At 62.7% G+C, this 230,686-nt stretch carries 212 protein-coding genes, 6 tRNA genes, 1 other RNA gene and 1 riboswitch (2 of these 220 cut by a window edge); of the genes, 137 read left to right on the top strand and 82 right to left on the bottom strand.

Features of this window, described 5'->3' with window-relative positions; translation table 11 throughout:
* Window positions 1-62 (bottom strand) — tRNA-Arg (locus G9U53_RS15430) (it extends 14 nt beyond the left edge of the window).
* Between the two features lie 97 nt (window positions 63-159).
* Between G9U53_RS15430 and G9U53_RS15425 the strand changes: the two genes are divergently transcribed.
* Together G9U53_RS15425 and ssb are read left to right on the top strand one after the other, a co-directional pair.
* Window positions 160-2,295, top strand: coding sequence for a cytochrome c oxidase assembly protein (locus G9U53_RS15425; protein ID WP_075833679.1), 2,136 nt, complete (start codon window positions 160-162; stop codon window positions 2,293-2,295).
* A 182-nt stretch (window positions 2,296-2,477) separates the two neighbouring features.
* On the top strand, window positions 2,478-2,891 hold the full coding sequence (ssb, locus tag G9U53_RS15420; protein WP_007733347.1) for a single-stranded DNA-binding protein: 414 nt from the start codon (window positions 2,478-2,480) through the stop codon (window positions 2,889-2,891).
* A 4-nt stretch (window positions 2,892-2,895) separates the two neighbouring features.
* Here the strand turns inward: ssb and G9U53_RS15415 are convergent, their stop codons facing one another.
* Window positions 2,896-3,354, bottom strand: a complete 459-nt coding sequence (locus G9U53_RS15415) for a MarR family transcriptional regulator (RefSeq protein WP_003945320.1) — start codon at window positions 3,352-3,354, stop codon at window positions 2,896-2,898.
* 106 nt (window positions 3,355-3,460) lie between these two features.
* Between G9U53_RS15415 and G9U53_RS15410 the strand changes: the two genes are divergently transcribed.
* The 7 genes from G9U53_RS15410 (at window position 3,461) to G9U53_RS15380 (ending at window position 14,863) form a co-directional block, all read left to right on the top strand.
* Entirely contained in the window at window positions 3,461-5,278 is a 1,818-nt protein-coding gene (locus G9U53_RS15410) for an ABC transporter ATP-binding protein (RefSeq protein WP_054801009.1), read from the top strand.
* Between the two features lie 94 nt (window positions 5,279-5,372).
* On the top strand, window positions 5,373-6,551 hold the full coding sequence (locus G9U53_RS15405; protein ID WP_064074815.1) for an acyl-CoA dehydrogenase family protein: 1,179 nt from the start codon (window positions 5,373-5,375) through the stop codon (window positions 6,549-6,551).
* Window positions 6,552-6,717: 166 nt separating this feature from the next.
* Window positions 6,718-8,397 carry an energy-dependent translational throttle protein EttA gene (ettA, locus tag G9U53_RS15400; RefSeq protein WP_007730925.1) on the top strand — a complete coding sequence of 560 codons (1,680 nt, stop codon included), beginning with the start codon at window positions 6,718-6,720 and terminating at the stop codon, window positions 8,395-8,397.
* A 4-nt stretch (window positions 8,398-8,401) separates the two neighbouring features.
* Window positions 8,402-8,821 carry an acyl-CoA thioesterase gene (locus tag G9U53_RS15395; protein WP_003944475.1) on the top strand — a complete coding sequence of 140 codons (420 nt, stop codon included), beginning with the start codon at window positions 8,402-8,404 and terminating at the stop codon, window positions 8,819-8,821.
* A 99-nt stretch (window positions 8,822-8,920) separates the two neighbouring features.
* Window positions 8,921-13,768, top strand: coding sequence for an NAD-glutamate dehydrogenase (locus G9U53_RS15390; protein WP_165638868.1), 4,848 nt, complete (start codon window positions 8,921-8,923; stop codon window positions 13,766-13,768).
* Window positions 13,765-14,184 (top strand): thioesterase family protein, encoded by a 420-nt coding sequence (locus tag G9U53_RS15385; RefSeq protein WP_003944573.1) that lies wholly within the window; start codon window positions 13,765-13,767, stop codon window positions 14,182-14,184. Before G9U53_RS15390 ends, G9U53_RS15385 begins: the two co-directional genes overlap by 4 nt.
* Complete coding sequence (locus G9U53_RS15380; protein WP_030536651.1) at window positions 14,177-14,863, top strand: hypothetical protein; 687 nt, start codon at window positions 14,177-14,179, stop codon at window positions 14,861-14,863. Before G9U53_RS15385 ends, G9U53_RS15380 begins: the two co-directional genes overlap by 8 nt.
* 28 nt (window positions 14,864-14,891) lie before the next feature.
* Here G9U53_RS15380 and G9U53_RS15375 read toward each other — a convergent pair whose 3' ends face one another.
* Entirely contained in the window at window positions 14,892-16,490 is a 1,599-nt protein-coding gene (locus G9U53_RS15375) for a glycoside hydrolase family 13 protein (RefSeq protein WP_063316242.1), read from the bottom strand.
* Window positions 16,491-16,654: 164 nt separating this feature from the next.
* Between G9U53_RS15375 and G9U53_RS15370 the strand changes: the two genes are divergently transcribed.
* Complete coding sequence (locus tag G9U53_RS15370) at window positions 16,655-17,089, top strand: cupin domain-containing protein (protein ID WP_037126505.1); 435 nt, start codon at window positions 16,655-16,657, stop codon at window positions 17,087-17,089.
* 4 nt (window positions 17,090-17,093) lie between these two features.
* On the opposite strand, the gene G9U53_RS15365 is transcribed toward G9U53_RS15370, so the two are convergent.
* Entirely contained in the window at window positions 17,094-17,501 is a 408-nt protein-coding gene (locus G9U53_RS15365) for a globin (protein WP_003944464.1), read from the bottom strand.
* Between the two features lie 182 nt (window positions 17,502-17,683).
* On the opposite strand from G9U53_RS15365, the gene G9U53_RS15360 reads away from it, so the two are divergent.
* The 3 genes from G9U53_RS15360 (at window position 17,684) to G9U53_RS15350 (ending at window position 19,230) form a co-directional block, all read left to right on the top strand.
* On the top strand, window positions 17,684-18,382 hold the full coding sequence (locus G9U53_RS15360; protein WP_172403517.1) for an HNH endonuclease: 699 nt from the start codon (window positions 17,684-17,686) through the stop codon (window positions 18,380-18,382).
* 118 nt (window positions 18,383-18,500) lie between these two features.
* Window positions 18,501-18,764 (top strand): hypothetical protein, encoded by a 264-nt coding sequence (locus tag G9U53_RS15355; protein WP_007730943.1) that lies wholly within the window; start codon window positions 18,501-18,503, stop codon window positions 18,762-18,764.
* Complete coding sequence (locus G9U53_RS15350; RefSeq protein WP_165638867.1) at window positions 18,751-19,230, top strand: DUF5130 domain-containing protein; 480 nt, start codon at window positions 18,751-18,753, stop codon at window positions 19,228-19,230. Before G9U53_RS15355 ends, G9U53_RS15350 begins: the two co-directional genes overlap by 14 nt.
* 71 nt (window positions 19,231-19,301) lie before the next feature.
* Here G9U53_RS15350 and pepN read toward each other — a convergent pair whose 3' ends face one another.
* Both pepN and G9U53_RS15340 read right to left on the bottom strand, forming a co-directional pair.
* Window positions 19,302-21,881: an aminopeptidase N gene (gene pepN / locus G9U53_RS15345; protein ID WP_165638866.1), complete on the bottom strand. Its 2,580-nt coding sequence runs from the start codon at window positions 21,879-21,881 to the stop codon at window positions 19,302-19,304.
* Between the two features lie 65 nt (window positions 21,882-21,946).
* Window positions 21,947-23,182 carry an FAD-dependent oxidoreductase gene (locus G9U53_RS15340; protein ID WP_136471175.1) on the bottom strand — a complete coding sequence of 412 codons (1,236 nt, stop codon included), beginning with the start codon at window positions 23,180-23,182 and terminating at the stop codon, window positions 21,947-21,949.
* Window positions 23,183-23,348: 166 nt separating this feature from the next.
* Between G9U53_RS15340 and G9U53_RS15335 the strand changes: the two genes are divergently transcribed.
* Window positions 23,349-23,972 carry a DsbA family protein gene (locus G9U53_RS15335; protein ID WP_042923843.1) on the top strand — a complete coding sequence of 208 codons (624 nt, stop codon included), beginning with the start codon at window positions 23,349-23,351 and terminating at the stop codon, window positions 23,970-23,972.
* On the opposite strand, the gene G9U53_RS15330 is transcribed toward G9U53_RS15335, so the two are convergent.
* Window positions 23,960-24,838, bottom strand: coding sequence for a M48 family metallopeptidase (locus G9U53_RS15330; protein WP_042923839.1), 879 nt, complete (start codon window positions 24,836-24,838; stop codon window positions 23,960-23,962). The genes G9U53_RS15335 and G9U53_RS15330 overlap by 13 nt on opposite strands.
* Before the next feature lie 100 nt (window positions 24,839-24,938).
* Between G9U53_RS15330 and G9U53_RS15325 the strand changes: the two genes are divergently transcribed.
* A complete protein-coding gene (locus G9U53_RS15325) occupies window positions 24,939-25,412 on the top strand; it encodes a ribose-5-phosphate isomerase (protein ID WP_003944571.1) in 474 nt (157 codons plus the stop codon).
* A gap of 15 nt (window positions 25,413-25,427) precedes the next feature.
* Window positions 25,428-26,225 (top strand): DNA-formamidopyrimidine glycosylase family protein, encoded by a 798-nt coding sequence (locus tag G9U53_RS15320; protein WP_050654623.1) that lies wholly within the window; start codon window positions 25,428-25,430, stop codon window positions 26,223-26,225.
* On the opposite strand, the gene G9U53_RS15315 is transcribed toward G9U53_RS15320, so the two are convergent.
* Both G9U53_RS15315 and G9U53_RS15310 read right to left on the bottom strand, forming a co-directional pair.
* On the bottom strand, window positions 26,222-26,998 hold the full coding sequence (locus G9U53_RS15315) for a DUF1542 domain-containing protein (protein WP_165638889.1): 777 nt from the start codon (window positions 26,996-26,998) through the stop codon (window positions 26,222-26,224). The genes G9U53_RS15320 and G9U53_RS15315 overlap by 4 nt on opposite strands.
* 192 nt (window positions 26,999-27,190) lie before the next feature.
* Window positions 27,191-27,264 (bottom strand) — tRNA-Gly (locus G9U53_RS15310).
* A 395-nt stretch (window positions 27,265-27,659) separates the two neighbouring features.
* On the opposite strand from G9U53_RS15310, the gene G9U53_RS15305 reads away from it, so the two are divergent.
* The 5 genes from G9U53_RS15305 (at window position 27,660) to clpX (ending at window position 32,367) form a co-directional block, all read left to right on the top strand.
* Window positions 27,660-27,733: transfer RNA gene (locus G9U53_RS15305), tRNA-Pro, on the top strand.
* A gap of 132 nt (window positions 27,734-27,865) precedes the next feature.
* On the top strand, window positions 27,866-29,239 hold the full coding sequence (tig, locus tag G9U53_RS15300) for a trigger factor (protein ID WP_007730958.1): 1,374 nt from the start codon (window positions 27,866-27,868) through the stop codon (window positions 29,237-29,239).
* A gap of 216 nt (window positions 29,240-29,455) precedes the next feature.
* Window positions 29,456-30,043 (top strand): ATP-dependent Clp protease proteolytic subunit, encoded by a 588-nt coding sequence (locus G9U53_RS15295; protein ID WP_007730960.1) that lies wholly within the window; start codon window positions 29,456-29,458, stop codon window positions 30,041-30,043.
* Window positions 30,044-30,091: 48 nt separating this feature from the next.
* Window positions 30,092-30,754: an ATP-dependent Clp protease proteolytic subunit gene (locus G9U53_RS15290; protein ID WP_003944539.1), complete on the top strand. Its 663-nt coding sequence runs from the start codon at window positions 30,092-30,094 to the stop codon at window positions 30,752-30,754.
* 332 nt (window positions 30,755-31,086) lie between these two features.
* Entirely contained in the window at window positions 31,087-32,367 is a 1,281-nt protein-coding gene (clpX, locus tag G9U53_RS15285; protein ID WP_003944582.1) for an ATP-dependent Clp protease ATP-binding subunit ClpX, read from the top strand.
* 117 nt (window positions 32,368-32,484) lie between these two features.
* Here the strand turns inward: clpX and G9U53_RS15280 are convergent, their stop codons facing one another.
* The 3 genes from G9U53_RS15280 to G9U53_RS15270 form a co-directional block, all read right to left on the bottom strand.
* Window positions 32,485-33,822 (bottom strand): MFS transporter, encoded by a 1,338-nt coding sequence (locus tag G9U53_RS15280; protein ID WP_042450291.1) that lies wholly within the window; start codon window positions 33,820-33,822, stop codon window positions 32,485-32,487.
* Window positions 33,823-34,012: 190 nt separating this feature from the next.
* Window positions 34,013-36,235 (bottom strand): glycoside hydrolase family 3 C-terminal domain-containing protein, encoded by a 2,223-nt coding sequence (locus tag G9U53_RS15275; protein ID WP_165638865.1) that lies wholly within the window; start codon window positions 36,233-36,235, stop codon window positions 34,013-34,015.
* Window positions 36,236-36,306: 71 nt separating this feature from the next.
* Complete coding sequence (locus G9U53_RS15270) at window positions 36,307-36,981, bottom strand: TetR family transcriptional regulator (protein WP_019749082.1); 675 nt, start codon at window positions 36,979-36,981, stop codon at window positions 36,307-36,309.
* A 127-nt stretch (window positions 36,982-37,108) separates the two neighbouring features.
* On the opposite strand from G9U53_RS15270, the gene aroQ reads away from it, so the two are divergent.
* From aroQ to G9U53_RS15255, 3 genes are read left to right on the top strand one after another with little or no spacing between them, the layout of a single operon-like run.
* A complete protein-coding gene (gene aroQ / locus G9U53_RS15265) occupies window positions 37,109-37,558 on the top strand; it encodes a type II 3-dehydroquinate dehydratase (protein ID WP_165638864.1) in 450 nt (149 codons plus the stop codon).
* Window positions 37,558-38,436 (top strand): shikimate dehydrogenase, encoded by an 879-nt coding sequence (locus tag G9U53_RS15260; RefSeq protein WP_165638863.1) that lies wholly within the window; start codon window positions 37,558-37,560, stop codon window positions 38,434-38,436. The genes aroQ and G9U53_RS15260 overlap by 1 nt, the downstream gene beginning before the upstream one ends.
* Window positions 38,433-40,346 carry a sugar phosphate isomerase/epimerase and 4-hydroxyphenylpyruvate domain-containing protein gene (locus G9U53_RS15255; RefSeq protein WP_030536642.1) on the top strand — a complete coding sequence of 638 codons (1,914 nt, stop codon included), beginning with the start codon at window positions 38,433-38,435 and terminating at the stop codon, window positions 40,344-40,346. Before G9U53_RS15260 ends, G9U53_RS15255 begins: the two co-directional genes overlap by 4 nt.
* Here the strand turns inward: G9U53_RS15255 and fdhD are convergent.
* Complete coding sequence (fdhD, locus tag G9U53_RS15250) at window positions 40,297-41,166, bottom strand: formate dehydrogenase accessory sulfurtransferase FdhD (protein ID WP_165638862.1); 870 nt, start codon at window positions 41,164-41,166, stop codon at window positions 40,297-40,299. The genes G9U53_RS15255 and fdhD overlap by 50 nt on opposite strands.
* Before the next feature lies 1 nt (window position 41,167).
* Complete coding sequence (locus tag G9U53_RS15245; protein ID WP_030536640.1) at window positions 41,168-43,477, bottom strand: FdhF/YdeP family oxidoreductase; 2,310 nt, start codon at window positions 43,475-43,477, stop codon at window positions 41,168-41,170.
* A gap of 121 nt (window positions 43,478-43,598) precedes the next feature.
* Here G9U53_RS15245 and G9U53_RS15240 point away from each other — a divergent pair, with 121 nt between their 5' ends.
* From G9U53_RS15240 to G9U53_RS15230, 3 genes are all read left to right on the top strand, one after another.
* Complete coding sequence (locus G9U53_RS15240) at window positions 43,599-44,606, top strand: iron-siderophore ABC transporter substrate-binding protein (RefSeq protein ID WP_030536639.1); 1,008 nt, start codon at window positions 43,599-43,601, stop codon at window positions 44,604-44,606.
* Between the two features lie 63 nt (window positions 44,607-44,669).
* Complete coding sequence (locus tag G9U53_RS15235; protein WP_165638861.1) at window positions 44,670-45,284, top strand: GNAT family N-acetyltransferase; 615 nt, start codon at window positions 44,670-44,672, stop codon at window positions 45,282-45,284.
* A gap of 12 nt (window positions 45,285-45,296) precedes the next feature.
* Window positions 45,297-47,330: a S9 family peptidase gene (locus G9U53_RS15230; protein WP_030536637.1), complete on the top strand. Its 2,034-nt coding sequence runs from the start codon at window positions 45,297-45,299 to the stop codon at window positions 47,328-47,330.
* Between the two features lie 71 nt (window positions 47,331-47,401).
* On the opposite strand, the gene G9U53_RS15225 is transcribed toward G9U53_RS15230, so the two are convergent.
* On the bottom strand, window positions 47,402-48,103 hold the full coding sequence (locus G9U53_RS15225) for a hypothetical protein (RefSeq protein WP_007730988.1): 702 nt from the start codon (window positions 48,101-48,103) through the stop codon (window positions 47,402-47,404).
* 172 nt (window positions 48,104-48,275) lie between these two features.
* Here G9U53_RS15225 and G9U53_RS15220 point away from each other — a divergent pair, with 172 nt between their 5' ends.
* From G9U53_RS15220 to proB, 9 genes are all read left to right on the top strand, one after another.
* Window positions 48,276-50,957, top strand: coding sequence for a valine--tRNA ligase (locus tag G9U53_RS15220; protein WP_039973213.1), 2,682 nt, complete (start codon window positions 48,276-48,278; stop codon window positions 50,955-50,957).
* Window positions 50,954-52,393 carry a folylpolyglutamate synthase/dihydrofolate synthase family protein gene (locus G9U53_RS15215; RefSeq protein WP_030536635.1) on the top strand — a complete coding sequence of 480 codons (1,440 nt, stop codon included), beginning with the start codon at window positions 50,954-50,956 and terminating at the stop codon, window positions 52,391-52,393. Before G9U53_RS15220 ends, G9U53_RS15215 begins: the two co-directional genes overlap by 4 nt.
* A complete protein-coding gene (locus G9U53_RS15210) occupies window positions 52,390-52,830 on the top strand; it encodes a DUF4233 domain-containing protein (RefSeq protein ID WP_003944448.1) in 441 nt (146 codons plus the stop codon). The genes G9U53_RS15215 and G9U53_RS15210 overlap by 4 nt, the downstream gene beginning before the upstream one ends.
* 18 nt (window positions 52,831-52,848) lie before the next feature.
* Entirely contained in the window at window positions 52,849-53,268 is a 420-nt protein-coding gene (gene ndk, locus G9U53_RS15205; RefSeq protein ID WP_003944527.1) for a nucleoside-diphosphate kinase, read from the top strand.
* A gap of 448 nt (window positions 53,269-53,716) precedes the next feature.
* Window positions 53,717-56,965, top strand: coding sequence for a translation initiation factor IF-2 N-terminal domain-containing protein (locus G9U53_RS15200; protein WP_165638860.1), 3,249 nt, complete (start codon window positions 53,717-53,719; stop codon window positions 56,963-56,965).
* Between the two features lie 319 nt (window positions 56,966-57,284).
* Window positions 57,285-57,596, top strand: a complete 312-nt coding sequence (gene rplU, locus G9U53_RS15195) for a 50S ribosomal protein L21 (RefSeq protein WP_003944533.1) — start codon at window positions 57,285-57,287, stop codon at window positions 57,594-57,596.
* A gap of 42 nt (window positions 57,597-57,638) precedes the next feature.
* Window positions 57,639-57,908, top strand: coding sequence for a 50S ribosomal protein L27 (gene rpmA, locus G9U53_RS15190; protein WP_003944532.1), 270 nt, complete (start codon window positions 57,639-57,641; stop codon window positions 57,906-57,908).
* A 231-nt stretch (window positions 57,909-58,139) separates the two neighbouring features.
* On the top strand, window positions 58,140-59,591 hold the full coding sequence (gene obgE, locus G9U53_RS15185) for a GTPase ObgE (protein WP_003944579.1): 1,452 nt from the start codon (window positions 58,140-58,142) through the stop codon (window positions 59,589-59,591).
* 44 nt (window positions 59,592-59,635) lie between these two features.
* The gene (gene proB, locus G9U53_RS15180; protein WP_003944552.1) at window positions 59,636-60,739 is read left to right on the top strand and encodes a glutamate 5-kinase; all 1,104 of its coding nucleotides are present in this window, start codon (window positions 59,636-59,638) and stop codon (window positions 60,737-60,739) included.
* Here the strand turns inward: proB and G9U53_RS15175 are convergent.
* Window positions 60,712-61,569 carry an NAD-dependent protein deacetylase gene (locus G9U53_RS15175; protein ID WP_042450219.1) on the bottom strand — a complete coding sequence of 286 codons (858 nt, stop codon included), beginning with the start codon at window positions 61,567-61,569 and terminating at the stop codon, window positions 60,712-60,714. The genes proB and G9U53_RS15175 overlap by 28 nt on opposite strands.
* Window positions 61,570-61,619: 50 nt before the next feature.
* Between G9U53_RS15175 and G9U53_RS15170 the strand changes: the two genes are divergently transcribed.
* The gene (locus G9U53_RS15170) at window positions 61,620-62,141 is read left to right on the top strand and encodes a VOC family protein (RefSeq protein WP_081305478.1); all 522 of its coding nucleotides are present in this window, start codon (window positions 61,620-61,622) and stop codon (window positions 62,139-62,141) included.
* A 44-nt stretch (window positions 62,142-62,185) separates the two neighbouring features.
* Here the strand turns inward: G9U53_RS15170 and G9U53_RS15165 are convergent, their stop codons facing one another.
* The 9 genes from G9U53_RS15165 to G9U53_RS15125 form a co-directional block, all read right to left on the bottom strand.
* On the bottom strand, window positions 62,186-63,118 hold the full coding sequence (locus G9U53_RS15165; protein ID WP_050654639.1) for a D-isomer specific 2-hydroxyacid dehydrogenase family protein: 933 nt from the start codon (window positions 63,116-63,118) through the stop codon (window positions 62,186-62,188).
* A gap of 9 nt (window positions 63,119-63,127) precedes the next feature.
* The gene (locus G9U53_RS15160; protein WP_003944463.1) at window positions 63,128-63,526 is read right to left on the bottom strand and encodes an ectoine synthase; all 399 of its coding nucleotides are present in this window, start codon (window positions 63,524-63,526) and stop codon (window positions 63,128-63,130) included.
* Window positions 63,527-63,541: 15 nt separating this feature from the next.
* Complete coding sequence (ectB, locus tag G9U53_RS15155; protein WP_003944528.1) at window positions 63,542-64,804, bottom strand: diaminobutyrate--2-oxoglutarate transaminase; 1,263 nt, start codon at window positions 64,802-64,804, stop codon at window positions 63,542-63,544.
* A gap of 48 nt (window positions 64,805-64,852) precedes the next feature.
* On the bottom strand, window positions 64,853-65,368 hold the full coding sequence (ectA, locus tag G9U53_RS15150) for a diaminobutyrate acetyltransferase (RefSeq protein WP_003944572.1): 516 nt from the start codon (window positions 65,366-65,368) through the stop codon (window positions 64,853-64,855).
* A 160-nt stretch (window positions 65,369-65,528) separates the two neighbouring features.
* Window positions 65,529-67,628 (bottom strand): DEAD/DEAH box helicase, encoded by a 2,100-nt coding sequence (locus G9U53_RS15145; RefSeq protein WP_030536630.1) that lies wholly within the window; start codon window positions 67,626-67,628, stop codon window positions 65,529-65,531.
* 39 nt (window positions 67,629-67,667) lie between these two features.
* Complete coding sequence (locus G9U53_RS15140) at window positions 67,668-68,489, bottom strand: MerR family transcriptional regulator (RefSeq protein ID WP_165638859.1); 822 nt, start codon at window positions 68,487-68,489, stop codon at window positions 67,668-67,670.
* 53 nt (window positions 68,490-68,542) lie between these two features.
* Window positions 68,543-69,424 (bottom strand): ribokinase, encoded by an 882-nt coding sequence (locus G9U53_RS15135; RefSeq protein WP_165638858.1) that lies wholly within the window; start codon window positions 69,422-69,424, stop codon window positions 68,543-68,545.
* Window positions 69,421-70,863 carry an MFS transporter gene (locus G9U53_RS15130; RefSeq protein WP_003944479.1) on the bottom strand — a complete coding sequence of 481 codons (1,443 nt, stop codon included), beginning with the start codon at window positions 70,861-70,863 and terminating at the stop codon, window positions 69,421-69,423. Before G9U53_RS15130 ends, G9U53_RS15135 begins: the two co-directional genes overlap by 4 nt.
* A 243-nt stretch (window positions 70,864-71,106) precedes the next feature.
* The gene (locus G9U53_RS15125; RefSeq protein WP_042924054.1) at window positions 71,107-72,210 is read right to left on the bottom strand and encodes an NADH:flavin oxidoreductase/NADH oxidase; all 1,104 of its coding nucleotides are present in this window, start codon (window positions 72,208-72,210) and stop codon (window positions 71,107-71,109) included.
* Between the two features lie 195 nt (window positions 72,211-72,405).
* On the opposite strand from G9U53_RS15125, the gene G9U53_RS15120 reads away from it, so the two are divergent.
* From G9U53_RS15120 to holA, 11 genes are all read left to right on the top strand, one after another.
* Window positions 72,406-73,692 (top strand): glutamate-5-semialdehyde dehydrogenase, encoded by a 1,287-nt coding sequence (locus G9U53_RS15120; RefSeq protein ID WP_058039397.1) that lies wholly within the window; start codon window positions 72,406-72,408, stop codon window positions 73,690-73,692.
* 40 nt (window positions 73,693-73,732) lie between these two features.
* Window positions 73,733-74,644: a MoxR family ATPase gene (locus G9U53_RS15115; protein ID WP_003944506.1), complete on the top strand. Its 912-nt coding sequence runs from the start codon at window positions 73,733-73,735 to the stop codon at window positions 74,642-74,644.
* An 8-nt stretch (window positions 74,645-74,652) separates the two neighbouring features.
* Entirely contained in the window at window positions 74,653-76,116 is a 1,464-nt protein-coding gene (locus tag G9U53_RS15110; protein WP_007731020.1) for a VWA domain-containing protein, read from the top strand.
* An 18-nt stretch (window positions 76,117-76,134) separates the two neighbouring features.
* Window positions 76,135-76,851, top strand: coding sequence for a nicotinate-nucleotide adenylyltransferase (nadD, locus tag G9U53_RS15105; RefSeq protein ID WP_003944462.1), 717 nt, complete (start codon window positions 76,135-76,137; stop codon window positions 76,849-76,851).
* 46 nt (window positions 76,852-76,897) lie between these two features.
* Window positions 76,898-77,344 carry a ribosome silencing factor gene (gene rsfS, locus G9U53_RS15100; protein WP_003944502.1) on the top strand — a complete coding sequence of 149 codons (447 nt, stop codon included), beginning with the start codon at window positions 76,898-76,900 and terminating at the stop codon, window positions 77,342-77,344.
* A complete protein-coding gene (locus tag G9U53_RS15095; protein WP_019749053.1) occupies window positions 77,341-78,015 on the top strand; it encodes a histidine phosphatase family protein in 675 nt (224 codons plus the stop codon). Before rsfS ends, G9U53_RS15095 begins: the two co-directional genes overlap by 4 nt.
* Window positions 78,002-78,784, top strand: coding sequence for a diglucosylglycerate octanoyltransferase (octT, locus tag G9U53_RS15090; RefSeq protein WP_165638857.1), 783 nt, complete (start codon window positions 78,002-78,004; stop codon window positions 78,782-78,784). Before G9U53_RS15095 ends, octT begins: the two co-directional genes overlap by 14 nt.
* Window positions 78,785-78,788: 4 nt before the next feature.
* Complete coding sequence (locus G9U53_RS15085) at window positions 78,789-79,631, top strand: DegV family protein (protein ID WP_003944515.1); 843 nt, start codon at window positions 78,789-78,791, stop codon at window positions 79,629-79,631.
* Between the two features lie 81 nt (window positions 79,632-79,712).
* Complete coding sequence (locus tag G9U53_RS15080) at window positions 79,713-80,594, top strand: ComEA family DNA-binding protein (protein WP_007731028.1); 882 nt, start codon at window positions 79,713-79,715, stop codon at window positions 80,592-80,594.
* Complete coding sequence (locus G9U53_RS15075; RefSeq protein ID WP_165638856.1) at window positions 80,591-82,951, top strand: ComEC/Rec2 family competence protein; 2,361 nt, start codon at window positions 80,591-80,593, stop codon at window positions 82,949-82,951. The genes G9U53_RS15080 and G9U53_RS15075 overlap by 4 nt, the downstream gene beginning before the upstream one ends.
* Window positions 82,948-83,925: a DNA polymerase III subunit delta gene (gene holA / locus G9U53_RS15070; protein WP_003944476.1), complete on the top strand. Its 978-nt coding sequence runs from the start codon at window positions 82,948-82,950 to the stop codon at window positions 83,923-83,925. The genes G9U53_RS15075 and holA overlap by 4 nt, the downstream gene beginning before the upstream one ends.
* A gap of 672 nt (window positions 83,926-84,597) precedes the next feature.
* On the opposite strand, the gene rpsT is transcribed toward holA, so the two are convergent.
* Window positions 84,598-84,858, bottom strand: a complete 261-nt coding sequence (gene rpsT / locus G9U53_RS15065; RefSeq protein ID WP_003944567.1) for a 30S ribosomal protein S20 — start codon at window positions 84,856-84,858, stop codon at window positions 84,598-84,600.
* Window positions 84,859-85,055: 197 nt separating this feature from the next.
* Between rpsT and G9U53_RS15060 the strand changes: the two genes are divergently transcribed.
* The 4 genes from G9U53_RS15060 to G9U53_RS15045 are packed head-to-tail and all read left to right on the top strand — an operon-like array spanning window position 85,056 to window position 89,381.
* Entirely contained in the window at window positions 85,056-86,681 is a 1,626-nt protein-coding gene (locus tag G9U53_RS15060; protein WP_003944471.1) for a circularly permuted type 2 ATP-grasp protein, read from the top strand.
* Window positions 86,682-86,737: 56 nt separating this feature from the next.
* The gene (locus tag G9U53_RS15055; protein WP_003944483.1) at window positions 86,738-87,709 is read left to right on the top strand and encodes an alpha-E domain-containing protein; all 972 of its coding nucleotides are present in this window, start codon (window positions 86,738-86,740) and stop codon (window positions 87,707-87,709) included.
* A gap of 8 nt (window positions 87,710-87,717) precedes the next feature.
* Entirely contained in the window at window positions 87,718-88,548 is an 831-nt protein-coding gene (locus G9U53_RS15050; RefSeq protein WP_007731033.1) for a transglutaminase family protein, read from the top strand.
* A gap of 59 nt (window positions 88,549-88,607) precedes the next feature.
* On the top strand, window positions 88,608-89,381 hold the full coding sequence (locus G9U53_RS15045) for an aquaporin (protein ID WP_019749045.1): 774 nt from the start codon (window positions 88,608-88,610) through the stop codon (window positions 89,379-89,381).
* Between the two features lie 30 nt (window positions 89,382-89,411).
* On the opposite strand, the gene G9U53_RS15040 is transcribed toward G9U53_RS15045, so the two are convergent.
* Entirely contained in the window at window positions 89,412-89,945 is a 534-nt protein-coding gene (locus G9U53_RS15040; protein WP_064689233.1) for a type II toxin-antitoxin system PemK/MazF family toxin, read from the bottom strand.
* A 72-nt stretch (window positions 89,946-90,017) separates the two neighbouring features.
* Here G9U53_RS15040 and lepA point away from each other — a divergent pair, with 72 nt between their 5' ends.
* The 3 genes from lepA to G9U53_RS15025 all read left to right on the top strand — a co-directional run bounded on the left by lepA (window position 90,018) and on the right by G9U53_RS15025 (window position 93,907).
* Window positions 90,018-91,910, top strand: a complete 1,893-nt coding sequence (gene lepA, locus G9U53_RS15035; protein WP_003944564.1) for a translation elongation factor 4 — start codon at window positions 90,018-90,020, stop codon at window positions 91,908-91,910.
* A gap of 6 nt (window positions 91,911-91,916) precedes the next feature.
* On the top strand, window positions 91,917-92,846 hold the full coding sequence (locus G9U53_RS15030) for a nitronate monooxygenase (RefSeq protein WP_030536619.1): 930 nt from the start codon (window positions 91,917-91,919) through the stop codon (window positions 92,844-92,846).
* 80 nt (window positions 92,847-92,926) lie between these two features.
* On the top strand, window positions 92,927-93,907 hold the full coding sequence (locus G9U53_RS15025; protein ID WP_207624322.1) for an ABC transporter substrate-binding protein: 981 nt from the start codon (window positions 92,927-92,929) through the stop codon (window positions 93,905-93,907).
* Window positions 93,908-93,964: 57 nt separating this feature from the next.
* Here the strand turns inward: G9U53_RS15025 and G9U53_RS15020 are convergent, their stop codons facing one another.
* Window positions 93,965-95,923, bottom strand: a complete 1,959-nt coding sequence (locus tag G9U53_RS15020; RefSeq protein WP_003944557.1) for a glycoside hydrolase family 15 protein — start codon at window positions 95,921-95,923, stop codon at window positions 93,965-93,967.
* Window positions 95,924-96,005: 82 nt separating this feature from the next.
* On the opposite strand from G9U53_RS15020, the gene G9U53_RS15015 reads away from it, so the two are divergent.
* From G9U53_RS15015 to G9U53_RS14995, 6 genes are all read left to right on the top strand, one after another.
* Window positions 96,006-96,212: a hypothetical protein gene (locus G9U53_RS15015; protein WP_003944489.1), complete on the top strand. Its 207-nt coding sequence runs from the start codon at window positions 96,006-96,008 to the stop codon at window positions 96,210-96,212.
* Window positions 96,213-96,335: 123 nt separating this feature from the next.
* Window positions 96,336-96,425, top strand: a complete 90-nt coding sequence (locus tag G9U53_RS34185; protein ID WP_309599318.1) for an Ms4533A family Cys-rich leader peptide — start codon at window positions 96,336-96,338, stop codon at window positions 96,423-96,425.
* A gap of 196 nt (window positions 96,426-96,621) precedes the next feature.
* Window positions 96,622-97,653 carry a sulfate ABC transporter substrate-binding protein gene (locus tag G9U53_RS15010; protein ID WP_003944569.1) on the top strand — a complete coding sequence of 344 codons (1,032 nt, stop codon included), beginning with the start codon at window positions 96,622-96,624 and terminating at the stop codon, window positions 97,651-97,653.
* Between the two features lie 7 nt (window positions 97,654-97,660).
* Window positions 97,661-98,509 carry a sulfate ABC transporter permease subunit CysT gene (gene cysT, locus G9U53_RS15005; protein ID WP_003944556.1) on the top strand — a complete coding sequence of 283 codons (849 nt, stop codon included), beginning with the start codon at window positions 97,661-97,663 and terminating at the stop codon, window positions 98,507-98,509.
* On the top strand, window positions 98,506-99,312 hold the full coding sequence (cysW, locus tag G9U53_RS15000; RefSeq protein ID WP_003944503.1) for a sulfate ABC transporter permease subunit CysW: 807 nt from the start codon (window positions 98,506-98,508) through the stop codon (window positions 99,310-99,312). The genes cysT and cysW overlap by 4 nt, the downstream gene beginning before the upstream one ends.
* On the top strand, window positions 99,309-100,358 hold the full coding sequence (locus tag G9U53_RS14995; RefSeq protein WP_165638855.1) for a sulfate ABC transporter ATP-binding protein: 1,050 nt from the start codon (window positions 99,309-99,311) through the stop codon (window positions 100,356-100,358). Before cysW ends, G9U53_RS14995 begins: the two co-directional genes overlap by 4 nt.
* A 125-nt stretch (window positions 100,359-100,483) precedes the next feature.
* On the opposite strand, the gene G9U53_RS14990 is transcribed toward G9U53_RS14995, so the two are convergent.
* The 7 genes from G9U53_RS14990 to G9U53_RS14960 form a co-directional block, all read right to left on the bottom strand.
* Window positions 100,484-101,380, bottom strand: coding sequence for a universal stress protein (locus G9U53_RS14990; protein WP_064689230.1), 897 nt, complete (start codon window positions 101,378-101,380; stop codon window positions 100,484-100,486).
* 55 nt (window positions 101,381-101,435) lie between these two features.
* The gene (locus G9U53_RS14985; RefSeq protein ID WP_030536614.1) at window positions 101,436-102,212 is read right to left on the bottom strand and encodes a DUF998 domain-containing protein; all 777 of its coding nucleotides are present in this window, start codon (window positions 102,210-102,212) and stop codon (window positions 101,436-101,438) included.
* Between the two features lie 94 nt (window positions 102,213-102,306).
* Entirely contained in the window at window positions 102,307-103,062 is a 756-nt protein-coding gene (locus G9U53_RS14980) for a sirohydrochlorin chelatase (RefSeq protein ID WP_081558035.1), read from the bottom strand.
* 4 nt (window positions 103,063-103,066) lie between these two features.
* Entirely contained in the window at window positions 103,067-104,353 is a 1,287-nt protein-coding gene (locus G9U53_RS14975; protein WP_020969973.1) for a GTP-binding protein, read from the bottom strand.
* Window positions 104,353-105,288, bottom strand: coding sequence for a sulfate adenylyltransferase subunit CysD (gene cysD / locus G9U53_RS14970; protein ID WP_007731054.1), 936 nt, complete (start codon window positions 105,286-105,288; stop codon window positions 104,353-104,355). The genes G9U53_RS14975 and cysD overlap by 1 nt, the downstream gene beginning before the upstream one ends.
* Window positions 105,285-105,998 (bottom strand): phosphoadenylyl-sulfate reductase, encoded by a 714-nt coding sequence (locus G9U53_RS14965; protein ID WP_047270796.1) that lies wholly within the window; start codon window positions 105,996-105,998, stop codon window positions 105,285-105,287. Before G9U53_RS14965 ends, cysD begins: the two co-directional genes overlap by 4 nt.
* Entirely contained in the window at window positions 105,995-107,722 is a 1,728-nt protein-coding gene (locus G9U53_RS14960) for a nitrite/sulfite reductase (RefSeq protein ID WP_063316224.1), read from the bottom strand. Before G9U53_RS14960 ends, G9U53_RS14965 begins: the two co-directional genes overlap by 4 nt.
* A gap of 502 nt (window positions 107,723-108,224) precedes the next feature.
* Between G9U53_RS14960 and hemW the strand changes: the two genes are divergently transcribed.
* Together hemW and G9U53_RS14945 are read left to right on the top strand one after the other, a co-directional pair.
* Window positions 108,225-109,451, top strand: coding sequence for a radical SAM family heme chaperone HemW (gene hemW / locus G9U53_RS14950; protein ID WP_042450186.1), 1,227 nt, complete (start codon window positions 108,225-108,227; stop codon window positions 109,449-109,451).
* Between the two features lie 35 nt (window positions 109,452-109,486).
* Complete coding sequence (locus G9U53_RS14945) at window positions 109,487-110,107, top strand: hypothetical protein (protein WP_054782177.1); 621 nt, start codon at window positions 109,487-109,489, stop codon at window positions 110,105-110,107.
* A gap of 3 nt (window positions 110,108-110,110) precedes the next feature.
* On the opposite strand, the gene G9U53_RS14940 is transcribed toward G9U53_RS14945, so the two are convergent.
* Window positions 110,111-110,434: a type II toxin-antitoxin system VapB family antitoxin gene (locus G9U53_RS14940; RefSeq protein ID WP_003944521.1), complete on the bottom strand. Its 324-nt coding sequence runs from the start codon at window positions 110,432-110,434 to the stop codon at window positions 110,111-110,113.
* Between the two features lie 157 nt (window positions 110,435-110,591).
* Here G9U53_RS14940 and hrcA point away from each other — a divergent pair, with 157 nt between their 5' ends.
* The 5 genes from hrcA (at window position 110,592) to G9U53_RS14915 (ending at window position 115,784) form a co-directional block, all read left to right on the top strand.
* Window positions 110,592-111,635: a heat-inducible transcriptional repressor HrcA gene (gene hrcA / locus G9U53_RS14935; protein WP_003944583.1), complete on the top strand. Its 1,044-nt coding sequence runs from the start codon at window positions 110,592-110,594 to the stop codon at window positions 111,633-111,635.
* Window positions 111,636-111,715: 80 nt separating this feature from the next.
* The gene (gene dnaJ / locus G9U53_RS14930; RefSeq protein ID WP_165638854.1) at window positions 111,716-112,867 is read left to right on the top strand and encodes a molecular chaperone DnaJ; all 1,152 of its coding nucleotides are present in this window, start codon (window positions 111,716-111,718) and stop codon (window positions 112,865-112,867) included.
* Between the two features lie 2 nt (window positions 112,868-112,869).
* Complete coding sequence (locus G9U53_RS14925; RefSeq protein ID WP_003944495.1) at window positions 112,870-113,631, top strand: 16S rRNA (uracil(1498)-N(3))-methyltransferase; 762 nt, start codon at window positions 112,870-112,872, stop codon at window positions 113,629-113,631.
* A gap of 123 nt (window positions 113,632-113,754) precedes the next feature.
* Window positions 113,755-114,993 carry an Ig-like domain-containing protein gene (locus G9U53_RS14920; protein ID WP_003944568.1) on the top strand — a complete coding sequence of 413 codons (1,239 nt, stop codon included), beginning with the start codon at window positions 113,755-113,757 and terminating at the stop codon, window positions 114,991-114,993.
* 14 nt (window positions 114,994-115,007) lie between these two features.
* A complete protein-coding gene (locus tag G9U53_RS14915) occupies window positions 115,008-115,784 on the top strand; it encodes an alpha/beta hydrolase (RefSeq protein ID WP_165638853.1) in 777 nt (258 codons plus the stop codon).
* Here G9U53_RS14915 and G9U53_RS14910 read toward each other — a convergent pair.
* Complete coding sequence (locus tag G9U53_RS14910; RefSeq protein WP_054827645.1) at window positions 115,776-117,380, bottom strand: MFS transporter; 1,605 nt, start codon at window positions 117,378-117,380, stop codon at window positions 115,776-115,778. The two genes, G9U53_RS14915 and G9U53_RS14910, sit on opposite strands and share 9 nt — an antisense overlap.
* Window positions 117,381-117,508: 128 nt before the next feature.
* Between G9U53_RS14910 and G9U53_RS14905 the strand changes: the two genes are divergently transcribed.
* The 6 genes from G9U53_RS14905 (at window position 117,509) to era (ending at window position 125,095) form a co-directional block, all read left to right on the top strand.
* Window positions 117,509-118,186 carry a TetR/AcrR family transcriptional regulator gene (locus G9U53_RS14905; protein ID WP_165638852.1) on the top strand — a complete coding sequence of 226 codons (678 nt, stop codon included), beginning with the start codon at window positions 117,509-117,511 and terminating at the stop codon, window positions 118,184-118,186.
* Between the two features lie 345 nt (window positions 118,187-118,531).
* A complete protein-coding gene (locus G9U53_RS14900) occupies window positions 118,532-120,721 on the top strand; it encodes an RNA-binding domain-containing protein (protein WP_165638851.1) in 2,190 nt (729 codons plus the stop codon).
* Between the two features lie 513 nt (window positions 120,722-121,234).
* Entirely contained in the window at window positions 121,235-122,236 is a 1,002-nt protein-coding gene (locus tag G9U53_RS14895) for a PhoH family protein (RefSeq protein WP_223304543.1), read from the top strand.
* Window positions 122,237-122,284: 48 nt separating this feature from the next.
* A complete protein-coding gene (gene ybeY, locus G9U53_RS14890; RefSeq protein WP_165638850.1) occupies window positions 122,285-122,827 on the top strand; it encodes an rRNA maturation RNase YbeY in 543 nt (180 codons plus the stop codon).
* A gap of 21 nt (window positions 122,828-122,848) precedes the next feature.
* On the top strand, window positions 122,849-124,153 hold the full coding sequence (locus G9U53_RS14885) for a hemolysin family protein (protein ID WP_003944509.1): 1,305 nt from the start codon (window positions 122,849-122,851) through the stop codon (window positions 124,151-124,153).
* Window positions 124,154-124,177: 24 nt separating this feature from the next.
* Entirely contained in the window at window positions 124,178-125,095 is a 918-nt protein-coding gene (gene era, locus G9U53_RS14880) for a GTPase Era (RefSeq protein WP_003944451.1), read from the top strand.
* On the opposite strand, the gene G9U53_RS14875 is transcribed toward era, so the two are convergent.
* Window positions 125,092-125,643, bottom strand: coding sequence for a TetR/AcrR family transcriptional regulator (locus tag G9U53_RS14875; protein WP_030536607.1), 552 nt, complete (start codon window positions 125,641-125,643; stop codon window positions 125,092-125,094). The genes era and G9U53_RS14875 overlap by 4 nt on opposite strands.
* Window positions 125,644-125,647: 4 nt before the next feature.
* The gene (locus tag G9U53_RS14870) at window positions 125,648-127,066 is read right to left on the bottom strand and encodes an amidase (RefSeq protein WP_042450174.1); all 1,419 of its coding nucleotides are present in this window, start codon (window positions 127,064-127,066) and stop codon (window positions 125,648-125,650) included.
* 329 nt (window positions 127,067-127,395) lie between these two features.
* Here G9U53_RS14870 and kdpF point away from each other — a divergent pair, with 329 nt between their 5' ends.
* Genes kdpF through G9U53_RS14840 form a run of 6 tightly spaced genes read left to right on the top strand, consistent with a single transcriptional unit; the run spans window position 127,396 to window position 135,163 of the window.
* Entirely contained in the window at window positions 127,396-127,494 is a 99-nt protein-coding gene (kdpF, locus tag G9U53_RS14865; protein ID WP_007731078.1) for a K(+)-transporting ATPase subunit F, read from the top strand.
* Complete coding sequence (kdpA, locus tag G9U53_RS14860) at window positions 127,494-129,179, top strand: potassium-transporting ATPase subunit KdpA (RefSeq protein ID WP_165638849.1); 1,686 nt, start codon at window positions 127,494-127,496, stop codon at window positions 129,177-129,179. Before kdpF ends, kdpA begins: the two co-directional genes overlap by 1 nt.
* Window positions 129,176-131,281, top strand: a complete 2,106-nt coding sequence (gene kdpB / locus G9U53_RS14855; RefSeq protein WP_050654652.1) for a potassium-transporting ATPase subunit KdpB — start codon at window positions 129,176-129,178, stop codon at window positions 131,279-131,281. The genes kdpA and kdpB overlap by 4 nt, the downstream gene beginning before the upstream one ends.
* Window positions 131,282-131,287: 6 nt before the next feature.
* The gene (locus G9U53_RS14850; protein ID WP_064113198.1) at window positions 131,288-131,938 is read left to right on the top strand and encodes a potassium-transporting ATPase subunit C; all 651 of its coding nucleotides are present in this window, start codon (window positions 131,288-131,290) and stop codon (window positions 131,936-131,938) included.
* Between the two features lie 7 nt (window positions 131,939-131,945).
* Entirely contained in the window at window positions 131,946-134,486 is a 2,541-nt protein-coding gene (locus G9U53_RS14845; RefSeq protein ID WP_003944466.1) for a sensor histidine kinase KdpD, read from the top strand.
* Window positions 134,483-135,163: a response regulator gene (locus tag G9U53_RS14840; protein WP_081558028.1), complete on the top strand. Its 681-nt coding sequence runs from the start codon at window positions 134,483-134,485 to the stop codon at window positions 135,161-135,163. Before G9U53_RS14845 ends, G9U53_RS14840 begins: the two co-directional genes overlap by 4 nt.
* A gap of 9 nt (window positions 135,164-135,172) precedes the next feature.
* On the opposite strand, the gene G9U53_RS14835 is transcribed toward G9U53_RS14840, so the two are convergent.
* The gene (locus tag G9U53_RS14835) at window positions 135,173-136,153 is read right to left on the bottom strand and encodes a zinc-binding alcohol dehydrogenase family protein (RefSeq protein WP_165638848.1); all 981 of its coding nucleotides are present in this window, start codon (window positions 136,151-136,153) and stop codon (window positions 135,173-135,175) included.
* Window positions 136,150-136,611, bottom strand: coding sequence for a MarR family transcriptional regulator (locus tag G9U53_RS14830; protein ID WP_081558026.1), 462 nt, complete (start codon window positions 136,609-136,611; stop codon window positions 136,150-136,152). The genes G9U53_RS14835 and G9U53_RS14830 overlap by 4 nt, the downstream gene beginning before the upstream one ends.
* Before the next feature lie 122 nt (window positions 136,612-136,733).
* On the opposite strand from G9U53_RS14830, the gene dinB reads away from it, so the two are divergent.
* Window positions 136,734-138,032, top strand: coding sequence for a DNA polymerase IV (gene dinB / locus G9U53_RS14825; protein WP_081558025.1), 1,299 nt, complete (start codon window positions 136,734-136,736; stop codon window positions 138,030-138,032).
* Here dinB and G9U53_RS14820 read toward each other — a convergent pair.
* Entirely contained in the window at window positions 138,029-139,309 is a 1,281-nt protein-coding gene (locus G9U53_RS14820; RefSeq protein WP_007731085.1) for an LLM class flavin-dependent oxidoreductase, read from the bottom strand. The two genes, dinB and G9U53_RS14820, sit on opposite strands and share 4 nt — an antisense overlap.
* A complete protein-coding gene (locus G9U53_RS14815; protein ID WP_165638847.1) occupies window positions 139,309-140,100 on the bottom strand; it encodes a 3-oxoacyl-ACP reductase in 792 nt (263 codons plus the stop codon). The genes G9U53_RS14820 and G9U53_RS14815 overlap by 1 nt, the downstream gene beginning before the upstream one ends.
* Window positions 140,091-140,184: riboswitch (TPP riboswitch) on the bottom strand. Its footprint overlaps the gene before it by 10 nt.
* A 138-nt stretch (window positions 140,185-140,322) precedes the next feature.
* Here G9U53_RS14815 and G9U53_RS14810 point away from each other — a divergent pair.
* Window positions 140,323-140,763 carry a DoxX family protein gene (locus tag G9U53_RS14810; RefSeq protein WP_165638846.1) on the top strand — a complete coding sequence of 147 codons (441 nt, stop codon included), beginning with the start codon at window positions 140,323-140,325 and terminating at the stop codon, window positions 140,761-140,763.
* Window positions 140,764-140,866: 103 nt separating this feature from the next.
* On the top strand, window positions 140,867-141,856 hold the full coding sequence (locus G9U53_RS14805) for a diiron oxygenase (protein WP_003944493.1): 990 nt from the start codon (window positions 140,867-140,869) through the stop codon (window positions 141,854-141,856).
* On the opposite strand, the gene G9U53_RS14800 is transcribed toward G9U53_RS14805, so the two are convergent.
* Window positions 141,853-142,602: a TetR/AcrR family transcriptional regulator gene (locus tag G9U53_RS14800; RefSeq protein WP_007731095.1), complete on the bottom strand. Its 750-nt coding sequence runs from the start codon at window positions 142,600-142,602 to the stop codon at window positions 141,853-141,855. The two genes, G9U53_RS14805 and G9U53_RS14800, sit on opposite strands and share 4 nt — an antisense overlap.
* A 96-nt stretch (window positions 142,603-142,698) precedes the next feature.
* On the opposite strand from G9U53_RS14800, the gene recO reads away from it, so the two are divergent.
* The 3 genes from recO to G9U53_RS14785 are packed head-to-tail and all read left to right on the top strand — an operon-like array spanning window position 142,699 to window position 144,708.
* On the top strand, window positions 142,699-143,514 hold the full coding sequence (gene recO / locus G9U53_RS14795) for a DNA repair protein RecO (protein ID WP_029255636.1): 816 nt from the start codon (window positions 142,699-142,701) through the stop codon (window positions 143,512-143,514).
* The gene (locus tag G9U53_RS14790) at window positions 143,471-144,289 is read left to right on the top strand and encodes an isoprenyl transferase (protein ID WP_003944543.1); all 819 of its coding nucleotides are present in this window, start codon (window positions 143,471-143,473) and stop codon (window positions 144,287-144,289) included. The genes recO and G9U53_RS14790 overlap by 44 nt, the downstream gene beginning before the upstream one ends.
* The gene (locus tag G9U53_RS14785; protein ID WP_019749000.1) at window positions 144,286-144,708 is read left to right on the top strand and encodes a YbjN domain-containing protein; all 423 of its coding nucleotides are present in this window, start codon (window positions 144,286-144,288) and stop codon (window positions 144,706-144,708) included. The genes G9U53_RS14790 and G9U53_RS14785 overlap by 4 nt, the downstream gene beginning before the upstream one ends.
* Window positions 144,709-144,713: 5 nt before the next feature.
* Here the strand turns inward: G9U53_RS14785 and G9U53_RS14780 are convergent, their stop codons facing one another.
* Window positions 144,714-145,145: a Fur family transcriptional regulator gene (locus tag G9U53_RS14780; protein ID WP_003944514.1), complete on the bottom strand. Its 432-nt coding sequence runs from the start codon at window positions 145,143-145,145 to the stop codon at window positions 144,714-144,716.
* Between the two features lie 11 nt (window positions 145,146-145,156).
* A complete protein-coding gene (locus G9U53_RS14775; protein ID WP_165638887.1) occupies window positions 145,157-145,510 on the bottom strand; it encodes a metalloregulator ArsR/SmtB family transcription factor in 354 nt (117 codons plus the stop codon).
* Between the two features lie 228 nt (window positions 145,511-145,738).
* Between G9U53_RS14775 and G9U53_RS14770 the strand changes: the two genes are divergently transcribed.
* Both G9U53_RS14770 and G9U53_RS14765 read left to right on the top strand, forming a co-directional pair.
* Window positions 145,739-147,130, top strand: coding sequence for a glycine--tRNA ligase (locus tag G9U53_RS14770; RefSeq protein ID WP_165638845.1), 1,392 nt, complete (start codon window positions 145,739-145,741; stop codon window positions 147,128-147,130).
* A 94-nt stretch (window positions 147,131-147,224) separates the two neighbouring features.
* Window positions 147,225-147,806: a dihydrofolate reductase family protein gene (locus G9U53_RS14765; RefSeq protein ID WP_165638844.1), complete on the top strand. Its 582-nt coding sequence runs from the start codon at window positions 147,225-147,227 to the stop codon at window positions 147,804-147,806.
* Here the strand turns inward: G9U53_RS14765 and G9U53_RS14760 are convergent.
* Entirely contained in the window at window positions 147,781-148,287 is a 507-nt protein-coding gene (locus tag G9U53_RS14760; RefSeq protein WP_165638843.1) for a MepB family protein, read from the bottom strand. The two genes, G9U53_RS14765 and G9U53_RS14760, sit on opposite strands and share 26 nt — an antisense overlap.
* A gap of 48 nt (window positions 148,288-148,335) precedes the next feature.
* The gene (locus tag G9U53_RS14755) at window positions 148,336-148,701 is read right to left on the bottom strand and encodes a nuclear transport factor 2 family protein (protein WP_165638842.1); all 366 of its coding nucleotides are present in this window, start codon (window positions 148,699-148,701) and stop codon (window positions 148,336-148,338) included.
* Window positions 148,702-148,839: 138 nt separating this feature from the next.
* Here G9U53_RS14755 and G9U53_RS14750 point away from each other — a divergent pair, with 138 nt between their 5' ends.
* The gene (locus G9U53_RS14750) at window positions 148,840-149,646 is read left to right on the top strand and encodes a helix-turn-helix transcriptional regulator (protein WP_054827649.1); all 807 of its coding nucleotides are present in this window, start codon (window positions 148,840-148,842) and stop codon (window positions 149,644-149,646) included.
* Here G9U53_RS14750 and G9U53_RS14745 read toward each other — a convergent pair.
* Window positions 149,621-150,358, bottom strand: coding sequence for a polyprenol monophosphomannose synthase (locus tag G9U53_RS14745; protein WP_003944487.1), 738 nt, complete (start codon window positions 150,356-150,358; stop codon window positions 149,621-149,623). The two genes, G9U53_RS14750 and G9U53_RS14745, sit on opposite strands and share 26 nt — an antisense overlap.
* 99 nt (window positions 150,359-150,457) lie before the next feature.
* A complete protein-coding gene (locus tag G9U53_RS14740; protein ID WP_165638841.1) occupies window positions 150,458-152,524 on the bottom strand; it encodes a TPM domain-containing protein in 2,067 nt (688 codons plus the stop codon).
* Between the two features lie 180 nt (window positions 152,525-152,704).
* On the opposite strand from G9U53_RS14740, the gene G9U53_RS14735 reads away from it, so the two are divergent.
* Together G9U53_RS14735 and G9U53_RS14730 are read left to right on the top strand one after the other, a co-directional pair.
* Window positions 152,705-153,283 carry a YdcF family protein gene (locus tag G9U53_RS14735; protein WP_128638009.1) on the top strand — a complete coding sequence of 193 codons (579 nt, stop codon included), beginning with the start codon at window positions 152,705-152,707 and terminating at the stop codon, window positions 153,281-153,283.
* A gap of 5 nt (window positions 153,284-153,288) precedes the next feature.
* Entirely contained in the window at window positions 153,289-154,587 is a 1,299-nt protein-coding gene (locus G9U53_RS14730; RefSeq protein WP_003941643.1) for a deoxyguanosinetriphosphate triphosphohydrolase, read from the top strand.
* A 13-nt stretch (window positions 154,588-154,600) separates the two neighbouring features.
* Here G9U53_RS14730 and G9U53_RS14725 read toward each other — a convergent pair whose 3' ends face one another.
* Window positions 154,601-156,151, bottom strand: coding sequence for a serine/threonine-protein kinase (locus G9U53_RS14725; RefSeq protein ID WP_064113213.1), 1,551 nt, complete (start codon window positions 156,149-156,151; stop codon window positions 154,601-154,603).
* A 72-nt stretch (window positions 156,152-156,223) separates the two neighbouring features.
* Between G9U53_RS14725 and dnaG the strand changes: the two genes are divergently transcribed.
* Window positions 156,224-158,143: a DNA primase gene (dnaG, locus tag G9U53_RS14720; protein WP_030536590.1), complete on the top strand. Its 1,920-nt coding sequence runs from the start codon at window positions 156,224-156,226 to the stop codon at window positions 158,141-158,143.
* Between the two features lies 1 nt (window position 158,144).
* Here the strand turns inward: dnaG and G9U53_RS14715 are convergent, their stop codons facing one another.
* On the bottom strand, window positions 158,145-158,396 hold the full coding sequence (locus tag G9U53_RS14715) for a hypothetical protein (protein ID WP_003941570.1): 252 nt from the start codon (window positions 158,394-158,396) through the stop codon (window positions 158,145-158,147).
* A 136-nt stretch (window positions 158,397-158,532) separates the two neighbouring features.
* On the opposite strand from G9U53_RS14715, the gene G9U53_RS14710 reads away from it, so the two are divergent.
* Window positions 158,533-158,605: transfer RNA gene (locus G9U53_RS14710), tRNA-Asn, on the top strand.
* Window positions 158,606-158,677: 72 nt separating this feature from the next.
* On the opposite strand, the gene G9U53_RS14705 is transcribed toward G9U53_RS14710, so the two are convergent.
* Complete coding sequence (locus tag G9U53_RS14705) at window positions 158,678-159,301, bottom strand: HAD-IA family hydrolase (RefSeq protein WP_223304513.1); 624 nt, start codon at window positions 159,299-159,301, stop codon at window positions 158,678-158,680.
* A gap of 132 nt (window positions 159,302-159,433) precedes the next feature.
* A complete protein-coding gene (locus G9U53_RS33540) occupies window positions 159,434-159,631 on the bottom strand; it encodes a hypothetical protein (RefSeq protein ID WP_223304512.1) in 198 nt (65 codons plus the stop codon).
* 177 nt (window positions 159,632-159,808) lie between these two features.
* Here G9U53_RS33540 and G9U53_RS14695 point away from each other — a divergent pair.
* Both G9U53_RS14695 and G9U53_RS14690 read left to right on the top strand, forming a co-directional pair.
* A tRNA-Ile gene (locus G9U53_RS14695) sits at window positions 159,809-159,882 on the top strand.
* Window positions 159,883-160,814: 932 nt separating this feature from the next.
* Window positions 160,815-161,219 carry a hypothetical protein gene (locus G9U53_RS14690; RefSeq protein WP_242692560.1) on the top strand — a complete coding sequence of 135 codons (405 nt, stop codon included), beginning with the start codon at window positions 160,815-160,817 and terminating at the stop codon, window positions 161,217-161,219.
* Window positions 161,220-161,589: 370 nt separating this feature from the next.
* Here G9U53_RS14690 and G9U53_RS14680 read toward each other — a convergent pair whose 3' ends face one another.
* A complete protein-coding gene (locus G9U53_RS14680) occupies window positions 161,590-161,880 on the bottom strand; it encodes a hypothetical protein (protein WP_165638839.1) in 291 nt (96 codons plus the stop codon).
* A gap of 49 nt (window positions 161,881-161,929) precedes the next feature.
* Between G9U53_RS14680 and G9U53_RS14675 the strand changes: the two genes are divergently transcribed.
* On the top strand, window positions 161,930-162,448 hold the full coding sequence (locus G9U53_RS14675; protein ID WP_165638838.1) for a DinB family protein: 519 nt from the start codon (window positions 161,930-161,932) through the stop codon (window positions 162,446-162,448).
* Here G9U53_RS14675 and G9U53_RS14670 read toward each other — a convergent pair whose 3' ends face one another.
* Both G9U53_RS14670 and G9U53_RS14665 read right to left on the bottom strand, forming a co-directional pair.
* A complete protein-coding gene (locus G9U53_RS14670) occupies window positions 162,449-163,921 on the bottom strand; it encodes a mannitol dehydrogenase family protein (protein WP_165638837.1) in 1,473 nt (490 codons plus the stop codon).
* Between the two features lie 7 nt (window positions 163,922-163,928).
* Window positions 163,929-164,939 (bottom strand): NAD(P)-dependent alcohol dehydrogenase, encoded by a 1,011-nt coding sequence (locus tag G9U53_RS14665; protein ID WP_039973217.1) that lies wholly within the window; start codon window positions 164,937-164,939, stop codon window positions 163,929-163,931.
* Between the two features lie 139 nt (window positions 164,940-165,078).
* Between G9U53_RS14665 and G9U53_RS14660 the strand changes: the two genes are divergently transcribed.
* The 13 genes from G9U53_RS14660 to G9U53_RS14600 all read left to right on the top strand — a co-directional run bounded on the left by G9U53_RS14660 (window position 165,079) and on the right by G9U53_RS14600 (window position 179,966).
* On the top strand, window positions 165,079-166,077 hold the full coding sequence (locus G9U53_RS14660) for a sugar-binding transcriptional regulator (RefSeq protein ID WP_165638836.1): 999 nt from the start codon (window positions 165,079-165,081) through the stop codon (window positions 166,075-166,077).
* Between the two features lie 63 nt (window positions 166,078-166,140).
* A complete protein-coding gene (locus G9U53_RS14655; RefSeq protein ID WP_003941577.1) occupies window positions 166,141-167,493 on the top strand; it encodes a sugar ABC transporter substrate-binding protein in 1,353 nt (450 codons plus the stop codon).
* Window positions 167,490-168,440, top strand: coding sequence for a sugar ABC transporter permease (locus G9U53_RS14650; RefSeq protein ID WP_165638835.1), 951 nt, complete (start codon window positions 167,490-167,492; stop codon window positions 168,438-168,440). The genes G9U53_RS14655 and G9U53_RS14650 overlap by 4 nt, the downstream gene beginning before the upstream one ends.
* Window positions 168,440-169,306, top strand: coding sequence for a carbohydrate ABC transporter permease (locus G9U53_RS14645; RefSeq protein ID WP_165638834.1), 867 nt, complete (start codon window positions 168,440-168,442; stop codon window positions 169,304-169,306). Before G9U53_RS14650 ends, G9U53_RS14645 begins: the two co-directional genes overlap by 1 nt.
* Before the next feature lie 27 nt (window positions 169,307-169,333).
* Window positions 169,334-170,428, top strand: coding sequence for a sn-glycerol-3-phosphate ABC transporter ATP-binding protein UgpC (ugpC, locus tag G9U53_RS14640; RefSeq protein ID WP_125051414.1), 1,095 nt, complete (start codon window positions 169,334-169,336; stop codon window positions 170,426-170,428).
* 95 nt (window positions 170,429-170,523) lie between these two features.
* The gene (locus G9U53_RS14635; RefSeq protein ID WP_042921922.1) at window positions 170,524-171,441 is read left to right on the top strand and encodes a carbohydrate kinase; all 918 of its coding nucleotides are present in this window, start codon (window positions 170,524-170,526) and stop codon (window positions 171,439-171,441) included.
* A 95-nt stretch (window positions 171,442-171,536) separates the two neighbouring features.
* Window positions 171,537-173,753: an MMPL family transporter gene (locus G9U53_RS14630; protein ID WP_165638833.1), complete on the top strand. Its 2,217-nt coding sequence runs from the start codon at window positions 171,537-171,539 to the stop codon at window positions 173,751-173,753.
* 18 nt (window positions 173,754-173,771) lie between these two features.
* Window positions 173,772-174,974, top strand: coding sequence for a sensor histidine kinase (locus tag G9U53_RS14625; protein WP_030536577.1), 1,203 nt, complete (start codon window positions 173,772-173,774; stop codon window positions 174,972-174,974).
* Window positions 174,971-175,645, top strand: a complete 675-nt coding sequence (locus G9U53_RS14620; RefSeq protein WP_042921920.1) for a response regulator transcription factor — start codon at window positions 174,971-174,973, stop codon at window positions 175,643-175,645. The genes G9U53_RS14625 and G9U53_RS14620 overlap by 4 nt, the downstream gene beginning before the upstream one ends.
* A gap of 64 nt (window positions 175,646-175,709) precedes the next feature.
* On the top strand, window positions 175,710-177,014 hold the full coding sequence (locus G9U53_RS14615; RefSeq protein ID WP_165638832.1) for an HNH endonuclease signature motif containing protein: 1,305 nt from the start codon (window positions 175,710-175,712) through the stop codon (window positions 177,012-177,014).
* Between the two features lie 310 nt (window positions 177,015-177,324).
* On the top strand, window positions 177,325-178,452 hold the full coding sequence (locus G9U53_RS14610) for an NDMA-dependent alcohol dehydrogenase (RefSeq protein WP_165638831.1): 1,128 nt from the start codon (window positions 177,325-177,327) through the stop codon (window positions 178,450-178,452).
* 36 nt (window positions 178,453-178,488) lie between these two features.
* Window positions 178,489-179,328: a serine hydrolase domain-containing protein gene (locus G9U53_RS14605; RefSeq protein ID WP_007735479.1), complete on the top strand. Its 840-nt coding sequence runs from the start codon at window positions 178,489-178,491 to the stop codon at window positions 179,326-179,328.
* A gap of 128 nt (window positions 179,329-179,456) precedes the next feature.
* Window positions 179,457-179,966, top strand: coding sequence for a DUF3145 domain-containing protein (locus G9U53_RS14600; RefSeq protein ID WP_042445731.1), 510 nt, complete (start codon window positions 179,457-179,459; stop codon window positions 179,964-179,966).
* Between the two features lie 110 nt (window positions 179,967-180,076).
* Here G9U53_RS14600 and G9U53_RS14595 read toward each other — a convergent pair whose 3' ends face one another.
* The 6 genes from G9U53_RS14595 to aceE form a co-directional block, all read right to left on the bottom strand.
* Window positions 180,077-181,510 (bottom strand): carboxyl transferase domain-containing protein, encoded by a 1,434-nt coding sequence (locus G9U53_RS14595; protein ID WP_165638830.1) that lies wholly within the window; start codon window positions 181,508-181,510, stop codon window positions 180,077-180,079.
* 108 nt (window positions 181,511-181,618) lie between these two features.
* Window positions 181,619-182,869: a KasA/KasB family beta-ketoacyl-ACP synthase gene (locus G9U53_RS14590; protein ID WP_003941591.1), complete on the bottom strand. Its 1,251-nt coding sequence runs from the start codon at window positions 182,867-182,869 to the stop codon at window positions 181,619-181,621.
* Window positions 182,870-182,876: 7 nt separating this feature from the next.
* On the bottom strand, window positions 182,877-183,152 hold the full coding sequence (gene acpM, locus G9U53_RS14585) for a meromycolate extension acyl carrier protein AcpM (protein WP_003941649.1): 276 nt from the start codon (window positions 183,150-183,152) through the stop codon (window positions 182,877-182,879).
* Between the two features lie 84 nt (window positions 183,153-183,236).
* Window positions 183,237-184,145 (bottom strand): ACP S-malonyltransferase, encoded by a 909-nt coding sequence (locus G9U53_RS14580; protein ID WP_064689135.1) that lies wholly within the window; start codon window positions 184,143-184,145, stop codon window positions 183,237-183,239.
* A gap of 127 nt (window positions 184,146-184,272) precedes the next feature.
* Window positions 184,273-185,601, bottom strand: coding sequence for a helix-turn-helix domain-containing protein (locus G9U53_RS14575; RefSeq protein ID WP_003941635.1), 1,329 nt, complete (start codon window positions 185,599-185,601; stop codon window positions 184,273-184,275).
* 99 nt (window positions 185,602-185,700) lie between these two features.
* Window positions 185,701-188,556, bottom strand: a complete 2,856-nt coding sequence (gene aceE / locus G9U53_RS14570; RefSeq protein WP_165638829.1) for a pyruvate dehydrogenase (acetyl-transferring), homodimeric type — start codon at window positions 188,554-188,556, stop codon at window positions 185,701-185,703.
* Window positions 188,557-188,789: 233 nt separating this feature from the next.
* Here aceE and G9U53_RS33535 point away from each other — a divergent pair, with 233 nt between their 5' ends.
* The 6 genes from G9U53_RS33535 (at window position 188,790) to G9U53_RS14535 (ending at window position 191,958) form a co-directional block, all read left to right on the top strand.
* Entirely contained in the window at window positions 188,790-189,350 is a 561-nt protein-coding gene (locus tag G9U53_RS33535; protein ID WP_231915136.1) for a hypothetical protein, read from the top strand.
* 177 nt (window positions 189,351-189,527) lie between these two features.
* Window positions 189,528-189,953: a DUF3052 domain-containing protein gene (locus G9U53_RS14555; protein WP_003941575.1), complete on the top strand. Its 426-nt coding sequence runs from the start codon at window positions 189,528-189,530 to the stop codon at window positions 189,951-189,953.
* Between the two features lie 35 nt (window positions 189,954-189,988).
* Window positions 189,989-190,453 carry a peroxiredoxin gene (locus G9U53_RS14550; protein WP_003941619.1) on the top strand — a complete coding sequence of 155 codons (465 nt, stop codon included), beginning with the start codon at window positions 189,989-189,991 and terminating at the stop codon, window positions 190,451-190,453.
* Between the two features lie 32 nt (window positions 190,454-190,485).
* Window positions 190,486-190,557: transfer RNA gene (locus G9U53_RS14545), tRNA-Val, on the top strand.
* 91 nt (window positions 190,558-190,648) lie between these two features.
* Window positions 190,649-190,873 carry a hypothetical protein gene (locus tag G9U53_RS14540; RefSeq protein WP_081558012.1) on the top strand — a complete coding sequence of 75 codons (225 nt, stop codon included), beginning with the start codon at window positions 190,649-190,651 and terminating at the stop codon, window positions 190,871-190,873.
* 65 nt (window positions 190,874-190,938) lie between these two features.
* On the top strand, window positions 190,939-191,958 hold the full coding sequence (locus G9U53_RS14535; protein WP_347570815.1) for a cobalamin biosynthesis protein: 1,020 nt from the start codon (window positions 190,939-190,941) through the stop codon (window positions 191,956-191,958).
* Here the strand turns inward: G9U53_RS14535 and G9U53_RS14530 are convergent.
* From G9U53_RS14530 to G9U53_RS14520, 3 genes are read right to left on the bottom strand one after another with little or no spacing between them, the layout of a single operon-like run.
* Window positions 191,899-192,837 carry an SURF1 family protein gene (locus tag G9U53_RS14530; protein WP_050656438.1) on the bottom strand — a complete coding sequence of 313 codons (939 nt, stop codon included), beginning with the start codon at window positions 192,835-192,837 and terminating at the stop codon, window positions 191,899-191,901. The two genes, G9U53_RS14535 and G9U53_RS14530, sit on opposite strands and share 60 nt — an antisense overlap.
* Window positions 192,838-192,885: 48 nt before the next feature.
* Window positions 192,886-193,377 carry a low molecular weight protein-tyrosine-phosphatase gene (locus tag G9U53_RS14525; RefSeq protein WP_007735468.1) on the bottom strand — a complete coding sequence of 164 codons (492 nt, stop codon included), beginning with the start codon at window positions 193,375-193,377 and terminating at the stop codon, window positions 192,886-192,888.
* A complete protein-coding gene (locus tag G9U53_RS14520; protein ID WP_042445748.1) occupies window positions 193,364-194,059 on the bottom strand; it encodes an HAD hydrolase-like protein in 696 nt (231 codons plus the stop codon). The genes G9U53_RS14525 and G9U53_RS14520 overlap by 14 nt, the downstream gene beginning before the upstream one ends.
* Before the next feature lie 56 nt (window positions 194,060-194,115).
* On the opposite strand from G9U53_RS14520, the gene cobC reads away from it, so the two are divergent.
* The 4 genes from cobC to G9U53_RS14500 all read left to right on the top strand — a co-directional run bounded on the left by cobC (window position 194,116) and on the right by G9U53_RS14500 (window position 198,262).
* A complete protein-coding gene (gene cobC, locus G9U53_RS14515; protein ID WP_165638828.1) occupies window positions 194,116-195,150 on the top strand; it encodes an Rv2231c family pyridoxal phosphate-dependent protein CobC in 1,035 nt (344 codons plus the stop codon).
* On the top strand, window positions 195,147-196,280 hold the full coding sequence (locus tag G9U53_RS14510) for a Nif3-like dinuclear metal center hexameric protein (protein ID WP_030537562.1): 1,134 nt from the start codon (window positions 195,147-195,149) through the stop codon (window positions 196,278-196,280). The genes cobC and G9U53_RS14510 overlap by 4 nt, the downstream gene beginning before the upstream one ends.
* 108 nt (window positions 196,281-196,388) lie before the next feature.
* Entirely contained in the window at window positions 196,389-197,126 is a 738-nt protein-coding gene (locus tag G9U53_RS14505) for a C4-type zinc ribbon domain-containing protein (RefSeq protein WP_165638827.1), read from the top strand.
* Entirely contained in the window at window positions 197,123-198,262 is a 1,140-nt protein-coding gene (locus G9U53_RS14500; protein WP_030537561.1) for a bifunctional RNase H/acid phosphatase, read from the top strand. Before G9U53_RS14505 ends, G9U53_RS14500 begins: the two co-directional genes overlap by 4 nt.
* Window positions 198,263-198,291: 29 nt before the next feature.
* Here the strand turns inward: G9U53_RS14500 and G9U53_RS14495 are convergent, their stop codons facing one another.
* Window positions 198,292-199,527: an SLC13 family permease gene (locus G9U53_RS14495; RefSeq protein ID WP_165638826.1), complete on the bottom strand. Its 1,236-nt coding sequence runs from the start codon at window positions 199,525-199,527 to the stop codon at window positions 198,292-198,294.
* A gap of 28 nt (window positions 199,528-199,555) precedes the next feature.
* Window positions 199,556-200,083 carry a DUF1697 domain-containing protein gene (locus G9U53_RS14490; protein ID WP_007735458.1) on the bottom strand — a complete coding sequence of 176 codons (528 nt, stop codon included), beginning with the start codon at window positions 200,081-200,083 and terminating at the stop codon, window positions 199,556-199,558.
* Window positions 200,084-200,137: 54 nt separating this feature from the next.
* Between G9U53_RS14490 and rnpB the strand changes: the two genes are divergently transcribed.
* The 3 genes from rnpB to G9U53_RS14475 all read left to right on the top strand — a co-directional run bounded on the left by rnpB (window position 200,138) and on the right by G9U53_RS14475 (window position 202,575).
* An RNA gene (gene rnpB / locus G9U53_RS14485) (RNase P RNA component class A) lies at window positions 200,138-200,552 on the top strand.
* 319 nt (window positions 200,553-200,871) lie between these two features.
* Window positions 200,872-201,057 carry a hypothetical protein gene (locus tag G9U53_RS14480; RefSeq protein WP_007735457.1) on the top strand — a complete coding sequence of 62 codons (186 nt, stop codon included), beginning with the start codon at window positions 200,872-200,874 and terminating at the stop codon, window positions 201,055-201,057.
* Between the two features lie 108 nt (window positions 201,058-201,165).
* Window positions 201,166-202,575 carry an RNB domain-containing ribonuclease gene (locus G9U53_RS14475; RefSeq protein ID WP_165638884.1) on the top strand — a complete coding sequence of 470 codons (1,410 nt, stop codon included), beginning with the start codon at window positions 201,166-201,168 and terminating at the stop codon, window positions 202,573-202,575.
* Window positions 202,576-202,579: 4 nt separating this feature from the next.
* On the opposite strand, the gene pip is transcribed toward G9U53_RS14475, so the two are convergent.
* Genes pip through panB form a run of 3 tightly spaced genes read right to left on the bottom strand, consistent with a single transcriptional unit; the run spans window position 202,580 to window position 204,921 of the window.
* Window positions 202,580-203,563, bottom strand: a complete 984-nt coding sequence (pip, locus tag G9U53_RS14470) for a prolyl aminopeptidase (protein WP_064113244.1) — start codon at window positions 203,561-203,563, stop codon at window positions 202,580-202,582.
* The gene (locus G9U53_RS14465; protein ID WP_207624276.1) at window positions 203,563-204,000 is read right to left on the bottom strand and encodes a hypothetical protein; all 438 of its coding nucleotides are present in this window, start codon (window positions 203,998-204,000) and stop codon (window positions 203,563-203,565) included. The genes pip and G9U53_RS14465 overlap by 1 nt, the downstream gene beginning before the upstream one ends.
* 51 nt (window positions 204,001-204,051) lie before the next feature.
* Entirely contained in the window at window positions 204,052-204,921 is an 870-nt protein-coding gene (panB, locus tag G9U53_RS14460) for a 3-methyl-2-oxobutanoate hydroxymethyltransferase (protein WP_007735454.1), read from the bottom strand.
* 207 nt (window positions 204,922-205,128) lie between these two features.
* On the opposite strand from panB, the gene G9U53_RS14455 reads away from it, so the two are divergent.
* The 3 genes from G9U53_RS14455 to G9U53_RS14445 all read left to right on the top strand — a co-directional run bounded on the left by G9U53_RS14455 (window position 205,129) and on the right by G9U53_RS14445 (window position 211,159).
* Window positions 205,129-206,700 carry an alpha/beta hydrolase gene (locus tag G9U53_RS14455; protein ID WP_165638824.1) on the top strand — a complete coding sequence of 524 codons (1,572 nt, stop codon included), beginning with the start codon at window positions 205,129-205,131 and terminating at the stop codon, window positions 206,698-206,700.
* A 107-nt stretch (window positions 206,701-206,807) separates the two neighbouring features.
* Window positions 206,808-208,148: a glutamine synthetase family protein gene (locus G9U53_RS14450; RefSeq protein ID WP_003941637.1), complete on the top strand. Its 1,341-nt coding sequence runs from the start codon at window positions 206,808-206,810 to the stop codon at window positions 208,146-208,148.
* Window positions 208,145-211,159, top strand: a complete 3,015-nt coding sequence (locus tag G9U53_RS14445; RefSeq protein ID WP_165638823.1) for a bifunctional [glutamine synthetase] adenylyltransferase/[glutamine synthetase]-adenylyl-L-tyrosine phosphorylase — start codon at window positions 208,145-208,147, stop codon at window positions 211,157-211,159. The genes G9U53_RS14450 and G9U53_RS14445 overlap by 4 nt, the downstream gene beginning before the upstream one ends.
* Window positions 211,160-211,168: 9 nt before the next feature.
* Here the strand turns inward: G9U53_RS14445 and G9U53_RS14440 are convergent, their stop codons facing one another.
* On the bottom strand, window positions 211,169-212,029 hold the full coding sequence (locus tag G9U53_RS14440; protein WP_083059123.1) for a fused MFS/spermidine synthase: 861 nt from the start codon (window positions 212,027-212,029) through the stop codon (window positions 211,169-211,171).
* Between the two features lie 166 nt (window positions 212,030-212,195).
* Between G9U53_RS14440 and G9U53_RS14435 the strand changes: the two genes are divergently transcribed.
* The 4 genes from G9U53_RS14435 to G9U53_RS14420 all read left to right on the top strand — a co-directional run bounded on the left by G9U53_RS14435 (window position 212,196) and on the right by G9U53_RS14420 (window position 215,965).
* Window positions 212,196-213,323, top strand: coding sequence for an NDMA-dependent alcohol dehydrogenase (locus G9U53_RS14435; RefSeq protein ID WP_003941634.1), 1,128 nt, complete (start codon window positions 212,196-212,198; stop codon window positions 213,321-213,323).
* 188 nt (window positions 213,324-213,511) lie between these two features.
* Window positions 213,512-214,333: an alpha/beta hydrolase gene (locus tag G9U53_RS14430; protein ID WP_003941629.1), complete on the top strand. Its 822-nt coding sequence runs from the start codon at window positions 213,512-213,514 to the stop codon at window positions 214,331-214,333.
* A gap of 60 nt (window positions 214,334-214,393) precedes the next feature.
* Window positions 214,394-215,425: a cupin domain-containing protein gene (locus G9U53_RS14425; protein WP_075833459.1), complete on the top strand. Its 1,032-nt coding sequence runs from the start codon at window positions 214,394-214,396 to the stop codon at window positions 215,423-215,425.
* A gap of 18 nt (window positions 215,426-215,443) precedes the next feature.
* The gene (locus tag G9U53_RS14420; protein ID WP_165638822.1) at window positions 215,444-215,965 is read left to right on the top strand and encodes a hypothetical protein; all 522 of its coding nucleotides are present in this window, start codon (window positions 215,444-215,446) and stop codon (window positions 215,963-215,965) included.
* 48 nt (window positions 215,966-216,013) lie between these two features.
* Here the strand turns inward: G9U53_RS14420 and G9U53_RS14415 are convergent, their stop codons facing one another.
* Window positions 216,014-216,700: a GntR family transcriptional regulator gene (locus tag G9U53_RS14415; protein WP_058039441.1), complete on the bottom strand. Its 687-nt coding sequence runs from the start codon at window positions 216,698-216,700 to the stop codon at window positions 216,014-216,016.
* A gap of 128 nt (window positions 216,701-216,828) precedes the next feature.
* Between G9U53_RS14415 and G9U53_RS14410 the strand changes: the two genes are divergently transcribed.
* From G9U53_RS14410 to G9U53_RS14400, 3 genes are read left to right on the top strand one after another with little or no spacing between them, the layout of a single operon-like run.
* Window positions 216,829-217,749, top strand: coding sequence for a rhodanese-like domain-containing protein (locus tag G9U53_RS14410; RefSeq protein ID WP_082661509.1), 921 nt, complete (start codon window positions 216,829-216,831; stop codon window positions 217,747-217,749).
* Between the two features lie 43 nt (window positions 217,750-217,792).
* Complete coding sequence (gene thiM / locus G9U53_RS14405; RefSeq protein WP_165638821.1) at window positions 217,793-218,638, top strand: hydroxyethylthiazole kinase; 846 nt, start codon at window positions 217,793-217,795, stop codon at window positions 218,636-218,638.
* On the top strand, window positions 218,638-219,747 hold the full coding sequence (locus G9U53_RS14400) for an LLM class flavin-dependent oxidoreductase (RefSeq protein ID WP_007735443.1): 1,110 nt from the start codon (window positions 218,638-218,640) through the stop codon (window positions 219,745-219,747). The genes thiM and G9U53_RS14400 overlap by 1 nt, the downstream gene beginning before the upstream one ends.
* Here the strand turns inward: G9U53_RS14400 and G9U53_RS14395 are convergent.
* Entirely contained in the window at window positions 219,740-220,090 is a 351-nt protein-coding gene (locus G9U53_RS14395; RefSeq protein WP_064689149.1) for a hypothetical protein, read from the bottom strand. The two genes, G9U53_RS14400 and G9U53_RS14395, sit on opposite strands and share 8 nt — an antisense overlap.
* 2 nt (window positions 220,091-220,092) lie before the next feature.
* The gene (locus G9U53_RS14390) at window positions 220,093-220,872 is read right to left on the bottom strand and encodes an AraC family transcriptional regulator (RefSeq protein WP_207624275.1); all 780 of its coding nucleotides are present in this window, start codon (window positions 220,870-220,872) and stop codon (window positions 220,093-220,095) included.
* 56 nt (window positions 220,873-220,928) lie between these two features.
* Between G9U53_RS14390 and G9U53_RS14385 the strand changes: the two genes are divergently transcribed.
* The gene (locus G9U53_RS14385) at window positions 220,929-221,321 is read left to right on the top strand and encodes a VOC family protein (protein WP_003941628.1); all 393 of its coding nucleotides are present in this window, start codon (window positions 220,929-220,931) and stop codon (window positions 221,319-221,321) included.
* A gap of 72 nt (window positions 221,322-221,393) precedes the next feature.
* On the opposite strand, the gene G9U53_RS14380 is transcribed toward G9U53_RS14385, so the two are convergent.
* The 5 genes from G9U53_RS14380 to G9U53_RS14360 form a co-directional block, all read right to left on the bottom strand.
* Window positions 221,394-222,437, bottom strand: a complete 1,044-nt coding sequence (locus G9U53_RS14380; protein WP_172827113.1) for an alpha/beta hydrolase family protein — start codon at window positions 222,435-222,437, stop codon at window positions 221,394-221,396.
* A gap of 151 nt (window positions 222,438-222,588) precedes the next feature.
* Window positions 222,589-222,927, bottom strand: coding sequence for a DUF3349 domain-containing protein (locus G9U53_RS14375; RefSeq protein ID WP_165638820.1), 339 nt, complete (start codon window positions 222,925-222,927; stop codon window positions 222,589-222,591).
* A gap of 11 nt (window positions 222,928-222,938) precedes the next feature.
* Window positions 222,939-223,271 carry a DUF3349 domain-containing protein gene (locus tag G9U53_RS14370; protein WP_037129727.1) on the bottom strand — a complete coding sequence of 111 codons (333 nt, stop codon included), beginning with the start codon at window positions 223,269-223,271 and terminating at the stop codon, window positions 222,939-222,941.
* Window positions 223,272-223,299: 28 nt separating this feature from the next.
* Window positions 223,300-223,581 (bottom strand): hypothetical protein, encoded by a 282-nt coding sequence (locus tag G9U53_RS14365; protein ID WP_003941641.1) that lies wholly within the window; start codon window positions 223,579-223,581, stop codon window positions 223,300-223,302.
* Window positions 223,582-223,595: 14 nt separating this feature from the next.
* Window positions 223,596-224,783, bottom strand: coding sequence for an inorganic phosphate transporter (locus G9U53_RS14360; protein ID WP_003941590.1), 1,188 nt, complete (start codon window positions 224,781-224,783; stop codon window positions 223,596-223,598).
* A gap of 187 nt (window positions 224,784-224,970) precedes the next feature.
* Here G9U53_RS14360 and G9U53_RS14355 point away from each other — a divergent pair, with 187 nt between their 5' ends.
* A complete protein-coding gene (locus G9U53_RS14355) occupies window positions 224,971-225,366 on the top strand; it encodes a PPOX class F420-dependent oxidoreductase (protein WP_165638819.1) in 396 nt (131 codons plus the stop codon).
* A 96-nt stretch (window positions 225,367-225,462) separates the two neighbouring features.
* Window positions 225,463-225,921: a DUF5994 family protein gene (locus tag G9U53_RS14350; RefSeq protein WP_054832002.1), complete on the top strand. Its 459-nt coding sequence runs from the start codon at window positions 225,463-225,465 to the stop codon at window positions 225,919-225,921.
* Window positions 225,922-226,601: 680 nt separating this feature from the next.
* On the opposite strand, the gene G9U53_RS14340 is transcribed toward G9U53_RS14350, so the two are convergent.
* Window positions 226,602-227,543 (bottom strand): alpha/beta hydrolase, encoded by a 942-nt coding sequence (locus G9U53_RS14340; RefSeq protein ID WP_165638818.1) that lies wholly within the window; start codon window positions 227,541-227,543, stop codon window positions 226,602-226,604.
* Window positions 227,544-227,653: 110 nt separating this feature from the next.
* Here G9U53_RS14340 and G9U53_RS14335 point away from each other — a divergent pair, with 110 nt between their 5' ends.
* Both G9U53_RS14335 and G9U53_RS34180 read left to right on the top strand, forming a co-directional pair.
* A complete protein-coding gene (locus G9U53_RS14335; RefSeq protein ID WP_042921865.1) occupies window positions 227,654-228,619 on the top strand; it encodes a YafY family protein in 966 nt (321 codons plus the stop codon).
* Window positions 228,620-228,741: 122 nt separating this feature from the next.
* On the top strand, window positions 228,742-229,362 hold the full coding sequence (locus G9U53_RS34180; RefSeq protein ID WP_165638817.1) for a YdeI/OmpD-associated family protein: 621 nt from the start codon (window positions 228,742-228,744) through the stop codon (window positions 229,360-229,362).
* 144 nt (window positions 229,363-229,506) lie between these two features.
* On the opposite strand, the gene glnA is transcribed toward G9U53_RS34180, so the two are convergent.
* A protein-coding gene (gene glnA, locus G9U53_RS14325; RefSeq protein ID WP_003941609.1) for a type I glutamate--ammonia ligase crosses the window boundary here: on the bottom strand, window positions 229,507-230,686 show its 3' portion. The gene runs 257 nt beyond the window's last position; the window shows 1,180 of its 1,437 coding nt (coding positions 258-1,437); its start codon lies off the right edge, out of view; its stop codon occupies window positions 229,507-229,509.

Genomic DNA, 230,686 nt, shown 5'->3' with positions numbered 1-230,686 from the left:
GGATTCGAACCTGCGACCAAGAGATTAGAAGGCTCTTGCTCTATCCCCTGAGCTACGGAGGCGCGTGGAACATCATACTCGAGGGTTCGGGATGTGACGCGCGCCGCCCAACTCCGACGCGTTGTCGTAGTCGGTTCGCGAAGGTCCTACCCTTGAGGTATGGCTACACCCGACCTCGCGCCGACAGATTCCCCACCGGAGTCCACACAGCACAGCGGTGCACCCGCTTCTTCGACCGCGATATTCGTGGTCAGCGGACTCATCGCAGGGCTCACTGCAGCCATCGTGGTGGGATTCTCCGCGTCGCAGGCACTGACTCTTCTGGGTATTCCGGATCCAGGCCCGATCACCACGTACGGCCTGCCCGCGATGCGGGCACTGGGGGAGATCGGCGCGGTCATCGCGATCGGGTCACTGCTGCTGGCCGCGTTCTTCGTGCCGCCGCAGAAGTCGGGCGTCCTCGACGTCGACGGCTATCGGGCAGTCCGAACTGCATCGCACGCCGCGATCGTGTGGGCGATCTGTTCGTTCATGATGGTGCCTCTGACGCTCTCTGACACGTCGGGTCAGCCGTTTGCCGAAGCGATCAAACCGGCGAACCTGTGGTCGGGACTCGATCAGGTCGAGATCGCCGGCGCTTGGCGTTGGACTGCGATCATCGCGGTTGTTCTGGCGATCTTGGCCCGACTGACACTGCGCTGGTGGTGGACCCCGCTACTGCTGCTGGTCGGTCTTCTCGGACTGATGCCGCTCGCTCTCACCGGTCACTCGTCTTCGGGCGGGTCGCATGACATCGCCACCAACAGCCTGATCCTGCACCTCGTGGCGGCTTCGCTCTGGGCCGGCGGCTTGTTCGCGCTACTGGCACACGCGCGGCGCGGCGGCGATTACACCGACGTAGCAGCCCGACGCTTTTCGACGGTCGCATCCATCTGCTTCGTCGTCATGGGATTCAGCGGCGTCATCAACGCGATTGTCCGTCTGCCTCTCGACGACGTATTCACCACGACGTATGGACGATTGATCGTCGCGAAAACAGTTGCACTGATCATCCTCGGGTTCTTCGGTTGGGCTCAGCGGAGTCGGGCGCTACCGGCGCTGGCGGAGAATCCGAAGAGTCGCTCTGCCCTGATTCGATTTGCCGGCGCTGAAGGCATCGTGATGGCGGCAACCATCGGCCTCGCGATCGGCCTCGGTCGTACCCCGCCGCCCCCGCCGCTGTCGATTCCCTCGATCCCCGAGGTCGAACTCGGTTACAACCTTCCGGACCCGCCGTCGTTCATGGCCTTCGTGACGGACTGGCGATTCGACCTCATGTTCGGCACCGCCGCGATCGCCGCGGCGATTCTGTACGGAATCGGTCTGCGCAAGCTGGCCAAGCGTGGGGATTCCTGGCCTGTCGGCCGAACCATCGCCTGGATGAGCGGTTGTGCGGTGCTCCTGATCGCCACGTCTTCGGGCGTCGGCAAGTACGCGCCGGCAGTATTCAGCGTTCACATGGGTGCGCACATGGCGCTGTCGATGTTGGGCCCAGTCCTGCTGGTTCTGGGTGCGCCGATCACTTTGGCTCTGCGGGCCCTGGATCCGGCAGGCAAGGACGGCGTGCCCGGCATTCGCGAGTGGATTCTGACCGCTCTGCACAGCCCGTTCTCGCGATTCATCACCCACCCGATCGTGGCGGCAGTTCTCTTTGTCGGCGGTTTCTACGCGCTGTATCTCGGCGGAATCTACGGTGCGACGGTCGACTCGCACAGCGCTCACCTGCTGATGAACCTGCACTTCATCCTCAGCGGCTATCTCTTCTATTGGGTGGCGATCGGAATCGACCCGTCACCACGTCAATTGCAGCCAGTGACCAAGCTGGCAATGGTCTTCGGCTCACTTCCGTTCCACGCCTTCTTCGGCGTGGCATTGATGAGCACCACCGCCGTCATGGGCGGCGCGTACTTCCGTTCGCTCGGCCTCGGCTGGAACAACGACCTGATCGGCGATCAGCAGCTGGGCGGCAGCATCGCGTGGGCGACCGGCGAGATCCCGCTCATGGTGGTCATGCTCGCGCTACTGGTTCAGTGGTCGCGCAGCGATGGCAGGACAGCGCGCCGAACCGACCGTGCGGCCGAGCGCGACCACGACGCCGACCTCGCCGCGCACAACGCGATGTTCGCCGAATTGGCCAGGCGAGACCGCGAAGGGTGGAAACCCCGTGAGGCTGCTGACGCGGAGACTGCAAGCGAGGACTCTGCGGACGAGACACCCAGCGAGAAGAAATCCGACGAATCCTCCACTAGCACTTAGCTCCGACACTGCCCGGGCCGTTTGGCTCGGGCAGTGCTGTTTCTCCACAGCTGTTCCACCGATGCACAGGTGGAAATCGAAGATCCCGAGCCACGCGTTTGTCGTTCCACAATCGAAACTGCCGACGCAGTGATCGGCCCCGCGGCAGTTGGCGGGTTCTGGAGTTCGAAGGGGGATCGGACATGTACGAAACGCATGCAACGGTTGTCGGAACCGTCATCACCAATCCGGTGAAGCGGCAGACCACCAATGGCGAAGAGGTGCTGAGCTTTCGGATGGCGAGCAACACGCGTCGCAAAGACGCGGTGACCGGAGAGTGGACGGACGGAGCGACCCTCTATCTCACGGTCAGCTGCTGGCGGCGGTTGGTCACCGGCGTCGGCGCATCCATCATGAAGGGTGATCCGGTCATGGTGGCGGGGGAGTTGCGCACCAACGAGTACACGACCAAAGAGGGTGTGCCTCGTTCCGATCTCGAGCTACGGGCGACTGCGGTAGGCGCGGACCTTGCTCGTTGCATCTCGAAGATCGAGCGTCAGAGCAAGCCGACGTCGGCGGAGAATGTCGAGGACGCAGTCGACACCGTCGCTGCGTGAGGACTCAGACCGAAGGTTTCGGGCAGTCGCGGGGCCGCGAGTCGTGCCCCGCGTCCACTCGCTCGAGAAGTTCGGTGAGAGTTGCTCGCTCCGATTCGTCGAGGTCGTCGAACACATCCGAAGATTCGCGTCGTTGAGCTTTTGCGACGTCGGCAGCGAGGGTAGCGCCGGCGTCGGTGAGCTCGAGTAACACGGCTCGCCGATCGTTCGGATCGGGAGTGCGGCGCACCCATCCGGCCTCTTCGAGGGAATCCACGACGTCGGTCGCCGACCGCGGAACGATGCGCAATCGCTCGGCAAGAAACCCGAGTCGAACCGGCTCGCCCACTCGGGTCAGTACTCGCAGCGCTCGGCTTTGCGACGGCGAGAGACCGAATGGTTCCAGCGCTGCCACCTGACGTCGGCGGATGAGCCGTGCCACGGACATCACGACGTCGGTGAGTTCGCGCTCTCGGGAATGCATAGCGTCAGTCTAGCGTTGTTGGTGTCAGCCTCATAGTGAGGTAACCTCATCAATATGAAACTAGGGTGAGAAAGCCTCCAGGAGGTAGAACGTGAAACCAGATCACATGCGAAACATCGAACGATCCGCTGTCGAGATCACTCCGGCGGAATCCGTACCGGCAAAACGCGTACTCGGACTGTTCGCGCCGTATCGAACTCAGATCGCCATCGTCACCGCGGTCATCACACTCAGTGCGATCGTGGCGCTGGGCAGCCCGCTGCTCCTACGCGAAATGCTCGACAAGGCGATCCCGGACAAGAACCTCGGACTCGTGAGCGTTCTGGCCATCGGCATGATCGCCATTGCCGTGATCACGAGCTGTCTCGGCGTGGCACAGACCTGGATGTCCAACAGCATCGGCCAGAAACTGATGCACCAACTGCGCGTGCGGGTCTACTCGCATCTGCAGAATCAGTCGCTCGGATTCTTCGCTCGAACCCGAACCGGAGAAGTTCAGTCGCGTATTGCCAACGACATCGGCGGTATGCAGTCGGTGGTCACCAACACGGCAACGTCCATCGCGCAGAATGCAACGACCGTGGCAGCCACCATTGTTGCTCTGTTCCTTCTGGATTGGCGGCTTGCCATCTTCTCGCTGGCGATCTTGCCGGTGTTCATCCGTATCGCACGCAAGATCGGTGACGAGCGCCGCAAGATCTCGGGTAAGCGGCAGAAGCTACTCAGTGATCTGTCGGTCCAGGTGGAGGAATCTCTCTCCGTCAGTGGCATTCTCCTCGGCAAGACGACCGGCGCGAAGTCGGCTCTGACGGATCGATTCACCGAGCGTTCAGCGGAAGTCGCAGACGTCGAACTCCGGGCCATGATGGCCGGCAAGTGGCGCATGGCGACCATGTCGATCACCTTCGCAGCCATGCCTGCACTGGTCTACTGGTTTGCCGGTTTCACTCTCGATCACGGCAACACCATCACCGTCGGCACCCTCGTCGCATTCACCACGCTGCAAACACAATTGTTCCGCCCCACCATGATGCTGCTCAACACGGGCGTCGAGGTGCAGAGCTCGATGGCACTGTTCAGTCGCGTGTTCGAGTACCTGGATCTGCCGATCGACATCGCGGATCCGGAAGAGTCGAAGAGCTTCGACCGCACCAAGATGTCCGGCGAACTTCGGTTCGACCACGTCGACTTCTCGTATCCAGGAACCGACAGCAAGACCCTCGACAACATCGACCTCACGGTCCCGGCCGGCGGAACCTTGGCGCTTGTCGGCTCCACGGGTTCGGGCAAGACCACTCTCGGATACTTGGCCGCACGTCTGTACGACCCGACTGCGGGATCGGTGAGAATCGACGACGTCGATCTGCGGGACCTCGATCTGGCGACGGTCTCCGACCTGGTAGGTGTGGTGTCGCAGGAGACGTATCTCTTCCACACGACGATTCGTGAGAACCTTCGGTTCGCGAAACCCGACGCCACGGACGCCGAGATCGAGCAGGCAGCGCGCATCGCGCAGATCCACGAGTTCATTTCCGGTCTCGACGACGGGTACGACACCATGGTCGGCGAGCGCGGCTACCGATTCTCCGGCGGTGAGAAACAGCGCATAGCGATCGCGCGCACAGTCCTGCGGAATCCGCCGATCCTTGTCCTCGACGAGGCGACGAGCGCCTTGGACAATCGCACTGAACGTGCGTTGCAGGACGCGCTCGACGAGCTGATGGTCGGACGCACCACTCTTGTTGTGGCGCACAGGCTTTCCACGGTTCGAGATGCGGATCTCATTGCGGTCCTCGACCAGGGCGTGGTTGTGGAAAAGGGCACCCACGACGAACTTGTGCAACAAGGTGGGCGATACGCACAGTTGCTTGCGGCCTCGGGTAGCGACGCCGTCGAACTCCCGTCGGAACTGCAGACCGTGTGAGTGTAAGAAATGTCGGCCATTTCACTTCCGCAAGTTTCTAGAACGTGTTCTACTTTAATGGTCGTTGGTCGACTATCAATGGAGGCGGAAGATCATGGGTCAGGTTCTGGACAACATCTCACAGTTCGCCGACGAGATCCGCGCCGACGGGGTCGAGGGCGACAAGCTGATGCGCTTGACGGACGGCAGCGCGAAGCGTTTGCGCGACGCCGGCGTCATCCGGATGTTGCAGCCGAAGGAGTTCGGAGGCCTCGAGGCGCATCCGCGTGAATTCGCCGAGACGGCAATGGCTATCGGTGCGATGGATGGTGCCACGGGCTGGGTCAGCGGCATCGTCGGTGTGCATCCGTGGGAGCTTGCGTTCTTCGACCGCAAGGCTCAGGAAGAGGTGTGGGGAACCGATCCTGATACGTGGATGGCGTCGCCGTATGCGCCGATGGGTGTGGCGAGGCCGGTCGAGGGTGGGTACATCCTCAACGGTCGTTGGTCGTTCTCCTCGGGTACCGATCATTGTGACTGGATCATGATCGGTGCGATGGTCGGTGACGAGTCCGGTAAGCCGTTGATGCCGCCGAAGATTCTGCACGTGTTGTTGCCGCGTTCGGATTACGACATCGACCAGGACAGCTGGAATGTCGTGGGTCTGCGCGGTACGGGGTCGAAGGATCTGATCGTCAAGGATGCGTTCTTGCCGACGTATCGGACTCTTGATGCGGGAAAGGTTTTCGACGGGACGGCGTGGAAGGAAGCGGGCCGTACGGAGACGTTGTACAAGTTCCCGTTCTCGTGCATTTTCCCGTTGGGGATCACTTCGTCGTTGATCGGTATCGCCGAAGGTGCGTTGGCGTGCAACATGGCGGCGCAGCGTGAGCGTGTGACGGTCAGTGGTGTTCCGATCAAGGAAGATCCGTACGTGCTGTTCGCGATCGGTGAGGCGGCGGCCGAGATCGCTGCTTCTCGGGCTGCGATCTTGGAGACGGTGGATCGTTTCTGGGACATGACGGAGAAGGGGCAGGAAGTTTCGTTCGAGCTTCGTGCGATCGGTCGCCGTACGCAGACTGCTGCGGCGTGGCGTGCGGTGCGTGCGGTGGACGAGATCTTTGCTCGTTCCGGTGGTGGGGCTTTGCAGTTGAACACGCCGATGCAGCGGTTCTGGCGTGACGCTCATGCCGGTCTCGCGCACGCGATCCACGTACCCGGTTCCATTTTCCATGCGTCGACGCTCTCGCAGCTCGGTGGCGAGCCGAAGGGCATCCACAGGGCAATGATCTGAGCCGTCCTGGGGACACCCGGAGGTGTCCCCATCGCGGTTTTCGTGGGGGTCGATGAGCATGTCGACGAATCTGGTCGATGACCTCGGACTGTCCGCAGAACCCGCATCGGTGTGAGCGCCAACGCGCAATGTGGGTTATAGGACAAACACCGATAGGCTGGCGGTCATGGCTGAGTTCATTTACACGATGAAGAAGGTGCGCAAGGCGCACGGTGACAAGGTCATCCTCGATGACGTCACGATGAGCTTTTACCCCGGCGCGAAGATCGGTGTCGTCGGACCGAACGGCGCTGGTAAATCCAGCATCCTCAAGATCATGGCCGGACTGGACCAGCCGGGCAACGGCGAGGCATTCCTGGCCCCGGGCGCGACCGTCGGCATCCTCATGCAGGAGCCGGAGCTCGACGAGACCAAGACCGTTCGCGAGAACGTCGAGGACGGTCTCGGAGAGACGATGGTCCAGCTCAAGCGGTACAACGAGATCGCCGAGCTGATGGCTACGGATTACTCCGACGAGCTCATGGAAGAGATGGGCGAGCTGCAGGAGAAGCTCGATCACGCAGATGCGTGGGAGATCGACTCGCAGCTCGAGCAGGCTATGGACGCCCTGCGCTGCCCCCCGCCGGAAGAGATGGTCACCCACCTCTCCGGTGGTGAGAAGCGACGCGTTGCGCTCTGCAAGCTGCTGCTGAGCAAGCCCGACCTCCTGCTCCTCGATGAGCCCACCAACCACCTCGACGCCGAATCTGTCCTGTGGCTCGAGCAGCATCTCGCTGCTTACCCCGGCGCAATCCTCGCCGTGACTCACGATCGCTACTTCCTCGATCACGTCGCGCAGTGGATCTGTGAAGTCGACCGCGGACGCCTGTACCCGTACGAGGGCAACTACTCCACCTACCTGGAGCAGAAGGCTGCACGCCTCGAAGTTGCCGGCAAGAAGGATCAGAAGCTGCAGAAGCGCCTCAAGGACGAGCTCGCATGGGTTCGTTCCGGCGCCAAGGCCCGCCAGGCCAAGAACAAGGCTCGTCTCGATCGCTACGAGGAAATGGCGAACGAAGCAGAGAAGACGCGCAAGCTCGACTTCGACGAGATCCAGATCCCGGCACCGCCGCGCCTGGGTGACGTGGTCGTGGAGGTCTCGAACCTCGACAAGGGCTTCGACGGTCGCGTGCTGATCAAGGATCTCTCGTTCACGTTGCCGCGCAACGGAATTGTCGGCGTCATCGGCCCCAACGGCGTCGGTAAGACGACGCTGTTCAAGACCATCGTCGGTCTCGAGGAGCCTGACGCCGGTGAGGTCAAGATCGGTCAGACGGTCAAGCTGAGCTACGTCGACCAGAACCGTTCCGGAATCGACCCCAAGAAGACGGTCTGGGAGACCGTGTCCGACGGGCTCGATTTCATCGTCGTCGGCCAGACCGAGTTCCCCTCGCGCGCGTACATCAGCTCGTTCGGTTTCAAGGGCCACGATCAGCAGAAGCCGGCCGGCGTCCTCTCCGGTGGTGAGCGCAACCGCCTGAACCTGGCGATGACGCTCAAGCAGGGCGGCAACCTGATCCTGCTCGATGAGCCCACCAACGACCTCGACGTCGAAACCCTCGGCTCGCTGGAGAACGCTCTCGAAGAGTTCCCCGGCTGCGCCGTCGTGATCTCGCACGATCGCTGGTTCCTGGACCGGACCTGTACCCACATCCTCGCGTGGGAAGGTGGCTTCGGCGACAACGAGGCAGCTTGGTACTGGTACGAGGGCAACTTCGAGGGCTACGAGGCGAACAAGGTCGAGCGACTCGGCCCCGACGCCGCACGCCCGCACCGCGTGACTCACCGCAAGCTCACCAGGGACTGATCCGGTGTCCGACGTATACACGGCGCAAATCCAGGTCCGGTGGGGCGATTCCGACCGGTTGGGTCACGTCAACAACACGCGTTACGTCGAGTACATGCAGGAAGCGCGCATCCAGTTCCTGGAAGCGAAACTGGCGCCGCTCGGCGGCCGGCCGGGATACCTCGTGGTTCGAAAGATGACCGTCGAGTTCCTCAAGCCGGTCACCGATCGGTCCGGTCCCTTGAATGTGGAGATCTTCACGACTCACGTCGGGACTTCCTCGTTCACGGTTCGGCACGTCATCCGTGACAACGCGGGTGTCGAATGCGCTTTCGGCGACGCGTTGATGGTCGGATTCGACACGGTGTCCGAAAAGTCCAGACCGCTGGCGGACAGCGAACGCGCGGTGCTCGAAGCATCGCTTGTTCAGATGACGACATCGTAGATTTCGTTTCTCAGTTCACCCTAGGTACTGGTTGCCGCGGCTAGTCTCGAGTCAGAGATTGGTCGCGGCGATCAGAACCCACAAGGATGTGAGCCAGCAATGACAGACCGTGTACGGCAGCAGGGCACAGGCCTCGACGAAGCGACGTTGTTGACGCGTCTTCGCGAGGCCTTTTTCACGCATATCGACGAGGGTGACAGCGACGACGTCATCAACGGTCGATCGGATCGAGTCCTGCTCGCGCATCTTGCGCTCGGGAGGCAGCGGACCCCGGGCACGGCCGTATGGCGTGTGTACCGCCCGTCAGGATCCGAGGGTCTCGGCGCTGCCGTCCAGATCGTCACCGACGACATGTCGTTGCTCGTCGAGTCCGTTACCGCGATGCTCAACCGACAAGGTGTGGGAATCAGTCAATTCGCCCATCCGATCCTGACGGTTGAACGCGATGACTCGGGCAATCTGATGTCCTTGGGCGACAGCGGTATCCAAGAATCCTGGATGCACGTCCAGTTGGACTCCGAAGTCGAGGATTCCGCTCTCGACGCGATCGAAGCACACCTCGGCAAGGTGCTCGCAGACGTCCGCCAGGTGGTTGGTGACACCCCGGACATGAAGGCATTGCAACTGCGCGTTGCCGACGAGTTGGAGAGTGCCGCAGAAACTGCCTCCGGGAGGATCACCCCCGAAGAATTCTCCGACACCGCCCGGCTGCTGCGGTGGATGGCGGACGGAAACTATGCCGTGCTCGGATACCGGCGATTCGAGGGTACGAAGGACGGTTCACGCACGGTCGCCGGCAGTGGACTCGGCGTGCTGCGCTCCGACGCGGTCACCGAAGGCCCGATGAGTTTGCCTCCCGTCGCAGATCTCCCGGATCGACCGCTTCTGGTCCTGACGCAGGGATCGTTCCCCGCCACGGTGCACCGCGCCGTCTACCCGTACTTCGTGGGTGTCTCGATCCTCGACGACGAGGGAAACATCGTGGGGGAGCACAGATTCCTGGGTGTGTTCACCGTGGTCGCACTCCACGAGAACGTCCTCGCGATTCCTCTGATCGAGCGCCGCGTCCGCGAAGTCATCGCGCGTGCCGGTGTCGACCTGCATTCGTACTCCGGACAGGCGATGCTCGAGGTCATCCAGTCGTTCCCACGCACCGAGTTGTTCTCGAGCGACGCCGAGACCTTGTTCGAGACCGTCCACGCCGTGCACAGCATCGGGCTGCGTCGACAGGTGCGACTCTTTGTCCGCGAGGACACGTTCGGACGGTTCGTATCCTGCTTGGTGTACCTACCCCGCGACCGGTACACGACGCGGGTGCGACTGGCGATGCAAAACCTGCTGTGGCGCGAATTCGGACCAGGCACAGTCGATTACACCGCCCGGGTTACCGAGAACGATCTTGCGCTGTTGCACGTGACGATCCGGCGCGATCCGGACAGTGAGCCGGTTCATCTGGATGTCTCCGAGGCCAACCGCGAGCGAGTTCAGGCTCTGTTGACCGAAGTCAGTCGTAGCTGGGACGACCGCATCAACGACCTTGTTCGTGAAAGTCCAGGTGTGGATCCGGAACTGGTGCAGCGGTATTCGCGGGTGCTTCCCGATGGATACAAGGAGGACTTCGAACCGTCACGCGCGTTGGCCGACATCGCCAGACTCGAGGCGTTGGCGCCAGGCGCGATCGACGTACTGCTCTATCGTGCTGTGGACTCCGCGCCCGGTGCCTGGCGCTTCACGCTCTTCGTCGGCGGCGACGGTATCTCGTTGAGCCAGGTGCTACCGGTGCTGCAGTCACTCGGCGTCGAAGTTCTCGACGAGCGGCCGCACGTCGTGCAGCGACTCGACGGCGTTCAGTGCTGGATCTACGATTTCGGATTGTCGGTACCGGCGGATCTTCGGGCGTCGGTCGAGATCGACCTCGATGCGCAGGTGCCGCTCGAGACCAGTACCGCCCCGCTGACCGAGGTCCAGAAGCGATTCACGGCTGCATTCGGTGCAGTCTGGTTCGGCCGGGCAGAAGCTGACCGATTCAACGAGTTGGTGCTGCGGGCCGGAATGTCCTGGCGGCAAGCCGTGGTGCTGCGTGCTTACGCAAAGTATCTGCGCCAGGCCACATTTCCGTACAGTCAGTTCCACATCGAAGGAATCGCGCTTACACACCCGCAGACCGCGTTTGCATTGGTGCAGTTGTTCGAGGCGATGTTCGACCCCGAGAAGCAGGACGACATTCGCGTCGCCGAATTGGACGAGCAGTTGCGTGCGTCCATCGACGAGGTACTCAGCTTGGATGCCGATCGCATTCTGCGTGGAATGTTCTCCTTGGTGAAGGCGACCTTGCGTACCAATTTCTACGTCGTCGACGCCGATGGCCGCTCTCGCGACTACCTGTCGGTCAAGCTCGATCCCTCACGGATCAGCGAGTTGCCCAAGCCGCGGCCGGCTTTCGAGATCTACGTGTACTCACCCGAGGTCGAAGGCGTCCACCTGCGATTCGGCGCAGTCGCGCGCGGCGGGCTCCGCTGGTCCGACCGGCGCGAGGATTTCCGCACCGAGGTGCTCGGCTTGGTGAAGGCTCAGGCCGTCAAGAACGCGGTGATCGTGCCGGTCGGCGCCAAGGGCGGCTTCGTCGTGAAGAATCCGCCTCTGCCGACGGGTGATCCGGCCGTTGATCGAATGGCGACGCTGGAAACCGGCAAGGCCTGCTACACCACGTTCATCTCCGGATTGCTCGACATCACCGACAACGTGCACGCGGCTACCGGCGAAGTTGTGACGCCGGATCGAGTGGTGCGCAAGGACGATCAGGATCGCTACCTGGTGGTCGCCGCGGACAAGGGCACGGCGACGTTCTCGGATCTCGCCAATTCGGTTGCCGCCAAGTACGACTTCTGGCTCGGCGACGCGTTTGCCTCCGGTGGCTCCGTGGGATACGACCACAAGGGCATGGGTATCACCGCTCGCGGCGCCTGGGAAAGCGTCAAGCGGCACTTCCGCGAACTCGGGGTCGACACGCAGACGCAGGATTTCACGACGGTAGGCGTCGGCGACATGAGCGGAGACGTGTTCGGCAACGGAATGCTCCTCAGTCGGCACATCCGTCTGGTGGGCGCGTTCGACCATCGACACATCTTCCTCGATCCGAACCCGGATGCAGCGAGCTCGTTCGTCGAACGTCAACGACTTTTCGAGTTGCCACGGTCGTCATGGGCCGACTACGACAAGAGCCTGATCAGTGAAGGTGGCGGCGTCTGGGACCGCACGGTCAAGTCGGTTCCGATCGCCGAAAGCGTCCGGATCGCACTGGGTCTGGCCGAGGGGGTCACGAAGCTCTCGCCGCCGGAATTGATGCAGGCGATTCTGTCGGCACCGGTGGATCTACTCTGGAACGGCGGAATCGGTACATACGTCAAAGCGTCGACCGAGACCAATGCGCAGGTTGGCGACAAGAGTAACGACGCCGTGCGTGTCGACGGTCAAGACCTGCGGGTCAAGGTGATCGGGGAGGGCGGCAACCTCGGCGTGACAGCTCTGGGACGAATCGAGTTCAGCGCCAACGGCGGTCACATCAACACCGACGCCATCGACAACTCGGCCGGCGTCGACTGCTCCGATCACGAAGTGAACATCAAGATTCTTCTCGATTCGCTCGTGCGTTCGCAGTTACTGCCCACGCAGGAACGGAATCCGTTGCTGGCGTCGATGACCGACGACGTGGCGGCGCTGGTGTTGGCGGACAACATCGCCCAGAATGCGCTGCTCGGAATCTCCCGCGTGACCGCTTCTCAGATGCTCGGTGTTCACCGCCGTCAGTTGACGGATCTGACCAAAGCACGTGGCCTTGACCGCAAGCTCGAGGCGTTGCCGACCGACAAGGAGATCGAGCGTCGACTCGAGGCCGGTGTGGGTCTGACGTCGCCGGAACTGGCGACGCTGACGGCGCACGTCAAGCTTTCACTCAAGGACGATTTACTTGCAACCGAGTTGCCGGACAACGATTTCTTCGCCCAGCAGATCCCGCAGTACTTCCCGACCGCTGTTCGCGATCGGTTCGAAACGGAGATCAAGGCACACCCGTTGCGGCGGCAGATCGTCGCGACGATGCTCGTCAACGAAGTGATCGACAACGGCGGAATCACCTACGCCTACCGCTTGGCCGAGGAGACCGGAGCGAGCAGTACCGACTCGATCCGTGCCTACGCCGCTGTGCGAGAGGTCTTTGCGCTCGACGAGGTGTGGTCGCGAATCCGCTCGGCGGGCGTCAGTGCAGAGATCGAAAACGAGCTGATCGTGGAGTCGTGCCGCTTGCTCGACCGCGCGTCGCGGTGGTTCCTGGCCAATCGGCCCCAGCCGATCGCCGTCGGCGCCGAGGTAGCGCGTTACTCGGCGGCGTATCGGGCGACGGCACCTCTGGTTCCGGGGATGCTTGCGGGCCATCAACTCGACGATCTGCTGGTGCGCGCTCAATCGGTGATCGATCGCGGGGCTCCGGAAGCGTTGGCGCTGGACGTGTTCCGACTGCTCGACGTCTACTGCCTGCTCGACATCGCGGATATCGCCGACATCGCAGATCACGACATCGCCGAAGTTGCGGAGCTGTACTACGCCTTGGACGCGCATCTGGGAATCGACTGGTTGCTGAGCGCGGTCTCGGGACTCGAGCGCGGCGATCGCTGGCACTCGCTCGCGAGGCTCGCGTTGCGAGACGACCTTTACAGTTCGCTTCGGCAGCTGACGATGGAGGTTCTGGCCGGCGGCGAGCCGGGGGAGTCGCCGCAGGAAAAGATCGACGAATGGGAATCGACCAACGCCTCTCGCCTGAGCCGGGCGAGGGCAGCTCTCGTCGAGATCTTCGAGTCTGGGACGCTTGACCTCGCGACGCTCTCGGTGGCGGCGCGTCAGGTTCGTAGCATGGTGCGCAGCATGGGCACCCGATCGGAGGTAGGACGTTGAGCGAAGGATTCCACGCCGAAGTTGTGGTTCGGTGGTCCGACATGGATGCCTTCCAGCACATCAACCACGCACGGATGGTGACGTTGCTCGAAGAGGCGCGGATTCCTTGGTTGTTCGAAGACTCGCGCCCGACGGTCACCCTGCGTGACGGGGCCGTGATTGCCGATCTCCACGTGCGGTATCGCGGCCAACTGCGGCACGACGATTCACCGCTCGACGTCTTCATGTGGGTGGAAAAGGTGCGCGCGGTGGACTTCACCATCGCGTACGAAGTTCGCCCGCGCGGCGCCGATCTCAGCGTTCCGCCGTCCATCGTGGCGTCGACTCAGATCGCGGCCTTCGATATCGACACTCAACGTTTGCGTCGCCTCAGCGGGCCCGAGCGCGAGTACCTGGAGAGCTGGCAACGTGCATGAACGTGTACTGACCGTGCCCGAGGAGGCCGAGCGAAAGAACTTGGCCGGCTTCATCGGTCATGCACTGCGCTTGGACGAGTCCACGGTCATCCGAATGCGTCGACGCGGAGATGCTCACCTGAGCGTCTGGGCGTCAACGGGTTTCGACGCTCTCGCTACACGAACCGTGGCGGGCACCATCAACCCTGACGACACCTCGGCTGCCGGCGATCAGTTGCTCTCGGCGGTGGAGCAGGCGACAAGTGAGCTGATCGATCCGGGGTTCGCCATGGATTCGGCGTGGCGTGGGGCGTTGCCGCCGATGGACGGCTTCGAGCACCTGGACGACGTACCCGCCCGGGTGCTGATCGAACTGGCGCAGCGGGGCAACGCCTTGGCACTGGAGCATGGAAGTAGTCACGGTCCGCCGGCGTCGTTGCTCGATCAGGACGTGCTCGAGGTCAGTGGTCCGTCCGGCACGGTCGGGATCTCGATGCGGGTTGTTTTTGCCTTGACCGCAATGGGATTCGTTCCGCACGCCGGGTCCGAGGCGATGACCGCCGACATCGACCTCGAGCAGATCGACGCCTCGGAACTGGTTCGGGTGCGGGCGAGCAAATCCTGGGTGCGGCTCGATGCACGGTTCGGTTCGATCTACCGTCACCGCGGTGGTTCGATACCGCTGATGGTCGCACGATAGGAGTTCAGGTGGCGGGTGCGGTGTTCTCTCAGATCAGCCACGCCGCAGCGTTGACGGGTAGTTGACCGTCGAGGAGTGGTGCGCTGCTCAACAGTAGCTGCCCGCTCGGCAGTGCGATCGGCACCTCCGTGGTGTTGAGAGCACAGATCAGACCACCGCGTCGACGGAAAGCGAGGCAGCCGGGGGGACTGCCGTACCAATCGATGTCGGCGCCGGAGAACTCCGGCCTGGCGCTACGAAGTTCGAGGGCGGCGCGATAAAGCGAGAGCATCGAGTCGACGTCCTCGATCTGCGCCTCCACCGTGAGCGTCGACCACTCGCGTGGCATCGGCAACCAGGTGCTCGCGCCGGTGGTGAATCCGAACGGGGGTTCGCTTCCTTCCCACGGAAGGGGCACTCGGCAGCCGTCGCGTCCTCGCTCGGCATGTCCGGATCGTTCCCAGACCGGGTCCTGTAGTGCCTCGTCGGGCAGGTCGACGTTCGGCAGGCCGAGTTCGGCTCCGTTGTAGATGAAGCTCGCGCCCGGAAGCGCCAGTTCGACGAGGATCATCGCCCGTGCGCGTTGGGTTCCGATCTCACCCCCGCCGTAGCGCGTGACTTCACGTTCGACGTCGTGATTCGACAGCGTCCACGTGGGCACACCCCCGACCTCGGCGACGGCCGCAAGAGAGTTCTCCACGGCCTCCCGGACGGACTCGGCGGAGAATTCGGTTTCTGCAAGTCGGAAGTTGAATCCGAGATGCAGTTCGTCTGGCCGGATGTATTCGCCGAACTTCTGGTTGTCCTTCACCCAGATCTCGCCGACGGTCATCGCCTCCGGGAACTCGTCCATGACCTTGCGGATGCCGCGGTGGATTTCGTGAACTGCCGGGTTGTTGAACCGCGGGTCGTCGTCGGAATTGCGCATGAGCTCGTTGAGCTCCCAGTCGTGGTCCGGCAAACCGTCGGGCTTAGCCATTCCGTGGGCCACGTCGATGCGGAATCCGTCGATTCCGCGCTCGAGCCAGAAGCGCAGAGTCTTGGCGAGGTCGTCGAAGACCTCGGGGTTGTCCCAGTTCAGGTCGGGCTGTTCCTTGGCGAAGATGTGCAGGTACCACTGGCCGGGTGTTCCGTCGGCTTCGCTGACGCGGGTCCATGCCGGGCCGCCGAAGATGCTCGGCCAGTTGTTCGGCGGTTCGTTGCCGTTTTCACCTTTGCCGTCTCGGAAGATGTAGCGGGATCGCTCCGCAGAACCTGGCGCCGACGCCAGGGCTGCCTTGAACCACTCGTGCTGATCACTCGTGTGGTTCGGGACCAGGTCCATCGTGACCTTGATTCCGCGTTCGTGGGCTGACGTGATCAGTGAATCCATCGTCGCCAGATCGCCGAAGAGGGGATCGATGTCGCGAGGATCCGAGACGTCGTAGCCGTGGTCTGCCATCGGTGACTTCATCACCGGGCTCAACCAGATTGCATCGATGCCGAGCAGTTCGAGGTAGCCGAGTTTCTCCTCGACTCCGCCGAGGTCGCCGATACCGTCGCTGCCCGAATCGGCAAAAGAACGCGGATAGATCTGATAGAAGACCGCCTCGTTCCACCACGGGGCTTCGGGCCGGCTTACAGAGGACGAATCCGCGGGGGTGCTCACAGCAGTTCATAGTGCCAAACGTCTGGCACTCTCACGACTTGGACACGGCAAAAGCGTGACTCTTTACCTAGCCTTGGTGTACTTTGCATTCACGCGGTGACACCATGTGGCAACTTTGGTGTTACTGCCGGGGGAGAAGTATTCGGGAATTCAACCAAGGGGGCTTGGCCTTGACTTTGTCGGCAATCGAAGCGGTCAGTTTGGATCATGTACTGCTCGAAGATGATCCGATCAACCGCGACTGGATAATCTTCGGCACACCGGTTGCACGGTCGGCGCAATGGTCGGCGAGTAAAGACGGGACCACGACTACACACGTCTGGGATTGCACGAAGGGGCGCTTCCGCTGGTACTTCCACGCGGACGAAATCGTGCACATCATCGAAGGGTCGGTCACCGTTCAGGCCGACGGAATCGCCGAGCGAACCCTGAGTGTCGGCGATGCCGCACTCTTCCGTGCGGGCAGTTGGTCGGAGTGGGAGGTCGAAGAGTACGTGCGCAAGCATGCAATCTTGAGTTCGCCCCTGCATCCCACGGTGTCGTTCGGGGTACGAGCAGTCCGCCGGGTCGCGCGCGTGTTCAGGCCGAAGGCTAAGTAGACGGTCAGATAGCGGAGTTCACCATGGACGCGGCAGCCATCTCCATGTAGTCGATCAACTGCTTGCGGTGCACCGGGCTCAGAGTCTTCTCGTCGATGGACGCGATGGCGACGTGCATGCACCGCAGCCACGCATCACGCTCGATCGGGCCGATCACGAATGGATTGTGGCGCATCCGCAGACGCGGGTGTCCACGCTCCTCCGAGTACGTGTGCGGTCCGCCCCAGTACTGCTCGAGGAACATCCGCATCCGCCGCTCGGCCGGGCCGAGATCGGCCTCGGGGTAGAGCGGGCGCACAACCTCGTCCTTCGCGACTTCTTCGTAAAATCGCGCGGTGAGCTTGTGAAACGTCTCGGCTCCGCCGACGGCGTCGTAGAAGGTCTGCTGCACGTCGTGCTGTACGTCATTCATGGCAAGTTCCATTGTGCCTGACGGCCGTAGTGGTCGGTTTCCGGGTCGACGACGGTTGTATCGAGTCGGAGTGCGTACCCATTCACCGGAAATTCACCGGCCGTCCTGGCAATTTTGTTCGAAATGAGAGTGCGTAACGCGATCATCCGTGGTCAACTTGGGGGCAGTCTCCCGGAGGTCGTATGAAGAACCGACATGCTGCACGCAATCACCGACAACTCCAGCCCACTAGCGCGCGGAACGACCACGCGTTAGGGGCTGTTCTGGAAGTTGTTCCTGACGGGTTCGCGCACACTACCGACCCACTCTTTTCCGACGAGCATTCTCACCTCGAGATGTTCCCTCCCGATCGCGTCGTCCCCGAGTGGGTGAAACGTCGGGTGCTACTGCTCAACGTCACGTACGAACCGCTGACCGCCCTTCCTGCCAGGCGCGCGGTCGTACTGATGGCCTGCGGCAAGGCCGATACCGTCCACGAGGACGAACAGGGCCCGGTAGTCCATTCCGCGGACTGGTCGGTGCAGGTTCCCTCGGTCATTCGATTGCGCACCTACGTGCGCGTTCCATATCGCGCCCGCATCCCCATGACTCGTGCCGCGCTGATGCATCGTGACCACTTCCGATGTGCGTACTGCGGAGCCAAAGCCGAAACCATCGACCACGTCGTTCCTCGCAGCAGAGGTGGCGGGCATTCGTGGGAGAACTGCGTCGCGTGCTGTGCCCCCTGCAATCACCGCAAGGCAGACAAGATGCTCAGCGAACTCGGATGGACCCTCCGTGCGGAATTGGTCCCGCCGTCCGGACCTCACTGGCGTCTGCTCGCGGCGACCAAGGAATTGCATCCGGCGTGGATGCCTTATCTCGGCGTGGGCGCAGCCTGAGCTATGTGTCGGCGTGGGCGCAGCCTGAATTGAGTTCTAGCGTCACCGAAACGAAATTGCCCGAGAATTTGTGGCCCTGACGCTTTCCTTCCTGGCGTTCTGGGCTACGTTATCTGGTGTGAGCATTCTCGAGGTAGTACTGATATACGTTGGGATTCCGGCCTTGATCACCGCGTTCTTCGCGGCTGCGTCCTTCCTCGGGAAGAAGACGCCGGGACCGGTTCCGCCGGCGTTCCATCTCGGTGAGTCGTGGGATCACGCTCCCGTGCTGTGGAGTGCTGTCGACGAGGTCACCGTTCGCGGTGGCCATCACGGCAGTGCACACGCAATCGAAGCCGGTTCGGCTGATCTGATCGGAGGGTCCGCAAGTGGCAAGTGGTGATCATTCGACCGCGCTCGCAGTAGCGCCCGAGGACCTGCCCGTCGGCAGCGTCGTCACGTCCAGTGGACGCGTATCCGGTGTGCATCGCATCGGCGAGCCGTTCACCGACGATCTTCCGTTCGAGACCATGGATCTGGTCGCGCTCGACGTCGCGATGACCGAAGCGACGCGGGCCACCAAGGTGCGGTTCAACGCGTACGTCGGTGATCTCGGTTCTGATCCGGCAGCGGGTGCCGACGCATTGTTCCCGACCACGCCCGAAGCCGAGCGTTCCGTCCTGATCGCCGTTTCGCCCAACCAGCGCACCGTCGAGGTTCGCAGCGGTCGGGTAATCGCCGATCGGGTCACCGATCGTGTTACCCAGCTCGGAGCAACGGCAGCTGTTGCATCCTTCAGTGAAGGCAACCTGATCGACGGACTGATCAGTGCCATCCGCGTTATGGCAGCCGCAATTTCAGCGCCGTAACTGTTTGTCAGACACAGGCCGGTGCCCGCGTCGATTCGTGAGAATCGACGCGGGCACCGGCCTTTCGCATGTCAGCTCGCGTCGAACTTTCGTGCTGCGAGTGAACGAACCACGCCGGCCTGGCCTTCGACGACCAGGCGACGCAACGCGGGAGGGATGTCGCCTTCGAGGAACCGGTCTGCTGCCGCTACGGATTCGTCCGAGATCGACCACGACGGGTACAGCCCGATGACGACCGTCTGTGCCACTTCGCTCGAGCGTCGTTCCCACACCGCCGCGATATCGGCGAAGTAGCGGGAGACGAAGGGCTCGAGCAATTCGTCCTGGCCTTCGCGAGCGAACCCGCCGATGATCGATCGCGCGGTGATGTTGGGCACGGAGTCGTCGCCGACGACCTTTGCCCAGACCTCTTCCTTGACAGCGACCTGCGGACGTCCGGCCGCGGCCGCCGCGGCTTGACGAGCGCCCGCAGCGGTCGGGTCACGCTGAGCTTCGGCGTCGATGAATGGAGTTGCGGTTGCTTCGGCGTCGATCTCACCGGCGGCTGCGAGTGCCCCGACGATGCGCCAGCGCAGGTCCGTGTCGACGATCAGGCCGTCGAGCCCAACGGTGGAGGGATCGGCGTCGAGCAATTCGCGCAGTACCTCGGTGTGCCACGGGGAGAGTGCTGCGCCGGTAAGTGCGTTGACGAATGCCAGCTGGTGGTCGGACCCGGCCTCTGCCTCACGTGCGAGCTCGAGCAACCGATTGGCGAAGCTCGCCGCGCCTTCGGCCTCGGCCCAGGCCGGATCTGCGTAGGAGCCGATGGCGGTTTGGGCTTGGAGCAAGAGACGTTGCACCACACCGACTTCGGTCTCCGAACTGATGCCGCGCTCGACCAGCGCGACGAAGTCGCGTGCCTTCAGTTCGGCTTGACGGGTCATTTCCCACGCCGCCGACCAGACCAGGGTGCGGGGGAGTGAGTCGGTGATGTCGCCGACCCGCTCGATCGCCGTCGCCAACGATTCGGGATCGAGTCGCACGGAGCCGTAGGTGAGATCGTCGTCGTTGACCAACACGAGTGCACCGCGGGCGACGCCGACAAGTTCGGGGACATCCGTGCTTTCCACGGCATCGAGGTCGAGTTCGACGCGATGGCTTCGCACCAACTTGCCGTCGACGTCGTCGTAGATTCCGATGGCGATCCGGTGGATTCGCCGCTCGCCGGCGCCTGGTGCAGCACCGTCCTGCAGGACGGCGAAGCGGGTGAACTTTCCGTCTGCGTCGACATCGAAGTCGGGGCGCAGGATGTTCAAACCGGTGGTCTTGAGCCACTGCCGACCCCAGTCGGAAAGGTCACGGCCCGAGGACTTTTCGAGTGAGCCCAGCAGATCGTCGAAGGTTGCGTTTCCGAATGCGTGCTCACGGAAGTACTCACGCAGTCCGGCGAGGAACGGCTCGAGTCCGACGTATGCCACCAACTGCTTGAGGACGCTGGCGCCCTTCGCGTACGTGATGCCGTCGAAGTTCACCTCGACGGCGGCCAGGTCCGGAATGTCCGCGGCAATCGGGTGCGTCGACGGCAACTGGTCCTGGCGGTACGCCCACGACTTCTCGACGTTGGCGAACGTCGTCCAGGCGTTCGTGTACTCCGTGGCCTCGGTCTGGCACAGGACCGAAGCGAAGGTCGCGAACGACTCGTTGAGCCACAGGTCGTCCCACCACGCCATCGTGACGAGGTCGCCGAACCACATGTGCGCCATTTCGTGCAGGACCGTTTCGGCACGACGTTCGTACGAGTAGCGGGTCACCTTGGAACGGAAGACGTAGTCCTCGAGGAATGTCACGGCGCCGGCATTCTCCATCGCGCCCGCATTGAATTCGGGGACGAAGAGCTGGTCGTACTTGCCGAAAGCATAGGGAACACCGAAGTTGCGGTGGTAGAAGTCGAATCCCTGCTTGGTCTCGGTGAACAGTCGCTCCTCGTCCATGAACTCGGCCAGCGAAGCGCGGCAGAAGATTCCGAGCGGGATGTCGCCGTGCTCGTCGGAGTAGTTGTCGGTCCACTGCGCGTAGGGACCGGCGATGAGCGCCACCAGGTACGTGCTCATCTTCGGGGTGGTCCTGAAGACGTGCTTGCCGGGATCGGCGGCAAGGGTCTCGACGACCGCGGAGTTGGAGATGACCTTCCACGACGTGGGAGCGGTGACGCGGACGTCGAACGTGGCCTTGAGATCAGGCTGATCGAAGCACGCGAACATGCGCTTGGCGTCAGCCGTCTCGAACTGTGAGTAAAGGTAGACGGCGTCATCGGTCGGGTCGACGAATCGGTGCAGCCCCTCGCCGGTGTGGGAGTAGATGCAATCGGCCTCGATGACCAACTCGTTGTCGGCAGCGAGGTCAGGCAGGCTGATGCCAGTCGACTCGTCGTAGCCGGAGACGTCGAGCGCGGTGCCGTTCAGGACCGCGGAATGGACTCTGGCCGCGACGATGTCGATGAAGCTGCTTGCTCCGGCCGTGGCGGTGAACGTGACGGTGGTCTTCGAGGAGAACGTCTCCTCGCCGGGTGCGTCTTTGCCGTCGGTGAGATCGAGTTCGATCAGGTAGTTCTCGACGGTCAGGATTGCTGACCGTTGCGCTGCGGTTTCGCGTGTCAGGTTCGGTGCGACCACAAAGATCTCCTCGTAGATGGTGCGGATCTATTACGTCCATCCCATCACGAAGAGAACGACTTCACTCAAGCGGACACTTCTGCCAGCGGAATCTCCGGATCGGCCAACCGCTCCGGATCGACGGGACGCGAAGACGCGACCAATTCCTTGATGGCGTCACCGGCATCCCAGATGTTCACGTTCATGCCGGCGAGCACCTTGTTCGCGGAATCGAGCCAGAATGCCAGGAACTCGCGCTTGTCGACGTCGCCGCGAGTGACGACACTCGAGTAGCCGCCGTGCGGTGCGTGACCTACGTATTCCATTCCGAGGTCGTACTGATCGGTGAAGAAATACGGCATGCGGACGTACTCGGCGGGCCGTCCCAACATGGTCTCTGCGGCCGTCTCGGGTTGGTTGAGTGCGTTTGCCCAGTGCTCCACCCGAATTCGTGCATTCAGAATCGGATGCTGTGCGGCCGCGATGTCACCCACTGCGACCACGTCGGGGTCGCTGCTCTGCAGACCGGCGTCGACGAGAACCCCGTTCTCGACGTCGATACCCGCCTCCGATGCCAACTCGGTGTTCGGCAATGCGCCGACAGCGATCAACACGGCGTCGGCCGGAATCACGGTTCCATCGCTCAAAGTGACGCCCGAGGCGTGACCGCCGTCGACAGAGATTGCGGTGACGTCCGTGCCGGTGCGTAAGTCCACCCCGTTCTGGCGGTGCAGTGCGGCGAAGACCTCACCCATTTCCGGGCCGAGGGTCGATTCGAGCGGAAGTCCGGCATGCTCGAGCACGGTGACGTCGACGTCGAAACCGCGAGCCGACGCGGCAATTTCGAGGCCGATCCAGCCGGCACCGATCACGACGAGCTTCTTGTCGGCGGCCAGGGTGCGCAGCAGCGCGGCGGCCTGATCGACTGTTCGCACGTAGTGAACGCCCTCGGCGTCGGATCCCGGGATGTCGAGGCGCCGCGACCGCGAACCGGTGGCCAAGGCGAGCTTGTCGTAGCTGATCGTGGAACCGTCCGGAAGTGACACGGTGTGCGCAGCGGGGTCGATGGCCGTTGCCGTCGTTCCCGGGCGAAGATCGACGCGATGGTCCCGAAACCACTCGCCGTCGTGGACGGTGAATTCGGGGAGTGTCTTCTTGCCTGCGAAGAACTCTTTCGACAGCGGCGGACGCTCGTACGGGAGGTGGTCTTCTTCACTCAATACGGTGATCTCACCGTCGAAATCTCTGTCACGCAGGGCTTCTGCGATCTTTGCGCCCGCGAGCCCGCCGCCGACGATCACGAATCTCCGGTTGGTGCTCATTACTGAACCACTCCTTCGTACTCGTTTCTTTTCGACACTACTGCGATCGGGAGGTGGTTCGGGGGAAAGCGCGGGAAGGATTGCGGGTTCATGATTGTTGCCAGAACGGGAGTATGTCCCCGAACTGATATGACCTGACCGACATGAACTGATAGGGAGTTTCTTCGTGAGCGCAACCTCGAGCAAGACCACGGACACTGCTGACTTCTGGTTCGATCCGCTCTGCCCGTGGTGCTGGATCACCTCACGCTGGATTCTCGAGGCCCAGCAGGTACGCGACATCGAGGCCAAGTTCCACGTGATGAGCCTTGCGGTTCTCAACGAGGGCCGTGACCTTCCCGACGAGTACCGGGAGATGATGGCCAAGGCCTGGGGCCCGGTCCGTGTCGCTATCGCTGCAGCGCAGCTGAAGGGCGACGATATCCTCTTGCCGCTGTACACGGCGATGGGGACGAAGATTCACAACGAGGGAAACAAGGACTTCGCCGACGTCATCAAGTCGTCCCTTGCCGAGGTCGGCCTGCCACCTGAACTGGCCGAGGCCGCCGACACCGACAAGTACGACGAGGCTCTGCGCGAGAGCCACCACAAGGGCATGGACGCCGTCGGACCCGACGTCGGAACCCCGACGATCCATGTCAACGGTGTGGCGTTCTTCGGCCCCGTGCTCTCACGCATCCCGCGCGGCGAGGACGCAGGCAAGGTGTGGGACGGCGCAGTCGCGCTGGCCGGCTACCCCCATTTCTTCGAGCTCAAGCGGACCCGCAACGAGGATCCTCAGTTCGACTGAGCGGCAGTGAGCGCCGGATTTCGGTAGAGCTGACCCGGCCGGAAGAACAGATGCCCTGAGTGCGTGCGGTTGCGAAGCGCAGCCGCACGCCAGGTCAGCACCGGATGCGACGACAAGATGTTGACGAACCACGGGAAGAACCCGGATTCGAGTGTCGCCCGATCGGCCAGTTCGTCGAACCCGACCAGACCCACCAGATACTTTCCCGCGCCGAGGACGCCCATCGCGCCCGGTGCGCCCTGAGGGCGCATGTGAAAGCCGAAGTTGTCCGCCGTGTACTCCATGGAACGCGACAGCGAAGATCCGATCACCGGAATGTAGTTCGACGCGAACTGTCCCCACTGGCGCCAGTACGACGCATGCCCGGCAGCGATGTGGCCGACCTCGTGGCCGATGATGAATGCGAGCGCATCGGGCTCGCGTGCCTGCCCACCGACTTCGAACAGGTCGCTGTAGACGACGACGAAACGGCGAAATCCGTGCCCCGACGCAAACGCGTTGATCCGTCCGTTCCCCAGCACGACGTAGGCATCCGGCGGAGTTTTCATGCCGAACCGTGCCGCAGCCTCGGCAACCAGCTGATACCCCTCCGGAAACTGTGAAGGCGTCATCTTGATTCCGTTGACCTGTTGCGATCCGTACAGCTGACCTCGCGCGAGGAACAGCAGGATCGGAGCCGCGAGCACCACGAGGATCCACGTCGACAGATCACCCGCAGCGATCAGAACGATCGCCACCACATAAGTGACGACCGTCGTCAGCACCGCGAGCACGAGTAGCGGGATTTCCCACGGGTGGCGAACGGCGTCACTGCCCGGTGACACACGAACGGCGGGTGCAGCGGCCTGGCCGTTGACGGGGTACATGGGCACCACGATAGGTGTGCTCGCGCGGCGATGCGTGTTCCTGAAAGTGTGACGTCGACCCGGGTGCGCCCGGCTGGTCGGGCCTGAGAGAATTGTCGCCATGCGCGTATACCTGGGTGCCGACCATGCCGGATTCGAACGTAAGAACGAGATCATCGAACACCTGAAAGCGAACGGCCACGAGGCCATCGACTGTGGTGCTCACGAGTACGACGCCGTGGACGACTACCCGGCTTTCTGCATCGAAGCCGCAAAGCGCGTCGTCGCCGACGAAGGCAGCCTGGGAATCGTCCTGGGTGGCAGTGGCAACGGCGAGCAGATCGCAGCGAACAAGGTTCCCGGCGCACGGTGCGCCCTCGCTTGGAGCGTCGAAACGGCGAAGCTGGCACGTGAGCACAACAACGCTCAGCTGATCGGCATCGGCGGGCGTATGCATTCCCTCGAGGAATCGCTTGCCATCGTCGACGCTTTCCTCGCCACCGCATGGTCGGGTGAAGAGCGCCACCAGCGTCGTATCGACATCCTGTCCGAGTACGAGAAGACCGGCGTCGCACCGGCTCTGCCGCAAGCCTGATCCGAAAGTTGTTCCGTGCCTGAAGGTCATACCCTGCACCGGCTGGCACGGTTGCATGCCCGCAAGTTCGTCGGTTCACCGGTCCGCGTCCTCAGTCCGCAAGGCAGATTCGCCGAGGACGCGCGCCTGGTGGACGGACACGTACTCACGTCCTCGGATGCCTGGGGAAAGCACCTCTGGCACACGTACGACAACGGTCTGACAGTTCACGTACACCTCGGGTTGTACGGAAAGTTCACCGACGCCACCCTGCCGATGGAAGAACCGGTAGGCCAGGTCCGGATGCGAATGGTCGGTGCCGACTTCGGCACCGACCTTCGTGGTCCCACCGCCTGCGAAGTCCTGCTACCTCCTCAGGTCGCCGCGATCGAGGCCAGACTCGGGCCGGACCCACTGCGCCGCGACGCGGATCCAGAGAAGGCCTGGTTGCGAATCTCCAAGTCCAAGACGGCAATCGGCGCCCTGCTGATGGACCAGGCGGTCCTGGCGGGTGTCGGCAACGTCTATCGCGCCGAACTTCTCTTTCGTCACGGAATCAACCCTGAACGACCGGGGAATCTCGTCTCTCACGGCGAGTGGACCGCCATGTGGGCAGACCTAGTCGAATTGATGAAAGTCGGCGTCAGACGGGGGAAGATGCACGTCGTTCGCGCCGAGCACGACAACGGAGATCCGGCGTACGCGAAGGATCGTCCGCGTACCTATGTCTACAGAAGAGCAGGATCGCCGTGCCGCGTGTGCGGCACACCGATCCTGCATTCCGTCATGAAGGCACGAAACCTGTTCTGGTGCCCGGTGTGTCAGTCGGCTTAGAAGTCGAAGCCGCCGAAGTCCCCGCCGCCCCCGAAATCCATTCCGCCTCCGTCGCCACCAGACCAGTCGCTTCCGCCGTCAGCGGTGTAGTCCGTGTTGTCGATACTTCCTTGGTCGGCGCCGGGATCACCGGCGTCCATACCCTGATCTCCCGAGTCACCAGAGCCTGTGTCGGCGCCGGGATCGCCACCCTCGGCGAAAGCCTCTGCGCCGTAAGGAACCCCGGCCATGCCGGAGAACATGGTCGAGAACAGCATCATCGAACCCAGACCCCAGGCGCCGGCGACGAGTGCAGGCTTCCACCAGGGTTCGGAGTACCAGCCGGCCGGGACCGGGCGTCCGGCGACTCGGCCACCGGGGTAGTAGTTGGGTGTGTGCGACGACGGATTGGGTGATGCGGCGACCTTGCGGCCCTCGAATTCGACCTCACGGTCTTCGGTGACCGAACCGGCAGCCTTCTGTCCGTCGATGGAAGGAACTTCCGGTCCCGGATCCATGCCCATCGCCACCCGTGCCGCGCGGATGTAGTAAAGCCCTTCCAGTGCAGTCTGTTTCGCGAGACGTGCTTGGACCGGCGTTGCGGCCTGATCGATCTGCGAGCCTGCGGCGTTGTACCGTTCGGCCGCGTCGGCGAGGGCTTGGCGCGACGCGTCGTCACTGCCGGTCAGGTTGTAGACCTGACCGCCGAGGCGTTCGATCGACTGCCGGGCATCGGCTTTCGCATCGTCGAGTTGTGTTGCGCTGTGGCCGGAACCGCGTTGCTGGCTTTTCATGACCAGAAATACGACTACGGCCAGAACGACGAGTATGAGAAGAATCGTGGTCACGTGGCCTCCCGAGCAGAATCGATCCGGACAACTCCAGGATACGGACCGCAGGGGAGTGGTCTGAGTGGACAAAGTCGGAATACAAAAAATCCGCACCGGCTGGGCCGATGCGGATCTTTTGTGGAGTTTCCCTCCTGATGGAGGGGATGACGGGAATCGAACCCGCGTGATCAGTTTGGAAGACTGAGGCTCTACCATTGAGCTACATCCCCGTGCATACGACAACTCGGGATCGCCGTGTTCGTCGTCTGCGATACGAAACTGTACCCAATGCCCCACCGGATTTCATAATCGGGGGGTCGGAGAAGTTCGAGACCGTCGTTCACCTGGGGAATTGGCGAATTGCTCGGCGAGTTGGGGTGTCTCGGCCGCAGGCGCGACTTCTGATTCCGGCTCTGAATGGCAGTTGAGGCAAGGCTGTATGTGGCTGCCGTCGGATGACATACTGACGGGGTCGACAGCCGGGCCGTGTACAAATGGCGGTCGGGTTCGTGAGAGAGTAGTGAGCGCGATAGGGTTGTGCGCGGTCACCGATGGTGGCTGCCTTTGTGGCCCGCTGTCTTTGTGGCCTCGGATGGCCGTATCGTGTGTTTCATGTGATCGGAAACGGGATGTAGCGCAGCTTGGTAGCGCATCCGCTTTGGGAGCGGAGGGTCGCAGGTTCAAATCCTGTCATCCCGACAAGTACGTACATGGCACTTCACCTCCAGTAAGTCCGGGAGTGAAGTGCCGCGCCAGACAGCAGTACCGAACACACAGCAGTACCGATTCAACACAAGTTGTGAGCAAGACCAGACGAAGGAGCGAAGTTTCGTGAAGAGCACCGTCGAGCAGCTCAGCCCGACGCGAGTCCGTATCAACGTTGAGGTGCCCTTCGCGGAACTCAAGTCTGATTTCGACAAGGCCTACAAGGCCCTCGCGCAGCAGATTCGTCTCCCCGGCTTCCGTCCCGGCAAGGCTCCGGCCCGCCTCCTCGAAGCGCGTGTCGGTCGCGGCGCTGTGCTCGAGCAGGTCGTCAACGACGCTCTGCCGTCGCGTTACTCCGAGGCTGTCACCAGCGCCGGCGTGAAGGCCATCGGCCAGCCCGAGATCGAGGTCACCAAGATCGAAGACGGCGAGCTCCTCGAGTTCACCGCCGAGGTCGACGTGCGCCCCGAGATCGAGCTCCCTGACTTCAGCTCCATCAACGTCGAGGTCGATCCGATCGAGATCACCGACGAAGCCATCGAAGAGCAGCTGCTTTCGCTGCGTCAGCGTTTCGGCACCCTCACCGGCGTCGACCGCGCAGTCGAGGACGGCGACTTCGTCTCCATCGATCTGTCGGCCACCGTCGACGGCGAGAACGTTGCCGAGGCAACCGCGAGCGGACTGTCGCACGAGGTCGGTTCGGGCCAGCTCATCGAGGGCCTCGACGAAGCCATCATCGGCCTCAAGGCGGGGGAGTCCAAGGACTTCACGTCGACGCTGGTCGCCGGCGAGTACGCAGGCAAGGAAGCTGTTGTCACCGTGACCGTGCAGACGGTCAAGGAGCGCGAGCTTCCGGCTGAGGACGACGAGTTCGCTCAGCTCGCCAGCGAGTTCGACACCCTGGAAGAACTGAAGGCTGACCTCCGTGAGCGCGTCGCACGCGTCCGCAAGGTCGAGCAGGCCGGTCAGATCCGCGACAAGGTTCTCGAGCAGCTGCTCGAGACCGTCGAGGTTCCGCTGCCGGAGGCCGTCGTCAAGGCTGAGGTCGACGCTGCTTTGCACGACGCCGTTCACGGTCTCGATCACGACGAAGAGGCACTGAACAAGCTCCTCGAAGAGCAGGGCAGCAGCCGCGAAGAGTTCGACAAGGATGCACAGGAAGCCGCTGAGCGCTCCGTCAAGACGCAGCTCTTGCTCGACTCGATTGCCGATGCGGGCAACGTCACCGTCGGTCAGGACGAGCTCACCGAGCGCATCCTGTTCCAGGCGCAGCGTTACGGCATGGCTCCTGAGCAGTTCATCCAGCAGATCCAGCAGGCCAACCAGCTCGGCGCCGTCTTCGCAGACGTCCGTCGTGGCAAGGCTCTCGCGTCCGTCGTCGAGTCGGCCGGTGTCAAGGACACCTCCGGCGCAGTTGTCGACACCGCAGAGCTGTTCGGCAGCAGTGAGGCCGAAACCGAAGCGGACGAGTCTGATTCCGCCGAGAGCGAAGACAAGTAAAAACGCAGGCGGACGGGTGTTTTCACCACGATCGACTGCACTGAGTTTTCCGCTTTGAGCGAAGTAGGGCGGCACCGGGACTCCGGTGCCGCCCTACTTCGTTACTGTCTGTGTCAGTAGAAGTGTTTCGCATAGACGATCCACCGCACAAGTAGATCCACATAGAAGGCAGGTACCGTGACTTCCAATCACCTGGAGACTTTGCAGAGTCCCGCCATGACTTCAGCGACCGCTGGGTTGAACCTCAGCGACTCGGTGTACGAGCGCTTGCTGCGAGAGCGCATCATTTTCCTCGGTACCCAGGTCGACGACGACATCGCCAACAAGCTGTGCGCACAGATCCTGCTGCTCTCGGCCGAGGACCCGACGCGAGACATCTCGCTCTACATCAACTCGCCCGGTGGATCCGTGACCGCAGGTATGGCGATCTTCGACACGATGCAGTTCGCCGAGTGCGACATCGCCACCTTCGGCATGGGCCTTGCGGCGTCGATGGGTCAGTTCCTGCTCTCGGCAGGCACCAAGGGCAAGCGCTACGCACTGCCTCACGCCCGCATCATGATGCACCAGCCGTCCGCCGGCATCGGTGGTTCCGCCAGTGACATCGCGATCATGGCCGAGCAGTTCAAGCACACCAAGCGCGAAATGGCCGAGCTGATTGCTCAGCACACCGGCCAGACGGTCGAGCAGATCACCGCGGACTCCGATCGTGACCGTTGGTTCACGGCGAAGGAAGCTCTCGAGTACGGCTTCGTCGACCACGTCGTCTCCCGTGCGAATCAGGCCGGCGGCACCGGCAACTGAGCCGGTTCGCCCGTCCTTTCGCTGCCCAATTCATACTTTGGAGAACTGATGACCAATCTTTTCGGAGCTAACTCGCTGGGCGGCCAGGCGCCGTCGGGCCCCCAATCGCGTTACATCCTGCCCCAGTTCACGGAGCAGACCAGCTACGGCGTCAAGACGTCCGACCCGTACAACAAGCTGTTCGAGGAGCGCATCATCTTCCTCGGCTCGCAGGTCGACGACGTGTCCGCCAACGACCTCATGGCGCAGTTGCTCGTTCTCGAATCGCAGGATCCGGACCGCGACATCACGATGTACATCAACTCGCCCGGTGGTTCTTTCACCGCGCTGATGGCGATCTACGACACGATGCAGTACGTCCGTGCCGACATTTCCACCGTCTGCCTCGGTCAGGCTGCTTCGGCAGCTGCCGTGCTTCTGGCCGGCGGTACGCCGGGCAAGCGCTTCGCGCTCCCCAACTCGCGCATTCTGATCCACCAGCCGGCTACGGGCGGCATCCAGGGTCAGGTTTCCGATCTGGAGATCCAGGCTGCGGAGATCGAGCGTATGCGTCGGCTCATGGAGAGCACGCTGTCGCTGCACACGGGTAAGGATCCGGAGACCATCCGCGTCGACACCGATCGCGACAAGATCCTCACGGCCGAGCAGGCCAAGGAGTACGGCATCATCGACGACGTGCTGGCTTACCGGAAGCTCAGCGCACAGAAGTAGTCGATTTCCGCCTCGTGTCGAGGATCTGTTACCCGATTCCCGACACGAGGCGGACACGTCGAGAAGTGCCTGGTGGAGCGCTTGCCAGGCTGAAATCTCGACTCTTTTCTTTTTTATCCGCAGACGAAACGCCGAGAACAGGTCGACCCCGTTCGGGATCTGCGGGTACCGTCACTTCACGGGCTGGTTCTCGACCGGCGTTCTGCGATTGTTCGACCAGATTTGTTCGATCAGTTTGTCTGATCTGACAACTACCGAAGTACTGCGGAGCGTCTCGACCGATCGAGTGGCGGCGAGTGCACGTACATGATGGAAAGTAGGGACCTCACGAGATGGCACGCATCGGCGACGGCGGGGATCTGCTCAAGTGCTCTTTCTGCGGTAAGAGTCAGAAGCAGGTCAAAAAGCTCATTGCAGGACCCGGGGTGTACATCTGCGACGAGTGCATCGACCTCTGCAACGAGATCATCGAAGAGGAATTGGCCGAATCGAGCGAGGTCAAGCTCGACGAGCTTCCCAAGCCTGCGGAGATCCGAGAATTCCTCGAGAACTACGTCATCGGTCAGGACTCCGCCAAGCGGACGTTGGCCGTGGCCGTCTACAACCACTACAAGCGCATTCAGGCCGGCGACAAGGGCCGTGACGCGCGGGGTGAGACGGTTGAGCTCGCGAAATCCAACATATTGATGCTCGGCCCCACCGGCTGTGGCAAGACGTATCTCGCTCAGACTCTCGCGAAGATGCTCAACGTCCCGTTCGCCATCGCTGACGCGACGGCGTTGACCGAGGCCGGTTACGTCGGTGAGGACGTCGAGAACATTCTGCTCAAACTGATTCAGGCTGCCGACTACGACGTCAAGCGCGCCGAGACCGGAATCATCTACATCGACGAGGTCGACAAGATCGCCCGTAAGAGCGAGAACCCGTCGATCACGCGTGACGTCTCCGGCGAAGGCGTTCAGCAGGCGTTGCTGAAGATCCTCGAAGGTACGCAGGCGAGCGTCCCGCCGCAGGGTGGCCGTAAGCATCCGCACCAGGAATTCATTCAGATCGACACCACGAACGTGCTGTTCATCGTCGCGGGCGCTTTCGCAGGTCTCGAGCGGATCGTCTCCGATCGTGTCGGCAAGCGCGGTATCGGTTTCGGCGCCGAGGTTCGGTCGAAGGCCGAACTGGATACGGTCGATCGTTTCGCCGAGGTCATGCCGGAGGATTTGATCAAGTTCGGTCTGATTCCCGAGTTCATCGGCCGTTTGCCGATGATCGCGTCGGTGACCAACCTCGACAAGGAATCGCTCGTTCAGATCTTGTCGGAGCCCAAGAACGCTCTCGTCAAGCAGTACCGTCGCCTGTTCGACATGGACGGCGTCGAGCTCGAGTTCACCGAAGAAGCGCTCGACGCTATCGCCGATCAGGCGATCTTGCGTGGAACCGGCGCTCGTGGCCTGCGCGCCATCATGGAAGAGGTTCTTCTTCCCGTGATGTACGACATTCCCAGCCGTGACGACGTCGAAAAGGTGGTCGTCACCGCGGAGACCGTCAACGACAACGTACTTCCGACCATCGTTCCGCGTAAGCCGGAACGTGGCGAGCGTCGCGACAAGACGGCGTAGAACTTCAAAACGACTGTGGCCCGGTATCTCTCGCGAGATGCCGGGCCACAGTGGTTCGTGCAACACAGTGGTTCGTGCAACACAGTGGTTCGTGCAGGATGTCTGTCGGGTATTCGGCTAGATCGGGTTGCCGAGTTCCTTGAGGGGAGTGCGGAACGTCTCCTTGGCGGTGAACGCCGAGAGCGCGCAGATGACGCAGGCCACCGAAGTCAGAATGGCAACGGGCATCCAGTGTGTCTTGTCGCCGCCCATGAGGGCGTTGCCGATGGCGGGGGCAAAGCCTGCGAGGGCGAAGCCGACCTGGGTGCCGATCGCAATGCCCGAGTAGCGGACCTTGGTGTTGAACATCTCGGAGTAGAACGACGGCCAGATGGCATTCGGGGCAGCGTAGAAGACGGACATCAATCCGATTGCGGCGAGGAAGATCAGGGGAACGTTGCCGCTGGCGATTGCGCCGAAGTACACGTAGATGAACACCGCGCTACCGAGGGCGCCACCGATGAACAGCGGCCTGCGACCGATCCGGTCGGAGAGCATCGCCCAGGCGGGCTGACTGAGCAGGGCTACGGCGTTGGCTGCGATGGCAACCCAGAGCATGGTCGACTTCGGAATCCCCACTTCTTCGGTGGTGGCGAAAGCGAGACCGAAGACGGAGAAGATGGTCGAGACGACGGCGATGAAAGCGCAGCAGATCACGCGAATCAGATTTGCGCTGTGGGTGCGAAGAAGATCGGCAACAGGCAATTTGGCGACGGTCTTGGATTCCTGCTGCTCGGTGAACTCTTCGGGCTCTTCGAGCTTGAGACGCATGATGTATGCCGCGACCAGAACGATCAGGCTGCCCCAGAACGGGATTCGCCAGCCCCACGTGTAAAGGATGTCGTCGGGGAGCGCGGCGATGGGCAGGAATACGAGGCTGGCGAGGATGAAGCCGGCCTGGGTGCCGTTGAGGGTCCAACTGCAGAAGAACGCGCGTCGGCCTTCGGGGGCGTGTTCGAGCGTCAGTGAGCTGGCACCGCTCTGTTCACCGGCAGCGGAGATGCCCTGGGCGATTCTCATCAGGACGAGAAGGATCGGTGCAAGAACTCCGATCGAATCGGCGCTGGGAATACATCCGATGAGGAAGGTGGCTGCGCCCATCAGAATGAGCGTGAGCAGCATGATCTTCTTGCGGCCGACGCGGTCACCGAAATGGCCGAGGACTACAGCGCCGAGGGGACGCGCGACGTACGCGACACCGAAGGTGGCCAGCGAAAGTAGAGCCGCATGCCCGCTGTCCGGGAAGAACACCGTGGGGAAGATGAGCGCAGCGGCGGAGGCGTAGATGTAGAAGTCGTAGTACTCGAGCATGCTGCCGAGAAACGACGATGTTGCGGCGCGCTTGACCTTGGTCGTATCCGGCCTTGCCAAGGATCCCGCCTCGGGCCCGGACGGTGTAACCGTGCTAGCTGACATGCTCATCTCCTGGGTGGAAGCGTCGTGGAGGCTCTACATCCGCCGATTGTGTTCGTATAAAGAACGTCTGTGCGGAGAGCGATACAAGGAATGTAACCGACGCCACAGCAACTACACAAGATTATTAACCAAATAGTTCATAAAAACCTACTGGCGGTCACGCTGCTCGTCGAAACCGCAGTTCAGAGAGTTAGGAGGCCGGCTGTGCTGCGGCCGCCACCAACTGCTCCACCTGTTCCTCGGTGATCCCGAGGCCGAAGGTGGCGAGTTTTCCGAGCGGCATCGAGCCTGCGAGTGCCATCATCTCGGGGCCGACCGCCTGTGCACCGTCGCCCGCTGCGGCAGCCATGGCGGCGCCGAGAACTGCGCTGCCGACGGGATGGGCGAGCCATTCGCCGATGGTCGACATGGCGTCGAGCGTGCCGACGCCGACGTTCCCGGCCAGGGTGATCGTGTCGGTGGTTGCGATGTCCCGAGACGAGAAGCCGACGCGGATCTCGTAGTCGCCAGGTTCGATCGCCCAGTCCTGCGCCGCGACGGACCAATAGGCAAATGCCCTGGTGTCGAGCGTGATGGTCACAGTCGCGGATTCGTCGGGGTCGAGGTGGACCTTGGCGAAGCCCTTCAATTCCTGCGCGGGTCGATCGATGCTTGCCGAGGCGTCGTGGACGTAGACCTGAACGACGGTGCTGCCCGATCGGTCGCCGCTGTTGCGCACGGTGACGGTCACTTCGGCGGAGTTCTCACCGGCCTCGACGGAGGTATCGGTGATGTCGAAGGTGGTGTAGCTCAGCCCGAACCCGAACGGGTACGCCACTTCACGCAGTGCGGAGTCGTAGTAGCGGTATCCCACGTACAGGCCTTCGCCGTAGCGGACGTGCTGCTGTGATCCCGGGAAATGCAGATACGACGGATTGTCTTGGAGGCGAAGCGGAATGGTCTCCGTCAGGCGGCCGGACGGATTCGTGATGCCGAACAGAAGATCGGCAATCGCCGAGCCGCCCGCCTGGCCGAGTAGCCAGCCCTCGAGGATTGCGGCGGCATGATCCTTCCAAGGCTCGATCGCAACCGCACCGCCGTTGGCGAGCACGACGACCGTGTTCGGGTTCGCGCCGTGGACCGCTTTCAGCAGGGCGATCTGGTCAGCCGGCAGTTCGATGTCGGTTCGGTCGAATCCTTCGGATTCCGTGGCGGACGGTAGTCCGAGGAACAGCACCGCGACGTCGGCGCGGCGTGCGGCGTCGACAGCCTCGGTGACCATGTCGTCGTCCGGAGTGCCGTCGAAGGTGAAGCCCGGTGCGAAAGTGACGCGGTCGGCGCCTTCGAGGTCGAGGATCGCGTCCAAGGCATTGTCGAGCTTGGTCGGGACCACCTGTGAACTGCCGGCTCCCTGGTACCGCGGGCTGCACGCGAATTCGCCGATCACCGCGACGGTTTGCCCGCCGGGGGTCAGCGGCAGCAGTTCTCCGTCGTTGGCCAGCAAGACAGCGGACTCCGCTGCAGCGGTCCGTGCCAGTTCGTGGTGACGCTCGACGTCGTACGTGTGGCCTTCGGTGCGCGCGGCGGCGGTGCGTGCCACCAGCGTCGCCAGGCGCTCGGCGGCAGTGGTGAGCACTGATTCGTCCAGGTCGCCGCCGCGCACGGCGTCGACGATCTGGGTATCGGTTCCGGTCGGCGGCATTTCCAGGTCGAGGCCCGCGGCGAGTGCCGCCACGCGGTCGTTGACCGCTCCCCAGTCCGAAACGACGAGGCCGTCGAAGCCCCACTGTTCGCGGAGTACCTCGGTGAGCAGCCAATGGTTCTGGCTCGAGTACACACCGTTGATCTTGTTGTACGAGCACATGACCGTCGTCGGGGCCGCGGTCTTGACGGCGTATTCGAAGCCGGCCAGATAGATCTCGCGCAGCGTCCGTTCGTCGACGTCGGCACTGACTCTCATCCGGTCGTGTTCTTGGTTGTTGGCAGCGAAGTGCTTGAGCGAGGTTCCGACGTCGCGAGACTGGATGCCGGTGATCAGCGCTGCCGCGACGCGGCCGGAGAGGAATGGGTCCTCGGAGACGTATTCGAAATTCCTGCCACACAAGGGTGATCGTTTGATGTTGATGCCTGGGCCGAGGAGGACCGAGACCTGTTCGGCTTTGGCCTCGTCGCCCAGAGCCTCACCGACCTGGCGGATGAGGTCGAGGTTCCACGACGAGCCCAACCCGACCGCCGGTGGGAAACATGTCGCTGGAATGCTGTGGCCGAGTCCGAGTGCGTCGCCGCCCTCGGGTTGTTTCCGGACTCCGTGCGGACCGTCGGTCAGGAGTATCGATTCGATTCCGGGAACGGACTGGCTGTGCCAGAAATCCGAGCCCGACGTCAACGACGCCTTCTCCTCGAGTGAAAGCCCGTCTACGTAATTCTCGGTCACGTCATTCCTCCCGGTGGCAGCTGTGAGTTCCACTCACCACCGTAGGGGGATTTTTCGGACTTCGGGGTGGGTCAGGACGGCGCCTTCGAGGTCAAGAACGCAACAACCATGTCGCCGAGCATTGTTCGAAGATGCTCACGATGCGTCGAGTCGGTCAGATCGCGGTCGAAGAGCGCTTTGAAGGTGTAACGATTGGCGATACGAAAGACGCAGTAACTGCTGATCAACATGTGAATATCGAGAGCATCTACGTCGGAGCGGAATGCTCCCGACTGCTGTCCGTCGTGGAGGATCTGCGAGACCAGGTCGGCGGCGGGGGCGCCGAGGCCGCTGAGTAGCTCGGATTTCTCGATGTGCTCGCCGCGGAGCATGTTCTCGTTGGCCACGAGCCGAATGAAATTCGGGTGTTGTTCGTGGTGGTCGAAGGTGAGTTCGGCCAAGGCGCGGACCGCTGCGGTGGGGTTCAACCCCTCGAGGTCGAGTTCGCGTTCCTGTGCGCGAATGACGCTGTACGCATGCTCGAGGACGGACTTGTACAGCCCTTCCTTGTCGGTGAAGTAGTAGTAGATCATGCGCTTGGTGGTGTGAGTCTTGGTTGCGATCTCGTCCACTCGGGCGCCGGCAAAGCCTTTGTCGGCAAACTCCTCGGTGGCGACGGCGATGATGTTCACCCTGGTCAGGTCGCTGTTTCGGCGTCGTTTCTCCGGCTTCGACACCACGGAGTTCACTGACTGCTCGGAAACCATGTGCTCACTCTATCTGTCAGCAGTTTGTCGACTTTGCTTGTCGAGTCCGCGTCGGGGGAGTAACGTCCAGTGAACTAACTCACTAGTTCGTACATTAGTTTCGAGCGTCAACCCCGAGGTGCCCCTGATGACTTCATCTCTACCGGTTCTGGTCCTCAACGGGCCCAACTTGAATTTGTTGGGCCAGCGCCAACCGGAGTTCTACGGGAGAGACACGCTGGACGACGTAGTTTCCCGCTGTGTAGCGGCGGCCGAGAAGTTCGGGGCGATGGTCGAGGCAAAGCAGTCGAACCACGAGGGCCAACTGATCGATTGGATCCACGAGGCCAGGGGAAACGTTGCGGGCATCGTCATCAATCCCGGTGGGTACTCGCACACCTCCATTGCGTTGCGTGACGCTCTGGTCACACTCGATGCCCCTGTCGTGGAGGTGCACATCAGCAACATCCATGGCCGCGAAGAATTCCGTCACCACTCCTACGTGTCCGGGATCGCCGACGCTGTCATCTGCGGATTGGGAATCGACGGTTACAGCGCCGCAGTCGAATTCGTCTGCTTCCGAGAAGGGAAGAACTGATGAGTGATTCGATCCTCTGCGGTCTGATCGGCACCGGCATCGGAGCCTCTTTGACTCCGATCATGCACGAGGAGGAAGGGCGCAGGCAGGGTCTTCCGTACGTCTACCGCATCCTCGATCTCGACGTGATGGGCATGGCGCCGTCGGACATCGGTGAACTTCTCACCTATGCACGACGTTTCGGGTTCCGCGGCCTCAACATCACTCACCCGTGCAAGCAGTTGGTGATCGAGCACCTCGACGAGCTCTCGCCCGATGCGAGCCGGCTCGGCGCGGTGAACACGGTCCTCTTCGACTCCGGCAAGGCTATCGGACACAACACCGATTGGTCGGGCTTCGGCCGAAATTTCGACGACGGACTTCCCGGAGCACAGCTCGATCGCGTCGTGCAGCTCGGTTCCGGCGGAGCCGGTGCGGCGGTTGCCTATGCCGCGCTCACCCGTGGCGTCGGGACACTGACGTTGGTCGATTCGAGCCTGCCTCGCGCGCAGGAACTTGCACAAACCTTCGCGCAGCAGTTTCCGGCGCAGGTTGTCGAGGCGCGGCACACGAGCGACCTCGCCGAAGTGCTCGGCAAGGCAAACGGATTGATCCACGCGACGCCGATGGGAATGGCGGCTCATCCCGGAATGGCGTTCTCGCCAGATCTGCTTCGCCCTGATCTGTGGGTGGCCGAAATCGTCTACCGTCCACTCGAAACCGAACTGTTGCGTCAGGCAAGGTTGATCGGAGCCCCGACGCTCAGCGGAGGCGGAATGACTGTCTTCCAGGCCGTCGACGCGTTCCGGATCTTCACGGGCATCGAGCCCGACAGTAAGCGCATGCTCGCGCACATGACGGAACTTGTACACGGCGAACAGACTGCGGCAGCGCTGTGAGTGCCCCGGTCCGGACGTCGATCGCGACGGTATCGCTCAGTGGCACTCTCGAGGAGAAGCTCGACGCCATCGCTGCTGCCGGCTTCGACGGCTTCGAGGTGTTCGAGCCGGATTTTGTTGCTTCGCCGTGGTCCCCGAAGGAATTACGAACGAGGGCTGCGGATCTGGGCTTGACCCTCGATCTGTATCAGCCGTTCCGTGACTTCGACACGGTGGACGAGGCCCAATTTGCTCGGAATCTTGTTCGAGTGCAACGCAAATTCGAGCTCATGGATCAACTGGGGTGCGAGACGCTCCTGGTGTGCTCCTCGCCCCTGCCGACCGCAAGTCACGATGACGGTCAGTTGACAGAGCAATTCGGAGCTCTCGCCGAACTGGCGTCCGAGCACGGCAAGAAGGTTGCATACGAGGCGCTCGCGTGGGGTGCCCACGTCAACACGTACGGCCATGCGTGGCAGATCGTCGAGGGCGTCGACCATCCTTCGCTCGGTACCTGTCTGGACAGCTTTCACATCCTCTCGCGCGGTGACGATCCCGCCGGAATTCGCGAGATTCCCGGCGAGAAGATCTTCTTCCTCCAGTTGGCGGACGCTCCGTTCTTGGCGATGGACATCCTCCAGTGGAGCCGGCATCACCGAAACTTCCCGGGGCAGGGCAGCTTCGATCTCAATGCGTTCGCTCAGCATGTCTACGCCACCGGTTACGACGGACCGTGGTCGCTCGAGATCTTCAACGACGTATTCCGCCGCGCCGACACCCAGCGGACGGCAATCGACGCTCATCGGTCGCTCCTCCATCTGGAAGAACAGGTCGCCGCCGCGAACCCTGCCGCCGGTGGACCCACGCTGTTCACCGCCCCGGAGCGCACCCCGCTCGAAGGAATCGTGTCTCTGCGAATCGCGGCGGGTCCGGCGAAACAGGACCAGGTGCACTCGATGCTCTCCCGCGTCGGTTTTCATCTTGTCGGACGGCACCACGATCACGACTTGCAGTTGTGGCGACACGGACCGCTCACCGTTGCCGTCGACGCGACAGCGGGCACGGTGTGGACGGCGCCCGGGCTGCCCGCGGATCTGCCGGTTCTCACTCAGATCGGCATCCGGGCAACCGAACCCGAAGTGTGGGGAGAGCGCGCTCTGGCTCTCGAAGTACCGGCGACGCGCGTGCAGTTGCCCGGTTCGAGCGACGAGAACTCCGAGGTACCGGACGTCGTACGCCTGAAGGTCACCGATGCGACATCGATCGACCTTCGTGGCCCCGGCAGCGCTGCAGCGTGGGAATCGGCATTCGAGATCTACCCGCTGCCCGCCGAGCGCAATCGTGAACAGGGCGCAGTGTTCACCGGGATCGACCACGTGGCACTGGCAGTTCCGGCGGAGAGTTGGGACGGCATCATGCTGCTCCTGCGGTCCGTGTTCGAGATGCAACCACACGAGGGGCAGGACGTCACCGATTCTGTCGGCCTCATGCGAAGCCAGGCGCTCACGCTCGTTCAAGGCGGTGACGGACATACCCTGCGCATCTCGCTGAACATGGTGGAGGGAAGTCGAAGTGGGCTGCCGACGGTCCGTCGCGGCGGCGTCAGCCACGTCGCCTTCGCGTGTGAGAACATCTTCGGTGCCGCTGCGTCCATGCAGGACTGGGGATTTGCTCCGCTACCCATTTCCCCGAACTACTACGACGATCTGGACGCACGTTTCGGACTGAATCCGGAACTGCTCGACCGGATGCGCAGCACCGGAATCCTTTACGACGCGGACGCTCACGGCGAGTTCTTCCACCTGTTCACCCCGACCGTCGGGGGAGACCTGTTCTTCGAGGTCGTGCAGCGGGTGGGTGGATACGAGGGCTACGGGGAAGTCAACTCCGCTGTGCGACTGTCGGCTCAGTTGCGTGCGAGTTCGACGTGACCTCGACTCGGTGCGGGTGCGAGTAGATATTCATCGAATCGCCGCGGATGAAACCGGCGAGAGTCAGCCCGGACTCCTGCGCTAGTTCCACGGCCAGCGACGACGGCGCGGAGACAGCACCGAGGATCGGAATGCCGGCCATGACGGCCTTCTGGACGAGTTCGAACGACGCCCGACCGCTGACGATCAAGATCGTGTCGTAGAGGGGCACTCGGCCGTCGGTGATGGCCCAACCGATCACCTTGTCGACGGCGTTGTGACGGCCGACATCCTCGCGCAGTGCCAGGAGTTCGCCGGTGGCGGTGAACAATCCGGCCGCGTGCAGGCCACCGGTGCGCTCGAAGATCCGTTGGCTCTCCCGCAGTGTGACCGGCATGGCCGACAGGATGGTCGAGGTGACGGAAGTCGTGTCACCGACCAGCGGATGTCGCGTCGTGGTTCGGACGGCGTCGAGCGAGGTCTTGCCGCACACGCCGCACGCGGAACTGACGACGGTGTTGCGGTCGGTGGTGTGGTCGGGCAACGGCACTCCGGGAGCGAGAGCGATGTCGAGGACGTTGTACGTGTTCGCACCGGATTCGTCGACGCCGTCGCAGTAGCGGACGACGCTCACGTCGTCGCGGGTGGCGATGACACCTTCGCTGAGAAGGAATCCGTGCACGAGGTCGACGTCGTTGCCGGGGGTCCGCATCGTCACTGCCAGCACCTGACCGCCAACTCTCATTTCGAGTGGTTCCTCGACGGCCAGCGTGTCGGGGCGCGTGACGACCCGATCACCCGAAATTCGAACGACCGGTGTTCGTGCGGTGACTCGTCCCATCTCAGGCGCCCGACGCTTCGAGTCGAACGGTGACGGCCTTCGACACCGGCGTGTTCGACTTGGCCGCAACGTGTTCGAGGGGAACGAGCGGATTTGTCTCCGGGTAGTACGCCGCAGCATTGCCGCGCGGGGTGTCGTAGGAGACGATGCGGAATTCCGTGACCCGACGCTCTTCGAGTGTGCCGTCGGGTGTTGTCCACTCGGACACGATGTCGACGAGATCGCCGTCACGGAATCCGAGCGCGGTGATGTCTTCGGCGTTGACGAGGATGACTTTGCGTCCGCCCTTGATGCCGCGGTATCTGTCGTCGAGGCCGTAGATCGTGGTGTTGTACTGGTCGTGGCTGCGCATCGTCTGCAGAATCAGGCGCCCACTCGGAGTGGGTATCCAGTGCAGGTCGTTCACGCCGAAGTTGGCTTTGCCGGTGTGCGTGCGGAACTCACGCGAGTCACGCGGCGGGTGGGGGAGTTGGAATCCGTCTGGCTCTCGAACGCGGGAGTTGTAGTTTTCGCAGCCTGGCACTACCCGTGAGATGGAATCGCGGATCAGGTCGTAGTTGCCCTCGAAGGCCGACCAGCGGACGGAGTGATCGTTGCCGAGTAGTTCGCGGGCGAGTTGGCAGATGATGGCGACTTCGCTACGCAGGTAGGGGCTGACCGGTGTGAGGCGTCCGCGCGACAGGTGCACCATGGACATCGAATCCTCCACGGAGACAAGCTGCTTTCCGCCGGCTTGGACGTCGAGGTCGGTGCGTCCGAGGGTGGGGAGGATGATCGCGGTCTGCCCGTGGACCACGTGACTGCGGTTCAGCTTGGTGGACACCTGCACGGTGAGTTCGCATTGACGCAACGCTGTTTCGGTCGCTGCGGTGTCCGGGCTTGCCTGGATGAAGTTGCCGCCCATCGCCATGAAGAAGCTTGCCTTGCCTGCGTTCATGGCGCGGATCGCGTCGACGGTGTCCCATCCGTGCTTGCGGGGACTCGAGATCGAGAACTCGGTGTCGAGCGCGGCCAGGAACTCTTCCGGCATCTTTTCCCAGATGCCCATCGTGCGGTCACCCTGGACATTGGAGTGTCCTCGCACCGGACAAACGCCGGCACCGGGTTTGCCCATCATTCCACGCATGAGCAGCAGGTTGACTGCTTCTTCGATGGTGGCGACTCCGTGTGTGTGCTGAGTGATCCCCATGGCCCAGCAGGTGACGGTTCGCTCGGATCGGGCAAGTGCGGCCGCCGTTTCCTCGAGCTGTGCCATCGACAGACCCGTTGCCTCGAGTACCGTGTCGAGATCGACCGCGCGGATGTGCTTCTCGTATTCGTCCCAACCGGCGCAGTACCGGTCGACGAAAGCGCGGTCGACGACCGTCCCGGGAGCGCGATCTTCCTGCTCGAGCAGCAGCTTCCCCAGGCCTTGGAACAGCGCCATGTCGCCGCCCAGCCGGATCTGCAGGAACTCGTCCGCGATGTCGACTCCGTGCCCGATCACGCCGGACACCTTCTGTGGATCCTTGAACCTGCGCAATCCCGCCTCGGGTAGAGGATTGATGGCAATGATCTTGGCGCCGTTGCTCTTTGCCTTCTCCAGCGTCGAGAGCATTCGAGGGTGGTTGGTGCCGGGGTTCTGTCCGGCGATGAGGATGAGATCGGCGTTCTCGAGGTCGGGAACCGTCACCGAGCCTTTGCCGATGCCGATGGATTCGGTCAGTGCGCTTCCGGACGACTCGTGACACATGTTGGAACAGTCGGGCATGTTGTTGGTGCCGTAGCTGCGAATCATCAACTGGTAGAGAAACGCGGCTTCGTTGGACGTGCGACCGGAGGTGTAGAACACCGCTTCGTCCGGCGATGCGAGGCCGTTCAGATGTTCGGCGATCAGTGCGTACGCGCCGTCCCAGTCGATCGGCCGGTAATGGGTTGCTCCCGGCGTCAGGACCATCGGGTGCGTCAGTCGCCCCTGCTGTCCGAGCCAGTAGTCGGTCTTGCCTTCGAGATCGGCGATCGAGTGCTCCGCGAAGAATTCGGGTGTGACGGTGCGAAGCGTTGCTTCCTCGGCAACAGCCTTCGCTCCGTTCTCGCAGAATTCGGCGGGCTTGCGATGTCCGGGAGTCTCCGGCCACGCACACCCCGGGCAGTCGAAGCCGTGTCGCTGGTTGAGTCTGGTGAGCGTTCGGGCGGTCCGCAAGGCTCCCATCTGCTCGATTCCTCGTTGCAGCGACACCAGAACGGCCGGAACTCCGGCGGCGTAGTCCTTGGGGTGCGTGACTTCGAGATCCGATTCGTCGATGTCCTTCGAGGGGCCCTGGCGCGTCATGTCTCCATAGTGGCCCGAACGGCGCGGTACTGCCATCGAATGGGCCGGTCGAACTAGCCGGAATGAAGCTTTCATCGGCTAGCCTTACCTACCGAACCAGCAGACTTTAAGGGGTAGGAACATGGATCGAACGGACGCAGGTCGGCTGACCCGGCGCGGATTTCTGATCGGCACGTCGGGAGCGTTGCTGGCATTCGCCGCAGCCTGCTCCAGTTCGAACGACGAGGACACACCTCCCAGCGGTGACTCTGCGGAATCGATCACCCACAAGTTCGGGGCTACGGAGTTGCCCAAGGATCCGCAGCGGATCGTCAGTGTCGGATACAACGATCAAGATGCGATCCTGGCGCTCGGTGGGACCTTGGTCGGAACCTTCGACTGGTACGGCGATTACCCCTACGGAGTGTGGCCCTGGGCGCAGCCGCTGCTGAACGGGGCGACTCCCGAGATCATCGGAACTGCGGGCACCACCATTCAGATGGAGAAGGTCGCTGCCACGACACCCGACCTCATTGTCGGCACCTACTCCGGGCTCACTCAGGCGCAATACGACAAACTCAGTGCCATTGCGCCGACGGTGGCGCAGCCCAAGGAGTTCGCGGATTACGGAATCCCCTGGCAGAACCAGACGACCATCATCGGCGAAGCGTTGGGGCAGCAGGGTAAGGCCACCGAGCTGATCGCCGGCGTCGACCAGAAGTTCGCCGACGTGAAGACGGCCAATCCGGCGTTTGCCGGCAAGACCGTTCTGGTCGGCGCGTTGAAGGGGCCGGGGCAGTTCGGGGTCTACGGACCGGAAGACCCGAAGGTGCGGTTCTTCACCGAACTCGGATTCGTGAATCCGCCTGTCACCGATCAGATCACGGGTAACTTCGCCGAGATCAGCACCGAGCAACTCTCGCTCGCGGACGTCGACGTACTCGTCTGGTACGCCGGTGGCGGCTACGGCGACAAGCTTCGCGCGGAGCTGGACAAGACCCCGATCTACCAGGAACTCGACGTCGTGAAGGACGGCCGCGCGATCATTCTGGAAGACGCTGCTGCCGAAGCCATGACGTGGAGCACCGTACTGAGCTTGCCGTACGCGCTCGAACAGATTCCGCCGCGGATTGCGGGCTTGCTCGTCTGATCGGTTCAAGGACAGCGCTGTTCAAAGTCCAGTGATTCGGACAGTCGGCGGTACTCTCGCCTCATGGGTGTACACGTACGGCCGGCTGTCCGATCCGATATTCCGGCACTGTCGGCAGTGTTGGCCGAGGCGTTCGAAGATGATCCCTTGATGGCGTGGATGTTGCCGGACGAGGCCACCAGGGCTGATCGCCTGACGAAACTGTTTGCCGCAGAAGCTCGTTACCACCACCTCGCCGGGGGCGGCGTCGAGGTGGTCACCGACGACAACGGCCTGATCGGCGGGGCAACTCTGTGGGATCCGCCGGGGCGGTGGAAGCAGTCGTGGATTTCCGGGCTCGTGAGCCTGCCCGCAATGGTGCGTGTCTTCGGCAGGAGCCTACGACACGCGGCCGAGGTCAGCTCCGTTCTCGAAGGAGCACACCCGAATTCGCCGCACTGGTATCTCGCGACCGTCGGGACCGGCAGCGCGGCGCGCGGTGGGGGATACGGCAAAGCGCTGCTGAACTCTCGGTTGGAGCGTTGTGACCGTCAACATGTCGACGCTTACCTCGAGAGCAGCAAGGAATCGAACATCCCGTACTACAACCGCTTCGGTTTCGAAGTGACCCGTGACATCGTCATGCCAGGCGGCGGGCCGACGATCTACGCAATGATGCGTCAACCGCGGGGCGCGTGATACGAACTAGTGGTGACCCAGATTCCCGAGCTCCACGCAGGCACACCGTTCGACGAACTCGACGACTACATCGCTCTGGCCAGGTTGTCCGGCCTGGTGTTGTCACCTGACGGCTCGCTGCTGATCTGCGCGCGCGCCGTTCTCGACGACAAGAGCGCCGAATACGTGTCCTCGTTGTGGGAGATCGACCCGGAAGGCCGGCGTCCTGCGCGTCGGTTGACCTGGGGTTCGACCAGCGAGTCCGGTGCTGCCTTCGCGTTCGACGGCGACGTGCTCTTCACTGCCACGCGAGCCGTGCCGGGCGAGAGTGATCCGCAACCAGCACTCTGGCGCCTACCAGCGGCGGGCGGAGAAGCTCAGCTGCTGATCTCGCGTCCCGGTGGTGTCTCGTCGGTATCAGCGGCGAAGGCGGCGCCGACGTTCGTGGCCCAGACGTCGGTCATGGCTTCGGCGATCAGCCTCGACCAGGACGATCAGGTGCGATCGGCGCGCAAGGACAAGAAAGTCACGGCGATGCTGCACACCGGTTATCCGGTGCGCCACTGGGACCACGACCTGGGCCCCGATCATCCGCATCTGGTTGTGGCCGAGACGGATTCGAAGGAATCCGTCGAGTTGCGGGACATCACACCGACGGCAGGCGCAGCGCTGCGGGAGACGTCGACCACGATTTCCGACGACGGTCTCTTCGTCGTGACCACGTGGACTGTCGGCGATGCGAGTGCCGCCCGCCGATCGACGTTGGTTCGGATCGACACGGTGACCGGTGACCGAGTCACGCTTGTCGACGAGGCCGACGCGGACGTCTACAACCCGGTGCTCTCGCCGGACGGAACCAAGCTCGCGTTCATCCGGGAGACACTCACCACACCGGAGTCCGCACCACGAATGACTCTGCAGCTCTACGACTTCGGATCCGGTGCCGTGACCGGCGTCGCCGACGGCTGGGATCGCTGGCCTACCTCACTTGCCTGGCTACCCGACGGATCCGGGCTGGTCGTCACCGCTGACGACGGCGGCCGCGGTCCGATCTTCACCATCGACCTGTGGGGCCAACCAGTGCGCCTGACAGCCGACGACGCGGCGTACACCGACGTTCGAGTGGCGCCGGACGGTGAGTCGATCTACGCGTTGCGAGCCTCGTACGAAGCGCCCCCGCACGTGGTGCGGGTCGATCTGCGATCAGGTGAGATCACCGCACTTCGTGGGCCCGACACTTTGCCGGAGCTGCCGGGAACACTGACCGAGATCACCGCGCGTGCCGAGGACGGTTCGACGGTGCGTAGCTGGTTGGCGCTGCCGACGGGCGCCGCGCCGCATGCACCGGTGCCATTGCTTCTCTGGGTCCACGGCGGCCCACTCGGTTCGTGGAACACCTGGTCCTGGCGGTGGAATCCGTGGCTGCTCGTCGCCAAGGGCTATGCAGTACTGCTACCAGATCCCGCGCTCTCGACCGGATACGGCCAGGACTTCGTCCAGCGGGGGTGGGGTCAGTGGGGCAAGGCGCCCTTCACCGATCTGATGGCGATCACCGATGCTGCTGTCGCCCAGCCCGAGATCGACCCCAAGCGAACAGGCGCGATGGGTGGTTCGTTCGGTGGTTACATGGCCAACTGGATTGCCGGACATACCAACCGTTTCGACGCCATCGTCACCCACGCGAGTCTGTGGGCACTCGATCAATTCGGCCCGACGACGGACGCTGCCTGGTACTGGCAGCGCGAGATGTCGCCTGAGATGGCCGTCGAGAATTCGCCGCATCTGTACGTCGCGGACATCACGACTCCGATGCTGGTCATCCATGGCGACAAGGACTACCGGGTTCCGATCGGTGAGGGCTTGCGACTCTGGTACGAACTGCTTGCCGAGTCAGGTCTGCCCGCCGACGACGACGGGAAAACGGACCATCGCTTCCTCTACTTCCCCGACGAGAATCATTGGGTGCTCAAGCCGCAGCACACCAAGATCTGGTACGAGGTGGTCACCGCGTTCCTCTCCGAGCACGTTCTCGGCGAAGATGTCGCGCTACCGGAGATTCTGGGCTGAACCCGCGCGTGCCTCGTTCGGATGAAACACCGAACGAGGCACGAGCGTCTTCGCGTGGATCCGGACCGGAATCAGGCGCCGGGGCAACGAACGGTGTACGACCACTCGGTGTGGTCAGGGCCCGTGACGCGAACCAGAACGGACGACGCCCCACCGGCGGGCACGTTGACGACAGCTGAACCAGTTCCCTCGTTGATGTTGTCGCCGATGTATCCGGTGCTGTGGATCAACCGACCTTCGTAGTACACCTCGATCAGGTCCGGGACGTTTTCGGTCTCGTAGCCGAGCACGAACGAGGTCGGGCCACCGCGGCCGAGTTCGTGCTTGGTGCTGGTGATTCCTGCGCCGCCCGAGACGGTCGAGGCGTCGCAGCGCTGCGTGGGCGCAAATGATCCGCCGCCGCCGCTGCCGCTGGCCAGGCCACTGAGAATGTCCCTGACGTTGCCACTGGCCAGGCCGTTGACGATGTCCATCGCGCTGGTCGAGCCGGCGTTCAGGCCGCCGAGGACGTCGTTGAGGTTCCCAGTGGCGATCCCGCCGACGATGTCACCCACGCTGCCGCTGGCGATGCCGTTTGCGATGTCGTTCCCGATATCGCCGACGCTTCCGTTGATCGTGGCGCTGCCACTGTCGATGCTTCCTTGCACACTTTCTTCGATGCCGGGGGCAGCAGACGCAGTCGCCGGAAGCACGAGGGCAACCGCCGCTCCGATCGTCGCGGCCGCCGCCAAGGTTCGAACGCCGGGACGGCGAGAACTCCAGTTGTTCAACATATTTGCTCCACAGGTCGTTGGTCGGTCGTCCTTCAGAGCGATCCTGTCAGCGGAGCGGATCGGTGAATATCGTTTGTTCGGCTGACCCCGGACTGCGGGGCAGTCGTTCGTGTGCGCTGCGGCGGCCGACGGGCGAATTCGTTCACGACGGGGGAGTCATTAGGATCAAGTGGTGACCAGTGCAGCTCCAGAGAACCCCCAGACCCCCGCCGACGCCCTACCCAAGAGCTGGGACCCCAGCGCGGTAGAGGCCGATCTGTATCAAGGCTGGGTAGACGCCGGGTACTTCCAGGCCGACGCGACCAGCGACAAGCCCGGCTACTCCATCGTGCTGCCGCCCCCGAACGTCACCGGCAGCCTGCACATGGGCCATGCCCTGGATCACACCCTCATGGACGTGCTCAGCCGTCGCAAGCGGATGCAGGGCTACGAGGTGCTGTGGCTGCCAGGCATGGACCACGCCGGTATCGCCACGCAGTCCGTCGTCGAGAAGCAACTCGCTGCCGACGGAAAGACCAAGGAAGATTTCGGCCGCGAGCTGTTCATCGACAAGGTCTGGGACTGGAAGCGCGAATCCGGTGGAACCATCGGTGGCCAGATGCGGCGCATCGGTGACGGCGTCGACTGGAGTCGTGATCGTTTCACGATGGACGAGGGCCTCTCCCGCGCAGTCCAGACAGTCTTCAAACGCATGTTCGACGAGGGCCTGATCTACCGCGCCGAGCGTCTCGTGAACTGGTCGCCGGTGCTGCAGACCGCGATCTCCGACATCGAGGTGAAGTTCGAGGACGTCGAGGGTGAGCTGGTTTCCCTGCGCTACGGCTCGCTCGACGACAACGAGCCGCACGTCATCGTCGCGACCACTCGCGTCGAGACAATGCTCGGTGACACCGCAGTAGCGGTCCATCCCGAGGACGAGCGCTACAAGCACCTCATCGGCACCACTCTCGATCATCCGTTCACCGGGCGTCAGATCCCGATCATCGCCGACGACTACGTCGACCCCGAGTTCGGAACCGGCGCTGTGAAGATCACGCCGGCTCACGATCCCAACGACTTCGAGATGGGCCTGCGGCACAACCTGCCGATGCCCACCATCATGGACAAGACCGGCAAGATTGCCGACACCGGAACCGAATTCGACGGAATGGACCGCTTCGAGGCTCGCGTCAAGGTTCGCGAAGCTCTCGCCGAGCAGGGACGCGTCGTCGCCGAGAAGCGCCCGTACCTGCACAGCGTCGGGCACTCCGAGCGCAGTGGCGAGGCCATCGAGCCTCGTCTCTCGTTGCAGTGGTGGGTCAAGGTCGAGACGCTCGCCAAGGCTGCGGGTGACGCGGTTCGCAACGGGGACACCGTCATTCACCCGGCGAGCCAGGAGCCACGCTGGTTCGACTGGGTCGACAACATGCATGACTGGTGCATTTCCCGTCAGCTCTGGTGGGGTCACCGCATTCCGGTCTGGTACGGCCCCGAGGGTGAAGTTGCGTGCTTCGGTCCTGACGAAACGGCGCCGGAAGGCTGGGTCCAGGATCCCGACGTCCTCGATACCTGGTTCTCCTCCGGACTGTGGCCCTTCTCGACGATGGGCTGGCCGGACAATACGCCCGAACTCGAAAAGTTCTATCCCACCAGCGTTCTCGTCACCGGCTACGACATCCTGTTCTTCTGGGTCGCCCGCATGATGATGTTCGGCACCTACGTGTCCGAGGACGAGTCGATCACCGCCGGTCCGGGTAAGTCCGGCGCGCAGATGCCGTTCAAGGACGTGTTCCTGCACGGACTGGTCCGCGATCAGTACGGCAAGAAGATGTCGAAGTCTCGCGGCAACGGTATCGACCCACTCGACTGGGTCGATCGTTTCGGCGCCGACGCCCTGCGATTCACACTTGCACGCGGCGCCAACCCGGGCAGCGACCTGTCCGTCGGTGAGGATTCGGCGCAGTCCTCGCGCAACTTCGCGACCAAGTTGTTCAACGCGACCAAGTTCGCTCTGATGAACGGCGCTGCTCCCGCGCCGTTGCCCGCTCGAAGCGAACTGACCGACGCCGATCGTTGGATCCTCGACCGTCTCGACACGGTCCAGGCCGAGGCGGACGCCGCATTCGATCGCTACGAGTTCAGCAAGGCGTGCGAAGGCCTGTTCCACTTCGCGTGGGACGAGGTCTGTGACTGGTACCTCGAACTCGCCAAGGTGCAGTTCGCCGCCGACGAGGCCGTCGCCGCGAACACCCGCGCCGTGCTCGGCAACGTTCTCGATGCACTGCTCCGCCTCCTGCACCCGGTCATTCCGTTCGTGACCGAAACCCTGTGGAAGGTGCTCACCGGCGGCGAGTCCGTCGTCGTCGCCGAATGGCCCACGTTGTCCGGTGAGGCAGTCGACGCCCAGGCCGCAACCAGGATCGAAGACACGCAGAAGCTGATCACCGAGGTGCGACGATTCCGAAACGATCAGGGACTCAAGCCTTCCCAGAAGGTCCCGGCTCGTGCGTCCGGGCTCTCGGAGGCCGGCATGGACGGCCAGTTCGCCTACGTGGCGGCGCTGGCCAAGCTGACCGAACCCGAAGAGGGATTCACCGCGTCGATCTCCGTCGAGGTGCGCCTGAGCCAGGGCACCGTCACTGTCGACATCGACACCTCGGGCACCATCGACCTCGGCGCGGAGAAGAAGCGGCTCGAAAAGGACCTCGCGGCAGCGCAGAAGGAGCTCGTCACCGCTGACAACAAGCTGGCGAACGAGGCCTTCCTGGCGAAGGCGCCCGACGCCGTCGTCGACAAGATCAAGACACGTCGCCAGATCGCCGTCGAAGAGATCGAGCGCATCACGGGACGTCTGAAGGAGTTGGCCGACAAGTGAGTTCGTACGAACCGTCCCAATTCGACGCTCAGAGTTCGGTTCCGACTCCGGTCGACATCGCCGAACTGGCGCTGGTGGAAGCAGAACTCGACAAACGTTGGCCCGAGACCAAGATCGAGCCGTCACTGACTCGTATCGAGGCGCTCATGGATGTCCTGGGCTCGCCTCAGCACAACTATCCGTCGGTGCACGTCACGGGAACCAACGGTAAGACGTCGGTGACGCGCATGATCGATTCGTTGATGACGGCTCTGCATCGTCGCACCGGGCGAACCACCAGCCCTCATCTGCAGATCGCGACCGAGCGGATCAGCATCGACGGTCATCCGATCTCGCCGCGGCTCTACGTGGACACGTTCCGCGAGATCGAGCCGTACGTGCAGATGATCGACGCACAGTCGGAGGAAGCCGGGGGACCGGCGATGAGCAAGTTCGAAGTGCTCACCGCCATGGCCTATGCGGCCTTCGCGGAGGCGCCGGTCGACGTCGCCGTGGTCGAGGTCGGCCTCGGCGGACGCTGGGACGCCACCAACGTGATCGACGGGCAGGTTGCGGTGATCACCCCGATCAGCCTCGATCACGCCGAGTACCTGGGCACCGACCTGGCCGGGATCGCGGAGGAGAAGGCCGGGATCATCAAGAAGGGCCGCGAGGACCTGGTTCCGGTGGACACCGTCGCGATCATCGCCGAGCAGACTCCCGAAGTCATGGAGGTATTGCTGCGGCGTGCTGTCGAGGTGGAGGCCGCGGTCGCTCGTGAAGGCTCGGAGTTCAAGGTGCTTGCTCGCCAGATCGCGGTGGGCGGACAGCAGCTCGAACTTCAAGGCTTGAGCGGTGTGTACACCGACATCTTCCTCCCCCTTCACGGTGAGCATCAGGCGCGCAACGCCGCGCTCGCGCTCGCTGCCGTAGAAGCGTTCTTCGGTGCCGGTCCGGATCGACAACTGGATCAGGATGCAATCCGCAACGGGTTCGCCTCGGTCGTCAATCCCGGTCGCCTCGAACGTGTTCGGAGTGCGCCGACGGTCTTTCTCGACGCCGCCCACAATCCAGACGGTGCTCGCGCTCTCGCGGCCGCACTGTCCGCCGAGTTCGACTTCCGCAAGCTCGTGGGAGTGGTCAGCGTCATGGCGGACAAGGACGTCGACGCCATCTTGACTGCATTCGAATCCGTCTTCGACGAGATCGTCGTCACCCACAACGGGTCACCCCGGGCGATGGACGTCGAAGAACTGGCGAACATCGCCGTCGCGAAGTTCGGCGACGAGCGCGTCGTCGTTGCGCCGGTGCTTGCCGACGCCTTGGAAGTCGCGATCGAAATCGCCGAGCAGGTCGCCGAACCCGGTGAGGCCGTATCAGGGGCGGGTGTGGTGGTGACGGGATCCGTCGTGACCGCAGGCGCCGCCCGCACGCTGTTCGGAAAGGACCCCGCGTGAGTACCCCGTCAGATGCCAATCCCGAGTCCGGAGACCACGAGCCCGGAGACACTGCCGGCGAGTTCGGGCCGCCGACCAAGGACCCGTGGAAAAGCTTCCGCGGAGTGATGGCCGGAACCCTGATCCTCGAGGCGATCGTCGTGCTGCTGGCTTTGCCGGTTGTCGCGGTCGTCGGCGGAGGCCTCACCGCGGCCTCCGCGGGATTCATCATCGGGTTGGCGGTACTGATGATTCTGGGTGCGGGCATCCAGGGCAAGCCGTGGGCGATGGGGTTCAACGTCGCGCTGCAGGTGATTCTTCTGTTCGGTTTCTTCGTCCACCCGTCGATCGCCGGTGTGGCGATCACCTTCGGGATCGTCTGGGGATACCTCGTCTACCTGCAGAGAGACATCAAGCGCCGGATGGACAAGGGCCTGCTTCCCGGTCAGCGGGACTGACCATTTAGGCTGTCCGCTGTGACTGAGCGCACCCTCGTACTTATCAAGCCCGACGCCGTTGCCCGTGGATACGTAGGAGAAATCCTCAGCCGTATCGAGCGCAAAGGCCTGACAATTGCAGCACTCGACCTCCGCGTAGCTTCCGAAGAGGTGGCTGGTAGCCACTACGCAGAACACGCCGAGCGTCCGTTCTACCCGAGCTTGTTGGAGTTCATCACCTCCGGTCCGCTGGTGGCCGCAGTGCTCGAAGGCCCCCGAGCCATCGCTGCTTTCCGTCAGTTGGCCGGCGGAACCGACCCGGTCGACAAGGCTCTTCCGGGTACGATCCGCGGCGACTTCGGACTCGAAGCGCAGCAGAACCTCGTTCACGGCAGCGACTCCGTGGAGTCGGCAGAGCGTGAAATCGCTCTGTGGTTCCCCGCGCTGTCGTCCATCTGAATCTCCGATCGGGCCTCTGGCCCACATGAACGGGCCTTCGGCCCACATCTCCACAGCGAATTCTCGGCACGTATCCCACATCGGTGCGCCCTTTGCAGTTGCAGGCGCGTTGGTGTGGGATACTGCTTTCAGTTGAACCGCAATTTGTTTTACGCACGTTCAACCGGATGACACCTAGGTTCGATGCCCTTTCATCGCTGCTCCAGGTCAACAGGAAATCCCTGGACCTCTGCACGCTGGATGATCAGGCGCTCGCGCACAGGACAACGGCCATCCAGCCAGGCACTTCATGTGCTCGCAGTGAATAACGGGCATTGCGGACCATGCGGAGCGAGACCTTACAATCTCGTACTCACTTCTGAGTGCGAGTACACACAGCACGCTCCCGCGTGGCCGCGTGACAACTCGACTTCTGGGTTGGACGCGCCCGGGGGCTGAGGAGACTTACGTGGCCGATCAATCCCCAACCGAATCAGATTCCAGCACCACCCCGGAATTTCCCGACAAGATGCGCGTACACGCGCTGGCGAAGTTGCTCGGCGTCACCAGCAAGCAGGTCCTTGCCGAAGCCGCAGCGCTCGGTACCGAATTGCGCAGCGCGCAGTCGAGTCTCCACCGTGACGTCGCTCAGCGGATTCATGCCTCGTTGACTTCCGCGGCCGAGGCCATCGAGCCCGTCGTCGCCGAGCTCGACACCCTCATCGACCCGGTTGTCGAGGCGCCGGTTGCCGAGGAGCCTGCTGCAGAAGCTCCCGTGGAGGCTGCTCCTGTTGCAGAGGCTCCGGCCGAGAAGCCTGTCAGGGCTCGTCGCACTCGCAAAAAGGTCGTCGTCGAAGAACCTGCAGCAGAAGAAACAGTGGATCCGGCTGTCGCCGAGATCAGCGCTGGACTCGACGCCGCAGCTGCGCTGCCGAGCAAGGAAGCCGAGCAGTCCGATCTGTTCACTTCCTTCGAAGCACCGCAGACCCATCAGCCCGAGGTGGCTCCCGCCGCGCCGCAGGTCCCGCTGTTCCTGCAGCCGGATCTCGAAGCCGCCGAGGTAGCTCCGCGTCGCCGTCGCGCACGCCGCGAGCCTGCTGCACCGGCGGTCGTCGAAGAGAAGCAGACAACCGCGGAAGCCGAAACCGTCGTTCCCGAGGCAGCGCCGGTTGCAGTTCCTGCCGTCGAAGAGCCGGCTGTGACCGCACCGCAAACCGAGGGCGAGAGCGCCGAGTCCGAGGACGAGGACGACGATCAGCCGCGTCGCCGTCGTCGTGGACGCCGTGGACGTGGACGTGGTCGCGGTGAACAGGGTGGCGAGCAGGGTTCGGACGAAGAGTCGGATACCGCTACCGAATCGGAGCAGGAATCTGCCCCTGCGGCAGTCGAGAAGCAAACCGACGACGCTGCCGGCGAAGAATCCGGTGATAAGTCCGAGTCCACCGCTGATGCGGATTCCGAGAATGCCGACGATTCCGATCTCGATGCCGACGGATCGAGCCGCCGTCGCCGCCGTCGTCGTCGTCGCAAGACCGGCACCGACGGCGCCACCGACGCGACTGCGACGTCCGAGGACGATCCGCCGAACACCGTCGTTCACGAGCGCGAGCCGCGCAACAAGACCCGCGTCAAGGACGAGGTCCAGGGCATCAGTGGTTCGACACGTCTGGAAGCGAAGCGTCAGCGTCGCCGCGACGGTCGTGACGCCGGCCGACGTCGCCCACCGATCCTGACCGAGTCGGAGTTCCTCGCGCGTCGTGAGGCCGTCGATCGCGTCATGGTCGTGCGCGATCGGGCAGACAGCGGTCAGCCGCATGCGACTACACAGGTAGCAGTCCTCGAAGACGGAGTGCTGGTCGAGCACTTCGTCACCAACTCGGCGTCCGCGTCGATGGTCGGCAACGTGTACCTCGGACGTGTCCAGAACGTGCTCCCCAGCATGGAAGCTGCGTTCATCGACATCGGACGTGGCCGCAACGGTGTTCTCTACGCCGGTGAGGTCAACTGGGAGGCTGCCGGTCTCGGTGGCAACTCGCGCAAGATCGAGCAGGCTCTCAAGCCTGGCGATCAGGTGCTCGTTCAGGTCAGCAAGGATCCGGTCGGCCACAAAGGTGCTCGACTGACCACACAGATTTCGCTTGCCGGTCGTTTCCTCGTCTACGTGCCCGGTGGTACGTCCACGGGTATCAGCCGCAAGCTTCCGGACACCGAGCGCAAGCGTCTCAAGGAAATCTTGCGCGACATCGTTCCCGCCGACGCCGGCGTGATCATTCGCACGGCGTCCGAGGGCGTCAGCGAAGAAGAGTTGGCGCGCGACGTGACTCGTCTGCAGGCTCAGTGGGCCGGCATCGAGGAGCAGGCCGCGGCTGCGGACACCGGTAAGTCCGGCAACCCGCAGGCGCTGTACGAAGAGCCTGACATGCTGGTCAAGGTCATTCGCGATCTGTTCAACGAGGACTTCTCCAAGCTGGTCATCGAGGGCGAGAAGGCGCACACGACGGTCGAGAACTACATCAACTCCGTTGCGCCCGACCTGCTTCCGCGGCTCGAGAAGTACACGCCGAACAACGGTATCGACGTCTTCGCGGCTCGCCGTATCGACGAGCAGTTGGCCAAGGCACTCGATCGCAAGGTGTGGCTGCCGTCCGGCGGCACCCTGGTGATCGACCGCACCGAGGCCATGACCGTCGTCGACGTCAACACCGGCAAGTTCACCGGAGCCGGCGGAAACCTCGAAGAGACCGTCACCCGTAACAACCTCGAAGCGGCCGAGGAGATCGTTCGCCAGATGCGCCTGCGGGACATCGGCGGAATGATCGTCGTCGACTTCATCGACATGGTTCTCGAATCGAACCGGGACCTGGTCCTGCGTCGGCTCACCGAATGCCTGGGTCGCGATCGCACGCGCCATCAGGTGTCGGAGGTCACGTCACTCGGGCTCGTGCAGATGACGCGCAAGAAGTTGGGCACCGGATTGGTCGAGGCCTTCTCGACCACCTGTGAGCACTGCCACGGCCGCGGCATCATCGTCCATTCCGAGCCCGTCGAGGTGAAGTCCTCGGACGACGGAGGATCGCGTTCGGGCTCGCAGCGCAGTGATTCCGGTACCTCGCGCAAGAACAAGCGTGGCCGCGGAGACAAGTCGGCTTCGACCGAGTCCAACGGACAGGAAGCTCCGGCGCCGGAGGTTCCGGCCGTCGACGCGACGGTCAAGCGGGCTCATCCGGTGGCATTGGCGATGGCCTCGCATCACCACGACGACGACGAGACCGTCGCGGCTGACTCGACCGAGTCTGATTCCGCCGGTGTGTCTTCGGGGGACGATGCATCCAAAAGTGCCGATCGGCAACAAGATCGGCCGATCGATACTCCTGCTGCTGCTGAGCGCCATGACGTTCCTGTTGTGGACTCTGCTGCGGAAGAAGTATCCGCAGTGGACAACGAGTCGGCCGCAGCTTCGACCGAAGCAGCTCCGCGCGGTCGTCGGCGTAGTCGCCGGGCGTCGCGGGCAGCGTCGGCACCTGTTGCCGAGGCAGCTCCCGAGGTGGGCACGGTCTTCGTGATTCCGACTCCGGAACCCGTGGTGGACGCGGTCGCGGAAAACGTCCCGGCTCCGGCCACCGAAGTTCCGGCTGAGGAAGAAGTTGTCGTCGTCAAGAGACCCCGTCGCAGGCGTGCAGCAGCACGTCCCGCAGGTCCTCCGGTAGACGGAGAGTAAGAACTACTGGCTTTCGGTCGGTTGGATGACTTCGCGATGAGCGAGGACATCCAACCGCTATCCGAAGTTTCAGCTGGTAGAAGCAGTACAGAGTAGTAAGCACCACCCCTCGGCGGGGCGGTTTGACCCTGACGGTTGCTTTCCCGTAACCTTGGAGGGTCGCCACCCGGCGGTAGAGATTCCGTGTGCCTAGAGTGCGCGTGAATGTCCCGGTACGTCAGTGCCGAGCCGAGGTGACATAAACCAGACCAGTCGCGATGCATTTGAAGCCTCAGGCAGCAGCGCGAGCAAGTTCGAAGAAGCAAGGGGTAGCCCTCCGATGGCAACGTACGCGATCGTCAAGACCGGCGGAAAGCAGTACAAGGTCGCTGTTGGTGACCTCGTCAAGGTCGAGAAGATCGAGGGTGAGCCCGGCACTGCTGTCTCGCTTGCTCCCGTTCTCGTGGTCGACGGATCTGACCTGACCACCGACGCGGCCAAGCTGGCCAAGGTCGCAGTCACCAGTGAGATCGTCGAGCACACCAAGGGCCCGAAGATCCGCATCCACAAGTTCAAGAACAAGACCGGTTACCACAAGCGTCAGGGCCACAGGCAGCCGATCACGGTGCTCAAGGTCACGGGCATCAAGTAACCAGTTCTTTCTAGCTAATTTCACCCGAGGAGGGTCAATAGCATGGCACATAAGAAGGGTGCATCCAGCTCCCGTAACGGTCGCGATTCAAACGCCCAGCGCCTCGGCGTGAAGCGCTTCGGCGGCCAGTCGGTCAGCGCAGGCGAAATCCTGGTTCGCCAGCGCGGCACGCACTTCCACCCCGGCGTCAACGTCGGCCGTGGCGGCGACGACACCCTGTTCGCTCTCGCTGCCGGCGCAGTCGAGTTCGGCCAGAAGCGTGGACGCAAGACCGTGAACATCGTTCCGGCCGTCGTTGCGGCTGAGGTCTAGTCTTTCTCGCTAGTTGTGCGTCATCGGTTCTACTTCGGTAAGCCGGTTCTGCTTTCGGTAAGAGAGTGACGCGTTCCAAGCTCCCGATAGGGGCGGACCAGGGTTGAAATAACCCGGTCCGCCCCTATCGTTTGTTTAAGCAGTACCCGTTTTGCCCCGAGCAACCCTGCTCACCAGAAGTTCAGCTCATCGCGTGAGACCCGCAATTGACTGAGGAAGGATCCGGCAGTCATGTCCCGATTCATTGACCGTGTTGTGCTGCACGTCAGCGCTGGAAAAGGCGGCAATGGTTGCGCCTCCGTACACCGCGAGAAGTTCAAACCGCTCGGCGGTCCGGACGGTGCCAACGGAGGTCGCGGTGGCGACGTCATCCTCGTGGTCGACGAGAACATCCACACCCTCCTCGACTTTCACTTCCATCCCAACGCGAAGGCGACCAACGGCAAGCAGGGCGCCGGCAGCAACCGCGAGGGTGCAAACGGTGAAGACCTCATCCTCAAGGTTCCGGATGGAACTGTGGTTCTCGATACCGACGGCAACGTGCTTGCCGACCTCGTGGGAGTCGGTTCACGCTTCGACGCCGCTCAGGGCGGCCGCGGCGGACTCGGCAACGCAGCGCTGGCGTCGAAAGCCCGCAAAGCTCCCGGTTTCGCACTCCTCGGTGAGGACGGTGTCGAGCGTGACCTGGTTCTCGAACTCAAGTCGGTAGCCGACGTCGGTCTGCTCGGATTCCCCTCCGCCGGTAAGTCTTCGCTTGTGTCCGTTCTCTCTGCGGCCAAGCCGAAGATCGCCGACTACCCCTTCACCACTCTGGTCCCCAACCTCGGCGTCGTCTCGAGCGGCGACACCACCTTCACCGTCGCCGACGTGCCAGGGCTGATCCCCGGTGCCAGCGAAGGCCGCGGTTTGGGCCTGGACTTCCTGCGCCACATCGAACGCTGCGCCGTATTGGCGCACGTGATCGACTGCGCCACCCTCGATCCGGGACGTGACCCGATCTCCGACATCGACGCCTTGGAAGCAGAGCTGGCTGCGTACACGCCTGCGCTCTCCGGCGATTCGGGACTCGGTGACCTCGACAAGCGCCCACGCGTCGTCATCCTCAACAAGACCGACGTTCCCGAGGCCGCCGAATTGGCCGAAATGGTCACGCCTGAGATCGAAGCTCGCGGATGGCCGGTCTTCACCATCTCGGCGGTGAGCCGAGAAGGATTGCGACCGTTGACATTCGCGCTGGCGAAGATGGTCCGCGACTACCGCGAAGCTCATCCGAAGCCCGAGCCGAAGCGCCAGGTCATTCGCCCGGTCAAGGTCAAGGATTCCAGCTTCACCATCGAGAAGGATCCCGATATTCCCGGTGGGTTCGTCGTCCGAGGCACCCGCCCGGAGCGGTGGATTCGTCAGACCGCCTTCGACAACGACGAGGCCGTTGGTTACCTCGCCGACCGTCTTGCTCGATTGGGCGTCGAGGACGCATTGGTCAAGAAGGGCGCTCAGCCAGGAGCTTCCGTCACCATCGGTGACGTCAGCTTCGAGTGGGAGCCGATGACGCCGGCCGGTATCGATCTGACCCGCACTGGCCGTGGAACCGACCCGCGTCTCGATCAGGTGGAGCGCATCGGCGCGGACGAGCGCAAGCACGCGCGTCGTGTCCGCCGCGGCTTGCTCGACGAAGACGCCTGACCCACGCGATTTCAGGACGAAAACCGAAGAGAGGGAACGGGACTGTGCTCGGGTCCACCAGGGAGTCGATAGCGTCGGCTCACAGTATCGTCGTGAAGATCGGGTCGTCTGCGCTCACCAGTCTGGTGGCGGGACTCGATACTCACCGACTCGATCTGTTGGCCGATGCCATCGAGGCTCGCATGCGTGCGGGTTCCGATGTCGTCGTCGTCTCGTCCGGTGCCGTCGGGGCCGGACTGGCGCCGCTGGGACTGACCAAGCGACCGCGGGATCTCGCGACCAAGCAGGCTGCGGCCAGCGTCGGTCAGTTGGCTCTGGCTCACGCCTGGGGTACGTCGTTCGCCCGTTACGGCCGTACCGTCGGGCAGGTTCTACTCACGGCTGACGACATCGCTCGACGGACGCAGCACCGCAACGCCCAACGGACACTCGATCGTCTACGGGCATTGCACGCGGTGGCGATCGTGAACGAGAACGACACCGTTGCCACCACCGAACTTCGATTCGGTGACAACGATCGGCTGGCTGCTCTGGTTGCTCATCTGGTCGGCGCCGACGCGTTGATCCTGTTGTCGGATGTGGACGGACTGTACGACGGGGATCCCCGAAAGGGCGATGCCACACTGATTCCCGAGGTCAACAGTCCCGAGGATCTCGACGGTGTGGTTGCCGGTTCGGGTGGCGCCCTCGGTACCGGAGGCATGGCGTCGAAGCTCTCAGCAGCACGCCTGGCCGCTGATTCCGGCGTGCCAGTTCTGCTCGCGGCAGCATCGGACGCTGCGCAGGCACTCAGTGGTGCCGATGTCGGAACGGCATTTGCGCCCCGGCCGACGCGATTGTCGGCCCGCCGATTCTGGGTTCGTCACGCCGCTGACACATCGGGTGACCTCCACCTCGACGAAGGCGCCGTCCGCGCGGTCGTGTCCAAGCGTCGAAGCCTTCTGTCCGCTGGCATCGTCGGTGTATCCGGTGACTTCCACGCCGGCGACGTCGTGTCCCTGATGGGGCCGGGGGAGAAGCCCGTCGCCCGGGGTGTCGTTGCGTTCGACGCTGCGGAGATCGAGGAGATCCTGGGGCGCTCCACCACCGATCTACCGGCCGACATGCAGCGTCCTGTGGTTCACGCGGACGACTTGGTGGCGCTGTAGCTTTCGTGCTCGACGAGGGCGGAAAGTGCTTCAGCGCAACCGACTTCGAGCTTGAGGTCGGCGAATTCGTCGCCGCGAGTCGTGCCTCGATTGACGATGGCGATCGGCTTCCCGGTCTTGGCGGCATGCCGGACGAAACGTAGGCCGGACATCACGGTCAACGACGACCCGGCTACCAACAGTGCGTCGGATTGGTCGACGAGGCTGTACGCACGGGCGACGCGTTCCTTGGGGACGGATTCGCCGAAGTAGACGATGTCCGGTTTGAGTAAGCCACCGCACACGGCGCAATCCACGACGCGAAAGTGTGCGGTGGATTCGATCACGGCATCTGCGTCGGGTGCGATTTCGACTCCTGTTGCAGCAGCGACTGTTTCGGCGAATCCAGGATTGGCTTCTTCCAGTCTCTCCGCGAGAGTGGTACGGGAGATCAGCCGCTGGCAGCTCAGGCATCGAACCTGCGCGTAGGTGCCGTGGAGGTCGATGACGTTTCGCGCGCCGGCCTTGGTGTGCAGGAGGTCGACGTTCTGGGTGATCACGCCGACGGCTCGCCCTGTTCGTTCCAGTGCCGCGACGGCCCGGTGGCCCTGGTTGGGGCGGGAGCTGTCCATGTATCGCCAGCCGATGTGGTTGCGCGCCCAGTAGTGCCGCCGAAACGCCGGATCGCCGATGAACTGCTGGAACGTCATCGGATTGCGCGGTGGCGAATCAGGGCCGCGGTAGTCCGGGATTCCGGAGTCTGTCGAGATGCCGGCGCCTGTCAGAACTGCCAGGCGACGGCCGGCCAGGAGCTCGGGGAGGGCGTCGAGGCGGCTGTTGTCGGTAGGCACCGTTCCAGGATAGGCGCGTGTGCGAGACGGAGGCGCGGAGGAAGTCCGAAATGTTCAATAGAACACGTGTGCGATCGCCAATACTCGTACACATGAACACAGTGAACCCGATCCCTGCTGGTTACCGCACGATCACTCCCTACCTTGCGGTGCCGGACGGCCATGCCGCACTCGACTACTACAAACGAGCACTTGGAGCTGAGATAGTCGATGCGATGAACGCACCTGACGGCTCCCTCATGCATGCGGAGATCCGGATCGGCGATTCGATGCTGCAGCTTTCGCAGGAGATGCCGGACTTCGGTCTCAAATCACCGCAGGACGGCTGGGTGCATTCGTCGATCGTCGTCTACACCGAGGACACGGACGAGTTTGTCGCTCGGGCAGTCGCCGAGGGAGGCACGCTGGTCACGGCTGTGGCCGATACATTTTCGGGCGACCGGCATGGAGTGTTTCTCGATCCGTTCGGCCACAGGTGGGCAGTATGCACGAAGGTCGAGGATGTACCTGCCGAAGAGGTCGCTCGCCGGGCGCGGGCGCTTTTCTTTCCGGAGACGCAGTCGTCACAGTAATTTGTGGCAACCGTCGTCCGAGCATTCGAGCTTCGGCGGCGTGCTCAGTATCCGGCTACGGGGTCCACGAGGGCAGCCAGCGCCTCACCCTTCGCGAAGCGGGTCACGTTCTTGGAGACGTGATCCGCGAACGCGGCGGGGCGAACGCCTGGCGGATTGGAATCGTGGGGTGTGATGATCGCATTCGTCAGATCCCACAGTGGGTGACCGTCCGGGAGGGGTTCGGGATCGGTGACGTCGAGACCGGCGCCGCCGATCTGTTCCGACTCGATGGCCTCGACCAGTGCGTCGGTGTCGACCAGTGATCCGCGCGCGACATTGATCACCCAGGAATGGGGTTGCATCGCCGCCAACTGCGCACGGCCCACGAGGTGACGGGTGGCCGGGGTGGCGGGCGCAGCAATCACGAAGTGATCTGCGCGAGAATAGATTTCATCCATCCTGGATGCGGGGTGCGTCGAGATCGCCCCGGGGACCGGGCTACCGGAACGATTGACTGCGATGCTGTCCGCCCCCTGCGCGGCCAGCATCGGAATCAGCGCGCGGCCGATACCGCCTGCGCCGATGATCGCAACCGTCGAGCCACGAAGGGTGCCGATCTTGGGAAAGAACTCGAACTGACGCCACGTTCGAGCCTCGATGTGTGCAGGCAAGTGGCGAACTCCGGCCAAGAGAAGCATGAGTGCATGCTCGGCCACCGACGCCGAAAACGCACCGGCCGCCGAGGTCCACGTGATTTCTGTGTCCCTCGGAATCACACCGGAGTCGAACCAATCCTCGATTCCCGCCGACGGAAGCTGCACCCACCTGACCGACGCCGGTAACTCCGACGGAAAGGTCTCGGGTGAGCCCGCCCAGATCAGGGCGTCCGCAGTGTCGATCGGACTGATCAGACCACCGCCCCGAAGCACCGCGCTGTCGAGCAGTGCATCGGGGACGGGGCCGATCGCTACGCGTGGAGAGGTGTCAGTCGCCATGACTAGACGCTACGCGGGGACCTCCACCAGTGGGTAGACACCGTTCTCGTCGTGCACCTCACGCCCGGTGACCGGCGGATTGAACACGCACAGCATGCGCATCTGCGTGTCCGGCTCGACGCGGTGACGCTCGTGGCCGTTGAGCAGGTACATCGACCCCGGTGCGAGATCGTATTCCTTGTTGTTGTCGAGGTCGATCAGCTTGCCGGTGCCCTCGACGAGCCAGACAGCCTCGACGTGGTTGGCGTAATGGAACTCGTTGACCGAACCCGCCTTGATGGTGGTCTCGTGGAACGAGAACCCGACGCGGTCGCCGCCGAGGACGATGCGCTTGCTGCGCCAGTTTCCGTCCTCACTCGTGATGTCGCGGTCGGTGTCGGTGATCTCGGTGGTGGTGCGAACGATCATGGGAGAGTCCTTCCTCTAGCTGCAGACCTTGAGTGTCGCCTCGGCCAGAATGGAGAGGCCGTGCTCGAGCTCGTCGTCGGTAATCGTCAGTGCGGGAAGCAGTTTCACAACCTGGTCGGAGGGTCCGGAGGTCTCGGCGAGCAATCCCTCGTCGAATGCCAACTGGCAGACCTTGCCGGCGCGCTCGGGCTGTTCGAAGACGAGGCCCTGAACCAAGCCACGCCCGCGGTGCGAGACCTCGCCGGGGAACTGATCGGAGAGGTTGGCGAAGCATTCGCTGATGCGTGCGCCCTTCTTCAGCGTCGTCTTGGTGAGGGCGTCGTCGGACCAGTAGTGGTCGAGTGCCACCTTGGAGGTGACGAACGCCGGGTTGTTGCCGCGGAATGTGCCGTTGTGCTCGCCCGGTCCCCAGACGTCGAGTTCACGCTTGAACAGCGTGAGCGCCATCGGCATTCCGTAGCCGCTGATCGACTTGGACAACGTGACGATGTCGGGAACGATTCCGGCCTCTTCGAAGGAGAAGAACGGGCCGGTACGGCCGCAACCCATCTGGACGTCGTCGACGATCAACAGGATTCCGCGATCCGAGCACAGTGTTGCCAGCGCCCGAAGCCATTCGGGGCGAGCGACATTGACGCCACCTTCACCCTGCACGGTTTCGACGATCACTGCCGCGGGGCGGTTGATTCCACTGCCGGAATCATCGAGAACGCGGGAGAACCACTGGAAGTCCTCGGTGACGCCGTCGAAGTAGTTGTCGAAGGGCATCGGTGTCGTGTGCACGAGGGGGACACCGGCGCCCGCGCGCTTCATCGAGTTACCGGTCACGGAGAGTGCACCAAGTGTCATTCCGTGAAATGCGTTGGTGAAGTTGATGACTGCCGAACGTCCGGTGACCTTGCGAGCCAGCTTCAATGCAGCCTCGACGGTGTTCGAGCCGGTCGGGCCGGGGAACTGGACCTTGTAGTCCAGTCCGCGTGGCTCGAGGATGTTGCGCTGAAAGGTCTCGAGGAATTCGCGTTTGGCGACAGTGGACATGTCGAGGCCGTGCGTGATGCCGTCGTTCATGATGTAGTCGACCAGTGCGGACTTGAGCACCGGGTTGTTGTGACCGTAGTTGAGTGCGCCGGCGCCGGCGAAGAAATCGAGGTAGTCGCGTCCGTTCTCGTCACGAATCCAGGATCCGGATGCGCTGGTGAACACTGCGGGCCAGTCACGGCAGTAGCTGCGAACCTCGGACTCGAGGGTTTCGAAAATGCTTGCTTCGTTGATATTCATATCTTCTTTGTTCCTCCGGGGCATGCTGTATGCCGAGCGCGAAGTGCGCTAGGCGCCGATCGTGTAAAGATCTTCGGCTTCGTGTCCATCGGGAAAATCGTTGGGCGAGAACAAGGTCTGCCTGGTTATCGGTACTTCGCGCCGACGTGCGAGCGCGGTGAAGAGTGCGATCGAAGCCTCGTTGTCGGGGCTGATCGTGGTCTCCAGATGTGTAACACCCAGTGGGGCAGTGCGATCCATCAAGTCGGACAGCATGCGGGCAGCAATTGCCTTGCCGCGCTGGTCTTCGTCGACCGCAACTTGCCACACGAACAGGGTTTCCTGAGCGCTGGGACGGGTATAACCGGAAACGAATCCGACTACGCGGCCGTCTACCTCCGCGACGATGGACGTCGCGCTGAAATCCCTGCACCACAACAGGTATGCATAACTCGAATTGAGGTCGAGCACCTTCGAATCACGTGCGATCTCCCAGAGCCGGACTCCGTCATCGATCTGTGGGCTTCTGAACAACACCGCGTCCGGCGCGGTGGTCGGGATAGCTCTCGTATCAACAGGCTTCATCGGTCATCTGAACGTAACAATCATTGCTGTCGAAGTCATGCAGATGTCCGTTTCGGGCCGTGTGGAACCCGTTGCGCCCCAGGTGAGGACATGAATGTGATGGTGCTCACATTATGTAACTTTTGCCGTTGTCGGAGCGACTATTTCGGGCAAAAACTCGCTATTTCGGGCTTGCGAGCGCCAACGGAAGTACAGAGTGAGCACCAGCCTGTCGAAGTGCGCGTGCGGCCATCGTGAAAGTCCAACCGGTATCGGCGATTGCGTCGACAAGAAGTATCGGTCCCTGGTGGATGCTCATGTCCGGGACTTCCCAAACATCGACCAGTCCGGACACGCGATAGGCGGAGTTCGCTGCCGACACCGGAGGGTGGTCGGGGCGCAAGCGAAGGGTGCCCAGGTCGGTCAATCGCCCGACCTCGGCCAGCTTGGCAGCCAGGCTCGACACCAGCAACGGATGCGTCGTGGATTCGAGGGCCATGACACCGGTGGGGCGCTCGGCCCAATTCCAGGCCGCCAGAACGCTGATACACGCGCTGACCACCGCATCGGGTACCTCGGCGTCGGGACCGTCGAAAAGCGCGCGGAGACGTTGACCCCAGCCCAGGTCCGACATCCGTCCGAGAATGCGCCCAGTTTCGGGCCCCTCGGTGATCTTCCCGGACAGCTTGACGCCCAGCTTGCTCAGGCCGGTCGGCCACATCTTGCGCGGCTCCAGGTCGAATCCGGGGCGCTGCAAGCGCGCCCGAGTCTCGTCGAGGGCAGCGGTGTCGACAGTGGTGTCGTAGCGATTGCCTGTGCAGTTGTCACAGCGACCGCACTGTGAGTTCTCCGAGGTCAGACCAGGATCGTCGAGTTGTTCACGCAGGAAGGTCATTCGACACGTCGTGATGCTCTGGTACTCGACCATTGCGGCCTGCTCGGCCTGGCGAGCGTCGTCGAGTCGGCCGTAGCGCTCGGCGTCGTACACCCAGGGTTCGCCGGTGCTGATCCACCCGCCCTTGACGCGTTTGACCGCGCCGTCGACGTCGAGGACTTTGAGGACCATCTCGAGACGCGTGCGATTGAGCTCCACCAGAGGTTCGAGTGCCGGTGTCGACGTAGCCTTTTCGGTGTCGAGGTGTTCGATGACGCTGCGGACCAGGTGCTCGCGGGGGAAGGCGACCGAGGCGAAGTAACTCCAGATCTGCTTGTCCTCGGCGCCAGGCAGGAGGATCACGTCTGCCCTGTCGGTGGAACGACCGGCGCGGCCCACCTGCTGGTAGTACGAGATCGGCGACGACGGTGCGCCGAGGTGGACGACGAACCCGAGATCAGGCTTGTCGAAGCCCATCCCGAGTGCCGAGGTGGCCACCAGAGCCTTGACGCGATTACCCAACAAGTCCTGCTCGAGAGATTCACGTTCAGTGGGATCGGTCTGGCCCGTGTAGGCGGCGACAGTATGGCCGCGCTCGGAGAGCAGGCTTGCGAGGTCGCGCGCGGCCGAAACCGTCAGCGTGTAGATGATGCCCGATCCCGGCAGCGTCTCGAGCATGTCGGCAAGCCAGGCAGCGCGCGCCGTCGCCTCCGGAATGTGGACTACAGAGAGGTGAAGCGACTCGCGTTCGAGCCCGCCGCGAAGGACGAGGGTTTCCTCACCGCCGACGCCGAGTTGGGCGGACACGTCCTCGACGACGCGGTTGTTGGCCGTCGCCGTGGTTGCGAGGACGGGAATGCCCTCGCCGAGTTCGGCGATCAAGGTCCTGATGCGGCGGTAGTCGGGACGGAAGTCGTGGCCCCAGTCGGAAACGCAGTGAGCCTCGTCGACCACTACCAAGCCGGCATCAGCTGCCAGGGCCGGGAGCACCTGATCGCGGAAGTCAGGGTTGTTCAGGCGCTCGGGGCTGACCAGAAGGACGTCGAGATCATTGGCTGCGACGCGGGCATGGATGTCGTCCCATTCGGTGACGTTGCCCGAATTGATGGTTGCGGCGCGCACTCCGGCACGTTCGGCAGAACTGACCTGGTTTCGCATCAGGGCCAACAACGGAGAGACGATGACGGTGGGGCCGTGGCCCGTTGCCCGGAGCAGCTTCGCCGAGATGAAGTAGACCGCAGATTTGCCCCAGCCGGTCCGCTGTACGACGAGCGCGCGTTTGCGCTGCACCACCAGCGCCTCGATGGCCGTCCACTGGTCCTCGCGTAGGCGGGCATCCGGCCCCGCGAGTTCGCGGAGCAGCCGCTCGGCTTCGTCGCGCATGGCTGGGGCAGTGGCGGTGGTCATGGACCCCATGGTGCACGACCCTGCCGACACGTGCGGGCTTCAGGCCTTGGCAACAGGTTCCTGCAGTTCGGTGACCCAGCCGTCGACATCCTCCGGGCACGCCAGCGTCACCTCACGGCTGGGGCCGGCATTGAGGTATCCCGCTGCGTCGATCCATTGGGCCAACGCCTGATAAGCGGGCAGGCAGTTGTCCATCGAACCCTTGTGCAGCAGCGAGGCCACGTGCTCTTCGGCCCGCAGGTCCACCACAGCGAACTCGTAGTCGCCATCGGGATTCGCGTCTACCGGTAGCGCCGCATGGACGACGACGTTCTCGTCGTCACCGGCATCCTCGTAGTAAGCGACAGCGGGTCCGATCGCGGCGATACCGGCACGATCCAAACCGGTACAAAGGCGCTCGTACAACCCGCGAACCACCGGGCCGATCGACGACGGATCCATCGTCTTGGCGGTACCGGTCAACTCCGCGACCCGCAGCGCCGGAACTGACTTGATCACAACCTCGTATGCGGACATCTGTCCCTCACTTTCGATGATCCGTAGGCGCGCCTGTACATGCGCCAGTCGCGCGGTGTCTTCCTGGATTCGGGTTTCGAGTTCTGCTCGGCGAAGCGTGAGCATCCCGCGGATCTCGTCGACGGTGACCGCTGACTCCACCACTTGCTGGACCTGGGCCAGAGTCAGGCCCAACTCCTTGAGAGCGACGATGCGGTTGAGCAGCGCCAACTGGCCCGCGGTGTACGAGCGATAGCCGGTGGATGCGTCGACCCTCGCGGGTGTGAGCAGGCCGATGGCGTCGTAGTGGCGGAGCATGCGCACCGACACACGACCTGCTCTCGCGAAGTCTCCGATGCTCAACATTATTGCTCGCCCCGTTTCTCTCTCACGAACCCGATACCTACAGCTTTACGACCTCACACGGTGTCAGAGTCAAGCTGTCGGTTCAGGACTTTTTCGATCGCAGCGCGAGTGGGTGACGACACCGACGCGCCGCGGACCGTCGTCGCCAGACTTCCCGCCGTGGCAGCGAACTGCAGGGCGCGGTCCTGGCCCTGCACCCACTCCACGGCGAAGGCGCCGGTGAAAGCATCGCCTGCGCCAGTTGTATCCACGGGTGTCACGGCCGGGGAGTCGGCGTGGATTGTCTCCTCGCCCGACCGGAGATCCGCGCCGCCGGCCCCGAGCGTCGTGACGAGGTATCGGACGCGACCGGTGACCGCGGCCAACTGCTCCGACTCGGTCTGGTTGACGATCAGGATGTCGACAGACTCGATCAGGGCGCCCGGAAGGTCGTGTACCGGCGAAGGATTGAGGATGACAGTTGTTCCGTTGGCACGCGCGTGCCGGGCCGCTGCGGTGACCGTGTCGAGGGGTATTTCGAGTTGGCACAGGAGAACGTCGGCGTGTGCGATCGCGTCGAGGTCTGCTTCTGACAACGAGGTGACCGAGGAATTGGCGCCCGGGACGACGATGATGTTGTTCTCCGCGTCCGCGCTCACGGTGATGGCGGCAACGCCACTCGGGCCGTCGACACTACGAAGCAACGCGGTGTCGACCCCGGCGTCTTGCAGGGTCTCGCGCAATTGGGTGCCGAAACCGTCGTCGCCGACCGCGCCGACGAACGACACGTCCCCACCGGCTTTCGCGGCGGCGATGGCCTGGTTGCTGCCTTTGCCTCCCGCCGCGGTGGCAAAGGCAGTGCCGAGTAGCGTTTCTCCCGGAGCGGGGAATCTGGACACTGACGTGGTCAGATCCATGTTGATACTGCCGACGACGACGATTCGAGGCGTGCTCATACCTCGAGGTTATCGGCCTTCATTCTCTTTCGACGAACCTTGCGGATGATCCGACGTGCTTCCTCGTCGGTGGCGACGGAGGGCGGAGAGCCGTCGAGTGGCTTGCGTGCGGTCTCGGGGATCATCAGGACTGCGATACCGCCGATCACGGCGGCGATCATCATGTACATCGGTGCGACCAAGTTGCTGCCCGTTGCACTTTCGAGGGCGGTGAGCACCAGGGGAGTGGTCCCGCCGAAGATGGAGACCGCGAGGTTGTATCCGATTGCCAAGCCGCCGTACCTGATTCCGGTCGGAAAGAGTGCGGGAAGCACGGACGGGAACACACCGACGAACAGCAGGAGCAAGCCGCCGAGAATTGCGAGTCCCAGGAAGACCGTCACGTAGTTGCCGACGCCGATCAGAAGGTAGGCAGGCAGGGACAGGACGAAGAATCCGATGAAACCGCTGAGCAGCAAGGGTTTACGCCCGACGCGGTCCGAGAACTTTCCGACGTAGCTGATTCCCATCATCATCACGATCATGACGATGATCATCAGAACGAGTCCGTGGGATTCGTCGTAACCCAACGTGTTGGTCAGATACGTCGGCATGTAGCTGAGCAGTCCGTAGTGAGCGATGTTGTACGTGGCCACCAGGACGATGCACAGAACAAGCGGACGCCAGTTGTCGACGAGAGTTTCGCGTAGTTTCTTGCCTGTGGATTCATCTGCGAGGGAGCGCTCTTCGGCCTGCTCCATCATCTGGAATGCGGGGGTTTCCTCCAAACGCAGACGGAGGTACAGGCCGATGAGACCCAGAGGTCCGGCAATGAGGAAGGGGATGCGCCAGCCCCACTGGAGTAGGTCCTCGGCACTGACGACGGTCTGGATGATCGTCACGATGCCCGCTGCCGCCACATATCCTGCCAGAGTCCCGAATTCGAGGAAGCTGGCGAAGAAACCGCGGCGCTTGTCCGGTGCGTATTCGGCGACGAACGTACTGGCTCCGCCGTATTCGCCGCCGGTGGAAAAGCCCTGCAGTAGGCGTAGGAGTACCAGCAGGATCGGGGCGGCGATACCGATGGATTCGTAGCTCGGGATGAGGCCGATGGCGAAGGTGCTGCCCGCCATCAGAATGATGGTGGTGGCCAGGACTTTCTTGCGTCCGATGCGGTCACCGAGTGGACCGAAGAACAATCCGCCGAGTGGGCGGACGATGAAGGCTGCCGCAAAAATTGCAAAGGTAGAGAGGAGTTGAGCGCTGCCGCTCGCGTCCGGGAAGAACACTTTTCCTATAGTGGTAGCTAGATATGCGTAAACGCCGAAATCGAACCACTCCATGGCATTTCCGAGCATCGTTGCCTTGACAGCGCGCTTGACGGACGCATTGTCGGTGACGCAGACATCGGGTGATTCGGCCACTTCGAGAGCGCTGATCGAGTTCTCTGGTGTAGTCATGACATGCGCTCCCCAGCGCAATCATCGAACCGAGCGGGGCACGTACCTGATGCACGCATCTTTTCGTTGCCCACTCGCCGATGAGCCGGTCGGGAAATCGAGCGTCCGCGTGCCCTGTGGCTCGTTGCGACCCCCGTCGCACGGCTCTGGCCCGCGGCAGTGTCCGGAGCCCTCAGGGCTCCGGACTACCGGCAAGTAAGACGCTTACGCTATCAAAGTTGTGCGCGGGAGCCGATTTTCGGGCTAGAAGGCGCGGGCGTACTGCGACGGGATATGCGGTCCTACCTCGGCGTTCAGTTCACGGGCCGCCCGGCGCGCCCAGTAGGGATCTCGCAACAGTTCGCGGCCGAGGAGCACCGCCACTGCGCTTCCGTCTTCGACGATCTTCTCGGCCTGCTCGGGTTCGGTGATGAGGCCGACGGCGGCGGCCGGTAGCAGGCTCTCGTTCTGCAGGCGACGGGCGAACGGAACCTGGTATCCCGGCTCCACCGGAATCTTGGCTGCCGGTGAATTACCGCCGGTGGACACGTCGACGAGATCGACGCCGTAGTCGGAGAGGATGTTGGCGAGGGCAACGGTCTGATCCGCGGTCCAGCTGTCGACCTCGAGCCCACGTTCTTCCGTGAGCCAATCGGTCGCCGAGACCCGGACGAAGAGCGGTAGCTCGGCCGGCCACACCTCGCGGACTGCGCTCAGGATTTCGAGGAGCAATCGGATGCGGTTCTCGAAGCTGCCTCCGTAGCGGTCCGTTCGCTTGTTGCTCTCGGGGGAGAGGAACTGATGGATCAGGTATCCGTGGGCCGCGTGAATTTCCACGACCTTGAATTCGGCCTTCAATGCGCGGGTAGCCGCCGCTGCGAAGTCCGCGACGACCTTCTCGATGCCCTCCGTGGTGAGCTCGACCGGATCGGCAAGGTGACCGAACGGAACCGCGCTCGGGGCAACCGTCTGCCACGAGAGTCGGTCGTCGGCGGGCAGACTCTTGCCGCCGCGCCACGGAACCTGCGTCGACGCTTTGCGTCCGGCGTGGGCCAGCTGAATTCCGGGCACTGCGCCGAAGTACGCGAGTTGCGCGTTGATCTCGGCGAAGGCTTGCGCCTGCGTGTCGTTCCAGATCCCCAGATCAGCTGCCGATATGCGGCCTTCGGGATTGACGGCCGTCGCCTCGGTGAGAATCAGGCCGGTGCCGCCGATTGCACGGCTCACCAGATGCGTGCGATGCCACTCGTTGGGCACTCCGACCTGGTCGCCGATGACGTCAGCGGAGTACTGGCACATCGGTGCCATCCAGACGCGGTTCGGGATGGTGACGCCGCGCAGGGTCAAAGGCTCGAACAACACACTCACGGATGGCTCCTGACTCGAAGAAGAAGGTCGGTGGGTGCAACAGTGTCGCGCGCCGGAATTGTTCCCCGGCGGTCCGCCGAAATGTTCGCAGGCGGTCCGCCTAAATGTTCGCAGGCGGTCCGTCGGAATGGTCCCGGGTGGTCACAGCCTCGTTCCGCCGAGCAGGCCGTCACGGTGGGTGGTTAATGTGTATTCATGACCGCTGTGACTTCCAACGCAGAAACCGTCGACTCGAACGCGTCCGACACCAAGTCCGTCGTGCACGACGCCGCACGCCGAGCCCGCAAGGCTTCGCGCGTCCTGGCTCTGCTGACCACCGCGCAGAAGGATGCTGCGCTCAACGCCGCAGCCGACGCGGTACTCGCGGCAAGTGATCGGATTCTCGCGGCCAACGCTCTCGATATCGACACCGCGAAGGCGGGCGGCACCGAGGAATCGCTGCTCGACCGTCTTCGTCTGACCGCTGACCGGATCGAGGGCATCGCGTCGGGTTTGCGTCAGGTTGCCGGACTACCCGATCCGATCGGCGAAGTTCTTCGCGGCTCCACTCTGCCTAACGGTTTGGAACTACGGCAGCAGCGCGTTCCGCTCGGTGTCGTCGGCATGGTGTACGAGGCTCGTCCCAACGTGACCGTCGATGCCTTCGGGCTCACCCTCAAATCGGGAAATGCTGCGCTGCTTCGTGGTTCGTCCTCGGCGGTCAAGTCCAACGAAGCGTTGGTGGCGGCTCTGCGTGCGTCGTTGGTTGATCAGGGACTGCCCGAGGATTCCGTTCAACTCCTGCCGAGTGCGGATCGCTCCACGGTCACTCATTTGATTCAGGCCCGTGGCCTCGTCGACGTCGTCATCCCGCGCGGTGGCGCCGGCCTGATCAGCGCCGTCGTGCGTGATGCCACCGTGCCCACCATCGAGACCGGTGTCGGTAATTGCCACGTCTATGTTCACTCGGCCGCCGATCTACTGATGGCCGAGAAGATTCTTCTCAACTCCAAAACCCGTCGGCCCAGTGTGTGCAACACGGCAGAGACGGTGCTGGTCGACGCCGCTATTGCCGAGACGGCCGTGCCGAAGCTGCTCCAAGCGCTTCAGATGCACGACGTCGTCGTGCACGGTGATCTGCCGGGACTGGTTCCCGCGACCGAGGACGACTGGTCGAAGGAATACCTCACCCTCGACGTCGCCCTCAAGGTCGTCAAGGACTTGGACGCTGCTGTCGAGCACATCGACCAGTACGGAACCGGTCATACCGAAGCCATCGTGACGTCCGATCTTTCGGCTGCCCGCGAGTTCACCGCTCGCGTCGACGCCGCGGCAGTGATGGTCAACGCGTCGACTGCCTTCACCGACGGTGAGCAGTTCGGATTCGGCGCCGAGATCGGCATCTCCACCCAGAAACTGCATGCGCGTGGCCCCATGGGGTTGCCGGAACTGACGTCCACCAAGTGGATCGTCTGGGGCGACGGGCACACCCGACCCGCCTGAAAAGTTCACCAGACTTGCCCCACCTCTCAAGGAGTTAACCGTGGACCGAGCACTTCCCGACACGACGCCGTTCTTCTCGACCGTCGACGACGTGATCGAACGGCTGGCCGAGACCGGCTATCTGTCCGACAAGGCCACCGCGACGGCAGTCTTCCTGGCCGATCGTCTGGGCAAGCCGCTGCTCATCGAGGGCCCGGCCGGTGTCGGAAAGACGGAACTCGCCCGCGCAGTCGCCCAGACCACGGGCGCAGAACTGGTGCGTCTGCAGTGCTACGAGGGCGTCGACGAGGCTCGTGCGCTGTACGAGTGGAACCACGCGAAGCAGATTCTTCGGATTCAGTCGGGCGGGGCGAGCGGAGCGAGGGGTGATGTCGCGGTCGACCACAGCTGGGACTCGACGAAGGCGGATGTCTTCTCGGAGGAGTTCCTGCTCGCACGTCCACTGCTCAAGGCCATTCGCCGCGAGGACCCGACGGTGCTGTTGATCGACGAGACGGACAAGGCAGACGTCGAGATCGAAGGTCTGCTCCTCGAAGTGCTCAGCGACTTCGCGGTCACGATCCCCGAGCTCGGAACGATCACCGCCACCCGCAAGCCGTTCACGGTGTTGACCTCGAATGCCACTCGTGAACTCTCGGAGGCTCTGAAGCGTCGTTGCCTCTTCCTGCATCTCGATTTCCCGGACGCCGACCTCGAGCGTCGCATCCTCGCAAGCCGTGTGCCGGAGCTTCCTGAAGCGATTGCCGAGCAGCTGGTCAACACCATTCGTGTTCTTCGCGGAATGCAGCTCAAGAAGGTCCCTTCGGTATCCGAGACCATCGACTGGGGACGCACCCTTCTTGCTCTGGGCATGGACACTCTCGACGACGATGCCGTTCGCGCCACGCTCGGCGTGATCCTCAAGCACCAGTCGGACCAGGTGCGTGCCGCCGCTGAACTTCGGCTGAACTGAGGTCTGACATGGCTCCCGCAGCATCGACGTCGCCGCTCTCACCTGGCGGCCTGGCAGCGCCGCACGGGATTCCCGGTCACCTCGTCGATTTTGTCGAGGCTTTGCGACGACGCGGAATCATGGTCGGCCCGTCCGAGACAGTCGACGCCGGTCAGGTCATGTCTGTTCTCGACCTGCTCGATCGTGAAGCGCTTCGTGAAGGGCTGGCATGCTCGCTCCTGCGCAGGCCGACCCACCGGGCGACGTTCGACGCCGTCTTCGACCTGTGGTTCCCCAAGGCGATCGGTGACCGTGCGGTCGGCGACGTCGACGTCACACTGCCGCGCAAGCCAGACGGCTCGATCGACCTGCAGGCATTGCGTGAGCTCATTGCCGAACTGCTGACAGACGGCAGTGACGAGGCGATGGAGATGACCGAACTCCTGACCGCCGCGATGGTCGAGGAACTCGGGCAGTACCAGTCGAGTAACGGCCCGTCGTTCTCCGCCTATCAGGCGCTGCGTGACGTCGCCCCGGAGACGTTGCTCAACAAGATCCTGCAGGGCCTGCTCGGCAACCAGGAGGGTTCCGGGTCAGAGGGCAAGGACAACTCCGACTATCAGTCCGAGGTCGCCAAGCGCACGGCAGCGCAGCGCATCGCGGACTTCCGCAAGATGGTCGAGAAGGAAACGCGTCGACGCACAGCCGAGAATTTGGGCAAGGAGCGGGTCGCCACGTACGGCGTTCCGAAACTCGCCGAGGAAGTCGACTTCTTGCGAGCGTCCGATGCCGAACTCACCACGCTGAAGAAGAACGTCGCACCCCTGGCTCGCTTGTTGGCCAGTCGTCTCGCCGTGCGTCGCAGCCGCTCTCGCGCGGGTTCGATCGACCTACGTCGTACGTTGCGCAAGTCCATGTCGACGGGCGGAGTGCCGATCGATCTGGTGCAGCGCAAGCCGAAGCGGGCGCGGCCCGAACTTGTGGTGATGTGTGACGTATCCGGCTCGGTGGCGGGGTTCAGCCATTTCACTCTGCTGCTCGTGAACGCTTTGCGTGAGCAGTTCTCGCGCGTGCGGGTGTTCGCGTTCATCGACACGACCGACGAGGTCACGCGGTTCTTCGACTCGAACGCAGACCTCGGATCAGCGATGTCACGGATGGTGCGTGAGGCCGAACTGATCACCTACGACGGCCACTCAGACTACGGACACGCCTTCGGAGTGTTCCAGGAGAAGTTTGCGCAGTCGATCACCAGTCGCACGTCGCTACTGGTACTCGGCGACGGTCGCAACAACTACCGCGATCCCAACCTTCAGTCGCTGTCGCAGATGGTGGCAGTAGCCAAGCACGCGCACTGGCTCAACCCCGAGCCGAAGGGGCAATGGGGAACGGGTGACTCCGCGGCGAAGGTCTACAACGAGGTCATCAGCATGCACGAGTGCCGCTCGGCCCAGCAGCTTGCCGACGTCGTGTCCCGTCTGCTGCCGGTCTGACCCGTAAGCTCGACACTCGTGCAGAAGGGACTATCGGTGGAACGTGCTCGACGCCTAGGAGTGATGGGTGGCACCTTCGACCCCATTCACCATGGCCACCTCGTTGCGGCCAGTGAGGTCGCCGACCGGTTCGGACTCGACGAAGTGATCTTCGTCCCCACCGGACGGCCTTGGCAGAAGCAGGGGAAGGGCGTCAGTCCTGCCGAGGACCGGTACCTCATGACGGTCATCGCCACCGCCTCCAACCCGCGGTTTTCCGTCTCTCGGGTCGACGTCGACCGTGAAAAAGTGACGTACACCGTGGACACGCTGCGAGACCTCCGGGCCTACCACCCTGACGCCGAACTCTTCTTCATCACCGGTGCCGATGCGCTGGCCAGCATCCTTTCCTGGCAAGATTGGGAAGAGTTGTTCGCATTGGCGAAGTTCGTCGGGGTATCGCGACCGGGTTTCGATCTCAATGCAGAGCACCTGGCCGGTCACCTCGACACCATGCCCGCCGACGCGGTCACGTTGATAGAGATTCCGGCACTTGCCATTTCGTCGACCGAATGTCGGCGTCGGGCAAGTGAAGACCGCCCCGTCTGGTACCTGGTGCCGGACGGAGTGGTGCAGTACATCTCGAAGCGGAACCTGTATCGACCTGTCGACGCGGAGCGCCGCGACGGAGCTACAACGATGTCGGAGCCCGCACCGGGGAAGTCGGAAGCCGTCCCGGGCGCCGAATCGAGCTAGCCGAGCACAACAAGTACTTTCTGAAGACGAAACTGGAGAACATCGAGTGAGCGCAAACACCGAAGCCATCGACATGGCACGCATCGCGGCCTTGGCAGCCGACGAGAAGCTGGCCACCGAAGTGGTGGTGCTCGATGTGTCCGAACAGCTGGTCATCACGGACTGCTTCGTCATCGCATCTGCGACGAACGAGCGTCAGGTCAACTCGATTGTCGAGAACATCGAAGACCGTCTCCGCGAAGCGGGACACAAGCCGGTCCGCCGTGAAGGCACCCGCGAGGGCCGCTGGGCACTGCTCGACTACGCCGACATCGTCGTCCACGTCCAGCATGACGAGGAGCGCAACTTCTACGCTCTCGATCGACTGTGGAAGGACTGCCCGACGGTCGAGGTCGAAGGCCTCGGACAGAACCGTCCCGGCCCCGCCGACGCCAACACGGTGTTCGAGACCGACACGGTTTCCGAGCCGGACGCGCAGGATCCCTCGCTGTGACTTCGTCGGCGCCCAGTGCGGCGTCGAACCCTGTCCGCCGGCTCATCCTGCTGCGTCACGGACAGACCGAATACAACGCCGACTCTCGGATGCAGGGGCAACTCGACACCGACCTGTCGGAGTTGGGACGCACGCAGGCCAAGAGTGCAGGTCCGGTGATCGCCGACCGCAGGCCGTTGACGATCGTGTCCTCGGATCTGCGTCGGGCGTACTTCACGGCCGTCGCAGTCGGTGATGCCGCCGGACTTCCGGTCCTCACCGACACGCGTCTGCGTGAGACACACCTGGGGGAATGGCAGGGCCTGACTCATCATGACGTCGACGAGCGCACTCCCGGTGTGCGATCTGCGTGGCGAGCGGATGCCACGTTGGCGCCGCCCGGCGGCGAAAGCCGAATCGACGTCGCGAATCGCAGCCTCCCCGTAGTTCACGAATTGCTCGACACGCACCCGGACTGGGCCGAGCGGCCCGTGGTTCTGGTGGCGCACGGAGGCTTGATCGCGGCACTGACAGCGGCATTGCTCGACCTACCCGTCGATCGCTGGGCCGTCCTCGGCGGATTGGGAAACACCAGTTGGGTGCAACTCAGTGGACATGGTGACGTCAAGTCGATCGAGTGGCGACTCGACGTATGGAATGCTTCTGCGAGTGTCGCAAATGACGTCCTCTGAAAGTACCGACGGGCAGCGCCCCGTCCTCCTCGTACTCGCGGATTCGCTGTCGTATTTCGGCCCCAAAGGCGGCCTCGCGGCAGATCATCCACGCATCTGGCCCAACATCGTGGCCGACGAACTCGGCTGGGACGTCGAGTTGGTCGCCCGTATCGGATGGACGTGTCGCGACGCGTGGTGGGCACTGACTCAGGATCCTCGTGTGTGGGCGGCGGTGCCGCGGGCCGGCGCCGTCGTGTTCGCGGTCGGCGGGATGGACTCGCTGCCGTCCCCATTGCCTACCGCGCTCCGCGAGACCATCCGCTACGTTCGGCCACCCGCGCTTCGACGCGTGGTGCGCGAGGGTTATCAATGGCTGCAGCCGCGGCTTGCACCTCTGGGCCGCCCGGTCGCACTTCCGCCCAAGCTGAGCGTCGAGTATCTGGAAAGCTCGCGAAATGCGTTGGAGTACATGCGGCCGGAACTGCCGATGATCGCGACCCTGCCGTCGGTGCACCGCAGCGATGCCTACGCGAGCGTGCACGCCGGCCGGCCTGCCGCGGTGTCCGCGATCACCGAGTGGGCTACGGAGAAAGACGTTCCCGTAGTCGATCTCGCGGATGCAGTGCGTGACAACGTCTTTTCCGAGAACGGCAACCCCGACGGTATTCACTGGGGTTGGGACGGTCATGTCGGTGTAGCCCGCGCGATGATCGCTGCGATTCGCGGGGTGGAGTCGAAGAAAGTGGTTTCGCCGCAACTGGTATCACCGCCGAGCGAAGTCGGGTAGCAGAATGCCGGTCGTCGTCGTCACGGATTCCTCCGCCTGCATCCCGCAGGAGTCGGCCGACGCATGTGGCATTCAGGTTGTTCCGCTCCACGTGCTCCGTGACGGGTGCGACTTGCGAGAGGGCGTCGACGCAATGCCGAGCGACCTGTCGGGAGTGACAACGGCCGGAGCGTCGCCCGCCGAGTTGTCCGAAGCGTATGCACGCGCCCTGGACATGAGCGACGGTGACGGCGTTCTCGCCGTTCACATTTCACGTCAACTGTCGGGAACGTGGGAAGCCGGACGAGTCGCAGCCCAGGAATTCGGTGGCGCCGTCCGGATCGTCGATTCACAGTCCGCCGGTATGGGTTTGGGCTATCCGGCTCTCGAAGCTGCACGCTTGGCCGAGAAGGGCGCTTCACTCGAAGAGGCGTACGGCCGGGCGGTCGACGTAGCGAGCCGTGGGCGCTGCTACATCGTCGTCGACAAACTTGATCAATTGCGTAGGGGAGGACGAATCGGAACCGCGGCCGCACTGCTGGGCACTGCATTGGCGATGAAGCCGATCCTGCATCTGGTGGACGGCAAGCTCGTGCTCGGCGAGAAGACACGTACCACCACCAAAGCTCTTGCACGCTTGGTGGATTCGGCAGTCGAACGCGCCGGTCTCGGTCGTGTGGCGATAGCCGTGCATCACATGCGCGCGCGAGAGCGTGCGGACGGGATAGCCGAACAGTTGGCCGAGCGCATTCCCGATGTAGCGGAATCCGTCGTCACCGACTTCAGTGCGGTTATCGGAGCGCACGTCGGTGTCGGCGCGATCGGTGTTGTGGTGTGCCCGTTGCCGGAGATCGACACGAGCGCCTGATCGCTTCTCCACAATCCGCGAGTTCTCCACAGATACAAATTGTTCGTCGTTGGCGGCGAGGTCTCTCGTTAGCGTCCAGTCATGAGGATCAGCGAGGAGCGCGAGCGGGCGCGTGATCGCCTCGCGGCGATGGACGGCAACTACAGGCGGCGACACGAGGACGTCGACGAATTCGAGGATTCAGGGTCTTTCGAGAGGTCCCCCGAGTGGCTTCGGGACTTCGACGAGGACGACTACGACGCTCAGCCCGACTCGTCACGGTTCGACCGATTGCCCGAACATTGGCGCGGTACACGTTGGCGCCCGAGTCGGTCGGCGACCTGGGTGTTGGCGATCGTTGCAGTTCTGGCTACGGCAATCGGCTTGTTCGCCGTGTGGTGGGATTCTCCGAGCATGCAGGCGGTCCCACCGTTGCCCTCGCCCCAGAATGTCACGGAGAAGAATGTGACTGCCGGCGATGGTGAATCAGCCAGTCCTGTACCGACCGGCGTCGTGGCAGAGCAGCCGCCCGAGGCTGTGGTGGTCAGTGTCGTCGGGCTCGTGCGCACGCCTGGGCTTGTCAATCTTCATTCGGGCTCGCGCATCGCCGACGCGCTTGCTGCGGCAGGTGGCGTGCTCGACGGAGCGGAGACGGTGGGCCTGAATCTGGCTCAGAAACTTGTCGACGGCGATCAGATCGTGGTTGGTGCGGCCGATCAGTCCGGTGGTGTTTCTTCGAGTACCACTGCAGGAGGGACCAGCCCCGCAGCTACGGGGGAATCCGGCGGGGCTGGGCTGGTGAACCTCAATACCGCCACCGAGGCCGAACTGGACGAGCTTCCCGGGGTAGGGCCGGTAACGGCTGCGGCGATCATCTCCTGGCGCACATCCAACGGAAAATTCACGGACATAGAACAATTGGGGGAAGTCGACGGGATCGGCCCGGCAAGGTTGGCCAAATTGCGAGTGCTGGTGTCGGTGTGAACGAACCGGAAGCCTCGCCGGTCCTCGACGCTCGACTGCTTCTGTCGGCGGTCGCGGTGTGGGGGAGCAGTGCGGTGGGGATCCTGTTCGGCCCGGTCGCCGCGTGGGTACTGGCGGTGGCGTGTGCGGTTCCAGCGGCACTCCTCACTTACGTGGTTGTGCGCCGGACATCAGCGGGGTGGGTACGAATCATGTTGGTTGCATTGCTGTTCGGTGCCGGGTGTAGTGCCGTCGGCGGGTGGCGGGCGTCCGAGGCGGAGAGGCACCCACTGACCCGAGCTTCTCTCGAGGGAGCTTGGGTGAGTGTCGAAGTGGAACCCTCGGAGGATCCGCGCGCGGTCTCCGGCGCGGTGGGTCAAGGTCAGGTCGTCTTCAGGGCAACCGTCAATTCGGTGACTGCCCAGAACCGCAGGTACTCCGGAGGCGGCTTGGTCACCATCCGGGCGCCCAGTTCGTCGTGGCTCGAAGTTGTTCCAGGGCAGAGCCTCACGGTTCGTGGCCGGGCGAGTCAGCCATGGCGTAGCGATTCCACGCTCGCCGTGATCACGTCCGAAGGGCCTCCCGTCGCGGTGGGAGAAGTGCCCTGGTATCAGCGATGGGCAAGTGTGGTGCGCATTCGTTTCGCGGCTGCGTGCTCGGCTGCACTCCCGCCGGATCAGGCGGGTCTGCTGCCTGGCCTCGTCGTCGGAGACACGTCGGCGCTGTCGCCGGTGGTGAAGGACAACTTCACCGTTGCCGGACTTTCCCATCTCACCGCGGTGTCCGGCGCCAACATCAGCATTCTGCTCGGGGCCGTTCTGCTGTTGGTCAGAGCCGCGGCGCTCAGTCCACGGGTCGGCGCCGCTTTGGCGGTGGTAGCCCTCGTTGCCTTTGTTGTCGTCGCGAGGCCGTCGCCGAGTGTTCTACGCGCGTCGGTGATGGGCTTGGTAGGCCTGCTCAGTCTGGTCACTGGTCGGCGCAAACAGGCGCTGCCTGCGCTTGCCGCCGCCGTCATCGTTCTGGTAGTCGTGAGGCCCGAGCTGGCCGTCGACTGGGGGTTTGCGCTGTCGACTACTGCCACGGGCGCGCTGGTGATCATTGCTCCGGTGTGGGTAGACGTGCTTCGCCGAAGAGGCTGGCCCCGTTGGTTTTCGGAGATGACAGCTGTCTCGGGTGCTGCGTTTGTCGTGACTGCACCGTTGGTGGGCGCCATGGCGGGAACCTTCAGCGTGGTCACGATTGCCGCGAACATGGCGGTGGCGCCGGTGATCGGAATCATCACGGTGTTCGGTGCGGTGATTGCCTTGTGTGCGCTGATCTGTCCACCGATCGCGGTGTTCGTCGCGCCATTGGTGCGGCCGCCGATGGGGTGGCTGCTGTGCGTGTCCGAGCGGGCGGCGGCGCTTCCCGGAGCGTCGGTGGTAGTGCCGTCAGGACTCATCGGTGCTCTCGTCGTCGTGGGAGTCCTACTGGCCGCGGCCCTGACGCTGTGGAATCGGATTTCGAGATGGGTGCTCGGCGTTCTTGTTCTGGGAGTTGTTCTGGCCCTGATCTTTCAACACGTGTTCGGGGGTGGCCGTTTTGCTCCGGGGTGGGCGCTGGTGATGTGCGACGTCGGTCAGGGGGACGGTCTTGTGCTCTCGACTGGAGACGGCAGGGTAATCGTGATCGATGTCGGTCCTGATCCCACGTCGATGGATCGTTGCCTGAACATGTTGGACGTCAACGACATCGCGTTGCTGATGATCAGTCATTTTCATGCCGATCACATCGGTGGATTGGAAGCAGTCCTGAGTGGGCGTTCGGTCGCTGCGATCGGAGTCGGGTCGATGTTGTTGCCGGAGTCAGGTTTTCGAGCGGTGAAGGATGCCGCCGACTCGCAGGCCGTTCCGGTTGTCTCGTTGCTCGCAGGTATGGAGTTGACGCTGGGATCGGTGAACGTGGAGGTTCTCGGTCCGTTGGTTCCAGCTCCCCGCGATTCCGTCGATGCCGCAGATGCAGCCAACGATCAGTCGCTGGTGGTGATGGCGCACACGGGCGCGGGTCGAATTCTGTTGACGGGCGACGCCGAAGTTGCGGGGGAGGAGGCCATCCTCCGATCGGGAACGGACGTGAAGGCCGATGTGTTGAAGCTGCCCCATCACGGTTCTCGGACCACGTCGTCGGCATTTCTGGAAGCGGTGCGTCCGAGGTTGACGATGATCAGCGTCGGCGTCGGCAACAGTTTCGGGCACCCGAATGCGGAGGTTCTCGATGAACTGGATTCATTGGGCGGGGCGGTGGTTCGGACCGACGTCGACGGCACCGTCGCTGTGTACGGCGGGGGCGGCGGGTCTGTGTCGATCGTGTCGGTTCCTCGTGGGACCATCTTCGGGTGAGTAATCCGTCTGGAGTCGATCCGCTGCATCTTGTTCTCGGGGACGACGAGTTCCTGATCGACCGCACGGTATCGCAGCTCATCAGAGCCGTCCGCGGTGACCGCGGCCAGGGTATTTCGGATCTCCCGGTGACCAAGATGCGCGCGGGCGACACCAATGCTCCCGAGTTGGCCGAGTTGCTCAGCCCTTCTCTTTTTGCCGAAGACCGTGTGATCGTCTTGGAATCGGCTGCAGAAGCAGGCAAAGATGCCGTAGCGCTTGTCCTGGAGGCTGCACGCGAGCCGGCAGAAGGTGTGGTTCTGATCGTCGTGCACTCGGGCGGCGGTCGCGCGAAAGCGTTGGCGCCGGCCCTCGAGAAGCTCGGCGCGACGGTTCACAACTGCGGAAAACTGAACAAGAGTCAGCTTGTCGACTTCGTCCGGGGTGAGTTTCGGACCGCAGACGTCAGGGTTGCGCCAGATGCGATCGCCGCGATGATCGAAAGCGTCGGCTCCAACCTCCGCGAACTAGCGTCGGCCTGCTCGCAATTGGCGGCAGATACGGGCGGCAAGATCGACGTCGATGCGGTCCACAAGTATTACTCGGGCAAGGCCGAGGTTTCCGGATTCGACGTGGCCGACAAAGTCATCGTCGGCGATACCCGGGGTGCGCTCGAGGCGCTCCGATGGGCAGATCAGATCGGAACAGCCCATGTTCTGCTCGCGGATGCCCTCGCTGACGCAGTCCACACCATCGCGAAGGTCGGCCCGTTTGCACGGGGCGGTGACCCGTTCCGGTTGGCGTCGGATCTCGGAATGCCGCCGTGGAAGGTCAAGAAGGCGATCAAGGAGGTCGGCGGCTGGGATCCCACGTCGATCGGCGCTGCGATGCAGATCGTCGCCGCCCTCAATGCCGACGTGAAGGGTGCCGCAGTCGACTCGTCCTTCGCCCTGGAGATGGCAGTGCGGAAAGTGTGCGCGTTGCGGAAGAACTGAGTACAACGTGGCCTACTGCGCGTCCGGCCAGAAGTAGTCCGACGACAGTGGCGGCCGTGGCCTCACCCGCCCGGTAGTCGAGGCGTTTCACGCAGGCTTGCTCCAACTGAGTATGCGGAATGGCCTGAGGCTGTGTCGTTGGTTCACCTGTTCTGATGTCGGTCACCCGTAGTGAGTCGTGCGACACCGGATTCACCACACTGCCGCAGGCAATGGTTTCTTGGCCGATTGTGTCCACCGGCACCTTCACGGTGGTGAGTACCGCTCGTCCAACGGCGAGAAACGCCAGAATCGCAACGAGTGAACACATCACGCCGAAGAAGATCCGGAATTCGCTACGTTGCCTGCGCCTACACCATCCGTAGCTTGCGGCACCTCCGACGACTGCAACCGTCAATGATTCCCACCAACGAGGGATTCCCAGGGCGGCCACTACGCCGAAAGCGACGACCGCCCAGAAGACAGTCGGGAACAACCAGCTGCGAGGGCGCTTCCCGTGCCCGTTGATCGCCATCATCAGACGGTTGCAGCCCGCTCCACATATTCGCTGCAAGACATGGATGGCGGGTCTTCGCACTTACCCGATTGAATACGCAAAATAGCCGCCTGGTCTTTCGACCTGGCGGCTATCGAGACGAACCAGTGTGACGGCGAACCGTCACAGTGGAAACGTCAGAGCTTGTTGGCAGCCTGCGAGAGTGCAGACTTCTTGTTGGCAGCCTGGTTGGCGTGAATGACGCCCTTGCTGGCTGCCTTGTCGAGCTTGCGGCTGGTGGAGACGAGGAGCTCGTTGGCCTTGTCCTTGTCACCGGCTGCCGCAGCCTCGCGGAATGAACGGATCGCGGTACGCAGCGAGGACTTCACCGACTGGTTACGGAGTCGGGCCGCCTCGTTGGTACGGATTCGCTTCACCTGGGACTTGATGTTGGCCACGCGTAAAATCCTTGTCGTCTTTAGCTGGTTACGGTCGAGAAAGCTGTGGGCGCACTGATGCACCGACTGGCAAGATTACCAGCCGAGGGCCCAAGAACCCAAACCGTCGCACGTTGCGTCTGTCGAGAAGGGTACACCGAGCGCCCGATTTCTCGCCGCGCTGCCGAATAGCCCCACTTGTAGCAGCATGTTGCCCTATGACGCCGCCGCCTTCGAAAAGTTCGAGTAAAACAGGTTCGACCACCACCCGAGCGCGTCCTGCCGCAGTGTTCGACGGATATTCAGACATCGGTCGCTACGAGTTGGCTTTCGACGAGATGTTCGAGCCCGACGGCTCGGTGCGTGGTCCGTACAAGGGTGTGTACAAAGCCCTGGCGCCGACGAGCAGCGCCGACCTTGCCGCGCGTGCCGACGCACTCGGACGCGCATTCATCGACCAGGGCGTGACGTTCTCGCTGTCCGGGCAGGAGCGACCGTTTCCGTTGGATCTGGTGCCGCGCGTCATCGCCGCGCAGGAGTGGTCGCGGCTTGAAAAGGGCATCAAGCAGCGAGTGAAGGCGCTCGAGTTGTTCCTCGCGGACATTTACGGCGAGCAGCGAATCCTGCGCGATCACGTGTTGCCGCGCCGCTTGGTGACCTCGTGCGAGCACTTCCACCGTGAAGCAGCCGGCATCGTGCCGCCCAACGGTGTGCGAATTCACGTCGCGGGTATCGACCTGGTCCGAGACGAGGCGGGAGAGTTCCGAGTCCTCGAGGACAATCTGCGATCTCCGTCCGGTGTCTCCTATGTGATGGAAAACCGTCGCACCATGACTCGGGTGTTCCCGGATCTGTTCATGTCCCACAAGGTGCGGGCGGTCGGTGATTACGCAACACACCTGCTGAGGGCGCTGCGTGCGGGTGCTGCACTCAACGAAGCGGACCCGACAGTGGTTGTTCTCACACCGGGTATCGCCAATTCCGCCTATTTCGAGCATTCGTTGCTCGCTCGTCAGATGGGTGTGGAACTCGTCGAAGGTCGCGACCTGTTCTGCCGCGACAACATGGTGTACATGCGCACTACGGAAGGCGAGCGCCAGGTCGATGTCATCTATCGCCGCATCGACGACGAGTATCTCGACCCGATGCACTTCCGTCCGGATTCGATTCTCGGCGTCGCAGGCCTACTGAATGCGGCGCGGGCGGGCAACGTGGTGATCTCGAGCGCCGTCGGCAACGGAGTCGGTGACGACAAACTCGTCTATACCTACGTTCCGCAGATCATCGACTACTACCTCGGTGAGAAGCCGCTCTTGCAGAACGTCGACACGTTCCGCTGTTGGTTGGACGAGGAGTGCGAGCAAGTCCTCGACCGCGTCGCCGAACTGGTCATCAAGCCGGTGGAAGGGTCCGGTGGCTACGGAATCGTCTTCGGACCCGACGCGAGCCCCAAGGAACTGGCCGCGATCACCCGCAAGATCAAGGCAGACCCGCGCGGGTGGATTGCGCAGCCACTCGTGCAGTTGTCCACGGTGCCGACCAAGATCGACGATGTTCTCTCGCCGCGCCACGTGGACTTGCGGCCCTTTGCCGTCAACGACGGTGAGGACGTGTGGGTGTTGCCCGGCGGCCTGACCCGGGTGGCACTTCCGGAAGGTTCGCTGGTGGTCAACTCCAGCCAGGGCGGCGGAAGCAAGGACACGTGGGTGCTTGCGAGTCGCACCTCTGACGAAGACCCGGAGTTGTCAGGCGAGGAACTGGTGTCCGAGCCCCCGGAATCCGCGGAGCCGGTGCAGGGTCCCGAACTGAGCACCTCGCAGCAACAACAGCAGCAGCAACAGTGAACACCTCGGAAGTGCCCAGCTACCAAGAACTATCAGTGAACGGAGCGTGGTGACCGATGCTTGCTCGCAACGCAGAGTCCCTCTACTGGATCGGCCGCTACGTCGAGCGCGCCGACGACACTGCTCGGATCCTCGACGTCGCCGTCCATCAATTGCTCGACGACGCCACCGTCGACCCGGACCGCACGTCGCGTCTGCTCCTGCGTGTCCTCGGCATCGAGGCGCCGGAGGGCAAGCTCGACGTGCGCTCGCTCACCGATCTGGTTGCGTTCAGCCGCAACCAGGTTGGTTCGATCGTGGACTCGCTGGCAAGTGCTCGTGAGAATGCTCGCGGGGCGCGTGAGGTCACGTCGAGTGAGATGTGGGAGTGCCTGAACACCACGTACAACGGACTGGCCGAGCGTGAACGTGCCTCACGCAGGCTGGGGCCACACGAGTTCTTCCGCTATGTGGAGGAACGCGCAGCGATGTTCGCGGGCCTGGCGGATTCCACGCTCAGTCGCGACGACGGCTATCGGTTCCTTCTGCTGGGCAGGTCGATCGAACGTGTCGACATGATCGTGCGGATGCTTCTGGCGCGCGCCGGTGACCGCCCGTCGTCGCCGGCATGGGTCAGCGTTCTTCGCTCGGCGGGCGCACATGACACGTATCTGCGTACGTATCGCGGAGCACTCGACGCCAATCGCGTCGTCGAGTTCATCTTGTTGGACAGGCTCTTTCCGCGCTCGGTGTTCCACTCGATCAGGCAGGCCGAGAAGTGCCTGCAGGAGCTCGACCCGCAGCCGGGCAGTCGCGTCGGAATCCGGGCGGAGGCGCCGCGGCTTCTGGGCCGCGCACGCAGCGAACTCGAGTTCCTGCCGCAGGGCGTGTTGCTCGAGGATCTGCAGGGACGGTTGCTCGGTTGGCAGGAGACCTGCCGCGAACTGGGTGAGGCAATTGCATTGCAGTACTTCCACGCTGCGCCGTGGGTCGCGTGGACGGATGCCGGCGCCGCGTATGCGGAGTCGACGGTGGAGGGAGAGCTGTGAGCTGGCGAATGAGGGTCGTGCACACCACGGGATATGCGTACGACGCCCCGGTGACGTCGTCGTACAACGAAGCGCGATTGACACCTCGCGGCGACACCAGGCAGACGGTGATACTCACGCGCGTCGAAACCCAGCCGGCAACGCGTTCCTACCGATACACCGATTACTGGGGCACCGCGGTGACCGCCTTCGACTTGCACGCCCCGCATACGGAACTCGAAGTGACCGGGCTGTCGGTGGTGGAGACGGAACCGTTCGTTCAGCCCGAGGAAACCGTCGACTGGGATGAATTGTCGGGAAACGCGATTAAAGATCGATTCAACGAACAACTGAGTTTCACGAGATATGTTCCGCGTGATCGTAAGCTGGCGACAATTGCCAAGGAATTGCGCAAAGATAAATCACCTGAAGATGCAGTAGTGGCTGCGTCGCAATGGGTTTACGGCGAAATGTCATATGTTCCCGGCACGACCGGAGTGCATACGTCGGCGGTGGAGGCCTGGTCGGCCAGGAAAGGCGTCTGCCAGGACTATGCGCATCTGACCTTGGTGTTGCTTCGAACGATGGGGATACCGTGTCGATACGTTTCCGGCTATCTCCACCCCAAACGTGATGCGGCAGTCGGGGACACGGTGGTCGGGGAATCGCACGCATGGATCGAAGCGTGGACCGGCGCGTGGTGGGGATACGACCCGACCAATGCGATAGCTGTGAATGAACAGCATGTCTCGGTCGGAATAGGAAGGGACTATTCGGATGTGCCGCCTTTGAAGGGAATCTTTTCCGGTGGACGCTCCACAGATCTCGAAGTTGTTGTGGAGATCACCAGGCTTGCGTAAAGTCCGGCAAATCTAGGCGCGTGAGCATTACTACCGTTCGATGAGAAGAAGGTGGGAATATGTCTCCAACTGCACAGGAATTGACTGAGATCGAACCGATCTCGGATGTGAAGAAGTATGCGGCCGAAGCGGTGGGAACATTTGTGCTCGTGTTCTCCGCAGTCGGAACTGCCGTCTTTGCAGGTGCGAAAGTCGGCAACCTCGGAGTTGCCTTCGCATTCGGCCTGACCCTGCTGTTCCTCGTATATGCGATCGGCCCGATTTCCGGTTGCCACGTCAACCCAGCAGTGACTCTCGGCCAATTCGTGATCGGGCGAATCTCAGCCGTCAATGCGGCGATTTACGTTGTCGCGCAAGTGATCGGCGGCTTGGTCGCAGGCGTCGTGATCTACACGGTGGCCAACAGTCTCCCGGCGTACAACCGTGCTGCTGACGGTTTGGGTGCAAACGGTTGGGGCGCGCACAGTCCGTCGGCCGAGAAGAATCTTCTCGGACAGGTGGTTTCCGACGGTTACGGCATCGGTGCCGCGATGATCATCGAGATTCTCCTGACCGCTCTGCTCGTGTTCGTCGTTCTCGCGTCGACCGACCAGATCTCCGACGTGCCGCTCGCCGGGGTGTCCATCGGCTTCACCCTGGCCGTCATTCACCTGATCTCGATCCCGATCGACAACACCTCCGTCAACCCTGCTCGAAGCCTCGCTGTCGCGCCGTTCCAGGACGGTGCACTCGGTCAGGTGTGGTTGTTCATCGTGTTCCCGCTCATCGGCGGTGCGCTCGGTGCACTCATCTATCGAGCACTCTTCGGACGGTTCAACCGTCTGGACAGCTGATCGATACTGTTTCCATCGTTCGGGTCGGCTTCAGCTCCAGCTGAAGTCGGCCCGAAGTTTTGCCGCGACCGCGTCGAACTTCTTGTGATCCATGACGGCGCCCTCGCGCCGAATCCCGCTCTCGGGAACGTCGAGCACCCGGTCGAGCCGGACCCAGCTGGGCCTTCCCTCGCCGTCCCACGGGCCCGAACCGATTGCGAGCCAATCGCGCTCACCCTGGCGTTTACTCTGCGAAGACAACATCAGGCCGAGCAGCGTGTCGCCGTCGCGGCCGACAACCAGCACCGGGCGGTCTTTGCCCTGGGTCGGATCCTCCTCGTAGGCAACCCAGGTCCAGACGATCTCGCCCGGATCGGCCTTGCCGTCGAGGTCGGGGGAGTACTCGACCTTGCGGGCGCGATGTGCGGTCGGAGACGTTCGCGCGGCGATCGGGCGGCCGGTCGGACCCGGCTTCGAGGCAGACGACTGAGACGTGGACGACTGCAGCTGGCGCAGCAACGCAGGGCCCTTCTCCACCGCGAGGGCGCCGAGGGTTCTGCCGATCTGCTTCCACATGCTTGCCATAGCGTTCGAGCATAATCACCCACCCGTGGGAACCCCTGGTACGGCGGCGCCGAGACTTGGATATCCTGAGGGTTGACAGTGGCCCGGATCCGGGCCGGTGCCGGTCCGACTAAGGGGTCTCCCATCAGCAGCTTCGCCGACAAGACGTTCACGGATCCTGCGCAGATCCGGAACTTCTGCATCATCGCGCACATCGACCACGGTAAGTCGACGCTGGCAGATCGCATGCTTCAGCTCACCGGTGTGGTCGAAGAGCGGGCGATGCGTGCGCAGTACCTGGACCGCATGGACATCGAGCGTGAACGCGGCATCACCATCAAGGCCCAGAACGTTCGTCTGCCCTGGACCGTCGACGGCGAAGAGTTCGTCCTCCACCTCATCGACACACCCGGCCACGTCGACTTCACGTACGAGGTCTCCCGCGCGCTCGAAGCATGTGAGGGTGCAATTCTGCTGGTCGACGCAGCTCAGGGCATCGAAGCTCAGACGCTGGCGAACCTCTACCTGGCGATGGAGAAGGATCTCAAGATCATTCCCGTCCTCAACAAGATCGACCTCCCGGCCGCGGATCCCGACCGCTATGCCGAAGAGATCGCGCACATCACGGGCTGCGAGCCCGGTGATGTCCTGCGCGTCTCGGGTAAGACCGGTATGGGTGTCAAGGAACTGCTCGACGAGGTGATCAAGCAGGTACCTGCGCCTGTCGGCGATGCTGACGGTCCCGCCCGCGCGATGATCTTCGACTCTGTCTACGACGCCTACCGCGGCGTGGTCACCTACGTGCGTGTGGTCGACGGTCGGATCCGTCCCCGCGAGAAGATCACGATGATGTCCACGGGCACCACACACGAACTGCTCGAGGTCGGCATCATCTCGCCCGAGCCGAAGGCCAGTATCGGTCTGGGCGTCGGCGAGGTGGGCTACCTCATCACGGGTGTGAAGGATGTCCGCCAGTCGCGCGTCGGTGACACCGTCACCACCACCCGCAACGGCGCGACCGAACCGCTGGTCGGCTACCGCGATCCCAAGCCGATGGTCTACTCGGGCCTCTACCCGATGGACGGCTCGGACTACCCCGTGCTGCGCGATGCCCTCGACAAGCTCCGTCTCAACGACGCGGCGCTGGCGTATGAACCCGAGACGTCGGTTGCCCTCGGATTCGGCTTCCGCTGCGGCTTCCTCGGCCTGCTCCACATGGAGATCACCCGCGACCGCCTCGAGCGTGAGTTCGGCCTCGAACTGATTTCCACCGCGCCCAACGTCGTCTACCGCGTCGTGATGGAGGACGGGGCCGAGGTCATCGTCACCAACCCGTCGTACTGGCCGGAAGGCAAGGTTCGCGAGGTCTACGAGCCCGTCGCCAAATGCACCGTCATCGCCCCGAGTGAGTACGTCGGCGCCATCATGGAGCTGTGCCAGTCCCGTCGCGGTGAGCTCGGCGGCATGGACTACCTCTCCGAGACTCGCGTCGAACTGCGCTACGAACTGCCCATGGGCGAGATCATGTTCGACTTCTTCGACGCCCTCAAGTCCCGCACCAAGGGTTATGCCAGCCTCGATTACGAGGAGGCCGGTGAGCAGCAGGCCGATCTGGTGAAGGTCGACATCCTGCTGCAGGGCGAGGCCGTCGACGCGTTCTCCTCGATCGTGCACCGTTCCAACGCCGGCGCTTACGGCGGACGCATGACGTCGAAGCTTCGTGAGCTGATTCCTCGCCAGCAGTTCGAGGTTCCGATCCAGGCCGCGATCGGCGCGAAGATCATCTCGCGCGAGAACATTCGCGCAATCCGCAAGGACGTTCTCGCCAAGTGCTACGGCGGCGACATCAGCCGTAAGCGCAAGCTGCTCGAGAAGCAGAAGGAAGGCAAGAAGCGCATGAAGACCATCGGTCGCGTCGAGGTGCCGCAGGAAGCATTCGTGGCGGCCCTGACGTCGGAATCGGTCGGCGAGAAGCCCAAGAAGTAGGAGCGCATGGTCACCACCTGGTTGTCCCGAGAGTTCGGAATCGAAATCCCGGTTCTCGGGGCGCCCATGGGTGGGCGCGCGGGCGGCGCGCTCGCCGGAGCTGTATCGGCGGCCGGCGGGTTGGGTCTGCTCGGCGCGGCTCGGTACAACACACCGGAGTGGATCGAGGCCGAAGCCGAGGTGGCCCGGTCGATCGGCGGAAAATTCGGCGTCGGCCTGATGACGTGGTCGCTGCCCGAGAACGAGTTGATGCTCGACGCCGCGATTGCCGTCGAGCCGACCATGATCACCTTGTCGTTCGGTGATCCCGCCTCGTATGTCGGACGAATCCACGATGCGGGCATTCCCGTTGTGTCACAGATCAATACGCTCGAAGACCTTCGCATTGTCGAGGCCGCGGGTGTCGACGGCGTGATCGCGCAAGGCGGTGAGGCAGGCGGTCACACGGGCCGAATCGGAACCTTGCCGCTGCTGCAGGAGATCCTCGAAACGACATCACTTCCAGTACTGGCGGCCGGCGGAATCGGGACCGGCCGCGGTTTGGCCGCAGTCCTGGCAGCCGGCGGGGAAGGCGTGATGATCGGAACGGCGCTGCTCGCCAGCCCGGAGACGGTCGGGCCGGACTATGCCCGCGACCGCGTCGTCGAAGCCGGAAGTGCCGACACGATTTACACCTCGGTGTTCGACCGAGCGCGCAGTCAACCGTGGCCGCAGCGGTGGGGTGGCCGCGCGGTGGCCAACGAGTTCACTGCCGCCTGGCACGGAGTCGACGCCGATGAGGAAATGCTGGCGAAGGCGTACGACCCGTCGGATCCCCACAGCGGAGTCGTCTACGCCGGAGAAGCTGTCGGACTCGTACACGGAACCCATCCGGCCGGCGACGTGGTTCGACGCATCGGCGCCGATGCGGAGCGTCTGCTCTCTCGTTTCGCCTGAAAGCAAGGTCGGACACAACCGGGTCCCATATGAGAAGGTAAGCCTCTGCTAACTAGTGGAGGAGTATTTTCGTGCGTGCGATGAAGTTTTCGGCGGTGGCTCTCTTGGGAGCGCTGGTCGTAGGTATCAGCGGATGTTCGTCCTCGGACGCCGACGAGATCGCGGGCGGTCGGGTCACCACGATCGACCACAAGTTCGGCGCCACCACGATCACCGGGACGCCGACGCGCATCGTCGCGGCCGACACCCAGTGGCTCGACGCTCTGCTCGAACTCGGAATCCAGCCGGTGGGGTACCTGGCTGCCGGCCCGATGGGCGACGAGCGTGGTCTGTTCCCGTGGGAGAGTGGCGTGGACGCGTCGGCGAAGGAACTCGATCGCTCGGCGATCCAGCAGTTCGGTGTCCCGCTCAAAGCTGAAGAAATTGCAGCCTTGGATCCCGATCTGATTCTCGGCGGGTTCTCCGTCGCCGATCAGGACGATTTCGACCAGTTGAGCAAGATCGCTCCGACCATTGCCGGTCTGTCCGACGTCCAGGTCGATCCGTGGCAGGACCAGGTGGAGATTCTCGGCCGGGTTCTCGACAAGGAGTCGCGAGCCGACGAGATCGTCGAGGCGACAAACGGGCAGATCGATGCGCTCGCACAGCGGTTGCCGGGGCTGAAGGGTAAGACCGCTCTTTTGTCGCAGTACGTCTTCCCGACGTCGCAGTTGGTGATCGTCGCTGATCCCAAGGACGGTGCTTCGGGACTGTTCACGCGTCTGGGAATGTCGTTGCCGCCCAAGCTGGTCGACGAGGCCGGTGTGACCGGTGGCCGGCTGATACTCAGCCCGGAACGGGTCGACGCTCTCAGCGCCGACGTCGTGGTGCTGCTGCCCAACGGCGGGTCGCTCGACGACATGATGAAGCTGCCGGGGTTTGCCGACCTGCCTGCAGTCAAGGGTGGCGGATTGGCCATCGTCGACTATCCGACTGTTGCCGGCCTGAACACTCCGTCGTCGCTGTCGCTGAAGTACTCGCTCGAATCGATCACGCCGCAGCTCGAAGCGGTGGCCGGCTAGACCTGCTGTGCGCCTTTATTAACCGCGGGCGGTTAATAAAGGCGCACAGCAGGGGGTCTAGGTCGCGTTGTGCGCGGGCTGGAAAGCTCCGGCTTCGGCAGCTTCCTCGGCGCGGATCACGTGGACCACGGCGTTGATCAGCGCCAGGTGTGTGAACGCCTGCGGGAAGTTACCCAGATGGCGACCGGTGTGCGCGTCGATCTCCTCCGCGTACAGCTTGAGCGGGCTCGCGAACCCGAGCAGACGCTCGCAGAGATGCTTTGCCCGATCCAGTTCGCCGATCTCGACGAGGGCGGAGACGAGCCAGAAGGAGCAGATGGTGAACGTGCCCTCTTCTCCGCTCAATCCGTCGTCGGTGGTGTCGACGCGATAGCGCAGGACCAACCCCTCTTCGGTGAGCTCGTCGGCGATCGCCAGCACCGTCGCCCGGATGCGCGGATCGTCGGCCGGCAGGAAGCGCAGCAGCGGTGCCAACAAGAGCGACGCGTCGAGTGAATCGTGGCCGTACCGCTGTGTCAGAACTCCGCGCGAGTCGACACCGTGCGCGAGGATGTCGGCCTTGATCTCGTCCGCGATGGCCGTCCATTGCTGTGCAAAGCTCTTCTCGCCCTGCATCTCTGCCAGCTTGGCGCCGCGATCGAGAGCGACCCAGCACATGATCTTCGACGACGTGAAGTGCTGCGGTTCACCGCGCACCTCCCAGATCCCGCGGTCGGGCTGGCGCCAATGCTTGATCGCTTCCTCGACCTGCTTCTTGAGCAGCGGCCACAACGCCTCGGGGACGCGCTCGCGGGTACGGATGTGGAGGTACACCGAGTCGAGCATGGTGCCCCAGATGTCGTGCTGCTGTTGATCGAACGCCCCGTTGCCGATACGCACCGGACGGGCGCCGTCGTAGCCGGACAGATGGTTGAGTTCGGATTCCTCGAGCGTGCGCTCGCCGCCGATGCCGTACATCACCTGCAAGGGATGCGGCTGACCGTTGTCCGAACTCGACACGTCGTAGATGAAGTTGAAGAAGTCGTTGGCCTCACGGTCCAACCCGAGCGTGTAGAGGCCCCACAGTGCGAAGGTGGAATCGCGAACCCACGCGTAGCGATAGTCCCAGTTGCGTTCTCCGCCTGGTGTTTCCGGTAGCGAGGTCGTCGAAGCCGCGAGTAGGGCTCCGGTCGGTGCGTAGGTGAGCCCCTTGAGTGTGAGCGCACTGCGCTGTAGGTATCCGCGCCACGGGTGATCGGGGAACTTGCCGATCGTCACCCACTCACGCCACGACTTGGACGTCTGCCACATCTTGTCGGCGGCCTCGTCGAACGTCTGCGGCGCGGGAAGATCCGACCACGAGAGCGCGACGTACACGTTGTCGCCTTCGACCAGTCGCGTCCGCGCTCGTGCTTCACGACCTTCCAGACCCAGTCGAAGGTCGGTGGTCAAGCGCAGAGTGGGATGGTCTCCGGGCTTGGCGGAGCGACACGTTGCCGTTGCTTCCTCGTAGACCTTTCCGGTGTACTCCCAATTCGCCGTGCCACGGTGATAGTCGAACGCGGGCTCACAGCTCATCTCGAGTTCGACGGTGCCGCTGACGCATTTGACCGTACGGAGAAGGGTGTGTTCGGCATCCCAGTCGGTCGGTGTGCGCTTGTGCGTGTTCGATCGCTTGTCGACGTTGTGCCAGGGACCGAGAACCAGGGCGTCGCGGACGACGAGCCAGCCGGTCTCGGTCTGCCAGGTGGTCTCGAGAATGAGTCCACCCGGCAGATAGCGCCGAGCGGCCGGCACGTTCTGGCCGTACGGGCCGATACGGAAATGGCCTGCGCTGCGGTCGAGGATGGCACCGAACACGCTGGGGGAGTCCGGGCGGGGAACGCACATCCACTCGACAGATCCGTTACGGGCAATCAGGCACGAGGTTTCGCAATCGGAAAGAAACGCATAGTCGTCGATCGGGGGAAAGTTGCTTCGATGGTGACCCGTGGAGGCGGGAGGAATCGTCTGCACCACTTCGTCGTCAGCACTCATTCGGCCATCATCCGGCCAGAATCGGCACACGTCCAATCCACACGCTGTCGGGACCGTATCGTCCGAAGGATAGGGTGTTGGCGTGGATCGGATAGCGGATTGGTGGGACAGCTTCGAGCTGTGGATGGCGGGGCTCCCGTTCATCCCGCAGGTCGCGTTGGTCCTGATCGTCGTCGTTCCGCTGTGCCGCCTGGTGGCCATCGGTCTGGATCGCGCGTTGGCCGCCGTTCTCGCTCTGCCGCTCTTCGGCTGGTTGCGTAGGAATTCTCGAGAAGTAGAGGAAAGCTGATGCCCCGCTCACGGGTCACTCTCGCCCTGATAGCCCTGATTCTCCTCGTGATCGTCGCGTGGCTTCTCACCCGTTAGTTCTCCCGATTAGAGCGGGCGCCGGTGCTCTGCTAAAGTCCACCGCGTGTCCGAAGCAACAGCTCCCGTAATCCGCCACCAGTTGGCGTTGATTGCTGTCGGCATGCTCGACGTCGCTGACGTCGCCTGTTGTTGATTTCCTGAGTTCGACCTCTCCGGTGGTGCTGCGCACCCCACTCGAACTTCTCTGCGCGTAACTCGCGCCACCGATTCAGGGCTCATCGCCCGTCGGCTCTCCATGTCTGAACATCCCGATGGAATCAGCCCCAGAGGTCTCGGACTTGTCGTTTGACCAACCCTCGTTTGTCAGTCCTTTCAGGAAGGTATCTGCAATGAAACGCCGTTCCCGCACACTTCTCACTGCTATCGCGACCATGGGGGCCGTGGTACTCACAGCGTGCAGTGGTGGCTCGAGCGACACCGTGGGTGGTGACAGCGCCGCCAGCGACGGTAGCGCCGGCACGATCAACTTGTTCGCCTACGCCGTGCCGAAGCCTGGCTTCGACAAGCTCACCGCAGCCTTCCAGGCGACCGACGAGGGCAAGAACGTCAACTTCAATCCTTCCTACGGCGCCTCGGGCGACCAGTCGCGCAAGGTGAAGGACGGCGCCGAGGCAGACTTCGTCAACTTCTCCGTCGAGCCCGACATCACCCGCCTGGTCGATGCCGGTCTGGTAGATCAGAACTGGAACCAGGACGCCTACAACGGAATTCCGTTCGGATCGGTAGTCACCATCGTGACGCGTCCGGGCAACCCGAAGGGCATCAAAGACTGGGACGACCTGCTTCAGCCCGGCCTCGAGGTCGTCACGCCGAACCCGTTCAGCTCCGGCTCGGCCAAGTGGAACCTCTTGGCGCCGTACGCCGCCAAGAGCGACGGTGGCAAGAACCCGCAGGCGGGTCTCGACTACGTCACCGCCTTGGTCAACGACCACGTCAAGATCCAGCCCAAGTCGGGACGCGAGGCTTCGGAAGCCTTCCTGCAGGGTAGCGGTGACGTTCTGATCAGTTACGAGAACGAGGCACTGTTCATCGAAGGCAACGGCGACCCGGTCGAGCACGTCACCCCGCCCACGACCTTCAAGATCGAGAACCCCGTTGCCGTGATCTCGAACAGCAAGGTCCTCGACAAGGCGACCGCGTTCAAGGACTACCTGTACACGACCGAGGGGCAGACGCTCTGGGCCGAAGCAGGATTCCGTCCCGTGGATCCCGCCGTCGCTGCCAAGTTCACCGACAAGTTCCCCGAGCCGACCAAGTTGTGGACCATTGCAGACCTCGGCGGCTGGAAGGCCGTGGACAGTGCTCTGTTCACCAAGGACACCGGTTCGATCGCAGTGATCTACGACAACGCGACCAAGTAAGACTGACGTGACTGACACTATTGACCCCACCCCCGTGGCTCGTCGGCGAAAACTCGCGCGGGTCACGGGGAGTGTGGGGCCGCTCGGAATCGGAGTGGCCACTCTGTGGCTCTCCGTGATCGTTCTGCTTCCGCTCGCCGCGTTGACCGCCACCGCGTTCGACGAGGGGATCTCCGGATTCTGGGACGCCATCACCGCACCCGTCGCCTTGGCGTCGTTGCGCGTGACGTTGTTGGTCTCGGTGATCGTGGCACTGATCAACGTCGTGATGGGCACGATCATCGCGTGGGTGCTGGTCCGGGACGACTTCCCGGGCAAGCGCATCGTCAACTCGATGATCGATCTGCCGTTCGCACTGCCGACCATCGTGGCGTCGATCGTGCTGCTGTCTCTCTACGGCCCGCAGTCACCGATCGACATCCACCTCAATGCAACTCAGCCCGGACTGATCGTGGCATTGGCCTTCGTGACCTTGCCGTTCGTCGTCCGTTCCGTGCAGCCGGTGCTGATGGAGGTCGACCGCGAAGTCGAGGAAGCCGCTGCGTCGTTGGGAGCTTCCAACTGGACGATCTTTCGCTCGGTTGTTCTCCCGACGTTGGCGCCTGCCGTCATCTCCGGTGCGGGCCTCGCGTTCGCCAGAGCGATCGGTGAATACGGCTCGGTCGTTCTGATCGGCGGCAACATCCCACGCGTGACACAGATGACGTCGCAGTACATTCAGCAGCAGATCGAGATCGATCGTCCGACCAACGCCGCTGCCGTCTCGGTAGCGTTGCTGGCTATCGCATTCGTGACGCTGTTCGTCCTGCGAATCTTCGCCTCGCGGGGACAGCGACGTGAGGAGAGTTCCCGATGAACGTGTCCAGAGGATCGAAAATCGGTCTACGGACCATCGCTCTCGTCTACCTGTTCGTGTTGTTGGTCGTGCCGATCGGTGTGATCCTGACTCGAACGTTCGAGAACGGAATCGGCCCGTTTCTCGAATCGATCACGACACCGGCAGCGATCTCCGCGCTGAATCTTTCGCTGATCATCGTGGCGATCGTGGTCCCGATCAACGTCGTGTTCGGTGTGGTCACCGCACTCGCTCTTGTCCGTGGTCGGTTCCCGGGCCGCGGAGTTCTGCAGTCGGTGGTCGACCTGCCCTTCGCAGTCTCGCCCGTCGTCGTCGGTGTGTCCTTGATTCTTCTGTGGGGTGCCAACGGTTGGTTCGGCGGAATCGAATCGTTGGGGTTCAAGGTCATCTTCGGTTTGCCAGGCATGGTGATCGCGACGATTTTCGTGACGCTCCCCTTTGTCGTCCGGGAAGTCGAACCCGTACTTCACGAGATCGGCGACGAGCAGGAACAAGCAGCCGCGACGCTCGGTGCCTCTGGTTGGCAGACGTTCTGGCGGATCACCTTGCCCGCGATCCGTTGGGGCTTGACATACGGAATCGTGTTGACGGTGGCGCGTTCGCTCGGTGAATTCGGCGCAGTCATCATGGTCTCTTCCGGCTTCCCGGGGGTATCCCAGACACTGACGTTGCTGGTGCACTCGCGATACATCGACGACCACAACACCTTTGGTGCGTATTCGGCGGCAACGCTGCTGATGGGCATCGCCATCATTGTCCTGTTGCTGATGACGCTGCTGGACCGTAAGAGGAGCACCACATGATCACAGTGACCGGGGCCCGCAAGAACTACGGTGATTTCGCGGCGCTCGACGACGTGACGGTCAACATTCCCTCGGGTTCGTTGACGGCATTGCTCGGGCCCAGTGGCTCGGGAAAGTCGACGTTGCTGCGTTCGATCGCAGGGCTCGAAGAACTCGATTCGGGAACCATCACCATCGCAGGCAAGGACGTCACCGGCGTGTCGCCGCAGAAGCGTGACATCGGTTTCGTGTTCCAGCACTACGCGGCGTTCAAGCACATGACCGTGCGCGACAACGTGGCGTTCGGGCTCAAGATCCGCAAGCGCCCGAAGCCGGAGATCGAGAAGAAGGTCAACGAACTACTGGGGATCGTCGGTCTCGACGGCTTTCAGCATCGGTACCCCGCGCAGCTCTCCGGCGGTCAACGTCAGCGCATGGCGTTGGCACGCGCTCTGGCTGTGGATCCGCAGGTGCTCCTGCTCGACGAGCCCTTCGGCGCGCTCGACGCGAAGGTGCGTGCCGACCTGCGCACGTGGTTGCGTCGCCTGCACGACGAGGTGCACGTCACCACCGTCCTGGTCACCCACGACCAGGAAGAGGCTCTCGACGTCGCCGACCGCATCGCGGTGCTGAACAAGGGGCGGATCGAGCAGATCGGTGAACCTGCCGACCTGTACGACCGCCCGTCCAACGACTTCGTGATGTCCTTCCTCGGATCCGTCGCGAACCTCAACGGGCAGTTGGTCCGTCCGCATGACATCCGTCTCGGCCGCGATCCGAGCATGGCTCTCGCGCAGGAATCCGGAACGGCCGAGTCGCTCGGCGTCACACGCGCAACAGTCGAGCGCGTCGTGTACCTCGGCTTCGAGGTTCGAGTGGACCTGCGCAACGAGGCAACCGGCGAGCTCTTCTCGGCTCAGGTCACGCGCGGTGACAGTGCAGCGCTGCACCTCGAGGCGGGGGAGACGGTGTACGCGCGTGCTACCCGGGTGCCGGATCTGCCGGAGACCCCGGTGTCGACGCCGGTGCAGGAGCCGGTCACGGTGAGCGTGGTCGGCCAGGTGTGACCCGCTCGCCCTGTTTGACCTGTTGTACCCCCACTCCTGTTTGAGCGAACGGCACTTTCGGCCTCCTGATGGCGCCGAAAGTGCCGTTCGCTCAGAGCAGGTGGTCGGGCAACAGCGAGACGAGTTCAGCCCTCTCGGCAGACGAGGACCGGGCACTGGGCGTGGTGGATGAGGCTCTGACTGGTCGATCCGACTATCGACGCCATGAACGGGCTGCGGCCGTGGCTACCGACGACTACGAGTTGCGCTTCCGCCGAGTGCTCGAGCAGTGCCTTCATCGGTCCGCTGCGCTGGACACTGCGGGTGACTTCGACATCGGGGTACTTCTCCGTCCAGCCGGCGAGGCACTCGGACAGCAGTGCATGCTCATGCTGTTCGTACGGTCCCCAGTCGACGAAGCGCCTGGCTTCGGAGTACCCGCCCAGCGAGGCGTGCTCGTTCCACGTGTGGACCGCAACTAAAGGTGCGCCGAGGAACGCGGCAAATTCGAAGGCATGCGCGACGGCGAGTTCGCTGAGCTTGCTCCCGTCGACGCCGACGACGACGGGCCTGGTGTCGGCCATCGCGTGATCACCCGTACCGCGGAATACGGCCACGGGACAGTGCGCACGGTTGACCACCCGAATGGTGTCGGATCCGAGAAACACGGACTGCATTTCGCTGGTACCGGCCTGACCCAGTGCAACGATGCGAGCCGACTTCGAGAGTTCGACGAGTGTGGTTGCGGGAGTACCGGTCACGAGGCCACGTTCGACGGTGACGTCGGTGTGATCATCGCGGATGGCGTCCTCGGCCTCGTCGAGCAGTTTTGCACCCTCGACGCGAAGGTGGTGGTCGAACATCTCTTCGTCGGTGACGTTGGTACCGCCACCGGACTCGGGTTGTCCTGGCAGCACGTGGGTCAGGCGAAGTGGTTCGTCGAATCTCTTTGCAGCCGAAGCTGCCCACCTCGCGGCGTTGACCGCGCTTGCCGAGCCGTCGATACCGGCCACGATTCCGTGTCGAACAGATGCACTGGTCATGGAAGTCTCCTCGCGTCGCCTCCTTACCAGTGTGTCCCTGCTCACCCCCGGTTCGCTACAAACCGGTCAGCTCCCGTGGTGCGAGAACGTCGGTGGGCACTGCCGCGCGAGATCGACGCGGGCGCAACGACAACAGAGCGGTGATGAATCCGTTACCGGACAGTGTCAGTTCCACGTTCTTCAACACGGTTCGGCGCATCAACGCGAGCAGGGCCGCGACGCCGGTGACGGCCATCCACATAGGCAGCGGGTACAGCGTCAGGCGTTCACCAAGGCCGAAAGTGAGGGTTCGTCCGAGAAGCAGTACGGCACCGACGATTCCGGTAGCCGCGCACAGCCCTGACCACACTGCGATCCATTTGCTGTGCTTCCAGAATTGAATTGCCATGAGGACGAGAACGGCATGACGTGCGACGAAGCCGGGAAGTACGGCGGTCCAATGAACGAAGGTCCCGTCGTTCGCCGGGAAGAGGCCGGTGGCCGCGGTGCTCAATGCAACGACGACGGCAAGACCGAGAATCCACTTCTTCGCACGACCGTCCGGAATGTACTTGTGCAGCAAGGCCGCACCGAGGATGGTGAGCGCACCGAGGATCATGAAGGCCGCGTTCATCACGTCGTGCATCGGCGAACATGAATCCACGCTGCATGTCGTCACGCCCAGCGAACTGATGGAGTCGCGCGCGAAGCTGTACGGCGTCTTCCATGCTCCGGCTGTGAAGATTTCGACAAGCAGGTAGAGCACCGACAGGACCCATGCGATGCCGGCTGTGCCGAGGCGAAGATTGTGAGTGATGGTGTTCCCTCTCGCGGCGCTCTGAGGGGATTGCACCCAAAGATCTGTTTCGCAGGCGAAGGAGGTACCTTCGCGAGCTGGACAGATCCAACACTACGGTAACAATCTGATAACGGCCTGTGAAACCGAATCAGGCGGAGCGGACCAGACGGCCGGGTAGTGCATCAGCGACTTGTCGGTAACGGTCGATCATCGTTTCGATCAGTAGAGAGTGCCCACCGATCGTGTCGGCGAAACGCGCGCGCGGACATGCAGTTGCTGCGGCAGCGCTGAGTCGATCGGTCAGTAGGCCGGGAGCCAAGAACCACGGCGCGACGACAACACGTTCGGCGCCGTCCTGCTCGAGTGCGGAGATCGCCTGGGCAACTGTCGGTTCCGCGGATGTCGCGAAACAGATTCGAACGCCCGACCAGTTGGTTCCGCCGAGGAGAGTGGACGCCAATTCTGCGGTCGCGGCATTGGCGCGCGCATCGGACGAGCCGACTGCCGCAAGAGCGACACCGACCGACGGATCGTCCGGCCGGGCACCCGCTTCGAGAATTCGCTCGCGTACTGCCTCGATCAGCCGAGCATCGCGACCCAGTACGTCTGCTTGGAACACGGTCAACTGGGGGTGGCGTGTCGCGGCAGCGGCCAAGAGTCCGGGCAGATCTACCCGGGCGTGGAAGGCATTGCCCAGCAGCATCGGAACAACAACGGCGTGAGTGTGGCCGTCGTGTGCAACCCCGTCCAGGACCTGATCGATGGACGGTGCATTGAGGTCGAGAAACGCCAGCCGGACATCGAGGTCTGGCCGGACTTCACGAAGAGCTGCCACAGCAGCCGCGATCACCCGAGCAGAACGGGGATCACGGCTACCGTGCGCAACAGCGATGAGCGGAACCATCGACTTAGACGCGCTCGCCCAATTCGACAGCGGAAATGACGTCGCCCACCAGGCCGGCTGCGAGAGTGTTTCCACCAGCGGGATCGATCAGCAGGAAGCTGCCGGTGTGGCGGTTGACGGCGTAGTCGTCAGCCACGATCGGCTCGGCCACCCGGATGGAGATCTTGCCGATCTCGTTGAGCTCGAGAGTGTCCGGGCCCTGATCCGTGGTGAGGTCCTGCTCGTTGAAGCGTTCCACCAAACTGCCCACGATGGCCTGCGTCGTTCGCGTGCCGTGCTTGAGCAGCAGACGTGCACCGGGGCGCAGCGACTTCTCGGCCAGCCAGCAGACAGTGGCGTCGAATTCGCCGATCGGCTCGGGTGCGTCGGACGGCGATGCGATGGTGTCGCCGCGAGAGACGTCGACGTCGTCGGCCAGGATCAGCGTGACGCTGCGTCCGGCGTGGGCGACGTCCAGTTCGCCGTCGGCCGTGTCGATACGTGTGACGGTGGTGCGCGTACCCGAGGGCAGGATCACCACTTCGTCGCCGGGCACGACGGAACCTGCAGCGACCTGACCGGCGTAGCCGCGGTAGTCGAGGAACTCTGCGGTGCGGGGGCGGATCACGTACTGCACCGGGAAACGCAGACCGACGCGATGTGGCTCGGCGTCGACCGGAATTGACTCGAGGTGCTCGATCAGTGTGGGGCCGGTGTAGTACGGGGTCTTGTCGGAGCGGATGGCGACGTTGTCACCGTGCAGTGCCGACACCGGGATCTCGACGACGTCTTCGCTTGCCCAGCCAAGTGAGCTGGTGAGTTCGTTGAACTCGGCGGAGATCGAGGTGAAGACCTCTTCGGGGTTCTCGACGAGGTCGATCTTGTTCACGGCGAGAACGAGCTTCGGGACACCGAGCAACGCGAGAACCGCTGCGTGCCTGCGAGTCTGCGCGATGACGCCCTTGCGAGCATCGACCAGCAGGATCACGAGCTGAGCCGTCGAGGCACCGGAGACAGTGTTGCGGGTGTACTGCACGTGGCCCGGTGTATCGGCGAGCACGAAGGTGCGCTTGGGGGTCGCGAAGTAGCGGTACGCCACGTCGATCGTGATGCCCTGCTCACGCTCGGCGCGCAGTCCGTCCACCAGGAGCGAGAGGTCAGGGGTGTCGAGACCGCGGTCCACCGACGCACGGGTCACGGCGTCGATCTGGTCGGCGAGAACGGATTTCGTGTCGTACAACAGGCGGCCCACGAGGGTGGACTTTCCGTCGTCGACGCTGCCGGCAGTTGCCAGTCTGAGCAGATCGCTCATCAGAAGTAGCCCTCTCGCTTGCGGTCTTCCATGGCCGCTTCGGAAACTCGGTCGTCGCCACGGGTCGCGCCGCGCTCGGTCAAACGTGATGCCGCAACCTCGGCCAGGATGGCCTCGTTGTCAGCGGCATCGGAGAGAACAGCACCGGTGGTCGAACCGTCGCCGACGGTGCGGTAACGCACCGAAAGGGTCTGCAGCTCTTCGCCGTCAGCCGGTCCACCCCAGACGCCGGGCGTCATCCACATGCCGTCGCGCTGGTACACCGGACGCTGGTGGGCGTAGTAGATGCTGGCGAGTTCGACGTTGTCGCGGGCGATGTAACGCCAGATGTCCAGCTCGGTGAAGTTGCTGAGCGGGAAGACGCGCACTTGCTCGCCGGGGGAGTGGCGACCGTTGTACAGGTTCCACAGTTCCGGGCGCTGCTTCTTGGGGTCCCACTGACCGAAAGCGTTGCGCAGCGAGAAGATCCGCTCCTTGGCGCGGGCCCGCTCCTCGTCGCGGCGAGCGCCACCGAAGACGGCGTCGAAGCGGTTCTCGGAGATCGCGTCCAGCAACGGCACGGTCTGCAGAGGATTGCGGATACCGTCGGGACGCTCGGTGAGGCGGCCGTCCGCGATGTACTCCTCGACGCTGGCCACGTGCAGGCGCAGGTTGTACTTGGCCACCACGTGGTCGCGGAAGTCGAGGACTTCCTGCAGGTTGTGGCCGGTGTCGACATGCAGCAGGGTGAACGGCAACGGCGCAGGCCAGAATGCCTTGATCGCCAGGTGCAGCAGCACGGTGGAGTCCTTACCGCCCGAGAAGAGAATGACCGGGCGTTCGAACTCGCCGGCCACCTCTCGGAAGATGTGGATCGCTTCGGACTCGAGGGCATCGAGAGTATCGAACTGTGTGCCGTCGAGCTGAGGCCGCGAAGGTGTCAAGTCAACTGTCATGATGCGTGCAACCCGCATTCTGTCTTGGAGGCACCGGCCCAACGACCGCTACGCGGATCGCTGCCGGGGGCTGGCTTGCTGGTGCAGGGTGCGCAGCCGATGGACGGATATCCCTCGTCGACAAGGGGATTGACGAGGATGGAATTGGTATCGATGTAGTTCTGCATCTCCTCGTCCGACCAGGGAGCGATCGGGTTGATCTTCACGAGTCCGAAGGCTTCGTCGAAGGAGATCAGGGGAGCGTTGGCGCGGGTGGGCGCTTCGACGCGGCGGATGCCGGTCACCCACGCGCTGTACCCGGACAGTGTCTGCTTGAGCGGCGCGACTTTGCGTAGTGCGCAGCAGCGGTTGGGATCACGGGCGAACAGATCCTTGCCCTCGGCGACATCCTGCTCGGCGACGCTTGCCAGCGCACGAGCGTTGATGACGTTGACGCCGTACACCTGCTCGACCGCGTCACGCGTGCCGATGGTTTCGGGGAAGTGGTAGCCGGTGTCGAGGAAGAGTACGTCGACGCCCGGATGCACCTGTGCGGCAAGGTGAACCAACACCCCGTCCTGCATGTTCGACGCCACGATGTACGAGTCACCGAACGTGTCCTCGGTCCACTGCAACAGTTCCTGTGCGCTGGCTCCGTCGAGTTCTATTGCACCGCGCTCGGCGATGGACCGAAGCTCGTCGGCAGTTGCTCGCGAAATGTCCACTGTCATCGCAAATCTCCTTCGTCTGCGCGCACTGCCCATTCGGCGAACCGTTCACCTTCGTTGCGGTTCTTGACGAACTGACGTACGACGCGGTCGATGTAGTCACCCATCTCGACGCTGGTGACCTTGTGCTGGCGCAGCTTGCGTCCGAAGGCGCTGTCGAATCCGAGGCTGCCTCCCAGGTGAACCTGGAAACCCTCGACTTGATTCCCCTCACCGTCGTCGACGAGCTGGCCCTTGAAGCCGATGTCGGCGATCTGCGAGCGAGCGCAGGAGTTGGGGCAACCGTTGATGTTGATGGTGATCGGCACGTCGAGCTGGCTGTTGATGTCGGCAAGACGCTGTTCGAGTTCGGGCACGAGCACCTGCGAACGCTTGCGGGTCTCGGCGAACGAGAGCTTGCAGAACTCGATGCCGGAGCAGGCCATCAGGTTCTTGCGCCAGTGCGACGGACGGGCGGGAAGACCCAGCGCGTCGAGATCGGCGATGAGCGGCTCGAGCGTCTCGTCGGCGACGTCGAGGATGATCAGCTTCTGGTACGGAGTGAAGCGGATCCGGTCGCTGCCGGCCTTCTCGGCGGCGTCGGCGACCTGAGCCAGGATGTCTCCCGAGACGCGGCCGGCGATCGGAGCGAAACCGACTGCGTTGTGGCCGTTGCGGGTCTTCTGGATACCGACGTGATCGATCGGGCGCTTGGGCTTCTCGGGCGCGGGGCCGTCGATGAGCGGACGCTTCAGGTACTCGGTCTCGAGAACCTCGCGGAACTTCTCGATACCCCAGTCCTTGACGAGGAACTTGAGCCTGGCCTTCGCGCGCAGACGGCGGTAGCCGTAGTCACGGAAGATCGAGACGACGCCCTCCCAGACATCGGGGACCTCGTCGAGCGGAATCCACGCGCCGACGCGCTGCGCCAGCATCGGGTTGGTGGACAGTCCGCCGCCGACCCAGAGGTCGAGGCCCGGGCCGTGCTCGGGGTGGTTCACGCCGATGAAGGCGATGTCGTTGATCTCGTGAACGACGTCCTGCTGACCGGAGATAGCGGTCTTGAACTTGCGCGGCAGGTTGGAGTACTTGGGGTCGCCGATGTAGCGGCGCACGATCTCGTCGATCGCCGGGGTGGGATCGAGGACCTCGTCGAGCGATTCGCCGGCCAGGGGAGAACCGAGGACGACGCGAGGGCAGTCACCGCACGCTTCGGTGGTCTTGAGCCCGACGGCTTCGAGGCGCTTCCAGATCTCCGGGACGTTCTCGACTTCGATCCAGTGGAACTGAACGTTCTCACGGTCCGACAGGTCGGCGGTGTTCCGGCCGAATTCCTTCGAGATACCGGCGATGGTGCGCAGCTGCTCGACGTTCAGAGCGCCGGCGTCGCAACGCACGCGCATCATGAAGTACTTGGCCTCGAGCAGGTCGATGTTCTCGTCGCCGGTGAAGGTGCCGTCGTAGCCTTCTTCGCGCTGGGTGTAGAGACCCCACCAGCGGAAGCGGCCGCGAAGGTCGCCCTTGTCGATGCTGTCGAAGCCCTGCTTGGAGTAGATGTTCTCGATGCGGGCCCGAACGTTGAGCGGGTTGTCGTCCTTCTTGGCCTGCTCGTTGGCGTTGAGAGGCTCGCGGTAACCGAGGGCCCACTGACCTTCGGCGCGACGCTTGGCGGGACGCGCAGCGCGTGCAGGCCGGGCTTCGGCAGCTGCCGAATCGGCGGGTGTGGCGGCGTCGGTGGTCGACGTCATCGATGAACTCCTGGATCTGGGCGGTTGATCGGCACGCGGCACGCACTATCGATGAACTGTGGCGGTGTCTGATCGGGACGCACCGGTCCGTGTCGGAAATCGAGGGGGCTGTCCTCGGTCTCGGAAAGCTCGCGGCCGGCAGGTGTGCTCACGAAAACGAACAGCTGGAGAAGCTGCGTCCCTGAAAAGGCATGTCTCTGCAGAGAGTGTTTCGGTGAAGCAGATGGAGATGAGCGGGAAAGGCTGGAAGATCAGTGAAAGATCAACAGCTACACAGGTGCAGACACGACGAGCTGCACACACGCTTGAAGTCGACATGGCGACGCGCCACAAGTCGCACTCCGAGTCCGGTCATGCGGACCATTGTGCCACGTCAACTCGATAATTCCGACTCGGGCGCATATTTCCACGAAAAACGGGGGAAATATCGAGTTCAAGCCGTGCGCCGACCTGCATCGCAGGCTGAATAGGTGTGCGTTCCGGATGCTGGGACACTGGAGGTGTGAATGCCACCAGCACGACTCCCACTCGACAGAGCGAGGCGACGCCCTTCGCCTTGCCCGCGCGATCGCTCGAGGGTGTCGGGAAACGGCCGTTCGGGATCTACATCCACGTCCCGTTCTGTGCCACCAGGTGTGGGTACTGCGATTTCAACACCTACACGGCCGGTGAGCTCGGAACCTCGGCGTCGCCGCAGTCGTGGCTGGAGGGTCTGCGGCGCGAACTCGATCTCGCGGCCGAGATGACGGGCGCCCCGGCGGCGGAGACGGTGTTCGTGGGCGGTGGAACGCCGTCGCTGCTCGGTGGCGACGGATTGTCCGACGTGCTGTCGGCGGTGCGGAGCAGCTTCGGCTTGGCGTCCGGCGCCGAAGTGACCACGGAATCGAACCCCGAATCGACGTCGCCGGAGTTCTTCGGTGCTCTCCGCAGTGCCGGATTCACCCGGATTTCCCTCGGCATGCAGTCGGCCGCCCAGCACGTGCTGAAGATTCTCGACCGCACGCACACTCCGGGCCGCGCCGTCGCTGCCGCGAAAGAGGCTCGCGCAGCTGGTTTTTCGCACGTGAATCTCGATTTGATCTATGGAACCCCGGGGGAGCGCGATCAAGACCTGGACGCCTCACTCGATGCGGTCCTCTCCGCCGATGTCGATCACGTCTCGGCCTACGCGTTGATCGTCGAGGACGGCACCGCCATGGCTCGCAAGGTCAGGCGCGGCGAGCTGCCCGCCCCGGACGACGACGTGCTGGCCTCGCGGTACGAACGAATCGATTCACGCCTGTCCGAGGCAGGCTTGCGGTGGTACGAGGTCTCCAACTGGGCAAAGGCGGAAACCGCGGACTCCGGTGACACCCGGTGCCGTCACAACCTCGGCTACTGGGACGGCGGTGACTGGTGGGGTGCCGGTCCGGGCGCGCACAGCCACGTCGGCGGAGTGCGGTGGTGGAACGTCAAGCACCCGGCGCGGTACGCGGAACAGTTGGCGCTCGGCGAACTTCCCGTCGGCGGCAGCGAAGAACTGACCGCCGAGGACGAACACATGGAGCGAGTCATGCTGACCGCACGGTTGCGTACGGGACTTCCGTTGTCGGAACTGTCTGCATCCGAACGTCTTTCGGCCGAACAGGTGGTAGTCGACGGGTTGGCCGTGATCGAGAACGATCACGTGGTTCTCACCGACCGTGGTCGCCTGCTCGCCGATGCGGTGATTCGCACGATCCTGACCTGACGCGCCACCATCCTTCGCCGCGTAATGTGGCCGTGGTGGCCATCATTCATCGTGCGCAGCTGAATCCGTCCAAGAACGACCTGCTCCGAGCGTGGGTGCCCAAGCAGCCGTGGCTCGGGTCGGTCGACTGTTCGACGCTCGAACGCGTCGACGCCTATCGTTTCGACGACCCGGACGGCGAGGTCGGAATCGAGACGCACCTGATGCGCTCTGCCGACGGTCGAATTCTTCAGGTCCCGCTCACTTATCGTGGTGCTCCGCTGGACGGGGCGGAGACCGCACTGATCGCAACTATGGATCATTCGGTACTCGGCGAACGGTGGGTTTACGACGCATGCTGTGATCCGGTCTACGTCAGCGCGGTGGCGACCGCGATTCTGACCGGTGGGGCCGGAGTCGAACTGGTCTTCGCGGACACCGCCGATCACATCCCCGTGACGGCTCACGTAGTAGGCAGCGGTACGGCCCACTCTTCCGTACCGGCAGTCGAATCGGTGACCTGCTCGACAGTCGGCACCGACACGATCATCCGCGCGGGAAGCCTGGAACTGACTGTGGCGAGAGTGATCGACGCAGATCGAGTCTCGGACTCGGAGACGCTCACCGGAACCTGGCCGGGGCAAACGACACCTGCGTTGCTCGTGACTATCGCCTGAGCGTCAGCGGACTCCCTCGATGACACCGGGCATCGCGTCGAAGTCGAAGACGCGCGCGTGCAGCACGACGCGGTTTCGCAGGGCCGAACGAACCGCTCGGTGCAGACCGTCCTCGAGGTAGAGAGTGCCGCGCCACTGCACTGCGTGCGGGAACAGATCGCCGTAGAAGGTCGAGTCCTCCGACAGCAGGCGATCGAGTTCGAGGACCTTCGTGGTGGTCACGATCTCGTCGAGTCGAACCTGACGTGGGGGGAACTTCGACCAGTCGCGTAGAGACAGTCCGTGATCGGGATACGGTTTGCCGTCCATCACGCCTTTGAAGATCATGTGCCGCCTTGTCCATGGTTGTGCGATCGACCTTTCGCCGATCTCACTCCACAGTAAGGGCAACAGCCGTCTCTGGCGCTCGGGCGATTAGACTGCCAGTGGAAACCGATGTGTAAATGTCGGTGTTCGTTCTTTTCAGGAAACGGAGGTGGCAACGATGTCGAGTACCGACGACAGGCGTTTCGAGGTCTTACGTGCAATCGTGGCCGATTACGTCTCCACCCAGGACCCGGTGGGATCCAAGGCACTGGTCGAGCGTCACAACCTCGGAGTGTCGAGCGCCACTGTGCGCAACGACATGGCATTCCTCGAGGCCGAGGGCTACATCGCCCAACCGCACACCAGTTCCGGCCGCGTCCCCACCGACAAGGGATACCGCGAATTCGTCGATCGCATCGCCGACGTCAAGCCCATGTCCGGGCCCGAGCGTCGAGCGATCCTCGAGTTCTTGGAGTCGGGTGTCGATCTCGACGACGTTCTGCGCCGCGGTGTACGACTGCTCGCGCAACTGACCCGTCAGGTCGCGGTTGTCCAGTACCCGTCGCTGTCCGCGTCGTCGGTTCGCCACCTCGAGGTGGTCGCGTTGACGCCGGCGCGCCTGCTTCTCGTTCTCATCACCGATTCCGGCCGCGTCGATCAGCGAATCGTCGAACTCGGAGACGTCCTCGAAGACGAAGACCTTTCCCGGTTGCGCACGCTTCTCGGCGGAGCACTGGAAGGCAAGCGCCTGGCCGCCGCGTCGATTGCCGTGGCGGAACTGGCCGACGAGTCTCCGGCCGACCTTCGCGACGCCGTGATCCGCTCGGCAACGGTTCTGGTCGAGACCCTGGTCGAACATCCGGAAGATCGTCTCGTTCTGGGCGGAACCTCGAATCTCACGCGCAACGCCGCCGATTTCTCCGGTCTGGCCGGCTTCCCCGGTTCGCTGCGCGCAGTGCTCGAAGCACTGGAAGAGCAGGTAGTGGTCCTCAAACTGCTCGCTGCGACGCAGAACTCCGGCACGGTCACCGTTCAGATCGGTGAAGAGACGCAGGTCGAACAGATGCGCGGAACCTCCGTGATTTCGACTGGCTACGGCGCGGCCGGTACCGTTTTCGGTGGTGTCGGTGTGCTCGGACCCACTCGGATGGACTATCCGGGAACAATTGCATCGGTTGCCGCCGTTGCCAGATACATCGGCGAAGTTCTCTCCGAGCGATGACGGACGTCGACATTCGTCGGCACGCCTCCTCGCGAGGACTGAGGAAAACCTAGAAGTAAGAGAAGGACGAGAGACTCAACGTGGCACGGGATTACTACGGATTGCTCGGCGTCGACAAGAACGCGACAGACCAGGAGCTCAAGCGCGCTTACCGCAAGCTGGCACGCGAACTGCACCCGGACGTCAACCCTGACGAGGCGGCGCAGGCCAAGTTCAAGGAGATCTCGACGGCCTACGAGGTCCTGACCGACCCGGAGAAGCGTCGCATCGTCGATCTCGGCGGAGACCCGCTCGAGTCCGGTGGTGGCGGCGGTGGTGGCTTCGGCGGCGGATTCGGTGGCGGCGGCCTCGGCGACGTCTTCGAAGCATTCTTCGGCGGCGGTGGCGGCGCAGGTCGTGGGCCGCGCGGTCGCGTTCAGCCCGGAGCCGACTCGTTGCTTCGCACCAAGCTGACCCTCGCAGAATGTGCGACGGGAGTCAGCAAGCACGTGACCGTCGAGACGGCCATTCTGTGCGACAGCTGCACCGGAGCCGGAACCAACGGCGACTCCAAGCCTGTCCGCTGTGAGACCTGCAACGGTGCCGGCGAAGTTCAGTCCATCCAGCGCTCGTTCCTCGGTCAGGTCATGACCTCGCGTCCCTGCCCGACGTGCCGCGGTGCCGGTGAGACCATCCCGGATCCCTGCCACAAGTGTGGCGGCGACGGCCGAGTTCGGGCCAAGCGTGACATCACCGTGAAGGTTCCCGCGGGCGTCGCCGGTGGCATGCGCATCCGTTTGACCGCGCAGGGTGAAGTGGGCCCGGGCGGCGGACACCCCGGCGACCTCTACGTCGAGATCGTCGAGCAGCAGCACGACGTCTTCGTTCGAGACGGTGAAGACCTGCACTGCACGATCCGCGTTCCGATGGTCGACGCAGCGCTCGGTACGACTGTCACCGTCGACACCATCATCGACGGCCCCAAGGAAATCACCATCGAGCCAGGCACCCAGCCCGGACACGTTGCTGTTCTTCGCGGTCATGGCATGCCGAAACTGCGGTCGGGAGTGCGCGGCGACGTGCACGCTCACCTCGAGGTGGTCATCCCGAGCCGTCTCGATCACAAGCAGTCCAAGCTGCTCAAGGAATTCAAGCTGCTCCGCGATCGTGACGAGGCCGAGGTTGTCTCGACGGCCTCGCAGAACAGCGGTAGATTGTTCTCGCGTCTTCGCGAAGCATTCAGCGGCCGCTGACGGTGGCCGCAACGGTCTTCTTTCTCGACCCGGTTCCCGGCGTCGGTGAAATCGCAGTTCTGGACGGACAGGAGGGTCGCCACGCGGCCACTGTCCGCCGGATCGGCGTCGGTGAGCGATTGGTGTTGGCCGACGGCCGAGGCCGGGTAGCCGACGCCGAGGTGACGAGCGTCGGCAAGGACCGCCTGGAACTGTTGGTCAGTGACGTTCAGGTTCTCGAGCAGCCCAAGCCGTTGGTGACCCTCGTTCAGGCACTTCCCAAGGCCGAGCGTTCCGAGTTGGCCGTCGAACTGGCGACCGAGGCGGGGATCGACGCGGTGATCCCGTGGCAGTCCTTGCGTTGTGTCGCCAAGTGGGAGGGCCCCAAGCTCGCCAAGGGCGTCGCACGCTGGCGAAGTGCGGCAGTGTCTGCGGCAAAGCAGTCCAGACGCGCGTTCGTCCCGGAAATTGCGGAACTGCACAAGACGCCGGCGGTGATCGCGTTGGTTCGTGACGCCGTTGCCCGTGGCGCTGTGGTTGCGGTGCTTCACGAATCGGCGACGACGCCGTTGGCCGGTTTGCCGCTGGCGAGCGCGGACGAGGTATTTCTGGTTGTCGGTCCCGAAGGTGGGCTCGACGATTCGGAGATCAGCGCGTTGTCGGAGGCCGGGGCCACTCCGGTGCTTCTCGGCCCGACGGTCCTGCGCACGTCGACCGCCGGGGCTGTTGCTCTGGGCGCGATCGGAGTGCTGACCGATCGCTGGGGACCACGGCCACTGCACTGATCTTGTTGTGATCCCGAGCTGAATCGGATCCGGCGCTCAGCGAAGTGTCAGATTTGCGCACTATCGTAAGGACGTCGGGGGTCGCCTTCGGCGTGAGTTGGTTCGGGGATTTCAGGAGGCCAGATGTTGTCACGTGCGCATATGCGAATCGTTGGAGCGGTGTGTGCCGCGGCGGCGTTGATGCTCGTCGCGGGGTGCACGGTCTCCACCGGAGACAACACGGGTTCCTCCAGCAGCGCCGTCACCACTACCCCGACCAGCGAGGCTCTCGTCACCGTCACCCCGGCGGACGGCGGAACTCCGGTGAGTCCACTCGACCCCATCGAGGTCCAGGTCGCGAAGGGAACACTGACGACCGTCGCGCTGACCAACCCCGAGGGTAAGGAAGTCGCCGGTATCACCACGCCGGACAAGACGTCCTGGAAACCGAGCGAACCACTCGGATACGGCAAGACCTACAAGCTGGTCGTCGACGCCGTCGACGCGAACGGTGTTGCCACGACCAAGAACACGACGCTGACCACCGTCGCGCCGAGTAACCAGACCCGGGCGTACATCAACACCACCGGTGGCGCCTCGATATCGGACGGTGGCACGTACGGTGTCGGCACCGTCGTCGCCGTTCATTTCGACGAGTTGATCGGTGACAAGGCCGCGGCCGAGAAGTCTCTGCTGGTCACAACCAATCCGCCCGTACAGGGATCGTGGTACTGGGTCGACGGTCAGAACGTTCACTGGCGACCGCAGAACTACTACGCACCAGGCACGACGGTCTCGGTGAACGCGAACATCTACGGCAAGCAGCTCGGCAACGGACTGTACGGCCAGCAGGACGACACCGTGTCCTTCAAGATCGGCGACTCCCACGTCTCGGTCGCCGACGACAACACCAAGATGGTGACCGTCTACGAAAACGGTCAGGTGATCAAGGAAATGCCGACCTCGATGGGAATGGGCGGCACCGAGACGATCGGCGGCACGACGCTCTCGTTCTGGACCCAGCCCGGCACGTACACCGTGATGGACAAGGCAAATCCCGTCATCATGGATTCGTCGACCTACGGTCTGCCGATCAACTCGCGCCTCGGCTACAAGGAATCCATCAACTGGGCCACCCGCATCAGCACGGACGGTATCTATCTTCACGAGTTGGAGAGCACCGTCTGGGCGCAGGGAAACACCGACACCTCGCACGGTTGCCTCAATCTCAGTGCGGCCAATGCCAAATGGTTCTTCGATTTCTCGCAGCCGGGAGATGTCGTCGAGATCAAGAACACCGGCGGCGCTCCGCTGGAGGTGTGGCAGAACGGCGACTGGACCCTTTCCTGGGCAGACTGGGCCGCAGGCAGCGCCCTCGCCTGAGATAGATTTCCTCGGTGCCTCGATTCAAGATTCCGTACGGCCGACACGAGCAGCAGTTCGGGCATCTCTACGTTCCCGACGGAGTCGCTGACGGCCCGATCCCGGTCGTCATGCAGATCCACGGCGGCTTCTGGAGCGGGCAGTACGGATTGACTCTGGGCACCGCATTTGCCGTCGAACTCGCGCGGCACGGCGTCGCGGTGTGGAACATCGAATACCGCCGTCTCGGGGCGGGCGGTGGTTGGCCGGAGATGTCCGCCGACGTGAAAACGGCATACGACGAAATCCCCGGACTGGTTGCCGCGAAGTCCTCGGCCGAATTGGATCTGAATCAGATTCGCTTGCTCGGGCATTCGGCCGGAGGACATCTTGCAATGTGGCTGGCGGGGGAGAAGGACACGTTCACCCGGCCTGAACGGGTCATCGCCCAGGCGGCCGCACTCGATCTGGCGTCGGCAGGCGAGCGTGGACGACGGATCAGCTTCATCGAGGATCTGTTCGGCGTTCCGTTCGACGCGGACCCGGATCTGTATCGCAGTGCGTCGCCGCAGCATCGATTGCCGATCGGCGTCCCCGTTGTGTGCGTCACGGGTGCGGAGGACCTGCAGGTGCCGGCCAAGGTGAGCTCCCGGTACGCGAAAGCCGCGGAAGCGGCTGGTGATCCCGTGTCACTGCGTGTGATCGAGGGCGAAGGACACGACGCATTTCTCTCACCCTCGACCGAGTCGTGGCGGGTCTCCCGCGAGTTGGTTCTCGCCGAAGACCCGCTGGCTCCGAGCACGTCAGACTGACGCGGGGTCCACTTCCACAGGGGCCTTCTTGCCCGGCAGGATGAACGCCACGACAACTGCCCCCACGAACAGTGCAAGACCGCCCGCCCAACTGGCCGCCGAAATCGCGTCGGCGTAGGCACTGCCTGCGGCGTCGAGCAACGGCCCTGCCTGAGCTGCAGCCAACGGGTTGCCTGCCATCTCTTCGGCGACCAACGAAGCGCCGCCGACGGATTCGCCCGACACCTCCATCGCGTACGCGGCCTGTTGCGCAAGTTCGCCCGTCAACTGCGGAACCTGCATTCCATCGATGAATCCGGCAATCGAATCCTTGTAGCTCGCAGCGAGGATCGAGCCGAGGATCGCGATACCCAGCGAGCCGCCGAGTTCGATGGCGGTGTCGTTGAGGCCACCCGCAGCACCGAGATCGTCCTCGGAGAAGTTGTCCATGATGGCGTCGGTGGCCGGCGGTTCGCTGAGACCGATGCCCAGGCCGAGCAGGATCAGTGGGACTGCGAACATCCAGTAGCCCGAATCGCCGTCGACCTGCGTGAGAATCAGAACGCCGATCGCGGCGACCACCATGCCGCCGACGATGGACGCCCGGACGCCGATCAGCGGAGTGATCCGCCCACTGACAACGGCGCCGATCGAAACGGCAATTGCCAAGGGCAGCAGACGAACACCGGTTTCGAGTGCGCCGTAGCCGAGGATGAACTGGAACTGCTGTGAGATGAAGTAGATGGCGCCGAAGGCGGCCAGGAACAGCAGAAGTACGGCGAGCGTCGCGCCGCCGACCATGCGCTGGCCGAGCTTACGGACGTCGAGCAGTGGCTGCGGGTGACGCAGTTCCCAGACGACGAACGAGACGAGGCCGATCGCAGCGAGTACGGCGGCACCGATGGGTCCGCCGGTCCACCCGAAGTGGAATCCGTTGATGATCGAGTACACGAGCGAGCCAATGGTGACCACCGAGAGTGCGCCGCCGATCCAGTCGATCCGGCCCAGGTGCTCGGCCTTGCTCGGCGGCACCAGAATTACGGCGGCGACGGCAGCGACTGCGGCGATCGGGACGTTGATCAGGAAAGTGATGCTCCAGGAATGACTGTCGAGAATCCATCCGGCCAACAGCGGACCGAGTGCAATCGCGAGACCCGACGTCGCCGCCCACGCCGCGATGGCGCGTGATCGCTCCGCTTTGGGAAAGGTAGCGACCAGAAGCGAAAGCGTCGCGGGCATGATGATCGCGGCGCCGACGCCCATGGTCATTCGTGCCGCGATGACGGCGTTGGTGGTGTCCGCGATGCTGCCGAAGACGGCGCCGCCGGCGAACACGGTGAGTCCGGCGAGAAGTGCGCCGCGGCGACTGTACTTGTCACCGATCACGCCGAACAGCAGCATCAATGCGGCGTAGGGAACGGTGTAGCCGTCGATGACCCATTGAAGTTGCGTGCTGGTGAGGCCGAGATCTCTGGTCATGTCCGGCGCCGCGACGATCAGCGCGGTATTCGCCATCACGACGATCAGCAGACTCAGGCACAACACCCCGAGCGCGGCCCACCGCCGTGAGTACGGCTGGTCCATCTCCGAGACAGGTTTGCTCATGAGTGTCGTCATGACGCGACTCCGTTCCTGATGATCGAAGACACTCCTCGATCTATTTGCACACTGATGTGTAAGTTAATAACTTGCACACCGATGTGCAACTATGATTGACCTAGATCACAGTTGGGCAGTCGAAAGAGGTGGAACGCGCGTTGACGCATTCGGGCACAGTCGTTTCGGGAACTGCCGAATCGGGCGGACGGCAGCGTCGTAGTCAGGCCGCGGCCAATCGCAATCGCATCATCGAGGCGGCGATCACGGCGTTCGCTGCTGATCCGGATGCGAGCATGGACGACGTCGCAAAGGCCGCCGGTGTGGTCAGGCGAACCGTGTACGCGCATTTCGACAGCCGAGAGGCGCTGATCAACGGCATCGTGGACGAGGCGTCGACCGATCTCGTAGCTGCGCTGAGCCAAGCCGGCGAGCCGCCCGAGCGCCCGGATCTGGCGACTGCCGTACTGGCATTGCTGTCATGGCCGGTCGGTGATCGCTTCCGGATGCTGCTCAGCTTTGCTCGCAAAGAGTTGGGGGAGCAGCGGATTCTCGATCTGATGGAGCCCGCGCGTGCCGTGAGTATCAGCGTCGTCGAGCGCGGTCAGCGTGACGGAACCTTCTCGAAATACCTGCCGGCCGAGACTCTGGTAGCGATGACCGAGGCGATCACGATCACTTTGTTCGATCAGGCCAACAGTGGGCTCATCACCGACTCTGGCGAATCCTTTGCCGCCGTATGCCTGGTCATCGCAGGTATCAGTCCGGACAGAAGCGCCGAGGTCGTCGCGGAGGCTTGGGCGTGGCTCTCGGGCATGGATCTCTAAGGGCTTCGGTTCTTTACGAAAGCTGACGCAAATTTGCCGAGGGTGGTATCTTCGAAACGTTTGGCCGCCGGACCACGCGTTAGAAGAATCGTCTAGACCTTCCGATCAGGTTGATTCTTGTTGATATCAAGCTTTCGGTCGACGTTATCGTATTGACGTCGGACGGCCCGTATCATTCTTTAATGGCTCGCTGTCACGTGTCGCGACTGCTGAATCGATGATGACCAAGCGCGGTGATGGCATCTGCTTGTCGGCCGTCGAGGAACTGGCGGCAACTCGAAAACATCTGCCAAGTCGGACCAGCGTTTTAGGGTGGAGAGAACGGTGATGTAGTAGATTGTGCTGATGTCCACATCAGCCCCACATCCTCGTTACGCAGACGGCGCGGTCTCTCCTCAGCGGCATCCGGATATCTTAAACAAGCTGGAAATACTAGCGAGGGAATACCCTGTTAGTCTCGATCACCGAAAGGCTTTTCAAAAGCTGGGGTCGGAATACGTCTATGCACGTCAGTTGATGGGTGAAGAGGTTTATAGAAAGACGTGGATTGTACTGCTTCGATTTTCGCGTAGTATTGAAGATAGATTTGGAATTAGCGCCGAAGTGCTAATTGTTTACACTCCGCATCATGATTTGCAGATCCGCACACCTGCTTTATGTGACGATATACTCACATATCTGCCCGAAGATCGAAAGAACGTAACGAAATGGATTCGATATCTATGGGCCCCCGATGTGAGGCTCGATACGAAACTGGAGGACTTCAGTTCCACCGCGATGATCTACCTCCCGCTCTCAAAGTTGGATTCGCCTGGAGCTGACGAGAATTTGATTAAAGATATCGCGAAGAGGATTCATTCCAAGGACTTGTATGCCCAGCATGGATCTGTGACTGGCGATCAATTTTTCGGCAGGAAGATGTTGCTAAACTCGATTGAATCCAATATTAGGATGCAACAAATACCCGCATTGTTCGGTATGCGAAAAACCGGAAAGACATCCATATTAAAAGAACTGGAGCGCCAAAATAAAAAACGGTCGAGAGAGGGGGCGACTCGATTTGTCTATGTATATCAGGACTTAGAGGATGTGCCAGAGATCGAGTTCGGCAATCCAGTTACGTCATTGCTTCCGGATTTCGCGGAGAAGATTCGATCGAGACTTCACGAGAATGGATTTCGCACGCAAGAACTCGCCGAATTAAATGATTCTTGTGATCTTCTTGATTTTAAACGTGCATTGCAAAAAATACTGTCCCATCCGTCGAGTCGAGATTTGCACTTGGTTTTAATTCTCGATGAAATTGAGCACCTTTGTCCACCAGGTGCAGATACGGCAGGCGCAACAAGCACATCGACGCTGATTCCACAATTTTTCGGTGTGCTCAGAAAATTAGTGCAAGAAACTCGTCCCACAGAGAATGTGCAGTCAACAGGGGCGCTCAGCTTGGTTCTTGCCGGGTTGGCAAGCGCGTCGGTCGAGTCTCGCGAGTTATACGGACGCGAAAATCCTCTATTCAATTTTGCAAAACCGTACTACGTCAGCCCGTTTGACAAAGGAGAAACTGACGATTTGTTGCGGGTTCTTGGTCGACGTCAAGGTGTAGAGTGGGATAATCGCGCGGTGGATATGGTTCAGGCCGAGACCGGGGGGCATGTGGTGCTTGTCCGAGAGCTTGCGTCCCTCACGGTAAATCGATCTTCCGGTGAAAATCTCGACATCGTAAGGATCTTGGAATCGGATGTAATTGATTGTCTACCCAAATATCGGCGTGTAGTTGCAGCACAGATCGAGCAGATATTGCAGCATATCAAGAAATACTACAATACTGAATGGTCGTTGATTGAGTTGTTGATGGACAATGCCGACCAACCCTTTTTCGAATATGTTGAATGCTACCCGGCTGAGGTTAACAGGTTGGAGAACCTTGGAATTTTAGAACTGTCGAGTGGTGAGTGGCACGCCACTCAATTGTTGAAACTTGGCTGGAATACTGGTCCGGCGAAATTACTGGAAGCAAAGACGAAGAATGACGAATCGCGAGAAATCGTAGCTCTGGTCTCGCTAGGTGAATCGATAAACTTGGAATTCAAATCATCATTCTCGGCGGTCATTGGGTCTAGCGGGAATGTAAGAGATGTTGTGGATTCCTTTATTAAAGTTATTATCTCATTCTTCAATTCAAATGGTGGGACAATACTAGGCGGAGTTGATGACGATGGCATTATTTTAGGTATCGGTCCGGACCTAGCCGCCCATGGGCAATCGCTGGACCGCCTGACTCTTGCTATTCAAAGTAAGTTGAATTCGGCGATTGGGTCGAGTTTGGGATCGAGGGTTTCGATCAGTTTCCCTCAGGTGAATGGGGTTTTTATAATTCGTTGCGTGGTCCCCGCCGCAAGTGACCCAGTCTGGCCCATGACTAGTATTGCTGGCAAGAATGACGTATTGTTTGTCCGGCAAAGCGCTAATACGCAGGCGCTTAATGCGAGGGAAACCGCCGACTATATTAAATACCGTTTTTCGAGGAGTTGATTTTTGCTCAAGTAAACGATTCGAATCTTGATGTCAAGTGATTTCAGTGGCGCAACTTAGGCTCGCTTATCGCAATGGTCTAGTCGATTTTCGGTTTTGGCGAATGGTTTTGTCATCTTGTGAACCTTCATGTCATGTAGGTACATCCGGTTTGCAATATCAAATTGTGGAAAAGCATACGTCTCGAACCGGGTGTACGCGCACTTCGGCGGCGCTGAGTGTTGATCGTCTGACCTGGGTAGTGCTCGTCTGCGGGGTGAATCGGACTCCGCGGACTATCTTCCGGGTCGGGCTTGAGGGCGGCGCGATCCGTGACTCGCAGGTTTAACAAGTGGGCTGTGTCCGACTCTGGCGCTAGACTTCGAAGTATCGAGGCTCACGAGTCGAGTGGGCTGATCGGACCAGAAAGCAGGCCATATTCACCACGTGAGTGAACACAGTGAACTCGACGGGAACCGTGTAACCACCATCACCGAGCGCGCTCTGCCCGCAGAGCGCACCGTCCGTTCGAGTATGGATCTGGCGCCGGAGACCGTGCGTCAAATCCTGGGGGCGACGGACGAGAATCTCACCGCGATCGAACGTGAGCTTCGTGCCGACATTCATGTACGTGGCGGAACCATCTCCTTGTCGGGGACGGCTGCAGACGTGGCGCTGGCAGAACGTGTGTTCAGTGAATTGGCGTCGCTGGCCGGTCGGGGGCAGCCCATTGCCCCGGACGCTGTTCGACGAACCATCGGCATGCTCACCAACGAGGTCGGCGAGTCTCCGGCCGAGGTGCTCTCCCTCGACATTCTTTCGCGTCGGGGCAAGACGATTCGGCCGAAGACCCTCAACCAGAAACGCTACGTCGACGCCATCGACGAGAACACCATCGTGTTCGGAGTCGGCCCGGCCGGTACCGGCAAGACCTACCTCGCCATGGCCAAGGCCGTTCAGGCGTTGCAGGCCAAGCAGGTCTCTCGGATCATCTTGACCAGGCCGGCAGTCGAGGCCGGGGAGCGACTGGGCTTTCTGCCCGGCACGCTGCACGAGAAGATCGATCCGTATCTCCGCCCGCTGCACGACGCATTGCACGACATGATGGATCCCGAGGCGATTCCGAAGTTGATGCAGGCCGGAGTCATCGAGGTCGCTCCGCTCGCCTACATGCGTGGCCGGACGCTCAACGACGCCTTCATCATCTTGGACGAAGCGCAGAACACCACGGCCGAGCAGATGAAGATGTTCCTGACCCGCCTCGGGTTCGGTTCCAAAATCGTGGTCACCGGAGACGTGACCCAGGTCGATCTGCCGGGCGGGGCCCGTTCGGGTCTGCGCGCGGCATCCGAAATCCTCACCGGGATCGACGATATTCATTTCGCCACTCTCGACAGCAGCGACGTCGTACGTCATCGGCTGGTCTCTCACATCGTCGACGCTTACGAGCGTCACGAATCGGATCGGTCCGGCGAGTTGGCGGTCGGAAACCGGGCGCAGCGCCGCGCTGCACATGCTCATTCACCGCGACGGTAGGCTGAGCGACGCATCAACCCCTACTTTTCCCAGGAAAGAGCGTCGCACATGAGCATCGAGGTCTCGAACGAATCGGGCATGGACATCTCCGAACCGGAGTTGATCAGCGTTGCCCGTTTCGTGATCGCTCGGATGGATGTCCATCCGGCGGCCGAGCTGTCGATGGTTCTCGTCGACTCTGCGACGATGGCGGATCTGCACGTTCGCTGGATGGACCTGCCGGGTCCGACCGACGTCATGTCGTTCCCGATGGACGAACTCGAGCCGGGTGGCCGTCCCGATTCCCCCGAGCCGGGGCCGTCGATGCTCGGCGACATCGTGCTGTGTCCGTCTTTTGCCGCGGATCAGGCTGACAAGGCCGGGCATTCACTGGCTCACGAACTTGCCCTCCTGACCGTCCACGGTGTGTTGCACCTTCTCGGCTACGACCACGCGGAGCCGGAAGAGGAGAAGGAGATGTTCGGCTTGCAGAACAGCCTCCTCGAAGAGTGGTACGAAGACCTTCGCCGTATCGACCGCGAAGCAGCACTGGCCGAACGCGATCAGAAGCTGCTCGGCAAGACCGGTTTCGTCGACGGAGTGGACCAATAACAGTTATCCGGGGGTTCTGTAGTGAGTAGCGCCATAGCGCTCTTTGTTCTGGCGATTGCTCTTGTCCCGGTCGGTGGTGTGTTCGCGGCCGTCGACTCGGCGCTCAACACCATTTCGTCGGCGCGGATCGACGAGATGGCAAAGGAAGAGCGAGCCGGCGCCGCGCGAGTGCAACGCATCCTGACCGATCGTCCGCGATACGTGAATCTGATGGTCCTGCTTCGCATTTTGTGCGAGATCACGGCCACCGTCGTACTCGTGGGCGGCCTGATCGACGTCCTCTCGCTGGGCTGGGCACTGACCGTCACCGCGGTGATCATGGTTCTCGTCTCGTACGTGGTCATCGGCGTCGGACCGAGAACGCTTGGGCGCCAACATGCGTACTCCATCGCGATGGCCGCGTCGCTGCCACTGCTGTGGATCGGGGTTCTGCTCGGGCCGATCAGTCGCGTCCTGATCCTCGTGGGTAACGCATTGACCCCGGGTAAGGGCTTCCGCAACGGCCCGTTCGCGTCGGAAATCGAGTTGCGTGAACTCGTGGACATGGCGCAGGAACGTGGCGTCGTGGCCGACGAAGAACGCCGAATGATCCAGTCCGTCTTCGAACTCGGAGACACGTCGGCGCGCGAGGTGATGGTGCCCCGCACCGACATGGTGTGGATCGAGAACGACAAGAATGCCGGGCAGGCAACGTCGTTGGCCGTCCGCAGTGGTCACTCGCGCCTGCCGGTCATCGGGGAGAACGTCGACGACGTGCTCGGTGTCGTCTACCTGAAGGATCTGGTCAAGCAGACCTACCACCTGCCCGACGGCGGCCGGAACGTCAACGTCTGCGACGTCATGCGGCCCGCCGTCTTCGTTCCCGACTCGAAGCCGCTCGACAGCTTGCTGGCCGAGATGCAGCGCGACCGCAACCACATGGCGATACTCGTCGACGAGTACGGCGGAATCGCCGGGCTCGTCACGATCGAGGACGTCATCGAAGAGATCGTCGGTGAGATCGCCGACGAGTACGACGAGGACGAGACGCCGCCCATCGAGGATCTCGGTGACGGAATGTTCCGCGTATCCGCGAGACTTCCCATCGAAGACCTCGGTGAATTGTTCGATCTCGAACTCGAACTCGACGAGGTGGAGACCGTCGGCGGGCTGATCGGATACGTACTCGGCCGAGTGCCACTTCCCGGTTCCGAAGTGGAGTACGACGGTTTGATCCTGCGCGGCGAGGGAACCAATACGGGCCGAGGCCGGGTACGCATCAGCACGGTGTTCGTGCAGCGCATCCCGCCGTCCGAAGACGAAGAGACAGAAGACACCGATGACTGAGCGAGAGTTCAGCGAGGAGCAGTTATGAGCAAGAACGAATTCCGGTCAGGCTTCGTGTGTTTCGTGGGTCGACCCAATACGGGCAAGTCCACGCTGACCAACGCGTTGGTCGGCAGCAAGATCGCGATCACGTCCTCGCGCCCGCAGACGACGCGCCACACGATTCGCGGCATCGTTCACCGCGAGCATGCGCAGCTGATCCTGGTGGACACCCCTGGACTGCACAAGCCCCGCACTTTGCTCGGGCAGCGCCTCAATGACCTGGTTCGCGACACGTACTCCGAGGTCGACGTCATCTGCCTGTGCATCCCGGCCGACGAGGCCATCGGGCCCGGAGACCGCTGGATCGTGCAGCAGGTCCGTCAGATGGCGCCCAAGACCAAGCTTGTCGGCATCGTGACCAAGATCGACAAGGTCAGCCGCGACGCCGTCGGAAAGCAGTTGCTCGCGCTGTCCACCCTGCTCGGCCCCGAATCCGAGGTCGTTCCGGTGTCCGCGAAGTCGGGTGAACAGGTCGAGATCCTGGTCGACGTCCTCGCCGGTCTGATGGACGAGGGCCCGGCCTTCTACCCGGACGGGGAACTGACGGACGAGCCCGAAGAGGTGCTCATGGCCGAACTGATCCGTGAGGCTGCGCTCGAGGGGCTCGGCGAAGAATTGCCGCACTCCCTGGCTGTGGTGATCGAGGAGGTCATCCCGCGCGAGGGACGCACCGAGAAGCAGGGCGAGATGCTCGACGTGCATGCACTGCTCTACGTCGAGCGGCCCAGTCAGAAGGGCATCGTCATCGGTAAGGGCGGAGCGCGTCTGCGGGAAGTCGGTACCAGTGCGCGCCTGCAGATCGAGAAGCTGCTCGGTGTGCGGATCTTCCTGGAGCTGCACGTCAAGGTCGCCAAGGACTGGCAGCGCGACCCGAAGCAGCTCGGCCGGCTGGGCTTCTAGGGCCGGAGGACCCTGAGGATCGCCGCGCCGATGTCCTGCTCGTCGACGCCGGTGGCCAGGCGTCGGAGTTGGAGGCCGGTGATGACGGCGACGAGCGTCGATGCAATCGACTCCGGATCAGGTACACCGAGTGCCGTCAGAATCGTGACGGTCAAATCGTCGTAGGCGGCGAAGCATTCGACGGCGACTTCGTGGAGTTCGTGGTCGCGCCCGGCGGCGATGTACATCTCGAACGGCGCGATCCGCTCGGCCGAGAACGAAAGATCTCGCGTCACCTTTTCGGCTATTGCCGCGGCGTCCTCGACGCTCAGACCTTTGTCGCGGTACTCCTCGGCCAAGGCGCGCAGGCGCGTCGTCTCGTCTGTCACGAAACGAGACAGAGCAGCGCGGAGCATGTCCGACTGGCTCGCGAAGTGATACGTGATCGATCCGAGTGAGACGCCGGCCTGCGCGGCGATGCGCCGGTTGCTCACACCCGGGATGCCGTCGGTACCGACGACGTGCAGAACGGCGTCGAGTATTCGCTCGCGGACGTCCCGGTTACTCATCGGGTCACCACCACGGCTCGGGGCGGATCTGATCCCAACGCAGGACCGATTCCAATTGTGAAGCGAGGGAGACCAACAGAGGTTCGGTGTTCTCGTTGCCCATCAACTGCGCACCGATGGGCAGGCCGGCCTTGCTGAATCCGGCCGGCACGTTGACCGAGGGCCAGCCGAGGACGTTCCACGGCCACGCGTACGGGCAGGCGCCGGTCATGACCTTGTCTGTGTCCCAGCCACCGATGCCGTCGATCGCGGTCGCCATGATCGGTGGAGTTGCCGTCGTGGGTGCCAGGACGACGTCGTAGGTGTCGAAGATCGCTCCGATCCGCTTTCGCATCCGTGGCTCGGCCGCGCGGGCCGCGCGCAGAGGTGCGCCGCGAAGTAGCTTGCCGTTCTGGGCATTTCCGCGTGTTCTGGCATCGACCAGTGTCGGGTCGGGAACGCGTCCGAGCCAGTCGTGGACCCCGACGAGTGAGCGGGGCAGAAAGTTCAGGCCGAAGATCAGGCCGTATGCGGGATCGTCGACGACGACGTGGTGTCCGAGCTCCCGCAGCGTGTCGGCGATCGAATGCACGGCCAGGCGCACTTCCGGGTCCAGCTTCACGGGAGTGGCGGTGAACGGATTGCGAAGGGAAAGCGCGATTTTCAGTTTTCCGGGGTCGCGTCCCACCGCGTCGCTGACGGTGACCGGTGTCGGCTTGTGGAGGTCGCCGTCATGGTTGCCGGCAGCGACGTCGAGCAGCAGTGCCGCGTCGGCGACGGTGCGAGCGAGCGGGCCGTTGACCGTCAGGCCGTAGAACGCTTCGGCGTCGGGCCAGGTTGAGATGCGCCCGCGCTGCGGTTTGATTCCGACGAGGTTGGTCCAGGCCGCAGGGATTCGGATGGAACCGGCACCGTCGGAACCGATTCCGGCGCTGACCAATCCGGCGGCGACGGCCGCGGCGGTGCCGCCCGACGATCCGCCTGGAGTGTGGTGACGCGACCACGGATTGCGCGTGTAACCGAAGGCTGAACCGCTCGTAAGGGGCCACTGGCCCAATTCCGGGCTGTTGGTCTTGCCCACGATCACTGCGCCGGCGTCGCGGAGGCGTCGAACCATCTCCGAGTCCTCGGTCTTGGCCGGGAAATCGCCAGGGCAACCGAAGGCGGTGGGTTCGCCGGTGATGTCGACGTCGTCCTTCACTGCGATCGGCACGCCGAGAAGAGGTAGGCGCTCGCCGAGTGCGAGACGCCTGTCGGCCTCGGCAGCTTCCTCGAGTGCCTTCTCGCGCCGCACGATCTTGAACGCATTGAGGTGAGGCTGAGTGGCCTCGATCCGGCTCAGCGTTGCCTCCGTGGCCGCGACGGACGAGGTGGCGCCCGAGGCCAGACTCGCAACCTGGTCGACAAGACCGGGGGCGAGATCGTGGTCGGTTCGAGAAGTCATCAGGTTCCCTTCGCAAAACTGTTCGTTCGAACGAACAGTAACTTGTTTCAGTATTAGTGAACTTCGGTTTCGCGTCAAGATCGCGTCAAGACGCCAGGTCAGTGCGTAAGCGGATCGTCAGAGACGCGGAATCGGCCTTTCCGGAGGTCGAAGCTGAGAGAGCGCATCCGGTCGAGGGCGACCGCGCGTCATGGCTGCGATGCACAGCAGCACGGCAAAAGATTTCGAAGAGGGAAGCTCATGGCCGATCTGGCCTACGTTGCTCTGATTCTCGGCGGTTTTCTCGTGTGCGCGCTGGTACTGCGCGCCCTACAGGCGAGCGCTCCCAAATGACGGTTGCCGGTGTGGTCAGCGTGGTTCTGATCGCCGTCGCCGCGGCATTGGTCATTTACCTGCTCGTTGCACTCGTAGATCCTGAGAGGTTCTGATGTCGCCCGCTCTTGCAGCCGGCCTGCAGATCGCTTTTGTCCTCGTCGTTCTGGCAATCGCCTACGTTCCGGTGGGCGACTACATGGCGCGTGTTTACTCGTCGACGCGAGATCTTCGGGTCGAGAGTGTGATCTACCGCGTCGGTCGGATCGACTCGAGGGCCGAGCAGACGTGGTACGGCTACGCCGCAAGCGTTCTCGGATTCTCGCTGGCCAGCGCATTGTTCCTGTACTTCCTGCAACGGATTCAGGGAGTACTGCCGCTGAGTGACGGTCTGTCCGGGGTCAGTCCTGCCGTAGCGTTCAACACCGCGATTTCGTTTGTGGCGAACACCAACTGGCAGTCGTACACGCCGGAAACGACGATGAGCAACTTCGTTCAGCCCGTCGGTCTGGCGGTGCAGAACTTCGTCTCGGCAGCGGTCGGCATGGCGGTGGCCATCGCATTGGTTCGCGGCTTCATTCGGGTGGCCAGGGGCGGCGAGATCGGCAACTTCTGGGTCGATCTGACGCGTGGTTCTCTGCGCATCCTCCTCCCGTTCTCCTTCGTGATCGCCCTGATCCTGTTGAGCCAGGGAGTGATCCAGTCGTTCCACAGCGGTTTCGCCTCCACCGGCCTCGGCGGCAATGCGGTCACCAATGCACTGGCCCCCGTCGCGTCCCAGGAAGCGATCAAGGAACTCGGCACCAACGGTGGCGGGATCTTGGCTGCCAACTCGGCGCACCCGTTCGAGAACCCCACCCCGTTGAGCAATGTCGTCGAGATCCTGGCGATCCTGTTGATTCCGGTCTGCCTCACCCGAACGTTCGGAACTCTCGTCGGGGATCGTAGGCAAGGCCTCACCCTGCTGGCAGTGATGGGAATCCTGTGGAGCGGGCTGCTCGCAGTCACGCTCGCTGCCGAATCCGGCGCACGCGGTGTTGCCGCCACAGCAGCTGGTTCGATGATGGAGGGCAAGGAAGTTCGCTTCGGAATCCCCGGATCGGCGTTGTTCGCGGTGGCGACCACGGGAACGTCGACGGGCGCGGTGAACTCGGCCCACGACAGCATGTCACCCCTCGGCGGCGGCGCGGTCCTGCTCAACATGTTGCTCGGCGAAATTGCGCCAGGTGGAGTCGGAACCGGCCTCTACGGGATTCTTGTGCTGGCATTGATCGCAGTGTTCGTCGGCGGACTGCTGGTCGGTCGCACGCCCGAATATCTCGGCAAGAAGTTGGGTCGACGCGAGATCACCCTTGCGGCGCTGTCGATTCTGGTCATGCCCGCGCTGGTCTTGATCGGTACCGCCATCACCGTCATCCTCGGTTCGACCACCGGTTATCAAGGCAATGGGGGAGATCCGGGCACGCCGGGATCGATCCACGGGTTCAGTGAGGTGCTTTACGCCTTCGCCTCCGCCTCCAACAACAACGGCAGCGCCTTCGGCGGTCTGACGGTCACCAGCGACTGGTTCCAGTCGTCTCTCGGAATCTGCATGCTTCTCGGCCGATTCCTGCCGATCATCTTCGTTCTCGCTTTGGCCGGTGCTCTTGCCTCGCAGAAGAAGGTGGCGCCGACGGCCGGCACCCTCCCGACGTCCGGACCGATGTTCACCGGTTTGTTGACCGGCACCGTCGTTCTTGTTGCTGCACTTACATTCTTCCCGGCCCTCGCGCTGGGCCCGCTAGCGGAGGCTCTTCAATGACCGTGCGTATCAGTGAGAAACCCGTGGTAGCGCAAGACGCTGCCGACAAGGTTGATCCAGGCCAGTCCCGTCAAGTACACGCTGGCGTTTTCAACCCGCGGCAGATGATCACCGCGTTGCCGGGGGCCGTGCGCAAACTCGACCCACGCCACCTCGCCCGCAACCCGGTCATGTTCGTGGTGTTCGTCGGTTCCGTCATCACCACTGTCATGGCGATCGCCGATCCCTCGGTGTTCTCCTGGGTGATCACCCTGTGGCTCTGGTTCACGGTGATCTTCGCGAACCTCGCCGAATCCGTGGCCGAAGGGCGCGGCAAGGCGCAGGCGGCGAGCCTGCGAAAGGTGAAGCAGGACACCACAGCACATCGGATCACGATGAGCGGTGCGATCGAATCGGTTTCCGGCACCGAACTGGTGGTCGGCGATCGGGTGATAGTGGTTGCCGGCGAGGTCATCCCCGGCGACGGCGACGTGGTCGAAGGTATTGCCTCCGTAGACGAATCGGCGATCACCGGTGAATCCGCGCCGGTGGTCCGTGAATCCGGTGGTGACCGGTGCGCCGTCACCGGTGGTACGACGGTTCTCTCGGACCGCATCGTCGTGGAAATCACCGCAGCACCGGGCAGTTCGTTCGTGGACCGGATGATCGCGCTCGTCGAGGGTGCTTCACGTCAGAAGACACCCAACGAGATTGCGCTCAACATCCTGCTCGCGTCGTTGACCGTCATCTTCCTCCTCGCCGTCGTAGCCATCGGCCCGATGGGCTTGTACGCGGGGCACGAGCAGGATCCGATCAAGCTGATCGCACTTCTCGTCTGCCTGATCCCGACGACCATCGGAGCGCTGCTCTCGGCGATCGGTATCGCGGGCATGGACCGCCTCGTCCAGCGCAACGTTCTCGCGATGTCGGGGCGCGCGGTGGAAGCTGCGGGCGACATCGACACCCTGTTGATGGACAAGACCGGAACCATCACTTTCGGTAACCGCCGGGCCACCGCACTCCATCCGGCGCCCGGTGTATCCGCCGACGATCTTGCTGCGGCAGCTCGCTTGTCGAGCCTGGCCGACGGAACTCCCGAGGGACGGAGCATCGTCGAGCTGTGCGCAGCGGATTTCGGTCTCGCTGCCGAGCCGACGTTGGACGAAGAACGCGCCGAGTTCGTTCCGTTCACGGCACAAACCCGGATGAGCGGACTCGACCACTCCGGACGCCAAATCCGAAAGGGTGCAGCAGATGCGGTGATGAACTGGGTCGTCAGTGGCGGTGGACACGCGGAGAGCGCGGTGACCGACACCGTGAACGACATCGCCCAAGCGGGCGGAACGCCGCTGGTAGTTGCCGTCAAGCATGGTGAGAGTACCTCGATCCTCGGCGTGATCGCGTTGTCCGACGTCGTAAAGCCGGGAATGGCTGACAGGTTCGCCGAACTCCGGGCGATGGGTATTCGCACGATCATGATCACCGGCGACAATCCGTTGACCGCGAAGGCGATTGCCGACGAGGCGGGCGTCGACGACTTCATGGCGGAGGCCACCCCGGAAGACAAACTGGCCCTGATCCGGAAGGAACAGGAAGGCGGACGTCTCGTCGCGATGACCGGTGACGGGACCAATGATGCTCCCGCCCTTGCCCAGGCCGATGTCGGGGTCGCGATGAACACGGGAACCTCGGCAGCCAAAGAGGCCGGGAACATGGTCGATCTCGACTCCGATCCCACCAAGCTGATCGAGGTGGTGGAAATCGGCAAGCAATTGCTGATCACCCGCGGCGCGTTGACCACATTCTCGTTGGCGAACGACCTGGCGAAGTATTTCGCAATCCTGCCGGCCTTGTTCAGCGGCATCTACCCGCAGCTGGACGCGTTGAACATCATGCGTCTCGCCACCCCCGAATCGGCGATCGTCTCGGCCGTGATCTTCAACGCCTTGGTGATCATCGGTTTGATTCCGTTGGCACTCAAGGGCGTTCGATACCGACCGTCGACGGCATCGCAGTTGCTCGGACGTAACCTGCTCGTCTACGGTCTCGGCGGTGTGATCACACCGTTCGTCGGTATCTGGTTGATCGATCTCGTCGTACGTTTGATTCCTGGAATTGGGTGACCTGACATGCGTTTCACTATCGGTTTTGCCAAACAGGTGTGGGCGGGTTTGCTCGTATTGCTCGCGCTCACCGTCGTTCTCGGTGTGGTCTATCCCGCCGCGGTGTGGGGTGTCAGCCGGATCAGCTCCGGATCTGCCGAAGGCTCACCGGTCACCGATGCCGCCGGTTGCGTGGTCGGCAGTGCCTGGGTGGGTGTCGATCTGCAGGTCGCCGAAGGGCAGCAGGACCCGTTCTTCCACAATCGTGTTGTCGGATCCGTTTCGGACGAGGATCCGTTTGCCACCGGTGATCCCGCTGCGGCACTGCCGTCCAACCAGGGGCCGAGCAGCGAGATTCTGGCCGGATTCGTCATCGAGCGCCGGGCAGCCATCGCGGCACGTGAGGGTGTCGACCCTGCATCGGTTCCCGTCGACGCAGTCACCGGTTCGGGCTCGGGTATCGATCCCCACATCAGTCCGGCGTACGCCGAACTGCAGGTCGCGAGGGTGGCGGCGAACAACGGCATCTCGGAAGACCAGGTGCGGGACTTGGTGGCCGAGCACACCGACGGTCGGCAACTCGGATTTCTCGGAGCCGAGCGAGTCAACGTCCTGGAATTGAACCTGGCACTCGGATTGACGGCACCTACGTGTGCTGCACCGACGACTGGTGGATGATTGTCACGTGAGTTCTTCGGAGAAGGTCGGTCAATCTTTCGGTAGGGCACGCAAACGTGGTGAATTGCGTATCTACCTCGGCGCTGCGCCTGGCGTCGGAAAGACCTTCGCGATGCTCGGTGAGGCTCATCGGCGTCGAGATCGTGGCTGTGACGTGGTCGCGGCCGTCGTGGAGACACACGGCCGCGCCCGCACCGCGGCGCAGATCGGAGACCTCGAAACAGTGCCGCCCAAGCTGGTGGATTATCGCGGAACACGGATGCCGGAACTGGACGTCGAGGCCGTGTTGGCTCGGCGTCCGGCCCTTGTCCTGGTGGACGAGTTGGCACATACCAACACGCCAGGGAGCAAGAATCACAAGCGCTGGCAGGACGTACAGGAACTGCTCGAAGCCGGGATCGACGTTCTGTCCACGGTCAACGTGCAACACCTCGAAAGCCTCAACGACGTTGTCGCGCACATCACCGGCGTGGTTCAGCAGGAGACGGTTCCGGACGCGGTAGTGCGTAGTGCGGCGCAGGTCGAGCTGGTCGACATCACCCCGGAGGCGCTGCGCCGCAGACTTTCTCACGGAAACGTGTATTCACCGGAACGGGTCGATGCGGCCTTGGGCAATTACTTCAGACGCGGAAACCTCACGGCGCTACGCGAACTGGCACTGCTGTGGGTGGCCGATCAGGTGGACGCCGCACTGGCGAAATACCGGGCCGAGAACAAGATCACCGATACCTGGGAGGCGCGCGAGCGTGTCGTCGTTGCCGTGACCGGGGGACCGGAGTCGGAAACCCTGGTACGACGCGCATCGCGAATCGCGTCGAAGTCGAGCGCCGAGCTGATGGTGGTCCACGTCGTACGCGGTGACGGACTCACCGGCGTCTCGGCCCCCGAGATGGGCAAGGTGCGCGCGTTGGCTGTCGGAGTCGGCGCCACGCTTCACACTGTTGTCGGTGACGACGTACCGTCGACGCTCCTCGAGTTCGCGCGTGAGGAGAACGCCACACAGTTGGTGCTGGGAACGTCGCGGCGTTCCCGCCTGGCTCGCATCCTCGACGAGGGGATCGGCGCTGCGGTGGTTCAGCAGTCCGGTGGTATCGACGTTCACATGGTCACGCACGAGGAAGCGACGGCGCGACGACGCATTTCGGTGCTGGGGCGCTCGGAGCGCCGGGTCCTGTCGTGGATTGCGGCGATCGTCGTGCCTTCGCTCGCGGCCGCGATCATGGGTCTCGTCGACCGAATCTCCGGGGTCAACGGCGAGAACGCGCTGTTCTTCGTCGTGGTCGTTCTGGTCGCCCTCCTCGGCGGCGTCGGCCCGGCGATATTGTCGGCCCTGATCTCGGGACTGCTGCTCAATTACTTCTTCACCGATCCGCGGTACAGCTTCACCATCGCCGAACCTGACAACTTCATCACCACTGTCGTGCTGTTGATCGTGGCTGTGGCAGTTGCCGTTCTGGTCGACGCCGCAGCAAAGCGCGCCCGCGAGGCGAAGCGCGCATCCGAGGAAGCCGAACTGCTCACACTGTTCGCGGGATCAGTTCTCCGCGGAGCGGATCTGTCGACACTTCTGGCGAAGGCACTCGAAATCTATCGCCAGCGAGGGGTTTCCGTCATTCATCACGACGACGGAGTCATCGCCGCCGTGGGTACGCAGCCGCCGACCACGGACGACGAAGCGGATACGGTCTGTGAGGTCAACGACGGGGAATACGCGCTGTTGTTGGCTGGGCCCGACCTGAGTGCGCGGGATCGACGAGTGCTGACGGTGGTGGCTCACCAAGCAGTTGGGATGATCCGCCAGGAGAAACTGACAGTCGAGGCGAGCAAGGCTGCCGCGCTCACCGAGGCTGATCAACTGCGTCGAGCCCTGCTGTCAGCGGTAAGCCATGACCTGCGAACTCCTCTCGCCGGAGTGAAGGCGGCGGTGTCGAGTCTGCGCAGCGACGACATCGAGTTCTCGCCCGAAGACACCGCTGAATTGTTGGCAACCATCGAGGAGTCGGCGGATCAGTTGACGGCGCTGGTCGGGAACTTGCTCGACTCGTCCCGACTTGCCGCCGGGGTGGTGAAACCCACGCTGCGGCCGGTGTATCTGGACGAGGTGGTTCACCGCGCGTTGCTGGGCCTCGGCATCGGTGGACGCTCGGATTCGCGGGCTCGAAGTGTAGTCGTCGACGTGGGTACCGTTGCAGTGCAAGCAGATCAAGGTCTGCTCGAGCGGGTGATTGCGAACATCGTCGACAACGCTCTGCGCTACGGGGGAGAAACCCCGGTGCGCGTCGGGGCGGCGCAACTCGGTGATCGTGTGGTGATCAGTGTTGCCGATACGGGCCCAGGTGTTCCGCGAGGTGAGGCCGAAACGATGTTCCAGCCGTTCCAACGGATGGGAGATCGCGACAACACCGGCGGAGTGGGCCTCGGACTTTCCGTGGTGCGCGGATTTGTCGATGCGATGGGCGGAACGGTCAGCGCCACAGACACACCTGGTGGGGGATTGACGATGATCGTGGAGTTGGCTGCGGCCGGTACGAATGGGAATGGATCATGAGTCGAATCCTGGTAGTGGACGACGAACCGCAGATTCTGCGAGCTCTGCGTATCAATCTTTCGGTGCGCGGGTACGAGGTGGTGACCGCGTCGACGGGCGCCGGTGCCTTGCGGGCTGCTGCCGAGCGTCCACCGGACGTCGTGGTACTCGATCTCGGACTGCCCGACATGGACGGCACCGAAGTGCTTGCCGGCCTGCGTGGCTGGTGCACGGCGCCGGTCATCGTGCTGTCGGCGCGCACGGATTCCGCGGACAAGGTCGAGGCTCTCGACGCCGGTGCGGACGACTACGTCACCAAGCCCTTCGGGATGGACGAGTTTCTGGCCCGCGTGCGCGCTGCGGCGAGGCGGGGAACCTCCGCGGCGGACACTTCGGAACCGTCGGTCGAGACCGCGTCCTTCACGGTGGACTTGGCTGCGAAAACAGTGAGTCGGCGCGGTGAACAGGTGCACCTGACTCCGACCGAGTGGGGCATGCTCGAGATGCTTGTGCGCAACCGCGGAAAGCTCGTCGGGCAGAAGGAGTTGCTTCGGGACGTGTGGGGACCGGCGTACGACACCGAGACCCACTATCTACGTGTCTACCTGGCTCAACTTCGTCGGAAGCTCGAGGATGACCCGGCGAACCCCAAGCATTTGATCACCGAGGCAGGAATGGGTTATCGATTCGTGGTGTGAGAAGCCAGGTCAGAGCACAACTACCAATTTGCCACGTGCCGTACCGGCTTCCATCTTGGCATGTGCTCGCGCGATGTCCTCGAACGCGAACACCTCGTCGATCGGTACCACCGCCTCGCCTGACGCCACAGCGGAGAGGAAGTCTTGCAGTACGTCGGCAGGCAGGTCGGACGCGTCCCCACCGTACGAGGTCAATCGCACTCCGCGTGGAATGTAGTCGATCGGATAAAAGTCTTTGACTGTCCACTCGTTGGACAGCATTCCCGTGAAACACACGGTGCCGTGAACGCGGGTCGCGCGCAACGTGTCGGGAAGTGTTGGTGTTCCGACCAATTCGAGGGCCAGATCAACACCGCCCGGGAGGATGTCTCGAACCTTGCCGGCCACAGCACCGTCGTCGACGATAACGTGGTCAACCCCGATCGCGGTCAACGACGACGCTTTGCTCGCATCTCGGGTGGTCGCAAGGACAGTGAGTCCCCACTGCTTCGCCAGGACTGCGGTTGCCATGCCGACCGAGGAGGTTCCTCCCCGGATCAACAGGGATTGACCGGATTTCGCGTCCAGTCCTACCGTCAGCGAGCCGTAGGACGTCTGCAGCATCTCGGGAACAGCTCCCACTGTCGACCAGTCCAGTTCGCTCGAGAAGGGAACGACCTGACTGACGGGAACGCACGTGTACTCGGCATAACCGCCGTCGAACGTCCTCCCCATCCCACCCATCATGGCGGCGACTTGCCGGCCTTCGGTGAGCTCCCCGCCGGGGCAGTTCACCACTTCGCCGACGGCCTCGATGCCCAGCACCCTCGGGAATGTCACGCCTTCGGCGAGGCCGAGGCGGGTGTGAAGTTCGGATCGATTGAGGCCGAAAGCCTTCACCCGGACCAGTACCCAGCCCGCAATCGGCACGGGTATCGGAATCACTCTGATAGTCAATGCTTCTGGCGGGCCGGGGGCGTCGAGCACGATTGCGCGCATTGTGTCGGTCATGCTTTTTCCTTCGTGGTCGGTGTCAGGATTCGGTTGGCTTCACGCAGCGTGGCCAGTGTGGCGCCGAACCGATCGAGAGCGTCGGGCGTCAGCACGGAACCGAGACGGCGCTCCAATTCGTCGTCGAACGTTGCCTTCGCCCGCCGCAACAGCTCATTGCCCTCGGGTGTCAACTCGATGAGTGAGGATCGTTTGTCGGTGGGATTGGATTTTCGACGGCAGTGCCCAGCCGCTTCGATTCGATCCACCAGCTTGCTCGTGCCACCGACGGTGATCGCGAGGGCCTCGGCGATGTCGAAGACCCGGCAGGAGCCGAGCCTGTCGATGATCTGCATCGGCTCGAATCGACTCAGTGGCAGGTCGTGCTCGATTCGGAGTCGCTGGTCGACGGCCGTCCACAGTTCGGTTTCGAAGCGGATGAGGTTGTCGAAGTGCCTGCTCAGGGCTGATCTGGTCACGAGCAGACTCCGAACCGATATGCATTCCGTGGAATCATTTTCTCACCGTACGCCCGATTCGTGATTAATTCCATGGAATCTATTTCCGAACCTTACGCAGTGTCGGTGGGGCATGGGAACATATGTTCGTGTCATATGAACCGCTGGACCAAGAAACGCCAGGTGAGCACCCCGGCGATACTCGTTCTGGCGGGAACTGTTCTGGCAGTAGTCGGCCCACGGGTGACGCAACGATCCTGCATGCGGACCTCGATTCGTTCTACGCATCAGTCGAGCAACGCGACGACCCGACTCTGGCCGGCAGGCCGGTCATCGTCGGCGGTGGGGTGGTTTTGGCGGCAAGCTACGAGGCCAAGGCGTTCGGGGTTCGCACAGCCATGAGCGGTGGTCAGGCTCGATCACTGTGTCCTCAGGCGATAGTTGTCCCTCCGCGAATGTCGGCGTACTCGCAGGCGAGCAAAGACGTGTTCGACGTCTTTCACGACACGTCGCCGCTGGTCGAAGGAATCTCCATAGACGAGGCCTTTCTCGAGGTCGGCGGGCTCGCCAAGATCGTGGGAAACCCGCTGCAGATCGGAGCCAACCTCAGACGCGATGTGGCCGAGCAGGTCGGACTACCGATCACGGTCGGAATCGCACGCACCAAGTTCCTGGCCAAGGTCGCCAGTGCATTCGCGAAACCCGACGGATTGCTGCGAGTGCCGCCGGAGGGCGAGACCGAGTTCCTGCATCCCTTGCCGGTCGAGAAGCTGTGGGGCGTCGGCAAGATCACGGCCCAGAAGCTGCGAAACTTCGACATCGTGACGGTGGGTGACATCGCTCGGCACGACGAATCCTCGATCGTCTCGATTCTCGGGGGCGGCGCCGGTCGCCATCTCTACGCACTCTCACACAATCGAGATCCGCGCCCCGTCCGCGCCTATCGTGGCCGCAGTTCGATGGGTGCTCAGCATGCGCTGGGTCGCGGATCCCATCCCCGCGCAGAACTCGATGCGTCGTTGATGTCCCTTGTCGACCGTGTCAGTCGACGCATGCGTTCGGCGCAGCGGACGGGGCGCACGGTCACGCTCCGGCTCCGCTTCGCGGATTTCACGCGGGCAACTCGATCTCACACGCTGCGCCGGTCCACCGCCGACACAGCGGAATTGCTGAGCGCCTCGATGGTGCTGCTGGACGAAGCGATACCGATGATCGCGGACAAGGGCATCACGTTGATCGGTGTCGCTGTCTCCAACCTGGATCGGGACGGCGCCGAACAACTCGAATTGCCCTTCGACGGTCGAGGATTCGCGGGTCCGGACACTGCCGCCCTCGACTCGGCAATGGACAGTGTCCGGAAGAAGTTCGGCTCCGCGGCCCTCACGAGGGGAGTGCTCCTGGGACGCGATCCGGACCTGTCGGTGCCGCTACTGCCGGACTAGGTGAGGTTTTCTCGCAGAGTCGCTCCCTCGTATTCGCGACGGAACAACCCACGCGCCTGCAGCACCGGAATCACGTGATCGACAAAATCTTCCAGACCCTGCGGATAGGTCGGCGGCATCAGATTGAAACCGTCGGCACCGCGGCCGTTCAACCAGGATCCCATCTCGTCGGCAATCGACTCCGGTGTTCCGATCATCGTTGCGTGACCACCACCCGCAGCGAGCGTCCCGAGGAGCTCCCGCACAGTCGGTGCGTCCTTCTCGACGATCCGCAAAATAGTGGCGTAGCGTCCCTGCGGCCCGGTGAACGCTTCGAGTGGAGGCAACGGGGGCACGGGCCCGTCGAGATCCCAGTTCTCGCAATCCTGTCCGGTGAACAACGAGAGTTGGCGTATCGACTGTTCGGTGGGCAGCAGGAGATCGAGTTCGGCCTTCTTCGCCCTGGCCTCGGCGACGGTGCTGCCGACGTAGGTGACCAGTCCCGGCATCACGGCGACAGAGTTCGAATCCCGGCCGGCTCGCTCGATTCTCGATTTCACGTCCGCGTAGTAGGCCTGTGCGCTGGGTAAGTCGTAGGCAACCGAATAGATTGCCTCGGCGCGACGCGCCGCCAGATCGCGGCCCTGCTCGGACGCCCCGGCCTGGAACAACACCGGCCGGCCTTGCGGGGAGCGCGGAACCGTCAACGGCCCGTCCACCCGAAAATGTTTGCCGTCGTGATCGATTCGAGAAATCCTGTTTGCGTCGGCAAAACGCCCCGACCGGTCGAGAATCAGCGCGTCTTCCGACCATGAATCCCACAATGCGAGGGCCACTTCGACAAATTCGTCGGCTCGTTCGTATCGGGATGCGTGATCGGGCATCGCCTCGAGTCCGTGGTTGCGCGCCTCCTGGTCGAACATCGAGGTCACGACGTTCCAGCCGGCCCGTCCGCCGCTGATGTGGTCGAGCGAGGCCAACAGTCGCGCCGCGTGAAACGGCGTGTAGAAAGTGGTGGAAATGGTGGTCACCAGGCCGATGTCCGCTGTCGCTCGTGCCATGGCAGTCAATGCGGTGATCGGCTCGAGAAACCACGACGCACCCGACTCGGGTTCGCGAACACTGTGACCGTCAGCGAAGAAGACGGCGTCCAGCTTGCCGCGTTCGGCGATCTGGGCGAGCGACTCGTAATACGTGATGTCGCCGAGACTTTCGACCGGTGAGTCGCGATGACGCCATGCCGCACTGTGATGTCCGCAACCGAGCAGGAACGCACCTATCCGCAGCTGTGCGCCCATCAGTTCTTGACGAGTCCGCCGTCGACAACCAGGTTCTGGCCGGTCACGGCCCGTGACCATGGTGAGGCGAAAAAGAGTGCAGCGTCGGCAAATTCGTCCGGCGTCGTGACTCGGCGCAGGGGAGTGCTTGCCGCGATCATGTCGAACACGGCTTCCGGTGTCGCGGCACTCGCATCGGTGGTGCGGAGCAAGCCGCCGGAGACCATGTTGACTGTGATCCCGTCCGGACCGAGGTCGGCGGACAGCGTCCGTGTCAGTGCCAACAGTGCGGCCTTGGCAGCGGTGTAGTCGTGGTACGGAACTACCGGATTCTGGACCAGATTGGTTCCGACAGTGATGATTCGGCCGAAGCCGAGTTCGCGCATGCCTGGTAGCGCTGCCTGGGTGGTATTGAGTGTTCCGGCAACAGCTCCGCGTAGTTGAGACTCGAAGTCGGCCCAGGTGATCGTGTCCGCGTTCGGCCGGGCGTCGCCGTTGAACGAGAAGTCGACGAGTGCATTGTCGACCACGGTCGATATCGGTGCGTCGAATCGCTCGCGTGCAGCGGAGAACAACTGGTCGACGGAACTGCGGTCCGTCACGTCCGCCTGGACTGCGAAGGCACGATCCTCACCCAGTTCGGTGACCAGGGTCTCGGCGGCGTCACGGCTCTTGTTGTAGTTCACGATCACCCGGGCCCCCGAGCGGGAGAATGCTCGGCTCAGTGCGGCGCCGAGCCCGCGGGCGCCACCGGTGATCAGAACGATCTGCTCGTCCAGGCTGAGTGCGCGCTGAAATTGCTGTTCGGTCATGTCGACATCCCTCCGCCAGTGCTAACTGGTCAGGTTCATCGGGTCTGATCTCAGCCGACTTTTTCGGCACCCCGTGTCACCGTCCATCAGACCACGTGAGGTGAATCGTCCTGAACGCCGGGTGCGTTGTAACGGCCGGCGCGATGAGTTTTCGATCGCTCGGGAGTCGTAATTGCAAGCGAAGTGGCAACCGGCCGCTCGCCTTCGCCCCAGGAGATTCCGATGACCACCCAGCCCGTCCACAACGAAACTGTTTCCGGTAGCGCCACGACGACGACACCTTCGGCCACGGCTCGCAAGCTCGGATACGTCCTGAGTGGGCTGTTCGTCGTTTTCATGCTCTTCGACGGCATTATCCACATTCTCAACCTTCAGACAGTCAAGGATGCGTCGGCTGAACTTGGGTTGCCGGACTCGCTGGCATTGACGGCTGGGGTGGTGCAACTGATCTGCCTTGCGCTGTACGTGATTCCGCGAACGTCGATACTCGGCGCGATTCTGCTCACCGGTTACCTGGGGGGAGCGGTGTTGACCAACCTTCGAGCTGAACAGCCTCTGCTGAGCACGACCCTGTTTGCCGTCTACACCGGAATCGTCATGTGGGCGGGACTGTATCTCCGGGACGAGAAGGTTCGCGAGATCATCCCGCTGCGTCGGGCCTGAAATAGGCCCCCGAGGGGGTTGCGTGGGACGCGGTGTCCCATTATGTTTGACCTCATTCAAGTCCGTCGACTGCAATCGACGGACTGGCCGTGAGGAGACACCGATGGCTCGGTCAGCGTCGATCGAAGTGGAAAAGCCGTACCACCAGGTACTGCAGACTTTGTCCGAGGGCTCAGTTGCCCGCAGTTTCGATCCCTATCTCGACATCGACTGGGATTCACCAGAGTTCGCGATCGATCCGCATGATCCGAGATGGGTGCTCTCGTCCGTGTCGGACCCCCTCGGGGCGACGCAGTGGTACCAGGATCAGTCGTTGGAGCGTCGAATCGCCATGGGAATGTGGCGTCAGGCGAACGTGACCAAGGTGGGTTCGGCCTTCGAGAGCATCTTGATCCGGGGAATGCTGCAATATATCATGGCGCTACCCAACCAGTCGCCTGAGTTCCGGTACTGCCTGCACGAGATGACCGAAGAGTGCAATCACATCCAGATGTTCCAGGAACTCGTCAATCGCATGGATATCGACGTGCCGGGTATGCGTCCGATGTTCCGGCGGCTGTCGCCGATCATCGGAGTGCTGGGAGCAAAGTTCCCGGTCATCTTCTTCATCGGCATTCTGGCTGGTGAAGAACCGATCGACCACTTCCAGAAGGATCTCATCCGTGAGGGTAAGGACACGCCGCCGGCGATGCTCCGCACCATGGAGATTCACATCGCCGAAGAAGCGAGACACATCTCGTTTGCTCACGAGTTCCTGCGCAATCACGTCCCCAGACTCAGTCGTACGAGTCGAGCCATCACATCGGTCGCCTTCCCCGGCGCGATGCGTTGGCTTGCGGGTGAAATCATGTCACCGCCAAAGGAATTCGCCGAAGAATTCGGAATCCCGGACGAGGTGATGAAGAGCGCCTTCTGGGGGAGCCCGCATTCACGCCGCATCCTGGGTAACTACTTCGGCGAAATGCGAGCCCTGGCAGACGAACTCGGATTGATGAATCCGGTGTCGAAGCGTGCGTGGCGAAAGCTGCGCATCGACGGCGACTACGCCCGCTACCGCGGCGAGCCGAAGCGTTCCGACAAGACCCGGATCTAGTCCGGCCGCGAAGTTCCTCCGTCGGAGGACACCAGCTCGGCTATGAGCGTGGACAATTCGACATGGGGATCGATCTGTAGTCCGCTCGAGCGGGCAACGCCGTCGAACATGTACCAGGTGTATTTCGCGAGGTCGGCGACGATCTCTTCGCGGCTCGGCTTCGGATCGGTGCTTCGGACCCAGTGGGTGAGCGTGCCCTCGACCATTGTCACCACTGCGAACGGTAGTGAATCGAAGGGTGAGGAGTCGATCCCCACGGATCGACCGACTTCGGTGATAGTGGTGCGGGCGGAGTCGGCGATTGTGGCCTTCAGACTGCTGATCGCGTCGATGCTCTCGTCGTCGTAGTCGGTGGGGCCGGTACCCATGAACTCGTGAATCCGCGGATGCTCGGTGATCCACTCGGCGACGGCGCTGATGGTTCGGGTCAGGATCTGGTCGAGAGTGCCTACCGAAATGCTCATCGACGCGTCCAGGGCCGCCGCAAATTGTCCGAGCACAAACGCTCGGACTCGTCGATCGAGGTCGTCTCGGCCGCTGAATTGGCGGTACACCACCGACTTGGCGAGGCCGGCACGATCGGCGATCTGCTGGACGGACACCTCGGCACCTGCCGCACGCTCTTCGATCAGTTCGACCGCCGAGGTGAGTATCCGTTTCTGACGCTCGGAGTTGTGTCGCTCCCACCGCGCTTCGCGACCGGTCAACTCTGCAGTGACAGGTTGCGCAATTGCGTCGCTCGGCATCGCGCCAGTCTATCCGGACGGACCTGCCGTGTTTCCGACTTGTCATCGGGCGCGGCATCGGGATCGGTCCTCGGTACAACGTGGGACACTGGTCGAGTGAGGTTGTATCGAGACACGGCGGTGGTGCTGCGCCTGCACAAACTGGGCGAAGCCGACCACATCGTCACGTTGCTCACCCGTCAGTTCGGGTTGGTACGTGCCGTGGCCAAAGGTGTCCGCCGAACCACCTCCAAATTCGGTGCCAGACTCGAACCGTTTGCTCACATCGACGTGCAACTACTTCCGGGCAAGAATCTCGACATCATCACTCAGGTGCAGACGGTCGACGCATTCGCCACCGACATCGTCGACGACTACAGCCGGTACACCACGGCCTGCGCCGTACTCGAAACTGCCGAGCGGTTGGCCGGCGAGGAACGCGCGCCGGCCCCGCAGCTTCAGCGATTGACGGTGGGAGCACTGCGTGCGATCGCCGAGCAGGCACGACCGGTCGAGTTCGTGCTCGACGCGTTCTTGTTGAGAGCCATGGGCTATGCGGGTTGGGCGCCTGCCCTCGAAGAGTGCGCCCGCTGCAGTGCTCCTGGACCGCACCGGGCCTTTCATGTCGCCGCAGGCGGAGCCGTGTGTACCTATTGCCGCCCGGCGGGTGCTGCGACGCCGTCGCCCGGAGTGCTCGACTTGATGGAAGCCCTGCTCCGAGGGGAGTGGGAGGGTACCGATTCGGCGCCCGCGACGCTGCGGACGCAAGCCAGCGGACTGGTCGCGGCACACCTGCAGTGGCATCTCGAGCGCCAATTGCGGACGTTGCCGCTGATCGAGCGTTCGAGGCCGCATGCAGCCGTCGAGGTCGACTTGCCCGTGAGGCAGGATGGAACACGTGATTCGACGACGCGAACCGCGAACTCCGCTTGATTCTGCTGCTGACCGGGTGATCCGACCACCGGACCCACATCCGTCCGGGGCAACCCCGCCGATCCTGCAAACCGAACTGATCCCGCGCCACGTCGCTTTGGTGATGGACGGCAACGGACGATGGGCGCAGGAGCGCGGTCTGCCCCGAACCGCCGGGCACGAACGCGGCGAAGCTGTCCTGATGGACACCGTCTGCGGGTGCATCGAGATGGGTGTCGAGTGGCTCTCCGCTTACGCCTTCTCCACCGAGAACTGGAAGCGCAGTCCCGACGAGGTTCGATTCCTGATGGGCTTCAACCGTGATGTCATCCGCCGTCGACGCGACGAGATGAACGAAATGGGTGTGCGTGTTCGCTGGGCCGGTCGTAAGCCACGCCTGTGGGCCAGCGTGATCAAGGAACTCGAGATCGCCGAAGAACTGACCAAGAACAACACCGTCATGAACTTGACCATGTGTGTGAACTACGGCGGCCGGGCCGAAATTGCCGATGCGGTAAAGGAAATCGCGAAGCGTGTCGCGGCCGGTGAGATCAATCCGGACAAGATCACCGAGGCGACGGTTGCCAAGTACCTCGACGAACCCGACATGCCCGACGTAGACCTCTTCCTGCGTCCGTCGGGGGAACAGCGGACGTCCAATTTCTTGATCTGGCAATCCGCCTACGCCGAAATGGTGTACCAGGAGAAGCTGTTTCCCGATTTCGACCGCCGCGACCTTTGGGCCGCCTGCGTCGAGTACGCCTCACGTGACCGTAGATTCGGTGGCGTCAAATGACAGGGGAGAACATGACCGACACCACCGACGAAGCAGCCCGCCTACAAGAACGCGCGGCCGCCTCGCTGGCGCATTTCGTGACGGTCGATGTGGCTGCCGACGGATCACTGGGTTTCCAGTACTCCGGCGCGCTGTGTTCCATTCAGGCGATGAATCTGTCCGAGGGTCTGGACGTGCTGTCCATGACGTGCGTTCTCGCATGGGACCGACCGGTCAGCGCGGCACTGCATCGCAAGGTGGCCGAGCGAAATCGCACCATCCAATTCGGCTCCATCGCGGTGTTCGGCCACGGCAGTCTGGCGGACGTCATCCTGCGTTACACGTTCCCTGCCGCCGGACTGGACGACGAGGCACTGACCACGATGTTGCTACTGGCGCTCACCGGTGCCGATACCGCCCGGCAGGGTTTGATTCCCTGACGCTCTCAGGCGGCGGCGCAGTCGCGGCAGGTGCCGAAGATCTCGACGGTGTGACTCACTTCGGTGAAACCGTTGTCCTCGGCGATGGTCTGTGACCACTGCTCGACTGTCGGGCCCTCGACCTCGACGGTGAATCCGCAGTTGCGGCACACCAGGTGATGGTGGTGCCCGGAGGAGCAGCGTCGGTAGACGGACTCACCTGTGTCGGTGCGTAGGACGTCGATGGTTCCGGCGTCGGAGAGTGCCTGCAGCGTGCGGTAGACGGTGGTCAGGCCGATGCCTTCACCTCGCTTGCGCAGTTCGTCGTGCAATTCCTGTGCCGACTTGAATTCGTCGATGTCGTCGAGCAGGGCGGAGATGGCGCTGCGCTGTTTCGTGGAACGAACGCCGACTGTGGCCGGTCCACGTTTCGAGGTCGTACTGCCCGGGGTGTTCATGCGGTGGAATCTCATCCTTCTTCGGCGTGGGCGACAGCGTCGACGACGATGTGTGCGAGGTGATCGTCGACGAGTCGATAGAGAACTTCTCGTCCGTTGCGCTCGCCGCGGACGACGCCCGCTGCTTTGAGTACGCGCAGATGCTGGCTGATGAGTGGCTGAGTGACACCGAGAGCTCCGACGAGTTCGTGAACGCAACGCTCCGACTCGTGCAACTGAAGCACGATCGCGATCCGAACGGGTGCAGCGAGCGCCCGCAGAATTTCGCCGGCGGCCGCCAGGGTTTCCTTGGGCGGCACGGGCGCGGGCGGTGCGGCTTCGAACGGGTCGTGCGTGTGTCCGAGGTCGGAATGATCATGGCTTATGTGGAGATCGCCGGTATCCGCAATGCTCACAGCGAGGCTCCTTCGAGGGGTAGATCATGATGTCCGGGCATAGCCATCTCACCACATTATTGCAAATCACTTTCATTTTGATATGCACAAGTATGCATGTCAACCTTGGACGGAAGTGCGTGGCAGCCGCCAGATAGGCTGATGGTGCGAAAAGCGCACGAAAATCATGCATCTATTACCCAGATGGAGAGCAATCGAGTGGCACCCAAGTCCAAGATCGAAGCCGTTGTCAATCTCGCCAAGCGGCGAGGCCTGGTCTACCCGTGCGGTGAGATCTACGGCGGTACCAAGTCCGCATGGGACTACGGCCCATTGGGTGTCGAGCTCAAGGAGAACATCAAGCGCCAGTGGTGGCGCAACATGGTCACCAGCCGCGAGGACGTCGTCGGCCTCGACTCGTCGGTGATCCTGCCCCGCGAGGTGTGGGTCGCGTCCGGTCACGTCGGTGTCTTCAACGACCCGCTCGTCGAGTGCCTCAACTGTCACAAGCGTCACCGTCAGGATCACCTGCAGGAGGCGTACGCGGAGAAGAAGAAGCTCGACAACCCGGACGACGTCTCGATGGATGTCATCGGTTGCCCCGACTGCGGCACCGTCGGCCAGTGGACCGAGCCGCGCGACTTCAACATGATGCTCAAGACGTACCTCGGCCCCGTCGAGAGCGAAGAGGGTATGCACTACCTTCGCCCCGAGACCGCACAGGGCATCTTCGTGAACTTCGCCAACGTGCTGACCACCTCGCGTAAGAAGCCGCCGTTCGGCATCGGCCAGATCGGCAAGAGCTTCCGCAACGAGATCACCCCCGGCAACTTCATCTTCCGCACCCGTGAGTTCGAGCAGATGGAGATGGAATTCTTCGTCAAGCCGGGCGAGGACGAGCAGTGGCATCAGTACTGGATCGACTACCGCCTTGACTGGTACACCGGCCTCGGTATCAACAAGGACAACCTGCGTCTGTACGAGCATGCGTCGGAGAAGCTTTCGCACTACTCGAAGGGCACGACCGACATCGAGTACCGCTTCCACTTCCAGGGCAGCGAATGGGGCGAGCTCGAAGGTATCGCGAACCGTACCGACTTCGATCTCTCGACGCACTCCAAGCACTCGGGCACCGAGCTGAACTACTACGACCAGACGACGGGCGAGCGGTACACGCCGTACGTCATCGAGCCGGCGGCCGGTCTCACGCGTTCGCTGATGGCCTTCCTGGTCGACGCCTACACCGAGGACGAGGCGCCCAACTCCAAGGGCGGCGTCGACAAGCGCACAGTGCTCCGCCTGGATCGTCGACTCGCTCCCGTCAAGGCTGCCGTTCTGCCGCTCTCGCGTAACGCGGACCTGACGCCGAAGGCCAAAGATCTTGCAGCGCAGCTGCGTCAGAATTGGAACGTCGAGTTCGACGACGCCGGCGCCATCGGTCGTCGTTACCGTCGCCAGGACGAGATCGGCACACCGTTCTGCATCACGGTCGACTTCGACACTCTCGAAGACCAGGCTGTGACGGTGCGTGAGCGTGACTCCATGGCGCAGGAACGCGTCGCCCTCGATCAGGTGGAAAGCTACCTGGCCGCACGGCTGATCGGCTCCTGATTCTCGTTCGAAGCTGACGGGCGGTCCTTCTCAATCGAGAAGGACCGCCCGTTTTCTCTTTCCCCGATGGTCCTTCAGGCGCAGGATCGAAGTTATGAGAAAACTCAGCGTGACCAACAGCGTGACTCTCGACGGTGTCATGCAGGCACCTGGTGGGCCGGACGAGGACCGTCGTGGCGGATTCGAGCACGGTGGGTGGGCAGCACCCTTCAACGATTCCGTCATGGCGCAGAAGATGGGGGAGGGGATGGCGAAGAAATCGGAGTTGCTGTTCGGACGCAGAACCTACGAAAACTTCGCCTCGTACTGGCCGTTTCAGACCGACAATCCGTTTACCGAGGTGCTCGACAACACGCAGAAATACGTAGTTTCAAGGACTTTGGGTGAACCGCTGCCGTGGAAGAACTCGACCTTGTTGAAAGGCGATGCCGCCGACGCGGTCACCACGCTCAAGGAAAGTGAGGGCCCGGATCTGGTGATTCTGGGCAGTGGCGACTTGATCACGTCCTTGGCCGATCGGCGTCTCGTCGACACCTACACTCTGCTGATACATCCGCTGGTTCTCGGAACCGGGCGCAGATTATTCCCCGACGGAGCTGCGCTCGCTCAGTTCACCCTCACCGACAGCGTCCCTACGACAACAGGCGTCATCATCGCGACGTATCAGTTGAGCTGAACGCAGTTGAGCTGAACGCAGTTGAGCTGAACACAGTCGAGCTGAGTACATCAGGGAACTCGCCGAAATGCCGAATCTGCCAGCGCTGAGTTCTGACTGCTTGCGCGCTGGTCGGCGTAACCCAGGGCGCATAGACCCGGACAGCGCGCTTACCGCCGGAGAAGTTCGTCGAGACGATGTCGTGTTCGACGAGGGTTTCGACGGGAAAGACGAAGTGCCCCGAATGCTCTTCGTCGTATACCTTCACCACGAACAGCATCACGCGGTCGCTGGCGTCGAATGGGCGGATGGGCCCGGCCTCGGAACGGCGCCACAGTGTGACGAACTGACCGAGCTTGGTCGGCGTCGTCTTGGCGGTTCGATAGACGGTGGGAAGGCCGTTGACGGTCAACGTGTGAGCGCCGTACTCAGCACCCTCGGACTCGGGAATCGGTGTGGACCAGGTAAATCCGTCGGCGTTCATCGGCACCGATGATGCCACGAACCACCGACAGCCTTCGTGACGAACGCTGTCGGTGGTAGTCCCGATTCAGGCCGAAGGCACCTTGTCGAGGAACCCGAGGACAAGCGTCACCCGGCCGTCGTCGTCGCGTTCGAGTACGTCGAATCCGTCGATCAGTGACTCGGCCCCCGACGGGCCGAGAGCCCAACCGAATCGGGCCTGTCGGTGGTGCGCGTCCACCGGTCCGACGAGGGTGAAGTGCATGCCCGGAAATTGTTGCTGCACAGCGTGGATCATCGCGTCGATCTGATCGTGTCCGGTGACGTCCGCGAGCGGATCGGTGTAGCGACCGCCGGGTGCGAACAATTGCTCGACCCGTGCTTTACGGGCGGTGGTATCGGTTTCGTTCCACATGTCGATGTAGGCGTCGGCGATTGCGTCGAAGTCGCTCATGGTCGCTCCCTTGATCAGTTTCCGGTGGTGAATGTCCGGCGGCCTCGCCGGCTGAGACCACTGTTCCTCCGAAACTGCGTCGGGTCGATTACCTCTGAGGTCATGGCCTCGGCTACCTCGGGTCGCTAACTTGAAAGAATGACCTTCGAGACGATGGACGTGGGCTCCGAACTCAAGCGGTGGCGGGAGCGGCGAAGGCTCACTCAGTTGGGACTCTCGGCGGCGGCAGGAGTGTCGACCAGGCATCTGAGCTTCATCGAAACCGGCCGCTCCAAGCCGAGCCGGGACATGATTCTTCACCTGTCCGAATGTCTGGATGTTCCTCTACGACAACAGAACACGCTTCTGCTGGCAAGTGGCCACGCGCCGGAGTACTCGCAGAAGTCGTTGGCAGAAGCGCCGATGTCAGCGGTGAGTGAGGCCATCGATCGCATCATCGACGCGCATGACCCGTATCCGGCCGTGGTGGTCGATCAGCAGTGGGAGATGGTCGCCGGGAACCAGGCCGTGGGAATCTTGACCGCGGGCGCCGCTGATTTCCTCCTGGAACCACCGGTGAACGTATTGCGTCTGAGCTTGCATCCCGAGGGCATGGCGCCGCGGATCGTGAACCTCGCGCAGTGGCGGGCCCACCTGCTCACAAGGCTGGCTCGGGAAGTGGAGGTCAGTGCGGATGCGCAGCTGTCGTCGTTGCTCGACGAGCTGCGCGCCTATCCGAGCGGCGGAGACTGGCACGACGACCGCGCGAATTCCCTGCTGGTTCCGTTGCGTGTACGCGTCGGCGATACCGAACTGGCGATGTTCAGCACCACCACCGTGTTCGGTACGCCGCGCGACGTCACGCTCGCAGAGATTGCGATCGAATCGTTCTACCCGTCGGACACGCAGACGGCCGACTACTTTCGATCGGCCGCCGAGGTCACAGGGACTTCTTGCCGAACTTGAGCTTCCACGGCACCAGAGCAGACTCCAACTGAACCGAGAGACTCATCTTGGAGACGCCTTCGGTGCGCTCCTCGAAGCGGATGGGCGTTTCGGCGATCTTCATGCCGCGCTGAACAACTCGGTAGTTCATCTCGACCTGGAACGCGTAGCCGTTGCTCTGCACCGATTCGACGTCGATGTCGCGCAAGGTCTTTGCATGCCACGCCTTGAAGCCGGCGGTCGCATCCTTGACGTGCAGTCGCAGAATAGCGTTGACGTAGAAGTTCGCCCAGGCGGACAAGGCCTTGCGGTGCCACGGCCAGTCGCCGGCGACTGCGCCGCCTTCGACGTAGCGGGAGCCGAGAACGACTGCCGCATCGGTAGTGGTGAGGATCTCGATCATGGCGGGGATCGCTTCGGACGGGTGCGAGAGATCTGCGTCCATCTGAATGACGATGTCTGCGTTCTCTGCCAGAGCCCGGCTCATGCCCGCGACGTAAGCACGGCCGAGTCCGTCCTTGACCGTGCGGTGAAGCACTCCGACCGGGATGGGACCGTCGATACCCAACTTGTCCGCAACCTCACCCGTGCCGTCGGGGGAGTTGTCATCCACCACGAGGACGTGCAGGTTCGGGATCTTCAACGCGGCGAGGCGATCGACGAGCTTTGGCAGGTTCTCACGCTCGTTGTATGTAGGTACAACGACGGTTATCTGCGGGGCGACGCTTTCCATAACACCTTCGTATGATCTGTGATCCCGACTTGCCGGATGAAGCGTACGACGAGTGCGGTCGTGAACAAAGTAGGGATTTTACTACCTCGACGGGATCCGTCAGAACCGGCCGCCGCCGCCTCGACTGGTTCGGCCGCCGCCCCCGCCGCCGAAACCACCGCCGCCGCCACCGCGACCGGAGCGTCCGCTGCTGCTCGGTCCGCCGTACGAGCGGGGCCCGCCGCCACCTCGCAGAATGCTGTTGATCAGGATGCCGCCGAGGATCGCTCCCGTCGCATCGCCGCCGCCACCGCGGGGTCGTTGGTTTGCTTCCCAGGTGTTGACGTCGTTCTGCGCGGCGCGAAGTGAGTGCGTCGCCAAGGTGGTCGCGGCCTGGGCGTGTTGCAGTGCCTTCGACGGATCCGAGGCCTGCAATTGCTGGGCCGCCTGCAGGTGCCGCTGAGCCTCGGCGTAGCGAGTGCGCGCCTCCGCCCCGATCGCGCCGCGCCTGGTTCCGAGGAAGTCGCCTGCAGCGGTCACCTGAGCCTGTGCGGCCAGAATGTCCTGGGCGAGGCGCTGCTGTGCACGTTCGAGCTGCTGCTTCTGCTCCTGAGCGTCGGCAAGAAGCGCGTCGAGTTGGGCGTCGGCTGCGACGATCTGGTTGAAGGCTGTCAGCGGATCGCTGTCCTTCGACGTCTGAGCATTCGCCAACGCTGCCTGGGCTGCGGCCTTCGCGTCCGCCAACTTCTGCCCGCCTTGCGCCAGGTAAGCGTCCGCAGCGGTGATGCCCTGTTGGACGTCGTCCATCGCGGACGGAAGTGTCGCGATGGCGTTTCGGATGTCGTCGGCGGCGTGATCGACGCCGTCGAGTAGCTTGCGTGCCTGATCGAGGGCGGCTTCGGCCGTGCGAATCGCAGTGACGGCAGCGCCTTGCTTACCGGCCGGCAGCGCGGTGGCATCGCGGCCTTCCTCGATCGACTTCTCGGCGAGCGTCAGGCGTTCACTGGCCATCGTGACGTTGTTCACGACAGATGCCAGCGTCGGCGCGGGGAATTGATCCTTCAATTTGGTCAGAATCGCCTCGGATTCGGGCAAGCGCACGCTGAGAGAAACAACACTCTGCGTCAACGCATCGAGACGTGCGGGGGCGTTGATGAGAAGGTCGCGAAGCCCGTCGAACTCCTCGACGCGAGCTTCGAGTTCTTGGTCGGCTCGACCGCACGAGGAAATGATGTCGATCAGCATCTGTCGGCGTTGATCGGGAGTTTCCGGGATGGCGTCGTCGAGTCGCTGCCTGATCGCGAAGGCTTCGGCGAGGGTGGCCTTGGCCTTGTCGAATGCTGCCGAGAAGGGTGCGACGGCGGAATCTCCGAACTCGCTGCGGGCCAGATCGAGCTCCTCCTGGCTGCCGGCGATCGCGTTGTCCGTCTCGACGAGGATCTCCTTCGCGCGTTCGTCGAGCGTCGGCAGCGGGAGTGCGTTGAGGCTGGCGATGTCGTCGGGGGAGATGTTCTTCGCGGCTTCGACGCTTGCCTTGTTCTTGTCGTTCTTGCGCTTGCGTGAGTACAGGACCACACCGCCCGTCCCGACCACCACAGCGCCGCCCGCGATGAGGAGTGTTCCGACTCCCATTCCGCCGCTCGTGTTGTTCGCGTCGCCGAGTGCGCCGGCTGCGGCAATTGCCGCGCCGGTCCAATCATCCTCGGCGAGAGCCGGTTCCACCGCGTCGGTATTGATCGATTCGATGTCGGAATCCGTGATGTTGCTCAGCTCAGCGGGCACATCGAGGAAGTAAGCACGCTCCGCCGTGGCAACTGCAAGCAGGACGGACTTCGTGCTCAGCGTCGACTTCGTGGCTGTCTGCTGTGCCCACGCCTGGCCACCCAGGTTGTTGAAATCGGGGACGAACGCGACCCACAGATCGATCTGGTGGTCCTCGCCGAGTTGATCGATCGCGGCTTGTATATCGCTGCGTTGCCCGGAATCGAGGACCCCGGAGGTGTCGGTGATGTGATTCGGCAACACCATCGGGGCGTCCGCCGAGGCGAGCGCAGGACTGAAGACGAGCGCCAGCAAAGCGAAAATCGCAGCGACGGCGGCGGCGCTTCCCCGACGCCGAACGGGTCGGGTGGTTGTCCGACTCTGCTCTACCGAGGACAACTGCGCGAAGTGTGGTGCGAGGGCCATGACGCAAATCTATCCGTTGTGGCGCGTCGGCATCGGAGGTGATCGCTGCGAACTGGCAGAATTGCGGGAGTGAAACCTGCTTTCGGTAACCGCCCCCACGACCCATCACCCTCGCGGGCGGGCGGCTTCGGGGCAGGATTGGCTCGCTGGACGCGCCGTCTGATCGCCGGTGCGGTGTTGATGGCCGTGGTTCTGGTCGGGGGTACTGCGTTCCGGGTGTGGCAGGTGGCGCGCATCGACGACACGCGGCCGGCCGACGCGATAGTCGTTCTGGGCGCGGCTCAGTATTCCGGCACTCCGTCGTCCGTCTTCGAGGCCCGACTCGAGCAGGCGTACAAGCTGTACAAGCGCGGAGTGGCTCCGCAGATCATCACTGTCGGCGGTAAACAGGAAGGCGACGAGTACACCGAAGCGGCGTCGGGAAAGATGTATCTGACCGATCGCGGAATTCCTTCGAGTGCGATCACCGCGGTGGAGACCGGTTCGGACACACTGCTCAGCATCGACGCAGTCAGTGCCGAGATGTCTTCGCAGGGAATCAATTCCGCCGTCCTGGTCAGTGATCCGTGGCACTCCTTGCGAACGCGGACGATGGCCCGCGACACGGGCCTTCAAGCGTGGACCGCACCTACTCGTCAAGGCCCGGCTGTGTTCACCCGCGAATCCCAGTTACACGGAATCGCTCGCGAAACCGGCGCGCTGCTCTGGTATCAGCTCACGCACTTCTCGGCAGACTTCCCCTACACGGCAGGGCAATAGAGACCATGACAGCTCACACCACCTACGGAGGCGGCACCTACTCCGAACACGACCTCGAACGTCGTGTCGTCGAGGCGCCGAAGCGAGCGGGGTTGCCGGGTTCGCAGATCGCAGCGGCGCAGCATCGTTCGGACTTCTCGCGAGATCGGGCCCGCGTCCAACACTCCGCGGCTTTGCGGCGGCTGGCCGACAAGACCCAGGTTGTCGGCCCGCGCGACGGTGACACGCCTCGTACGCGGTTGACACACTCGATGGAGGTCGCACAGATCGGGCGAGGGATTGCCGACGGACTCGGTTGCGATCCGGACCTGGTGGACCTCGCCGGTCTCGCGCACGACATCGGGCACCCACCGTACGGTCACAACGGCGAGAAGGCCCTCGACGAAGTCGCCAAGGACTGCGGAGGTTTCGAGGGCAATGCGCAGAATCTGCGGATCTTGACCAGCCTCGAACCCAAGATCCTGCGCCCCGACGGTCTGAGCGCAGGCCTCAATCTCACCAGGGCGTCACTCGACGCAGCCATCAAGTATCCCTGGACCCGCCCTGAGCCCGGCGCGAAGTTCGGGGCATACGACGACGACGCAGAGGTGCTCGCCTGGGTTCGCGAGGGAGCGCCCGAGCGTCGGCAATGCCTGGAAGCTCAGGTCATGGACTGGGCCGATGACATCGCCTATTCCGTGCACGACGTGGAGGACGGGGTGATCGCAGGCCGCATCGACCTTCGCTCGCTTGCCGATCCGTCCGAGCAGCGCGCACTGGCAGAACTGGGGGCCTCCGAGTTTCGCGGATTGGTAGTCGACGATCTGATCGAAGCCGCCCAACGGCTGTCCGAACTCCCCGTCGTACGCGGGGTCGGAAGTTTCGACGGAACACTCGGAAGTTCCGTCGCGTTGAAGAATCTGACGAGTGAATTGGTGGGACGCTTCGCCACCGCGGCGATCGCCAGCACCCGGCTGACACACGGTGACCGACCCCTCTCGCGCTATCAAGCCGACCTCGACATACCCGAGGCCGTCGCATCCGAGGTGGCATTGCTCAAGACCGTGGCGCTGTACTACGTGATGTCCGACGCCGGACACAAAGCGCGTCAGGATCGGCAGCGTGATCGTGTTCATCGCGTCGCGGAATGGCTGCTGGCAACTGCGCCGGCCGGGCTCGATCCGATCCTGCTGCCCGCGTGGGAACGCGCCGCAGACGACGGTGCTCGGGTCCGGGTGGTGGTGGATCAGATCGCGTCGTACACGGAGAGTCGGCTCGAACGGGTGGACAAAGCGAGCCTGGGCGCGCAGGCCAGCTGGGGCTGAGCCACTTACGCCCTCAGCAAGTCATCCGCGTCGACGGGTCGGTAGTGGTATCGAGCCACTTGCCGTAAGCGTCGCCACCTGCTGCGCGAACGTCCTTGCAGATCTTCGACTCGGTGTTCCCGGATTCGCGATACACCGTGTAGATCGCCGTCCCCGAATCGGAGACTTGACGCAGTGACGGGCAGGACTGGTCTGTGCGTAGGTATTTCGAGCCGGGGAACGCGTCGAGGTAGTTCTGGATCTCGCTGGCGTACGTTGCCGGATCGGTGGCATTGGCCAACACCACGATTCCGGTTCCTTTGCATGAGGGGACGGTGATCGGCTTGCTCACCCCGAGGTCGCCGTTCTTCGTGGCGGGGTTCGGCGCCCGCGTGGTGGTGGTTGCCTGCTGTCCGGCGGTGGGTAGCGGCTCGAGCTTCGGCGTTCTGACCGGATCCTGAATGGGTGCCAGTGCCGACGTGGCGGTGGAAGCTGCTACAGCGGTTGGTGATTCGGGGCCCGAATTCCCCAGCGTCACCCAGGCCGCCGTGCCTCCTGCGGCCAGAACGAGTGCAACTCCAGCCGCACCGATCGCGATCGGTGCTCGGTTTCGCTTGGTCTTTGTCACGATGTGCGTGTAGTTCCCGTGAGCGGGATTCGCCGTGGTGTAGGTGGGCTGCCCGACGATCGTGGGTTGCAATCCGCCGGCGGCACCGGGGGTGTGGGTCGTCGAGAGGGCCTGCCGCGCTTGGAGTGCGAGCGCTCCCGTAGTCGGATAGCGGTGTGCGGGATCCTTTGCCATGCCGCGAGCCACGGTGGCGTCAAGGCCTTGCGGGAGCGACGGAACCGCCAGTGTGGGGCGTGGCGGCGGAGCGTTCAGGTGCGAATTGACCAGATGCTCGATGCTTGTGGTGTTGAAAGGTGTTGTTCCGGTGAGTGATTGGTAGAGGACACAAGCCAGGGAATAGACATCCGCTGCGGCCGTCGGCGTTTCGATTCCGAACCGCTCCGGCGCCATGTATGCATACGAACCGACTGCGCTTCCCTCGGTGGTGATCTTCGTGTCCGTCTGTGAGTATGCGATTCCGAAGTCGACGAGGTAGGCGAAGCCGTTGTTCGTGAGAATGATGTTGTCTGGTTTGACGTCACGATGGATGAGCCCGCGGGCATGGGCGGCGTCCAACGCCGACGCGATTTGCGAGACGATGTCGACGGCTCGTACAGGCGTGAGTCGGCCGAATTCGGTCAACTCGGCTCGCAATGTGTGGCCTTCGACCAAACGCATGTCGATGAAGAGGACTCCGTCGATTTCGCCCCAGTCATGCACCGGGATCACGTGCGGTTCGTTCAGGGCGGCGGTGGCGCGAGATTCTCGGCGGAAACGAGCTTGGAATGACGGGTCGGCCGCAAGCTCTCGATGGAGCAACTTGAGTGCGACCAGGCGATCCTTCGAGGTGTCGTACGCCTCGTACACTTCACCCATTCCGCCTCGGCCGAGGAGGCTACGCAACTCGTACACGCCGAATCGGGTTCCTGATCGCCCTTCGTGCGCGCTCGAGGCGTTTTCAGTCATCGTCGGTCCCATCGCTGCGGTGCAGAGTCGGCCATCAACATATCGTTGTCAGGAGGTGCCGGGGGACCGCCTAGACTGATGTACGTGGCGGGCCGAATTTCTGACAGAGACATCGCGGCCATTCGCGAACGCACTCGCATCGAGGACATCGTCGGTGAATACGTTTCACTCAAGCGTGCCGGTGGCGATTCGATCAAAGGTCTGTGTCCCTTTCACGACGAGAAGTCGCCGTCGTTCCACGTGCGACCCAACCACGGCCTCTACCACTGCTTCGGCTGCGGTGAGGGTGGTGACGTGTACTCGTTCCTGCAGAAGATGGATCACATCAGCTTCGTCGAGGCCGTCGAGCAGTTGGCGGATCGACTCAGCTACACGATTTCGTACGAGGGCGGCGGACCGTCCGTTCAGCGCGATCGCGGCACCCGTGCACGCTTGATCGCAGCAAACGCGGCGGCTCAGGAGTTCTACGCCGCTCGTCTGCGCGAACCCGATGCCCAGGCGGCTCGCGACTACCTCACCGAGAGAAACTTCGACGGTGCAGCGGCCCTGCAGTTCGGGTGTGGATACGCGCCAGAAGGTTGGGACACTCTCACAAAACACTTGATGTCCAAAGGTTTCGAGTTCAAAGAACTAGAAGCAGCCGGGCTGTCCAAAGAAGGCCGGCGAGGTCCGATCGACCGGTTCCATCGCCGACTTCTGTGGCCGATCCGCAGCGTCGCCGGTGACGTCATCGGCTTCGGTGCCCGCAAGCTCTTCGACGACGACACCATGCCGGGTAAGTACGTCAACACGCCGGAAACGATTCTCTACAAGAAGTCTCAGGTCTTGTTCGGCTTGGACCTCGCCAAGCGCGACATCGCCAAGGGGCACCAGGCGGTAGTCGTCGAGGGTTACACCGACGTCATGGCGATGCATTTGGCCGGCGTCAAGACCGCCGTCGCTTCGTGCGGGACCGCCTTCGGTGAGGAGCACCTTGCGATGCTCCGCCGACTCCTGATGGACGACAGCTACTTTCGCGGTGAGATCATCTACACCTTCGACGGTGATGCCGCGGGGCAGGCCGCTGCGATGAAGGCGTTCGAGGGTGATCAAAAGATGGCCGGGCAGACGTTCGTCGCCGTCGCGCCCGACGGAATGGACCCGTGCGATCTGCGACTGAAGTCTGGTGACGCCGCCGTTCGCGACCTCGTGGCACGGCGCACTCCGATGTTCGAGTTCGTGGTGAAGTCCATCCTCACCGAACACGATCTGGAGACCGCTGAAGGTCGCGTCGAGGCACTGCGTCGTACCGTGCCCGTCGTTGCGCAGATCAAGGAATCAACTCTGCGCGACAGCTACGCGAATCTGTTGTGCGGATGGGTCGGTTGGGACGATCTTCCGTCGGTTCGACGACGCGTGCGTGACGAAGCTCGCAAACGGGCGTCGACGCGTGGATCGTCACCGGCGCCCAAGCGTCGTCAGGTTGTCGACCAACCTGCTGCCGATGCGCTTGCGCTGCCGATCGGAATCTCCAGGCCCCGGCCCAACGATCCCGCGCTCTCGACGCAGCGAGCTGTCCTCAAGGCCGCATTGCAGCACCCTGGCATCGCCGGCAGTGTCTTCGACTCGTTGCCGCCCGAGACGTTCACCCACCCCGCCTACGTTGTCATCAGACAGGCAATGGCTGACGCCGGTGGAACGAGCAAGGGACTCGGCGGCGCCGAGTGGATCGAAGTCGTCACCAAGGGCGTCGAAGACATGACGGTGGCCTCGGTTGTATCTGAGCTGGCCGTCGAACCGATGCCGTGTGACGAAGACACGGTTCCGCGCTACATCAACGGAGTGCTCGCACGACTGCAGGAAGCGTGGGTGGGCGAGCAGGTTGCCGACCTCAAATCCAAGCTTCAGCGCGTTTCACCTGCTGCAGCCCCCGAGGAGTACAACTCACTGTTCGGCGACCTCGTGGCGCTGGAGCAGTATCGCCGACAGCTGCGTGAGCAGGCTGTCGGCGACCAAAGCGTCTGACCTAACGGTTTTTCTTCAACTGGTCGTGGGGGACCAGAATCGTAGTCTCCTCGTTGATCGGCTTCATCGGCTCGAGCTTGGGCTGAGTACTCAGTGAGTCGGCCAGCTTCTGCCGTGACGCGTCCAACACCTTCTTGGTGGCCGGACTGGTGGCCACCGCCTTCGCGGCCCGGCTGATCTGCTCGTATCGTGCGCGGCCCGCTTTGGTTCCCAGGACGTACCCAGCTGCAACACCGATCAACAAACGCATCATTCCTGCTTCCCTCCAGCACCGATCGTCCTGACTCCATCCTGCCTGATGACTCGCTGGGCAGGCGATTTGGTACTTCGGTGAAGGATTCGCTACAGTTTCTCAGGCAACGCCGGAACGGGCGAAGCGAGCAAGACAATCCCCTGTAGCTCAATTGGCAGAGCTTCCGACTGTTAATCGGACGGTTGCTGGTTCGAGTCCAGCCGGGGGAGCAGCGAAGCCCCTCACCTGAGAAATCGGGTGGGGGGCTTTCTTGTTGTGGTCTGACCTTGTTTTTGTCTGACCTAGTGCGCTCGCAGCAGACCCACCGATCGAAGTGCCGATTCAACGTCTGCCGCCTTGTTTGCTTGTTCGCCGCGAATTCCCAGCCGTCGAGCGCTGAGGACGTTCACCGGGTTGTCGTCGACGAAGAAGGTCTGCTGTGGACGCGCATCGAGCAACTCCAGCGCAGCCAGGAAGGCCGCAGGTTCGGGTTTGGTAGCTCCGAGCATGCAGGAGAAAACATGCTCGTCGATTGCCGATGGAGTTACGACACTCTCGATGGCGGCCAAGAGAACAGGTCCGTTGTCGGAGAGTGTGGCGACCACGACCCCCTCGCTTCGAAGCGCGATTGCGAGATCGATGACCGCGCGGTCCGGGATGAAGGCCTTGGCCCAGGCTCGGCGTAGCTCGTCGCGGTCACCAGGAAACCCGAGTCGTCGAAAGCGTTCCAGGATCGCGGTTTCGGAGTGAATGCCGAGATCGCATTCCTGGTCGAACCCGGACGCGAACACGAGGGCATGAATCTCGTCTTCCGTGACGCCGATGGCCGCGGCCAGTTCTGCGGCGCGACGGTCAGGCTCGAATCGACACAGCACGCCACCCAAGTCGAACAACACGAGTTCAGGTGGTCCGCTGTCGTTCGCCATGTCGCAGAGGATAGGCGGCATCAGCATCAGTGAACGCGAAGCGAAGACGATGGCGACGGAGATACGAAAAGCCCGACGCAATACTCTGCGTCGGGCTTTCGGCGGAACCGTCGAACTGTTCGGCCGGTGCGCTTACTTCGCTGCGCGATCCGAAGGCTCGAACAGTCGGACGATGTGGCTGGGGTTGATGTAGTAGACACCATTCGGAGAATTGAGAACGAGAGTGTCTTCGGTGAAATCGGTGACGGTGCCGTTCAGCTTCGCGCCGTCGGACATGATGATCCGGATCGTGGCCTTCGAGTTCTTGAATTCGGTCAGTGCAAGCTTCATGTGGTGATCCTGTTCCGTGGGGTGTGCACTCCCACGGTATCGGCTCATCGCGCCTGTGCCGACCAACCTTGGAAGACTCGACTCGAAAGAGTGCAACGCGTCACCGCCTGCCCGATTGTGATCCGCGTCGGATGTGCCGGTAACATTCGGATTCGCCGCGATGCATCGCATCCGGATGGGGCGGTAGCTCAGTCGGTTAGAGCCGTGGACTCATAATCCATTGGTCGCGGGTTCGAGCCCCGCCCGCCCCACGTTCAGTTGCCGTGAGCCCGCAGGTCAGACCCAATGACGTTTGTCGAAAGTCATGCTGCCGACGATCGCAACGGCGACAAGTGCGCAGAGTGCAATCAACAGGGCAGTTGCCCACAGGTAGTTGGTGCAGTTGCCCACACGTAGTTGGTATTGAATCGCACGCAACGCGCATGCGGGTACGGCTGAGTTGATCCTTCGTGGCTACACAAGTAAATGTCGTACCGCGATCGTCGATCTCGGACGAGGTGAAAGTCTCGGATCCGGATACCCAATCCTCGACAAGTATCGGGAGCGCAGTGCAATTGGGCGCAACCGAGCGAGCGACGTGCCGGACGTGAAGGAAAAGTAGGTACCTATCCGGGTATTTCAGCGTATGTGCTCGACGTACAGAAGTGTCACGCTTTAGACGTGCCTACCGGTGTAGGTACAAGGCAGTCGAGCCGTCCCCCCCGCGGCTCGGCTGCACCCAAATGTTGACGCGCTGACCGGCAGCCGACTGTCGGAAACGACTCTACGCAAGGAACGGCAACGATAGTGGGCCCCGCAACTGCGGGGCCCTTTCCCTGTCTGAAAAGCGCTGTCGGACTTGGGTCATCACCATTGAGGACTTCGTGCTCGATCACTGGAAATGAGAGCCAACGAGGGCTGTCTCGCCGTCCTTGTCTGCGTCGGATCCATTTTGCCGAGCTTCGTGAATTGCAGAATCCGCAGCCCGCGAGAGCTCAGTAGTTGCCTCGATCGGGTGCAAAACCGGGCAATCGGAACAAAACACTTGTCGATGCGTTACAAATATTGTTAAAGTGTAACGACGAACTGCAAGTGAACAGCAACTTCAAGGTCTCGCTATCGGAAGCCGATGGGCGCCGGGGGAGATTCGTCTGCTGTCGATGGACGCGACGCCGTTGGGCGGCACGGATAAAGGCTCTGCGAATTGCGCCGGGTCGCACCCCTGATCAACCTGACAGACCAACGTAACGGAGAACATACTGTGACAATCAAGAACTCGATCGGGCCTGGTGTCGAAGCCGATCATGGAAACAGGCTGTTCGGCAACACTATTCGATCAGCTGAAGGTGAGGAACTGGTCCAGCGGCTGAATGCCATGTTTGAGCGAGCGAACAGCGCAGGTCAGGTGGTGAATCAACGAGAACTCTCGACCGTCCTTTCTGTACGGAGATCCGAGGGTTCGCCGGGCGACCGGTCGATTCCGGCGCCTGACAGGCTGATCCATGCGATCGAGGGACTCTCGTACGAATCCCTTTCCCTGTTGATTGGTGCGGCCGAGCATCTACTGCGTTCGGAAGGGGTACATGTCGACTCGACGCCCTTCACGTGAGGGGCGACGAGACCCGTCGAGGAAATCGAAGTGATCGGTCCGTCGCCGACGAACGAGTATTTTGTCACGATCGGAATGACGTAGTTACGTCGTCGTTTGTAATTCTGTTGTGCGACCGGCGAATCAGGCCTCCGGCGTTGCTCGGTCGCTCGATCCCGATTCCGCTGCTTCGAAGGCTTCTTGGTGCGCTCACGCGCCTCAGCGTCGAATCCTCTCCAGTCGTCGTGCGGCCCGCTCATGTCATCGCGGACTCGATCGATCGGCGACGTGGAATCGGTCGGAGTATGTCCAGTTCTTCGGCCGGTCCGAGTATCGACCGGCAAATCTTGTCGACGGAGTCAGATGCCGGATACCGGCACCGAAATACGGATCAACATTCACCTCGGGAAGCCGCATGAAGTGAATTGACTATCGCAGTCTGCTGTTGTGGTGTGAACGCTGCCCAGGCGCTGGCGGAACCCGCGAGTTCAGGGACATCGTTCCATCCAGGGCTCTGTAGCCGGGCCAACGCCGCCTCGACCGTCCCGAAAACTTCGAGGTACGCACGTGCGTCGTCGCATGTGAAGGCGAGTTCGTGTGGTTCGGCGTCGCCCCCGTCCCCGCCACACGAAGTAAGCATCAGCACGAATGGAATCGCAATACCGACCATGATGCGCTTCATCGGCCAATCGAAGCAGACCGACTCCGCTCCCGCGGACTATTCTCGATGCATGCCGATCACCCCGGATACAAAGAACTGGACCTGGGTCCTCGAACGCCCATGCGGCGAGTGCGGGTTTGATTCGTCCGCTGTTGCGTTCGCGGATGTTCCAGATCTTGTGCGTAGCAATGCCGTCTCGTGGGCCGAGGTACTGGAGGGCGAGAATGTGACGGAGCGACCGGACAGCGAAACATGGTCAGCGCTGGAGTATTCCGCCCACGTACGCGACGTGTTCCGGATCTTCAAGGTGCGGTTGGAACAGATGCTCGAATTCGACGATCCGCTATTCGAGAACTGGGATCAAGACGCAACAGCTGAGGCCGAGCGGTACAACGACCAAGATCCGGCAACGGTGGCATCGGAATTGTCCGACGCCGCGGCCGAAGTCGCGAATGCCTTCGAAACCGTGCCAGAGGGTAGCCGCCAACGACGGGGTCTCCGCAGTGACGGATCGGCGTTCACCGTCGAATCGTTGGCGGCCTACTTCATTCACGATCCGATCCATCACCTGCACGACGTCTCGGTGTAGTCAGAGCCCGCGCACCTCCTCGAGGGTTCTTCTGGCTCCGACGGAGTGCAATGAGTCGAGGGTCTTTCGGAAGCTAGCGACAAATCGGCGATCGTCCACGAGATCGCCGAACACTTGGCGGTACCCGATGAAGGCCAACGGGTCGCTCGACTGTTTCTGGGCGAGCGGCACCAGAGCGTCCGACAGCTGATCGACGACGGTGATGGGATCTCCGTTCTCGTCTGTGCCCTCGGCGTAGCGGGCCCAGCTAGCGACAATTGCGGTGGACAGGTTGATCGACCCACCGGTGTCGAGTTGGTTCCGGATGACGGGCAACAGCCACTTGGGAATTCGATCGGACGACTCGGCACACAGACGTGCAATCGTGTCGCGGATCTGGGGGTTCGAGAATCGTTCGATGAGGGTCTTCTTGTACTGATCGAGGTCGACGCCGGGTACCGGATCAAGGGTCGGCGTCGCTTCCAGATTCATGTAGTCGAGCAGGAACCCTGACAAGAGTTCGTCCTGGCATGCCTCGTGGACCAGGCGGTATCCGGCAAGGTAGCCGAAGTACGCGATGCCTTGATGGCTGGCATTGAGAAGGCGCAGTTTCATCAGTTCGTACGGGCGAACATCCGGCACGAGATTGACGCCGGCATTCTCCAGAGGTGGCCTGCCTGAGGTGAACTCGTCCTCGAGGAACCACGCGGTGAACGGCTCAGCTGCGACCGGCCACTGATCTTCCACGCCAAACGTCTCGGCGATCTCGGTGGTCACCTCGGCTGTCGTGACGGGTGTGATCCGGTCGACCATGGAGTTGGGGAAGGCGCCGTTCTCGTCGATCCACTCCGCAAGTTCGGGATCCTTCAGAGCGGCGAACGCTCCGACAGCCGTCCTGGCGACCGATCCGTTGCCTTCGATGTTGTCGCAACTCATGACCGTGAACGGGGTGAGGCCCCGGTCGCGACGGAGTGCGAGTGCCGCACAAATCAGACCGAAGGTGGTGCGGGGGAGTGTTCCCGGCTCGAGATCGTGCATCACATCGGGATGGGACGCGTCGAACTCGCCCGTAGTGTGCGAGATGTTGTATCCGCCCTCGGTGATGGTGAGAGATACGATTTTCGTCGATTCGGATGCCATCTTTTCGATCACCGCCTCCGGATCCTCTGGAGCGAACAGGTACTCGACGATCGACCCGATGACCCGGGCCTCGAGGGTTCCGTCGGAATGCTTGAGCGCCAGCGTGTAGAGGCCGTCCTGCGCGCGGAGTGCGTCTTTCATTCGCTTGTCCGACGGCATCACTCCCACTCCGCAGATTCCCCAGTCGAAGCCCTCACCGCGTCGCAGGAGAGCATCGATGTACATGGCCTGGTGTGCACGGTGAAAGCCTCCGACACCGAAATGCACTATGCCGGTAGTAACTTTGCTCCGGTCGTAGGTCGGCACTTCGAGTGCAGCATCGAAGTCGAGCAGGGTCTTCGTATTGAGTTCCATGAAAGTACTAGTCTCCTTCGGCGACAATGACTACGGCTTTGATGCTGCCGGGAATGCGATCGGCCACCAGGGCCTCTTGCGACTGTTCGAGTGAAAAGCGTGCTGTGACCATCGAGTCCAGATCGACGCGCCCGGCAGCGACCAATGCGGCGGCGATCGGCCACGTGTTGGCGTACCGGAACACTCCGGTCAGCATCAGTTCGCGATTCTGAATGATCGGGACCGGCAACGGTATCTCGTCGGCACCCATTCCGACCAGAACGACGGTCCCAGCGGGCCGAACTGCGTGAATCCCGTCGATCACCGCGGCCGTGGCACCCGAGGCGTCGATGAATGCGTCGACGGCCAGCGAGCGTACGTCGCCCTCACGTGGATCAACGACGGTTGTTGCGCCGAATTTCAGGGCCACATCACGTCGGGCCGCGTCGATGTCCGAGACGATGACTTCCGTCGCGCCGAATGCCTTGGCCACCTGCGTCGTCACGATTCCTACCGGGCCGGCGCCGGCGATCAACACCCGAGAGCCGGCAGTGATCCCCGCCTTCTGGGCTGAGGCGATCCCTACGGAGAGTGGCTCGAACAGCGCAGCTGCCTCGTAGGACACGGAATCTGCGATGGGATGGGCGAAGTCGGCACCGATCGTGACGTAGTCGGTCAGCGCACCGTCGATCGGCGGCGTCGCGAAGAACTCCATATGAGGGCAGAGGTTGTATCTGCCTGCCTTGGATTCGGGACTTGTCGGATCGGGCTTCTGAGGCTCGATGGAGACACGCTGCCCGATGCGTCTTGGGTCGACGCCGTCACCGACCGCGGCGATGCGTCCCGATGCTTCGTGTCCGAGAACGAGCGGTGAGTTGACTACGTAAGGGCCGATGCGACCTTCGTGAAAGTAGTGCGCGTCCGACCCGCACACGCCCACGGCATGGATGCGAACGAGGACTTCACCCGCCTTCGGGGAGGGTCGTGGTCTCTCGACCATCTGCATCTTTCCGGTCTCAACGAGGACATTTGCCCGAATTGTCGCAGGTAGATCGACGGATTCTCCGGAAACTGTTGTGTGGGTCACAACGTAGATGTTAGCTTAATGAGCATAAGAACATCTAGTGAGCATTTGCTCACGATCGAGAAACTTTGAACCTGATGCACAAGGAGACCGTGTGAACCAGTCGGCTCAGCCCACAGGACTCAAGACGTCGAAGTTGCCCGCTTCCGAGGATGTGCGGCTCGCCTTGCGGGCAGCGACCATGTATCACCTCGAAGGTGCCACTCAGGCGGAGATTGCAGCGAAGTTGGGCGTCTCGCGGCCGACAGCCGGGCGACTGTTGGCCAGGGCGCGGACGCAAGGTTTGGTCAGGGTCGAGATTTTGGTACCGCCGGAGCTCGAAGGTTCGGTGAACACGGAGTTGGAATCGAAACTGGAGAAGCACTTCGGGTTGGCCGAAGTTTTGATTGTGCCCGAAGCAAATTCGGACTCGGACGATCCGGACTTCGACGCGCTCGGCCGACGAGCAGCGGAAGTTCTGGTTCGTCGTCTGCAGCCGTCGAGCGTTCTCGGGTTTACCTGGGGTCCGGAAACCGTTGCGGTAGCAGGATCTTTGCCAGACAAGGCGGCGAAGTGCTCGGCTGTGGTACAACTTGACGGCTCCATGACGGTGACCGACTACCAAACCGGTGTCGACTTCACCATCGGCCGATGTGCACAACAGTTGCAGGCCAATCCTATTCGTCTCAACGCTCCGCTGTATGCCGACCCGGCGACTGTGGAGTCGATGCGAAACGACTCGGTGATCTCGAAGGCGCTGCAAGCCGGAACTGATTCCGACATCATGGTTTTCGGAGTTGGTGCCGTCTCGACTGCCACGACCTTGTTTGCCGGTAGCTTCGTCGACTCGACCATGCTGGACGAGTTGGAAAGTCGAGGCGCTGTCGGTGAAATCGGCGGCCGTTTCTACACGATCGACGGCAATCCAGTGGAGGGGCCACTGCCTGAGCGAACGGTCTCAGTATCGCTCGACGCAGTGAAATCCTGCGATCAGACGATTCTGATTTCGGGGGGAACACACAAACGCCAGGCCGTTCTGGGCGCATTGCGCGGAGGTTTGGCAAACGTACTCGTCACCGACGTCGAGTGCGCCCAGTGGCTGCTCGAAGGCTAGCGATCTCACGAGTTTCGCGGTCCGAGCGCGCGACTGACACGCAAGTGTGAAGGAAGGTAATCCGTGAAAACAGGAAGACGAGTGTGGGGCGCTGCCGCGGCGGCGCTCTGCCTCCTGGTGTCGGGATGTGCGGGCGCTGGTGCGCTCGGTGGTTCCGGCGAACGAACAGTCACCATCGCGATGGTGTCGAACTCGCAGATGCAGGACGCCATCAAACTGGCGCCGGCTTTCGAAGCCGAGAACCCTGGCATCGACCTCAAATTCGTCAGCCTTTCCGAGAACCAGGCGCGCGCCAAGATCACGGCGTCGACGGCAACCGGCGGCGGTGAGTTCGACGTCGTGATGATCAGCAACTACGAGACACCTCAGTGGGCCGCCAACGGTTGGCTCACGAACCTGTCCGAGTATGCAGACAAGACGCCCGGTTACGACGAGGACGACTTCGTACCGTCGATCAAGACTTCTCTGTCATACGAGGACAGTATGTACGCGGTTCCGTTCTACGGGGAGTCGTCGTTCCTGATGTACCGCAAGGATCTGTTCGATCAGGCGGGGATAACAGTTCCCGAAGACCCGACGTGGCAAGAAGTCGCAGGTTGGGCAGCGCAGTTCGACAACCCGGATGCCAAGATGGCGGGAATCTGCTTGCGCGGAAAGCCTGGCTGGGGTGAGGTACTCGCACCGCTGAACACAGTGATCAACACCTTCGGTGGACGCTGGTACGACGAGAATTGGAATGCGCAGCTGACCAGTCCGCAGGTCGAGGATGCGGTTCAGTTCTACGTGGACACGGTCAAGGAGCACGGTCAGCCGGGTCCTGCCACAAGCGGATTCGGTGAATGTGCAACACAATTCGCGCAAGGCAACACGGCGATGTGGTACGACGCGACGTCGGCTGTGTCGGTTCTCGAGGACCCTGCGTCGTCGAAGGTAGTCGGCAACATCGGATATGCGAAGGCCCCGAAGGTCGAGAAGTCCGATCCTGGTTGGCTCTACACGTGGGCGCTCGGAATCCCGGAGTCGGCAAAGAACAAAGATGATGCCTGGAAGTTCATTTCCTGGATGACGAACAAGGACTACATCCAGAAGGTCGGAACCGAACTCGGCTGGTCGAGAGTTCCTCCGGGAAGTCGCCTATCGACCTACGAGATTCCGGAATATCAAGAGGCCGCACAGGCATTCGGTCCGATCACCCTCGAATCGATCAACAATGCAGATCCGAAAAACCCTACAGTGCAACCGGTTCCGTACACCGGCGTCCAGTTCCTAACCATCCCTGAGTTTCAGGACCTGGGCACTCGCGTCAGCCAGCAGATCAGTGCGGCCATCGCGGGTCAGAAGAGCGTGAAAGAAGCACTCGAACAATCCCAGCAGTATGCCGAGGTGGTCGGCAAGACCTATCAGGAGAACCGATGACTACGGTTGCCGAGCCCAGAACTACGGTGGACGACGCGCCACCGGTCCGTGTCGAAAAGAAGATCTCCCGCGCCGAGGGTTGGCGTCGTAGAGGTCCCCTGTTGCCGGCGTTGATCTTTTCGATCGTCGTCACCCAGATTCCGTTTCTGTTCACCCTCTACCACTCGACGCAGTCGTGGAACCTTGTCCGGCCGGGATCGCGGCACTTCAACGGGTTCGACAACTACATCGAGGTTTTCAAGGACAGTCAGTTTCGGGAAGTCGCGGTCAACACGGTCATCATGATCGTGGGGACGGTCATCGTTTCGGTGATCCTCGGACTCGCGTTGGCACTGCTACTCGACAGAGCCTTCCTCGGTCGCGGGATCGTGCGGACACTGCTGATCACGCCGTTTCTCATCACCCCCGTCGCTGGCGCATTGCTCTGGAAGACAACAATGTTCGACCCGGTGTTCGGTATCGTGAACTTCGTCCTCCAGCCTTTCGGTGTCGGCCAGGTCGACTGGGTCAGCAAGTTTCCGCTCGCCGCCGTCATGATCAATCTGATCTGGCAGTGGACGCCTTTCATGATGCTGCTCATTCTGGCCGGCTTGCAGTCCATGCCCCGAGACATCCTCGAAGCCGCACGGGTGGACGGAGCCAAGCCGTTTGCGATGTTCCGCGAACTGACACTGCCGCACCTGCGCCGTTTCATCGAACTCGGTGCAGTTCTGGGTGCGATCTACCTCGTGAACACCTTTGACGCGGTGTACATGATGACGTCGGGCGGGCCAGGCGTGGCCAGTTCGAACCTGCCGTTCTACATCTACCAGCGCGCGTTCCTCGGCTTCGACGTAGGTCAAGCTGCGGCGATGGGTGTCGTGACAGTGATCGCGACGATCATCGTGTCGACACTTGCGCTCCGATTGATCTTCAAGAGCTTCACCGGCAACGAGGAGGCGGCGTGATGACTGCCGTAGAGACGACAAGCGCGACGGCCGACAAGCCCGTCGTCAAGAAAAAGAAGAGCAGCAAGTTCAGTCCGTGGTCGGTTGTGGCGTGGATCGCCGCTCTCGGATTTTTCTTCCCGGTCTTCTGGATGGTCCTCACCGCGTTCAAGACCGAGGCAGACGCCTACACGGATCCGCCGAAGCTGTTCTTCACTCCCACCCTCGAACAGTTCCGTGCCGTCCTCGACTCCGGTCTCGGCACGACGCTGGCAAACTCCGCATTTGCGACGGCCATGTCGACGATTCTTGTTCTGCTACTGGGTGTTCCGGCTGCGTTTGCATTGTCGCTTCGCCCGGTAGTCAAGACTCAGGACGTTCTGTTCTTTTTCATCAGTACCAAGATGCTCCCAGTCGTCGCTGCAATCGTGCCGCTGTACGTGATCGTCAACGACATCGGGTTGCTCGACAACATCTGGGCGCTGGTCATCTTGTACACATCGATGAATCTGCCGATCGCAGTGTGGATGATGCGTTCGTTCTTTCTCGAAGTCCCCGGCGAACTTCTCGAAGCTGCCAGCATGGACGGCGCGAGTTTGTGGACCTCGGTTCGCGAGGTGATCCTCCCGCTGATCTCGCCCGGAATTGCTGCGACTGCGCTGATCTGCGTGATCTTCTCGTGGAACGAATTCTTCTTCGCAGTCAACCTAACAGCTGTTCAAGCGCAGACGATTCCGGTCTTCCTGGTCGGGTTCATCACCGGCGAGGGACTGTACTGGGCTCGGCTCTCCGCGGCAGCGACCATGGCGGCATTGCCCGTCATCCTGGCCGGTTGGTTCGCCCAGAACAAACTGGTGCGCGGCCTGTCCTTCGGTGCAATCAAATAATTCTCCTCACCCTCTCAGGAGTTCGTCATGGCTGAAATCTCGTACCAGAAAGCGTCTTGCATCTACGAAGGTGCCGGGACCCTCGCTGTCGATTCACTCGATCTCGACATCAACGACGGGGAGTTCATCGTGCTCGTCGGTCCGTCAGGTTCCGGAAAGTCCACGGCCCTGCGCATGTTGGCAGGGCTCGAGGACATCGATTCCGGCGCGATCACCATCAACGGCAAGGACATGACCGATGTCCCGTCCAAGGATCGCGACATCGCAATGGTCTTCCAGAATTACGCGCTGTACCCCAACAAAACCGTCGGGGAAAATATGGGGTTCGCGTTGAAGATGCGCGGTGTGCCCGTCGAGGAGCGTAAGAAGAAAGTGGCCGAAGCGGCCAAACTGCTTGACCTGACGGAATACCTCGACCGCAAGCCGGCCAAGCTTTCCGGTGGTCAACGGCAGCGAGTTGCCATGGGCCGTGCAATCGTTCGTGAACCGCAAGTGTTCTGCATGGACGAGCCGCTCTCCAACCTCGACGCAAAGCTACGCGTCCAGACCCGCACGCAGATCGCGGCGTTGCAGCGTCGTCTCGGAACCACCACCGTCTACGTCACGCACGATCAGGTGGAAGCGATGACGATGGGTGATCGAGTGGCAGTGCTCAAGGGCGGCAAGTTGCAACAATTCGCCTCTCCGACCGAACTTTACGATCGGCCGGCCAATGCGTTTGTTGCCGGTTTCATCGGATCTCCAGGTATGAACTTGGTAACGGCGCCGGTCAGTTCGGGTGGGGTGCGTTTCGGTGACGTCGAGGTTCCGCTGGACCGCGAGCAGATGGCGGCAATCGCCGCGGCCGGTCTGGACTCGGTCACAGTAGGAATTCGACCCGAGCAATTCCAGGTGGTTGCGGCTGGAGACGGAATCGCAGCTCAGATCGACCTGGTGGAGGAACTGGGCAACGAGTCGTACATCTACGCGCACGTACCTGGCACGGAATCCGATCCGATTTCGCTCGTCGCACGCACCGGCGGGCGATCGAAGCTGCAGTACGGCCAGACGCTGGGCTTCGAGCGGGTGGACGGCCTCGTTCACCTCTTCGACCCGGCTACGGGCGAGCGTGTGGGTAGCTGAATCCCATCGCATTCGTGACCTGCTCGGCACCCGAACTCGTTCGTGCCGAGCAGGTCACATCCATCTTCGACTGGTGAGAAGGTTAGGGTCTACCGATGAGTGATACACGCGAACGATCCGTCGTGGTGTGTGGTGAGGGACTGGTTGATCTGGTTCCGGTGGGGGAGAACTTCTCGCCCAAGTTGGGCGGTGGACCGTTCAACGTTGCGGTTGCATTGGGCCGACTCGGATCCGACGTGGGATTCGTCTCTCGCTTGTCCACCGACGCCTTCGGAGATCGGATGATCGACTCGCTGGCCGCGTCCAATGTCGACACAACTGGGGTCGAACGTGGGCCCGAGCCGACAACTCTGGCCGTCGTGAACCTTGCAGCGGACGGAGGTGCGCGGTATTCCTTCTACCTCGAGGGAACGGCGGATCGACAGTTCGCGCTGCCGAAACTTCCCTCTGCCCGGGCATTCTCGTTCGGAACGCTGTCGCTGGTGCTCGAGCCCGGGGCCTCTGCCTACGAAGCTTTGCTGCACGAAGCACACGCCCGCGGTCGACTCACCATGGTGGACCCCAACATTCGTCCGGCGGTGATCTCCGACCCGGACGCGTATCGACGACGGTTTCGTTCGTGGTTGCCCGCCATCGATATTCTCAAAGTGAGCGACGACGACGCGAAGTGGTTGGGTTCGGTCGACGGCGCCGAGTGGCTCCACGAAGGCGTCGGCGCCGTCCTGCTCACCCGTGGTGGTGACGGGTTGCGTTTGATCACCGAGGAACTCGATGTTTCGGTGCCGGCGCCCGCGGTCGACGTCGCGGACACGATCGGTGCGGGCGATACCGTTCACGGAGCCCTGTTGGCCTACCTTGATCGTCACGACGCACTCGACGTCGCTGTTGTGCGTGCGTTCACCGAGGCAGATTGGTCGGCCGCGTTGACCTTTGCCGCACGCGCGGCAGCCGTCACCGTGTCACGTCCCGGGGCGGATCCGCCGTGGTCAAGGGAGTTGGGCCTGCCCGTCTAGCACTGGGGACCACCGCCCTACTGCGAGCGCAGTACGTCGAACTGTCTACCTGTGCACGATGTGCGACGGGGTCGTGTATCGGCACAGTGACACGCATGTCGATATTCCTGTACAAACTCTCGCGACTCGCGTTTCGGCGCCGTTGGGCAATGGTGGGCTTCTGGGTCGTCCTGCTGGTGGCGGGCGGAGTAGGCGCAGCAACGCTGTCCGGTCCGACCGTCAATACGTTGTCGATTCCGGGCACCGAATCACAAGCGGCGCAAGATCTTCTGGCTGAAAGATTTCCGCAATCGTCCACCGACGGAGCCAGTGCTCGCATCGTCTTCGAATCTCCGGCAGGCACGACGCTCACCGATCCGGCGATTCGACAATCCGTCAGTGACTTGGTCTCTGCGCTCGGGAAGGACCCCGAGGTTGCAGCGGTATCGGATCCGTATGCCTCCGGCGGAGTGTCGCCGACTGGGACGATCGGATACATGCAGGTCTCCTATACCGCCGACTCGATCGACTTGCCGGACAGCTCGAAAGAACTGCTCGAGTCCGCCGTCCACGACGCCGCGGATTCAGGGCTGGCAGTCGATGTTGCCGGCAACGTGCTGATGGAAAGCAGTGCCGAATCGATGGGCGAAGTGATCGGCGTCGCGATCGCCGCTGTGGTCCTGACGGTCACTTTCGGTTCGTTGGTGGCAGCAGGGCTTCCCTTGATCAGCGCGTTGATCGGCATCGGCATCGCGATCTGCACGATCACTATCGCAACTGGTTTCATCGAATTGGGTTCGAGCACAACCGTCCTGGCAATGATGCTGGGGCTCGCCGTGGCGATCGACTATTCGCTCTTCATCGTCTCGCGCTACCGCTCCGAACTACGTGACGGACATGATCCGGAAATTGCTGCGGGCCGCGCAGCGGGGACGGCGGGTTCGGCCGTAGTGTTCGCGGGGTTGACGGTGCTCATCGCATTGGCAGGACTGTTCGTCGTGAACATCCCGTTCCTGACGAGCATGGGTCTGGCTGCGGCGTTTGCAGTTGCTGTTGCAGTGGTGATTTCACTGACCCTGCTGCCCGCCACGCTGGGATTTGCTGGATCGCGCGTTCTGAGCCGATCCGATCGTCGCCTGCTTGCGTCCGGTGGTCAGTTGACGCATCGCAAGACGAAGGAAGGCGCAGGCTCGCGATGGGCCAAGTTCGTGATCCGGCGTCGAGTTCCGGTTTTGCTCGCGTCAGTCCTCGGGCTGGGATTGCTGGCGATCCCCACCTTCGGAATCAACCTGAGTTTGGCGAGCCCACCAGTGCCCGACACAACTGCCGCCAGGGCTACCGACCGACTATCCGAGGGGTTCGGTGCCGGGTTCAGCGGCCCGCTCATGGTGGTCGTCGACGTTGCCGACGCCGCAGATCCGGCAGCGGCATTGAGCGGCGCCCAGGAAAAGCTCGGTGCTCTGCCCGACGTAGCGGCAGTGACGCCGCCAGCACTCAATCAGGCCGGCGATACAGCAGTCATCACGGTGGTTCCCTCGAGCGGCCCCGAAACCGAGGCAACAAAGGCGCTCGTCGCAGATATACGTGAGGTCGCCGGATCACTGACCGACGAGACCGGGGCCACGATGTCGGTCACCGGTCAGACAGCGTTGACGATCGACGTCTCGGACCGCCTGGCTGATGCCCTCGTTCCCTACCTCGCATTGGTCGTCGGCCTCGCCTTCATTCTTTTGATGCTGGTGTTCCGCTCGATCTTGGTACCGCTCAAGGCAACTCTCGGATTTCTGCTCTCGATCGGTGCGACGTTCGGTGTGCTGGTCGCGATCTTCCAGTGGGGTTGGTTCGCCGGCATTCTCGGAATCGAAGGTCAAACCGGATCAGTTGTGGCGATGTTGCCCATCTTCATGATCGGCATCGTCTTCGGGTTGGCGATGGACTACCAGGTGTTCCTGGTGACCAGAATGCGTGAAGCGTTCGTCCACGGTGACGGACCGGATGAAGCAGTCGTGAAGGGCTTCGACCAGGGCGCGCGAGTCGTCTCGGCCGCGGCGCTGATCATGATCGCCGTTTTCGCGGGCTTCATCTTCGGCGGCGACGCCTTCATCATGCAGATCGGACTCGGACTTTCGTTCGCGGTTCTGTTCGACGCCTTCGTGATTCGTATGACTGTCGTACCGGCCGTCATGTCCCTGTTGGGCTCGAAGGCATGGTGGTTCCCCTCATGGCTGGACCGGTTGGTCCCGAACGTCGATGTCGAGGGGGAGCAGTTGACTGCGCTGCTCGCAGATTCGAAGGAATCCAGTGAACCCACGAGCGACAAGTTGTCGGTGTGACCCGGATACGGTAGATCGATGACTTCGACATCGACGTGGGGTCGATGGTGTGCGGAACACCCGCGCACCATCGACCTGGCACTGGCGATTCTCGTGCTCCTTGCCACGTGGACGGCGCACCGCATCGCGCTCGACGGCAATGACACCCGCGAGGTCACGGTTGTGGGAGTGCTTGTAACAGCGATCGCAGCGGCAACCATCGTGTTCCGAAGGCGCTATCCGTTCTCGGCACTGGCGGTGGCAGTACTCCTCGGCGTATTGATGATTGCACTGTCAGCGCCGCCGAATGCCGGCACAGGTTCCGCAGCGATGGTGTGCCTCTACTACGTTGCCAGCACGAGTGACCGCCGGAGGACCTTCTTCGCAGCGGCGAGCACAGTCAGCTCGCTGATGCTCGTCACGATCTTCCTGGGAGTGGGGAACAATCTCCTGCAGGAGGCACTGGGGTTGTTGGCTTGGTTGCTGATGGCAAGTTTTGCCGGCGCCGAGGTCCGTTCTCGCCGAGCCTATCTGGAGTCCGTCGAGGCGCGCGCGGTGCAAGCGGAAAGAATGCGCGAGGACGAGGCCCGACACCGCGTCGTCGAAGAAAGGATGCGGATTGCGCGAGACCTGCACGACGTTGTCGCGCACCACATTGCCTTGGTCAACCTGCAAGTCGGGGTCGCGTCGCACTTGATCGGGAAAGACCCGGAGAAGGCGACGACTGCACTACGCGGAGTGGAGGAAACGTCCAAGGCGGCACTCGATGAAATTCGGGCCACGGTCGGAGTTCTCCGTGATGCTCAGGACGGTGATCGCTCGATGAAGCCGGCTCCGGGGCTTTCGGATCTACCGGCACTGGTGGATCAATTCGTCAGTGCGGGAATGGAAATCGAAGTGCGCGCTGTGGGTTCGCTGCGCCCTCTCGGGCCAGCAGTAGACCTCACGGCGTACCGAATTATCCAGGAAGCACTCGTGAATGCGAGCAAGCATGCGTTGCCAGGGGCCGTCACCGTGTCGTTGTCGTACGAAGCCGAGGTTCTGGTGCTGTCGGTCGAAAACTCCGGAACGGCAGTGCCTTCGACGTCACCGCCCGGGTACGGACTGCTGGGAATGAAGGAGAGGGCACAGGCAATGGGAGGCGAGGTCTCAGCAGGATTCCGCGCGGACGGGGGATTTCGTGTGGACGCCCAACTGCCGCTTGTCTCGGTGTCCAGGGGTTCGGAGAGTGGGGAGTCGTGAGTATTCGGGTGGTAGTGGCAGACGATCAGGCGCTCTTCCGTCAAACGCTTGCGCTGCTGATCGGTTCGGAAGAGGACATGGAGGTGGTCGCCGAGGCGGCAGACGGAGAGCAGGCATTCCAGGCGGCGATCGAGCACCGACCCGACGTTGTATTGATGGACATTCGAATGCCAGGCACCAGCGGAGTCGAAGCGACCGCCATGATTGCCGATCATCCGGATTTGACCGACGTGCGCGTGTTGATCCTTACCACCTTCGAAGTGGATGAGCATGTGGCACAGGCGATCCGGGCTGGAGCCAGCGGCTTCATCGGCAAAGGAATCCGAGCGGAGGATCTACTCGATGCTGTTCGGACGGTCGCAGGTGGGAACTCTTTGCTGTCGCCGATTGCGACCAGCGCGTTGATTTCTCGGTTCCTTTCCACTCCGTCGCGGGCCGACTCAACTTCTGGGATTTTCGGTCAATTGACACCACGCGAACTCGAAGTGGTAACCCTCGTTGCCCTCGGGATGTCCAACGACGAAATCGCCGCGGAATTGGTGATCAGCGCGGTCACGGCAAAAACCCATGTGAATCGGGCGATGACGAAACTGGATGTCCGCGACCGCGCGCAACTGGTGGTTCTCGCATATCAATGCGGTGTGGTGATTCCGGGACGCTCGGTGGATTGACTCGAAAAACTCTTGACTCGAACGGGTGTTCGAGTATGATATGGGGAGGGGATCGGGGGATTCAATGAGTGTCTTGTTGTCGGATGTGGTGTCTGGTTCTGCGGTGGGGTTACGTGGACGTCTGTGGCGGTTGTCTGCTGCTGAGTTGCGTGCTGCTGCTGTCGAGGCGAGTGCGGAGATTCTGCGCCTGGAAGCTGTGCGTGTGGCTGTGGTGGACGAGTTGTCGTTGCGCCCGGATGATCAGGTGATTGCGAGCCGCGGGGTGGGTGCGTGGTTGGCGGCGAACACGATGTTGCAGGTTCGGGACGGGAAGAAGATCGCCGCGTTGGGTGCGGCTTTGCGGCCGCTTCCGGGTGTGGCTGCTCGGTTCGGTTGTGGGGATTGCTCGTTCGATCATGCCGTGTTGATCGTGGCGTTCTGCGAGTCACCACCGAAGGGGATGCCGGAGGAGGCGCTCCCGAAGTGCATCGATTTGTTGCTCGCTGCTGCGTCGGGTGTTGAGGCGACGACGACGAAGGTGCGGAACGTGATCGCGACGTTGGAGAGGTTGTTCGAGTCGGATGAGATTCCGCCCGCCGAGGATGTCGATCTCAACGAGTTGCGGATCGCGTCGACCTTGAACGGTCGGGTGGTGGTGCGTGGTGATTTCGACGCTCTCACCGGTGAGATGTTGTTGTCGGCGTTGTCGAATCTGACGATGCCGACCCCGGCACCGGATGGGACGCCGGATGCTCGGTCGGCGGCGAAGCGGACCGCGGACGGGTTCACGGAACTGATCCGCCGGTATCTCGATTGCGCCAAGACTGGTACCGATGGTGGTCAGCGTCCGCATGTGAACGTGCACATCAATGCTCGGGATCTGGCGGAGCATCGGGACTGCGCCGCGACACCCTCCACTGCTGATGACGGAATGGCTGTATCGGATCTCGATGTCGGGCACATGCCGTGGCTGGGGCCGCTGTCGGTGTCGCAGACCAGACTCCTTGGGTGCGATTGTTTCCTGTCCACGGTGCTGCTCGATGATCACGGCGCGCCCTTGGATGCGCAACCAGGAAAACGATTGGTCACCGCGGAACAGCGAGTGGCGTTGATCGCCCGGGACAAGGGCTGCGCGTTCCCGGGTTGCACATGTGTACCGGCCTGGACGGATGCGCACCATATCCGGCACTGGGCGAACGGTGGCCCGACGGTGATGAACAACCTGGTGCTGCTGTGCCGTTCACATCATCGGTTGATGCACCGAAAATCAGGGTTCGTCGGCAAATGGGAAATTCGGATAGGGGTCGACAATAAACCCTGGTTCATCCCGCCGCCCTCGATCGACCCGCAGCAGCACCCGCGGCCGGCGAACACCACCTTCAAAACCTGAGGGGCCAAACCTCAGATGCACCAGAACATGCCCAGGCCTGTTTCAGACCCGCTGCTCTGTGTCCGACCGATTGGTGGGAGGTGGAGTCGGATGGTTGCGTGCTTTCGGGGCGGCTCTACTTTCGGGTGCCCGTGTGGCCTGTCCCACTCAGTGGGTCATTATTCCGTCGTTGCCGCGCCGGTTGTGCCAGGTCATTTGGACGTCTGACCTGCAGTGCAAAATCTTTCGTTAGAACACGTTCCAATTTCGCAGATTTGTGGCTATGGTCACAGAGATAGATGCGGGTGTGCGAATGAAAGGGTGCAGTGACGTGAAGACCAAGGGTGCAATCCTGTGGGGCCTCAATGAAAAGTGGTCCGTCGAGGAGATCGAGATCGGTGAGCCGGTAGCCGGCGAAGTTCAGATTCGCATGGAAGCGGCCGGAATGTGCCACTCCGATCACCACATCGTCACCGGCGCGACCCCGATGCCGTCGTTCCCCGTCATGGGTGGGCACGAGGGTTCGGGCGTCATCACCAAGCTCGGCCCGGAGGTCAAGGGTCTGGAGGTCGGCGACCACGTCGTTCTGTCCTTCATTCCGGCTTGTGGAACCTGTCCGGCGTGTTCGGCCGGTCATCAGAACCTGTGTGACCTCGGGATGGGCCTCCTCAGCGGCCAGGCCATCAGTGACGGCACTTACCGTATCCAGGCTCGCGGCGAAAACGTGATCCCGATGTGCCTGCTAGGGACGTTCTCGCCCTACATGGTCGTGAACCAGTCGTCAGTGGTGAAGATCGACAAGGACATTCCGTTCGAGGTTGCCGCACTCGTCGGTTGCGGCGTTCCGACCGGTTGGGGATCGGCAACCCACATCGCCGATGTGAAGCCCGGCGAAGACGTTGTGATCATGGGTGTCGGCGGCGTCGGTATCAGTGCGCTACAGGGTGCAGTTGCATCGGGCGCCCGGTACATCTTTGCCATCGACCCCGTGCCGTGGAAGCGTGAGCAGGCTCTGAAGTTCGGCGCAACGCACGCTTTCGAAAGCGCTGCCGCTGCCATTCAGCCGATCATCGACGCTACGTATGGCCGCATGGCGCAGAAGACGATCATCACCGTCGGCGAAATGAGGGGTGAGTACGTCGAAGAAGCGATGATTCTGACGGCAAAGGCCGGCCGTTGTGTCGTCACCGCAATGGGGCACCTGACGGACATGGATGTGAAGCTGAACCTGTTCCTGCTGTCGATGCTTCAGAAGGACCTTCAGGGCAACATTTTCGGCGGTGGCAACGCTCGCCAGGACGTGCCGAACCTCCTCGCGATGTACAAGGCAGGCAAGCTGAACCTCGACGACATGGTGACTCGGACCTACACGCTCGAAGGCGTGAACGACGGCTACCAGGACATGTTGGATGGCAAGAACATCCGCGGCGTCATCCGCTACACCGAAGCTGACTGGTGATCGGAAGCGCAACTCTTGTGCCAGTAGTCTGATCGGGTGCCCAGTACTCACAGTCTCGACGTAATCCAGCAGTGGCCGGTCGACAATGCGGCAGCGGTCGTCCTCTCCGGGAAGAATCCCGGTGAGGGCGACCGCATTCGTGGTTTCAGTGGCGACCAGGCGCATGTTTTCCCCCTGGCTTCGGTGACAAAACTGTTGTGCGCCTACGCGATTCTCGTGGCAGTGGAGGAGGGGGCGGTCGAGTTGGATGGGCCGGCCGGGCCTGAGGGGTCGACCGTTCGTCATCTCCTCGCACATGCTTCGGGATTGGCATTCGCCGAACGTGTTGTTCAGGCGCCGGTGGCGTCGAAGCGGATCTACTCGAGTGCGGGGTTCGAGGTGCTTGCCGAGTTGGTTTCCCGGGAGACCGAGATCGAATTTGCCGACTATCTGGCCGAGGCGGTGTTCGCGCCGTTGGCGATGACCAGCGCGGCTCTTGTCGGTCCGGCCGGTCACGGTGCGCAGGCATCGGCAGACGACTTGGCCAAGTTCGCGGCTGAACTGCTCTCGCCGACTCTGGTCTCGGCGCAGACGTTCGCAGAGGCGACAACTGTGCAGTTCCCGGGGCTCAACGGAATTCTTCCGGGTTACGGCTCTCAGCGCCCCAACGACTGGGGGCTCGGATTCGAAATTCGGGGCGACAAGCGTCCGCATTGGACGGGTCTCGAGAACTCGGCCGCTACCTTCGGTCATTTCGGCCAGTCCGGGACGTTCCTGTGGGTCGATCCCACGATCGATACTGCGTGCGTCGTGCTTACCGATCGCGATTTCGGTGATTGGGCCAAGCCTTTGTGGACCGAATTGTCGGATGGCGTGGTCGGTGAAGTTTCGCGGTAGAGCACAAATTTCTCTCCTTCCACTGGCGCAACACGGGTAACACAAGGCACACTGTTCAATCGAGCGTGCTGCACGAACTCGACAGAGGTCGTTGGGGAAGACGTCCCTCGTCGAAGCAGGAGGCTCGAGTGCGCGAAATGAATCAATTCGCGGACGTGACGACTGGTGTGGTTTACATCCACTCGTCGCCCGCGGCGCTGTGCCCGCACGTGGATTGGGCTCTGTCCGCCACGTTGGACAGCCCTGCCAAGCTCAGATGGACCTCACAGCCTGCCTACGACGGGCTTCTGCGTGCGACGACGGACTGGACGGGTCCCGTCGGAACCTGTGCCCGCCTGGTCGACTCGCTACGCGCGTGGCCGATGTTGCGGTTCGAGGTCACCGAGGACCCGAGTCATGGCGTCGACGGCGAACGGTACAGCCATGTGCCCGGTCTGGGCCTGTGGCGCGGATCCACCAGTGCGAACGGTGATGTCGTCGTAGGGGAGATGAAACTGCGGTCCATCATGAATTCCGGTGGAGACATCGCCGCGGAAATCGATCGGGCGATAGGTACACCGTGGGACGAGGAACTCGAACCCTTCCGGAGTTCAGGCGAAGGTGCCGAAGTGACATGGCTGCGAAGGCGTGTCAGCTGACCGAGGTCCATCCTGAACCCGGAGTGCTCTCGCGGCTTGAACGACAAAGACTTGAATGACAAAGGTGGGCCTCGCCGTATCGGCGAGGCCCACCTTGCTGTCCAGGGTTGTCAGAGCGGAATGTTCTTGTGCCGCGCGCGGACAGATGGTGTAGACGCGAGCGCAGCGGTCACGATGCTGCGAGTCTTCGCCGGGTCGATTTCCTCGTCGACGACGCCGATTTCGACCGCGCGGTCGACGCCGCCCGCGATTGCCTCGTGCTCGGCAGCGAGTCGGTCGTGCAATGCTTCACGCTCGTCGTCCGGTGCAGCTGCGAGGGCCCGCTTGTGCAGGATGCCGACAGCAGCCTTCGCGCCCATCACGGCTACTTCGGAGTTGGGCCAAGCGAATACGGCCGTGGCTCCCAGTGCTCGCGAGTTCATCGCGATGTAGGCGCCGCCGTAGATCTTTCGAGTGACGACGGTGACGCGGGGGACCGTTGCCTCGGCGAAGGCGTGAAGTAACTTCGCTCCGCGTCGGACAACGCCTTCCCACTCCATCGAGACGCCCGGCAAATACCCGGGAACATCGACGACGACCACGAGCGGCACGCCAAATGCGTTGCACAGTCGCACGAATCGAGCGGCCTTCTCTGCACTTTCGGAGTTCAGGCACCCCCCGAGTCGCAGTGGGTTGTTCGCAATGACGCCAACGGTGCGTCCGGCCATCCGGCCGAAACCGGTGACGATGCTCCGAGCGTAATTGCCTTGCAGTTCTTCGAAACTCGACTCGCCTTCGACGTTGTCGAGCATTTCGTGAACGATCGGACGAACGTCGTACGCGCGTTTCGCGGAGGCAGGCATCATGGCGCGCAGATCGCTGTCGCCGAGTTCCGCTGCCCGCTGATCGAATTCGCCCTGCTCGCACATCATCGAGACCAGGCGGCGCGCGCGGTGCAATGCGTCGGCCTCGTCGTGTGCGGCGATGTGCGCGACACCCGACTTCTTGGTGTGTGTGTCCGGACCGCCGAGTGACACCATGTCGACCTGTTCGCCGGTGACACTACGAACTACGTCTGGCCCGGTGACGAACACTCGGCCTTCCGGCGCCATGATCACGACATCGGTGAGGGCTGGACCATACGCGGCTCCGCCAGCGGCAAAGCCGAGCACGACGGAAATTTGAGGTATGAGACCCGACGCGCGGACCATGGCCTCGAAGACCAGTCCGACGGCGTGGAGCGCCTCGACGCCTTCAGCCAGACGCGCGCCACCGGAGTGCCAGAGGCCCACGATGGGGGACTCTTCCTCGATAGCGGTATCGATGGCTTTGACGAGGTGTTTGCAACCGTCGACGCCCATGGCGCCACCCATGACAGTGGCGTCGGAGCAGTATGCGATGGTGCGGACGCCGTCGATGTTTCCGGACGCGGCGAGCACACCGGACTTGTCACGGGCGTGGAGCGGCACTGTTGTGCCGGGGTCGAACAGATTTTCCAGGCGCGCAAGAGGATCGCGCGGGTCTGTCGATGATTCGGACTTTGTCACGGGGGCCAGGATGGTCATCGCGTCCTCCTTCAGTACGAGCCTTGGGTGGAACGAAAGGTCGGTGTTGTCCGCGGGTGACGTTGTGTTGCAACGACACCCGCGGACAGGTGCAAACCGCGGTTCGGGCTAGGCCCGACCGAAGGCGAGCGCGACATTGTGCCCACCGAAACCGAACGAGTTGTTCAGTGCGAAATCGAAAGAGCCGGTTCGGGGTTCACCCTTGACGACATCGAGATCGATTTCTGGATCCTGGCTGTCAACATTGAGCGTGGGCGGGATGATCCCGTCACGCACTGCCAGAACCGTGAGGACTGATTCGAGGGCGCCGACAGCGCCGATCGAGTGTCCCAGCGCGGATTTCGGGCCGTACACCGCAGCGTGATTGCCGACCGCTGCGTTGATTGCCTTTGCCTCTGCGATGTCACCGATCGGCGTCGCAGTGGCGTGGGCGTTGATGTGCTTGATGTCGGACTTCGTCAGTCCGGCCATCTCGATTGCTCGGGTCATGGCTCGCGCCGCGCCCAGGCCTTCCGGATGCGGTGCCACGATGTGGTACCCGTCCGAAGTGATTCCGGAACCAAGCAGGCGGGCGTGAATCGTTGCCCCGCGTGCCTTTGCGTGCTCCTCGGTTTCGAGGATCATCAAGGCGCCGGCTTCGCCGAAGACAAATCCGTCGCGGTCCTTGTCGAAAGGACGTGAAGCTGCGGCCGGATTGTCGTTGTTGGTGCTCATCGCACGCATCATGGCGAAGCTCGCGATCGGAACGGCGTCGATGAAGCTCTCGACTCCACCAGCCACAACCATGTCCGCGTCACCCATGACAAGCATGCGGTGAGCGTGAGCAATTGCCTCGGAACCTGATGAACATGCCGACACCGGAGTGATGACGCCACCGCGGGCCCCGAGTTCGAGTCCGACCGTTGCGGCCGGTCCGTTGGGCATGACCATCTGCACCGAGAACGGGGACACCTTGCGGTATCCGCCGCCACGGAGCTTGTCGACGGCGTCGATGAGCGTGTCGCCGCCGCCGAGTCCGGTGCCGATGACAACGGCCAGGCGGTCCTGATCGACTTCAGGGCTGCCGGCGTTGCTCCAGACCGTGCGACTCAACGTGAGGGCAAGGCGTTCCACCCAGCTCATCCGTCGAATTTCGACGCGGGACAAGCCCTCGTCCGGTGAAACCTTCAGGTGCCCGCCGATGCGAATGGGAAGGTCGAACTCGTCGATGAACGGGTCATCGAGGATTCCGATGCCGCTTTCGCCGGCGAGTAGCGCCTTCCACGTGCCATCCACATCACCAGCCACCGAGGTCGACGTCGCGAGGCTCGTGACGACGATGTCGGGGAATTTCCCTTTGCGGGTAGAAGCGGAAGTCACGGTCGGCTCACTCTGCGTTCTTGGCTTCGGCGCCTTCGGCTTCGAGCTTCTGGATGTACGCGACGATGTCGCCGACGGTGCGCAGGCCTGCGAGATCCTCGTCGGGGACCTTCACGCCGTACTTGTCTTCGGTCTGAACGGCGATCTCGACCATGGACAGGGAGTCGATATCGAGGTCGTCCACGAAGGACTTGTCAACGGTGACCTCGGAAGGCTCGATACCGGTGACCTCCTCCACGATCTGGCCGAGTTCCGCGATGATTTCTTCCTGAGTGTGGGCCACTGGTGTGGCTCCCTTCTTGATCGATTGAGGTGGGGTGAAACGTCCGGCCGCCGTTCGGGCTGATCGGCCGGGTGGGCGTCCGAGCTAGGTCAGCTCGGACAGTGCGGAGATATCCTCCGGGTTCTTGAGGGCCACCGTCGGCGTGCCACGCATTTCACGCTTGGCAATTCCGACGAGGGTTCCGGCCGGCGGGAGTTCCACGATCGCGCTGACTTCTGCTGTCCGCAACGACGCGGAGCAGAGGTCCCAACGAACGGGGCGGGTTACCTGCGCGGCAAGCTTGGTGAGGGCGTCGGCGCCCGAGGAGACGGGTGCGCCATCCGAGTTGGAAAGCAGCGTGCGCGTCGGATCGGAAGGGGTGATCTTGGCGGCAGCAGCTGCGACGGCGTCCTGCGCCGGCGCCATGAAGCGGGTGTGGAAAGCTCCGGCGACGGGTAGTGCGCGGACTCGGGCCTTTTCGGGTGCGTTTGCTGCGAGTTCTTCGAGCGCGGTGAGCAGTCCGGCCGCCACGATCTGGCCGGCCGCATTGCGGTTGGCTGCTTCCAGCCCGAGTTCTTCGATTCGTGCGAGCACTTCGGCTTCGTCTCCACCGAGAACGGCTGACATGCCCGTGGGCTCGAGCGCACAAGCCTTGGCCATCTCGGCGCCACGGAGGGCGGCAAGCGCGACCGCGTCGTCAGCGGAGATAACACCGGCGACCGCAGCAGCGGCAAGTTCACCCACCGAATGGCCGGCAGCGATGACGTCGGCGCCGAGGAGCCCACGTGATTCGATTTCCTCGTATGCCAGCAGAGCAGCGGCAACGACGAGGGGCTGGGTTACCGAGGTGTCGGTGATTTCTTCGGCGGTCGCGGTCGTGCCGAGTCGGACGAGGTCCAGGCCGGCTGCCTTCGACCACACTTCGAGGCGGTCTTGTGCTCCGGGCAGTGCCAGCCAGGGGCTGAGCATGCCGGGTGTCTGAGAGCCCTGTCCCGGGGCGAGCAACGAAATCACTTATTAAGAGAACACCGCCGCGAGCGACCTGCGAGATGTCGGTCGCGATGAACTCTGGCGAAGTGTTTTGTAGGGTTCCCACAAAATCCCACGTCGCGCTCGGCCATCGAAATTGGACGCTCAGGGGTTACAGGTTTGTTTGTCCGGATGTTAAAGATGTGACTGAAGTAACCGAATTGTTCGATTTGAGATCGATTTGTGTCAATCGGCCCACGGTAGCGGCGATCCGTAGTACATACGCGTCGCGTGGATTCGTTGGATCCCGGCCGGTAACTTCCGCGATTCGCTTCAAGCGGTACCGAACGGTATTTGGATGAACAAACAGAAGACGTGCACAAGTCTCAACCGCACCTCCACAGTCGAGATAACTGTCTAAAGTATCGGTCAAGACTGTGCCGGATTCAGCTAAAGGTGCGACGAGGAAATCGCGAAGAGCCTTCACGGCAGCGGCGTCTCCCAGTAGTGCCCGTTCCGGGAGCAGTTCAGTCGCGAAAACGGGACGAGGTGCGCCGCGCCACCCGGCAACAGCCTTGATTCCCGCCAGAGCTTCGGACGCACTGAAGTGCGCTGCGCTCAACGAGGGTGTCGTCGGGCCGATCACCACCGGCTCGTCGGCGAAACTCATGAGCAGGTCTTGAAGGAATTGGCTGCCTTCCGTCTTACTGCTCAGCTCGCCGCTGACGATCATCACCAGTCGCGGACCCTGCACCACGGCGAGAACAGCGCGCCCGTGCGCGGCGGCAGTCGCGTGGACGGTGCCGGCAACCGAGACCCGCTCGTCCGGCGGGGGAGACCCGACGATGACGGTGGCCGGAGCCGTGGCATCCCAGTTCAAGGTGGCGGCGCGAGAGAGCATGTCCGAGCCGGTGTCTCCCTGCACGACGGCGTCGACGACGAGCGCTTCCAGTCGCGTGTCCAGGGCACCCCGCGACTCGGCAGCGCTTGCGTACACCGTCGCTGCTGCGAAACCGAGTTCACGCCCGTAGCGCAGGACGGCTTCTGTCAGCGCGATCAGCTGCTGATCGTTGCGGGCGAGAGCCGGCAGCCATTTCTCGAAGAACTCCATCGCCACCCGGACCATGTCGACGGTCTGGCGCAGCGTGAGCTGTCGAGCAAGATCCTGAGGGATGACCGGAAACGACTCGTATCCGAAGCTGATCTCCGAGTCGAGTTGCCGCAGCCATTCCAGGAAATTCACCACCGACGTCTGCACCAACAGTTGAACGTCGGCGCGTTGCGAAGCGTCGAGACTGTCGAAGAACGGAAGCTGCTCCTCCATCACGGTCACGGCCTCGGTGGAGAGCCGGCCGGAGAACTGTTTGACGCGGCGGAGCAAGGCTTCTGGAAGTGGATCGCGAACCTGACGACGGCGGGCGAGTACAGCCTGCAACCCGGACGACTGTGGTCGAGTGCGGCGTACGCCCTCTTCGGGTTTCTCGGGATCAGGTTCGGGCATGAGAAAAACCTACGCCCATCGCCGCAGCGGATGTCGAGATGACACCCGCGGCGATGGGCGTAGGTCTGTTTTCGATCGCTGGGACTGTTGCCCTACGACTTAGGCGCTACCGGTGTCCCCGGTCTGCTCGGGAGCAGCATTCACGTCGTCGATGCGGTATCGGCTCGCTGCTTCGACGGCCTTCGACCGCTCGATCGATCCTTCCTTCGCCAAACCGATCAACACGGCAACGACGATGGACTCGGCATCGACGTTGAAGTAGCGACGCGCTGCAGTGCGGGTGTCGGAGAACCCGAACCCGTCCGTACCGAGCGTGGTGTAGTCGCCGGGAACCCACTGACGGATCTGGTCCGAGACCGCCCGCATCCAGTCCGAAGCCGCGACGACGGGGCCTTGGGCCGACGACAACGCCGTGGTGACGAAGGGAACCGGAGCATCCTCGGACGGATTGAGCAGCGCCTGACGTTCGCATTCGACGCCTTCGCGGCGCAGCTCACCCCAGGAGGTGACCGACCAGACGTCGGCCGAGACGCCCCATTCGTCGGCGAGCAGCTTCTGCGCGCGCAGCCCCTCGGGCATCGCGACACCGGAGACGAGGATCTGTGCCTTCGGGCCGGCTGCTTCGGACGTCTTGTAGAGGTAGATGCCCTTGAGCAAGCCCTCGACGTCGAGACCTTCGGGCTCGGCCGGCTGAACGTACGGCTCGTTGTAGATGGTCAGGTAGTAGAAGATGTTCTCGCCACCGAAACCGTCGACGCCCTCGGTGCCGCCGTACATGCGGCGCAAGCCTTCCTTGACGATGTGCGCCAACTCGTACGAGAACGCGGCGTCGTACGTGACAGCTGCGGGGTTGGTGGATGCCAGGAGCAGCGAGTGTCCGTCGGCGTGCTGGAGACCTTCACCGGTCAGAGTTGTACGACCGGCGGTGGCGCCGAGAACGAATCCCCGAGCCATCTGGTCGGCAGCCGCCCACAGGCCGTCGCCGGTGCGCTGGAAACCGAACATCGAGTAGAAGATGTACAGCGGAATCATCGGTTCACCGTGGGTGGCGTACGACGTGCCGACTGCGGTGAACGATGCCGTCGAGCCGGCCTCGTTGATGCCCTCGTGCAGGATCTGGCCGATCGGGCTCTCCTTGTAGGCGAGCATGAGTTCGGCGTCGACGGAGGTGTAGAGCTGCCCGTTGCGGTTGTAGATCTTCAGCGACGGGAACCACGAGTCCATACCGAACGTGCGAGCCTCGTCCGGGATGATCGGCACGATGCGCTTGCCGATTTCCTTGTCGCGCAACAGTTCCTTGAGGATGCGCACGATCGCCATGGTGGTGGCGACTTCCTGCTTGCCCGAACCCTTGCGGATGACGTCGTACGTCTTGTCCTCGGGGAGCTTGAGCGGCGCCGCATCGGTGTTGCGGGAAGGCAGGAACCCGCCGAGTGCTTTACGACGGTCGAGCATGTACTTGATCTCGGGAGCGTCCGCGCCCGGGTGGTAGTACGGAGGCAGGTACGGATCCTTCTCGAGCTCGGCATCCGAGATCGGGATGTGCTGCATGTCGCGGAACGCCTTGAGATCGTCCAGCGTCAGCTTCTTCATCTGGTGCGTGGCGTTGCGGCCCTCGAAGTGCTTACCGAGGGTGTAGCCCTTGATGGTGTGCGCCAGGATGACCGTCGGCTGGCCCTTGTGTGCCATGGCCGCTGCGTAGGCGGCGTGGACCTTGCGGTAGTCGTGGCCACCGCGCTTGAGGTTCCAGATTTCCTGGTCGGTGAGGTCCTTGACCAGTTCCTTGGTGCGGGGGTCACGTCCGAAGAAGTGATCGCGTACGAACGCGCCGTCGTTGGCCTTGTACGTCTGGTAGTCACCGTCCGGCGTCACGTTCATCAGGTTGACCAGTGCGCCGTCGCGATCGGCGTGCAGCAGCGCATCCCACTCGCGACCCCAGACGACCTTGATGACGTTCCAGCCGGCACCGCGGAAGAACGATTCCAGTTCCTGGATGATCTTTCCGTTGCCGCGGACCGGGCCGTCGAGGCGCTGGAGATTGCAGTTCACGACGAACGTGAGGTTGTCGAGGCCCTCGGTTGCCGCGACGTGAGCGAGGCCGCGTGACTCGGGCTCGTCCATTTCGCCGTCGCCGAGGAACGCCCACACGTGCTGATCGGTGGTGTCCTTGATGCCGCGGTCGTTGAGGTAGTGGTTGAACCGGGCCTGGTAGATGGCGTTCATCGGGCCGAGGCCCATCGAGACCGTCGGGAACTCCCAGAAGTCGGGAAGCAGCCGCGGGTGCGGGTAGGACGGCAGTGCGCCGCCGAAGTCGGCGTGGGACTTCTCCTGGCGGAATCCGTCGAGCTGTTCCGCGGGGATCCGGCCCTCGAGGAAGGCGCGCGCGTAGATGCCGGGGGAGGCGTGCCCCTGGATGAAGATGTGGTCGCCGCCGCCGGGATGGTCCTTGCCGCGGAAGAAGTGGTTGAAGCCGACCTCGTACAACGCTGCCGAGGATGCATAGGTCGAGATGTGACCGCCGACGCCGACGCCCGGTCGCTGAGCGCGGTGGACCATGATCGCGGCGTTCCAACGGATCCAGGCGCGATAGCGGCGCTCGACCTCTTCGTCGCCGGGGAACCACGGCTCGTTTTCGGTCGGAATCGTGTTGACGTAGTCGGTCGAAGTGAGCGCGGGGAGTGCGACGTGCTTCTCGCCGGCGCGTTCGAGCATGCGGAGCATGAGGTAGCGGGCACGCGTGGGTCCGGATCGATCCAGAAGTCCGTCGAATGATTCGAGCCATTCGGTGGTCTCGTCCGGATCGATGTCCGGCAGGTACGACGCAACACCTTCGCGAATGACGCGAACGCGACCGTCGGTTCCCCCCGGCGTATTCGACGCGGGCGAACCCGACTCGCCGGCGGCGCCGGAATCGGCGTTCTGCCCGGACGCGGGACCCTGGATCAGGTCAGACAACGTGTGCTCCTCATTGGTTTGGGGACGCGTGGTGGGGCGTCCTTACATAGGTGATCGAGGCCTTGTTAGGTCCGACGCACTTCCATCGTGAATATGGCGCGTACCTCATCTTTCACCATCCCGGTCGGTCCGGCATACCTCGCCTCTGGTTACTCTCGGGTAGCGTTTTTCGGCGTGACGCAGGGGTGTGATGGTTCCCCGTAGTCACAGGCTTGGGGGATCGATCGGAACGTATGAAGGGGTGGGAAAAAATAAACAAAGAAATCAATTACGGCAGGGTCGGGGCGTGGGTCTCGGTCGGATCGATCGCAGTGGGACTGTCGGTGATCGTGGGATGTTCGGCGGCGGTGACCGGATCGGCAGTACCCAATGAAGCGCACGTGGCTGCATACCAATCCGAGGTGAGTATTTCGATGGCCGCCGCGTCCTCGTCGAAAGCGGCGGCAGATGCGGCAGAGGCAGCTTTCGCGATCTGTGAGGAAGCGGTCTCTCGATCGAAAAACGACGTGGTTGCGTTCAATGCCTACGTCGACGCCGGAAATCATGGTGAGACCGACCTGAGAGCCGAAGCAAGCGCTGCTGCTTCCTCGGCAAGGGAGACGGCCTCGTGGTTCGACTCGGTCTCGAGTGAACTTCCGACGCAACTTTCCGGACTGTTCGCCGAATTGGCCGCGAACCTACGTTCATCTGCTGTCGTGATCGAGAGTGATCATTCGGCCGATGAAATCAATTCGATCAGCGATACGAGCAATTCGATTCGCAAGTCGATCTTCGATGAATGTGGATCCCTGTGACCTGCGGTAATCCGCAGGCGTAAGGTTCGCCGTGTGTCAGAAGACGATCTTTGGTGAAAGTTTTCGGCGTGGTCGGCTTGCGCTAACGCCTCAGACCATGTTCGCTTTCCCTAATTGATCGTCAAACGGTAGGTGTGCGGGGTCGCCACACACCATCAACAAAAGGAGGACCCCACCGTGGTCGCCGCGGCGGATGCCCAGAACTACGCTCAGAAACTCGGGATTACCACTGACATGGTGGTGCAGGAACTGGGCTGGGATGAGGATACCGACGACGGCATTCGTGCCGCGGTTGAGGAAACCATCGGCGGGGAAATGCTCGACGAGGATTCCGACGAGGTCATCGATGTCGTGCTGCTGTGGTGGCGCGACGAGGACGGTGACCTGGTGGACGCCCTCATGGATGCCATCGGGCCCCTCGCCGACGAAGGCTTCGTGTGGGTTCTCACTCCCAAGACCGGTCTCGACGGACACGTCGAGCCCAGCGAGATCGCCGAATCGGCGCCGACTGCCGGCCTGACGCAGACATCGGCAGCCAACCTCGGTGACTGGTCGGGAAGTCGACTGGTTCAGCCGAAGGCTCGTCCGGCCAACAAGCGCTGACCCGGTCCTTTCCGCACTTTCCCAAGGAATCGCACATGCCTCTCGAAGTTGGTGCCCAGGCACCGGATTTCACCTTGAAGGACCAGAACAACCAGGAAGTTTCGCTCGCAGATTTCCGCGGTAAGAAGAACGTTCTGCTGGTCTTCTATCCGTTGGCCTTCACCGGGACTTGTCAGGGGGAGCTCTGCAAGGTCCGTGACGAGCTTCCGAAGTTCGAGAACGACGACACCGCCATTCTCGCGATTTCTGTCGGTGCTTCGCCGACTCACAAGATCTGGTCGGCCGAGCAGGGATACACATTTCCCTTGCTGTCGGACTTCTGGCCGCACGGTGAGGTCGCTCAGAAGTACGAGGTGTTCAACGACAAGTTGGGCTTCGCGAATCGTGGCACCTTTGTCATCGACAAAGACGGAATCATTCGTTTTGCCGAGATGAACGGCCCCGGAGAAGCCCGTGACCACGGACTTTGGGCAAATGCGCTTGCCGCGCTAGAGTCTTAGAGCACTCCCGGTGAGGGTCTCACCGGGAGTTCGGGCGTGTAGCTCAGTGGTAGAGCTCTGGTTTTACACACCAGCGGTCGGGGGTTCGAAACCCTCCGCGCCCACCGAAGAATTCAAGCCCCGATCTGCGTCGACGCAGATCGGGGTTTTTTCATTTTCGGCAACGAATTGTCCGCAATACGCCATTCTGGACGCATGTCCAGTTCTGTGATCGAAGTAGCCGTCGACCCGACGCGCGTGCATCCCACCCGTCCGCACATACACATCGCCGAGATGCCCAGTCTCAGTGTTGCGTTGTTCGCGGGGCAGACGATCCGGGTTCGTTCCCAGAGCGACGCACTGGCGACCGGGATTGCCCGTGTCTGGGAAATCAACCGAATGCACCGCTTGATCTACCTGACGATCGACTGGGACAGGTAGAGATCGGCTCGTGCAGACACGTGACGGTTGGCCAGAGAACGAGCGTCGCTGCTACAACTACGCTCGTGCAGATTTCGGTTCGTTCGTCCCAATCTCGATTCAATGCGCGAGCTGCCGGGCTTCTCCTCGGCTTCGTCGCGGATCGGGCATTCGCCGATCCGGGGCGGTTCCATCCGGTTGCCGGCTTCGGAACCGCGGCTATCGCGCTGCAGAAGATGTCCTACCGGGACTCGCGCGCGGCCGGAACACTTCATGTTGCCGTGCTCTTGGCCGGCACCGCAGGACTTGGGCTCGCAGCCGAAAAAGTGTCGCGCCGGGCCGGTTGGGTGGCCGTCACGGGTACGACAGCGATGGCTACCTGGGCTGTGCTCGGCGGGACGTCGCTTGCACGCACCGGCATCGACATGGCCGCTCGATTGGAGGCGTCACAGGTCGATCGCGACCTGACGAAAGCGCGCGAGCTTCTCCCTTCACTGTGTGGACGCGATCCATCGGTACTGAGCGAGGAGGGCCTCACGCGTGCAGCGCTGGAGTCGGTCGCCGAAAACACCTCGGATGCAAGCGTCGGTGCAATGTTCTGGGGTGCAATTGCGGGCGTGCCGGGTCTGTTCGTCTACCGCGCCGCCAACACCCTCGACGCGATGATCGGCTACCGCTCCGAGAAATACCGCAGATTCGGGTGGGCTGCGGCGAGGTTCGACGACCTGGTCAACATCGTCCCCGCTCGGCTGACCGGTGCGCTGACGGCTGCGTGTGCACCGGTGGTGGGCGGCTCGGTTCAGGAATCACTGGCAGCGTGGAAACGCGACGCAGCGGCTCATCCAAGCCCCAATGCGGGCGTCGCGGAAGCGTCGGCGGCAGGGGCGTTGGGCATTTCGTTGGGTGGTCGGACCGAGTACGCGCACGGGGTGGAGATGCGTCCCGTCCTCGGCCGAGGGACTGTGCCGACGCCGAACGATCTGCGCCGCGCGTCGAGGCTTTCGTCGGCGGTGCAGATCAGTGCAGTTGTGGTGTCAGCGGGTATTTCAGCGGGTATTGCCGTATCGATCGGCAAGTTTGGCTTCCTGCGCCGTCAGCGGCACTGATTCCGGCTCCGGCTTCTTGCGACGGCTGAAGGTACGAGCCGGTTCGGCGGGGTGTGAGGCAGGCGCGGACACCGGCGCTTCCGGGGTCGTCTCGGTAGCGGCGTCGCCGGCTGCGAAGCCGTCGACAGCTGCTTGAGCTGCCTTCTCCTTGCGACGTTCGCGCCACTCCGCGCGAATGAAGTAGGCCAGTCCGAGCGGCGCCATGATGCCGAACGCCAGCCATTGGAACCCGTACGAGAGATAGGGGCCTGCATCGAGTTGGGGGAGAGGGATCGTCCCCAGGCCGCCGGGCTGGTCGGGTTCGAGTTGGATGTACGCGTCGATCAGGTCCGTTCCGATGAACTCGCCGATAGGTTGTGCGTCGATCGAGTAGACCTGTTTCGCGCCGTCCTCGAACATCGGAACTCGGCCGGGCGCGGTGCCTTCCGACAGACGCACGCGACCGTTGAGAGTGACCGGATCGGTCGGCGGCGCGGCGATGGGCGGTGCCTCGGCGCCGTTGATCGGCCGAACGTATCCGCGATTGACGAGGATCGTGCGGCCGTCGTCGAGAAGGAAAGGCGTCAGGATCTCGTACGACGGTGCGCCCTCGATGGACTGCAGTCGAACGAGGATGTCGGCGTCGGGCAGATAGGTGCCTGCCGCGGTGATGTTTCGCCATTCGTCGTCCGGTGCGATCGTCGAATCGGCGATGACGTCACCGATCGGCACGGTCTCCGCGTTGATCGAGTTCGAGATCAGATCATTGCGGTGCTCGGTCTTTGTGTTCTTGCCGAGTTGCCATGGAGCGAGCACGGTGAAGCACAGGTAGGCGAAGAGCCCGACCACAGCTGCCAGTACCAACCAACCGGGCCGCAACAGGAATTTCAGTCTTCGCACACGTCCACGGTATCCGTTGCCCGAACGGGAGTGAATTTTGCTCCGGGTTCAGGCCCGCTCGCGGATCCAGTCGAGTATGTCGGGAATGGCTGCTTCGATCTGGTCTCGCACCAGTTCGAAGTCCTCCTGATCCCCGTAGTACGGGTCCGGAACCGATTCTCCGTCAGCCTCGGGGTCGAACGATCGCAGTAGGCGCCGACGCTCGGTGGGCACGCCGAGATGAGCAAGCTCACGTTCATGGCCGGTGTCGAGGGCGACGACCAGATCGGCCGCGAGATGATCTGCATTGACCTGCGCGGCACTGTGGCCCGTCGGATATCCGGCCGCTCGGAGCACGACGTTGGTCCGCTCGTCGGCCTCGCTACCGGTGTGAAACCCCTCGGTACCTGCACTGCTGACACGGACTCGGTCGGCGAGGCCTTCACGGTCCAGATGCGCGAGCAAGATCTTTTCGGCCATCGGTGACCGGCAGATATTGCCGGTGCACACAAACGTCACATGAAGTGGTTCAGTCACGTGGAGTGGTTCAGTGGCGGCCATCGAGAAGTCCTCCCAGTTCGGATGCCGACGATACGGAGCGAAACGCTTGCCGCGCTTCCTCGGCGGAACCGTAGCCCCATTCGACGACGACGGTGGGGATGCCGTACTTCGCGGCGCCGAGCACGTCGTGATCACGGTCGCCGATCATGAGAACGTCGGGGGTTCCGCCGTCGGATGCGAGGACGGGAGTGATCCCGAGTGAGGTCAGCGAATGCGCGATCACATCGGGTTTCGCCCGACGAGTTCCGTCGTCACTCGCGCCGCCGATGAACTCGAAGTGCTCGGCCAGGCCGAAATGCTCGAGGATTCGAATGGCGAATCGCTCCGACTTGGAGGTGGCGACGGCCAGTCGGGTGCCGCTCGCGCGAGCCTTACCCAGGACGACGTCCATGCCTTCGTACACCGAGTTCTCCTGCCACCCGGTCGCGTCGTAACGCTCGATGTACGCGGCGATCGCCCGATCCACGTCCGCCGGGGCCATACCGAGTGACCTGAAGGTATCGACCATCGGCGGGCCGATCACCGATGCCAACATCGCTTCCGTCGGCTCCGGATGGCCGACAGTTGCCAACGCGTGTCGGAAGCCGCCGTGAATGCCGGGAGCGGAATCGGTGATGGTGCCGTCCAGATCGAACAGAACTACGGGAAAGCGGTCGAGCGGTGGTGTCGTCACGGCACTCATTGTCCCGGACGGCAGGGGTGATGTCCGCGCACGGTGCTCGACCGTAGGCTGACCGGGTGAGTACCGGAACGTTTGACCTGGAGAGCTTGCGACATCACGGCGATGTCGAAGCGGAGCCCGGGTTACTCGATTTTGCCGTCAACGTTCAAGGCTCCGGCCCGCCGAAGTGGTTGCGGGATCGGCTGGCCGCAGGGCTGGCGACGCTTGGTTCGTACCCGTCGGCCGCAGCGGAACTGAAGGCTCGCGAAACGGTCGCGCAGCGGCACGGGCGCCGGCCCGAAGAGGTGTTGTTGCTCTCGGGCGGTGCCGAGGGATTCGCGATGCTGCCGCGCCTGGGCGCTCGTTCGGCAGCGCTGATCCATCCGTCGTTCACCGAGCCGGAACTGGCACTGCGAGAGGCCGGTGTGCCGGTGACTCAAGTGATTCTGGAGCCTCCTTTCGAGCTTCGGACCGCGCAGGTACCCGAATCCGCGGACCTTGTCGTTCTGGGCAATCCGACCAACCCGACGTCCGTGCTTCACCCCAAGGCCGATGTGTTGGCATTGCGTCAGCCGGGCCGGATCCTGGTGGTGGACGAGGCCTTCGGCGACGCGGTCCCCGGCGAAACGGAGAGCATCGCCGGTGTCGAGTCGGCGGATGTACTGGTCCTTCGGAGCCTGACCAAGACGTGGGCGCTCGCCGGATTGCGGTGTGGATACGCGATCGGCTCTCCCGATCTTCTGGCTCGACTCAGTCACGGCCGAGCCCACTGGCCATTGGGCAGTCTGCAGATCGAGGCCATCACGGCGTGCTGCGAACCGTTCGCCGTCGAGCAGTCGAGGATCAAAGCCGACGCGATTGCCGCAGACCGCCAAGACATGTCCCGGCGACTGACCGAGATCGGGATTGCCGTGCACGAACCCGCTGCGGGGCCGTTCGTGCTCATCGACGTCCGCGACGGCGCCTCGATGCGAGAGCACCTGCGTGCCCGCGGTATCGCCGTCCGCCGGTGCGACACCTTTCCCGGACTCGGGCCCGATCAGTTGCGCGTTGCCGTCCGTCCAGCCGAGCAGGTCTCGGTACTGATCGAAGCGATGAAGGAGATCTTGTGAGTGGCCCAACCCTTGCGGACGTCATAGCCGTGCTGGAATCCGCGTATCCGCCGGCCCTGGCGGAATCGTGGGACTCGGTCGGCCTGGTCTGCGGCGATCCGGCCGACGCTGTGACGAGAGTGGTTTTCGCGGTGGATCCGACCGAGGCAGTGGTCGACGACGCCATCGCCTCCGGTGCCGACCTTCTGGTCGTTCACCATCCACTTCTGCTGCGTGGGGTGGACACCGTCGGTGCTCACACACCCAAAGGTGCGTTGGTTCACAAGCTCATCAAGGCGGGGTGCGCGCTGTTCTCGGCGCACACCAATGCGGACTCGGCCGACCCCGGAGTGTCCGACGCGTTGGCGCAGGCTCTGGGCCTGACCGTGCTGCGCCCGATCGAACCCAAGCCGACGCAGCCGCTCGACAAGTGGGTCGTCATGGTTCCGGTGGAGAATGCATCGGCCGTGCAAGATGCACTTTTCGAGGCCGGGGCTGGGCGGATCGGTGACTACAGCCAGTGCAGTTGGACCGTCACCGGTACGGGTCAGTTCCTGCCCGCCGACGGAGCGAATCCGACGATCGGGACCGTCGGCGCTGTGGAGCAGGTTCGCGAGAATCGTGTGGAGGTGATTGCCCCTCGCGGAAAGCGAAGCGCAGTGCTGGGCGCATTGCGTGCCTCCCATCCGTACGAGGAACCGGCCTTCGATGTCTTCGAACTCGCAGCGTTCCCCAGTTCACTCGGACTGGGGCGGTTGGGTGAGCTCGACCACCCCGAAACCTTGCGGGAATTCACCGCGCGAGTGGCGCGCTCACTGCCCTCGACCGAGTGGGGTGTTCGCGCGGCCGGAGATCCAGACGCGACCGTTCGTACCGTGGCGGTGTGCGGCGGTTCCGGCGACTCGTATCTCGACGTGGTGGCGGCACTGGGCGCCGACGTCTACGTCACTGCGGACCTGCGGCATCATCCCGCGGACGAGCATCTACGCGCCGGTGGCCCGGCTCTGGTCGACGTCGCGCACTGGGCGAGTGAATACCCGTGGTGCGCACAGGCGAAATCGGTGCTCGACGCCGCGTTTGCCGACAATCCGGAGTGGGAAAGCCGGGTTTCGACAATTCGCACCGATCCGTGGTGTTTGAGTGCGCATTAGTGCAGCGCTCTGCAAGGTACGGTTGCACGAACAATTCAAGAGCAGTTCTTCGAGAGCCGTCCTTCGCGAGCACTGCCGACATCGGACTTACAGCAGGAGTTATACAGCGTGAACGTCGAACCACAGGTGCAATCCAAGCTTCTCGACCTCGCCGGGGTGGATGCTGAGCTCACTCGGATCACCCACCGACGCGGAGCGCTTCCCGAGCAGCAGGAAGTCGAACGTCTCGAGGCCGAGCGAATCAGCCGTAAAGACGCGTCCGTAGCCGTCGAAATCCAGATCGACGACATCGATCGCGACATTCGCAAGCTCGAAGGCGAGGTCGACGCGGTTCGTCAGCGCGAGGATCGTGACCGCACACTCTTGCAGAGCGGGTCGGTCGGGGCGAAGCAGCTCACCGAACTCGAACACGAACTCGGCAGCCTGGTCCGGCGTCAGGGGCTCCTCGAAGACGAGTTGCTCGAAGTGATGGAGCAGCGTGAGGCGTTGCAGGCCAATCACGATCACGCCGGTGCCCAGCTGTCCCAGGCCGAAGAAGAGCTGATCGACGCCAAGCGTCGCCGCGACGATGCCGTCGCTGATCTGGACAAGGCGCAGGAGCGTTGCGCCGCCGATCGTGAACGACTCGTCGGTGAATTTCCCGCCGATTTCCTTGCTGTCTACGAGAAGCAGCGCAGCCTGGGCGGACCGGGCGCGGCGCTTCTGCAGGCACGCCGATGCGGCGCTTGCCGGATCGAGATCGACCGCGGCGAGATCTCCCGAATCGCCGCGACACCGGCCGACGTCGTAGTTCGTTGCCCAGAGTGCAATGCAATCATGGTGCGTACCAAGGAGTCCGGTCTGTGACTCTCTCGCAAGTCATCGTCGAGGCCGACGGTGGATCGCGGGGCAACCCCGGTCCGGCCGGCTACGGAGCGGTGGTGTTCGACGCCTCGCGCTCGGTGTTGGCCGAACGCAAGGAAAGCATCGGTATCGCGACCAACAACGTCGCCGAGTACCGCGGACTGATCGCCGGGTTGACCGCTGCCGGTGAACTCGGCGCGTCGACGGTCGACGTCCGCATGGATTCCAAGTTGGTCGTCGAGCAGATGTCCGGGCGCTGGAAGGTCAAGCACCCGGACATGATTCCGCTGCAGCGGCGCGCTGCCGAGCTGGCGACGCAGTTCTCGCGAGTGACCTACACGTGGATTCCTCGCGGCGAGAACTCTCATGCCGATCGCCTTGCCAACGAGGCGATGGACGCGGCTGCCGGCATCGAAACCGGCCCAGTCGCACCTTCGGCCCCCGCACCTGCTGCACCTGCCGCGCCGTCCGAAGAGACGTCGGAGCCGCAGATCGCCGGCTCTCCGGGATGGATCGCCACCACCGGCAAGCCGACACGAATGTTGTTGCTACGTCACGGACAGACAGCGATGTCGGTCGATCGCCGGTACTCCGGACGCGGGAATCCGGAGCTCACGGAACTGGGCCGCGCGCAGGCTGCCGGCGCAGCCGGACGCTTCGGGAACCGAGGCGGTATCGACGCCATCGTCTGCTCACCCCTCGGCAGAACCCGTGAGACGGCAGAGGCATCGGCCCGCGTGCTCGGTTTACCCGTCGTCGAGCACAAGGGTTTGATCGAAACCGATTTCGGCGACTGGGACGGACTCACGTTCCGCGAGGCAGCCGAGCGTGACCCGGACCTGCATCGCGAATGGCTCTCGGACACTTCGGTGCGTCCACCGGGCGGCGAGAGTTTCGACGAGGTACGCGAACGAGTCGTCGCCGCGCGTGACGACCTGATCTCGACCTACGGCGGCGCGACGCTGTTGGTCGTCTCTCACGTCACCCCGATCAAGACTTTGGTGCAGCTGGCCCTCGATGCCGGGCCGTCGTTGCTGTACCGGTTGCATCTGGATCTGGCGTCGCTGAGTATCACCGAGTTCTATCCCGACGGGGGAGCCTCGGTCCGGTTGGTCAACGACACGTCACACCTTCGCTGAAAGAGCCCCGACGGCTGATCAGCCTCTGATCAGATCACCAACCACAGGGCACTCACGGCGGCGAGCAATGTCAGTGGCGTCGTGATGACCCCGAGCAGAGTGAATGTCGCCAGCGTGGGCGGTGCGCCCGCGCTGGTGGCGACTCGTCGCCAGAGCATCGTTGCCAGTGAGCCCACGTAGGTGAGGTTGGGGCCGAGGTTGACGCCGATCAACATCGCAAGCACCAGCGCTGGAGGTGCCGCCGTTCCGAGCGCTGCGATCATCAGCAAGGTTGCCGGCAGGTTGTTGACGAGATTGGACGCAACCGCCGCTACCGCGGCGACAAAGAGCAGTGAGCCGTAGCTGGTGTCGCCTGGCAGGATCTGCGCAATCCATTCGCCCACCGGCCCGTTCGCGACTCCGGCGACGATGATTCCGAGAACCAGGACGAACGCGCAGAACCAGAGGTCGGCAGCGTAGAGCATCTTGGCGGCGGTCGTACGGTGCCGAGCCAGAGCGATCGCTCCCAGGACACTCGCACCCACCACCGCGATCCAGGCGGGCTCGATCCCGAAGAAACCCGAAACCGCGAAACCGAGCAGCGTCATTCCGATCACCGTCAGCGGCAGAATCGGCGCAGGCGCAGATCTGGCTGCCACCGGCGGTTCGGCGCTGTCGCCCCGCGCGAGTTCCGAAAGGAAGAACAGTCGAAAAATCAGGTACTCGACAGCGATCGTCACGACCCACGGCAACGCCATCAATGCGGTGAAGTGCAAGAACGTCAAACCTGTTGCGGCAAACGCGATGAGGTTGGTCAGGTTGGACACCGGCAGCAGGGTCGACGCCGAATTCGACAGGTGCGCACTGGCATAGGAATGCGGCCGGGGACTTGCTCCGATGGATCGTGCGGCCGCGATCACCGCGGGTGTCAGCAGCACGACGGTGGCGTCGAGGCTCAGGACCGCCGTGGTCAGGGCGGCGGCGCCGAACACATAGATCAGCAACCGGTGTGGATCGGCGAGGGATTTTTGCTGCAGGATCTGGCTGACCCAGCGAAAGACGCCGAGAGCATCGGCGGCATGAGCGAGAACCAGCACGGCAACCAGGAAGACGACGGTGGGTGCCATGCTCGCCAGTTCGTCGCGGGCTTCGTCGAGAGTTACGACGCCGGTCAGGAGAACGATGACGGCTGCCGGCCCGGCGATGACGATCTCGGGAAGCCCGCGTGGACGCACTATCGCGAAGACGAGGACGAGGGCGACGAGCAGGATCGGTAGAAGAGTCACGCGATGGTGCTCCGTGTCGGGGCGAGCGTCATTTGAGCAGTTTGTAGAGCGTGTTCAGGTTTCGGGTTGTGGTGAACGCCTTGAACTTCGGTTTTCCGGTGTTCCTGCCGAACGCGCTCTTGACGGTCTGCCCCTTCTCGACCTCCCAGTACAGGACTCCGTCGCCTGCCGCCACACGCTCGACCGAGGCATCGAGTTGCGCTGCTGCAGTGCTCAATTCCTCCAGGATTTCCGGCTCGGAGGCAACCATCGCATAAGCATGCCAACCCTCGCGTTCGCGCTCGAACGGGTAGTTGTCCACGATCGCCTGCAGTGTCGGAAGGTCGAGGACGAACACCCAAGCCTCGTAGCCGAACTCGCGGGCAAGGGCGGATTCGATCTGTTTCTTCAGCGTCGGGATGTCGGTGCTCGGACTGTCGAACAGAACGTTGCCTGAGGCCAACACGGTTTTCACCCCTTGGAATCCGAGGTCACCGAAGACTCTCGCCAGGTCCGCCATCTTGATGTTGATGCCGCCCACGTTGATACCGCGTAGCAGGGCCACGTACCGAGTCATACGGTGACCATAGTGCCGGCCACCGACAGGCGCCCGGTAGCATACGGGGGCGGACGAGTTGGCCGGGCGGCCGCGGCTTCTGGAACCAGCGCGTATCGCGCACAGGCCTGGGGCCGAGGAAAGTCCGGACTCCACAGAGCAGGGCGGTTGTTAACGGCAACCCGAGGCAACTCGCGGGACAGTGCCACAGAAAACAGACCGCCTGCCTTTCGAGGCAGGTAAGGGTGAAACGGTGCGGTAAGAGCGCACCAGCACCTCGGGTGACCGGGGTGGCTAGGTAAACCCCGCCCGGAGCAAGGTTGAAGGTCGCATCGCTCGCGGTGCGGCTGCGCAGGTGTTCGAGGGCTGCTCGCCCGAGCCTGCGGGTGAACCGCTCGAGGCACCCGGCGACGGTGTGCCCAGATGGATGGTCGCCACTCGGCACTTCGGTGCCGCAGGACAGGATCCGGCTTACACGCCGACTCGTCCGCCCGCGATCTGCACAGTGAGAAAAAGAAGACCCCCACCGGATCGGTGGGGGTCTTCTTTGTTCGAAAAGCTGTCAGACAGGCTTGATGACCAGCAGCGTAGCCCAGTACGTTGCCGCGTCATGGCCCATGAGCGGGAGGAGGTAATCGTAAAGAATTGCGGACATGCGCACTCCATTTTCTGTTCGTAGCTTGTGTTGGGCATTCAAGCAGAACTCACCGTTCGAATGTCCGGTTCTCACCTGCCAGGCCAAGTAGAAAGAATATCAGTCTCACAGCGATCTACAAGCTTCTATCTCACTCTGATGTCACACTGTGGATATGACTGATGAAGATCGACTCTGGTACTTCGACGTGTCCGACGGTTCCGTCACGCAGGGAAAGGGTGCGTCCTCGCTGACGAGGATGGGGCCGTACCCTGATCGGGACTCTGCCGAGCATGCATTGAAGATCGCTGCCGAACGCAACAAAGCCGCCGATCGGGCAGACGAAGACTGGAACAACTGAGCCTTGGAATAACTGAGCCTTGGAACAGCCGGGACTCGAACAACTGGGACCGGTACTGCTGCTACACCGGCCCGAACCGATCATGGAGGATGCGTGCCCGCAAGTCGAATGATGGTGCAGGGAATCGACTTCGGAGTGGTTCGGGCGGAGTTCGACTTGCCAGGAGCATTCTCGGCTGCGGCGCAGGCCGAGGCCGAGAATGCCGTGGATCGTTTCGGTGCCGGGCGTGTCGACGAAACGGGTATCGCCTTCGTGACCATCGACCCTCCCGGATCGATGGACCTCGACCAGGCAGTGCACATCGAGAAGATCTCGACCGGGTACGTCGTGCACTACGCGATCGCCGACGTCGCGGCGGTGGTGACGCCGGGTGGCGCTCTCGACATCGAAACCCGCAAGCGGGGCCAAACCTTCTATCTCCCGGACGGTTCCGTCCCGCTGCATCCCCGAGCGTTGTCGGAGGGATCGGCGAGTCTGCTGCCGGACGTGGTTCGTCCCGCCGCGCTGTGGCGGATCGAACTCGACGCGCAGGCCGAGCCGACGTCGTGGCAGGTGAAACGCGCTCTGGTGAAATCGGTGGCACGTCTGGACTATTCGACCGTGCAGCGCGATGCCGACGCGGGAACCTTGCATCCGTCCATCGCCGCACTACCGGAGTTCGGACGATTGCGCAGTGTCTCGGCGGTTGCCAGGGGTGCCATCGAGCTGAAACTGCCCGAGCAGTCAGTGGTTCGGGATCAGTCGGAGGACGAGTCCTCGGCTCGCTGGCGGATCGAACTGGAGCCACGTACCGAAGCGGACGACTGGAACGCAGAAGTGTCGCTGCTGACCGGGATGTGTGCCGGCCGCATGATGATCGACGCAGGTATCGGGTTGCTTCGCACGCTGCCGCCGGCCGAGGAGTCCGCGGTTCGGACCTTGCGGAGAACTGCAGTGGCGCTGGGTATCACGTGGCCGGAGGGGCAAAGCGTCGGGAAGATTCTTGCCGGACTCGATTCCAACGAGCCGTCGACGATGGCGCTGATGTCGGTTGCACCGTCGTTGCTGCGCGGGGCAGACTACGCGGCCTTCGACGGTCGACTACCGGAGTTGACGGTGCATGCGGGGATCGGAGCGCCCTACGCTCACGTGACTGCTCCGCTGCGCCGACTGTCCGATCGTTTCAGCACCGAGGTGTGTCTGGCGATCACAGCTGGTACGCCGGTACCGGAATGGGCGCGCACTGCACTTCCCGAGCTGCCCGACATCATGAGTGGGTCCGACTCGCTGGCGAACAAGGTCGACCGTGCGTGCATCGATCTGACCGAGTCCACGCTGCTCGACGGCCGGGTCGGCGAGGTCTTCGACGCAGTGGTGATGCGCGCCAAGGACGGAAAGCGCTCGGCGGAAGTGTTTGTCCCGTCGGTCGCGGTGATTGCGAAATGCGTCGGAACGCCCGACGACGGTGAGCGCGCAAAGGTGCGACTCACCGCCGTCGACACCGTTAAACGGACGGTGGAATTCACGTTCCCGGCGTAGGCAGCTACCGGTAAGAATCGGTGGCTTCCACCAAGTGATGTGCGATGCCGGGCTCCATCGCGGAGTGTCCGGCGTCGTCGACGATCACGAGCTTGGATTCGGGCCACGCCTTGTGCAGCGCCCACGCGCTGGTGGCGGGGCAGACGACGTCGTAGCGGCCCTGGACGATCGTCCCCGGAATGCCGTGCAGGGCGGAGCTTTCGCGTAGGAGTTGACCCTCGTCGAAGAATCCGCCGTTGACGAAGTAGTGGTTCTCGATACGAGCGAAGGCCAAGGCGAACCTGGTCTCGGAGTTCTGTTCGATCTTGTCCGCCTGTGGGTACAGGTAGCTCGTCGATCCTTCCCAGGCCGACCAGGCGATCGCTGCCCGGGCTGCGACGGCGGGGTCTTCGGAATGGAGCAGTTGGTGATAGACCGCGACGAGGTCTTCGCCGCGCTGCGCCTCGGGTACCGGTTCGAGGAATTTGTCCCAGCGCTCCGGGAAGATGTTTCCCGCGCCGCCGTTGTAGTACCAGTCGATCTCACTGCGACGCAGGAGGAAGATCCCGCGCAGGACCAGCTCAGTGACGCGCGTGGGAAACGTTTCGGCGTAGGCGATGGACAGCGTGGAACCCCAGGACCCGCCGAAAACCATCCACTTGTCGATCGAAAGATGTTCACGCAGGGCTTCGATGTCGGCCAGCAGCTTGTCCGTCGTGTTCACCGACAGGTCGGCGCCGTCGGCAACGTGAGGGGTGGACCGCCCGCAGCCGCGCTGGTCGAGTAGAACGATGCGGTATGCGGCCGGATCGAAGAACTGGCGTACCGCCGGTTGCGCACCACCGCCGGGGCCACCGTGCAGGAACACCACCGGCTTGCCGTCCGGATTTCCGCTGACTTCCCAGTACATGCTCTGGCCGTCACCGACATCGAGGAAGCCGGTGACGAAAGGCTCGATCGGGGGATAGAGACTCCGCAGAGCCGACGGCGGTGCTGACGTTTCGCTCATCAGAAGCCCACCAGCCCGGAGGCGAGATCGGGGATCTCGAGTGCGGAAATCGCGCCGCCCCGGACGTCCGGGCACGCGGCCGAGGTTGCCGCGTCGATGCTTTCGCGGTTCTGGGCGAGATCGAGCAGGTTGATGCCGTTCTGCGTCGCCCACGTGATGACGATCGTGTTCAGTCCGCCCTTGCCGAGCGTCGGGGTGACGGTCCGCCAGTTCTGCAGCTGCCCTTCCATATCCGAGCACAACTGCTGGACTTGAGCGTCGGTGAACGTCGAACCGGACGCGGTTGTTGCCGGCGCCGTCGTGGTGGAACTCGCGGGCGTAGTGCTGCTGGGCGCGGGAGAGTTGGTGGACCCTCCCGCGCATCCGCTCAGCACCGTGACGAGAGCTGCCGCGCCGACTACAGCTGCGGCAGTAGAACTTCGACGGTTACCGATCATTGAACGCACCCCTGGCTGGTTGAGAGACAGGCGGCGTTCGCCGGTCTCGGATCAGAAACTGTGTTCTGCGGCCGGGAAAGCGCCAGTGCGAACTTCTGATGCATAGGCTGCGGCTGCGGAACGCAGTTCGTCACCGACGTTACCGAAACGCTTGACGAACTTGGCTGTCTTACCGCTCGTGTAACCCGCCATGTCCTGCCAGACGAGTACCTGAGCGTCGCATTCGGAACCGGCCCCGATGCCGACGGTGGGGATGGTGAGTTTGCGGCTGACCTGGCCCGCAATCTCGGCCGGAACCATTTCCATGACGACGGAGAACGCCCCGGCTTCCTGGACTGCAATGGCGTCCGCCACAAGTTGCTCGGCCGCGTCGCCACGACCCTGGACGCGGAATCCGCCGAGCGAGTTCACGCTCTGCGGGGTGAATCCGACGTGTGCCATGACGGGGATGCCGGCCGAGGTGATTGCCGCGATCTGCTTGCTCATCCGCTCACCGCCCTCGAGTTTGACGGCGTGCGCGAGGCCTTCCTTCATGAACCGTGTGGCAGTCGCCAGGGCCTGCTCGGCGGAACCCTCGTAGGTGCCGAAGGGGAGGTCGGCGACGACGAGTGCGTGCGGGGCGCCGCGAACCACGCCACGCACGAGCGGGAGCAGTTCGTCGACGGTGATCGGCACGGTGGTGTCGTAGCCGTAGACGACGTTGGCGGCAGAGTCGCCGACGAGCAGCACCGGGATGCCTGCGTCTTCGAAGATGCGTGCCGTGGAGTAGTCGTAAGCGGTGAGCATCGACCAGCGTTCGCCGTTCTGCTTCATCTCGGCGAGGTGGTGAATGCGCGTCTTACGCTTCGGTGCATCGGTAGAGCTTGCAGTGGGTACAGAAACTGCACTGGGTACAGAACCGTAGAGAGGTGTTTCGGACATCGTTGTCCCTTTCTGGCCTCGAGGCCCTGAGCGTTGATCGCCTTCGGGTCCCCGGGTGTGGGTGATGACGTGTTCAGTCTGCCACCGGACATCGCCGACACGAATAGTTGACGGGGTGCAATGGGTCACATCACCGCGCGCGTATCAGGTAGGTGCCGAGACGAGGCGAACCGCTGGCTATCGCGGTTTCCTGGCACCATCGATGGCATGTCGAAGTTCGTTCGCCTCTCCGGTGCCCTCGCCGGAAGCGCAGCAGTGCTCGTGTTGGTTGTCGGTTGCACCAGTTCGGAAGGCACGCCCGAATCAGTGGAACCTGCTGGTTCTGCCGCGTCCGCGGTGCCGTCCGGCCTCGAGAAATTCTACGAGCAGACGCTCGACTGGGGTTCGTGCGACCAATTTGTCGAAGAAGGAACTGCGCCGCTGGGGCGTGGGGTCGACTGCGCCGAGGTGAGCGTTCCCGTCGACTACGCGAATCCGAACGGCGACACCGCGAAGGTGGTGATCTCGCGTTCGAAGGCAACCGGCGACCGCATCGGCTCACTGTTGCTGAACCCCGGCGGGCCGGGTGGGTCCGGGCTGTCGATGGCGACCTCGGGTTCGGGCACCGAATTGCAGGAACGTTTCGACATGATCGGCTTCGATCCGCGGGGGATCGGGGCGTCGACCCCGCAGGTTCGGTGTTTGACGCCGGAGGAGACCGACGCGGAGCGTGCGGAGGTCAACGTCGACATGACGCCGGAGGGCATCGCTCTCGCCGAGGCGGACAGCAAGGACTACGCCGCCAAGTGCGCTGAGCGGACCGGTACGGAGTTCCTCGCTCATGTCGGTACCTACGAGGTGGTGCGAGATATGGACGTCATTCGGGGCGTTCTCGGCGATCCGAAGATGAACTACCTCGGGTTCTCGTACGGGACCCGGCTCGGATCCACGTACGCGGAAACCTTTCCGCAGAACGTCCGAGCGATGGTCCTCGACGGCGCGCTCGACCCCGAGCAGGATCCGGTCGACGAAGTGGTCTTGCAGGGGCAGGGCTTCCAAGGCGCGTTCGACGCCTTTGTCGCCGACTGTGTCTCGCGAACGGATTGCCCGCTGGGTGATGATCCGGCGCAGGCGCAGGCACGCTTTCAGGCACTCGTCGATCCGTTGATCGAGAAGCCGGCACAGACCACCGATCCGCGCGGGCTGAGTTATTCCGACGCGATCACGGGCGTGCAGCAAGCTCTGTACTCGCCACAGTTGTGGACGCCGCTGCGTGGGGGTCTGTCGAGTCTGGCCGACGGACGCGGCGACTCGCTGCTCAATCTCGCCGACACGTACGAAGGCCGTGAGGATGACGGCAGCTACTCCAACATCAACGACGCGTTCAACGCCATTCGCTGCGTGGACGATCCGGCAACCACCGACCGCGCCGAGGCCGGCGAATCCGACACTCGGTACCGCGAGGCGGCGCCGTTCCTCGACGACGGCCGCGGGACGGGTCAAGCGCCGCTGGACCTGTGCGCGTTCTGGCCCGTTCCGGCTACCGGCAGCCCTCACGCGCTCGACCCCCAGGCACTCGCTGACGCCGGTCTGCCGCAGCTGGTCGTCGTGTCCACGACGCAGGATCCGGCGACCCCGTATCAGGCCGGAGTGGATCTCGCGAAGCAGTTGGGCGCTGCTCTGATCACGTTCGACGGAACCCAACACACGGTGGTTCTGGACGGAAACTCCTGCGTCGACGATGCCGTCGTCGACTACTTCGTTTACTTGAAGGCTCCGGAAGAGGGTCTGACATGTTAGCCGGCGCGACGCCGTACGCTGCGCCTATTCGATGGTGACCAATCACTCTGTTAACCGGGACCACTGATGTAACACAGATTTAACGTGGCTTGCTTAGTCTCGCGTGCATGGATCGCCAAAAAGAATTCGTGCTTCGTACCCTGGAAGAGCGCGACATTCGGTTTGTCCGCTTGTGGTTCACCGATGTTCTCGGGTACCTCAAATCGGTGGCGATCGCCCCCGCCGAACTCGAAGGCGCCTTCGAGGAGGGAATCGGATTCGACGGTTCCGCCATCGAGGGATTCTCTCGAGTCTCCGAAGCCGACACCGTCGCTCGGCCCGACGCTTCGACATTCCAGATCCTGCCGTGGGCCCACAAGGACGGTGCGCAGCATTCCGCGCGCATGTTCTGTGACATCACGATGCCCGACGGTTCGCCGTCGTGGGCAGATCCGCGCCACGTCCTGCGTCGCCAGTTGAGCAAGGCCAGCGATTTGGGCTTCAGCTGCTACGTTCACCCGGAAATCGAGTTCTTCCTGCTGGAGAACGGTCCGATCGACGGCACTCCGCCGATCCCGGCCGACTCGGGTGGATACTTCGACCAGGCCGTCCACGATTCGGCTCCGAACTTCCGCCGCCATGCCATCGACGCACTCGAGTCGATGGGTATCTCGGTCGAGTTCAGCCACCACGAGGCCGCGCCGGGTCAGCAGGAGATCGATCTGCGCTACGCCGACGCACTCTCGATGGCCGACAACGTCATGACGTTCCGGTACGTCGTGAAGGAGGTCGCGATCGGTGAAGGCGTTCGGGCGAGCTTCATGCCCAAGCCGTTCAGCGATCAGGCCGGCTCCGCGATGCACACCCACATGAGCTTGTTCGAAGGCGATACCAACGCCTTCCACAATCCTGACGATCCGATGCAGCTCTCCGAGACCGGCAAGGCATTCATCGCCGGCATCCTCGAGCACGCCAACGAGATCAGTGCGGTCACGAACCAGTGGGTCAACTCGTACAAGCGACTCGTCCACGGGGGAGAGGCACCCACTGCCGCGTCGTGGGGCCCGTCCAACCGATCGGCTCTCATCCGCGTCCCGATGTACACGCCCAACAAGGCGTCCTCGCGCCGTGTCGAGATCCGCAGCCCAGACTCGGCCTGCAACCCGTACCTGACTTTCGCGGTCCTGCTTGCTGCCGGTCTTCGCGGCATCGAGAAGGGCTACACCTTGCCGCCCGAGGCAGAAGACGACGTGTGGTCGTTGACCTCCGCCGAGCGCCGCGCCATGGGTTACAAGGAACTGCCGAGCAACTTGGACAGCGCTCTGCGCGAGATGGAGAAGTCGGAGCTGGTGGCCGAAGCACTCGGCGAGCACGTCTTCGATTTCTTCCTGCGCAACAAGCGTCGTGAGTGGGAGGAATACCGCAGCCACGTGACGCCGTTCGAGCTCAAGACCTACCTCGGTCTGTGACGGTGAAACCGCCCGCTGCGAGATCAGCAGTTCCAGGACCGGGTCGACTCGGGCTGGTCGAGCCCACCGCTGCCGACGAGTTGCGTCAGCTCGGTTGGGTCGACGCCGAGAGCATCGAACTCTTGTGGTCGCTTTCGCGTGCCGCGAACGCCGACCTCGCTCTGCGCACCCTTGTGCGGATCAAGGACGGGCTCGGCGACGGGTGGCGCGAACTCGATCAGGCATTGCGCAAGGACAAGAGCCTGCGCGGCCGTTTGTTCGCACTGGTGGGTGCGTCGTCGGCTTTCGGCGACCACCTGGCCGCGGATCCGATCGGCTGGAAACTGCTCGACGGCACCGCTCTGCCGACCAAGGGCGAGGCGACTGCAGCCTTGCTGGAGGTCGTGGGTGCAACTGTCGACGAGGGTGCCACCGAAGGTTCATTGACCTACCGCGCCACGGTGACCGGGCCGGAAGCTGTTGTTGCTCTGCGTAAGAGCTACAAGGACCAGTTGATGCTGCTGGCTGCGGCTGATCTTGCGGCGACCGTCGAGAACGAACCCGTAGTTCCGTATCAGACTGTGGGGCACCAGCTTTCCGATCTGGCCGACGCCGCGCTGACCGCTGCACTTGCGGTGGCCATCGCAACGGTGTGTCCCGAGGGCAGCTGTCCGATCCGGCTCGCCGTGATCGCCATGGGCAAATGTGGTGCGCGCGAGCTGAACTACGTCTCCGACGTCGACGTCGTGTTCGTCGCCGAACCGGCCGATGCGACGGCCAGTCGCGTTGCCGGTGAGATGATGCGTATCGGTACCTCCGCATTCTTCGAGGTCGATGCTGCGCTGCGGCCCGAAGGCAAGCGCGGAGAATTGGTTCGCTCCCTCGAATCCCACATCACGTACTACAAGCGCTGGGCCAAGACCTGGGAGTTCCAGGCACTGCTCAAGGCTCGTCCGATGACCGGCGACATGGAGCTCGGTCGCCAGTACTCCGAGGCGATGAGCCCGATGGTGTGGATCGCCTCCGAGCGCGAGGACTTCGTCCCCGAAGTCCAGGCCATGCGTCGACGCGTCGAGGAAATGGTTCCCCCCGAACTGCGTGAGCGTGAACTCAAACTCGGCCGCGGAAGTTTGCGCGACGTCGAATTCGCCGTCCAACTCCTGCAATTGGTGCACGGGCGCGCCGACAGTTCGTTGCATGTCCAGAGCACCGTCGACGCACTGACTGCATTGGCGGCGGGTGGATACGTCGGCCGCGACGACGCCGCCAACCTGACCGCGTCGTACGAATTCCTGCGTCTGCTCGAGCACCGTCTGCAGTTGCAGAAGCTCAAGCGCACACACACCCTGCCGCCGCCGGACGACGAGGAAGCGCTGCGTTGGCTGGCCCGCGCCGCGCACATGCGACCCGACGGTCGTCTGGATTCCCTGGGAGTCCTGCGCGCCGAGATCAAGCGGAATTCGCATCGGATTCGCCGCCTGCACGCCAAGTTGTTCTACCGCCCGCTTCTCGAATCGGTGGCGCGGATGGACAAGGAAGCACTGGTCCTGGGGCCAGAAGCCGCGGTTCGCCAGTTGGCCGCTCTCGGTTACACGGCACCCGAGCATGCTCTCGGGCATCTGACTGCACTGACGAGTGGCGCTTCACGCAAGGGTCGCATTCAAGCGCTCCTGTTGCCGACTCTGCTCGAATCACTCGCGGACACACCGGATCCCGATGCAGGTCTGCTCGCTTACCGCAGGCTCTCGGACGCGCTCGTCGACCAGACGTGGTTCCTGCGCCTGCTCCGCGACGAGGCTGCGGTGGCCGAGCGTCTGATGACCGTGCTGGGCTCGTCGGCGTACCTACCCGACCTGCTCATCAAGGCTCCCGACGTGATTCGCTTGTTCGCGGATTCGCCGAGTGGACCGCGCCTTGTCGAGCCGAAGCCCGAGGACGTCGCTCGCGGAATCCTCACCGCCTCCGGCCGACACAGTGATCCCAATCGTGCTGTTGCTGCGGCCCGCTCGTTGCGGCGACACGAACTTGCGCGAATCGCGTCGGCCGACATCCTCGGCATGCTCGATGTTCCTGCCGTCTGCAAGGCGCTGTCCTCGGTGTGGGCCGCGGTGCTCAATGCATCGCTCTCCGCGGTGATCAAGGCCAGCGTCACCGAACTCGGGACCGAGGCGCCGGCCAGTTTCTCCGTCATCGGCATGGGCCGACTCGGCGGTGGCGAACTCGGCTATGGATCCGATGCGGACGTGCTGTTCGTGTGCGAACCCCGCGAGGGCGTCGACGAGACCGTTGCGGTCAAGTGGGCCAACAGCATTGCCGACAAGGTGCGCAAGCTTCTCGGGGCACCGAGCACGGATCCTCCGCTCGAAGTCGACACCGGATTGCGTCCGGAAGGCCGCAACGGACCGATGGTTCGCACGCTCGAGTCGTACGACGCGTACTACGCGAAGTGGGCTCAGGCGTGGGAGATTCAAGCGCTGCTTCGTGCGCACCCGGTTGCCGGTGATCCTGAACTGGGACTGCGGTTCCTGCACATGATCGACAAGACCCGCTACCCCGAAGGCGGCGTCAGTGACGCGGCGGTGCGCGAGATCCGGCGCATCAAGGCGCGCGTCGATTCCGAAAGGCTTCCTCGCGGAGCCGATCCGGCGACGCACACCAAACTGGGTCGCGGTGGCTTGGCCGACATCGAGTGGACTGTGCAATTGCTGCAGCTGCGCCACGCCGACAAGATCGAGTCGCTGCACAACACGTCGACACTGGAGACTCTCGACGCCATCGGCGCCGCGGAACTGCTCAGCGAAGGTGACGTCGAACTGCTGCGTGACGCCTGGATCACCGCGACGAAGGCACGCAACTGCCTCGTTCTGGTGCGAGGCAAGCCGACCGATCAGCTTCCCGGCCCGGGCCGTGTTCTCGCGGCGGTGGCGCAGGTCGCTGGATACGGCGACGACGCAGGGGAGTTCCTCGACAACTACCTGCGCATCACGCGTCGGGCAAAAGCTGTGGTGGAGAGGGTCTTCGGCGGCGAGTAGCGCTCTCGGTCAGTCCTGCCGAATCGCCGCGTTCGCGGCAAACCTGCGGACTTCGGCGTTCTGCCACACGTGGGCGGGAACTCCGCCGCCGAGTAGCTCGCGCGCGAGCGCGGGTTGCCCGCCGATCGGTACGTCGCTGCCCGCGATGATCATGTTGCCGTAGCGGCGGCCCTTGAGCATCGCGGGATCGGCGATGATCGCCATGTGTTCGAACTGTGCGCCGATGGTTGCGGCCTCGCTGCGCGCGCCCTGGAGATCCGGGGTGTCGCCGCAGTTGACGATGTAGATGCCGCCCGGTGCGAGCACGCGTCGTACGTGGGTGGTGAATTGCGCCGTCGTCAGTGGTGTCGGAGTTGTGCTGCCGGCGAAGACATCTCGAATCACGATGTCCCGGGTGGACTCGGTGAGAGTTTCGGTGACGGCGCGGGCTTCTCCGACGCGGATGCGCAGAAGAGGCGCGCGCGGGAGGTCGAACCAATCGCGTACGAGTTCCGCCAGAGCACCGTCGATTTCGACCACCACTTGACGCGCGTCAGGGTAGGTGGCGGCGAAGTATCTGGCCATGGAGCAGGCGCCACCGCCGAGATGAAGCACCCGCAGGCGCTCGGCCTTGTCACGTTCGGAATCGACCAGATGCGCGATCCACCGCATGTACTCGAAATCGAGCACCGTGGGATCCGCGACGTTCACGTGGGAACTGGGCACTCCGTTGATCTGGATGATCCAACTGTCATCGGAGTACTGATCGCGGACAAGCTCGCACGTCCCGGTATCGATGGGGAAAGTGCCGGCGACGGGACCGGACTCGCCTCGCTCGGGAGTACTGCTGCGAGTTCTGGTCTTGCGAGTTCCCTTGGCCACTGTGTCCATGTTAGCCGTGCGCCTTTCTGGTAGAGGCGGCTACCAAAAAGGCACACGGACCGACGGTATTCTCGGGCTACTTCAGGCACACTCGTACATGGAGTGTGATCGGCGACACAAATGCCGGCGCGTTCTTTCGTCGTCCGTGCATCACGAAGAATTTCGAGGAGTGCAGGTGAAGGTCAAGGCAGCGGTAGTCAAGGCGCCAGGTCAGGCGTGGGAGATCGAAGAGGTCGAGCTGGGGGACCCGGTCTCGGGTGAGGTGCAGGTCCGACTCGCCGCATCGGGGCTGTGCCATTCGGACGAACATTTGCGTACGGGCGCCAGCCCGCTGCCCTTCTACCCGGCCCTGGGCGGGCACGAAGGAGCCGGAGTGGTGACGAAGGTCGGACCGGGTGTCGCGAGCGTCGAAGAAGGCGACCACGTGGTTCTCGCCTTCATCCCGGCGTGCGGACGTTGTCCGTCCTGTGCGAAGGGTCTGCAGAACATCTGCGACGAAGGAGCCGGCCTGTTGACCGGGCAGGCGATCTCCGACAAGACGTACCGCGTCACCCTCGACGACGAGCCGGTCATCCAGATGTGCCTGCTCGGAACATTTTCGCCGTACGTGACCGTCAACGAGGCGTCGGTGATCAAGATCGAGAAGGACATCCCGCTCGACAAGGCGGCCTTGCTCGGCTGCGGTGTTGCCACCGGTTGGGGATCGGCCACCGCGATCGGTGGAGCCAAGGTCGGCGACACGGTGGTGGTCGTCGGCGTCGGCGGCGTCGGAATCAACTCGGTGCAGGGTGCGGCGTCCGCCGGAGCACGATTTGTGATCGCGATCGATCCCGTCGAGTTCAAGCGCGACAAGGCAAAGGAATTCGGCGCCACACACACTTTTGCCTCCCTCGAGGAAGCGCTACCGGTGATCGGCGAGATCACCTGGGGCAAGATGGCCGACGTCACCGTGATCACCGTGGGCGAGATTCACGGCGACATCATTCAGCCCGCGCTCAGCGCGACGGGCAAGGGTGGACAGGTCGTGGTCGTCGGAATGGGGCATTACGCGGATTCGCAGGTGACGCTCAGCCTCTTCGAGCTGACCCTTCTGCAGAAGCGTTTGCAGGGAGCCATCTTCGGCGGGGTAGGGCCACGGTCCCAGATTCCCAAGTTGCTCGATCACTACCGAAGCGGCGCACTCAAACTCGACGAGTTGGTGACCAAGACTTACAAGCTCGAGGAGATCAACGAGGGGTACGCCGACATGCTCGAAGGAAAGAATCTGCGCGGGATGATCGTCTACACGGAGGACGATTACTGATCGTTTCCCTTTGACTGAAGGCTCCGGCCCGGCACCACGCTTCGTGGTGTCGGGCCGGAGTCTTCTGCCCCCACGCACATTTCTGTCGATCGATGAGTCGACTGCCCCCGTAGTGGGCACTCGCAGAGTGAGGAAACCGGGCACCGTGTCCGGATCTCAGTCCACGACTCGACAGAGAAGAGCAGAGCATGCCCTACATCACCACCTCCGACGGAACCGAGATCTACTACACCGAGCACGGCGTCGGCCGGCCGATCGTCCTCAGCCACGGGTGGCCGCTGAGTTCTGACGCGTGGCAGGTCGAGATGAAGTTGTTCGCCGACGCCGGATACCGGACCATCGCGCACGATCGTCGAGGACACGGTCGCTCGTCGAAGACGTACACCGGCAACGACATGGATACATATGCCAAGGACCTGGCTGAGCTGATCGACACACTCGACCTGAAAGACCTGGTCCTGGTTGGCCATTCGACCGGCGGCGGGGAAGTGGTCCGGTACGCGGCGCAGCACGGCAAAGGGCGCGTGGCGAAGGTGATCACCGCCGGCGCCGTACCGCCGATCATGGTCAAGTCGGACGGCAACCCCGAAGGCACACCGATCGAGGTCTTCGACGGCATCCGTGAGGGAGTTCTGCGAGACCGATCGCAGTTCTACAAGGATCTCAGCGAGAGCTTTTACGGCGCGAACCGCGAAGGTGCCGACGTCTCGCAAGGGGCGAAGGACGACTTCTGGCGGCAAGGTATGTTGGTCAACCTCGCCGCGGCCTACGACTGCGTCAAGGCATTCTCGGAGACGGACCAGACCTCCGATCTCGAAGCCATCGACGTTCCGTTCCTCATCGCTCAGGGCGACGACGATCAGATCGTGCCGATCGGCGCAGCGGCCGAGAAGGCGATCAAGCTGGTGAAGAAGGGCACGCTGAAGGTGTATCCGGGCGCACCTCACGGCATCTACGGCTCATATCAGAAGACACTGGACCAGGACATTCTCGCGTTCATCGAGGACTGACGTCAGCGAGGCGGAAGGGAGCGGAGTCGAAAGGACCAGAGTGGGAAGGATAAAATTGCCATGTCTACACACGTTGCCTCACTACGCAATGGCCCCAGTGTCTTCGAGAACGAACTCGGGTCGATCTCGCAGCTCGACACGAGTTCGTTGCCGATCCTGTCCGGTCTGTCGATCAAACGAATTGTTCTCGGTCCCGGCGCGATCCGTGAACCACAATGGAACGTCAACGCGAACCAGATCGCCTACGTCACCAGCGGAACCGTGCTCGTCTCGATGTTGGGCAATGCTGACGAGTTCGCCAGTTTCGTGGTGCGAGCGGGGCAGATGTATCACGTCGAATCCGGCGCGATTTATCACATCGAGAATGTCGGAGAGGAGGAGGCGGAGATCATCGCCGCCCTGCGTACTTCTCTGCCGCAGCACTTTTCGTTGCAGAGTAGCGTCAGCGCAATGTCGAACGCGGTGCTCGGCAATACGTACGATCTCGCCGCATCGGCCTTCGACGTCTTCGGTAGAGCCGATGCGTCCCAGATAGTTCGGCGGGACGGCGCCGCCGTCGTTCCCGATACCGCCGGCCTTCCCAACGCGCATCTCTTCGATCTCGAAGGCCAGATCGCGCCTCTCGCATATCCGTACGGACAGGCGAAAGTGGCGCGCAAGCAGTATTGGGCGGCGCTGGAGGATCTTTCGATGTACTCGTTGACTATTCGCGAGAGTGGGATGCGTGAGCCACACTGGCATCCCGTCACTGCCGAAATGGGATACGTGCATCGTGGTCACGGGCGGATGACGGTCCTCGATCCGGACGGTTCGCTCGACACCTACCTACTGGAGCCTGGTCAGGTGTATTTCGTTCCGCGTGCCTATCCCCATCACATCGAGGTTCTAGGTGACGAGGACATCAACTTCCTCATCTTCTTCGACCAGCCGACGCCGGGCGACATAGGCTACCGTGCAACGGCTTCCGCGTTCTCACGCGGCGTTCTCTCGGCCTCGTTCGGTGTTCCGGAACGGGATCTGCCGCACTTTCCTTTCACCCCGATCGATCCGCTCATCGTCTCGCGGATCAATCCGATCGACCGCCAGCACTGATCGGCAAGGACGCCCATCATGACCACCACGCTCACCGTGACCGATCACGGGACGACGCTCGACTTCACGTACGAGGACGCCCTCCGCTATCACGGTCCGCAGGCCCCGGGCGGCGTGGCGCATGCCTACAAGGTTCTCGAGCGCGCTCTCGGTGTGCTCGGCGGGGAAGGCTCCGTCGAGCGTCGCGAGCTGGTCGTCACCACCGCACACGGCGGACCAGGAGTGCGCGATTCGTTCGAGTTGGTCACGCGCGCGGTGACCGAAGGGCGGTACACCGTTGACAGTTCCTTGGCCAGGCGTGAACGTGGAAACACGCTCGCGCTGTACGTATTTCGGATCACCTATCGCGGCGCGAGCGTCACGCTGACTGTTCGGGAGGGGTTCGTCGTCGACGAGTTCATCACTCTGTCCCGTAAGTCCGACCGGACGGCCGAAGACGAGTCACGGCTGACAGAGCTCAAGCAGGAGATGGCGGATCGAGTGATGTCGAGCCCGGCCGAGAGCGTGTACGACCTCGAGACCGGCACGCTCCCCGTCTGAGCGACGGCGGCGCAGGCGTCGGCGTGCAGAAATCTGGGCTGTCTGAAGTCAGCGGCTGGCGAACATCCTTATTCGTTGGTCGCGGCTGCGCTCGAGATGGTTGCGCATGTGACCACGTGCGGACGATTCGTCCCGGGCGCGGATGGCGTTCAGGATCTCTTGATGCTCCGAATTGAGCAGGTCAGGTTCGCCGTAGTTCGACGGCGGGCCGCTGTCGTAGATTCGCAGTTGGGTGGTGAGGCGGATCAGCAATGAGGTGATCGTGGAATTGTGGGCGGCCTGCCAGAGGGCCTCGTGAAACTTGAAGTTTCCGGCACGAACCTCGGTGCCTTCTGTTGCAGTGCAGCAGAACTCGTGCAATCCGTCCAGGCGGGCAAGGTCGAGATCGCTGTGGCGGAGTGCGGCGGCGCCGGCGGCTTCCGATTCGAGGGCAACCCGCGCTGCGTAGATTTCGATGACGTCTTCGGGAGTGCCGGAGCGGACACGAAAACCGCGGGCGGCTCGTTCGAGTAGACCGTCGTGCGCGAGCCAGTTGAGTGCCTCGCGGATCGGGGTACGCGATGCGCCGTACGATTCGCACAATTGAGTCTCGTGCAGCGGAGCGCCCTGGGGGAACTTGCCGGCCAGGATGTCGGCTCGCAGGCGCAGGTACTGCCGCGAGGTCTGATCGGACCGGCCGAGCGCAGCCTCCGGCACCAGCAGATCGGTGGTGCTCGTATCGGCGTCGAGATCCATGTGTCCTCATTCCTGTGCATGCAAGTAGAGCGCGTTCGATTATGCCATCGGCGACGAGTGAGTACTTGCGTATACGCTAGTACTCATTTAGGTTCGTGCTTGTTCGTTTCCGAGGGAGAGGGTCTGAAGTGGCTGGAGAGACCGCGTCGCCGCTGGTGAGTGCTGCTGAACTCGACGCGATGCTGCGCGAGGGAGGCGTCGCTGTGCTCGACGCGACGGTTCATTTTCCTCCCGCGCGATTCGACGGCGACTATCGCCCGGAGTCCGGGTACGACGGCTGGGTTTCCTCGCACATCCCGGGTTCCCGACACGTCGACCTCATGGACGTCTTTTCCGAAAGGGAAGCGGCGCTGCATTTCACACGCCCGTCAACGGAGCAGTTGATGTCCGATCTCCAATCCAGTGGTATCGAACCGGGTGCGACAATCGTGATCTACGACCAGGGTTCGACCACCTGGGCATCACGGCTCTGGTGGGTGTTTCGCAACGCCGGCATCGAAGCAAGGGTCCTCGACGGTGGCCTCGCCGAATGGACTCGATGCGGCTTCGCCCTCGCGAGCGGCGACGACGTCACCCACACGTCGGCGTCGAAGCGTTGGAGTGTGACGGACCTTGGCCTGTGGGTCGATCTACCTCGCGTTGCCTCACTGTCCTCAGGAGAAGAAGCCGGAACGCTGGTGTGCGCTCTCGCGCCTGAGCAGTACGAGGGAACGGAGAAGACGAGATACTCGCGACGCGGACACATTCCGTCAAGCGTGAATCTGTCCGCGAAGAGTCTCCTCGACACCGACTCCAGGATGCTTCCAGTCGAGGAAGTGTTGTCGAAATCTGCTGACGTTCTACCAACCGCCGCCGACCCTGTCGTGATCTATTGCGGCGGTGGAGTTTCGGCGTGCCTGACAGCACTTGCGCTGATCCGCGGCGGTTATGAGGACGTCAAGGTCTACGACGGCTCGTTGGAGGAATGGACTGCAGATCCGGTTTTGCCGATGGTTGTCGGCGGTGAGCCCGGCGGCGCGCTTGCGGATGTTCGATGTCCGCGGTCCTGAATCGCCGCAGTCCTCAATTACCTCCCGTCCTGAAGGAATTCTCATGTCTGACACTGTCTCTGTCGAAACCGTCGCGTCGGCGATCGACGCACTCCGCGATCAGGTACCGCTCGTCCAGTCGCTGACCAACATCGTTTCTGCGAACTTCTTGACCAATGTTCTGCTCGCCGCCGGCGCAAGCAACGCTCACATCGACAACGTCCACGAAGCCGGTGGGTTCGCTGCCATCGCCGGGGGAGTGCTCGTCAACCTCGGAACGCCGGACGACGGGACAGCCGAAGCTTTCCTGATAGCAGCAGAAGCGGCCCGAACTGCCGGTACGCCATGGGTTTTGGATCCCGTCGGTGTCGGCGGACTACCCTGGCGGAGCGGTATCGCTGTGGATCTGCTGCGCTTTCACCCCAGCGCCATCCGCGGGAACGCATCGGAGATCATCGCTCTGGCCGGACTCGGCGGTGACACCCGCGGCGTCGACAGTGCCTCCGATTCCGCCGACGCGGTGCCCGCCGCTCTGTCACTCTTGAAGCATGCGGATGCCGTGTCGGCATCCGGACCGGTCGACTACATCGTCGGCCGCGATGCGGGCGGTGACACCCAGGGCATCCGAGTCTCCGGTGGCAGCGCGCTGTTGCCGCGCGTGACCAGTACCGGTTGCTCTCTGGGCGGTGTTGTCGCCGCCTACCTCGCCGTCACGTCGACCGCGCTGGACGGATTGGTTGCCGCGCACACGCATGTTGCCGTGGCATCGGAGATCGCCGAGGAAAATGCCTCGGGCCCCGGTTCTTTCGCGGTCGCATACCTCGACGCGCTCTACAGCGTGAATGCGGACACCATCCGTTCGCGTGCCCGAATCGAATCGTTCGACCTGCCGGCTGGAGTGCAGAACTGATGGGCATCAAGACATTCTGGTATCTCACCCAAGCAGACGGGGACTACCCGTGGAGCCCCGGTGGGCTGTTCCCCGTGGACGGGGCCAGGCAGATCGAGCTCGCGAAGACCATCGACGACGGCGGATTCGAAGGTGCGCTTGTTGCCACCTGGCCGAACGATCCGTTCATCTCGGCGACGTGGGCGGCAGCGCACACCACGCGTATGAAGTTCCTCGTCGCCGTCTACGCGAACATGACGCCGGCGCGACTGCTGGCGGAGAAGGCATTGACTTTCGACGCCTTCAGCGGCGGCCGACTGTTGATCAACTCGGTCAACGGACGCGAGAACATCCTGACCAAGTACGACATGAACGTGCCCCACGACGAGCGTTACGAGTTGGGGGAGCAGTACTGGGCGGACTTCCGCCGCATCTACGCCGAAGGCACGGAGTCGAACTTTCCCAACACGCCACTGCGTATCGATGCGCCCGCTGGGCATCAGGTTCCGCTGTGGGGTACCGGTGATTCGCCTGCAGGCCTGGCGAATTCAGGCAAGGTGCTCGACACCTACTTGGCGATGTTGCGCGAGACTTCGTTCATCGAAGACAAATTCTCTGCCGCACGGGCGGCGGCGGAGGCAGCCGGGCGCGAGTTCACCGACTTCGGTGCGCTCACCGGTGTGATCGTTCGCCCCACCAAGGCGCAGGCGCACGACCGGTTCCGTTCGTTGTTCGAGAAGACGGGCGTCGAGCAGATCGCTCATGTCTTGGACAACGCAGTGCGTCGTCGTACTCAGGGGAAGCAAGACCTCAAGACCTTCACCGCCCGCGACGCTCAGCGGCAGGGTTGGGCGGACAAGATTGCCTCCGGCCGACTTCCGGAACCGGAGGAGTTGTACGTCGGTGACGGGCTGTACGCGGGTATCACGGCGTGGTCACCCCTCGACATCTTCGGCACCGGGTCATCGGCCGTGTACTACGTCGGCGATCCGGATTCGATCACGGACTCGGTACGCACGCTTCGCAGCCGAACCGGTTTGACTGCACTGATCCTGGCAGGTTGGCCTCTGATCGAGGAAGCGAAGTGGGTTGCGGAGCATCTTGTTCCGCGATTCGACGAACTCAGCTGACGGCGCGCCGCAAGACAGTGGCACCGAGACCTAGAACGTCGCGGAGAAATGCTGTGGCAGTGTCGATTTCAGACGCAGTACATTCGAGAAGGATCTTGACTTCCACGTCCTTCTTGACGATGTCGGCAACAACGGCCACGGCGACAACACCGTTGCCGACGGCCGAGCCTCGGAACAGATCGATCCCGTCGCCGTCCGCGCTGACCGTGCCGTCGAGATAGCCGTAGTCGAGCGGATAGATCGCATCGGGGTACCGCGGGTGTGTCGACCCTCGGGGGCGATCGATCACGACAGCTGACGTGGCAGCCAGGTGATCGAGGGCGGCGAACAGTTCTTCACTCATCGTTACCGGTGCTCGCGCAGTAGCTGAGTCGGTGTCAGGCCTGCCAGTGCACGCGTATCGCGTGCGAGGTGGGCTTGGTCGGCGTAGCCGGCGCGACCGGCCAGCGACGACAGCGTGAGATTTGCGCCGCGGCTGAGAGTCAACACGTCCTGCATTCGTTGCACCTTCTGAATCAGTTTGGGGGACAGCCCGACCGCCGATGTGATCGATCGTCTGAAATGACGTTCGGAAACACCGAGGTCTGCAGCAATCTCTCGTATCGGCGTGGAAGGGGAGGAGATGAGCGCGGAGTAACCACGCTCGATTCCGTGGTCGGGTTCCAGTCCGCGCCACAACTGGCCCAGTAGGTGAGCGTCGACTGCCTCGTGGCTCAGGGCGTCGGCAAGTACCCGCGCTTGTCTGGAAGTGAGGATGTCGTCGAAGGCGATCTTCGAATCCTGCACCGCGTCGGCAGCTGTGCCGAGCAGGCTCCGCAGAGCCGGTGGATTGATCCGGATGCCCCACATGGTTGTACCGGCGGCGACCGAAACCAGATCGGCACCGGTGGCAGGTCCGACGAGCCACGACTTTCCGGTGCTGTCGACGATGAAGTCGGCGCAGAGATCGGGAAGAATCCGCTTTGCTTCCGTGGGCGTATGGGCTTCGCTGGTGCTTTTCCACGTGCAACTGAAGAGGCCGGCCGAACCGGTGATCCGAGTCTCGACATAGGTGTGGCCGTTTTGTTCAAGACTCGACGCTACCGTCCGACTACCGTCGAGAGCGAGGGTGTCAGTGCCGGTCATCAGATCATCGTCACACACTCGCCGATCACTTCTCGACCCGAAACAGGAGAAATACCGTGTCCGTCTCTCCGAGACTCGATCTCGTCGGAATCGTCACCAACGATCTCGCGCGTTCCCTCGCGTTCTACCGAACCCTCGGGCTCGACATTCCGGAAACACCCGCTGACGCTCCGCATGTGGAGTTCACTTTCGACGGTGGGCTTCGGCTGGCCTGGGACGCGCTGTCCACCATCGCGAGCTTCGATCCGGACTTCGCTGTCGGGGAAGGTCGACACCCCGTCGCTTTGGCCTTCGATTTCGGGACTCCCGCCGCAGTAGACGAGGCGTATCAGCGCATGACAGCCGACTTCCCAGGGCACAAGGCGCCCTTCGACGCCGTATGGGGGCAGCGTTACGCCGTTCTTCTCGATCCCGACGGCAATACTGTGGATCTCTTTGCCGCGCTCTGAATTCGAACGACGCAGGCCCCGAACGAATATCGGTCGGGGCCTGCGGTTGTCGGTGATCGAGTCGTTGTCAGTTCACCAAGCGTTCAGGGTGTCGAGGATCTGGCCTCGGGCCTTCCACAGTTCTGCACCCCAGTACGGCCACGAATGAGTGCCGTTGGCCGGGAAGCTGTACGTCGCCGGAATTCCCAGGGAGTTCATGCGCAGCTGGAATGCCCGTGAGTTCATCAGGGCCAGGGCTTCGAGGCCGATGGCGCTACCGGTATTCACGAAGTCGACGGGTCGACGCGGTTGATCGAACTGGCCGGGTAGGCCGCTCGCGGCGGAGATGTACAGCGAGAGCCCAGCCAGTTCGGGTGCAAACACGAAGGGATCGTTGCGGAGCCAAGCGGGGTTCCACGGCGGTCCCCACATTGCATCGACATTGAAGGACCCGGCGCTGACCATGGCCACCCGGATCGCCTCACGCATGCCTGGAGCTGAGATGTTGAGGTATCCCGAGAGCGAACCGGCGAACTTGAACTGATCGCGGTGGTAGGCGGCTAGCGTCAGTGCCGCGCTGCCACCCATGGACAGTCCGAGCACGCCGTTGTTGGTTCGGGAGACGCCGCGCGATTCCAGATAGGCGGGAAGTTCCTGGGTGAGGAAGGTTTCCCATTTGTACGTGACCGGCTGGCGATTCAAATTGCTGTTCGCATACCAGTCGGAGTAAAAGCTGGACTGCCCGCCGACCGGCATGACCAGGGTGACGTTGTCGCCGCGATACTGCTCGAGAGCGTTGGTCTCGAAACTCCATGCGTTTCGGTCGTCGCGTGCTCGTAGGCCATCGAGAAGATAGAGCGCCGCGTTGCCGCCGCGCGAAGCCCACTGGATCTGAACCTTGATCGGTCCCATCGACGAGTCGACGAACACTTCCTCGTAGCCACCGGCCGGGGCGGTACGCGCGGGCGCTGCGGTCGCTACCGATCCGCTGATCAGGCCTGCGGTCAGGGGGAGTGCGAGTGCTGTCGCGGCGAGGCCCAGGATCCGACGCTTGATTCGTTTCGAAATACGGTTTCTCGAAAGATCCGGGTTCGAAATATCTGGGTTCTTCGCCAAATCTGTGTGAGCCTCGTGCATGTATCACTCCCGCCCCAAAGGTGCTTGCACACCGAAATCCGACCGAGCCCCCCGAGGCGCGGAATTCCTTATGACACTAAGTGGTCTGTATTGACCTCGACGGCACCGTTACCGGTTCGTTATCAAACTGGTCCGATTTACCGTAATGCCGTCAGGCGTCGTCGACCGGAGGTTGTGCCACGATTTGCCAACCTCCACGAATCAGGTGTTCACGTACCCGAGCGACGTCCGATTCGTGCGGAATATCGTCGGTGACCTTGGTGATGAGGACGCCGATGTCGATCGGATCGACCGAACCGGGAAAGACGATCGGATCGACCGGAAGCGGAAAGCCGGCGACGAGATCGTCAGCAAGAACGGCGATCTCGTCGTCGGACAGTTGTCGCCGGAGCAGGGCCATCAAAGGGACGTAGTCCTGCTCCGGCACACCGTTCGGATACCCGGCACGCAGCCAGCCGAGTATCGAAGCCAGAAGTGGTGGAAGACTCAACGAATCGAGCTTCAGTGGTTGTCGAGATCAGCGAGGGGCCACCCGGCGGCAGCAAGGACGGAGGCAACGCGCGCGATGTCCTCGTCCGAGGGAGTCTGGCTCGTCAGATCGGCGATCTGAGCGCTGATCTCGTCGCTCGAGATCACCTGGTCGCTGTTGACGTCGCTCAGTTCTGCGAGTGCAGCGCCGATGGCAATGTCTCGAATTTGCGCGTCCGAGAGTTTGCGTCGTAGCAATGCGACCAGCGGAATGCGGTCCTTGGGCGGTATGCCTTCGGGGTAGCCGGCGCGAAGCCAGTCAAGAATGGATTGAGGAAGGGATGGAGTCGGTGCAGTCACGGTGATGTCTTTCCGCTCGTGAGGGCGCACGGGATCAGAAGATCTCGATGCCGAATGTGTGGCTGAGGAAGCCCTGCATGATGAAGAGGATTCCGGTGACGATCGCGATGAGCACGACCGCGAAGCACACCACTGCGCCTGCCACGGCCAACGGACTGCGAGCCGCGACGGCAGTGCTCCCGCCGCCACTGCCACGTTGTCCGGCGTCGAGCGACTTCAGGCCGATTGCGAAGATCGCCGGTAGTCCGGCGCCCAGCAGGAGGCCGACCAGTACGACCTGCCAGAGCGAGTCGACGGTGTTTTTCAAGATATCCATGTCGATTCCCTCTTTCAGGCTTTGACGTCGGTGGTGACGCGGGCGTCCGGACCGGGGACCTCTGCAGGCACCAGGCCGCCGTCCCACTCGGCGTTGACGTTGCTCGGATCGATGGGCTCCTTGCGGGAGCGCAGGTACATCCAGCCGGCCAACGCGATGAGCACGGCGAAGACGACCAGGACACCGGGCAGGCCGCCGACGATGTTGGCTAGTCCCCAGCACAGAGCGCCGACGATTGCAGCGGACGGAAGAGTGATCAACCAGGCGACCGCCATACGTCCGGCTACACCCCAACGAACTTCGGCGCCCTTGCGTCCCAGACCGGTTCCCATGATGGAACCCGTCGCCACATGGGTGGTGGAGAGCGGAAGGCCGAGGTGGCTGGAAGTGAGAATGATTGCAGCAGAGGATGCTTCGGCTGCCATGCCTTGTGGTGCGGCAATCTCGACAAGTCCCTTGCCGAGTGTCCGGATAACTCGCCAACCGCCGAGGTAGGTTCCGGCAGCGATCGCGAGCGCGCAGGTGAGCTTGACCCAGAACGGCATGTCCGCGTCGGCGGAGATGGTTCCGTGGGCTACTAGGGCGAGGAAGATGACGCCCATGGTCTTCTGTGCGTCGTTGGTGCCGTGGGCAAGGGAAACGAGTGAAGCCGAACCGATCTGGCCGAGTCGGAAACCTTTGTCCTTGGTTTCTTCTCCGACGTTGGAGGTGATGCGGTAGATGAGCCAGGTGCCGGCCGCGGCAACCAAGCCGGCCACGACGGGCGCGAGAACTGCGGGGATGACAACCTTGCTGAGGACCCCGCTCCAGGCGACACCGCTCATTCCGAGGGACGCGATTGCGGCGCCGATCAGTCCGCCGAACAGCGCGTGTGAGGAACTCGAGGGGATGCCGAGCAACCACGTTGCCAGGTTCCAGATGATGCCGCCGACAAGGCCGGCGAAGACGATGGTGAGCAGCGCTTGGCCACCCACATTTCCGAGGTTCACCACACCCTTGGCCACGGTGGCAGCAACCTCTACCGAGAGGAAAGCTCCGACCAGGTTCAAGGAAGCAGACAGAGCGACTGCCACCTTGGGCTTGAGGGCGCCGGTTGCAATCGACGTGGCCATAGCGTTGCCAGTGTCATGAAAACCGTTGGTGAAGTCGAACCCCAGAGCGGTTACGACGACGACGAGGAGAACGATGAGTTCCGCATTCACGAGAAGTCATGTTCCAACACCGGCGGGCCACAAATCGACCTGAGACGGGGTCGTTCCGCGACATTTCCACCACTCGGCACCTGTTGTTCATCTTCGTCCGGATAATTGTCCGTTTTGAAACTCCTGGGGTAGAGAAAATTCATTCGCGTGCATGGTCGTGGAGGTTGTGGAGGCATACGCTCGTTTCATGTCCTTGGGCGAAGAGAAGACGATCTCGGTCACCACATTCCGTAAGAGCGGTGACGCTGTGGCCACGCCGACCTGGGTCGTGCCGCTGTCTGACGGACGTATCGGGTTCTGGACTTCCTCGAAATCGGGTAAGGCCAAGCGGCTGCGGAACAACACACGGGTTACCGTCGTGCCATGCAACAATCGCGGAAAGGTTGCCGACGGTGCGTCGCCGGTCACCGGGACCGCTCAGTTGGTGAGCGGTGGAGCTGAATTCGACGAGATCCGCAGCAAAGTCAAAGCGAAATACGGTGTGATGGTGCCTATTTCGAAATTCTTCAACACCCTCGGTCACATCGGTAATGGTCCGTTCCCGTACGGCGACACCGGCGTGATCATTTCCGTCGACGCGTAGTCGGGATTGCGTAGCGGAGTAGTCTGAAGGTATGGAACCCACGACCGGGCACCTCTGCCTGACGGTTCCACGAATCCTCCGTCAAGGAGCCTCGTCATGGCGCACATCAGCACTCTCGACTACGCAATGGAAGCGCCGCAGCGCCATGTCGGGCAACCTTTCCCGTCGCCGACGCGGACTCCGCGATTCCTGCTTCGTGGGCAAGGTGCCGTCAAGGCATCGGTTGACGGCGCGTGGTTCCCGTGGACCACGAACGTCACGGCGGAGCTTCACGATCTGATATCCGCACTTTCGCTGAGGTTGGGGCCGATCGCGCGGGTTGCGTTCGACTGGAACACGATCAGCAGCGCGCAGCGTCGTATCGACGAGGTCGATGGACTGGAAGTGCGGGGTCCGTACCCTGGCCAGCCCCACGATTTGATGTATCTCGACGACATCTATGGTCGTCAACTCGTTTTGATGATGATTCCGCCGTACACGGATCCGGACCGCGCGTACGAGGTCATGCGGCGGTTGGTGGATCCTGTCCGCAGCGAAATCTATCGGGTGCAGTGAGATCTTTCTGACGTCCGGGGGTCGAATCTCTCGATTCCTGAACATGTGTCCAGTTTGTCTGGTTTGATGGTTCTCGTAACCACGATCTCAGGCGCATTCCTTCAGGTCAGCGCTTGGGCGCGGCAGCTTGACTCCCTGCCGTGTCGTCGGTCCGGCATGTCCACCACCCTCCCACTGTGCGTGAGCGCCGGATCGAATGAAGCCCCGCCCTCCCCACGGGGGTGGGGCTTCTACTTTGTTCGGGCTGAGCGGGGTTCGCATCGCCGAATCCGCCGGGTCGTTCGGAAGTTCGGGACGCCCTGGTCCGTAGCATCGCCACTGTGAACATTTCTCTACTCGGTGCGGCGGGGCTTCAGGACTGCGCCGACAGTGGAATGGACTGTATGGACGGATTTGGGGCGTTCGTTCTTCTGTACGGCGGCGGATTCATTCTCACCTTGATTTGGATTTCCCTGTGTCTTGTCGGAACGGCCGATTTGGTTTCCGTGTCCGGGCGAGTCGGTGTGTGGCGCGCTGTCGCCTTCTCTGTCGGGATTTGGCTTGTGCCCATCGTCGGGTTGAGTGCATGGTTTGTTTACCGACGCTCTCGCCAAATCTCGAAGAAGGTCGGTCCAGATCAAGCCCCCTACTGGACTTGAATGAGACTGACATTTTCACTGAGACCGCACCTAGCCTTGAAACTATGTGGCATCCTGCCGTTCCAGCCAGTTCAAGATCGCTTGGTTGGTCTCTTCGGGTCTTTCTTGTTGGATCCAGTGACCGCAGTCGAGATTGACTACTTCCACATTGGGCACGAACTCTGTCAGGTTCTCAGCTCTCGCGATCGCGTCACGGTCGCCGTAGATCATGAGTGTGGGCTGTTGGATGATCGGGTCCACCTCCGCCAGCAGATGCCAGTTGCGGTCAAGGTTCCTGTACCAGTTCACACTGCCCGTGAATCCTGTCGATTCGAAGGCGGAGACGAATACGGCCAATTCTCTATCGCTCATCAGGGGCTCACCGAGTGGTGTCTCTGCTTTGGCGAGATCGATCAGCGCCATACCCGGCTGAGGTTCCCTGAGGGGTTCGTTCTTCCGGTACAGGTTGCGGAGGAACCGGAAGGTGTTGTCTTCGAACACCGCGTCCGCGACGCCCGGCTGTCGATTGAAATGGACGAAGTAGAAATCACCGCCAAGCACGGCTTCCATGAACTCAATCCACGGCTGCTCTCCGCGATCCTGGTAGGGCAGGCTCAGGTTGATCACTTTGTTTACCCGGTCCGGGTGCAACAGGGTAAGGCCCCACACGACAAAGGCACCCCAATCGTGACCGACAAAGGTGGCATCGTCGTAGCCGTAGTGATCGAGAAGTGCGATGAGATCACCCGCCAAATGTTCGATGTCATAGTCCGTCACTTCGGTCGGGCGTGATGAATTGCCGTAGCCGCGTTGGTTCGGGACGATGACGTGGTAGCCCGCCTCGACAAGGGCGGGCACCTGGTATCGCCAGGAATAGGCGTGCTCTGGCCATCCGTGACACAACACGATGGGTTTCCCGGCATTGTGTCGCCCTGCTTCGAAGACTTCGAGTTCCACGCCGTTCACTGGGATGAGGACGGGCCTGGGGAGGTCGGATGGATTCACGGATGCTCCTTTGAGTCGAGTACCGATCTCGTGTCTGGATCGACCGGTTGCTCCGACGATAGGGAGCATCGTGGACACATAAAGTCCTAGATCGCTGGCAATCTGAAGTAATGCGGAACGATCCCACAGGCCGAGCACTGCAACTGCTCTCGCTCCTTCAGACTCATCGCTTCTGGCACTGTGCCGAACTTGCCGCACGACTCGATGTCACGCAGCGGACGGTGCGCCGCGACATCGATCGCCTACGCGACCTCGGCTATCCGGTCGATTCCACGTCCGGAAAATACGGGGGCTACCGACTTGCAACGGGGGCGCACGTGCCGCCCCTGATCCTCGACGATGACGAGTCCGTGGCGGTAGCCGTCGGACTGCGCTACGCCGCCGAGGCCGCCATCGGCGGCATCGAAGAAACGTCGCTGCGCGCGCTGACGAAGATCGAAACACTCCTGCCCCATCGACTACGCCGACGTGTGTCGGCACTGCATTCGAGCGTCAGTTCCATGCGGCGGGCAGATGACGACATCGTCGATCCCGAAGCACTCAGTGTGCTCGCTGCGGCATGTCGCGACCACGAGCACGTTCGTTTCGACTATCGGCGAGGTGATGGCGAGAGCAGCAGACGACTCGTCGAGTCGCACCGCCTTGTCACGGCGGGACGTCGTTGGTATCTCGTAGCATGGGACCACCATCGTTCGGATTGGCGAACATTTCGACTGGACCGGCTCTCGGAGCCCTGGCTGGCGGGCAGTCATTTCACGCCACGCGAGATCCCGGGCGGTGACGCGGCAGGCTTCGTCGCGAGATCAGTCGGCTCGCCACCCCGTCACCACGATGCAAAACTCGCCATCGAAGCTACGTTCGCCGACCTCGAGGGCGTACTCAGATGGATTGACCACACACCGATCGAGGTGGCAGCGGACCGCTGCCTTGTCCAGATCCGCAGCGAAGATCTCGGCAGGCTCGCCATGACGGTTGCGCGCATTGCGCTCACCGCCCCAGTGGTCGTCATCGAACCAACCGAGCTTGCCGACACCGTCAGTCGGCTCGCCCTTCACCTCAGGGTCTCGCCACCATGACAGTCAGAAGAGGATTGCGCGACAAGACCATTCACGTACAAGTTGCCGCGGGGACGTGTTCCCTGCGCAGGCCCCTCGTCTATCGAGACACGTATCCGATTCCCTCTAGGCTTGGAGAGTAAGTGACCGATTCGAAATCATCGCCGCCGGCTTCCGTCCACCCCCCGACGTGGAAGTTCGACTACCCGATCATCCACGCCGAGACTCGCGAACAGTGGCGAACTTGGTTGACGGTCAATCACACTGCAGGCCGTGGAGTGTGGTTGTGCTCCTGGCGCACCACCACCAGCCGACCACGCTGCCCCTACCCTCAGGCCGTTGAGGAAGCGATCTGCTTTGGGTGGATCGATTCCACCAACACCATCTTCGACGAAGAGCGCAATTTGCAACTGTTCACACCGCGGAGACGCAAGAGTTCCTGGACCCGACTCAACCGCGAACGCGCAGCTGATATGGAGGCGCGTGGCCTCATGACCGCTGCTGGTCGTGGTGCCATTGCTGCCGCGAAATCCACTGGTTGGTGGACGATTCTCGACCAAGTCGAAGACCTCGAGGAACCATCTGACTTGCAGGCGGCGCTGGACCTGGACACGCAAGCGCGAAGCAACTGGGACAGTTTTCCGCCCAGCGCCCGCAAACAGATGCTGTGGTGGATCGTCAGTGCCGCTCGAGACGCAACACGGGCAGGTCGAATCGCCCATATCGTCAACAATGCGGCCATCGGTCAACGTGCCCGCGGCTGATCCGCGATTCGACCGCGTCCGGTATGAAGGCCGGTCATCATCTGTCCGAAGGATCTCCCTCGGACCGAAACAAGTCCACCCGCCCCGCAGAAGCGGGACGGGTGGACTCGGTACTCGCAGGTCTGACTTACGTCAGGATGCGGATCACACGTCGTAGTAGAGCTCGAACTCGTACGGGTGCGGACGCAGGTTGACCGGAGCGATTTCCTGCTCGCGCTTGAGCGAGATCCAGGTCTCGATCAGGTCGGTGGTGAAGACGCCACCCTCGGTCAGGTACTCGTGATCGGCTTCGAGGCGGTTGATGACCGTCTCGAGGCTGGTCGGAGCCTGCGGGATGTTGCGAGCCTCCTCCGGGGGAAGCTCGTAGAGGTCCTTGTCGACCGGAGCCATCGGCTCGATCTTGTTCTTGATGCCGTCCAGGCCGGCCATCATCTGTGCAGCGAAGTTGAGGTACGGGTTACCCGAGGAGTCGGGTGCGCGGAACTCTAGACGCTTTGCCTTCGGGTTGTTGCCCGTGATCGGGATACGGACAGCTGCCGAGCGGTTGCGCTGGCTGTACACGAGGTTGATGGGGGCTTCGTAGCCCGGCACCAGACGGTGGTACGAGTTGATCGTCGGGTTGGTGAAGGCCAACAGCGACGGAGCGTGGTGCAGGATGCCGCCGATGTAGTGGCGAGCCATGTCCGAGAGGCCCGCGTAGCCGGACTCGTCGTGGAAGAGGGGCTTGCCGTCCTTCCACAGGGACTGGTGGACGTGCATGCCCGAACCGTTGTCACCGAAGAGCGGCTTCGGCATGAAGGTGGCGGACTTGCCGTGCTGCCAGCAGGTGTTCTTGACGATGTACTTGAATAGCTGCAGGTCGTCGGCCGCTGCGAGCAGCGTGTTGAACTTGTAGTTGATCTCCTGCTGTCCGCCGGTGCCGACCTCGTGGTGGCCGCGCTCGAGCTCGAAGCCTGCGTTGGTCAGGTTGGTGGAGATTTCGTCGCGCAGGTCCACGTAGTGGTCGTACGGAGCGACGGGGAAGTAGCCACCCTTGGCGCGAACCTTGTAGCCGAGGTTCGGGGAGCCGTCGGCGTTGGTCTCTGCGCCGGTGTTCCAGGAACCGGAGATGGAATCCAATTCGTAGAAAGCGGAGTTCATGCCGGAGTCGTAGCGAACCGAGTCGAAGATGTAGAACTCGGCCTCGGCGCCGAAGAATGCGGTGTCCGCGATGCCGGTGCTGACCAAGTACTCCTCGGCCTTGCGGGCAACGTTGCGCGGGTCGCGGCTGTAGGACTCACGGGTGAACGGGTCGTGCACGAAGAAGTTGATGTTGAGGGTCTTC

Source organism: Rhodococcus sp. D-46 (assembly GCF_011290655.1).
Taxonomy (GTDB): Bacteria; Actinomycetota; Actinomycetes; order Mycobacteriales; family Mycobacteriaceae; genus Rhodococcus_F; species Rhodococcus_F qingshengii.
This window is presented reverse-complemented; position numbering and strand designations above follow the sequence as displayed.

Coding starts and splice junctions, on each gene's coding strand:
- ectB (WP_003944528.1), bottom strand. CDS start 64,804: ATGAATATCAACGAAGCAAGCATTTTCGAAACCCTCGAGTCCGAGGTT.
- G9U53_RS14635 (WP_042921922.1), top strand. CDS start 170,524: ATGAGTGATACACGCGAACGATCCGTCGTGGTGTGTGGTGAGGGACTG.
- G9U53_RS15170 (WP_081305478.1), top strand. CDS start 61,620: ATGTTCAATAGAACACGTGTGCGATCGCCAATACTCGTACACATGAAC.
- G9U53_RS15330 (WP_042923839.1), bottom strand. CDS start 24,838: ATGTACCCCGTCAACGGCCAGGCCGCTGCACCCGCCGTTCGTGTGTCA.
- G9U53_RS14745 (WP_003944487.1), bottom strand. CDS start 150,358: ATGGAAAGCGTCGCCCCGCAGATAACCGTCGTTGTACCTACATACAAC.
- G9U53_RS15405 (WP_064074815.1), top strand. CDS start 5,373: ATGGGTCAGGTTCTGGACAACATCTCACAGTTCGCCGACGAGATCCGC.
- G9U53_RS15260 (WP_165638863.1), top strand. CDS start 37,558: ATGAGTGATTCGATCCTCTGCGGTCTGATCGGCACCGGCATCGGAGCC.
- G9U53_RS14875 (WP_030536607.1), bottom strand. CDS start 125,643: ATGAGTAACCGGGACGTCCGCGAGCGAATACTCGACGCCGTTCTGCAC.
- G9U53_RS14940 (WP_003944521.1), bottom strand. CDS start 110,434: ATGATCTTCAAAGGCGTGATGGACGGCAAACCGTATCCCGATCACGGA.
- G9U53_RS15235 (WP_165638861.1), top strand. CDS start 44,670: ATGGGTGTACACGTACGGCCGGCTGTCCGATCCGATATTCCGGCACTG.
- cysW (WP_003944503.1), top strand. CDS start 98,506: ATGAACGTGTCCAGAGGATCGAAAATCGGTCTACGGACCATCGCTCTC.
- G9U53_RS14395 (WP_064689149.1), bottom strand. CDS start 220,090: ATGAGTGAAGAACTGTTCGCCGCCCTCGATCACCTGGCTGCCACGTCA.
- G9U53_RS14715 (WP_003941570.1), bottom strand. CDS start 158,396: ATGATGCGTTTGTTGATCGGTGTTGCAGCTGGGTACGTCCTGGGAACC.
- G9U53_RS14550 (WP_003941619.1), top strand. CDS start 189,989: ATGCCTCTCGAAGTTGGTGCCCAGGCACCGGATTTCACCTTGAAGGAC.
- G9U53_RS15365 (WP_003944464.1), bottom strand. CDS start 17,501: ATGAATGACGTACAGCACGACGTGCAGCAGACCTTCTACGACGCCGTC.
- rpmA (WP_003944532.1), top strand. CDS start 57,639: ATGGCACATAAGAAGGGTGCATCCAGCTCCCGTAACGGTCGCGATTCA.
- G9U53_RS14440 (WP_083059123.1), bottom strand. CDS start 212,029: ATGGACACAGTGGCCAAGGGAACTCGCAAGACCAGAACTCGCAGCAGT.
- G9U53_RS14780 (WP_003944514.1), bottom strand. CDS start 145,145: ATGAACACCCCGGGCAGTACGACCTCGAAACGTGGACCGGCCACAGTC.
- G9U53_RS14835 (WP_165638848.1), bottom strand. CDS start 136,153: ATGACCGACACAATGCGCGCAATCGTGCTCGACGCCCCCGGCCCGCCA.
- era (WP_003944451.1), top strand. CDS start 124,178: ATGAGCAAGAACGAATTCCGGTCAGGCTTCGTGTGTTTCGTGGGTCGA.
- aroQ (WP_165638864.1), top strand. CDS start 37,109: ATGACTTCATCTCTACCGGTTCTGGTCCTCAACGGGCCCAACTTGAAT.
- dinB (WP_081558025.1), top strand. CDS start 136,734: ATGTTCGTGTCATATGAACCGCTGGACCAAGAAACGCCAGGTGAGCAC.
- G9U53_RS14840 (WP_081558028.1), top strand. CDS start 134,483: ATGAGTCGAATCCTGGTAGTGGACGACGAACCGCAGATTCTGCGAGCT.
- G9U53_RS15120 (WP_058039397.1), top strand. CDS start 72,406: ATGACCGCTGTGACTTCCAACGCAGAAACCGTCGACTCGAACGCGTCC.
- G9U53_RS33540 (WP_223304512.1), bottom strand. CDS start 159,631: ATGAAGCTTGCACTGACCGAATTCAAGAACTCGAAGGCCACGATCCGG.
- ybeY (WP_165638850.1), top strand. CDS start 122,285: ATGAGCATCGAGGTCTCGAACGAATCGGGCATGGACATCTCCGAACCG.
- G9U53_RS15390 (WP_165638868.1), top strand. CDS start 8,921: ATGACAGACCGTGTACGGCAGCAGGGCACAGGCCTCGACGAAGCGACG.
- fdhD (WP_165638862.1), bottom strand. CDS start 41,166: ATGGGACGAGTCACCGCACGAACACCGGTCGTTCGAATTTCGGGTGAT.
- G9U53_RS14895 (WP_223304543.1), top strand. CDS start 121,235: ATGGATCTGGCGCCGGAGACCGTGCGTCAAATCCTGGGGGCGACGGAC.
- ugpC (WP_125051414.1), top strand. CDS start 169,334: ATGGCTGAAATCTCGTACCAGAAAGCGTCTTGCATCTACGAAGGTGCC.
- G9U53_RS15010 (WP_003944569.1), top strand. CDS start 96,622: ATGAAACGCCGTTCCCGCACACTTCTCACTGCTATCGCGACCATGGGG.
- G9U53_RS14575 (WP_003941635.1), bottom strand. CDS start 185,601: ATGCCCGAACCTGATCCCGAGAAACCCGAAGAGGGCGTACGCCGCACT.
- panB (WP_007735454.1), bottom strand. CDS start 204,921: ATGTCCGAAACACCTCTCTACGGTTCTGTACCCAGTGCAGTTTCTGTA.
- G9U53_RS14520 (WP_042445748.1), bottom strand. CDS start 194,059: ATGAGTGCCGTGACGACACCACCGCTCGACCGCTTTCCCGTAGTTCTG.
- G9U53_RS14815 (WP_165638847.1), bottom strand. CDS start 140,100: ATGACCGAACAGCAATTTCAGCGCGCACTCAGCCTGGACGAGCAGATC.
- G9U53_RS15040 (WP_064689233.1), bottom strand. CDS start 89,945: ATGGCAAGCATGTGGAAGCAGATCGGCAGAACCCTCGGCGCCCTCGCG.
- G9U53_RS15270 (WP_019749082.1), bottom strand. CDS start 36,981: ATGGTTTCCGAGCAGTCAGTGAACTCCGTGGTGTCGAAGCCGGAGAAA.
- G9U53_RS15055 (WP_003944483.1), top strand. CDS start 86,738: ATGCTTGCTCGCAACGCAGAGTCCCTCTACTGGATCGGCCGCTACGTC.
- G9U53_RS14725 (WP_064113213.1), bottom strand. CDS start 156,151: ATGGGACCGACGATGACTGAAAACGCCTCGAGCGCGCACGAAGGGCGA.
- G9U53_RS14540 (WP_081558012.1), top strand. CDS start 190,649: ATGTCCAGTTCTGTGATCGAAGTAGCCGTCGACCCGACGCGCGTGCAT.
- G9U53_RS14595 (WP_165638830.1), bottom strand. CDS start 181,510: ATGACCATCCTGGCCCCCGTGACAAAGTCCGAATCATCGACAGACCCG.
- pip (WP_064113244.1), bottom strand. CDS start 203,563: ATGAGCGAAACGTCAGCACCGCCGTCGGCTCTGCGGAGTCTCTATCCC.
- G9U53_RS15325 (WP_003944571.1), top strand. CDS start 24,939: ATGCGCGTATACCTGGGTGCCGACCATGCCGGATTCGAACGTAAGAAC.
- G9U53_RS15165 (WP_050654639.1), bottom strand. CDS start 63,118: ATGGCGACTGACACCTCTCCACGCGTAGCGATCGGCCCCGTCCCCGAT.
- G9U53_RS14650 (WP_165638835.1), top strand. CDS start 167,490: ATGACTACGGTTGCCGAGCCCAGAACTACGGTGGACGACGCGCCACCG.
- G9U53_RS14965 (WP_047270796.1), bottom strand. CDS start 105,998: ATGACAGTGGACATTTCGCGAGCAACTGCCGACGAGCTTCGGTCCATC.
- G9U53_RS14910 (WP_054827645.1), bottom strand. CDS start 117,380: ATGACGACACTCATGAGCAAACCTGTCTCGGAGATGGACCAGCCGTAC.
- ssb (WP_007733347.1), top strand. CDS start 2,478: ATGTACGAAACGCATGCAACGGTTGTCGGAACCGTCATCACCAATCCG.
- G9U53_RS15110 (WP_007731020.1), top strand. CDS start 74,653: ATGGCTCCCGCAGCATCGACGTCGCCGCTCTCACCTGGCGGCCTGGCA.
- G9U53_RS15240 (WP_030536639.1), top strand. CDS start 43,599: ATGGATCGAACGGACGCAGGTCGGCTGACCCGGCGCGGATTTCTGATC.
- G9U53_RS15060 (WP_003944471.1), top strand. CDS start 85,056: ATGACGCCGCCGCCTTCGAAAAGTTCGAGTAAAACAGGTTCGACCACC.
- G9U53_RS14490 (WP_007735458.1), bottom strand. CDS start 200,083: ATGACTCGGTACGTGGCCCTGCTACGCGGTATCAACGTGGGCGGCATC.
- G9U53_RS14380 (WP_172827113.1), bottom strand. CDS start 222,437: ATGCACGAGGCTCACACAGATTTGGCGAAGAACCCAGATATTTCGAAC.
- G9U53_RS15085 (WP_003944515.1), top strand. CDS start 78,789: ATGCCGGTCGTCGTCGTCACGGATTCCTCCGCCTGCATCCCGCAGGAG.
- G9U53_RS14995 (WP_165638855.1), top strand. CDS start 99,309: ATGATCACAGTGACCGGGGCCCGCAAGAACTACGGTGATTTCGCGGCG.
- G9U53_RS14670 (WP_165638837.1), bottom strand. CDS start 163,921: ATGGAACTCAATACGAAGACCCTGCTCGACTTCGATGCTGCACTCGAA.
- kdpA (WP_165638849.1), top strand. CDS start 127,494: ATGTCGCCCGCTCTTGCAGCCGGCCTGCAGATCGCTTTTGTCCTCGTC.
- G9U53_RS15160 (WP_003944463.1), bottom strand. CDS start 63,526: ATGATCGTTCGCACCACCACCGAGATCACCGACACCGACCGCGACATC.
- G9U53_RS14475 (WP_165638884.1), top strand. CDS start 201,166: ATGATGGTGCAGGGAATCGACTTCGGAGTGGTTCGGGCGGAGTTCGAC.
- G9U53_RS14705 (WP_223304513.1), bottom strand. CDS start 159,301: ATGGCGAACGACAGCGGACCACCTGAACTCGTGTTGTTCGACTTGGGT.
- G9U53_RS15340 (WP_136471175.1), bottom strand. CDS start 23,182: ATGAGCACCAACCGGAGATTCGTGATCGTCGGCGGCGGGCTCGCGGGC.
- G9U53_RS15295 (WP_007730960.1), top strand. CDS start 29,456: ATGACTTCAGCGACCGCTGGGTTGAACCTCAGCGACTCGGTGTACGAG.
- G9U53_RS14415 (WP_058039441.1), bottom strand. CDS start 216,700: ATGGATCTCGACGCCGATACGAGCACCACCGATCTGCTGGTGCCGGAG.
- G9U53_RS14630 (WP_165638833.1), top strand. CDS start 171,537: ATGTCGATATTCCTGTACAAACTCTCGCGACTCGCGTTTCGGCGCCGT.
- G9U53_RS14800 (WP_007731095.1), bottom strand. CDS start 142,602: ATGCCGAGCGACGCAATTGCGCAACCTGTCACTGCAGAGTTGACCGGT.
- G9U53_RS14400 (WP_007735443.1), top strand. CDS start 218,638: ATGGGCATCAAGACATTCTGGTATCTCACCCAAGCAGACGGGGACTAC.
- G9U53_RS14735 (WP_128638009.1), top strand. CDS start 152,705: ATGGCCGTGGTTCTGGTCGGGGGTACTGCGTTCCGGGTGTGGCAGGTG.
- ectA (WP_003944572.1), bottom strand. CDS start 65,368: ATGAAGCCTGTTGATACGAGAGCTATCCCGACCACCGCGCCGGACGCG.
- G9U53_RS15145 (WP_030536630.1), bottom strand. CDS start 67,628: ATGACCACCGCCACTGCCCCAGCCATGCGCGACGAAGCCGAGCGGCTG.
- G9U53_RS14820 (WP_007731085.1), bottom strand. CDS start 139,309: ATGGGCGCACAGCTGCGGATAGGTGCGTTCCTGCTCGGTTGCGGACAT.
- G9U53_RS14870 (WP_042450174.1), bottom strand. CDS start 127,066: ATGACTTCTCGAACCGACCACGATCTCGCCCCCGGTCTTGTCGACCAG.
- G9U53_RS15020 (WP_003944557.1), bottom strand. CDS start 95,923: ATGAGTGCTGACGACGAAGTGGTGCAGACGATTCCTCCCGCCTCCACG.
- G9U53_RS15025 (WP_207624322.1), top strand. CDS start 92,927: ATGAAGTTTTCGGCGGTGGCTCTCTTGGGAGCGCTGGTCGTAGGTATC.
- G9U53_RS15315 (WP_165638889.1), bottom strand. CDS start 26,998: ATGAAAAGCCAGCAACGCGGTTCCGGCCACAGCGCAACACAACTCGAC.
- G9U53_RS14960 (WP_063316224.1), bottom strand. CDS start 107,722: ATGACGTCGACCACCGACGCCGCCACACCCGCCGATTCGGCAGCTGCC.
- G9U53_RS15225 (WP_007730988.1), bottom strand. CDS start 48,103: ATGTTGAACAACTGGAGTTCTCGCCGTCCCGGCGTTCGAACCTTGGCG.
- G9U53_RS14355 (WP_165638819.1), top strand. CDS start 224,971: ATGTCCTTGGGCGAAGAGAAGACGATCTCGGTCACCACATTCCGTAAG.
- G9U53_RS14990 (WP_064689230.1), bottom strand. CDS start 101,380: ATGACCAGTGCATCTGTTCGACACGGAATCGTGGCCGGTATCGACGGC.
- G9U53_RS14420 (WP_165638822.1), top strand. CDS start 215,444: ATGACCACCACGCTCACCGTGACCGATCACGGGACGACGCTCGACTTC.
- G9U53_RS14900 (WP_165638851.1), top strand. CDS start 118,532: ATGTCCACATCAGCCCCACATCCTCGTTACGCAGACGGCGCGGTCTCT.
- G9U53_RS14785 (WP_019749000.1), top strand. CDS start 144,286: ATGACAGGGGAGAACATGACCGACACCACCGACGAAGCAGCCCGCCTA.
- G9U53_RS14680 (WP_165638839.1), bottom strand. CDS start 161,880: ATGAAGCGCATCATGGTCGGTATTGCGATTCCATTCGTGCTGATGCTT.
- G9U53_RS14790 (WP_003944543.1), top strand. CDS start 143,471: ATGGAACACGTGATTCGACGACGCGAACCGCGAACTCCGCTTGATTCT.
- kdpF (WP_007731078.1), top strand. CDS start 127,396: ATGACGGTTGCCGGTGTGGTCAGCGTGGTTCTGATCGCCGTCGCCGCG.
- G9U53_RS14740 (WP_165638841.1), bottom strand. CDS start 152,524: ATGGCCCTCGCACCACACTTCGCGCAGTTGTCCTCGGTAGAGCAGAGT.
- G9U53_RS14850 (WP_064113198.1), top strand. CDS start 131,288: ATGCGTTTCACTATCGGTTTTGCCAAACAGGTGTGGGCGGGTTTGCTC.
- G9U53_RS14750 (WP_054827649.1), top strand. CDS start 148,840: ATGACCTTCGAGACGATGGACGTGGGCTCCGAACTCAAGCGGTGGCGG.
- obgE (WP_003944579.1), top strand. CDS start 58,140: ATGTCCCGATTCATTGACCGTGTTGTGCTGCACGTCAGCGCTGGAAAA.
- G9U53_RS15415 (WP_003945320.1), bottom strand. CDS start 3,354: ATGCATTCCCGAGAGCGCGAACTCACCGACGTCGTGATGTCCGTGGCA.
- kdpB (WP_050654652.1), top strand. CDS start 129,176: ATGACCGTGCGTATCAGTGAGAAACCCGTGGTAGCGCAAGACGCTGCC.
- rplU (WP_003944533.1), top strand. CDS start 57,285: ATGGCAACGTACGCGATCGTCAAGACCGGCGGAAAGCAGTACAAGGTC.
- G9U53_RS14805 (WP_003944493.1), top strand. CDS start 140,867: ATGGCTCGGTCAGCGTCGATCGAAGTGGAAAAGCCGTACCACCAGGTA.
- G9U53_RS14810 (WP_165638846.1), top strand. CDS start 140,323: ATGACCACCCAGCCCGTCCACAACGAAACTGTTTCCGGTAGCGCCACG.
- G9U53_RS15410 (WP_054801009.1), top strand. CDS start 3,461: ATGCGAAACATCGAACGATCCGCTGTCGAGATCACTCCGGCGGAATCC.
- G9U53_RS14390 (WP_207624275.1), bottom strand. CDS start 220,872: ATGACCGGCACTGACACCCTCGCTCTCGACGGTAGTCGGACGGTAGCG.
- cysD (WP_007731054.1), bottom strand. CDS start 105,288: ATGACAGTTGACTTGACACCTTCGCGGCCTCAGCTCGACGGCACACAG.
- G9U53_RS14425 (WP_075833459.1), top strand. CDS start 214,394: ATGTCTACACACGTTGCCTCACTACGCAATGGCCCCAGTGTCTTCGAG.
- G9U53_RS14980 (WP_081558035.1), bottom strand. CDS start 103,062: ATGGTTCCGCTCATCGCTGTTGCGCACGGTAGCCGTGATCCCCGTTCT.
- G9U53_RS15030 (WP_030536619.1), top strand. CDS start 91,917: ATGGTCACCACCTGGTTGTCCCGAGAGTTCGGAATCGAAATCCCGGTT.
- G9U53_RS15425 (WP_075833679.1), top strand. CDS start 160: ATGGCTACACCCGACCTCGCGCCGACAGATTCCCCACCGGAGTCCACA.
- G9U53_RS14335 (WP_042921865.1), top strand. CDS start 227,654: ATGCGGAACGATCCCACAGGCCGAGCACTGCAACTGCTCTCGCTCCTT.
- G9U53_RS14675 (WP_165638838.1), top strand. CDS start 161,930: ATGCCGATCACCCCGGATACAAAGAACTGGACCTGGGTCCTCGAACGC.
- G9U53_RS14455 (WP_165638824.1), top strand. CDS start 205,129: ATGTCGAAGTTCGTTCGCCTCTCCGGTGCCCTCGCCGGAAGCGCAGCA.
- clpX (WP_003944582.1), top strand. CDS start 31,087: ATGGCACGCATCGGCGACGGCGGGGATCTGCTCAAGTGCTCTTTCTGC.
- G9U53_RS14625 (WP_030536577.1), top strand. CDS start 173,772: ATGACTTCGACATCGACGTGGGGTCGATGGTGTGCGGAACACCCGCGC.
- G9U53_RS15130 (WP_003944479.1), bottom strand. CDS start 70,863: ATGACTACACCAGAGAACTCGATCAGCGCTCTCGAAGTGGCCGAATCA.
- G9U53_RS14920 (WP_003944568.1), top strand. CDS start 113,755: ATGTTGTCACGTGCGCATATGCGAATCGTTGGAGCGGTGTGTGCCGCG.
- ettA (WP_007730925.1), top strand. CDS start 6,718: ATGGCTGAGTTCATTTACACGATGAAGAAGGTGCGCAAGGCGCACGGT.
- G9U53_RS14525 (WP_007735468.1), bottom strand. CDS start 193,377: ATGGCCGCCACTGAACCACTCCACGTGACTGAACCACTTCATGTGACG.
- G9U53_RS15245 (WP_030536640.1), bottom strand. CDS start 43,477: ATGACGCGCCAGGGCCCCTCGAAGGACATCGACGAATCGGATCTCGAA.
- G9U53_RS15050 (WP_007731033.1), top strand. CDS start 87,718: ATGAGGGTCGTGCACACCACGGGATATGCGTACGACGCCCCGGTGACG.
- G9U53_RS14430 (WP_003941629.1), top strand. CDS start 213,512: ATGCCCTACATCACCACCTCCGACGGAACCGAGATCTACTACACCGAG.
- G9U53_RS14730 (WP_003941643.1), top strand. CDS start 153,289: ATGACAGCTCACACCACCTACGGAGGCGGCACCTACTCCGAACACGAC.
- G9U53_RS14350 (WP_054832002.1), top strand. CDS start 225,463: ATGGCGCACATCAGCACTCTCGACTACGCAATGGAAGCGCCGCAGCGC.
- G9U53_RS14615 (WP_165638832.1), top strand. CDS start 175,710: ATGAGTGTCTTGTTGTCGGATGTGGTGTCTGGTTCTGCGGTGGGGTTA.
- G9U53_RS15135 (WP_165638858.1), bottom strand. CDS start 69,424: ATGAGCACGCCTCGAATCGTCGTCGTCGGCAGTATCAACATGGATCTG.
- G9U53_RS15280 (WP_042450291.1), bottom strand. CDS start 33,822: ATGTCAGCTAGCACGGTTACACCGTCCGGGCCCGAGGCGGGATCCTTG.
- G9U53_RS14975 (WP_020969973.1), bottom strand. CDS start 104,353: ATGAGCGATCTGCTCAGACTGGCAACTGCCGGCAGCGTCGACGACGGA.
- G9U53_RS15360 (WP_172403517.1), top strand. CDS start 17,684: ATGAAGAACCGACATGCTGCACGCAATCACCGACAACTCCAGCCCACT.
- G9U53_RS14365 (WP_003941641.1), bottom strand. CDS start 223,581: ATGGATATCTTGAAAAACACCGTCGACTCGCTCTGGCAGGTCGTACTG.
- octT (WP_165638857.1), top strand. CDS start 78,002: ATGACGTCCTCTGAAAGTACCGACGGGCAGCGCCCCGTCCTCCTCGTA.
- G9U53_RS14480 (WP_007735457.1), top strand. CDS start 200,872: ATGACTGATGAAGATCGACTCTGGTACTTCGACGTGTCCGACGGTTCC.
- G9U53_RS15080 (WP_007731028.1), top strand. CDS start 79,713: ATGAGGATCAGCGAGGAGCGCGAGCGGGCGCGTGATCGCCTCGCGGCG.
- G9U53_RS14765 (WP_165638844.1), top strand. CDS start 147,225: ATGAGAAAACTCAGCGTGACCAACAGCGTGACTCTCGACGGTGTCATG.
- G9U53_RS14450 (WP_003941637.1), top strand. CDS start 206,808: ATGGATCGCCAAAAAGAATTCGTGCTTCGTACCCTGGAAGAGCGCGAC.
- thiM (WP_165638821.1), top strand. CDS start 217,793: ATGTCTGACACTGTCTCTGTCGAAACCGTCGCGTCGGCGATCGACGCA.
- hrcA (WP_003944583.1), top strand. CDS start 110,592: ATGTCGAGTACCGACGACAGGCGTTTCGAGGTCTTACGTGCAATCGTG.
- G9U53_RS15045 (WP_019749045.1), top strand. CDS start 88,608: ATGTCTCCAACTGCACAGGAATTGACTGAGATCGAACCGATCTCGGAT.
- G9U53_RS33535 (WP_231915136.1), top strand. CDS start 188,790: ATGAAGGGGTGGGAAAAAATAAACAAAGAAATCAATTACGGCAGGGTC.
- G9U53_RS14645 (WP_165638834.1), top strand. CDS start 168,440: ATGACTGCCGTAGAGACGACAAGCGCGACGGCCGACAAGCCCGTCGTC.
- G9U53_RS15140 (WP_165638859.1), bottom strand. CDS start 68,489: ATGTTGAGCATCGGAGACTTCGCGAGAGCAGGTCGTGTGTCGGTGCGC.
- G9U53_RS15290 (WP_003944539.1), top strand. CDS start 30,092: ATGACCAATCTTTTCGGAGCTAACTCGCTGGGCGGCCAGGCGCCGTCG.
- G9U53_RS14755 (WP_165638842.1), bottom strand. CDS start 148,701: ATGAGCGACTTCGACGCAATCGCCGACGCCTACATCGACATGTGGAAC.
- G9U53_RS14465 (WP_207624276.1), bottom strand. CDS start 204,000: ATGATCGGTAACCGTCGAAGTTCTACTGCCGCAGCTGTAGTCGGCGCG.